Origin of the sequence: Amycolatopsis sp. NPDC049688 (assembly GCF_040674975.1) — a bacterium.
Classification (GTDB): domain Bacteria; phylum Actinomycetota; class Actinomycetes; order Mycobacteriales; family Pseudonocardiaceae; genus Amycolatopsis.
The window spans coordinates 1-227225 of sequence record NZ_JBFANY010000013.1 but is presented as its reverse complement, the minus strand read 5'-3'; the positions used below and the strand labels follow the sequence as shown (position 1 = coordinate 227225).

At 71.8% G+C, this 227225-nt stretch carries 202 protein-coding genes, 1 tRNA gene, 1 other RNA gene and 2 pseudogenes (1 of these 206 running past the window's edge); 118 read left to right on the top strand and 88 right to left on the bottom strand.

Going from position 1 to position 227225, the window contains the following annotated elements; translation table 11 throughout:
- Positions 1–575 carry the 3' portion of an amidohydrolase family protein gene (locus AB0J55_RS33435; RefSeq protein WP_364257651.1) on the top strand. It extends 325 nt beyond the left edge of the window, so 575 of the gene's 900 nt are visible here — the last part of the coding sequence; its start codon lies beyond the left edge, outside the window; the stop codon is at positions 573–575.
- Positions 576–616: 41 nt separating this feature from the next.
- On the opposite strand, the gene AB0J55_RS33430 is transcribed toward AB0J55_RS33435, so the two are convergent.
- Both AB0J55_RS33430 and AB0J55_RS33425 read right to left on the bottom strand, forming a co-directional pair.
- A complete protein-coding gene (locus tag AB0J55_RS33430) occupies positions 617–1933 on the bottom strand; it encodes an acyltransferase (protein WP_364257648.1) in 1317 nt (438 codons plus the stop codon).
- 94 nt (positions 1934–2027) lie between these two features.
- On the bottom strand, positions 2028–2252 hold the full coding sequence (locus tag AB0J55_RS33425; protein ID WP_003082085.1) for a hypothetical protein: 225 nt from the start codon (positions 2250–2252) through the stop codon (positions 2028–2030).
- Positions 2253–2395: 143 nt separating this feature from the next.
- Here AB0J55_RS33425 and AB0J55_RS33420 point away from each other — a divergent pair, with 143 nt between their 5' ends.
- Positions 2396–2827 carry a heme-binding protein gene (locus AB0J55_RS33420; RefSeq protein WP_364257645.1) on the top strand — a complete coding sequence of 144 codons (432 nt, stop codon included), beginning with the start codon at positions 2396–2398 and terminating at the stop codon, positions 2825–2827.
- Here the strand turns inward: AB0J55_RS33420 and AB0J55_RS33415 are convergent.
- The 3 genes from AB0J55_RS33415 to AB0J55_RS33405 are packed head-to-tail and all read right to left on the bottom strand — an operon-like array spanning position 2812 to position 5297.
- Entirely contained in the window at positions 2812–3453 is a 642-nt protein-coding gene (locus AB0J55_RS33415; RefSeq protein WP_364257643.1) for a response regulator transcription factor, read from the bottom strand. The two genes, AB0J55_RS33420 and AB0J55_RS33415, sit on opposite strands and share 16 nt — an antisense overlap.
- A gap of 39 nt (positions 3454–3492) precedes the next feature.
- A complete protein-coding gene (locus AB0J55_RS33410; protein WP_364257640.1) occupies positions 3493–4626 on the bottom strand; it encodes a sensor histidine kinase in 1134 nt (377 codons plus the stop codon).
- Positions 4623–5297 (bottom strand): sensor domain-containing protein, encoded by a 675-nt coding sequence (locus tag AB0J55_RS33405; RefSeq protein WP_364257637.1) that lies wholly within the window; start codon positions 5295–5297, stop codon positions 4623–4625. Before AB0J55_RS33405 ends, AB0J55_RS33410 begins: the two co-directional genes overlap by 4 nt.
- 145 nt (positions 5298–5442) lie before the next feature.
- On the opposite strand from AB0J55_RS33405, the gene ssrA reads away from it, so the two are divergent.
- Positions 5443–5810: a transfer-messenger RNA gene (gene ssrA / locus AB0J55_RS33400) on the top strand.
- A gap of 147 nt (positions 5811–5957) precedes the next feature.
- Here ssrA and AB0J55_RS33395 read toward each other — a convergent pair.
- On the bottom strand, positions 5958–6785 hold the full coding sequence (locus tag AB0J55_RS33395) for a hypothetical protein (protein WP_364257634.1): 828 nt from the start codon (positions 6783–6785) through the stop codon (positions 5958–5960).
- Between the two features lie 447 nt (positions 6786–7232).
- On the opposite strand from AB0J55_RS33395, the gene AB0J55_RS33390 reads away from it, so the two are divergent.
- Positions 7233–7442: a hypothetical protein gene (locus tag AB0J55_RS33390; protein WP_364257631.1), complete on the top strand. Its 210-nt coding sequence runs from the start codon at positions 7233–7235 to the stop codon at positions 7440–7442.
- Position 7443: 1 nt separating this feature from the next.
- Here the strand turns inward: AB0J55_RS33390 and AB0J55_RS33385 are convergent, their stop codons facing one another.
- The 3 genes from AB0J55_RS33385 to AB0J55_RS33375 form a co-directional block, all read right to left on the bottom strand.
- Positions 7444–8682 (bottom strand): GGDEF domain-containing protein, encoded by a 1239-nt coding sequence (locus AB0J55_RS33385; protein WP_364257628.1) that lies wholly within the window; start codon positions 8680–8682, stop codon positions 7444–7446.
- Positions 8683–8821: 139 nt separating this feature from the next.
- Positions 8822–10039 carry an MFS transporter gene (locus AB0J55_RS33380; RefSeq protein WP_364257625.1) on the bottom strand — a complete coding sequence of 406 codons (1218 nt, stop codon included), beginning with the start codon at positions 10037–10039 and terminating at the stop codon, positions 8822–8824.
- Between the two features lie 97 nt (positions 10040–10136).
- On the bottom strand, positions 10137–10919 hold the full coding sequence (locus AB0J55_RS33375; protein WP_364257622.1) for an IclR family transcriptional regulator: 783 nt from the start codon (positions 10917–10919) through the stop codon (positions 10137–10139).
- Between the two features lie 72 nt (positions 10920–10991).
- Between AB0J55_RS33375 and hutH the strand changes: the two genes are divergently transcribed.
- From hutH to hutI, 5 genes are read left to right on the top strand one after another with little or no spacing between them, the layout of a single operon-like run.
- On the top strand, positions 10992–12518 hold the full coding sequence (hutH, locus tag AB0J55_RS33370; RefSeq protein WP_364257619.1) for a histidine ammonia-lyase: 1527 nt from the start codon (positions 10992–10994) through the stop codon (positions 12516–12518).
- A 2-nt stretch (positions 12519–12520) separates the two neighbouring features.
- Positions 12521–14173, top strand: coding sequence for a urocanate hydratase (gene hutU / locus AB0J55_RS33365; RefSeq protein WP_364257616.1), 1653 nt, complete (start codon positions 12521–12523; stop codon positions 14171–14173).
- Positions 14170–15366, top strand: a complete 1197-nt coding sequence (locus AB0J55_RS33360; protein WP_364257613.1) for an allantoate amidohydrolase — start codon at positions 14170–14172, stop codon at positions 15364–15366. Before hutU ends, AB0J55_RS33360 begins: the two co-directional genes overlap by 4 nt.
- Entirely contained in the window at positions 15363–16700 is a 1338-nt protein-coding gene (locus tag AB0J55_RS33355) for a formimidoylglutamate deiminase (RefSeq protein WP_364257610.1), read from the top strand. The genes AB0J55_RS33360 and AB0J55_RS33355 overlap by 4 nt, the downstream gene beginning before the upstream one ends.
- Entirely contained in the window at positions 16688–17884 is a 1197-nt protein-coding gene (gene hutI / locus AB0J55_RS33350; protein WP_364257607.1) for an imidazolonepropionase, read from the top strand. Before AB0J55_RS33355 ends, hutI begins: the two co-directional genes overlap by 13 nt.
- On the opposite strand, the gene AB0J55_RS33345 is transcribed toward hutI, so the two are convergent.
- Positions 17845–17970 (bottom strand): hypothetical protein, encoded by a 126-nt coding sequence (locus AB0J55_RS33345; RefSeq protein ID WP_364257604.1) that lies wholly within the window; start codon positions 17968–17970, stop codon positions 17845–17847. The two genes, hutI and AB0J55_RS33345, sit on opposite strands and share 40 nt — an antisense overlap.
- A gap of 80 nt (positions 17971–18050) precedes the next feature.
- The gene (locus AB0J55_RS33340; RefSeq protein WP_364257601.1) at positions 18051–19457 is read right to left on the bottom strand and encodes an acyltransferase; all 1407 of its coding nucleotides are present in this window, start codon (positions 19455–19457) and stop codon (positions 18051–18053) included.
- Between the two features lie 195 nt (positions 19458–19652).
- Here AB0J55_RS33340 and AB0J55_RS33335 point away from each other — a divergent pair, with 195 nt between their 5' ends.
- Both AB0J55_RS33335 and AB0J55_RS33330 read left to right on the top strand, forming a co-directional pair.
- Positions 19653–20780, top strand: a complete 1128-nt coding sequence (locus AB0J55_RS33335) for an inorganic phosphate transporter (protein WP_364257598.1) — start codon at positions 19653–19655, stop codon at positions 20778–20780.
- Between the two features lie 8 nt (positions 20781–20788).
- Complete coding sequence (locus tag AB0J55_RS33330) at positions 20789–21010, top strand: hypothetical protein (RefSeq protein ID WP_364257595.1); 222 nt, start codon at positions 20789–20791, stop codon at positions 21008–21010.
- On the opposite strand, the gene AB0J55_RS33325 is transcribed toward AB0J55_RS33330, so the two are convergent.
- Both AB0J55_RS33325 and AB0J55_RS33320 read right to left on the bottom strand, forming a co-directional pair.
- Positions 20992–21741, bottom strand: coding sequence for a hypothetical protein (locus AB0J55_RS33325; protein WP_364257592.1), 750 nt, complete (start codon positions 21739–21741; stop codon positions 20992–20994). The two genes, AB0J55_RS33330 and AB0J55_RS33325, sit on opposite strands and share 19 nt — an antisense overlap.
- Positions 21738–21947 (bottom strand): hypothetical protein, encoded by a 210-nt coding sequence (locus AB0J55_RS33320; RefSeq protein WP_364257590.1) that lies wholly within the window; start codon positions 21945–21947, stop codon positions 21738–21740. The genes AB0J55_RS33325 and AB0J55_RS33320 overlap by 4 nt, the downstream gene beginning before the upstream one ends.
- Before the next feature lie 819 nt (positions 21948–22766).
- Between AB0J55_RS33320 and AB0J55_RS33315 the strand changes: the two genes are divergently transcribed.
- Together AB0J55_RS33315 and AB0J55_RS33310 are read left to right on the top strand one after the other, a co-directional pair.
- Positions 22767–24332 (top strand): histidine kinase, encoded by a 1566-nt coding sequence (locus AB0J55_RS33315; RefSeq protein ID WP_364257587.1) that lies wholly within the window; start codon positions 22767–22769, stop codon positions 24330–24332.
- The gene (locus AB0J55_RS33310; RefSeq protein ID WP_364257584.1) at positions 24329–25003 is read left to right on the top strand and encodes a response regulator transcription factor; all 675 of its coding nucleotides are present in this window, start codon (positions 24329–24331) and stop codon (positions 25001–25003) included. The genes AB0J55_RS33315 and AB0J55_RS33310 overlap by 4 nt, the downstream gene beginning before the upstream one ends.
- A gap of 609 nt (positions 25004–25612) precedes the next feature.
- Here the strand turns inward: AB0J55_RS33310 and AB0J55_RS33305 are convergent.
- The 4 genes from AB0J55_RS33305 to AB0J55_RS33290 all read right to left on the bottom strand — a co-directional run bounded on the left by AB0J55_RS33305 (position 25613) and on the right by AB0J55_RS33290 (position 30717).
- On the bottom strand, positions 25613–26395 hold the full coding sequence (locus tag AB0J55_RS33305) for an ABC transporter permease (protein WP_364257581.1): 783 nt from the start codon (positions 26393–26395) through the stop codon (positions 25613–25615).
- A complete protein-coding gene (locus tag AB0J55_RS33300) occupies positions 26392–27306 on the bottom strand; it encodes an ATP-binding cassette domain-containing protein (RefSeq protein WP_364257578.1) in 915 nt (304 codons plus the stop codon). The genes AB0J55_RS33305 and AB0J55_RS33300 overlap by 4 nt, the downstream gene beginning before the upstream one ends.
- A 70-nt stretch (positions 27307–27376) precedes the next feature.
- Positions 27377–29890: an ATP-dependent helicase HrpB gene (hrpB, locus tag AB0J55_RS33295; RefSeq protein ID WP_364257575.1), complete on the bottom strand. Its 2514-nt coding sequence runs from the start codon at positions 29888–29890 to the stop codon at positions 27377–27379.
- A complete protein-coding gene (locus tag AB0J55_RS33290) occupies positions 29887–30717 on the bottom strand; it encodes a glutamate ABC transporter substrate-binding protein (protein ID WP_364257572.1) in 831 nt (276 codons plus the stop codon). Before AB0J55_RS33290 ends, hrpB begins: the two co-directional genes overlap by 4 nt.
- A gap of 87 nt (positions 30718–30804) precedes the next feature.
- Between AB0J55_RS33290 and AB0J55_RS33285 the strand changes: the two genes are divergently transcribed.
- From AB0J55_RS33285 to AB0J55_RS33260, 6 genes are all read left to right on the top strand, one after another.
- Entirely contained in the window at positions 30805–31311 is a 507-nt protein-coding gene (locus tag AB0J55_RS33285; protein WP_364257749.1) for a MauE/DoxX family redox-associated membrane protein, read from the top strand.
- A 66-nt stretch (positions 31312–31377) separates the two neighbouring features.
- Positions 31378–32121: a thioredoxin domain-containing protein gene (locus AB0J55_RS33280; RefSeq protein WP_364257746.1), complete on the top strand. Its 744-nt coding sequence runs from the start codon at positions 31378–31380 to the stop codon at positions 32119–32121.
- A gap of 110 nt (positions 32122–32231) precedes the next feature.
- Positions 32232–32561, top strand: coding sequence for a hypothetical protein (locus AB0J55_RS33275; RefSeq protein ID WP_364257569.1), 330 nt, complete (start codon positions 32232–32234; stop codon positions 32559–32561).
- Positions 32558–33676, top strand: a complete 1119-nt coding sequence (locus AB0J55_RS33270; protein WP_364257566.1) for an NlpC/P60 family protein — start codon at positions 32558–32560, stop codon at positions 33674–33676. Before AB0J55_RS33275 ends, AB0J55_RS33270 begins: the two co-directional genes overlap by 4 nt.
- Before the next feature lie 6 nt (positions 33677–33682).
- A complete protein-coding gene (locus tag AB0J55_RS33265) occupies positions 33683–34063 on the top strand; it encodes a YbaB/EbfC family DNA-binding protein (RefSeq protein WP_364257563.1) in 381 nt (126 codons plus the stop codon).
- A complete protein-coding gene (locus AB0J55_RS33260; RefSeq protein ID WP_364257560.1) occupies positions 34060–34554 on the top strand; it encodes a YbaB/EbfC family nucleoid-associated protein in 495 nt (164 codons plus the stop codon). The genes AB0J55_RS33265 and AB0J55_RS33260 overlap by 4 nt, the downstream gene beginning before the upstream one ends.
- Positions 34555–35019: 465 nt before the next feature.
- On the opposite strand, the gene AB0J55_RS33255 is transcribed toward AB0J55_RS33260, so the two are convergent.
- Entirely contained in the window at positions 35020–35511 is a 492-nt protein-coding gene (locus tag AB0J55_RS33255) for a DinB family protein (RefSeq protein ID WP_364257557.1), read from the bottom strand.
- Positions 35512–35664: 153 nt separating this feature from the next.
- Here AB0J55_RS33255 and AB0J55_RS33250 point away from each other — a divergent pair, with 153 nt between their 5' ends.
- From AB0J55_RS33250 to AB0J55_RS33240, 3 genes are all read left to right on the top strand, one after another.
- Positions 35665–37491, top strand: coding sequence for a glycoside hydrolase family 3 N-terminal domain-containing protein (locus tag AB0J55_RS33250; RefSeq protein ID WP_364257554.1), 1827 nt, complete (start codon positions 35665–35667; stop codon positions 37489–37491).
- 29 nt (positions 37492–37520) lie between these two features.
- Entirely contained in the window at positions 37521–38789 is a 1269-nt protein-coding gene (locus tag AB0J55_RS33245; RefSeq protein ID WP_364257551.1) for a ThuA domain-containing protein, read from the top strand.
- Between the two features lie 66 nt (positions 38790–38855).
- Entirely contained in the window at positions 38856–39095 is a 240-nt protein-coding gene (locus AB0J55_RS33240) for a hypothetical protein (RefSeq protein WP_364257548.1), read from the top strand.
- A 21-nt stretch (positions 39096–39116) separates the two neighbouring features.
- Here AB0J55_RS33240 and AB0J55_RS33235 read toward each other — a convergent pair whose 3' ends face one another.
- The 3 genes from AB0J55_RS33235 to AB0J55_RS33225 all read right to left on the bottom strand — a co-directional run bounded on the left by AB0J55_RS33235 (position 39117) and on the right by AB0J55_RS33225 (position 45159).
- Positions 39117–41600, bottom strand: coding sequence for a DNA topoisomerase (ATP-hydrolyzing) (locus AB0J55_RS33235; RefSeq protein ID WP_364257545.1), 2484 nt, complete (start codon positions 41598–41600; stop codon positions 39117–39119).
- Between the two features lie 29 nt (positions 41601–41629).
- Entirely contained in the window at positions 41630–43681 is a 2052-nt protein-coding gene (locus tag AB0J55_RS33230; protein WP_364257543.1) for a DNA topoisomerase IV subunit B, read from the bottom strand.
- Positions 43682–43815: 134 nt separating this feature from the next.
- Positions 43816–45159 (bottom strand): hypothetical protein, encoded by a 1344-nt coding sequence (locus tag AB0J55_RS33225; protein ID WP_364257540.1) that lies wholly within the window; start codon positions 45157–45159, stop codon positions 43816–43818.
- 107 nt (positions 45160–45266) lie between these two features.
- On the opposite strand from AB0J55_RS33225, the gene AB0J55_RS33220 reads away from it, so the two are divergent.
- From AB0J55_RS33220 to AB0J55_RS33205, 4 genes are all read left to right on the top strand, one after another.
- Entirely contained in the window at positions 45267–46352 is a 1086-nt protein-coding gene (locus AB0J55_RS33220) for an LLM class flavin-dependent oxidoreductase (protein ID WP_364257537.1), read from the top strand.
- The gene (locus AB0J55_RS33215; protein WP_364257534.1) at positions 46349–46933 is read left to right on the top strand and encodes an FMN reductase; all 585 of its coding nucleotides are present in this window, start codon (positions 46349–46351) and stop codon (positions 46931–46933) included. Before AB0J55_RS33220 ends, AB0J55_RS33215 begins: the two co-directional genes overlap by 4 nt.
- A 131-nt stretch (positions 46934–47064) precedes the next feature.
- Complete coding sequence (locus AB0J55_RS33210) at positions 47065–48489, top strand: serine hydrolase domain-containing protein (RefSeq protein ID WP_364257531.1); 1425 nt, start codon at positions 47065–47067, stop codon at positions 48487–48489.
- Positions 48456–48887 carry a PGPGW domain-containing protein gene (locus AB0J55_RS33205; protein ID WP_364257528.1) on the top strand — a complete coding sequence of 144 codons (432 nt, stop codon included), beginning with the start codon at positions 48456–48458 and terminating at the stop codon, positions 48885–48887. Before AB0J55_RS33210 ends, AB0J55_RS33205 begins: the two co-directional genes overlap by 34 nt.
- A gap of 51 nt (positions 48888–48938) precedes the next feature.
- On the opposite strand, the gene AB0J55_RS33200 is transcribed toward AB0J55_RS33205, so the two are convergent.
- The 6 genes from AB0J55_RS33200 to AB0J55_RS33175 all read right to left on the bottom strand — a co-directional run bounded on the left by AB0J55_RS33200 (position 48939) and on the right by AB0J55_RS33175 (position 58480).
- The gene (locus tag AB0J55_RS33200) at positions 48939–51251 is read right to left on the bottom strand and encodes a hypothetical protein (RefSeq protein ID WP_364257525.1); all 2313 of its coding nucleotides are present in this window, start codon (positions 51249–51251) and stop codon (positions 48939–48941) included.
- Positions 51252–51405: 154 nt separating this feature from the next.
- Complete coding sequence (locus AB0J55_RS33195; protein ID WP_364257522.1) at positions 51406–53895, bottom strand: LamG-like jellyroll fold domain-containing protein; 2490 nt, start codon at positions 53893–53895, stop codon at positions 51406–51408.
- Between the two features lie 29 nt (positions 53896–53924).
- Complete coding sequence (locus AB0J55_RS33190) at positions 53925–54899, bottom strand: ABC transporter permease (RefSeq protein ID WP_364257519.1); 975 nt, start codon at positions 54897–54899, stop codon at positions 53925–53927.
- On the bottom strand, positions 54896–55846 hold the full coding sequence (locus tag AB0J55_RS33185) for an ABC transporter permease (RefSeq protein WP_364257516.1): 951 nt from the start codon (positions 55844–55846) through the stop codon (positions 54896–54898). Before AB0J55_RS33185 ends, AB0J55_RS33190 begins: the two co-directional genes overlap by 4 nt.
- Positions 55827–57404: a sugar ABC transporter ATP-binding protein gene (locus AB0J55_RS33180; RefSeq protein WP_364257513.1), complete on the bottom strand. Its 1578-nt coding sequence runs from the start codon at positions 57402–57404 to the stop codon at positions 55827–55829. The genes AB0J55_RS33185 and AB0J55_RS33180 overlap by 20 nt, the downstream gene beginning before the upstream one ends.
- Positions 57404–58480: an ABC transporter substrate-binding protein gene (locus AB0J55_RS33175; RefSeq protein ID WP_364257510.1), complete on the bottom strand. Its 1077-nt coding sequence runs from the start codon at positions 58478–58480 to the stop codon at positions 57404–57406. Before AB0J55_RS33175 ends, AB0J55_RS33180 begins: the two co-directional genes overlap by 1 nt.
- 153 nt (positions 58481–58633) lie before the next feature.
- Here AB0J55_RS33175 and AB0J55_RS33170 point away from each other — a divergent pair, with 153 nt between their 5' ends.
- On the top strand, positions 58634–59638 hold the full coding sequence (locus AB0J55_RS33170; RefSeq protein ID WP_364257507.1) for a LacI family DNA-binding transcriptional regulator: 1005 nt from the start codon (positions 58634–58636) through the stop codon (positions 59636–59638).
- Between the two features lie 22 nt (positions 59639–59660).
- Here the strand turns inward: AB0J55_RS33170 and AB0J55_RS33165 are convergent, their stop codons facing one another.
- Positions 59661–60818, bottom strand: coding sequence for an AAA family ATPase (locus tag AB0J55_RS33165; RefSeq protein WP_364257504.1), 1158 nt, complete (start codon positions 60816–60818; stop codon positions 59661–59663).
- Positions 60819–60950: 132 nt separating this feature from the next.
- Here AB0J55_RS33165 and AB0J55_RS33160 point away from each other — a divergent pair, with 132 nt between their 5' ends.
- The 4 genes from AB0J55_RS33160 to AB0J55_RS33145 are packed head-to-tail and all read left to right on the top strand — an operon-like array spanning position 60951 to position 66864.
- The gene (locus AB0J55_RS33160; protein ID WP_364257501.1) at positions 60951–62933 is read left to right on the top strand and encodes a CBM35 domain-containing protein; all 1983 of its coding nucleotides are present in this window, start codon (positions 60951–60953) and stop codon (positions 62931–62933) included.
- Positions 62933–65218, top strand: a complete 2286-nt coding sequence (locus tag AB0J55_RS33155) for a glycoside hydrolase N-terminal domain-containing protein (RefSeq protein ID WP_364257498.1) — start codon at positions 62933–62935, stop codon at positions 65216–65218. Before AB0J55_RS33160 ends, AB0J55_RS33155 begins: the two co-directional genes overlap by 1 nt.
- Positions 65212–66162, top strand: coding sequence for an alpha/beta fold hydrolase (locus AB0J55_RS33150; protein WP_364257496.1), 951 nt, complete (start codon positions 65212–65214; stop codon positions 66160–66162). Before AB0J55_RS33155 ends, AB0J55_RS33150 begins: the two co-directional genes overlap by 7 nt.
- A 30-nt stretch (positions 66163–66192) precedes the next feature.
- The gene (locus AB0J55_RS33145; RefSeq protein WP_364257493.1) at positions 66193–66864 is read left to right on the top strand and encodes a GntR family transcriptional regulator; all 672 of its coding nucleotides are present in this window, start codon (positions 66193–66195) and stop codon (positions 66862–66864) included.
- 16 nt (positions 66865–66880) lie between these two features.
- Here AB0J55_RS33145 and AB0J55_RS33140 read toward each other — a convergent pair whose 3' ends face one another.
- Positions 66881–67366 (bottom strand): helix-turn-helix domain-containing protein, encoded by a 486-nt coding sequence (locus AB0J55_RS33140; protein WP_364257490.1) that lies wholly within the window; start codon positions 67364–67366, stop codon positions 66881–66883.
- A 100-nt stretch (positions 67367–67466) separates the two neighbouring features.
- Between AB0J55_RS33140 and AB0J55_RS33135 the strand changes: the two genes are divergently transcribed.
- Together AB0J55_RS33135 and AB0J55_RS33130 are read left to right on the top strand one after the other, a co-directional pair.
- Positions 67467–68171 (top strand): SDR family oxidoreductase, encoded by a 705-nt coding sequence (locus AB0J55_RS33135; RefSeq protein ID WP_364257487.1) that lies wholly within the window; start codon positions 67467–67469, stop codon positions 68169–68171.
- A 120-nt stretch (positions 68172–68291) separates the two neighbouring features.
- Positions 68292–68855 (top strand): TetR/AcrR family transcriptional regulator, encoded by a 564-nt coding sequence (locus AB0J55_RS33130; RefSeq protein WP_364257484.1) that lies wholly within the window; start codon positions 68292–68294, stop codon positions 68853–68855.
- A 64-nt stretch (positions 68856–68919) separates the two neighbouring features.
- On the opposite strand, the gene AB0J55_RS33125 is transcribed toward AB0J55_RS33130, so the two are convergent.
- Genes AB0J55_RS33125 through AB0J55_RS33115 form a run of 3 tightly spaced genes read right to left on the bottom strand, consistent with a single transcriptional unit; the run spans position 68920 to position 72850 of the window.
- Positions 68920–69792 (bottom strand): aminoglycoside phosphotransferase family protein, encoded by an 873-nt coding sequence (locus AB0J55_RS33125; protein WP_364257481.1) that lies wholly within the window; start codon positions 69790–69792, stop codon positions 68920–68922.
- Positions 69777–70580, bottom strand: coding sequence for a siderophore-interacting protein (locus tag AB0J55_RS33120; RefSeq protein ID WP_364257478.1), 804 nt, complete (start codon positions 70578–70580; stop codon positions 69777–69779). The genes AB0J55_RS33125 and AB0J55_RS33120 overlap by 16 nt, the downstream gene beginning before the upstream one ends.
- The gene (locus tag AB0J55_RS33115) at positions 70577–72850 is read right to left on the bottom strand and encodes an excinuclease ABC subunit UvrA (protein ID WP_364257475.1); all 2274 of its coding nucleotides are present in this window, start codon (positions 72848–72850) and stop codon (positions 70577–70579) included. Before AB0J55_RS33115 ends, AB0J55_RS33120 begins: the two co-directional genes overlap by 4 nt.
- A gap of 76 nt (positions 72851–72926) precedes the next feature.
- Here AB0J55_RS33115 and AB0J55_RS33110 point away from each other — a divergent pair, with 76 nt between their 5' ends.
- The gene (locus AB0J55_RS33110) at positions 72927–73718 is read left to right on the top strand and encodes a TetR/AcrR family transcriptional regulator C-terminal domain-containing protein (protein WP_364257473.1); all 792 of its coding nucleotides are present in this window, start codon (positions 72927–72929) and stop codon (positions 73716–73718) included.
- On the opposite strand, the gene AB0J55_RS33105 is transcribed toward AB0J55_RS33110, so the two are convergent.
- The 7 genes and pseudogenes from AB0J55_RS33105 to AB0J55_RS33075 all read right to left on the bottom strand — a co-directional run bounded on the left by AB0J55_RS33105 (position 73696) and on the right by AB0J55_RS33075 (position 80754).
- On the bottom strand, positions 73696–74448 hold the full coding sequence (locus tag AB0J55_RS33105) for a methyltransferase domain-containing protein (protein ID WP_364257743.1): 753 nt from the start codon (positions 74446–74448) through the stop codon (positions 73696–73698). The two genes, AB0J55_RS33110 and AB0J55_RS33105, sit on opposite strands and share 23 nt — an antisense overlap.
- Positions 74437–74640, bottom strand: a pseudogene (locus AB0J55_RS33100) (ferrous iron transport protein A); the annotation flags it as partial. The pseudogene AB0J55_RS33100 and the gene AB0J55_RS33105, both read right to left, overlap by 12 nt.
- Positions 74637–74867 carry a glutaredoxin domain-containing protein gene (locus AB0J55_RS33095; RefSeq protein WP_364257470.1) on the bottom strand — a complete coding sequence of 77 codons (231 nt, stop codon included), beginning with the start codon at positions 74865–74867 and terminating at the stop codon, positions 74637–74639. The pseudogene AB0J55_RS33100 and the gene AB0J55_RS33095, both read right to left, overlap by 4 nt.
- Positions 74864–76978: a phage holin family protein gene (locus tag AB0J55_RS33090; protein ID WP_364257467.1), complete on the bottom strand. Its 2115-nt coding sequence runs from the start codon at positions 76976–76978 to the stop codon at positions 74864–74866. Before AB0J55_RS33090 ends, AB0J55_RS33095 begins: the two co-directional genes overlap by 4 nt.
- Positions 76975–77556 (bottom strand): VTT domain-containing protein, encoded by a 582-nt coding sequence (locus AB0J55_RS33085; RefSeq protein WP_364257464.1) that lies wholly within the window; start codon positions 77554–77556, stop codon positions 76975–76977. Before AB0J55_RS33085 ends, AB0J55_RS33090 begins: the two co-directional genes overlap by 4 nt.
- Positions 77553–78335 (bottom strand): MBL fold metallo-hydrolase, encoded by a 783-nt coding sequence (locus AB0J55_RS33080; protein ID WP_364257461.1) that lies wholly within the window; start codon positions 78333–78335, stop codon positions 77553–77555. The genes AB0J55_RS33085 and AB0J55_RS33080 overlap by 4 nt, the downstream gene beginning before the upstream one ends.
- A gap of 262 nt (positions 78336–78597) precedes the next feature.
- On the bottom strand, positions 78598–80754 hold the full coding sequence (locus tag AB0J55_RS33075) for a germacradienol/geosmin synthase (protein WP_364257458.1): 2157 nt from the start codon (positions 80752–80754) through the stop codon (positions 78598–78600).
- 166 nt (positions 80755–80920) lie between these two features.
- Here AB0J55_RS33075 and AB0J55_RS33070 point away from each other — a divergent pair, with 166 nt between their 5' ends.
- Together AB0J55_RS33070 and AB0J55_RS33065 are read left to right on the top strand one after the other, a co-directional pair.
- Positions 80921–81217: a GNAT family N-acetyltransferase gene (locus AB0J55_RS33070; protein ID WP_364257455.1), complete on the top strand. Its 297-nt coding sequence runs from the start codon at positions 80921–80923 to the stop codon at positions 81215–81217.
- 152 nt (positions 81218–81369) lie between these two features.
- On the top strand, positions 81370–82386 hold the full coding sequence (locus AB0J55_RS33065) for a S1 family peptidase (RefSeq protein ID WP_364257452.1): 1017 nt from the start codon (positions 81370–81372) through the stop codon (positions 82384–82386).
- A 55-nt stretch (positions 82387–82441) separates the two neighbouring features.
- Here AB0J55_RS33065 and AB0J55_RS33060 read toward each other — a convergent pair whose 3' ends face one another.
- Both AB0J55_RS33060 and AB0J55_RS33055 read right to left on the bottom strand, forming a co-directional pair.
- Positions 82442–83065, bottom strand: a complete 624-nt coding sequence (locus AB0J55_RS33060) for a class I SAM-dependent methyltransferase (RefSeq protein ID WP_364257449.1) — start codon at positions 83063–83065, stop codon at positions 82442–82444.
- A gap of 76 nt (positions 83066–83141) precedes the next feature.
- Positions 83142–84719 carry a discoidin domain-containing protein gene (locus AB0J55_RS33055; protein ID WP_364257446.1) on the bottom strand — a complete coding sequence of 526 codons (1578 nt, stop codon included), beginning with the start codon at positions 84717–84719 and terminating at the stop codon, positions 83142–83144.
- A 172-nt stretch (positions 84720–84891) separates the two neighbouring features.
- Between AB0J55_RS33055 and AB0J55_RS33050 the strand changes: the two genes are divergently transcribed.
- The 4 genes from AB0J55_RS33050 (at position 84892) to AB0J55_RS33035 (ending at position 88562) form a co-directional block, all read left to right on the top strand.
- Complete coding sequence (locus tag AB0J55_RS33050; protein ID WP_364257443.1) at positions 84892–85623, top strand: SDR family oxidoreductase; 732 nt, start codon at positions 84892–84894, stop codon at positions 85621–85623.
- Positions 85624–85711: 88 nt separating this feature from the next.
- Positions 85712–86911, top strand: a complete 1200-nt coding sequence (locus AB0J55_RS33045) for a cytochrome P450 (RefSeq protein WP_364257441.1) — start codon at positions 85712–85714, stop codon at positions 86909–86911.
- 9 nt (positions 86912–86920) lie between these two features.
- On the top strand, positions 86921–87754 hold the full coding sequence (locus AB0J55_RS33040) for a hypothetical protein (protein ID WP_364257438.1): 834 nt from the start codon (positions 86921–86923) through the stop codon (positions 87752–87754).
- Between the two features lie 52 nt (positions 87755–87806).
- The gene (locus AB0J55_RS33035; RefSeq protein ID WP_364257435.1) at positions 87807–88562 is read left to right on the top strand and encodes an SDR family oxidoreductase; all 756 of its coding nucleotides are present in this window, start codon (positions 87807–87809) and stop codon (positions 88560–88562) included.
- 133 nt (positions 88563–88695) lie between these two features.
- On the opposite strand, the gene AB0J55_RS33030 is transcribed toward AB0J55_RS33035, so the two are convergent.
- Positions 88696–89238 (bottom strand): CGNR zinc finger domain-containing protein, encoded by a 543-nt coding sequence (locus tag AB0J55_RS33030; protein WP_364257432.1) that lies wholly within the window; start codon positions 89236–89238, stop codon positions 88696–88698.
- A 96-nt stretch (positions 89239–89334) separates the two neighbouring features.
- On the opposite strand from AB0J55_RS33030, the gene AB0J55_RS33025 reads away from it, so the two are divergent.
- Positions 89335–90195 (top strand): alpha/beta hydrolase, encoded by an 861-nt coding sequence (locus AB0J55_RS33025; protein WP_364257429.1) that lies wholly within the window; start codon positions 89335–89337, stop codon positions 90193–90195.
- A 67-nt stretch (positions 90196–90262) separates the two neighbouring features.
- On the top strand, positions 90263–92314 hold the full coding sequence (locus tag AB0J55_RS33020) for a PQQ-dependent sugar dehydrogenase (protein WP_364257426.1): 2052 nt from the start codon (positions 90263–90265) through the stop codon (positions 92312–92314).
- Positions 92315–92346: 32 nt separating this feature from the next.
- On the opposite strand, the gene AB0J55_RS33015 is transcribed toward AB0J55_RS33020, so the two are convergent.
- The gene (locus AB0J55_RS33015; RefSeq protein WP_364257423.1) at positions 92347–93372 is read right to left on the bottom strand and encodes a carbohydrate kinase family protein; all 1026 of its coding nucleotides are present in this window, start codon (positions 93370–93372) and stop codon (positions 92347–92349) included.
- 120 nt (positions 93373–93492) lie between these two features.
- Between AB0J55_RS33015 and AB0J55_RS33010 the strand changes: the two genes are divergently transcribed.
- On the top strand, positions 93493–94755 hold the full coding sequence (locus AB0J55_RS33010) for a 6-phospho-beta-glucosidase (RefSeq protein ID WP_364257420.1): 1263 nt from the start codon (positions 93493–93495) through the stop codon (positions 94753–94755).
- Here AB0J55_RS33010 and AB0J55_RS33005 read toward each other — a convergent pair.
- Positions 94752–95465, bottom strand: coding sequence for an SDR family NAD(P)-dependent oxidoreductase (locus AB0J55_RS33005; RefSeq protein WP_364257417.1), 714 nt, complete (start codon positions 95463–95465; stop codon positions 94752–94754). The genes AB0J55_RS33010 and AB0J55_RS33005 overlap by 4 nt on opposite strands.
- 228 nt (positions 95466–95693) lie before the next feature.
- On the opposite strand from AB0J55_RS33005, the gene kstD reads away from it, so the two are divergent.
- On the top strand, positions 95694–97418 hold the full coding sequence (kstD, locus tag AB0J55_RS33000; RefSeq protein WP_364257414.1) for a 3-oxosteroid 1-dehydrogenase: 1725 nt from the start codon (positions 95694–95696) through the stop codon (positions 97416–97418).
- Here the strand turns inward: kstD and AB0J55_RS32995 are convergent.
- The 4 genes from AB0J55_RS32995 to AB0J55_RS32980 all read right to left on the bottom strand — a co-directional run bounded on the left by AB0J55_RS32995 (position 97415) and on the right by AB0J55_RS32980 (position 103118).
- The gene (locus tag AB0J55_RS32995) at positions 97415–98437 is read right to left on the bottom strand and encodes an LLM class flavin-dependent oxidoreductase (RefSeq protein ID WP_364257411.1); all 1023 of its coding nucleotides are present in this window, start codon (positions 98435–98437) and stop codon (positions 97415–97417) included. The genes kstD and AB0J55_RS32995 overlap by 4 nt on opposite strands.
- A 36-nt stretch (positions 98438–98473) precedes the next feature.
- A complete protein-coding gene (locus AB0J55_RS32990) occupies positions 98474–99646 on the bottom strand; it encodes a Glu/Leu/Phe/Val dehydrogenase dimerization domain-containing protein (RefSeq protein ID WP_364257408.1) in 1173 nt (390 codons plus the stop codon).
- A 20-nt stretch (positions 99647–99666) separates the two neighbouring features.
- A complete protein-coding gene (locus AB0J55_RS32985; protein ID WP_364257405.1) occupies positions 99667–100245 on the bottom strand; it encodes a TetR family transcriptional regulator C-terminal domain-containing protein in 579 nt (192 codons plus the stop codon).
- 1175 nt (positions 100246–101420) lie between these two features.
- The gene (locus AB0J55_RS32980; protein WP_364257402.1) at positions 101421–103118 is read right to left on the bottom strand and encodes a TIGR03086 family metal-binding protein; all 1698 of its coding nucleotides are present in this window, start codon (positions 103116–103118) and stop codon (positions 101421–101423) included.
- A gap of 85 nt (positions 103119–103203) precedes the next feature.
- On the opposite strand from AB0J55_RS32980, the gene AB0J55_RS32975 reads away from it, so the two are divergent.
- Together AB0J55_RS32975 and AB0J55_RS32970 are read left to right on the top strand one after the other, a co-directional pair.
- Positions 103204–103845: a helix-turn-helix domain-containing protein gene (locus AB0J55_RS32975; protein ID WP_364257399.1), complete on the top strand. Its 642-nt coding sequence runs from the start codon at positions 103204–103206 to the stop codon at positions 103843–103845.
- A 175-nt stretch (positions 103846–104020) separates the two neighbouring features.
- Entirely contained in the window at positions 104021–104848 is an 828-nt protein-coding gene (locus AB0J55_RS32970; protein WP_364257740.1) for a DUF11 domain-containing protein, read from the top strand.
- Between the two features lie 63 nt (positions 104849–104911).
- Here the strand turns inward: AB0J55_RS32970 and AB0J55_RS32965 are convergent, their stop codons facing one another.
- Positions 104912–105664: a trypsin-like peptidase domain-containing protein gene (locus tag AB0J55_RS32965; RefSeq protein WP_364257396.1), complete on the bottom strand. Its 753-nt coding sequence runs from the start codon at positions 105662–105664 to the stop codon at positions 104912–104914.
- A gap of 150 nt (positions 105665–105814) precedes the next feature.
- Positions 105815–106462 carry a rhomboid family intramembrane serine protease gene (locus AB0J55_RS32960; protein WP_364257393.1) on the bottom strand — a complete coding sequence of 216 codons (648 nt, stop codon included), beginning with the start codon at positions 106460–106462 and terminating at the stop codon, positions 105815–105817.
- A 93-nt stretch (positions 106463–106555) separates the two neighbouring features.
- On the opposite strand from AB0J55_RS32960, the gene folP reads away from it, so the two are divergent.
- The 4 genes from folP to AB0J55_RS32940 all read left to right on the top strand — a co-directional run bounded on the left by folP (position 106556) and on the right by AB0J55_RS32940 (position 110840).
- Positions 106556–107452: a dihydropteroate synthase gene (folP, locus tag AB0J55_RS32955; RefSeq protein ID WP_364257390.1), complete on the top strand. Its 897-nt coding sequence runs from the start codon at positions 106556–106558 to the stop codon at positions 107450–107452.
- A gap of 513 nt (positions 107453–107965) precedes the next feature.
- Positions 107966–109093, top strand: coding sequence for a hypothetical protein (locus tag AB0J55_RS32950; RefSeq protein WP_364257387.1), 1128 nt, complete (start codon positions 107966–107968; stop codon positions 109091–109093).
- Positions 109090–110001, top strand: coding sequence for an ABC transporter ATP-binding protein (locus AB0J55_RS32945; RefSeq protein ID WP_364257384.1), 912 nt, complete (start codon positions 109090–109092; stop codon positions 109999–110001). Before AB0J55_RS32950 ends, AB0J55_RS32945 begins: the two co-directional genes overlap by 4 nt.
- Positions 109998–110840, top strand: a complete 843-nt coding sequence (locus AB0J55_RS32940) for an ABC transporter permease (RefSeq protein WP_364257381.1) — start codon at positions 109998–110000, stop codon at positions 110838–110840. Before AB0J55_RS32945 ends, AB0J55_RS32940 begins: the two co-directional genes overlap by 4 nt.
- Here AB0J55_RS32940 and AB0J55_RS32935 read toward each other — a convergent pair.
- Entirely contained in the window at positions 110830–111636 is an 807-nt protein-coding gene (locus AB0J55_RS32935) for a lipase (RefSeq protein WP_364257378.1), read from the bottom strand. The two genes, AB0J55_RS32940 and AB0J55_RS32935, sit on opposite strands and share 11 nt — an antisense overlap.
- A 43-nt stretch (positions 111637–111679) precedes the next feature.
- Entirely contained in the window at positions 111680–114259 is a 2580-nt protein-coding gene (locus tag AB0J55_RS32930; RefSeq protein ID WP_364257375.1) for a CHAT domain-containing protein, read from the bottom strand.
- 99 nt (positions 114260–114358) lie between these two features.
- Between AB0J55_RS32930 and AB0J55_RS32925 the strand changes: the two genes are divergently transcribed.
- A complete protein-coding gene (locus AB0J55_RS32925; protein WP_364257372.1) occupies positions 114359–115525 on the top strand; it encodes a S8/S53 family peptidase in 1167 nt (388 codons plus the stop codon).
- Here AB0J55_RS32925 and AB0J55_RS32920 read toward each other — a convergent pair.
- Positions 115522–115968, bottom strand: coding sequence for a hypothetical protein (locus AB0J55_RS32920; RefSeq protein WP_364257369.1), 447 nt, complete (start codon positions 115966–115968; stop codon positions 115522–115524). The genes AB0J55_RS32925 and AB0J55_RS32920 overlap by 4 nt on opposite strands.
- Positions 115965–116525 carry a sigma-70 family RNA polymerase sigma factor gene (locus AB0J55_RS32915; RefSeq protein WP_364257366.1) on the bottom strand — a complete coding sequence of 187 codons (561 nt, stop codon included), beginning with the start codon at positions 116523–116525 and terminating at the stop codon, positions 115965–115967. The genes AB0J55_RS32920 and AB0J55_RS32915 overlap by 4 nt, the downstream gene beginning before the upstream one ends.
- A 187-nt stretch (positions 116526–116712) precedes the next feature.
- On the opposite strand from AB0J55_RS32915, the gene AB0J55_RS32910 reads away from it, so the two are divergent.
- A complete protein-coding gene (locus tag AB0J55_RS32910; protein WP_364257363.1) occupies positions 116713–116877 on the top strand; it encodes a hypothetical protein in 165 nt (54 codons plus the stop codon).
- Here the strand turns inward: AB0J55_RS32910 and AB0J55_RS32905 are convergent.
- Both AB0J55_RS32905 and AB0J55_RS32900 read right to left on the bottom strand, forming a co-directional pair.
- On the bottom strand, positions 116874–118058 hold the full coding sequence (locus tag AB0J55_RS32905; protein WP_364257360.1) for a glycoside hydrolase family 64 protein: 1185 nt from the start codon (positions 118056–118058) through the stop codon (positions 116874–116876). The two genes, AB0J55_RS32910 and AB0J55_RS32905, sit on opposite strands and share 4 nt — an antisense overlap.
- A gap of 37 nt (positions 118059–118095) precedes the next feature.
- Positions 118096–119019 carry an EamA family transporter gene (locus AB0J55_RS32900; RefSeq protein ID WP_364257357.1) on the bottom strand — a complete coding sequence of 308 codons (924 nt, stop codon included), beginning with the start codon at positions 119017–119019 and terminating at the stop codon, positions 118096–118098.
- A 76-nt stretch (positions 119020–119095) separates the two neighbouring features.
- On the opposite strand from AB0J55_RS32900, the gene AB0J55_RS32895 reads away from it, so the two are divergent.
- Positions 119096–119593, top strand: a complete 498-nt coding sequence (locus AB0J55_RS32895) for a MarR family transcriptional regulator (protein ID WP_364257354.1) — start codon at positions 119096–119098, stop codon at positions 119591–119593.
- Here the strand turns inward: AB0J55_RS32895 and AB0J55_RS32890 are convergent.
- The gene (locus AB0J55_RS32890) at positions 119590–120534 is read right to left on the bottom strand and encodes an MBL fold metallo-hydrolase (RefSeq protein WP_364257351.1); all 945 of its coding nucleotides are present in this window, start codon (positions 120532–120534) and stop codon (positions 119590–119592) included. The two genes, AB0J55_RS32895 and AB0J55_RS32890, sit on opposite strands and share 4 nt — an antisense overlap.
- A gap of 447 nt (positions 120535–120981) precedes the next feature.
- Between AB0J55_RS32890 and AB0J55_RS32885 the strand changes: the two genes are divergently transcribed.
- From AB0J55_RS32885 to AB0J55_RS32870, 4 genes are read left to right on the top strand one after another with little or no spacing between them, the layout of a single operon-like run.
- Positions 120982–121458: a PTS sugar transporter subunit IIB gene (locus tag AB0J55_RS32885; protein WP_364257348.1), complete on the top strand. Its 477-nt coding sequence runs from the start codon at positions 120982–120984 to the stop codon at positions 121456–121458.
- Between the two features lie 6 nt (positions 121459–121464).
- Positions 121465–123084, top strand: coding sequence for a PTS system mannose/fructose/sorbose family transporter subunit IID (locus tag AB0J55_RS32880; protein ID WP_364257345.1), 1620 nt, complete (start codon positions 121465–121467; stop codon positions 123082–123084).
- A 12-nt stretch (positions 123085–123096) separates the two neighbouring features.
- Positions 123097–123489 carry a PTS mannose transporter subunit IIAB gene (locus AB0J55_RS32875; RefSeq protein ID WP_364257342.1) on the top strand — a complete coding sequence of 131 codons (393 nt, stop codon included), beginning with the start codon at positions 123097–123099 and terminating at the stop codon, positions 123487–123489.
- A complete protein-coding gene (locus AB0J55_RS32870) occupies positions 123486–124793 on the top strand; it encodes a hypothetical protein (protein WP_364257339.1) in 1308 nt (435 codons plus the stop codon). Before AB0J55_RS32875 ends, AB0J55_RS32870 begins: the two co-directional genes overlap by 4 nt.
- Positions 124794–124797: 4 nt before the next feature.
- Here AB0J55_RS32870 and AB0J55_RS32865 read toward each other — a convergent pair whose 3' ends face one another.
- Positions 124798–125568 carry a GntR family transcriptional regulator gene (locus AB0J55_RS32865; protein WP_364257336.1) on the bottom strand — a complete coding sequence of 257 codons (771 nt, stop codon included), beginning with the start codon at positions 125566–125568 and terminating at the stop codon, positions 124798–124800.
- 205 nt (positions 125569–125773) lie between these two features.
- Positions 125774–128851, bottom strand: a complete 3078-nt coding sequence (locus AB0J55_RS32860) for a BTAD domain-containing putative transcriptional regulator (protein WP_364257333.1) — start codon at positions 128849–128851, stop codon at positions 125774–125776.
- Positions 128852–128937: 86 nt separating this feature from the next.
- Here AB0J55_RS32860 and AB0J55_RS32855 point away from each other — a divergent pair, with 86 nt between their 5' ends.
- From AB0J55_RS32855 to AB0J55_RS32805, 11 genes are all read left to right on the top strand, one after another.
- Complete coding sequence (locus AB0J55_RS32855) at positions 128938–129552, top strand: thioesterase domain-containing protein (protein ID WP_364257331.1); 615 nt, start codon at positions 128938–128940, stop codon at positions 129550–129552.
- A 273-nt stretch (positions 129553–129825) separates the two neighbouring features.
- Complete coding sequence (locus tag AB0J55_RS32850) at positions 129826–131055, top strand: MFS transporter (protein ID WP_364257328.1); 1230 nt, start codon at positions 129826–129828, stop codon at positions 131053–131055.
- Positions 131056–131687: 632 nt separating this feature from the next.
- The gene (locus AB0J55_RS32845; RefSeq protein WP_364257325.1) at positions 131688–132665 is read left to right on the top strand and encodes an ABC transporter substrate-binding protein; all 978 of its coding nucleotides are present in this window, start codon (positions 131688–131690) and stop codon (positions 132663–132665) included.
- 223 nt (positions 132666–132888) lie between these two features.
- Positions 132889–133680 (top strand): ABC transporter ATP-binding protein, encoded by a 792-nt coding sequence (locus AB0J55_RS32840; protein ID WP_364257322.1) that lies wholly within the window; start codon positions 132889–132891, stop codon positions 133678–133680.
- Complete coding sequence (locus AB0J55_RS32835) at positions 133673–134380, top strand: ABC transporter ATP-binding protein (protein ID WP_364257319.1); 708 nt, start codon at positions 133673–133675, stop codon at positions 134378–134380. The genes AB0J55_RS32840 and AB0J55_RS32835 overlap by 8 nt, the downstream gene beginning before the upstream one ends.
- Before the next feature lie 29 nt (positions 134381–134409).
- Complete coding sequence (locus AB0J55_RS32830; RefSeq protein WP_364257316.1) at positions 134410–135261, top strand: branched-chain amino acid ABC transporter permease; 852 nt, start codon at positions 134410–134412, stop codon at positions 135259–135261.
- A complete protein-coding gene (locus tag AB0J55_RS32825; protein ID WP_364257313.1) occupies positions 135258–136328 on the top strand; it encodes a branched-chain amino acid ABC transporter permease in 1071 nt (356 codons plus the stop codon). The genes AB0J55_RS32830 and AB0J55_RS32825 overlap by 4 nt, the downstream gene beginning before the upstream one ends.
- On the top strand, positions 136315–137628 hold the full coding sequence (locus tag AB0J55_RS32820) for an ABC transporter substrate-binding protein (RefSeq protein WP_364257310.1): 1314 nt from the start codon (positions 136315–136317) through the stop codon (positions 137626–137628). The genes AB0J55_RS32825 and AB0J55_RS32820 overlap by 14 nt, the downstream gene beginning before the upstream one ends.
- A 55-nt stretch (positions 137629–137683) precedes the next feature.
- A complete protein-coding gene (locus AB0J55_RS32815; RefSeq protein ID WP_364257307.1) occupies positions 137684–138250 on the top strand; it encodes a TetR/AcrR family transcriptional regulator in 567 nt (188 codons plus the stop codon).
- A 21-nt stretch (positions 138251–138271) separates the two neighbouring features.
- Complete coding sequence (locus AB0J55_RS32810) at positions 138272–139219, top strand: helix-turn-helix domain-containing protein (RefSeq protein ID WP_364257304.1); 948 nt, start codon at positions 138272–138274, stop codon at positions 139217–139219.
- A 174-nt stretch (positions 139220–139393) separates the two neighbouring features.
- Entirely contained in the window at positions 139394–139762 is a 369-nt protein-coding gene (locus AB0J55_RS32805; protein ID WP_364257301.1) for a hypothetical protein, read from the top strand.
- Here AB0J55_RS32805 and AB0J55_RS32800 read toward each other — a convergent pair.
- From AB0J55_RS32800 to AB0J55_RS32790, 3 genes are all read right to left on the bottom strand, one after another.
- Positions 139731–139925: a hypothetical protein gene (locus tag AB0J55_RS32800; RefSeq protein WP_364257298.1), complete on the bottom strand. Its 195-nt coding sequence runs from the start codon at positions 139923–139925 to the stop codon at positions 139731–139733. The genes AB0J55_RS32805 and AB0J55_RS32800 overlap by 32 nt on opposite strands.
- Before the next feature lie 72 nt (positions 139926–139997).
- Positions 139998–140654 (bottom strand): response regulator transcription factor, encoded by a 657-nt coding sequence (locus AB0J55_RS32795; RefSeq protein WP_364257295.1) that lies wholly within the window; start codon positions 140652–140654, stop codon positions 139998–140000.
- A complete protein-coding gene (locus tag AB0J55_RS32790; RefSeq protein WP_364257293.1) occupies positions 140642–141841 on the bottom strand; it encodes a sensor histidine kinase in 1200 nt (399 codons plus the stop codon). Before AB0J55_RS32790 ends, AB0J55_RS32795 begins: the two co-directional genes overlap by 13 nt.
- Positions 141842–141976: 135 nt before the next feature.
- On the opposite strand from AB0J55_RS32790, the gene AB0J55_RS32785 reads away from it, so the two are divergent.
- The 4 genes from AB0J55_RS32785 (at position 141977) to AB0J55_RS32770 (ending at position 146978) form a co-directional block, all read left to right on the top strand.
- Positions 141977–142717, top strand: coding sequence for an ABC transporter ATP-binding protein (locus tag AB0J55_RS32785; RefSeq protein WP_364257290.1), 741 nt, complete (start codon positions 141977–141979; stop codon positions 142715–142717).
- Positions 142711–145251, top strand: coding sequence for an ABC transporter permease (locus AB0J55_RS32780; RefSeq protein WP_364257288.1), 2541 nt, complete (start codon positions 142711–142713; stop codon positions 145249–145251). The genes AB0J55_RS32785 and AB0J55_RS32780 overlap by 7 nt, the downstream gene beginning before the upstream one ends.
- Positions 145252–145644: 393 nt before the next feature.
- On the top strand, positions 145645–146310 hold the full coding sequence (locus AB0J55_RS32775) for a glycoside hydrolase family 11 protein (RefSeq protein ID WP_364257285.1): 666 nt from the start codon (positions 145645–145647) through the stop codon (positions 146308–146310).
- Between the two features lie 2 nt (positions 146311–146312).
- A complete protein-coding gene (locus AB0J55_RS32770; RefSeq protein ID WP_364257282.1) occupies positions 146313–146978 on the top strand; it encodes a polysaccharide deacetylase family protein in 666 nt (221 codons plus the stop codon).
- A gap of 41 nt (positions 146979–147019) precedes the next feature.
- Here the strand turns inward: AB0J55_RS32770 and AB0J55_RS32765 are convergent, their stop codons facing one another.
- Both AB0J55_RS32765 and AB0J55_RS32760 read right to left on the bottom strand, forming a co-directional pair.
- Positions 147020–147694 (bottom strand): hypothetical protein, encoded by a 675-nt coding sequence (locus AB0J55_RS32765; RefSeq protein ID WP_364257279.1) that lies wholly within the window; start codon positions 147692–147694, stop codon positions 147020–147022.
- Between the two features lie 70 nt (positions 147695–147764).
- Entirely contained in the window at positions 147765–147977 is a 213-nt protein-coding gene (locus AB0J55_RS32760; protein WP_364257276.1) for a DUF5988 family protein, read from the bottom strand.
- 338 nt (positions 147978–148315) lie between these two features.
- Between AB0J55_RS32760 and AB0J55_RS32755 the strand changes: the two genes are divergently transcribed.
- Genes AB0J55_RS32755 through AB0J55_RS32745 form a run of 3 tightly spaced genes read left to right on the top strand, consistent with a single transcriptional unit; the run spans position 148316 to position 153303 of the window.
- Positions 148316–149230, top strand: coding sequence for an ABC transporter ATP-binding protein (locus AB0J55_RS32755; RefSeq protein WP_364257273.1), 915 nt, complete (start codon positions 148316–148318; stop codon positions 149228–149230).
- Positions 149227–150558 (top strand): ABC transporter permease, encoded by a 1332-nt coding sequence (locus tag AB0J55_RS32750; protein WP_364257270.1) that lies wholly within the window; start codon positions 149227–149229, stop codon positions 150556–150558. Before AB0J55_RS32755 ends, AB0J55_RS32750 begins: the two co-directional genes overlap by 4 nt.
- A gap of 3 nt (positions 150559–150561) precedes the next feature.
- Complete coding sequence (locus AB0J55_RS32745; protein ID WP_364257267.1) at positions 150562–153303, top strand: bifunctional YncE family protein/alkaline phosphatase family protein; 2742 nt, start codon at positions 150562–150564, stop codon at positions 153301–153303.
- Between the two features lie 107 nt (positions 153304–153410).
- On the opposite strand, the gene AB0J55_RS32740 is transcribed toward AB0J55_RS32745, so the two are convergent.
- Both AB0J55_RS32740 and AB0J55_RS32735 read right to left on the bottom strand, forming a co-directional pair.
- Positions 153411–154022 (bottom strand): GNAT family N-acetyltransferase, encoded by a 612-nt coding sequence (locus AB0J55_RS32740; protein WP_364257264.1) that lies wholly within the window; start codon positions 154020–154022, stop codon positions 153411–153413.
- 22 nt (positions 154023–154044) lie between these two features.
- On the bottom strand, positions 154045–154542 hold the full coding sequence (locus tag AB0J55_RS32735) for a hypothetical protein (RefSeq protein WP_364257261.1): 498 nt from the start codon (positions 154540–154542) through the stop codon (positions 154045–154047).
- Positions 154543–154735: 193 nt separating this feature from the next.
- On the opposite strand from AB0J55_RS32735, the gene AB0J55_RS32730 reads away from it, so the two are divergent.
- Positions 154736–155221 carry a carboxymuconolactone decarboxylase family protein gene (locus AB0J55_RS32730; protein ID WP_364257258.1) on the top strand — a complete coding sequence of 162 codons (486 nt, stop codon included), beginning with the start codon at positions 154736–154738 and terminating at the stop codon, positions 155219–155221.
- On the opposite strand, the gene AB0J55_RS32725 is transcribed toward AB0J55_RS32730, so the two are convergent.
- Positions 155185–156672, bottom strand: a complete 1488-nt coding sequence (locus AB0J55_RS32725; protein WP_364257255.1) for an aldehyde dehydrogenase — start codon at positions 156670–156672, stop codon at positions 155185–155187. The two genes, AB0J55_RS32730 and AB0J55_RS32725, sit on opposite strands and share 37 nt — an antisense overlap.
- Before the next feature lie 115 nt (positions 156673–156787).
- Here AB0J55_RS32725 and AB0J55_RS32720 point away from each other — a divergent pair, with 115 nt between their 5' ends.
- Positions 156788–157336, top strand: coding sequence for a TetR family transcriptional regulator (locus AB0J55_RS32720; RefSeq protein WP_364257252.1), 549 nt, complete (start codon positions 156788–156790; stop codon positions 157334–157336).
- Positions 157337–157342: 6 nt separating this feature from the next.
- Here AB0J55_RS32720 and AB0J55_RS32715 read toward each other — a convergent pair whose 3' ends face one another.
- The 3 genes from AB0J55_RS32715 to AB0J55_RS32705 form a co-directional block, all read right to left on the bottom strand.
- Positions 157343–159151, bottom strand: a complete 1809-nt coding sequence (locus tag AB0J55_RS32715) for a glycoside hydrolase family 15 protein (RefSeq protein WP_364257249.1) — start codon at positions 159149–159151, stop codon at positions 157343–157345.
- 5 nt (positions 159152–159156) lie between these two features.
- On the bottom strand, positions 159157–160209 hold the full coding sequence (locus AB0J55_RS32710; RefSeq protein WP_364257246.1) for a glucose 1-dehydrogenase: 1053 nt from the start codon (positions 160207–160209) through the stop codon (positions 159157–159159).
- Positions 160210–160368: 159 nt separating this feature from the next.
- Positions 160369–161022, bottom strand: a complete 654-nt coding sequence (locus AB0J55_RS32705) for a lytic polysaccharide monooxygenase (protein ID WP_364257737.1) — start codon at positions 161020–161022, stop codon at positions 160369–160371.
- Between the two features lie 175 nt (positions 161023–161197).
- Here AB0J55_RS32705 and AB0J55_RS32700 point away from each other — a divergent pair, with 175 nt between their 5' ends.
- Positions 161198–162592 carry an MFS transporter gene (locus AB0J55_RS32700; RefSeq protein WP_364257243.1) on the top strand — a complete coding sequence of 465 codons (1395 nt, stop codon included), beginning with the start codon at positions 161198–161200 and terminating at the stop codon, positions 162590–162592.
- On the top strand, positions 162589–163038 hold the full coding sequence (locus AB0J55_RS32695; protein ID WP_364257240.1) for a MarR family transcriptional regulator: 450 nt from the start codon (positions 162589–162591) through the stop codon (positions 163036–163038). Before AB0J55_RS32700 ends, AB0J55_RS32695 begins: the two co-directional genes overlap by 4 nt.
- 139 nt (positions 163039–163177) lie before the next feature.
- On the opposite strand, the gene AB0J55_RS32690 is transcribed toward AB0J55_RS32695, so the two are convergent.
- Positions 163178–164071, bottom strand: a complete 894-nt coding sequence (locus AB0J55_RS32690) for a TIGR03619 family F420-dependent LLM class oxidoreductase (protein WP_364257237.1) — start codon at positions 164069–164071, stop codon at positions 163178–163180.
- 199 nt (positions 164072–164270) lie between these two features.
- Between AB0J55_RS32690 and AB0J55_RS32685 the strand changes: the two genes are divergently transcribed.
- The 4 genes from AB0J55_RS32685 (at position 164271) to AB0J55_RS32670 (ending at position 168430) form a co-directional block, all read left to right on the top strand.
- Complete coding sequence (locus tag AB0J55_RS32685) at positions 164271–164633, top strand: YciI family protein (protein ID WP_364257234.1); 363 nt, start codon at positions 164271–164273, stop codon at positions 164631–164633.
- Positions 164634–164641: 8 nt separating this feature from the next.
- On the top strand, positions 164642–165844 hold the full coding sequence (locus AB0J55_RS32680) for a sigma-70 family RNA polymerase sigma factor (RefSeq protein WP_364257735.1): 1203 nt from the start codon (positions 164642–164644) through the stop codon (positions 165842–165844).
- Positions 165845–165934: 90 nt separating this feature from the next.
- Positions 165935–166831 carry an ankyrin repeat domain-containing protein gene (locus AB0J55_RS32675; RefSeq protein ID WP_364257231.1) on the top strand — a complete coding sequence of 299 codons (897 nt, stop codon included), beginning with the start codon at positions 165935–165937 and terminating at the stop codon, positions 166829–166831.
- A gap of 90 nt (positions 166832–166921) precedes the next feature.
- Positions 166922–168430, top strand: a complete 1509-nt coding sequence (locus tag AB0J55_RS32670; protein ID WP_364257228.1) for a hypothetical protein — start codon at positions 166922–166924, stop codon at positions 168428–168430.
- A 24-nt stretch (positions 168431–168454) separates the two neighbouring features.
- Here the strand turns inward: AB0J55_RS32670 and AB0J55_RS32665 are convergent, their stop codons facing one another.
- From AB0J55_RS32665 to AB0J55_RS32655, 3 genes are all read right to left on the bottom strand, one after another.
- Positions 168455–169879 (bottom strand): M1 family metallopeptidase, encoded by a 1425-nt coding sequence (locus tag AB0J55_RS32665; protein WP_364257226.1) that lies wholly within the window; start codon positions 169877–169879, stop codon positions 168455–168457.
- 168 nt (positions 169880–170047) lie between these two features.
- On the bottom strand, positions 170048–171163 hold the full coding sequence (locus AB0J55_RS32660; protein ID WP_364257223.1) for an FAD-dependent monooxygenase: 1116 nt from the start codon (positions 171161–171163) through the stop codon (positions 170048–170050).
- Positions 171160–171963 carry an alpha/beta fold hydrolase gene (locus AB0J55_RS32655; protein WP_364257220.1) on the bottom strand — a complete coding sequence of 268 codons (804 nt, stop codon included), beginning with the start codon at positions 171961–171963 and terminating at the stop codon, positions 171160–171162. Before AB0J55_RS32655 ends, AB0J55_RS32660 begins: the two co-directional genes overlap by 4 nt.
- A gap of 92 nt (positions 171964–172055) precedes the next feature.
- Between AB0J55_RS32655 and AB0J55_RS32650 the strand changes: the two genes are divergently transcribed.
- Positions 172056–172661, top strand: coding sequence for a TetR/AcrR family transcriptional regulator (locus tag AB0J55_RS32650; RefSeq protein ID WP_364257217.1), 606 nt, complete (start codon positions 172056–172058; stop codon positions 172659–172661).
- 93 nt (positions 172662–172754) lie between these two features.
- Positions 172755–173810, top strand: coding sequence for an EcsC family protein (locus tag AB0J55_RS32645; RefSeq protein ID WP_364257214.1), 1056 nt, complete (start codon positions 172755–172757; stop codon positions 173808–173810).
- A gap of 29 nt (positions 173811–173839) precedes the next feature.
- On the opposite strand, the gene AB0J55_RS32640 is transcribed toward AB0J55_RS32645, so the two are convergent.
- Positions 173840–174652 carry an SDR family oxidoreductase gene (locus AB0J55_RS32640; RefSeq protein WP_364257211.1) on the bottom strand — a complete coding sequence of 271 codons (813 nt, stop codon included), beginning with the start codon at positions 174650–174652 and terminating at the stop codon, positions 173840–173842.
- Between the two features lie 54 nt (positions 174653–174706).
- Positions 174707–175606, bottom strand: a complete 900-nt coding sequence (locus tag AB0J55_RS32635) for a LysR family transcriptional regulator (RefSeq protein WP_364257208.1) — start codon at positions 175604–175606, stop codon at positions 174707–174709.
- On the opposite strand from AB0J55_RS32635, the gene AB0J55_RS32630 reads away from it, so the two are divergent.
- Positions 175605–176450 carry an alpha/beta hydrolase gene (locus AB0J55_RS32630; RefSeq protein WP_364257205.1) on the top strand — a complete coding sequence of 282 codons (846 nt, stop codon included), beginning with the start codon at positions 175605–175607 and terminating at the stop codon, positions 176448–176450. The genes AB0J55_RS32635 and AB0J55_RS32630 overlap by 2 nt on opposite strands.
- Positions 176451–176639: 189 nt before the next feature.
- A pseudogene (locus AB0J55_RS32625) lies at positions 176640–176744 on the top strand (IS5/IS1182 family transposase); the annotation flags it as partial.
- 33 nt (positions 176745–176777) lie between these two features.
- Here the strand turns inward: AB0J55_RS32625 and AB0J55_RS32620 are convergent.
- Entirely contained in the window at positions 176778–177725 is a 948-nt protein-coding gene (locus AB0J55_RS32620) for a cold shock domain-containing protein (protein WP_364257202.1), read from the bottom strand.
- Between the two features lie 163 nt (positions 177726–177888).
- Between AB0J55_RS32620 and AB0J55_RS32615 the strand changes: the two genes are divergently transcribed.
- The 6 genes from AB0J55_RS32615 (at position 177889) to AB0J55_RS32590 (ending at position 185294) form a co-directional block, all read left to right on the top strand.
- Complete coding sequence (locus AB0J55_RS32615) at positions 177889–178227, top strand: PadR family transcriptional regulator (RefSeq protein ID WP_364257199.1); 339 nt, start codon at positions 177889–177891, stop codon at positions 178225–178227.
- Positions 178224–179174, top strand: a complete 951-nt coding sequence (locus AB0J55_RS32610; RefSeq protein ID WP_364257196.1) for a hypothetical protein — start codon at positions 178224–178226, stop codon at positions 179172–179174. Before AB0J55_RS32615 ends, AB0J55_RS32610 begins: the two co-directional genes overlap by 4 nt.
- A 39-nt stretch (positions 179175–179213) precedes the next feature.
- A complete protein-coding gene (locus AB0J55_RS32605; RefSeq protein ID WP_364257194.1) occupies positions 179214–180983 on the top strand; it encodes a hypothetical protein in 1770 nt (589 codons plus the stop codon).
- A gap of 824 nt (positions 180984–181807) precedes the next feature.
- On the top strand, positions 181808–182257 hold the full coding sequence (locus AB0J55_RS32600) for a GNAT family N-acetyltransferase (protein ID WP_364257191.1): 450 nt from the start codon (positions 181808–181810) through the stop codon (positions 182255–182257).
- An 869-nt stretch (positions 182258–183126) separates the two neighbouring features.
- On the top strand, positions 183127–184482 hold the full coding sequence (locus AB0J55_RS32595; RefSeq protein ID WP_364257188.1) for a HEAT repeat domain-containing protein: 1356 nt from the start codon (positions 183127–183129) through the stop codon (positions 184480–184482).
- 254 nt (positions 184483–184736) lie between these two features.
- Complete coding sequence (locus AB0J55_RS32590) at positions 184737–185294, top strand: transposase (RefSeq protein WP_364257185.1); 558 nt, start codon at positions 184737–184739, stop codon at positions 185292–185294.
- Between the two features lie 275 nt (positions 185295–185569).
- Here AB0J55_RS32590 and AB0J55_RS32585 read toward each other — a convergent pair whose 3' ends face one another.
- Entirely contained in the window at positions 185570–186148 is a 579-nt protein-coding gene (locus AB0J55_RS32585; RefSeq protein WP_364257183.1) for a helix-turn-helix domain-containing protein, read from the bottom strand.
- A 70-nt stretch (positions 186149–186218) separates the two neighbouring features.
- Between AB0J55_RS32585 and AB0J55_RS32580 the strand changes: the two genes are divergently transcribed.
- From AB0J55_RS32580 to AB0J55_RS32570, 3 genes are all read left to right on the top strand, one after another.
- A complete protein-coding gene (locus AB0J55_RS32580) occupies positions 186219–187763 on the top strand; it encodes an FAD-dependent monooxygenase (protein ID WP_364257180.1) in 1545 nt (514 codons plus the stop codon).
- A 417-nt stretch (positions 187764–188180) separates the two neighbouring features.
- Positions 188181–188399, top strand: a complete 219-nt coding sequence (locus AB0J55_RS32575; protein ID WP_364257177.1) for a hypothetical protein — start codon at positions 188181–188183, stop codon at positions 188397–188399.
- A gap of 124 nt (positions 188400–188523) precedes the next feature.
- Positions 188524–189303, top strand: a complete 780-nt coding sequence (locus AB0J55_RS32570) for a site-specific integrase (RefSeq protein ID WP_364257174.1) — start codon at positions 188524–188526, stop codon at positions 189301–189303.
- A 127-nt stretch (positions 189304–189430) separates the two neighbouring features.
- On the opposite strand, the gene AB0J55_RS32565 is transcribed toward AB0J55_RS32570, so the two are convergent.
- Positions 189431–189503 (bottom strand) — tRNA-Ala (locus AB0J55_RS32565).
- 259 nt (positions 189504–189762) lie between these two features.
- On the opposite strand from AB0J55_RS32565, the gene AB0J55_RS32560 reads away from it, so the two are divergent.
- The 10 genes from AB0J55_RS32560 (at position 189763) to AB0J55_RS32515 (ending at position 202589) form a co-directional block, all read left to right on the top strand.
- Positions 189763–191931, top strand: a complete 2169-nt coding sequence (locus AB0J55_RS32560) for an RICIN domain-containing protein (protein WP_364257171.1) — start codon at positions 189763–189765, stop codon at positions 191929–191931.
- Between the two features lie 132 nt (positions 191932–192063).
- The gene (locus tag AB0J55_RS32555; protein WP_364257168.1) at positions 192064–192633 is read left to right on the top strand and encodes an HdeD family acid-resistance protein; all 570 of its coding nucleotides are present in this window, start codon (positions 192064–192066) and stop codon (positions 192631–192633) included.
- Positions 192634–192646: 13 nt separating this feature from the next.
- Positions 192647–193561, top strand: coding sequence for a ribonuclease Z (locus AB0J55_RS32550; protein ID WP_364257165.1), 915 nt, complete (start codon positions 192647–192649; stop codon positions 193559–193561).
- Between the two features lie 22 nt (positions 193562–193583).
- Positions 193584–195236 (top strand): FAD-dependent oxidoreductase, encoded by a 1653-nt coding sequence (locus AB0J55_RS32545; protein WP_364257162.1) that lies wholly within the window; start codon positions 193584–193586, stop codon positions 195234–195236.
- Positions 195233–196654: an ATP-binding protein gene (locus AB0J55_RS32540; RefSeq protein WP_364257159.1), complete on the top strand. Its 1422-nt coding sequence runs from the start codon at positions 195233–195235 to the stop codon at positions 196652–196654. The genes AB0J55_RS32545 and AB0J55_RS32540 overlap by 4 nt, the downstream gene beginning before the upstream one ends.
- Positions 196654–198147 (top strand): carboxylesterase family protein, encoded by a 1494-nt coding sequence (locus tag AB0J55_RS32535; RefSeq protein ID WP_364257156.1) that lies wholly within the window; start codon positions 196654–196656, stop codon positions 198145–198147. Before AB0J55_RS32540 ends, AB0J55_RS32535 begins: the two co-directional genes overlap by 1 nt.
- 81 nt (positions 198148–198228) lie before the next feature.
- Positions 198229–199302: a hypothetical protein gene (locus AB0J55_RS32530; RefSeq protein ID WP_364257153.1), complete on the top strand. Its 1074-nt coding sequence runs from the start codon at positions 198229–198231 to the stop codon at positions 199300–199302.
- Position 199303: 1 nt separating this feature from the next.
- Positions 199304–200431, top strand: a complete 1128-nt coding sequence (locus tag AB0J55_RS32525) for a toxic anion resistance protein (RefSeq protein WP_364257150.1) — start codon at positions 199304–199306, stop codon at positions 200429–200431.
- Positions 200431–202032 carry a VWA domain-containing protein gene (locus tag AB0J55_RS32520; protein WP_364257732.1) on the top strand — a complete coding sequence of 534 codons (1602 nt, stop codon included), beginning with the start codon at positions 200431–200433 and terminating at the stop codon, positions 202030–202032. The genes AB0J55_RS32525 and AB0J55_RS32520 overlap by 1 nt, the downstream gene beginning before the upstream one ends.
- Positions 202029–202589 carry a hypothetical protein gene (locus AB0J55_RS32515; protein ID WP_364257147.1) on the top strand — a complete coding sequence of 187 codons (561 nt, stop codon included), beginning with the start codon at positions 202029–202031 and terminating at the stop codon, positions 202587–202589. Before AB0J55_RS32520 ends, AB0J55_RS32515 begins: the two co-directional genes overlap by 4 nt.
- Before the next feature lie 69 nt (positions 202590–202658).
- Here AB0J55_RS32515 and AB0J55_RS32510 read toward each other — a convergent pair whose 3' ends face one another.
- The 3 genes from AB0J55_RS32510 to AB0J55_RS32500 all read right to left on the bottom strand — a co-directional run bounded on the left by AB0J55_RS32510 (position 202659) and on the right by AB0J55_RS32500 (position 205749).
- On the bottom strand, positions 202659–203492 hold the full coding sequence (locus tag AB0J55_RS32510) for a hypothetical protein (RefSeq protein WP_364257144.1): 834 nt from the start codon (positions 203490–203492) through the stop codon (positions 202659–202661).
- Positions 203493–203568: 76 nt separating this feature from the next.
- Positions 203569–203823 (bottom strand): hypothetical protein, encoded by a 255-nt coding sequence (locus AB0J55_RS32505; protein WP_003083120.1) that lies wholly within the window; start codon positions 203821–203823, stop codon positions 203569–203571.
- A gap of 1017 nt (positions 203824–204840) precedes the next feature.
- The gene (locus AB0J55_RS32500) at positions 204841–205749 is read right to left on the bottom strand and encodes an ornithine cyclodeaminase family protein (RefSeq protein ID WP_364257141.1); all 909 of its coding nucleotides are present in this window, start codon (positions 205747–205749) and stop codon (positions 204841–204843) included.
- A 45-nt stretch (positions 205750–205794) separates the two neighbouring features.
- On the opposite strand from AB0J55_RS32500, the gene AB0J55_RS32495 reads away from it, so the two are divergent.
- The 5 genes from AB0J55_RS32495 to AB0J55_RS32475 all read left to right on the top strand — a co-directional run bounded on the left by AB0J55_RS32495 (position 205795) and on the right by AB0J55_RS32475 (position 212749).
- A complete protein-coding gene (locus AB0J55_RS32495) occupies positions 205795–206403 on the top strand; it encodes a pentapeptide repeat-containing protein (protein ID WP_364257138.1) in 609 nt (202 codons plus the stop codon).
- A gap of 28 nt (positions 206404–206431) precedes the next feature.
- The gene (locus AB0J55_RS32490) at positions 206432–207031 is read left to right on the top strand and encodes a sulfite oxidase-like oxidoreductase (RefSeq protein ID WP_364257136.1); all 600 of its coding nucleotides are present in this window, start codon (positions 206432–206434) and stop codon (positions 207029–207031) included.
- On the top strand, positions 207001–207744 hold the full coding sequence (locus tag AB0J55_RS32485) for a ferredoxin reductase (RefSeq protein ID WP_364257133.1): 744 nt from the start codon (positions 207001–207003) through the stop codon (positions 207742–207744). The genes AB0J55_RS32490 and AB0J55_RS32485 overlap by 31 nt, the downstream gene beginning before the upstream one ends.
- A gap of 93 nt (positions 207745–207837) precedes the next feature.
- Complete coding sequence (locus AB0J55_RS32480) at positions 207838–210471, top strand: fibronectin type III domain-containing protein (protein WP_364257130.1); 2634 nt, start codon at positions 207838–207840, stop codon at positions 210469–210471.
- Between the two features lie 76 nt (positions 210472–210547).
- Positions 210548–212749: a hypothetical protein gene (locus AB0J55_RS32475; RefSeq protein ID WP_364257127.1), complete on the top strand. Its 2202-nt coding sequence runs from the start codon at positions 210548–210550 to the stop codon at positions 212747–212749.
- Here the strand turns inward: AB0J55_RS32475 and AB0J55_RS32470 are convergent.
- Both AB0J55_RS32470 and AB0J55_RS32465 read right to left on the bottom strand, forming a co-directional pair.
- A complete protein-coding gene (locus AB0J55_RS32470) occupies positions 212746–215118 on the bottom strand; it encodes a helix-turn-helix transcriptional regulator (RefSeq protein ID WP_364257124.1) in 2373 nt (790 codons plus the stop codon). The genes AB0J55_RS32475 and AB0J55_RS32470 overlap by 4 nt on opposite strands.
- Before the next feature lie 43 nt (positions 215119–215161).
- A complete protein-coding gene (locus tag AB0J55_RS32465; protein WP_364257121.1) occupies positions 215162–216271 on the bottom strand; it encodes a molecular chaperone DnaK in 1110 nt (369 codons plus the stop codon).
- 305 nt (positions 216272–216576) lie between these two features.
- Here AB0J55_RS32465 and AB0J55_RS32460 point away from each other — a divergent pair, with 305 nt between their 5' ends.
- The 3 genes from AB0J55_RS32460 to AB0J55_RS32450 all read left to right on the top strand — a co-directional run bounded on the left by AB0J55_RS32460 (position 216577) and on the right by AB0J55_RS32450 (position 220642).
- Positions 216577–217560 (top strand): IniB N-terminal domain-containing protein, encoded by a 984-nt coding sequence (locus tag AB0J55_RS32460; RefSeq protein ID WP_364257118.1) that lies wholly within the window; start codon positions 216577–216579, stop codon positions 217558–217560.
- 101 nt (positions 217561–217661) lie between these two features.
- On the top strand, positions 217662–219443 hold the full coding sequence (locus AB0J55_RS32455) for an isoniazid inducible protein IniA (RefSeq protein WP_364257115.1): 1782 nt from the start codon (positions 217662–217664) through the stop codon (positions 219441–219443).
- A complete protein-coding gene (locus AB0J55_RS32450) occupies positions 219440–220642 on the top strand; it encodes a GTPase (protein ID WP_364257112.1) in 1203 nt (400 codons plus the stop codon). Before AB0J55_RS32455 ends, AB0J55_RS32450 begins: the two co-directional genes overlap by 4 nt.
- 65 nt (positions 220643–220707) lie before the next feature.
- Here the strand turns inward: AB0J55_RS32450 and AB0J55_RS32445 are convergent, their stop codons facing one another.
- From AB0J55_RS32445 to AB0J55_RS32435, 3 genes are all read right to left on the bottom strand, one after another.
- On the bottom strand, positions 220708–221469 hold the full coding sequence (locus tag AB0J55_RS32445; RefSeq protein ID WP_364257109.1) for an alpha/beta hydrolase: 762 nt from the start codon (positions 221467–221469) through the stop codon (positions 220708–220710).
- A 73-nt stretch (positions 221470–221542) separates the two neighbouring features.
- Positions 221543–222151, bottom strand: a complete 609-nt coding sequence (locus AB0J55_RS32440; protein ID WP_364257106.1) for a TetR/AcrR family transcriptional regulator — start codon at positions 222149–222151, stop codon at positions 221543–221545.
- 84 nt (positions 222152–222235) lie between these two features.
- On the bottom strand, positions 222236–222622 hold the full coding sequence (locus tag AB0J55_RS32435; protein WP_364257103.1) for a RidA family protein: 387 nt from the start codon (positions 222620–222622) through the stop codon (positions 222236–222238).
- A 93-nt stretch (positions 222623–222715) separates the two neighbouring features.
- Between AB0J55_RS32435 and AB0J55_RS32430 the strand changes: the two genes are divergently transcribed.
- From AB0J55_RS32430 to AB0J55_RS32420, 3 genes are all read left to right on the top strand, one after another.
- Positions 222716–223078 (top strand): helix-turn-helix domain-containing protein, encoded by a 363-nt coding sequence (locus AB0J55_RS32430; RefSeq protein ID WP_364257100.1) that lies wholly within the window; start codon positions 222716–222718, stop codon positions 223076–223078.
- Between the two features lie 67 nt (positions 223079–223145).
- Positions 223146–224690, top strand: coding sequence for a long-chain fatty acid--CoA ligase (locus AB0J55_RS32425; protein WP_364257097.1), 1545 nt, complete (start codon positions 223146–223148; stop codon positions 224688–224690).
- Positions 224690–225232 carry a TetR/AcrR family transcriptional regulator gene (locus AB0J55_RS32420; protein WP_364257095.1) on the top strand — a complete coding sequence of 181 codons (543 nt, stop codon included), beginning with the start codon at positions 224690–224692 and terminating at the stop codon, positions 225230–225232. Before AB0J55_RS32425 ends, AB0J55_RS32420 begins: the two co-directional genes overlap by 1 nt.
- Before the next feature lie 46 nt (positions 225233–225278).
- On the opposite strand, the gene AB0J55_RS32415 is transcribed toward AB0J55_RS32420, so the two are convergent.
- A complete protein-coding gene (locus AB0J55_RS32415) occupies positions 225279–225674 on the bottom strand; it encodes a PPOX class F420-dependent oxidoreductase (protein ID WP_364257092.1) in 396 nt (131 codons plus the stop codon).
- Between the two features lie 155 nt (positions 225675–225829).
- On the opposite strand from AB0J55_RS32415, the gene AB0J55_RS32410 reads away from it, so the two are divergent.
- Positions 225830–227035: a glycosyl hydrolase family 8 gene (locus AB0J55_RS32410; protein WP_364257729.1), complete on the top strand. Its 1206-nt coding sequence runs from the start codon at positions 225830–225832 to the stop codon at positions 227033–227035.
- Positions 227036–227225 lie beyond the last annotated feature (190 nt).

Below are 227225 nucleotides of genomic sequence, written 5' to 3'. Positions count from 1 at the left end.
CCGGCACCTTCTACCCCGAGCCCGGCGCCGGGTCCGCTGTGGACGGTGCGCTGCGGGCCGGCGCCCGGGTGTTCAAGGCGCACGTGCAGGTGGGCGCGTACGACCCGCGTGACGACCTGCTGAAGCCGGTGTGGGGCGCGCTCGCCGACGCCGGCGTTCCCGTCGTCGTCCATTGTGGACACGGTCCGTTGCGGGGCGACTTCACCGGGTTGACGGTCTTCGAAGAGGTGCTGGCGCGGCACCCGAACCTGACGGCGGTGCTCGCGCACGCGGCGATGCCGGAGTTCGGGGCGGCGTTCGAACTCATGGCGAAATACCCGCGGGTGCACCTCGACACCACCATGGTCGGGGTGCCGTTCGCCGAGGCGATGTCGCCGCTGCCGCCGGACTGGACGGCGCGGCTGGCGGAGTTCGCCGACCGGGTCGTGCTCGGCACGGACTTCCCGAACATTCCGTACTCCTACGCGACGCAGCTGCAGGCGATCGCCGGCTGGGCGGCCGACGATCGCCTGGGGGAGCCGTTCCTGCGGGCGGTCCTGCACGACACCCCGCTGCGCCTGCTCCGCGCCTCGTGAGTGAGAAACAGTGTTAGAACACTGTTTCTCACTCACGAGGGTCAGCGCTTGAGGGCGGCTCGTTCGGTCACGGTGACCGCGCGGCCCAGCAGGTCGACCACCGGGATCGGCTTGCCCGCCAGCAGGAACCCGGCCGTCGCGAGGACGACCCACGGCACGGGGCCGTGCGCGATGCCGTCGGAGAGCGGGGCGAACCCGTGGGCGGCCAGGCCGAGCAGGCCGCCGGAAATCATCAGCCCGGCGACGACCAGCTGCGGCGTCCGCGCGGTGATCCCGCCGGTGTCGCGCTGCATCTCGAAGTGGGCGAACAGCCGCAGCAGGCCGAGCAGCACCAGGCCGCACACCGCGAACCACGCGGGCGCCATGACCAGCCAGAACACCGTGCCGGGCGCCGGGGTCTCGTAGCCGAGGCCGTAGACCGTCACCCCGGCCACGACGATCAGCGCCGGCATGTGCCAGAGGTAGACGCTCATGAACCGCGCACCGAGCCAGCCGAGCGCGTGCCCGACCCCCGGCCGGGCCGCGAGCGCGTTGAGCTGCGGACGGAAGGCGAGCAGCAGCCCGACCTGGCCGACGGCGAGGAAGGCGAGCAGCACGGTCGGCGGGCTCATGTTCGACACCGGCGCGCCCGGCATGCCGATCATGCTGGCCGGGTAGGGCCCGAACGCGACCAGCAGCGCCGTGACGCCGAACCCGGCGGCCGACAGCGTCAGCGCGGCACGGCGGGTCAGCGCGCCGAGGCGGCCTTCGACGTAGTGGAAGCCCAGCTGGTGTACCGCGACCCAGACGAAGACCGCGTTGGCGTACCCGATGTAGCCGAAGTCGTTGAAGCGGGCGACGTCGACGAGGACGCCGGCCACCCCCATGACCAGCGGGACCTTCAGCCCCCAGCGCCGGTGCGCGGCGACCATGACCGGCGTGAGCAGCACGACGAGCACGTACACGGCGAGGAACCACAGCAGCTGCGCGGCGATCGCGCTCGCCACCTGGAGGGGCTGGGGCGGCACGCCGAGCCCGCGCAGGAAGTCCGGCACGACGAGCCAGACGGCCATCAGCGGCAGCACCGGCACCATCAGGCGCTTGAGGCGCGCGCCGAGCCACTGGCGCGTCGAGGCCGCGCGCCGGAAGGAGATCAGGTTCGCCGCACCGCCGGCGAAGAAGACCAGCGGCATGACCTGGCTGAGCCAGGTGACCACCCACCAGCCGGGCGTGGCCAGGGCGTTGCCGGTGGCGAGGTGCCCGTCGGCGTAGGACAGCACCGGCATGGTCCAGTGCTGGGCGATGACGGCGAGGATGGCCCCCGCCCGGACGACGTCGAGAAACCGGTCCCGGCTCGCGGCCACCTGGCTTGTCTGCATGCCGTTCAGCCTGGCCGTTGCGACCTGGCGAAACAGCGGTGCTGACCGGCCTTTCCGGGGTGCTGTTCACCCCCGGTGGATACGGGGGTTCTCCCTACCTCGAGCCGTCGGGCTCGGGCTCGTGCTGCGTCGCCGCGACCCGGTACTCCCAGCCCGTCTCGGTCAGGCCGAGCTCGTAGCGGGTTTCGATCTTCGGGCCGCCGTGCAGGTGGATGTGCCGGATGACGGTGCCGGGCACCGGCTCGGCGTCCCCGAGCTCCTGGACGCGGCCGTCGAGCGGGCCGCCGAAGAAGCGGACGCAGCGGATCTCGTCGGACATCTGCGCGCTCCTCTCGCCGACGGGTCCGCTCATGGTAGGTGAGCGCTCACCCGGGTGCCGCCCGCGGAACGGGTGACCCGTTGTCCACCTTACGGGACTTCCGGTCACCGTCCGTTGCGCAGCGGCGCGCTAGGCTCGGTTCCATGGTCGGACCGCCCCGCCTTCCGGGTCTCACGCTGGCCGACGCCGACCGGCTGGTGGCCGCCGCGCTGACCGCCGGGGAGGAGCGGGGCTTCCCGCCGCTGGCCGTGGCGGTGCTCGACGTCACCGGTGAAGTGATCGCGTTGCGCCGCGCGGACGGCGGGATGCCGATGACCAGCCGGATCGCCGTGGCCAAGGCCCGCACCGCGCTGCTCACGCTGCAGGCTTCGGGGGGCTTGGAACTGCCCGGCCCGATCGTCGAGAGCATCCAGCACCTCTTCCACGGGGACTACGTCCCGTACGCGGGCGGCGTGCTCGTCACGGCCGGCGACGTGGTCCTCGGCGCCGCCGGAGCTTCGGGCGGGCACGCGCGCGAAGACGAGGAGGCGGTGCAGGCCGCCGTCGAACGGTGGCGGGCTCAGCGGCCCAGGTAGGTCAGCACCGCACGGACGCGACGGTGTTCCTCCGCGCTCGCTTCCAGCCCGAGCTTCGAGAAGATGTTGCCGATGTGCTTCTCCACCGCGCCGTGCGAGACGACCAGCGAGTTCGCGATCGCGGTGTTCGACAGGCCCTGGGCCATCAGGCCGAGGACCTCGGACTCGCGGGCGGTCAGCGCGTCCAGCGGGTTGCGGCGGCCGCGGGCCATCAGCTGGGCGATGACGTCCGGGTCGATCGCCGTGCCGCCGCCGGCCACCCGGCGGACCGCGTCCAGGAAGTCGCCGACGTCGGCCACGCGCTCCTTCAGCAGGTAGCCGACGCCGCCGGCGCCGCCGGAGAGCAGCTCGACGGCGTACGACTCCTCGACGTACTGGGACAGCACCAGCACCGGCAGGCCCGGGATCTCCTTGCGCGCCGCGAGCGCCGCGCGCAGGCCCTCGTCGGTGAACGTCGGCGGCATCCGGACGTCGACGATGGCCAGGTCAGGACGGTGTTCCTTGACCGCGCCGAGGAGGTCGTCCCCGTTGTCGACGGCCGCGGCCGTCTCGATGCCCTCGTCGGCGAGCAGGCGCGTGACCCCCGCCCGCAGCAGGACGGCGTCCTCGGCGATCACTACCCGCATCCGGCCCCCAGGTTCGTGGATGAACGGGGTCCAGAATATTCACCACTGGCAGGGCAGGTCAGCCCGGATCACGGTCGGCCCGCCCACCGGGCTGACCACGGTGATCACGCCGTCGATCGTCGCCGCACGGTCGGCCAGCCCGGCCAGCCCGCCGCCCGGCCGCACCTCCGCGCCGCCGTGACCGTTGTCGGTGATCTCGACGACGACGTGGTCGTCGGTGCGCCACACCTTCACGCCCGCCTCGGACGCTCCGGAGTGCTTCGCGATGTTCGTCAGGGTCTCGCCGACGATGAAGTACGCCGTCGTCTCGACCGCCGCCGGCGGCCGCGGCTCGACGTCGACCTGCACGTCGACCGGGATCGGCGACTTCGCCGCCTGCGCCGACAGCGCCGCGTCCAGCCCCCGGTCGCCGAGGACGGCGGGGTAGATGCCGCGGGCGAGGTCCCGCAGCTCCGACACGGCGAGCTTCGCGTCCGCGTGGGCCTCGTCGATCAGCTCCCGCACCGACTCGGGGTCCTGGTCGAACTTCGACTTCGCCCGCCCGAGGCTCATCGCGACCGCCACCAGCCGCTGCTGGGCGCCGTCGTGCAGGTCACGTTCGATCCGCCGCCGTTCGGCTTCGGCCGCGTCGACCCCGCGGGCCCGCGACGCCTGCAGCCGCTCGGCCTTCTGCTCCAGCCGCTTGGTGCGGTCCGGGCCCAGCAGCGCCAGGGCCAGCTCCCCGTGCAGCCAGCCCAGCCACGGCGTCACCCAGATCGCCATCGGCAGCAGCACGATCGACGCCAGCGCGATCCCGACCTCCGCGCAGGCCAGCGGGAACGCGGCCATCAGGTAGGCGAGGTCACGCCAGGTCGTCGCGTCGCTCAGCCGGACCATCCACCGCCGCAGCAGCGGCTGTCCCTCTTCGTACGGCCGCCGCTGCACCGGCGGCAGCGGCAGGCTCAGCATCCGGCCCGCCCAGCCGCGCTCGCGGTCGCCGGACCAGCGGACGAAACTCGTCGTCGCGAGCAGGATCGGGAACCCGATCCAGATCACCGCGGTCGACACCCCGACCGCGATGCCGACCACGATCAGCACGAACTGCAGGAGCCGGAAGACGAAGCTGACGATCATGTAGAGGATCGTGCGAGCCGGCTGCGGCCGCGGGTGGTCCAGTTCTCGTGCCTCGGTCATCCCGCCACCAGGTTCTTCTCTTCCGCGTCTTCCCACCAGCGCTCCATCCGGTGACGCTGCGCCACGGTCGGCCCCAGCAGCGCGTTCGCCAGCCGGGCGTGCACCCCCGCCAGCGCCTTCGTCAGCGCGACGGACAAGGCGACGAACAACACCCCCAGTGCCGCCCACGGTAGCGCCTCGACGGTCGAGTCCACGGTCAGCCACGGCACCTCCGAGCTGGGGAACCGGTACTCGCCGCCCGGCAGCCACCGGAAGTAGACCGGCAGCCCGGCGAGGGCCAGGCTCGTCGCCCAGAACGTCGTCACGAGCACGAACTCGACGAGGCCGACCGGGAAGAGGAGCGCGAAGTAGGTGAAGTCCCGCCAGGTCGAGGGGTCCTTCAGCCGAGCCTTCCACCGCGCGGCCTGCTTCCCGGCGGGCAGCGGCAGGTAGGGAAGGTCGATGTAGCGGTCGAGCAGGGCGTAGACCCGCGCCCGCTCCAGCCGCGCGGCCCCCCGGACGGCGAGGACGACGAGGGCGAGCAGCCCCACCCCGACCCACACCACGGCGGTCCCCGCCCCGGCGGAGACGAACGCGGTGAGGAACCCGAACGCCAGCACCCCCAGCGGCAGGTTCGTCAGCAAGAACACCACCGAACCACCGAACGGCGGATCCCGCCTGTCGTTCACCATGACCGCTCCCTTCATCGGCTACCAGCTTCCCGGCCGGCCGCGGCGGGCGACATGGTGCGAGCGGGCATCCCGGCGGTAGGGCTGGCCCCACCCTGGTTAATCCGGTCGCCGGGCCGGGTATGATGAACAGGTTGTGTCCCGACAAGGGGGTGAACGGTTTCGACTTTGGACGTTGAGTCAGGGGAAGCGTGCCGGTGCAGGCGAGAGACCACCGTAAGCGTCATCGCAAACCAATAAGCGCCGACTCCAGTCAGCGCGAGTTCGCCCTCGCCGCCTGAGCGAGTGCGACTCTGTCGGCCCGGGTTCGCCTCCGGCCCGGGTACCGGCATCAGCTAGGAGGCTCAGCGGCTGTCCCGGCCACGGGGAACAGTCGTGAAGCAAACAGTGGCTGGGCTCGTCACCTCAGCTTGTTCGCGTGATTGAGGGAGCCGAGTAGAGACGTAGCGGACTGCGCACGGAGAAGCCCTGTCGAGACGCCAGAGGACCCGGGTTCAATTCCCGGCACCTCCACCGGAGAAGGCCCTCGCTCGAAAGAGCGAGGGCCTTCTCTTCGTCTCGTTCATATCCTCTGGGGGCGAACCCCTGGACCCCGCTAGGAAGACTTCGCCCCTGGACCCCCGTTCTGCGTTGTGAGCTGGTCGTGGAACCGAGGCTGGGCCTTTAAGCGCTCTTGATCTGCAGGACGTGGAGTTCAGGGCCGTCCACGATCACGGAGGCGTCGTAGTCGCCGGACTGGGTGGTTTTGTAGCCGGCGTCCATGCCGAGAAACTGGTCGTGGGTGCTGACCGTGGCCGAGTAGCTTCCTGTCACGTGAACCATGCCGGTGGACGACTCGAAGGTTTGCTTGGAGTTGACCAGCGGATCGCCGTTAAGGGTCCACGTCGCGTGGTCGCTCTGTTGAGCCGCCGACCACGAAGGGCACTCCGGCGGCATCGGCGATCGCGTACCGGCGACGCACCGGTGGAACGCCGTGCGCACCACCGCCGTGACCTGTTCCGGGGTGAAGCGAGGCTCGCGCTTCGAAATTCGCTGTTTGTCGATCCGGTCGAACGACCGTAGGTCGCCGATCGTCGCCTTGCCGTCGGTCCAGGTGACCTCGGCTCGGTACGGCACGACCTCGACCGTGAGGTTCTCCGGAGACGGCACCTGGTAGGGCACCTGGTATGTCGCGGTCATCACCGCGTTACCTGCAACGTAGAAGCGGTCGTTGCTCCACACCGGCGCGTAGGCGCCGTCGACCGGGTCGCCGTGGATCGCCCAGTGCACCTCGTCGGCCTGTCCTACCAGATCGTCGACCTTCTGCGGACAGTTCGCGGGTCGGAGAACTCGGGCCTGCGCGCAAGATTCGAGGCCGGCCGAAACGGCTGCCAGAACTGCTTCGTTGCTCGAACCTGCCGGCCGGACGCCGCTTTCCGGAGGGATGGCGTCCGGATCCGGGGACTGCGGGAGCAACGGCAACAGGACGAAGATCAGCAGGGTGACTCCCATACCCACGAGGACTTTGCGCGGAGTCCACGTGGACCGCGCTGGTTGGGTCGGTGGCTCGGCGGAGCCGGTCGCCGGCGCACCAGAGATGTGCAGTTCGCCGATGTCTCGAGCCTGCACGACACTTCCGGTGACAGGGCCGGCGTTGCTGTTCGCCAAGTCGCCGGGTTCCCATCTCCGTGCGCCCTCACCATCCGGCCCGCCGCTCATTTGTCACCCTCCCCACTACCCCGGCTCTGCCGCCAGGATCAGACAGTTTTACTGGCTGTTCCGCTCGCCGACCACTGTGCTGCGGCGATCGACCCAATGTGATGCTCTGTTCGCCCTCCGTCAGATTCCGAAGCTCGAGGGGGTGTGGCAGGGCCCACTGACGAGTGAAATTTCCGTGAGTGTCATGCTTGTCCCCCGACCAATGGTTCCGCACCCGTGGAGCCGGAAGTAGGTGGCCAGATGACCTGGGCCCGGCGTAGTGGCAGTTCCCTTGCCAATGACGATGACAGCCGGATGGGGGTTATCCGGGCCGAAGAGGCCGTCCGCCTCGCGGAACAGAACGACCGAGCCGTCCTCACCGTCGCGGGACACTCCTCGGACGTGCGCGAATGCGCCGAACTCCTCGCCATGCTCGGGCTCGATGCCGGGCGGCGGCACAAGACCGCCTGACCTACACCAGGTCCGCCACGTGGACCACCTTGTTCCGGCCCGTCGCCTTCGCGTGGTACAGCGCCGTGTCGGCCGCGTCCAGTAGGCGCTGCAACGAGGTGCCCGCCGTCGGGTAGACCGCGATGCCGATCGAGGCCGACAAGCCGGTGATCGACAACTGACCCGCCGGGACCTTCAGCGTGCTGATGGCCCGGCGGATCCGCTCGGCCACCCGGCCGATGTCCGGCTCGGCGATGCCCGGCAGCAGCACCACGAACTCCTCGCCGCCGAACCGGCCCACCGCGTCCCCGCGGCCGCGGACCGCCGAGATGATCGACTGGGCCACCGCCTTCAGGACCGAGTCGCCCGCCAGGTGCCCGTACGTGTCGTTCACCTGCTTGAAGTGGTCCAGGTCCAGCATCAGGAGACCGAACGTCCCCCGCTGGCGCGCCGCCGCGGCCAGCGTCCGCTCCGCCAGCGCGTGCCACCCGCTCGTGTTGTACAGGCCCGTCTTCGCGTCGCGGTGGGCCGCCACCTCGAGCTGCTTCACCAGGACCGTCCGGTGCAACAGCAGCAACGGCGGGAACACCAGCACCACCAGGCCCGGCAACGTCGCCAACGCCAGGGCGTTCAGCGCGCCCAGGCAGAGGGTGGCCACCTCGAGGCCGTTGTCCGACCACGTACCGAACAACGCCTCCGGGGTGCGGCCGACTTCGCGGCGGGCCGGGAGGACCAGGAGTGCGTTCACCGCGAAGAACGTCACTCCCGCGGCCGCGATGGCGAGCGTTCCGGGCCAGCCGTGCGTTGCCGCCCCGCGGATGTCGCCCATTCCCGCCAGGCGCAGGACCGCTTGGGCCGCGTAGCACGACAGCAGGATGATGGCCGCGTTGCTGACCGTGCGGGAGGCCGGCACGCGCTGGAGGCGGTACCAGCTGCGGATCGCCAGGTGCGCGTACAGGCCGCCCACCAGCACCGCCAGCAGCGGCGGAGGCAGCAGCAGGACCCCCGCGAACGTCCAGACCGACGTCATGTTGATGTGCGGTGTCCCGGACACGCGGCGGCGGATGCGCTCCACACGCCGGCCCGTCTCCGACTGCACCACGCCCAGGACCAGCAGGACGACCAGGATCAGCCACGTGCGGCGGTCCACCGCGATCGGGGACGGGCGCAGCGTCAGCACCACTGCCACCCCTTCGCTGAGCAGGCAGTAGACGATCACCCGGGGGCTCTGGCGCCACAGCGCCCACCGGCGCGGTGCCACGAGGATGTCACGAAACCGGGGTCCGGAGCGCGGGATTCCCGCACCGCTGCGCATACTCATGGTGTCCGGCCGGTGACGGAGCCGGTTCGGCCGGCAAAGGTGAAGGGAGGCGCACCATGTGCGGACGCGACAACTGAGGTCATCGTTCCTCCCGCCTGACCCGGCGCCACGCCCTCGCGACCGGCACGGCCACCACGGCACCCGCCGCTCCGGCCACCGCGATGGTGTGCGCCGGGCCCCACACGTCGGCCAGCGCGCCCGCCACGGCCGCGCCGATTCCCTGCACCGTGAGCAGACCCGCCGAGTTGACGCCGGCGCACTGCGCGCGGTGCTCGTCCGGCACGCGGCGCATGAACGACACCGTGCCCTGGATGTTGTAGCCGGTGGCCAGCAGCCCGGACACCGCCAGCAGCAGCACCGACACGACCAGCCCCGGCCGGAACGCGAACAGCACCAGCGGCAGCCCCGCCGCGATCCCGAGCAGGCCGAGCACCCGCACCTGGACGTGCTCCGGGACCGCCTTGCCGAACACGAACCCGCCGAGCACGCTGCCCGCCGGGTCCGCCGCCATCAGCAGCCCCACCAGCGTCGCGCCCGCGCCGATGCCCGCCGCGTACGGTGCGGCCAGCGCCTCCGGGACGATGTAGAACCCCGCCAGCCAGTTGAGCGCCACCAGCGTCCGCAGCGCCGGGTCGTGCCGGATCAGCCGGATGCCCGCGCCGGTCGCCGACAGCCACGCCGGGCGGACGACCCGGTCGGCCACCGCTCGTCGCCGGACGCCCGTGACCAGGAACAACGCTGACAGCACGAACGTCACGGCGTCCAGTGCCAAAGCTGCCGACGGGGTCAGCGCGGCGATCAGCGCCCCGCCGCCGGCGAACCCGGCCAGCTGCGCGCCCTGGATCGTCACGTTCCGCAGGGCCATCCCGGCGAGGTACCGCTCGCCCTCGAGCACCGACGGCAGCAGTGCCTGCTGGGCCGCCTTGAACGGGCCGCCGAGCGCGGTCAGCACGGCGACCAGCACGCACAGCACCCACAGCGGGACGCCGGGGATCGCGATCACCGCGACCAGCGCGGCCCGGGCCAGGTCGGCGGCGATCATGACGTCCCGCCGCGGCCACCGATCGCCCGCTCCGGCCAGCAGGACGCCGCCGAGCAGGGACGGCACGTACGTCAGCGCGTAGGTCAGGCCGGTCAGCGCGGCCGACGACGTGCGCTGGAAGACCAGGACCGCGAGCGCGACCCGGGCGAGCTGGTCGCCGCAGACGGACAGCAGCTCGGCGGTCCACATCGCGCGGAATTCGGGGACGGCGAGCACCGCGCCGAAACCCACCCTCGTCACGCGTGCGTCATCCATCGCCGGCGCCCCTCGAGACCGCTACCCAGCCACGGTAATCACCGAGCGGAGTGGAATCGAGCCGTTCGGTGACAGTTGCCCCGATCGCAGCAGCGCGTCAGCCCGGGTGGCCGCCGATCCGGGTGGTCAGCTCGGCCGCCGTCGCCGCCACCTCGGCGGCCACGTCCGGCCACGTCTCCGGGCACGGCTGCGCGGTGCAGTGGTGGCGCAGCGTCACGCTGATCGCCGCCATCGGCCGGGCGCCGTGGTCGAAGACCGGGCAGGCCACCGACGCGAAGCCGGCCGTGACGTGGCCGTCCTCGACCGACCAGCCGAGCCGGCGTTCCGCGGTGAGCGTGCGGCGCAGCTCGGCCAGCGTGCGCGGGCCGCGGCCGGTGCGGAGGACGAACGCCGTCGCCGACGGGAACAGCGCGCGGACGTGCGGGGACGGGAGGTGCTGCAGGATCGCCCGGCCGGACGCGGTCAGCTGGCCCGGCAGCCGGACGCCGACCTCCGTCACCAGCGTCTCCGGCCGCACCGGGCGTTCCTTGATCAGGTACAGCGACTCGTTGCCGTGCAGGACGCCCAGGTGGGCGGTGTGCCCGACGCGGTCGACGAGCTTGCGCAGCAACGGCCCGGCCAGCCGTTCCAGGGGATCGTGGCGCAGGTAGGCCGAGCCCAGCTCGAAGGCGGCGATGCCGAGGCCGTACCGGCGTTCGGCGGGCAGGTGGACGACGAAACCGGCCGCTTCGAGCTCGTTGAGCAGGTGGTACGTGGTCGAGCGGGGCAGCCCGGCTTCGCGGGCGATCGCCGCCGCGGTGACCGGGCCCGGGCGGGTGGCCAGCAGGCGCAGCACCGCGAGCCCGCGGCGCAGGGCCGGTACTTCGCTGCTTTCTCCCATGCGTCTGGGATACCAGACAGAACCACTCCGTGGGGCATCCCACCAGCGGTTCCGAAGGGGTGCAATGAGCCCATGCCGGAAAAAGTGCTCCTGGGGCCGGAACCGCTGACCGCCGCCCAGGTCGTCGACGTCGTCCGCGGGCACGCGCCCGTCGGGCTCACGGACGCCGCCGAGAAGAACCTCGCCGCGACCCGTCAGCACATCGAGAACCTCGCCCACGCCGTCACGCCCACCTACGGCGTCTCGACCGGCTTCGGTGCGCTCGCCACCCGTCACATCCCGGTCGAAAGCCGGACCGCGTTGCAGCGCAGCCTGATCCGCTCGCACGCGGCCGGGGCCGGCCCGGCCGTCGAGGCCGAGGTCGTCCGCGCCCTGATGCTGCTGCGGCTGCGGACCCTCGCCAGCGGGTACACCGGTGTCCGGCCGGGAACCGCGCAAACGCTTGCGGCCCTGCTCAACGCCGACATCACGCCGATCGTCCACGAGTACGGCTCCCTCGGCTGCTCCGGCGACCTCGCGCCTCTCGCCGCCGTTGCGCTCGCGCTCATGGGCGAAGGCGAAGTGACATACCGCGGCGAAGTCATGAAGGCGGAAGAAGCGCTGAAGCACGCCGGCATCGAGCCGGTCGTGCTCGCCGAGAAGGAGGGCCTCGCCCTCACCAACGGCACCGACGGCATGCTCGGCATGCTCCTGCTCGCCGCCGCCGACCTGCACCGGCTGTTCGACATCGCGGACATCACCGCCGCGATGAGCGTCGAGGCCCTCCTCGGCACCGATCGCGCCTTCGCCGCCGACCTCCAAGCCCTCCGCCCGCATCCCGGCCAGGCGAGGTCCGCGGCGCGGATGTGGCAGGCGCTGCAGGGCTCGAAGATCGTCGAGAGCCACCGCGGTCCCGACTGCAACCGCGTCCAGGACGCCTATTCGCTGCGCTGCGCCCCGCAGGTGCACGGCGCCGCGCGCGACAGCCTGACCCACGCCGAACTCGTCGGCGACCGCGAGCTCATGTCCGCTGTGGACAATCCCGTCGTGCTGGCCGACGGCCGCGTCGAGTCCAACGGCAACTTCCACGGCGCGCCGGTCGCGTACGTGCTGGACTTCCTGGCCATCCCGATCGCCGACGTCGCCAGCATCGCCGAGCGCCGCACCGACCGGATGCTCGACAAGGCGCGCTCGCACGGCCTGCCGCCGTTCCTCGCCGACGACCCCGGCGTCGACTCCGGCCACATGATCGCCCAGTACACCCAGGCCGCGGTGGTCAGCGAGCTCAAGCGGCTCGCCGTCCCGGCGTCCGTCGACTCGATCCCGAGCAGCGCGATGCAGGAGGACCACGTCTCGATGGGCTGGTCGGCCGCGCGCAAGCTGCGCAAGGCCGTCGACGGCCTGACGACCGTCCTCGCCATCGAGCTGCTGACGGCGGCCCGGGCGCTGGACTTCCGCGCGCCGCTGGAGCCGTCGCCGGTCACCGGCCGCGTCCGGGATCTCCTGCGTACCAAGGTGAACGGCCCCGGCCCCGACCGCCACCTGGCGCCCGAGATCGCGGCCGCCGAAGAACTCGTCCGCTCCGGCGCCGTCCTCGACGCCGCCCGTCTGGAGGTCTGAGAATGTCCCGCGTCGTCCGTGCCGCCCGCGGCACCCAGCTCACCGCCAAGTCGTGGCAGACCGAAGCCGCGCTGCGGATGTTCCACAACAACCTCGACCCCGACGTCGCGGAGCGGCCCGAGGACCTGGTCGTCTACGGCGGCACCGGCAAGGCTGCCCGCAACTGGGCCAGCTTCGACGCGATCACCCGCGAACTGACCACTTTGGACGTCGACGAGACGCTGCTGGTGCAGTCGGGCAAGCCGGTCGGCGTGTTCCGCACGCACGAGTGGGCGCCGCGGGTGCTGATCGCGAACTCGAACCTGGTCGGCGACTGGGCGACCTGGCCGGAGTTCCGCCGCCTGGAGCAGCAGGGCCTGACCATGTACGGCCAGATGACCGCGGGTTCGTGGATCTACATCGGAACGCAAGGCATTCTCCAGGGCACGTACGAGACTTTCGCCGCCGTCGCGAAGAAGAAGTTCGGGGGATCGCTTCGCGGAACCCTGACCGTCACCGCCGGCCTCGGCGGCATGGGTGGCGCGCAGCCTCTCGCCGTGACCATGAACGACGGTGTCGCGCTGGTCATCGAGTGCGACCCGCAGCGCGCGCACCGCCGCGTCGAAACCCGGTACCTCGACGAGGTGGCCGACGACCTCGACGACGCCATCGCCCGCGTCACCAAGGCCAAGCAGGAGAAGCGGGCGTTGTCGGTCGGGGTCGTCGGCAACGCCGCCGAGGTGCTGCCGGAGCTGCTGCGACGGAACGTCGAGGTCGACATCGTCACCGACCAGACGTCCGCGCACGACCCGCTTTCGTACCTGCCCAAGGGGATCGCCGTCGAGGACTGGCACGACTACGCGGCCAAGAAGCCCGACGAGTTCACCGACCGCTCGCGCGAGTCGATGGCCGACCACGTCGACGCCATGCTCGGTTTCCTGGACCGCGGCGCCGAGGTCTTCGACTACGGCAACTCCCTGCGCGGCGAAGCCAAGCTCGGCGGCTGCGAGCGCGCGTTCGACTTCCCCGGCTTCGTGCCCGCCTACATCCGGCCGCTGTTCTGCGAGGGCAACGGCCCGTTCCGCTGGGCCGCGCTGTCCGGCGACCCCGAGGACATCGCCGCGACCGACCGCGCGATGCTGGAACTGTTCCCGGAGAACGAATCCCTTGCGCGCTGGATCCGGCTGGCGGGCGAACGGGTGGCGTTCCAGGGGCTGCCCGCCCGGATCTGCTGGCTCGGCTACGGCGAGCGCCACCTGGCCGGGCTGCGGTTCAACGAGATGGTGGCCAGTGGCGAACTCAAGGCTCCGGTCGTCATCGGCCGCGACCACCTCGACTCCGGCAGCGTCGCCTCGCCGTACCGCGAGACCGAAGGCATGGCCGACGGCTCCGATGCCATCGCCGACTGGCCGCTGCTGAACGCGCTGGTCAACACGTCGTCGGGGGCCAGCTGGGTGTCGATCCACCACGGCGGCGGCGTCGGCATGGGCCGGTCCATCCACGCCGGTCAGGTCAGCGTCGCCGACGGGACGGTCCTGGCCGCGCAGAAGCTGGAGCGGGTGCTCACCAACGACCCGGGCATGGGCGTCATCCGGCACGTCGACGCGGGCTATGACCGTGCGGCGGAGGTTGCCGACGAGCGTGGCGTGCGCGTCCCGATGCGGGAGGGCGAGTGAGCGCTTCGGGGCTCCTGGGCGAAATCGCCGACGTCGGGCGCGACCGGAAGCGCGGCGGCTACTCGCGGCACGCCTTCGACCTGCCCGAACAGGACCTGCGCGCGTGGTTCGGCGAGCGCGCGCTGGGCCTCGGGCTCGACGTCGACACCGACCACAACGGCAACATCTGGGCCTGGTGGGGACCGCCGGGACCGGACGCCGTCGTCACCGGCAGCCACCTCGACTCGGTCCCCGGCGGCGGCGCCTTCGACGGTCCCCTCGGCGTCGCGAGTGCGCTGGCGGCGGTGGATGCGCTGCAGGCGCGCGGGTTCCGGCCGGGCAAGCCGTTCGCCGTCGTCGTGTTCGCCGAAGAGGAAGGCGGCCGGTTCGGCGTCCCGTGCCTGGGGTCGCGGCTGCTCACCGGCACCATCGACGCCGGCAAGGCGCGCGGGCTGCGGGACGCCGACGGCGTGACGTTCGCCGAAGCAGCCGCGAAGTCCGGGTTCGATCCGGAGCGGGTGGGACCGGACCCGCGCCGGCTCGGATTGATCGGGAAGTTCCTCGAACTGCACGTCGAGCAGGGCCGTGGGCTGATCGACCTCGGCTCGCCGGTGGCCGTCGGCAGCACGGTGATCGCCCACGGACGGTGGCGGTTTTCCTTCTCGGGACAGGGAAACCACGCCGGGGCGACGCTGCTGGCCGACCGGGCCGACCCGATGGTGCCCGCCGCCGAGACGGTCACTACCGTCCGGCGGCTGGCCCGCGCGGTGCCCGGCGCGCGGGCGACCGTCGGCCGCCTGGTGCCGACGCCGGGCGGGACCAACGTCATCGCGTCCACTGTGGATCTGTGGCTGGATGCGCGGGTGCCGGGAACCGCGACTCCGGCGCTGGTCTCCGACATCGCGGCGGCCGCCGAAGCCGCCGCCGCGGAGGAAGGCTGCCGGGTCGAGGTGACCCGGGAGTCCTATTCGGACGATGTCGTGTTCGACGACGCGCTCCGGCGTGACCTCGGCGGGTGGCTCGGCGGGCCGCCGGAACTGCCGACCGGCGCCGGGCACGACGCGGCCATCCTCGCCGGGTTCGTCCCGGCCGGGATGCTCTACGTGCGCAACCCGACGGGGATCAGCCACTCGCCGGAGGAGTTCGCCGAGGCCGACGACGTCGAAGCCGGCGCTGCGGCGCTGGCCACGGCCCTGGAACGGCTCGCGCGATGACCCTCAGCCCGCGGGGGCGCCCCCCGTTTCCAGTCTATCGCCCGGCACCGACAGTTTTCTGGTGCGAACAGGCCTGGCTGCCGGACGGGATCGCGTCCGGCGTCCGGATCGAGGTCGCGGACGGGCGGATCGTTTCGGTCACGCCGGATTCGCCGCGGTCCGGCACGGTGCTCGACGGGCTCACCCTGCCGGGGTTCGCGAACGGGCATTCGCACGCCTTCCACCGGGCGCTGCGGGGCCGGACGCACCACGAGCGCGGGACGTTCTGGACGTGGCGCGAGCGGATGTACGCGCTGGCGTCCCGGCTGGATCCCGACGCGTACTACCGGCTGGCCCGTGGCGTCTACGCCGAGATGGTACTCGGCGGGTACACGAGCGTCGGGGAGTTCCACTACCTGCACCACGCGCCCGGCGGGAAACCGTACGCCGATCCGAACGCGATGGGGGAGGCGCTGCGGCAGGCCGCGGCCGACGCCGGGATTCGGATGACCCTCCTGGACACCTGCTACCTCGCGGGCGGCATCGGCGTCGAGCCGGACGAGGTCCAGCGGCGGTTCTCCGACGGCTCGGCTTCGGCGTGGGCCTCGCGGGTGGCCGAGCTGAAAGAAGGCGAGCTGTTCCGGGTCGGCGCGGCCATCCACTCGGTGCGGGCGGTTCCGGCGGACCAGCTGTCGCTTGTGGACAGTGCGCGGGCCGTGCACGTCCACCTGTCCGAGCAGCGGGCCGAGAACGAGCAGTGCCAGGCCGCCTACGGCCGCACACCCACCGAGCTGCTGGACGAGCGTGGGGTGCTGACCGAGCGCCTGGTCGCCGTGCACGCCACGCACCTGACGGCATCGGACATCGACCGGCTGAGCGGAGCACGGGCGTGCTTCTGCCCGACCACCGAACGCGACCTCGGCGACGGCATCGGCCCGGCCCGCGCCCTCCGGGACGCCGGGGTGCGGCTCTGCGTCGGCAGCGACAGCAACGCCGTCGTCGACGCGTTCGAGGAGACGCGCGCGCTGGAGCTGGACGACCGGCTGGCCAGCGAGGAACGTGGCCGGTTCACCGCGGGGGAACTCCTGGAAGCGGGCACCGATCACGCGGCGATCGGGTGGGAAGAGGTCGGCGCGCTCGCCGAGGGGGCGGGCGCGGACCTCGTCACGGTCACCCTGGATTCGGTGCGGACGGCCGGGATCGAGCCGTCGGGCGTGGTGTTCGCCGCGTCCGGGGCCGACGTCCGGCACGTCGTCGTCGCGGGCCGCGAGGTCGTGCGCGACGGCAGGCACCAGCTCGTCGAACATCCGGAAACCGTACTGGCAAAGGAGATCGAAGCACTGTGGCGGTCCTGATCACGGGCATCGGCGAACTCACCACCCACGACCCGGAACTGGGCCGGCTGAGCGAGGCCGCCCTGGTCATCGAGGGAGGGAAGGTCGCGTGGGTGGGGTCCGCCGCGCAGGCCCCGGACGCCGACGAGCGCGTCGACGTCGGAGGCCGCGCGGTGCTGCCCGGCTGGGTGGACAGCCACACGCACCTCGTCTTCGCCGGCGACCGCACCGCCGAGTTCGAGGCCCGGATGGCCGGAAAGCCCTACACCGCAGGCGGAATCGCGACCACCGTCGGTGCGACGCGGGAGGCGTCCGACGAGCAGCTGGCGGCGAACCTGCGCCGGCACGTCGGCGAAGCGGCCCGGCAGGGGACGACCTGCCTGGAGACGAAAACGGGTTACGGCCTGACCGTCGAGGACGAGGCGCGGTCCGCACGGATCGCCGGCGAGGTGGCCGACGAGGTCACGTTCCTCGGCGCGCACCTGGTCCCGCCGGGCGCCGACGCGGAGTCCTATGTGGACCTGGTGTGCGGCGAAATGCTCGACGCCGTGGCGGGCGGCGTGCGCTGGGCGGACGTGTTCTGCGAGACGGGCGCGTTCGACGAGGCCCAGTCGGCACGGGTGCTGAAGGCCGCCGCCGAACGCGGGCTGGGCCTGCGCGTGCACGGCAACCAGCTCGGCGAGGGCCCGGGTGTCCGGCTGGCGGTGGAGCTCGGCGCGGCCAGCGTCGACCACTGCACGTACCTGTCGGACGCCGACGTCGAAGCGCTGGCGGCTTCCGAGACGGTCGCGACTCTGCTGCCCGCGTGCGACTTGTCGACCCGCCAGCCCCTGGCGCCCGCGCGGCGGCTGCTCGACGCGGGCGCGACGGTGGCGCTGGCCAGCAACGCCAACCCGGGCAGCTCTTACACGACGTCGATGGCGTTCTGCGTCGCGACGGCGGTGCTGCAGATGCGCATGACGATCGAGGAAGCAGTCTGGTCGGCGACGGCGGGCGGCGCGAAGGCGCTGCGCCGCAACGACGTTGGCGTACTGCGGCCCGGCGCGCGGGCCGATGTCCACGTGCTCGACGCGCCTTCGGTGACGCACCTGGCTTACCGGCCCGGCGTGCCGCTGACGAACATGGTGTGGCGCGCGGGGGAGCGGGTACCTCGGGCAGAGCCCGCTCACAGCGGCAGGGTGAACGGCGAGCAGGCCGGCCGGTAGGACGCGTCCAGTGCGTGCAGGATCAGGCCCGTGACGTTCGGGTCGATCGCCAGGGTTCGCTTGGCACCGCCGTTGGTGACCCGCATTCCGTGCCTCCAGTTACCCGTCAGTACGTGACGCAGATCATGATCGGTCACAGGACGGTGGAAGGGACCTGGGAAAACGCTCAGATTTGGACGGCGTCCGTTGTGACGGGTGACAACGACTGCTTCCGTGTGGCCACCGCGATCCCGGTCAGGACAACCAGGCCGCAGAGCCAGGCGAACCAGTCGCCGAAACGGGCGTATGGGGTTTTTCCGGCGCCGGTCGGGATGTCGGCGACGACCACCGAGAACGGGCGGTCGCCGGTGCGGGTTTCGGCCAGGACGTGTCCCTGGGCGTCGGCGAGCATCGGCGTTCCGCGGGCGGCGCTCCACGCCACCGAGAAACCGTTTTCGACGCCGCGGATCAGTGCCGTGCGGCTGTGCGCCCAGCCGTCGGCGTCCTCGTCCGACGCCGGGATGAGCACCAGGCCGGTGCCGGCTTCGCCGTAGTCGCCGCTGGGGTCGGCGAAGTTGACGTCCATGCACACCATCAGCCCGGTGCCGGCGAAGCGGGTGAGCTCGGTGCCGGACGCGATGCCTGGCGAATTCCCGTTGTGCTGCTTGCGGTATTCGAGCGGAGTGCCGGACGGTGGCACGGCGAGGGCGGCGTTGAACCGCCCTTCCGGCGTCGTGTCGATGACGCCGGTGACGACGTCGAGGTTCTTCGCGCGGGCGACCTGCGCGAAGGCGTCGACGAGCCGCGGACGGGTGGCCTGGCCGACCGCGAACGTCGCTTCCGGCAGCACGACGGCCCGGACACCGTCCGGCAGCAGGCGTATCTGGTCCACATAGGACTGGACGAGGGCCTGGCCGTCCGGGGTGGCGACGTCGGGGGCCCAGCGGTGCTGACCCGGCGCGATCAGGGCGATCCGGGTCGGCGGCCCGGCGAGCGGTGGGGTACTCCAGAACACGAGCCCGCCGGCGATCGCGGCGAGCGCGACGACCGGGACCAGCCGGGTCCGGCCGCGCAGGCCGGGCGCGAGCGCGGTGGCGACGGCGGCCGGGACGAACAGCACGAGGAATTCGACGCCCCAGCCGCCGGTGACGGCGGCGATCCGCAGCACCGGCGGCCGGTCGGCCTGCGTCGTCATGAGCGTGTCCATGACACCGGTCGGGTTGAGCAGCGAGACGACGTAGAGCGCGACGGTCCACAACGCGGGCGCGGCGAGCGCGGCCAGGAAGCCGTGGCCACGCCGGACCAGCAGCCGGAACAGCGTGGCCGACAGCGCGAACAGCAGCGCGCTGCCGCCGAGGATCCCGAGCGCGGCGGGCCGCGGGACCGACTGGGAGTGCCAGAAGTAGCTCCAGCTGCCGGCGCTGCCCGCGAGGTACGCGGTGAACGCCGTGAGCAGCGCGATTCCGCCGTGAACGCGGGGCGCGAGCAGCAGGACCGGCAGTGGCGCCAGCCAGGCGAGCTCGGGCAGCGGGTCCAGGCCCGTGCCGAAGAAGAACAACAACGCCGAAGCCGCCGTTGCCAAAAGCGCTTTCACCGGTGCCCCTTTCGCCTGGATCCGAAGGTCCCAGGCGCAGGCGGCGGAGGCACTGGGCCAGACCACCGGATCCGGGGTGGGGCAGGCCCCACCCCGGTTCATCGAGAGTTCAGGGAGCCGTCACACGACAGGGATCGGAGTCCGTCCCGTTGATCAGTAGCGTTGCTAACGAACAGCAACGGAAGAGAGCCGCTCATGGACTTCTCCCTCATCGTGCTGGTGGTGATCGTCGCGGCGCTCGCCTTCGACTTCACCAACGGCTTCCACGACACCGCCAACGCGATGGCCACGTCCATCGCCACCGGGGCGCTCAAGCCGAAGGTCGCGGTCGGTGTGTCCGCCGTGCTGAACCTGGTCGGTGCCTTCCTTTCGGTCGAGGTCGCGAAGACGATCTCCGGCGGGATCCTCGACGACACGAAGGTGACCCCGGTGATCATCTTCGCCGGACTCGTCGGCGCCATCGTCTGGAACCTGCTGACGTGGCTGATCGGGCTGCCGTCGAGCTCGTCGCACGCGCTGTTCGGCGGGCTGATCGGCGCCACCTGGATCGCGTCCGGCTCCGACGCCGTCCACTTCGGGAAGGTCGTCGAGAAGGTCCTGATCCCCGCGCTCGCCTCGCCGATCGTCGCCGGGATCGTCGCGACCCTGGGCACCTTCCTCGTCTACCGGATCACGGCCCGCGCGAAGCAGGACACGGTGGGCCGGACCTTCAAGGCCGGCCAGATCGCCTCGGCGTCGCTGGTGTCGCTGGCGCACGGCACGAACGACGCGCAGAAGACCATGGGTGTCATCACGCTGACGCTGATCGCGTCGGGCTCGCTCGCGCCGAACTCCGGGCCGCCGCTGTGGGTGATCCTGACCGCCGGCACGGCGATCGCGCTCGGGACGTACCTCGGCGGCTGGCGGATCATCCAGACGATGGGCAAGAAGCTCACCGAAATCCAGACCCCGCAGGGTTTCGCGGCGGAGACCAGCGCGGCGGCCGTCATCCTGACGTCGGCGCACCTCGGGTTCGCGTTGTCCACCACGCACGTCTGCTCCGGCGGCATCATCGGCTCCGGGCTCGGCCGCAAGCTCGCCGAAGTCCGCTGGGGTGTCGCGGGCCGGATGGTCCTCGCCTGGGCGCTGACGCTGCCGGCCGCCGCGATCGTCGGCGCGCTCGCCGCCGAGGTGTCGACGCTCGGGACCTGGGGCACCGTGCTGGTCGGCCTGGCCGGGGTGGTCGTCGCGCTGGGCATCTACCTCGCGTCCAAGCGGAACCCGGTGAACGCGAACTCGATCCACGAGCCCGAGCCCGGCGTCACGCAGCCGGCCAACGCCTGAGGAGCACCGTGCACATCAACTGGGGTTCCCTCGGTCTCGTCTTCGTCGTCGCGCTGGCTTCGGTCGTCGTGCTGACGAGCCTCTTTTCCTTCGGCGTCGTCGGGCTCTCGCAGCGCGACTCGGCCCGTGAGGCGGGCGGCTCGGGCACGGGCCCGCTGACCGGCGCGGTCATCTGCTTCACCCTGTGCGCGGCGATCGTCGGCTACGGGATCTACCTGATCGTCGCCTGAACGCGTTCCCGGAACCCGCCGGGCAGCCCGCCGAGCATCGGCACGAGGGTGGCCCGGCGGGCTTCGGAGAGGTGGGTGAGCAGGTCGAGTGCCGGCGTCCAGAGGTCTTCGTCGGCGGCCGCGGCGGTGACCAGCCGGCCGAGCCGGTGCGCCGGGAGCAGGCCGACGACGTGGTCGATACGGCGCTTGTCGTCGAGCACGAACGCGATCCGCAGCAGCGCCGGGTCGTCGATCCCCTCCAAGGCGCGCCGCACGGTCGGGTCGGGCAGGTGGCCGACGAACCGGCCGAGGGTGATCCAGTCTTCCTTGGCTGCCAGTTCACCGGCCACCGCGAGCACGGTGTCCAGCGGAATGCGGCTGATGATCGCGCTCGCCCGCCGCGGGTCGAGCTCCGCCGCGACGTCGGCGAGAAACCGCGGGCTGAGCCGCTTGGCGACGTCGACCCCGCGCGAGACGTCGACCAGCCCGGCGATCCGCGCGCACAGCAGCGGGCCGAAGACCTTCTCAGCGATCTTGGCGAGCACCCCGACGGGCACCACCCGCGCGGCGAGCGCCATCCGCTGCAACGCGGCGGCATTGGCGTCGAAGAGGGTGTCGGTGACCTGCTCGCGGAAGGCCTGCAGGTCATCGGCATCGACGCGCGCGAGGTACCCGAGCCGCGCCGGTTCGACGTCGAGGACCCGGGCAAGCTTGAGGATTTCGGCCTCGGCGGCGTGGTTTTCGGCGGTCACAGGCCGACCGCCTTGCGGACCGCGCCGCGCAGGAGCGCGGGGACGTATCGGAGGCCCTCTTCGCCCGCTTCGGCGAGCGCTTTCGCCTGGCGCCTGCGCGCGTCGCGCAGGGCGTTGGCGAGGTCCTGCTGCTCGTGTTGCTCGAGGGCCTCGATGCCTTCGGGGAGGTAGCCGCCCAACTGGTCGGCGAGTGTGCGCTCGGCCATGGTGGATCATCATGCAACACGGCGGGGGGCATTGCGCGGATATGCGCGTCGGGGCGGTTGGTGGTCCGTGTCGGGAACTCGCCGGAACGCTCCGCCGGCTGCCCGCCGGGCGCGATTCAAGGTGCTCTCCGTTTAGAGCACTGCTCTCGTCTTGCGACCGATGGTGCTCCATTCCGAGAGCACCGCTCTCGCCTCGCGCTGCTCTGCCCTGGCCCGCCCCGCCCCGACTCGCCTGCCCGCCGCGTCGCGCCCCACCCCGCCCGGCCCGACTCGCCTGCCCGTCGCGCCGCGCCGCGCCCCACCCCGCCCGGCCCGGACTCGCCTTGCCCTGCCCTGCTTCGCCGCGCCCCGGGCCTGCCGCGCCCCGGCCCGTCGCGCCCCACCCGCCCCGGCTCGACTCGCCCCGCCCGGCCGTGCCCCGCCTCGTCTTGCCTCGCCCGGCCGTGCCCCGCCTCGTCTTGCCTCGCCCGGCCCCGCCCCGCCTCGTCTTGACTCGACCCGCCGCATCGTGCTGCGCCCCGCTGCGCCGCGCCGTGCCTTGTCTCGCCCCGCTCCGGCCCGTCGCGCCTCGTCTCGCCGCGCCGTGCGGCACGGTGCTCGGCGTCGAGAGCACTGCTCACAACCGGCTGCGGCCTGGTGCTCCAAAGCGAGAGCACCGCTCTCAGTGGCCCTTGGCGCGGCGCTCCAAAGCGAGAGCACTGCTCACGCGTCGCTTGTGCCCTTGTAGTCGCAGGCGTCGGGCGCTGGCGTTCGCGAATGTGGAGGAGGGTTGACTTTCGGCAGTGGTCGGCCGCCGTCACGGCTTGTAGCTTCGAATCCGTGCGGCCGGTGACGAAGCGCAGGTGGCGGGCGGCGCTCGATGCCGCCATCGGGCTGTTCCTCGCCTTCACCGTCGCCGCCGGCACGCTGGAAACCCGCTCGTACGGGGAGCTGGCCGTCGGCCTCGCGATCGTCGCGGGCTCGGTCGTGACAGCCCGGCAGTATCCGGCCGTCTCACTCGGCATCGCGCTGGCTGGGGCGCTGGCCGTGCCGTTCCCCTACGGTGACCGCTTACCCGTGTGGGTGATCTTCGTGCTGGTCGCTATGAGCTACCAGGCCGGGCTGCGGATGTCGCGGGCCCGCCCCGGCATCCTGACCGGGACGGTCTTCGCGGTGCTGGGACTTCCACTCGCGCTGGTGTTCGGCTCCGACGGCCTCGGCGACTGGGCGGAGATGGTTGCGATCCTCGTCTTCGCCGGGCTGTCGCCGTGGTTGCTCGGCCGGTACGTCCGGGTTCGCGGCGAGCTCGCCCGCACGGGCTGGCGCCGGGCCGAGGAGATGGAAAGCAGGCAGCGCCTGGTCGCCGAGCAGGCGCGCCTGCGGGAGCGCGCGCGGATCGCCAGCGACATGCACGACTCGCTGGGGCACGAGCTGAGCCTGATCGCCGTCCGCGCCGCCGCGCTTGAGGTCGCGGGCGGTCTCGACGACGCCCAGCGCAACGCCGCCGCGCAGCTGCGTACCAGCGCCGCGACGGCGACCGAGCGGCTGCGCGAGATCATCGGCGTGTTGCGCGAAGACGCCGCGCCGGTGGAACCGGTGCAGGGTGACCTCGGCGAGCTGATCTCCCGGGCGCGGGCCTCCGGGCTGCTCATCGAGTCCACGGTGGACACAGCGGACGCGCCGCCGATGGTCGCCCGCGCCGCGTACCGCGTGGTGCAGGAAGCCCTGACGAACGTGGCGAAGCACGCGCCGGGTGCCGCCGTGACGGTCCGGGTGACGAGCGCCGGCGCGCAGACCGACGTCCGCGTCGTCAACGCTGCGCCGCCCGCCGGGCCGTTGCCCGGGGCCGCGTCCGGGCAGGTCGGGCTGATCGGTCTGCGCGAGCGCGTCCGGCTCGTCGGCGGCACGCTGCGCGCGGGCCCGGACGCCGGCGGGTTCGCCGTCACCGCGACGCTGCCGCACGGCGCCGCGCCGGGCGAGCTGCGGGAGGTTGACGACGAGGCTGCGCCGTCGGCGTCGGCCCGGGCGCTCGAGCTGGCCCGGCGCGACGTGCGGCGCAGTTTGATCCAGGCTGTCGCCGTTCCGCTCGGCTTGTTCGCGGTGGTCCTCGCGGTTGCCGGGGTCGCGTTCCTCTACCAGTGGAACTCCTCGGACCTGCCCGCCGGGCTCTACGAGCGGCTGCGGGTCGGACAGCCGCGGTCCGAGGTGGCGCCGCAGCTGCCGGAGAACCAGCGGCTCGCCCGTCCGGTGCGGGGCGAGCCGCCGTTGCCGCCGGTGCCGGGGGTCGTCTGCGAGTACTACGGCACCGGACGCTCGTGGCTCGACAACGACTACGCCGCCTACCGGCTGTGTTTCGCCGATGGGAAACTGGTCGCCAAGGACAGGTTCGCCGAGGGGGCAACGTGATCAGGGTCGTGCTGGCCGACGACGAGGCGCTGATGCGGGCGGGGGTGGCGGCGATCCTCGCTGCCGACGCGGAGATCGAGGTCGTCGCCGAGGCCGCCGACGGCCGTGCGGCGGTCTCGCAGGTCCTCGCCACGCACCCCGACGTCGTGCTGCTGGACATCCGGATGCCGGGGCTGGACGGCCTCGGCGCGGCCGCCGAGATCCGGCGGCTGCTGCCCGCGACCGGCGTGATCATGCTGACGACGTTCGGCGAGGACGACTACATCGAGCGTGCACTGGCCCTGGGCGCGGGCGGCTTCCTGCTGAAGTCGGGCGACCCGCGCGAACTGCTCGCCGGTATCCACGCCGTCGCCGGCGGGGCCGCGTTCCTGTCGCCGAAGGTGGCGCAGCGCGTGATCGCCCGGCTGTCCGGCGGCCGCCTGGCCCGCGCGTCCGCGGCCCGCGAGCGGATTTCGGCGTTGACGCCGCGAGAGCGGGAAGTGCTGACACTGCTGGGTTCCGGACTGTCCAATGCGGATATCGCGGCGAAGATGTTCGTGGTCGAGGGCACGGTGAAGGCCCACGTGAGCACAATCCTGACCCGGCTCGGGGTGAAGAACCGCGTCCAGGCGGCGATCACGGCGTACGAGGCGGGACTGGTCGGGGGAGACGCGGCGGTCGCTGAGCCTTGATCCCTGCGTGGGCGTGGTTTCCGGTTGGCGTGACCCGGTTGTCCACATCCCTGTCGTGATGTGGACAACCGGGGTGAGAGTGAGCGATTTTGCCGGTTGTGTCGGGCGGTGCCGATAGACTGGCTTCGGGGCCGCCCCCCGGGAGGGTGGGGGAGTTCCCTGGGGCGGCCGGCGGCACAGGCGAAGAGTGCCGGGCAGGGATTTGCCATCCAGCGCGATCGTTGTGGTGGCTGTGTTGTGCCGGTCCTGCGGCTGGGTGCGGCGTCGAAGTCGTCGATGCCGGAGAGTGGTTGCCTGTTTGGGGGAACGTGGCGATGCCAGTGGGGACGGGCCGGCACGGCTGCCTGCCGCTACCGCCGCTGCAGGCGACATCAGAATCCCGACCCCGCGAATGCCGCACCAGCGCCGCTTCCGCGGATCCGGTACCGGCGCCGGGAATTCAGGCATGACCGGATCGGTGGAGGCCAGCGGAACAGCGCGGCAGGCAAGGGGAACGCTGCGGCAGCAGGCACGGCTCCCAGATCATGTGCCCGACAACCACATGATCACCACTGAGAGCCGTGCCCGCATCGATTGCGACTTTGCCGGAACCCGCGCCGGAGAGGGACGTCAGGCGTCCCGCCGCCGCAACACTGCCGCGCCCGTCAGCAGTGCCGCCGCTGCCCACCCCGCGCAGATCGCCAGGCCCACCCAAGGTGCATACGGTGCCATCGTCATCGTCATCGGGTTGGGGTGGCCCGCCTCCACCATGGCGTTGAGGCCCGCGATGGCCGGGAAATACGGCATCAGCTCCGGCAGGCCCAGCGATGCCACGATCAGCGGCAACGGCACCAGCAGCACGATCACCGTCACCAGAGTCCCGGCCGCGCTGCGCAGGGTCCAGGCGATGCCGGTGCACAGCAATCCCATGAGCGCGCAGTAGCCGCCCATGCCCAGGGTTGCGGTGGCCGCCGCCGGGAACGTTGTCGGCAGGCCGTGGCCGTCCTTCAGTGTGCCCGACAGCGCCATCCCGGCTAGCGTTAAGACGGCGCCGGCCGTGAACAGGACCGGGGCGATCACCGCCGCCTTTGCCGTCACCACCCGTGAACGTACCGGGGTCCACAGCAGCGTCGACCGGATGCTTCCGCTGCCGTACTCGCTTGTCACGTACAGCGTCGCCATCGCGATCAAGGCGAACTGCGCCAGGTAGAACCCGCCGCCGATGGCGATGTCGTGCGTGCCCAGTGGGCGGTCGCCCTCGTAACGCTGGGCCATTGCCGACAGCGTGCTGTAGCCCAGCATGAGCGCCAGCGCGCCACCCAGGCTCCACCACGTCGCCCGGACCGACCAGAGCTTCGTCCACTCCGCCGCCACCGCTCCCGTGAGACCGCCGCCGCGGGCTGGGGCCGTCATGCCGGTACCCCGTACTCCACCGAAGACGCCGTCAGTTCCATATACGCCTGTTCGAGCGACGCCCTTCGCTCGGCGAGCCCGTGGACTCGGATGCCGAGCTCGTGCACGAGGTCGCCCACGCGGGTCACATCGAGGCCGTCCACCATCAGCTCTCCCGGCTCGCCCGGGTGCGTGAGGCCGCCCTCGGCGCGCAACCGTGCGTCCAATGTGGACCGCTCAATTTCGGCCGGGACGCGGACCGAGACCGTGGTGCGGGAGTTGCCCGCGATGAACTCCGCCACCGGGGCGTCGGCCAGGAGCTTGCCCCTGCCGATCACCACCAGGTGGTCGGCCGTCAGCTGCATCTCGCTCATCAGGTGGCTCGAAACGAACACCGTCCGCCCCTCCGCCGCCAAGGTGCGCATCAGCTGCCGGACCCAGCGGACGCCGTCCGGGTCGAGGCCGTTGACCGGCTCGTCGAACAACAACACGCCCGGGTCGCCGAGCAGGGCGCCCGCGATGCCCAGCCGCTGGCCCATGCCGAGCGAGAACTGGCCCGCCCGTTTGCCGGCGACGTCCGAGAGCCCGACGGTCGCCAGGACCTCTTCGACGCGGCTTGCCGCGATGCCGTTGCTGCGCGCCATGGCCAGCAGGTGCTTCCCGGCGCTGCGGCCGGGGTGCAGTGCCTTGGCGTCGAGCAGCGCGCCGACCTCGCGCAGCGGGTGCCGCAGCTCGGCGTAGCGCCGGCCGCCGACCAGGACCTCGCCCGCCTGGGGGTGGTCGAGCCCGACGGTCATCCGCATCGTCGTCGACTTCCCGGCGCCGTTCGGGCCGAGGAACCCGGTCACCCGGCCCGGCGCGACGTCGCAGGTGAGCGCGTCGACGACGATCTTCTCCCCGTAGCGTTTCGTGAGTCCCCTGAGTGTGATCATGCGTCGAAGTCTGCGGTCCGCGGGGGTGCGCGGGCATCGGACGACGGTCGCGGGCGGCCCCCGACTTTCGTCAGGTGCGGCGGCGGGTGTGCCGGGTCGGGACGGCGGTGGCGGGGTCCTCCGGCCAGGGGTGTTTGGGGTAGCGGCCGCGCAGGTCGGCGCGCACGGCCGGGTAGCCGCCGGTCCAGAAGCCCGCGAGGTCGGCGGTGATCGCCGCGGGGCGGCCGGCGGGGGAGAGCAGGTGCAGCACCACCGGGACGCCGGCGATCACGGGGGTCGCGGTCCAGCCGAACGTTTCCTGCAGCTTCACCGCCAGGACCGGCTGGTCGCCGCGGTAGTCGACGCGGATGTGCGACCCCGACGGCACTTCGAGCCGGTCCGGGGCGAGGTCGTCGAGTTTCGCCGCTTCCGGCCAGGGGAGCAGGGCCTTCAGAGCGGTGCCCGCGTTGATGTTCGCGAGGTCGGCCTTGCGGCGGGCGGTGCCGAGATCCAGCCAGCTGTCCACATCGGACAGCAGGGTCGTGTCGTCGATCGCGGGCCACGGCGGGCCGAGGACGCGGTGCAGGAAGGCCATCCGTTCGCGGAGGCGGGTCGCGTCCTGGGTCCACTTGAGGAGGTGCAGGCCCTCGGCTCTGAGGCCGGCGACGAGCGCGTCGTGGACATCGGCGTTCTTGAGCGGTTTTTCGGAAAGGGTGATGGCGCCGAGCTTGCGGACCCGCCGGGCGACGACATCGCCGTCCCAGGTGACTTCGTCCACTTCGGACACTGTGCCGGCGCGGACGGCGAGAGCTTCGTCGGCGGCCGCGGCGAGGCGGATGGTGCCGTGGACGCGGCCGGGATCGCGGGTGGCTTCGGCGATCGCCAGCCACTCGGAGTCGAGGCCGTTGCCGGGCGGGAGTTCGGCGGCGGTGCCGCCGGCCATGAGGTAGACGGGCGCGCCGCCGGGACGCCGCCGGGCGAGCCGTTCCGGGTGCGCGAGGGCGACGACCAGCGCGGAATCGGGCCGGACGCCGGGAACCGCGGCCGGCTGCCGATCGGCCGCGGAGGGACGACCGGTCCGGGGGTCGTGGTCGGGGTGCGCAGCCCGCTCGTCGCCGGTCCGGCGATCACGCTCAAGGCGCGAGGCCGGGCGGCCCCCGGCGCCTCCCTTCGACACCAGCCCCTCCAGCCGCCGGGCCTCGCGCTTCCAGCGCCGCGCTTCCTCGTCGCCGGCCGAGCGGAGGCGGCGCAGCTCCGCGTCCACGTCCGTCAGCCTGGCGCCCGCGTCCAGCAGCGCCACCACCTCCGCCGCGGTGCGGGCGCCGACCTCCGCCGATCCGTCCAGCAACGCCCGGGCCAGCCGCGGGTGCAGACCCAGCTCCGCCATCCGCCGTCCGCGTGGGGTCACCGTGCCGTCCGGGTAGGTCGCGCCGAGCGTCGCCAGCAAAGCCCGGCCCGCCGCCAGCGCGCCTTCGCCCGGCGGGTCCCACCACGCCAGGCCGCTGCCGTCCGGTGTCGACCAGCACGCCAGCTCCAAGGCCAGCCGGGCCAGCTCGGCCGTGCGGATCTCCGGCTCCGGGTACGCCGGAAGCGTCGCCTGCTCGTGCTCGGCCCAGCAGCGGTACGCCCGACCAGGCCCTTCGCGGCCCGCGCGACCCGCGCGCTGGGCCGCCACCGCCGCCGACACCCGGACCGTCGCCAGGCCCGGCAGGCCGCGCCGGTGGTCGACGCGCGGCACGCGGGCCAGTCCCGAGTCCACCACCGCGCGCACGCCCGGCACCGTCAGGCTCGACTCCGCCACCGCCGTCGCCAGCACCACCCGCCGCCGGGCACGCGGGCGCAGCGCGTCGTCCTGGTGTGCCGCCGACAGCCTGCCGTGCAGGGGCAGAACGTCCACATCGGACGACGACAGCAGGCCCGCCGTCCGGGCGATCTCCCCGGCGCCGGGCAGGAACGCGAGCACGTCGCCGTCTCCCGACGACAACGCCGTCCGCACCGCCCGCGCCACACACGCCTCGACGCGCTCCCCGCGGGCCGGCGGGAGGTACGAAAACTCCACCGGGTAGGTCCGCGCGGTCGCCGTGACGACCGGGGCGTCGCCGAGCAGCGAAGCCAGCCGCCCCGAAGCGACCGTCGCCGACGTCGCCAGCAGGCGCAGGTCGTCGCGCAGCCCCGCGCGGACGTCCAGGAGCAGCGCGAGCAGCAGGTCCGCGTCCAGGTGCCGCTCGTGGCACTCGTCGAGCAGCACCGTCGAGACGCCGGGCAGCTCCGGGTCGCCCTGCACCCGCCGCACCAGCAGGCCCGACGTCACGACCTCGATCCGCGTCCGCGCCGACACCTTCCGGTCGCCGCGCACCGCGTACCCGACCGTTTCGCCGACCGGTTCGCCCAGCAGCGCCGCCATCCGCGCGGCCGCCGCGCGCGCCGCCAGCCGCCGCGGCTCGGCGACCACCACCCGGCCCCCGCTCGCCTGCGCCAGCGCGAGCGGGACCAGCGTCGTCTTCCCCGTGCCCGGCGGCGCCACCAGCACCGCGGTGCCGTGCTCCTCGAGCGCCGCCGTGACGTCGGGCAGCACGGACCGGACCGGCAGGTCGGGCAGCTTCACTTCGACGTGACCTCGGGGGGCGCGGGGAGCTGGTAACCGGACGGGCCGATGTTCGCGTTGAGCGAGCGCAGCCATTCGCCCGAGGAGATCATCTTCCGGATCGCGTCGTCGACCGCGGCCACCCCCTGCGTGTCGCCCTTGCGCAGGCCGACGCCGTAGTCCTCCTTCGAGAACGGCTTCCCGACGAGCTTCAGCAGCTCCGGGTCGCGCGCCACGTACCCGGCCAGGATCACCGCGTCCGTGGTCACCGCGTCGATCTGCCCGGCGAGCAGCGCGGTCACACAGTCGGAGTACCGCGGGTACTCGACCAGCTGGACGGCCTGGGCGAACTTGTCCTTCACCTGCTGCGCCGGCGTCGAGCCGGTCACCGAGCACAGCCGCCGCCCGTTGAGCGCCTCGGGCCCGGCGATGTCGGCCGACGTCCGGCGCACCAGCAGGTCCTGGCCGGTGGTGAAGTACGGGCCGGCGAACGACACGAGCTGCTTGCGTTTGTCGGTGATCGAGTACGTGGCCACGACCAGGTCGACCGTGCCCGAGGTGAGGTCCGTCTCCCGCGTCGCCGACGTCGTCTCGCGCCAGGTGATGTCCTTCGCGGCGACGCCCAGCTCCGACGCGACGAAAGTCGCGACATCGACGTCGAACCCGACGAACCGGCCGTCGATCGTGTGCTCGGAAAGCCCCGGTGCGTCGAACCGGATGCCGATGGTCAGGTGATCCGTGGCACTCGCCCGGGTGACGAGCGAGTCCGTCGGCGAGACGGGCCCCGTGCCGCACGCCGCCGCCGTGACCAGGAGCAACGCCGAGCCGAAGAGCGTGCGCCAGCGCATCCAGCCGCTCCCTCCGCCGCCGTCCTGCCTCACGTGGTTCTCAGGTCCCCCCGATAGCCTAAGTGCGTGGTGCGACCGTCCCAACCCGTGCTGAACACCGTCGGCACGCTCGCCCGGCTCGGGCTGGCGGCCGTCTGGCTCGTTTCCGGTGCGCTGAAACTGGCGGATCCCGGCCAGACGCTGATCGCCGTGCAGGCGTACGACGTGCTGCCGGACGCACTCGAAAACGTGGTGGCCGTCGCGCTGCCGCTCGTCGAGCTCGTGCTCGGGCTGTTCCTGCTCGCCGGACTGGCGACCCGGTGGGCCGCCGGGGTCGCGCTGGGGCTGCTCGTCGTGCTCATCGCCGGGATCGCCCAGTCGTGGGCCCGCGGCCTGAGCATCGACTGCGGGTGCTTCGGGGGCGGCGGCCAGGTGGCGGCGGGACAGACGGAGTACCCGCAGGAAATCCTCCGCGACACGGGATTTGCGCTGCTCGCCGGGTGGCTGCTGGCGCGTCCCCGCACCTGGCTGTCGATCGACGGCTGGCTGGCGCGAGGTCGCGGGAACTCGGAGGAGCCCGGGCCCGACTACTCGGGTATCGCGGAAGGGAACTGATACACGGTGGGTGGAGCTGAGCGGACCGCTCGGAAGCGTCGTCAGGCGGCGCAGGCCGGTCCGAAGGTGGTCGCGCAGGCCAGGGGGACCGGCGACCGGCGGAAGTGGATCATCGGGATCGGGGCTGTGGTCGTCGTGGCCGCGCTCGTGATCGGCGGGGTGATCTGGACGATCGCGGACCGGAACAAGACCGAGGGCCAGGTGATCAACCCCGGCCAGACGACGAGCGCGCTGACGGGCGATGTCACCCAGAAGCGTGACGGCGTGGTCGTCACGGTCGGCAAGACCGGCGCCAAGGCCTCGATCGACGTCTACGCGGACTTCCTCTGCCCGATCTGCGGCCAGTTCGAGAAGACGTACAAGAGCGACATCGAGCAGGCGGTCAACGACGGCAAGCTGCAGGTCCGCTACCACATGGTGCCGCTGCTCAACGACCGCTCGAGCCCGCCGGGCTACTCGCTGGACTCGGCGAACGCGGCGCTGGCCGCGGCCGACGCCGGCAAGTTCGTCCAGTTCCACGACGCGCTGTTCGCGAACCAGCCCGAAGAGGGCAAGCGCGGCTACGACAAGGCGCAGCTGATCGAGCTCGGCCGGAACGTCGGGATCACCGATCCGGCGTTCGCGCAGACGGTCAACGCCGGCACCTACGACCTGCAGCTCAACGCCGCGTTCCAGCAGATCGAGAACGACCCGAAGCTGGCGCAGGACTTCGGCGGCGGCCAGCGCGGGTTCGGGACGCCGACGGTCACCGCGAACGGCGCGATCGTCTCCTGGCAGGACCCGGACTGGCTCAAGAAGGTCACCGGCTGACCCGGGGCAATTCGCCCACCCGGGTACGGAACGTCGACTAGGCTGGCTCGCGCCAAAGGGGAACCGGGGGTGCCGCGCGCACGTCGCACTTCCGGTGACAGGGAGGGCCAGTGGACGGTTCGGGGTTTCACGTCGACGACGGCGCGTACACGAGGTACGCGCGCGAAGTCGACCCGCTCGGTGAAGACGTCAAAGGCGCGGCCGAAAAGCACGTCGGCCCGCACGTGACGCTCGGCGGCCACGGCTTCTCGGAGATGGGCGGCGAATCCGGGTTCTCCGGGGCTTACAGCGGCCGGATGCGGGCGCTGCAGGAGCGCCTGCACCGCGTCGGCGGAAGCTGGCAGCAGGTCGGCGCGGCCGCCCGGCAGACCGACCGCAACTACACGGCGGTCGAGGGCGAACACGGCGACGTCCTGCGGCGCCTGGGCGGCGACGCGTGACCGAGCACACCGACCAGCTCGTCCGGCACGGCCTGGACACGACCAACCAGTTCGCGCAGAAGCTGCGCCACGACCCGGCCGCCATCGGCGGCGCCCGTGACGCGCACGTCGCTCTCCGGACGTCGGTGGGCCGCACCCGCGATGTGGCGTCGGACCAGCGCGTTTCGCTGGCCTCCGCCAGTTCCGGGGCCACCGCCGACCGCGCCACGGCGACGTCGCGGAGCCTGGAGCAGGAGGTCCAGGACCTCCTCGACGAGAGCGCCGAGATCGAGCAGGCCGTCGCCGAGGCGGCCGAGACGCTGCACGTCGGCGAGATCAAGAACGACCAGGTGCGCGACCAGATCATCAAAGAGATCTCCGCGTCGATGAAGGCCCTCGAAGCGGTGAAGACGATCCAGCCGCCGGAGAGCCGCGGCGCCGCGTCGCGCGACATCCTGATGAAGCTGCAGACCAAGATCAGCCAGCTGACCGGGCAGGCCGCGACGTTCAGCGAGCAGACGATCAACGACCTGACCGCGATCGGCACCCGGCTCGGCGGCGAGCAGACGACGTCGGCGTCTTCGGCGTCCTCGACGAAGGTCGGGTCGTCGTTCAACAGCAACAGCGGCTACTCCGGCGGCTCGGACGGCGGTGGCGGTGGCGGTGGCGGCGGTGGCGGTGGCGGTGGCGCCGTGCACAAGCCGCGGCTGCCGGTGGCCATCCCGCCGCAGCCCGGCACCGGCGTCGCGATCAACCTGCCCGGCGGCAAGCAGGTCATGGCGCCGAACGAGACCGCGGCGAAGGCCGTGCGCAACGCACTTTCGCAGCTCGGCGTGCCGTACGTCTGGGGCGGGACGGCCCGCGGCGTCGGCCTCGACTGCAGCGGGCTGACCATGACGTCGTACCAGGACGCGGGCCTGCAGCTGCCGCGGACGGCGGCGCAGCAGACGGTCGGGGCCGAGGTGCCGTCGATCGACCAGCTGCTGCCGGGCGACCTGGTCGTGTGGTCCGGGCACGTGGCGATGGTGATCGGCGACGGCCAGATGATCGAGGCCGGCGACCCGGTGCACGTCAGCAAGATCCGCACGACGAACGCGGGACAGTCGTTCATCGGCTTCTACCGGCCCACGGGGTGATCCGCTTTGGCTGACTTCGACATCGACCTGGCTTCCGCGCGGATCGCCGAGCAGGCATCGCGGGCGGGCGCGGAGGTTTCGGCGCGGCTCGCCCGTTCGGGCCCGGTGGTGGGCAAGGCGTCGTCCGGCGGCATCGAGGTCCAGGTGGCGCCGGGCGGGCTGCTGACCGGGGTGACGATCCACCGGTCGGAGCTGCGGCACGGGTCGGCGGTGCTCGCCGACCGGATTTTCGAGCTGGCGCAGCGCGCAACCCGGCGGGCGGGCGACCGGATGTACCACGCTTTGTCGTCCGTTGTGGACACTGCGCAGCTCGAAACGCTGGGCTACGAACCGATCCCGGACGACGACCCGGACGCCGAGACGTACTCGTACGGAGAATCGCGGTGATCACGACCCGTCAGCTGATCGCCCAGGCCCGGGCGCGCGAAGAGGCGATGGCGCGGGTGGAGGAGCTGCTCGCGTCGGCGTCGGGCACGGCCCACGACCGCGACGGCCAGGTCGAGGTGACGGTCGACGCACGCGGCAAGCTGCTGCGGCTGTGGCTGGCCCCGTCGGCGGTGAACCTGGGCGAGGACCTGGGACCGCTGGTGGTCGAGATCGCCCAGGCGGCGATGCGCGAGGCGACCCAGGACGGGTACAACAAGGTCGCGCTGCTGCTGGGCGAGGACATGACGTTCATGATCGAGCAGATGACGGGGGTCCCGGCACCGGCGCGGGCGGAGGACGACGACCCGGGGATGACGGTGGAGGAGTTCCAGCGGCAGCGGGCGTTGCGGTTGGGGGCACCTTCGCCGGAGCCTGCTCCTGCGGCGAGCGTCGAGGATGAGGACGCTTATTGGGAGTCCTTCGATCCGGCTTCGCTGCGCTCGGATCGCTGAGCCCGACTGCGCGGGCGGGTTCGGCGCAGTTCGCCGCGGACCGCGCGGGGCCGGCCACCCCGGCCGGCATCGACCGGCTCGAAGTGCCGCTCGACGACATCGCCGAGTGGCAGCGCGGCGACCGTGCCGGACTGCTGCCCCCGTCCCTTCAGCACAAGGCCGGTCGCTGTGCCGCGTTCACGCCGATGGCGGTGGTGTCCTGTTCCGCCGCGGCTCGGGCTTGATCGCGCTCCTGCTGCTCGCGTCGAACCCGGCGCGATCGCCGCGGACTACGCCATGTCGGCTGAAGCCTTCGAGCGCTCTTCGCCGCGACGATCAGGCTCATCGCCCGCGCCGGTTCCAGCCCTGTTCCACCGCGGCTTCTTGGGCTCGCATCGCTGAACAGCCCCCGTTTTCCACGCTACGGCAGAGGACCGACAGTTTCGGTCCGCCGCGGCCGGGTCGGCCTCGGGTTGTCCACAACCCTCAGGCCAGCTGAGCCGTGGAGTTCGCGCCGTCCAGGGACTCGCGGATGATGTCCGCGTGGCCTGCGTGCTGGGCCGTCTCGTGGATCAGGTGCAGCACTATCCGGCGGGCCGACCAGAACCGGGGTTCCGGGGGTGACCACGGGGTCGTCGGCAGCTGGACCTCCACGTCCAGCGACGGCAGCGAGGCCACGTACGCATCGGTCTCGGCGGCCGCCTTTTCGTAGGCCGACAGCCAATGGGAGAGCGTTTCGCTCATCGCGTACTGGTCCGTGTCCAGCATGCCCTCCGGCAGGGAGCCGTCGGCTGTCTTCAAGATCTGCAACCACAAGCGCTCGCCCGTGGCCAAGTGGCGGATCAGACCACCCAAGGTGAGTTCGCTGACCGTGGTGCGGCGGCCCGCGTCGGCGTCCGACAGGCCGCGGACCGGGATCAGCAAGCGCTTGCGGACTTCCGCCAGCAGTTCGAGGAGGTCTTCGTGTTCGCGAGTCATGCGGCCACCCTAGGAACCAACTAGGTCAGATTCTGGCCGGAAGGCGCAATCCCGCTGAGCGGCACCCGAGTTCGCTCAGAGGTCTGGACCAAGGGGAAAGCCTATGTATTAATTCAAGGCGTGAATTTTGGTCGCTCGACGAGGAGGACCCCGATGCGCCTCGCACGCAGGCTGGGCACCGGCGCGCTGGCTCTCGCGTTGCTGGTGACTTCCGAAACCCCCGCGCTCGCCGGGAACGGCCCGGCCTACAAGGACTCCTGGCGGCCCGTCAAGGTCCGGGTGGCCGATCTGCTGTCCCGGATGTCCCTCGACGACAAGCTCGGCCAGATGATGCAGGCCGAACGGCTCGGGGTGAAATCGCCGCAGGACGTCACCACCGGGCGGCTCGGGTCGCTGCTCTCCGGCGGGAGCTCGCAACCGACGCCGAACACCCCCGTCACCTGGGCCGACATGTACGACGGCTTCCAGAAGGCCGCGCTCGCCACGCCGCTGGGCATTCCGCTCATCTACGGCGTCGACGCCGTGCACGGGCACAACGGCCTCTACGGTGCCACCGTCTTCCCGCACAACATCGGCCTCGGCGCGACGCGCGATCCGCGGCTGGTCGAGAAGATCGGCCGCGCCACCGCCGAAGAGGTCTCCGGCACCGGCATCGACTGGGACTTCGCGCCCTGCCTGTGCGTCGCCCGCAACGATCGCTGGGGCCGCACCTACGAGTCCTTCGGCGAGGTCCCGCAGCTGGCCACCGAGATGACGTCGATCATCACCGGCCTGCAGGGACGCCGGCTGAACCAGCCGGGCTCGGTCATGGCCACCGCCAAGCACTACGTCGGCGACGGCGGCACCACCGGCGGCGTCAACGAAGGCAACACCGAGATCAGCGAGCAGGAACTGCGCGCGATCCACCTGCCGCCGTTCAAGGCGGCCGTGCAGCGCGGGGTCGGCTCGGTGATGATCTCCTACAGCAGCTGGAACGGCGTCAAGATGCACGCCGGCTCGTACCTGATCAACGACGTCCTCAAGCAGGAACTCGGCTTCACCGGGATCGTCGTCTCCGACTACAACGGCGTCGACAAGATCGACGGCAAGAGCGGGTTCACCCCCGACGAGGTCGAGGCCGCGGTCAACGCCGGCATCGACATGGTGATGGTGCCCTACGAGTGGCAGAAGTTCATCGACACCCTGCGGTCGCTGGTGGAACAGGGCCGGGTGCCGATGTCCCGGATCGACGACGCCAACCGCCGCATCCTCACCAAGAAGTTCGAGCTCGGCCTGTTCGAGCACCCGCTGACCGACCGGCGGTTCCTGAACACCATCGGCAGCAAACCCCACCGCGACCTCGCGCGCCAGGCCGTGCGCGAATCCCAGGTGCTGCTGAAGAACGAGAACCACGTGCTGCCGCTTTCCCGGCACGAGAAGATCTTCGTGGCCGGCAAGAGCGCGGACGACATCGGCAACCAGTCCGGCGGCTGGACCGTCGGCTGGCAGGGCACCAGCGGGCCCGTCATCCCCGGCACGACCATCCTGCAGGGCATCCGGAACAGCTCCGGCAAGGTGACCTACGCCAAGGACGGCACCGGGATCGACCGCAGCTACGACGTCGCCGTCGCGGTCGTGGGGGAGACGCCGTACGCCGAAGGCAAGGGCGACCGTCCACAAGGGATGGAACTGGACGCGGCCGACCTCGCCACGCTGCAGAAGCTGAAGGACTCGGGGGTGCCGACGGTGGTCGTGCTCGTCTCCGGACGCCCGCTCGACATCGCCGCGCAGTTGCCGGACTGGGCCGGGCTCGTCGAATCCTGGCTGCCGGGCAGCGAGGGGCAGGGCGTGGCCGACGTCCTCTTCGGCGACTACAACCCGACCGGCAAGCTGCCGGTCACCTGGATGCGCAGCGCCGACCAGCAGCCGATCAACGCCGGTGACGGCAAACCCGCGCTGTTCCCGTTCGGCTTCGGCCTGCACTACTCGCGTCACTGGTGATCCCCGTCCCCCACCGGAAAGGTTCACGCATGCCCCGCCGTCATCTGCTGAGAATCCTCGCCTTTTTCGCCGCCTGCCTAGGGCTTTCGCTGGGTGCTCCGGCGGTGCAGGCCGCCACGCCGTTCAAGGTCCTGGCCTTCTACAGCGGCACGTACGACGCCGCGCACATCAGCTTCGAGAAGGAGGCCAACGTCTGGTTCCCGCAGCAGGCGGCGGCCAACGGCTTCACCTACACCGCGACGACCGACTGGAACCGGCTCACCACCCTCACCAAGGCCACCGCCGACGTCGTGCTGTTCCTGGACGACCAGCCGCAGTCGGCCGCGCAGTTCCAGGGCTTCCAGAACTACATGCAGAACGGCGGTGGGTTCTTCGGCTTCCACGTCACCGCCTACAACGACAGCTCGACGCCGTCGTACGCGAACTGGTTCCACAACGACTTCCTCGGCACCGGCCGGTTCACGTCGAACACGTGGGGCCCGACCCCGGAGACGCTGAAGATCGAGAACCGCACCCACCCGTCGACGGCGAACCTGCCGGCGACGATCCGGTCCTCGACGTCGGAGTGGTACGCCTGGCAGAACGACCTGCGCCAGAACAGCAACATCACCATCCTGGCGTCGATGGACTCCTCCACGTTCCCGATCGGCACCGACCCGAACCAGACCTGGTACAGCGGCTACTACCCGATCGCGTGGACGAACAAGAACTACAAGATGCTGTACGCCAACTTCGGCCACAACGCGATGAACTACGAGACGAACACCGCGCTGTCGTCGACGTTCGAGAGCGCCGACCAGAACCGCTTCGTGCTCGACGGCCTGAAGTGGCTCGGCGGCGGTTCGACCGGCCCGACCGACCCGGGCACGATCGACCCGGCGGCGTGGTACGCGGTGACGAACAAGGCGTCCGGCAAGTGCGTCGACGCCCGCGCGGCGGCCAGCACGAACGGCACGGTGATCCAGCAGTACACGTGCAACGGCACGACGGCCCAGCAGTACCAGTTCGCCCCCACGAGCGGCGGCTACGACCGGATCAACAACCGGACGAACGCGGCCGAGGTCATCGACGTCACGGACGTGTCGACGGCGGACAACGCGGGCCTGCAGCTGTGGTCCTACAGCGGCGGCGGCAACCAGCAGTGGCAGCCGGTGCCCGAGGGCGGCGGGTACTACCACTTCGTCGCCCGGCACAGCGGCAAGTGCCTGACCGTACCGGGATCGTCCACTGCGGACAGTGTGCAGCTGGTCCAGGCGGCCTGCAGCGGCAGCGCCGCTCAGTCGTTCCGGGTCGCCTAACGGGTCGTGAGTGTTCAGGCGAGTCGGAACTCGCCTGAACACTCACGACCGGGCGACAATGGGGGCATGAGGATCGATGCCGGAAAGGTCAAGCGGCGCGGCTACTGGCGCACCCTGCTCTGGTGGCCGTTCCTCCTGCTGCTGGTCCTCGCGTTCGGCGTTGACCTGCTCGTGAAGATCGGTCTGCACCGGTGGACCTTCGCCGCGGAGCACCTGATCAGCGCGGCCGTCCGAGGGGTGCTGACCTGGCTGTTCTTCGCGGCCGTCTGGCGTTTCATGATCCGCCGGGAGCAGAAGCGCCAGTGACGCTCCCGCTCCCGGACGGCGTCAGTCGCGCTCGATGAGGTGGCCCACCACGTCCGGGCCCGGGTGGGCGTGGCCCGAGCCGTCGCGGCGGACGTCGATCTCCGGGAGCTCCACCGGGTCGCCGTTGCGCGCCGCGCCGGCCGGACGCGGGCCGATCCACGCCACCCGCAGCGCCGTCTCGCCCTTGAGGAACCGCTGGGCCCGGACACCGCCCGTGGCGCGGCCCTTCGCCGGGTACTCGCTGAACGGGGTCACCTTCACGCTCTGGCCCGTCGACGTGATCACCAGGGGCTCGCCGTGCTCGTCGTCGTCCGTGCGGACCGCGCCGAAGAACACCACCGACCCCGATCCCACGTTCATCCCCGCCATGCCGCCGCCCTTGAGGCCCTGCGGGCGGACCAGGGACGCCGCGTACTTCAGCAGCGACGCCTCCGACGACACGAACGCCAGCGTCTCCGAACCGTCCGTCAGCCAGGTCGCGCCGACGACTTCGTCGCCGTCCTTGAGGCTGATCACCTCGAATTCGTCCGACCGGACCGGCCACTCCGGCGCGCAGATCTTCACCACGCCGGCCCGGGTGCCGAGCGCCAGACCCGGGGAGCCCGCCGCCTGCTCGCCCAGTGGCGCGATCCCGACGACCGTTTCGCCCTTCTCCAGCGGCACCAGTTCCTTCGCCGCCATGCCACCGCGAAGCGAGACCGTGCCGGCCTGCTCGGGCAGGACCGGCAGCGGCAGCACGTCCGTCTTGAACGCCCGGCCGCGGCTGGTCACCAGCAGTACCTGGCCGCGCGCTGTCGTGTGGACCAGGGCCGCCACCGCGTCGTGCTTCACGCGGCCGTTGCGGCGCCGCGTCTCCGTCGACTCCTCGGACTCCGCCGCCGTGCGGGCCACCAGCCCGGTCGCCGAGAGGATCACCTGGCAGGGATCGTCCTCGACTTCCAGGGGGCCCGACGGCTTCGACGCGGCCAGGACCTCCTTCAGGTCGCCGTCGATCAGCGCGGTGCGGCGCTCGGTCGGGAAGTCCTTCGCGATCTTCGCCAGCTCCGCCGAGACGAGCTTCTTCAGCACCGATTCGTCGTCGAGGATCTTGGTCAGCTCCGCGATCTCCTCGCGCAGCCGCTCCTGCTCCGCCTCGAGTTCGAGGCGGTCGTACTTGGTCAGCCGGCGCAGCGGGGTGTCCAGGATGTACGTCGCCTGGATCTCCGACAGCTTGAAGCGCGTCATCAGGCCGTCCTTCGCCGCCTGCGCGTTCTCGCTTTCGCGGATCAACCGGATGACCTTGTCGATGTTCAGCAGTGCGATCAGCAGACCGTCGACCAGGTGCAGCCGCTCTTCGCGCTTGCGGCGGCGGTACTTGGTCCGCCGCGTGACGACGTCGTAGCGGTGCCGGAGGAAGACCTCGAGCAGCTCCTTGAGGCCCAGGGTCTGCGGCTGGCCGTCGACGAGCACCAGGTTGTTGATGCCGAACGACTGCTCCAGCGGCGTGAGCCGGTAGAGGTCGGCCAGCAGCGCCTGCGGGTTGACGCCGACCTTGCACTCGATGACCAGGCGCGTGCCGTTCTCGCGGTCGGTGAGGTCCTTGACGTCGGCGATGCCGGTGAGCCGCTTGGACTTGTTCACCTCGTCGGTGATCTTCTCGATCACCTTCTCCGGTCCGACGCCGTAGGGCAGCTCGGTGACGGTGATCGCCTGCCGCCCGCGGCTGCCTTCAAGGGGTCCGGTCTCGCAGTTCGCGCGCATCCGGACCACGCCGCGGCCGGTCTCGTACGCGCGGCGCACCTCGTCGAGGCCGAGCAGGCTGCCGCCGGTGGGCAGGTCGGGGCCGGGGACGAACTCCATGAGTTTGTCGAGCGTGGCGGACGGGTGGGTGATCAGCCACCGCGCCGCGGCGATGACCTCGCCGAGGTTGTGCGGGATCATGTTGGTCGCCATCCCGACCGCGATCCCGGAGGTGCCGTTGACCAGCAGGTTCGGGAACGCGGCGGGGAGGACGGAGGGCTCTTCGAGCGAGCCGTCGTAGTTCGGGCGGAAGTCGACGGTGTCCTCGCCGAGCTCGCCGACGAGCTGCATGGCTTCGGGGGACATGCGAGCTTCCGTATAACGGCTGGCGGCCGGGCCGTCGTCCGGGCTGCCGAAGTTGCCGTGCCCGTCGATCAGCGGGACGTTCAGCGAGAAGTCTTGGGCCAGGCGGACCATCGCGTCGTAGATCGCGACGTCGCCGTGCGGGTGGTACTTGCCCATGACGTCGCCGACCACGCGGGACGACTTCACGTACGCGTGCGTCGGGCGGTAGCCGTTCTCGTTCATCGAGTACAGGATCCGGCGGTGGACCGGCTTGAGCCCGTCGCGGGCGTCCGGGAGGGCGCGGGAGTGGATGACCGAGTACGCGTACTCCAGGTACGAGTCTTCGATCTCGGTCTTCAGCGAGTTGTCGAAGACGTGCGCACCGGGGGAGTCGAACGCGCTGGGATCGACCTTGGTGGTGGTGCCCTTGCGGCGTGCCACGGCAGAACTCCTTGGTAGCTCAGAAAAACTCAGGCGTCGATGGCTTCGCGGTCGACCCGGTCGGACGAGGCGACCAGCCAGTTCCGCCGGGGCTCGACCTTCTCGCCCATCAGCAGTTCCAGCGCCGCCTCCGCGGCTTCGGCGTCGTCCATGGTGATGCGGCGCACCGAGCGGGTCGCCGGGTTCATCGTGGTCTCCCACAGCTCGTCGGCGTCCATCTCGCCGAGGCCCTTGAACCGCGGCACCGGCGTGACGATGCTCTTGCCCGCCTTCTCCAGCTCGGCGAACTTCTGCTCCATCTCGCGCTGGGTGAAGGTGAAGTGCGTTTCCGGGTTGCGGCCCTTCGTGACGAGCTTGTGCAGCGGCGGCATCGCCGCGTACAGCCGGCCGTCCTCGATCACCGGGCGCATGTACTTCGCGAACAGCGTGATCAGCAGCGTGCGGATGTGGGAGCCGTCGACATCGGCGTCCGCCATCAGGATGACCCGGCCGTAGCGCATGGTCGTCAGGTCGAACGTGCGCCCGGTGCCCGCGCCGAGCACCTGGACGATCGACGCGATCTCGGCGTTCTTCAGCGTGTCGCCCAGCGACGCCTTCTGGACGTTCAGGATCTTGCCCCGCAGCGGCAGCAGCGCCTGGTACTCCGACACGCGCGCCATCCGCGCCGACCCCAGCGCGCTGTCACCCTCGACGAGGAACAGTTCGCTGCGGGAGACGCCGGTGGTGCGGCAGTCGACCAGCTTCGGCGGCATCGCCGCGCCTTCGAGGGCGGTCTTACGCCGGGCGGCGTCCTTCTGCTGCTTCTGGGTGAGCCGGACGCGGGAGGCGTCGACCACCTTCTGCAGCACGACCTTGGCCTCGGACTTCGTCTTGCGATCCTCGGTCCACGCCTTGACGTGCTTGTCGACGATGCCCTGCAGCACGCGGGTGATCCCGGCGGTGGACAGCTCGTCCTTGGTCTGCGAGGTGAACTGCGGCTCCGGCAGCCGGACGTGCACCACGGCCGTCATGCCCTCGAGGACGTCCTCCAGGGTCGGCATGTCCTCCTTGGGCTTGAGCAGCCCGCGGGTCTTGGAGATGGCCTCCTGCAACGCCTTCGTCACCGCGCGGTCGAAGCCGCGGCGGTGGGTGCCGCCGTGGACGTTGCGGATCGTGTTGGTGAAGCACTCGACCGTGCGCTCGTAGCCGGTGCCCCAGCGCAGCGCCACCTCGATCTCGGCGTGACGCTCCACATTGGACTGCATGACGCCGGCGGCGTCGGCCGCGTTCTCCTTGTACGTGCCTTCGCCGGTGATCAGCAGCGTGCCGCAGACCGGCTTCTCGCCGGACGGGGTGAGGAAGTCGACCATGTCGACCAGGCCGTGCGGGAAGTGGAACGTCTCTTCGTTGATCGTGTCTTCGATCGCGGTGCGCAGCACGTACGTGACGCCCGGGACGAGGAACGCGGTGTTGCGCAGCTTCGCCCGGACGCCTTCGACGTCGAGGGCCGCGCCGGACTCGAAGTAGCGCGCGTCGTACCAGTAGCGGATGGACGTGCCGCTGCGCTCGCCGCGCTTCATCTTGCCGACGACGTTCAGCCCGGACCGGCGGGTGAACTTCGCCTTCGGGCCGGGCGCGTCGAACGTGCCGGGGACGCCGTGCTTGAACGACATCTGGTGGACCTTGCCGTCCTGCTTCACCGTGACGTCGAAGCGGTGCGACAGCGCGTTGACCGCCGAAGCGCCGACGCCGTGCAGGCCGCCGGAGGTCTTGTAGCCGGAGCCGCCGAACTTGCCGCCGGCGTGCAGCCGGGTCAGCACCAGTTCGACGCCGGACAAACCGGACTTGGCGTGGGTGCCGGTCGGGATGCCGCGGCCGTCGTCGTCCACCTGGACGCTGCCGTCGGCGTGCAGCGTGACGACGATCTTCGTCGCGTACCCCGCGACACCCTCGTCCGTGGAGTTGTCCACCACCTCCGAGAAGAGGTGGTTGATGCCCCGGCTGTCGGTGGAGCCGATGTACATCCCGGGTCGTTTGCGGACGGCTTCGAGACCCTCGAGATGCGTCAGGTCGTCGGCCCCGTACAAGGTCTCGGCAGTCACAGGGTCGTTCTCCCGGATCGTGGCTCGCGAAAGTGCTGGTGGTGGTGCGGACTCGCCTGCACCGTAGTGCAGGATATCCGCCCACCCCGACAGTTTCCGCGCGCTGTCCTCCCCGGAGTGGCGTGCGCCGCCCCCTAGCGGGGGTCGTAGCCCAGGTCGGGCCACAGGCCGAGCAGGGCTTCGATCTTCCGCGGGACCTGGAAACTGTTCCGGAAGTTCGGCTTCTCGCCGATCGCGGCGAGAGCCTTGCGGAGGTCGCCGAAGGCCGGCCGGGCGGCCGACTGCCGGGTCAGGACGTAGCAGTACGTGCGCCGCGGGTAGGCGAACTCGTCGACGTGCGCCTGCAGGACCAGGCCGGGCGCCTCGATCCGGGACCCGACGAGCGGACGGCCCTGCTTCTGGCTGTAGACGGGGATCACGTGCACACCCGAGCGCAGCGTGCGCGGCGGGTCCTGGCCCTGGCCGTCGTCGGCCCAGAGCAGCTCGACCCGGAACGGGGATTCGCCGTTTTCGCCGGGGTGGTTGTACTCGCGGGCCAGCTCTTCGAGCCGGTACTCGGCTTCGGCGGACGGTTCGCCGCCTTCGACGAGGCTGACCAGGTACAGCTCGGCCGGGCGCGGCCAGGACGGCCGGGGCACGTCGGTGGCTTCCGGCTCGGCCGCCACCGGTTCCGGGGTGGCGGCGGTCTCCGTGGCGGTGACCGGGGCCGGGGTTTCGGGCTGTTCCGGGACGGCGAGCTGCGCCGGGGCCTCGGCCGGGACGTCCGCGACGGCCGGGCGCACCGCGGGAGGCGGCGGCGTGGGCGCCGGGCGGACCGGCGAGGGCGGCGGTGTCGCGGGCCGGACCGGGGACGGCGGCGGCGTCGCGGCCGCGGGCCGGACCGGGGTCGCCGGGCGGCTGGTCACCACCGGCCGCGCGGGCGCGGCGGCGGGCCGGGCGGGCGCCGGGGCGCGGGCCGTGACCGGTTTGCCGGCGCCGTACTGCTCCAGCAGCGGCTCCAGGTCACCGGCGGTCAGCGACGGGCCCGCGAGGTCGCACCACTCGAGCCAGGCTTCCTGGGCCTCCTCGACGGTCTGCCGCTCGTGGGACAGCGTGACCGCCTCGAACAGCTGCCGCGGGCCGGCCGCGGTGACGTCCGCCGAGCCGACGACCACGAACGACGGGTCGTCCTCGGCGATCACCAGCTTCGCGTTCAGGCCGCGCAGCGAGTGCACGATCACGCCGGCCTTCACCCAGTGCAGCAGCGCGTGCGGGCTCGTCGCCCCGGACAGCACGGTGTCCAGGCTCGCGTCCGTGATCAGTGTGTCGCCGGGTTCCAGTGGCAGCAGTGCGGCCGCGCCGGGACCGACGTGGCCGAAGGCGGCCACCAGGTTCCGGCGCGGGGCGAGCAGGGGGGTGATCGAGGCCCAGATGTCGCGGCCCGAGAGGAGTCGTACCGAACGTTCTGCCAGACCCAGCCGAGCGAGCTCCGCGTCCATGCCCCTGACCTTACTGGGTGCCCTCCGGGGCCGTGTCGGCCGGAATATCTCTTGCTTGGAAGTAGTTGAACGCGCATGTAAGATGGTGCTCGCGAAGGGAGCAGGTCATGCAGTTCGGAATCTTCACGGTGGGCGACGTCACGACCGATCCCACCGACGGCAGCACGCCGACGGAACACGAGCGGATCAAGGCGATGGTCCGGATCGCGCTCAAGGCCGAAGAGGTCGGCCTCGACGTCTTCGCGACCGGCGAGCACCACAACCCGCCGTTCGTCCCGTCGTCGCCCACGACGATGCTCGGGTACATCGCGGCGCAGACGTCGAAGCTGATCCTGTCGACGTCGACGACCCTGATCACCACGAACGACCCGGTGAAGATCGCCGAGGACTTCGCGATGCTGCAGCACCTCGCCGACGGCCGCGTCGACCTGATGATGGGCCGCGGCAACACCGGCCCGGTCTACCCGTGGTTCGGCCAGGACATCCGCCAGGGCATCCCGCTGGCCATCGAGAACTACGCGCTGCTGCGCAGGCTGTGGCGCGAGGACGTGGTGGACTGGGAAGGCAAGTTCCGCACGCCGCTGCAGGGCTTCACCTCGACCCCGCGGCCCCTGGACGGCGTCCCGCCGTTCGTCTGGCACGGCTCCATCCGCAGCCCGGAGATCGCCGAGCAGGCCGCGTACTACGGCGACGGCTTCTTCGCCAACCACATCTTCTGGCCCAAGGAGCACTTCCAGCAGCTGATCTCGTTCTACCGGCAGCGCTTCGAGCACTACGGCCACGGCTCCGCCGACCAGGCGATCGTCGGCCTCGGCGGCCAGGCGTTCATCCGGCCGAAGTCGCAGGACGCGTGGAACGAGTTCCGGCCGTACTTCGACAACGCGCCGGTGTACGGGCACGGCCCGTCGCTGGAGGAGTTCACCGACCAGACGCCGCTGACCGTCGGCAGCCCGCAGGAGGTCATCGACAAGACGCTGACCTTCCGCGAGCACTTCGGCGACTACCAGCGCCAGCTGTTCCTGATGGACCACGCGGGCCTGCCGCTGAAGACGGTGCTGGAGCAGCTCGACCTGCTCGGTGAGCAGGTGATCCCGGTGCTGCGCAAGGAACTCGACGCGATGCGGCCGGCCCACGTGCCGGACGCGCCGACCCACGAATCCCTGAAGGCCGCTCTGGTGGAGGCGACGGTATGAAGCTGGCAGTGGTGACAGCGGGGTTGTCGGTGCCTTCGTCGACCCGTCTGCTGGCCGATCGCCTGGCCGCGGCGACCGTCGCTGCGGCCGGGGAACCGGTCGAAGTCTCCGTGGTGGAACTGCGGGACATCGCCTTGGACATCACGAAGAACCTGCTGACCGGCTTCCCGAGCCCGGAGCTGCGCTCGGCCATCCGGACGGTGACGGGCGCGGACGCGCTGATCGCGGTGACCCCGGTGTTCACGGCCGGTTACAGCGGGCTGTTCAAGTCCTTCTTCGACGTCCTCGACACGGATTCCCTGGTGGGCAAGCCCGTGCTGCTGGCTGCGACCGGCGGTACCGAGCGGCATTCGCTGGTGCTCGACTACCAGCTGCGGCCGTTGTTCGGGTACCTGAAGGCGGATCCGGCCGCGACGGGTGTGTACGCGGCTTCGTCCGACTGGGGCAGTGGTGAAGCGTCGGGGGCGTTGCAGCGGCGGATCGAGAAGGCCGGGGCCGAGCTGGCTTCGGCGGCCGAGGGCCGGGTGGCGCCTGCGGGGGAGCCGGCTTTCGTCCCCTTCGAACAGCTGCTGGCGCAGTAGCCGCCCGTCAGCGGTAGTGGACGCGGTCCCGCAGATGGGTGAACGCCGCACCGAAAGGTGCCGAAAGTAGGGGGTGGTGATCGCCGTCCGGCAGCGGCCGCCGAGGGTGTCCGCCGCCTACTTTCCCCTTCATGACCAGGCTTTTCCTCCTGCTCGCGGCCCTGCTGCTCGCCACTGCGACCCCCGCGGGCGCGGCGGTCCCGCGGGACGTCGACGGCTACGTCCGCGCCTACCTCGACCACACCGGCCTGCCCGGGGCGGCGGTCGCCGTCACCCGCGGCACCGACATCGTCCACGTGGCCGGCTACGGCCACGACGCGGCGGGCACGCCGGTCGGCGCGTCGACCCGGCTGCCGATCGGGTCGCTGAGCAAGTCCATGACCGCGTTCGCCGTGCTGCAGCTGGCCGAGGCCGGGCGGGTCGGGCTCGACGAGCCCGTGACGCGCTACCTGCCGGAGTTCCGGCTCGCCGATCCCCGCGGCGGCCGGATCACCGTCCGGATGCTGCTGGACCAGACGTCCGGGATGGCCGACTCGGCGTTCCCCGACCTGAAGCTGGCGCAGCCGCGCACGCTCGCCGAGGCCGTCACGCGGCTGGCGGAGGCCGGGCTCGCCGACGAGCCGGGCACGGCGTTCCACTACCACAACCCGAACTACGAGGTGGCGGCCCGGATCGTCGAGGTGGTGGCCGGGCAGCCGTTCGCGGACTACCTGAGCGGGCACGTCTTCCGGCCGCTCGGCATGACCGCCAGCACCTCGGTGGACACCCCGCCGGCCGGCACCGAGGGGTACGTCCGGGCCTTCGGGATCGAGGTCCCGGTGTCCGAACCGGACTGGTTCACCGGCGGCAGTCACGGCGTGCTCAGCACGGCGGCCGACCTCGCCCGCTGGCTGATCGCGCAGCAGAACGGCGGTGGGGTGGTCTCGCCGGCGGCCGCCGCGCTGGCCCACACGCCCGCGCCCGGGCGTGACTACGCGCTGGGCTGGAGCATCCGCGACGGCCGTGTCGCGCACACCGGCGACTGGTTTTCCCACACGGCCGCGCAGGTGCTGCTGCCCGGCGGATACGGCATCGCCGTGGTGGCGAACACCGGGATGGCGCTGGACAACGAGGCGGAGCTGCTGGCCCAGGGCCTGGCGAGCCTGCTGGAAGGTGGCACGCCGGGGCCGGCGCTGCCCGCCGGGGTGGTCGCGGACCGGGTGCTCGGCGCGCTGGCGCTGGCCGCGGTGGCCTTGGCGGTGCTCGGCGTGCGCCGGGCGCGGAAGCGGCACTGGTGGCGGGTCGTGCCGCCGCTGCTGCCGCTCGTCCCGCTGGTGTTCCTGCCGCAGCTGCTCGGGTGGGTATTCGCCGGGCGGCGGGGTACCTACGCCCAGGTGCTGTACGTCTGGCCGGGGCTCGTGGTCACGCTCGGCGTGGTCACGCTGGCCGGCCTGGTCGTGGCCGCGGCCAGGGTGCGGGCCCTCGTGAGTGGCAGGCGAGGCCGGCACCGGGAAGAATCGGGCGAAACGAGGGGAGACGACCGGTGGGCCTCGGCAAACAGGCGAAGCGGATCCTGATCACGGTGGCCGGTGCCATCCTGCTGGTGGTCGGGGTGCTGCTGCTCGTCCTGCCCGGCCCCGGGCTGCTGCTGGTGCTCGCCGGCTTGCTGCTGCTGGCGTCGGAGTTCCCGGCGCTCGAGAAGTACGTCGACCCGGTACGCGACCGCGCGATGAAGGCGGCCGAGGAGAGCGTGTCGTCTCCGCTGCGCATCGCCGGATCGGTGCTGGCCGGGCTGGCCCTGCTGGCGGCGGGGATCGTCTGGGGCACGGTGAAGTCCCTGCCGTTCAGCGGCTGGAGCACCGGGTCGAGCCTGATCCTGTCGTCGGTGATCCTGTTCGCGCTGCTGGGGTGGAGCTACCGCCGGGTCAAGGCGCGCCGGAAGACCGGGACGAAGGCTTCCGGCCAGCCACACTAGACAGCGGTGACGGCCACCACGGCTGCCTGCCGCGGTGGCCGTCACCGGGGATCAGACCGCCAACGCCGTGCCGCGGGCCGACGCGCCCGAGTTCACGTACACGTAGAAACTCGTGCCCGTCTCGTCCGACTTCGTGCCCGCCGTGTTCGTGCTCCACGCCCGCAGCTGGACGTACGAGCCGCTCTGCCGGTCCGCCGGCACGTCGAAGCCGAACGTCGCCGTGCCGTCCGGGCCCGGGGCCAGCGTGGTCTGCGGGCCGGAGTCCACCTGGTAGCCGTAGCTCGCCAGGTTCGCCTGGACCGGTGCCAGGGTGCACTGGATGTGCTGCCCCGGCGACACCGACCAGCCCGTCGCGTCACACGTCAGGCGCGGGGACGAGTACGCCACGTAGAACGTGTAGCCGCCGTCCTCGGACACCGTGCCGTCGGCGAACGTCGTCGTCACGCGGATGCTGTTGATGTAGCTCTGCGTCGGGGTGAACACCACGCTCGCCGTGCCGTCCGGGCCCGCCGGCACCGTGCCGTGCACGCCGCCGCCGAAGTCGTACGTGTAGCTTGCCGCACCCGGGACCGGCGAGGAGAACACGAACGTGCCCGGGACACCCACCGCGCCGCTGGTCTGGCCCTCCGGGTACTCCGCGCTCGTCACGTTCGGCTTGTTCGAGGCGACCGAGACGTTCAGGCCGCCCCAGCCGGACCGCACTCCCGTCGCGGTCGTCGTGTAGCCGTAGAACGAACCCCAGAACGAGGCCGACGGCGTGACCGTGACGGTGGCCGTGCCGTCCGCGTCGAGCGGCACCGTGATCAGGTCCTCCTGGTTCCAGTGGTAGGTGAACGAGACCGAGCCGGGCAGCACCGCGTGCACCCGGAACTGCGCCGGCAGGCCCTGCGTCGGGTTCGCGGTGAGCGACTCGACCTCGGGCTCGCCGGGCTCGCTGACCACCGAGGTGGAGTGCTCCGCGGTCAGGTACCCGGTCGCGAGCCGCGCCCGCACCGCCACCTGGAGGTAGGTGAGCTGCGGGTCGGACGGCGTGACCGTCACCGTCGCCGTCCCGTCCGGGCCGGCCGCCACGGTCTCGTCCGGCTGGTTGGTCAGGTGGTAGACGTACCCGGTCACCGGAGTGGTGCCGTACGGCGTGAAGGTGCACGTCCGCGTCACGCCGACGTAGTCGTCGTACGGCGTGCAGGTCACGCCCGGCTGGTTGCTCGCGACCCAGAACCGGTAGTAGGCGGTCGGTCCCTGGTTGCCCGCCGCGTCGACGGCCGCCGCGCTGAGGTTCGCCGGGCCACTCCAGTCCGGTGCGTACCGGACGGTCGCCTTGCCGCCGCGGTGGTCGGCGGCCGCGTAGCCGCCGTCCCACCGGAAGCCGACGACGTCGGTGTCACCCTTGGCGTCGAAGACGAACGTCCCCGGCACGCCGGTGCCGCCGGACCCGGGCGGCGCTTCGGCGTGGTAGTCGGGGGAGGTGATCACCGGTGCCGCCGCGGGCGGGGTGAAGTCCGTGGTGAACTTGCAGGTCGCGCTCCACGGCCCGGTGACACCGCTGTCGTCCTTGCCCCGCACCTGCCAGGCGTAGGTGACGCCTTCGCTGACGAGCGACGTGATCTCGGCCGACGTCCGGCCGGAGCCGCCCAGGGTGGTGCGCTGGTCGGGGTGCTCGGCCGGCCAGAACGCGAACTCCGTGCCGGGGTAGTCGTCGTCCGGGTCCGTGACGTCGCTGCCCAGCACCACCTGGCGGGAGACCACGAGCGGCTTCGCCGTGCACGGCTGGTAGGTGACGCTCAGCCCGGTCGGCTTGGCCGGCGGCCGGTCGTAGTTGAGGAAGAGCTTCGCCTTCGGGTCGTACTCGCGGCCGAACTTCGGGTCACCCTGCTGGTTTTCGGGCAGCCGCAGGACGAACGTCGCCGTCGTGCGCCCGGCGTCGAGCGCGTTCTGGATCGCCGCGGTGGCCGTCCAGGTCAGCCGGTCCGACGGGCACGACGAGTCGAGGTACGGGCCGTTGACCTTGAGCAGCTCGGCCGGCTGGGTGTTCCACGTCGGCTTCTTCGCCGGAGCGGTCAGCCAGAGCTCCGTCGAGCGCGCGTTGGAGCAGTCGGTGACGGCGGTCTCGCCGGTGCTCACGTACGCCGACTGCAAGCGGTTGCCGCGGACCGCCGAGAGGTCGAAGGTGACGTAGGACTTGGACACGTGGTTCGTGCCGCCGGCGTAGGTGTGCGCGCCGACCGGCGCGTCCCCGCCCTGGTCGACGAAGCTGGCCTTCGGCGCGGCCGAGTCGATGTAGGCCCATGTGGAGGCCGCGACCTCGGTGGTCGATTCCGCCGCGGCCGGGGCCGCGGTGAGGACCGCGGTGCCGGTCGCGACCACCGCCGTGACGAGTGTGAAAACGCCCGCTCTCGCGGGCAGCTTGGATCTTCCGGAGCCCAAAACGGCTCACCCCCTGTGCGTGTGCACCCGATGACCGTGGAGTACGGCCATACCGCTATCGCACACGCACAGGGGGCGTTACCGGTTGCCTGCCTTACTTACCGCTGGTGAAAAGGGCATTCACCTCCGAATCGGACAATGCCCGGTCGTAGACGTGCACCTGGTCGACGGCCCCGTTCAGGAAGTCGACCGGGCCGCCGCCGTACTTGCCGCGGCCGATCACCGTGTGCCCGGTGGACGCTTCGCCAAGGCAGACGCTCTTCGTGGCGGCCAGCTGACCGTCCACATAGAGCTTGAGCGTGCCCGCGGCCGCGTCGCGGACGCCGACCACGTGGTACCAGCGGTTCGCCTCCGGTGCCGTGGGCGCCAGGGCCCGCGTGCCCACGAAGCTCATCGCGAGCCGGTGGTCCGCACCCGAGTACTGCAGGAAGAACGCGCTGTTGCTGTCGCCGTCCTGGCTCACCACGGTCTGGAAGCCGTCGCCGACGGCGTTGAACTTCACCCACGCCGCCGCGCTGTAGCTGCCTTCGGTGTTCAGCAGCGCCGCACCGGTGTCGGCGAACTGGCCGGAACCGTTGGTGGCCAACGCCGAACCGCTCTTGCCCGCGGTCCACGACGCGCCGCCGACGAGGGTGGCGTCGTGGCTGCCGGCGACGTCCTTCGCCACCGTGCCCGCGTTTTCGTCGAACGGGTACGCGGCGATGCCGTCGATCCCGGGCGTTCCGGCGGGCACGGACGGACCCGACACCGGGGCGCCGGTGGCGCCCTTGATCACCGCGAGGTTCGCCGCGCGGACCGCCGCGAAGTCCATCTTCTTCACCTGCCGGTCGTAGGTGAAGAAGCCGTTGACCTCCTTCTCGACGTCGGTGGTCTGCGTGTAGACACCCGCCGACACCCCGCACCGCTGGGCGACCAGCAGCAGGCGCTGCTGCAGCTCGCCGTAGCGCCGGGTCAGGGTCGCGCTGTCGGGCTCCATTTCGTACGCGAAGCTGCCCGCCGGATCGAACTCGTGCCCGGCGACCTTCAGGCCGAGGCCGCCGTACTCGCCGTCGACGGCCGCGCGCGTGCCGCTCTGCGCCGGCGTGCCCGGGCCGGTGTAGGTGTGGTCGTCGTAGATGTCACCGCGGCCGCTGTCCGGTTCGGACCGGCAGCAGTTGACCCCGGATTCGGCGTTCACCAGCCGCGAGGGGTCCCAGGACTTGACCTCGTCGGCGATGCGGCCGACCTCGTAGTCGCCCCAGCCTTCGTTGAACGGCACCCACGTGACGATCGACGGGAAGCTGCGGTGCTGGTCGATCATCCGGTGCATCTCGGACTCGAAGTTGACGCGCGAAGCCGCGGACGGCTCGACGTCGTCCTTCATCGCCGGCATGTCCTGCCAGACCAGGAGCCCGAGCTTGTCGGCGTAGTAGTACCAGCGGTCCGGCTCGACCTTGATGTGCTTGCGCACCATGTTGAAACCGAGCGCCTTCTCCTGCTCCAGGTCGAACTTCAGGGCCGCGTCGGTCGGCGCGGTGTAGATGCCGTCCGGCCAGAAACCCTGGTCGAGCGGGCCGACCTGCATGACGAACTTGCCGTTCAGGAGCATTCGCTGCTTGCCGTCGGCGGTCTTGCCGACGCCGATCGTGCGCAGCCCGAAGTACGAGCCGACCTCGTCGCCGCCCGAGAGCTTCACCCGCAGTTCGTAGAGGAACGGGTCGTCCGGCGACCACAGGTGCGGCCGGTCCACCTTGAGCTTCAACGGCTTGTTCGCGTCGCCGGACACGCGCCCGACCGGGCGGCCGTGGTCGTAGGCGACGGCTTCGACGCGCTGCTTCACCGGGCCGCCGACGACCGCGTTCACCGTCACCGAACCGAGGTCCGGCGTGAGGTCGAGGCGGTCGATGCGCGAGGACGCCACCGGCTCCAGCCAGACGGTCTGCCAGATGCCCGACGACGGCGTGTAGAAGATGCCGTCACCGGGTTGACGCTGCTTGCCGATCGGCTGCCCGCCCTGGTCGTTCGGGTCGGCGACGCCGACGACGACCTCCTGGGTCCGGCCCGTGGTCAGCGCGTCGGTGACGTCCACGGACCAGGCGTCGTAGCCGCCGGTGTGGTGGCCGACGGTCTTGCCGTTGACGATCACCGTCGCGTCGTAGTCGACGGCCTGGAAGTGCAGCAGCAGCCGCTGCCCGCCCTTGCCGACCTGCCAGTTCTTCGGGACCTCGAAGGTGCGGCGGTACCACATGTTCGTTTCGTGGCGCATGATCCCGGACAGCGCGGACTCGACCGGGTAGGGGACGAGAATGCGCTCTCCCAGTGTCTTGCCGACCGGCGCGGCCTCACCCGGCGTCGCCTTGGCGAACTCCCAGACGCCGTTGAGGTTCTGCCACTTGTCGCGGGTCAGCTGCGGTCTCGGGTAGTCCGGCAGGGCGTTGGCGGGGGACACGTCCTTGGTCCACGGCGTGGACAGCGGCGGGGTGAGCCGCTGCCACTGCGGTTCGGCGGCGCTCGCCGCCGGTGCGGTGCCGAGGCCGGCGACCGCGACCGCGAACGCGGCGGCCGCGGTGAGCCATCTCCGGCCGTTTCGGGCAGGGTGCAGCATCGTTGAACCTCCTGGTGAGGGGACAGGGGTCAGCGGGTCCGGGAGCGCGCGAGCAGGCGCTGGATCACCACGACGACGAGCAGGAAGGCCCCGCTCACGACGGTCTGGTAGTTGGAGTCGAGGGTGCCGATCTGGTTGATGACGTTCTGGATCAGCGTGCGCAGCAGCACGCCGACGAGCGTGCCGATGATCGTCCCGGCGCCGCCGGTCAGCAGCGTGCCGCCGATGACGACGACGGAAATCGCGTCGAGTTCGGTGCCCACGCCGATCACCGTGACGCCGGACTGCAGGTACGCGGCGGTGAGCACGCCGGCGAACCCGGCGAGCCCGCCGCTGAGCGTGTAGAGGCTGATCTTGGTGCGGGCCACCGGCAGGCCCATGAGCAGCGCGGACTGCTCGGCGCCGCCGATGGCGAACACCGACTGGCCGAACCGCGTGCGGCGCAGCAGCAGCCCGCCGAGCGCGAACAGCACGAGCGTGAGGTACACCGGGACGCCGACGCCGAAGATCGTGCCCTGGCCGAGCCAGAGGAACGCCGAGCCCGGGTCCACTTTGTACGTCGTCGCGCCTTCGGAGGTCAGGGCCAGCAAGAGTCCCCGGGCGAACAGCAGCGACGCCAGCGTCACGATGAACGGCGCCATCCCGGTGCGCGCGATGAGCACGCCGTTGATGAAGCCGATCAGCGAACACACGGCCAGCGGCAACAGGATCGCGACGACCAGGCCGTACTGCGCGCCCCAGGCGGCGAGGATGCCGCCGAGCGCGTAGTTGGAGCCGACCGACAGGTCGATGCCGCCGGAGATGATCACGAACGTCATGCCCAGCGCGATCACCGCGAGGAACGAGCCCTGCAGCACGAGGCTGCGCAGGTTGTCCGCGGTGCCGAAGTGCGGGAACGCGAACCACGAAGCGAAGATGCCGAGCACGAGCACGACGGCCGCGCCCTGGCGCTGCAGCACGCCGGCGAACGCGGCGTTCCGAGCGGTGGTCTGAGTGGCGGTCATCGGCTGCTCCGCTCGCGCGCGACGTAGACCGCGACGACGATGATGGCCGCCTGGACCATCTGCGCGGTGGAGTCCGGCAGGTTGTGCTTGATCAGGGTCGCCTGGACGAGCTGCATCAGCAGGGCACCGAACACGGTGCCGAGCACGCGGACCCGGCCACCGGTCAGCGGCGTGCCGCCGACGACGACCGCGGTGATCGCCGACAGCTCCATCAGCAGGCCGACGTCGCTCGGGTCGCTGGCGGCCAGCCGCGAAGTCGCCAGCACGCCGGCGATCGCGGCCAGCGCCCCGGAGATGACGTAGACGCTGATGAGCACGCGCTTCACCGGCAGGCCGGCCAGCGTGCTCGCGGCGCGGTTGCCGCCGACGGCGACCAGGTGCCGCCCGAACGTCGTGCGCTGGACGACCAGCCCGGTCAGCACCGCCAGCACGCCCGCGACGATCACCATGATCGGGACACCGAGCAGGTCCCCGGTGCCCAGCGCCAGGAAGTCCTGGTTGTGCAGCTGGACGAGCTGGCCGTGGGCGATCACCAACGCGAGCCCCCGCCCGCCCACCAGCAACGCGAGGGTGGCGATGATCGGCTGGATGCCCAGGTACGCCACCAGGTAGCCGCTGAACAGGCCGGACACGACCCCGGCGATGACCGCGACGATGATCGCCGTCAGCGGGCCCGCGCCCAGGTAGAGCGGGATGAGCGCGGCGGCGATCGACATCACCGAGCCGACCGACAGGTCGATGCCCTCGGTGCCGATCACCAGCGCCATGCCGAGCGCGACGATGCAGACCGGGGCCGCCTGCACCAGCTGGGTGCGGAAGTTGACCGCGGACAGGAAGTTGGCGGTGAACACGACGTTGAACAGCAGCAGCACGACGACGGCCAGGTAGACGCCGTAGTTCTGCAGCCACGCGGTGATCTTCGCGCGCTCAAGGGTGGATGTCGACATCGTTGTCACCCCCGGTGCTTTCCGCCGCGATGGCCGTCAGTACGTTCTCCTCGGTGATGCGGTCGCCGGTCAGCTCGCCGACGACCGAGCCGTCGCGCAGCACGACCACGCGGTCGGACCCGTCGATCAGTTCCTCCAGTTCGGACGAGATGAGCAGCACGCCGAGCCCTTCCCTCGCGAGTTCGTCGATCAGTGCCTGCACCTCGGCCTTGGCGCCGACGTCGATGCCGCGGGTGGGCTCGTCGAGCAGCAGGATCTTCGGGCCGGTCGCCAGCCAGCGGGCGAGCAGCACCTTCTGCTGGTTGCCGCCGGACAGCTCCGACACCTTCTGCTCCGGGCTCGCGGCCTTGATCCGCAGGCGGTCCATGAAGATCTTGACCACCCGGTCCTGTTTCGCCTTGCTGACCAGGCCGAACGGGGACAGTGCCGGCAGGGCGGCCAGCACGATGTTCTCGCGCACGGACAGGTTGGGGATGATCCCGTCGGTCTTGCGGTCCTCGGCCAGCAGCGCGATCCCGGCCCGCATGGCCGCCTTGATCTTTCCCTTCTTCAACGGTTTCCCGGCCAGCAGCACGCTGCCGCCGTCGAGGGGGAACGCGCCGACGATGGCCCGGGCCGTTTCGCTGCGGCCGGAGCCGAGCAGCCCGGCGAGGCCGACGACCTCGCCGGGCCGGATGCTCACCGAGACGTCGTGCAGCTTCCGCATGCCGCTCAGGTTCTCGGCCTTGAGCAGCGGTTCGCGCTCGACGTCGTGTTCCTCGCCGAACGCCGTGACGCCTTCTTCGCGGATCTGCTTGATCTCCCGGCCGAGCATCTTGGACACGAGCTCGATCCGGGGGAGCGCCTTCAGCGGTCCACTGTGGACGACCCGGCCGTCGCGGAGCACGGTGACGCTGTCGCACACCCGGTACAGCTCGTCCATCCGGTGGCTGACGTAGACGATCGCGATGCCTTCGGCGTGCAGCCGGTTCAGCACCTGGAAGAGCGTTTCGACCTCGCGCGGCTCGAGCGACGACGTCGGCTCGTCCATGATGACGACCTTCGCGTCGGTCGAGACCGCGCGGGCGAGCGCGACCATCTGCTGCGCGCCGACACCCAAGGTGTGCAGCGGCCGCTTGACGTCGTCGTCGATGCCGTAGCCCTTGAGGAGCTCGCGGGCGTCGGCGTACATCTTCGACCAGTCGACGAGCCCGGCCTTCGTGCGCGGCTCGCGGCCGAGGAAGACGTTGCCGGCGATGCTCATCAGCGGGACGAGGTTGACCTCCTGGTAGATCGTGGAGATCCCGGCGCGCTGCGCGTCGATCGGCCGCTTGAACGTCACCGGCTCGCCGAGGTGGCGGACCTCGCCCTCGTCGGGCTGGTAGACGCCGGTGAGCACCTTGATCAGCGTGGACTTGCCGGCGCCGTTCTCGCCGACCAGCGCGTGCACCTCGCCCGGCGCCAGCGCGAAGCTGACGTCGTCGAGCGCGAGGGTGCCGGGGAACCGCTTGGTCACCCCGGCCACCTCGAGCACCGGTGCGGTCGTCATGGCGACGTCCTCTTCGGTCGCTGCCGTCATCAGTACGCGTTCCCGACCTTCTGGGCCGCGTTGGTTTCGTCGTACTGGTCGTCGGTGATCACGATGCTCGCGGGGATGGCCTCGCCGCTCTCGAACTTCTGCAGCGTCTGGAAGGCCAGCGGGCCGAACCGCGGGTTGGACTCGATCACGGCGTTGTAGCTGCCGTCGGCGATGAGCTGCACGGCGTTGCGGGTGCCGTCGATGGAGACGACCTTGACGTCCTTGCCCGGCGTCTTGCCCGCCGTCTTCAGCGCGTTGACCGCGCCGACCCCCATCTCGTCGTTCTCGGCGTAGACCGCGGTGACGTCGGGGTGGCTCTGGATGAGCTGCTCCATCACGGACTGGCCCTTGGAACGGTCGAACTCGCCGGTCTGCTCGGCGACCACGCTCAGGCCGGGCGTCTTCGCGAGCTCGTCCTTGAAGCCCTGGGTGCGGTCGGTGGTGACGTTGTTGCCGGACGAGCCGAGCAGGATGACCACCTTGCCGGTGCCGCCGGTCGCCTTCGCCATCGCCTGGGCGGCGCGCTTGCCCTGCTCTACGAAGTTCGAGCCGATGAACGTCAGGTAGTCGGTGCACGGCTGGGACGTCACCTTGCGGTCGATGGTGACCACCGGGACCTTCTTGGCCTTCGCCGCGTCGAGGGCGGGCTGGAGGCCGTCGGAGTTCAGCGGCGCGACGACCAGCAGCTGGGCGCCGCGGTCGAGCATCGACTTGATGTCGCTGATCTGGCGGTTCAGGTCGCTCTGGGCGTTGGTGACGAGCAGCTTGTCCTGCGCGATGCCGAGCTTGGCGGCTTCGTCGCGAATGGACTGCGTCTCGGCGATCCGGAAGGGGTTGGCCTCCTTTTCGGACTGGGAGAAACCCACCACCGCCGTCTTGAGGTCGACCTTGGGGTAACCGGTTTTTTCGAGCGTGCAGCCGTCGGCGGACGGGGCGGCCGACTGGGCGCTGGCGGCCGGCCCGCCGCCGCTCGAAGGTGCGGCGGGGGTTTCTTCCCTGCTCGTGCAGGACGTGAGGGTCAGCGCGGCGGCGGCCGCGGTGACCAGGACCAGTCGGGGACGGGAGGACAAGAGCACGGCGACTCCTCGGGCAGCGTCGTTGGTGGCCCGCTCGCCGGGGTGATCGGGGTCACCGCGGGAGCCTTGAGGTACTTTTTACATCGTTGGAACAACGTTGTAAACCGGCAGCGGCTCGCTACACTTCGTGCTCACTCTCTGAAGGGACCGCCCGTGACCGTGACGCTCAAGGACGTCGCCACGCTCGCCGGAGTGTCGGTGAAGACGGTGTCGAACGTCGTGAACGGCTACGCCTTCGTCAAGCCGGAGAACCGCCGGCGCGTCGAGGAAGCCCTGGCGGCGACCGGGTACCGGCCGAACGTCGGGGCCCGCAACCTCCGCCGCGGCCGCACCGGCTTCCTGGCGCTGATGGTGCCGGAGCTGTCGATCCCGTACTTCGGCGAACTGGCCGGGCTGGTCATCACCGCGGCGCAGCGGCGCGGCTGGAGCGTCCTGATCGAACAGACGCAGGGGACGCGGCCGCGGGAGCGGGAGACGCTGTCGTCGCTGGGGCCGCACCTCGTCGACGGGGCGCTGGTGCACCCGGAAGCCCTGGAGGCGGCGGACTTCCCGGCCGAGCCGGGCGGGATCCCCCTGGTCATGCTGGGCGAGCACGCCGTCGACGTGCCGATCGACCACGTGGCGATCGACAACGTCCTGGCGGCGCGCACGGCGGTGTCGCACCTGGCTTCCCTGGGACGCAAGCGGATCGCGGCCATCGGGCGGAATCCGGCGCGCGGGACGTCGTCCCAGCGCCTGGCGGGGTACCGGTCGGCGCTGGCGGAGGCGGGTTTGTCCTATTCGGACGCTTTGGTGGCGCCCGCGGAGAAGTGGCACCGGTCGGTCGGGGCGGCGGCGATGAAGTCGCTGCTGGCCCTGCCGTCGCCGCCGGACGCGGTGTTCTGCTTCAACGACCTGCTGGCCATCGGCGCGCTGCGCGCGGTGGCCGAGCTGGGCCTGCGGGTACCGGAGGACGTGGCGATCGTCGGGTTCGACAACAACGAAGAGAGCGCATTCTCGCTGCCCTCGCTGACGACGATCGCCCCGGACAAAACGGCACTGGCCGAGGCGGCGGTGGACCTGGTGCACCGCCGCATCACGGGGGACACGACCTCACCCCCGCAGGACATCCAGACCCCGTTCGCGCTGGAGATCCGCGAAAGCACCCGCGGCCGCTAGCGCCCCAATCGGGGCGCTACGGTCAGCGGGAGGGCCACTGCCAGGACGGGCGGTCCAGGTGGCCCTGGCCGGCCACTGTGGTTTCGCCGTACTCCTTTTCCAGTTCCACCGTGCCCACGTCCGTCACCGCGGCGAGGGCGCGGATCAGGGGCTGGGCGTGGGACACCACCACCAGCTGGGTCTCCTTCGCCGCCGTCGCGATCAGGGTGGCCAGGGCCGGGAGGAGGTCCGGGTGGAGGCTCGTCTCCGGCTCGTTCAGCACCAGGAGCTCCGGCGGGCGCGGGGTCAGCAGGGCCGCCACCCACAGCAGGAACCGCAGCGTCCCGTCCGACAGCTCCGCCGCCGACAGCGGACGCAGCAGGCCGTGCTGGCGGAACTCGACCGACAGCAGGCCGTCCTCGGAGCGCCGTACTTCCACCGTCGAGCCCGGGAAGGCCGCGTCGACCACTTCCGTGAGCTCCTCGGCCCGGCCCACCTCGATGATCGTCTGCAGCGCCGCCGCCAGGTCGGCGCCGTCGTGGGACAGCACCGGGGTGCGGGTGCCGATGCGGGACTGGCGGGCCGGGGCGCCGATGTCCGTGCGGAAGTGGTCGTAGAACCGCCACGACCGGATGCGCTCCCGCAGCACCAGCAGCTCCGGGCACGCCCGCGGGTCCGCGAACTCGCTCAGCATGCTGTCCGTCAGCCGGATCTTGAACCGCTCTTCGCCCCAGGCACCCGACGCCACGCGCGTGCGCACCGACGGGCCCGCCCGGTCCGCGAGCAGCGCCGACGGCCGCAGCACCGGCCCCGACCACACCGCTTCCCGCTTGAACTCCGGGTCGAGGTTGAACAGGGTCGCGCCCGGCACCGGCAGCCCCAGGTCGAGCGCGTAGCCGAACTCGTCGCCCGCGAAGCCGAGCCGCAGCCCGACGGCCTTCGTGTGCACCTTGCCCTGCACCCGCGTGGTGCCCCGGCGCACGCCGTTCTCCGGGCCGGCCCACAGCGTCGACGGCAGGCCGCCCTCCCGCGCCAGTGCCGCCACGGCGCCGTTGCGCGACGCGTCCGCCAGCAGCCGCAGGGCCCGGTACAGGCTCGACTTGCCGCTGCCGTTCGGTCCGGTGACGACGGTGAGCCGGGACAACGGCAGGACCAGGTCGCGCAACGAGCGGTAGTTCCCGACGGCCAGCGTGGTCAGCATGCCCCGAACCTAGCCCGCCGGTGATTCGTCCGATGTTTGTCCGGTCCTGTCGTTGACACCGCCGAGCCGCACGGGCGAGGATCGCAGATCCTATAGGATCCACGGTTTTGTCCGGACCTCGAAGGAGTGGTCATGGCAGCACGGGCTTTCGGTGTCCTCGCCGGACTCGCGGTGGTCGCGGGCCTGCTCACCGCCCCGGCGGCCGCGACGGCGGAAGAACTCCCGCCACCCGTCGCGCAGAAGCCGTATCTGGGCTGGAGCAGCTGGAGCCTCGAGTCGACGAACTACCCCGGCGTCAACCCCACCGGCACGGCGAGCTGGCTCACCGAAGCCCACGTCCTGCAGCAGGCCGACGTCCTGGCCGCGAAGTTCAAGCAGCACGGCTACACCTACGTCAACATCGACGCCGGCTGGGCGAACTCCTTCGACGAGCACGCCCGCCCGGTGGTCAACCCGGTGACCTTCCCGGACGGTATGAAGTACGTCGCCGACTACGTGCACCGCAAGGGGTTGAAGCTCGGTTCGTACCTGGCCGTCGGCCTGGACCTCAAGGCCTACAACGACGGCAACTCGCCCATCGCGGGCACCGCGAACTGCCACACCCGGGACCTCGTCTACCCGGACCTGCGCAAGACCAACGGCTGGGACTCCGCCTACAAGATCGACTTCGCCAACCCGTGCAGTCAGTCCTATGTGGACTCGCTGGCGCAGCTGCTGGCCGGCTGGGGCGTCGACTTCCTCAAGCTCGACGGCGTCGGCCCCGGCTCCTTCAAGGGCGGTGAGGACCACACCAACACCTCCGACGTCGAGGCGTGGCACCGGGCGATCGCGAAGACCGGCCGCCCGATGGAGTTCGTCATCTCCTGGGCACTGAGCCACCGCCAGGCCGGCGTCTGGAAGGCGAACACGAACGGCTGGCGCGTCGACACCGACGTCGAGTGCTACTGCGACACCCTCGTCACCTGGAACGCCTCGGTCAAGCAGCGCTGGACCGACGTCGTGCAGTGGATCCCCGACGCCGGGCCCGGGCACTGGAACAACCTCGACTCCCTCGACGTCGGCAGCGGCAGGATGGACGGCCTCACCGAAGCCGAGCGCCAGAGCTACATGACGCTGTGGGCCATCGAAGCCGCGCCGCTCTACATCGGCGACGACCTGACCCGGCTCGACGACTACGGCGTCAAGCTGCTGACCAACGACGAGGTCATCGCCGTCAACCAGGCCGGGATCCCGGCCAAGCCGGTGAGTCAGACATCCGACCAGCAGGTCTGGTACAACCGCAACGCCGACGGCAGCTACACGGTCGCCCTGTTCAACCTCGCCGCGGTGCCCGCCCGCGTGAGCGCGGACCTCGCGCAGCTCGGCATCACCGGCCCGGTGCAGATCCGGGACCTGTGGGCGCACCAGGAGGCCGGCACCACCGCGGCCGACCTGCCCGCGCACGGCTCGCGGCTGTTCAAGGTCACCCCGCGCGACCGCAACGCCCTCGCCGCGCCCGCCGTCGTGCACGGCACCGCGGCCACCGGCACCAGTGTCTCCCTGGCCTGGGACGCCTCGAAGGGCGCGCAGAGCTATGACGTCTACGCGAACGGCCGCAAGGTCGCCACGGTCGCCGGCCCCGCCGCCACCGTGACCGGTCTCCAGCCGTCGACGTCCTACGACTTCACCGTCGTGGCGAACCAGGGCTACGGCCGCCCGTCCGCGCCGAGCAGGAAGATCAGCCTGACGACACCGGCCGCCGGCGGCCCGAAGGGGTACGAAGCCGAAAACGGCAGCCCTCAAGGCGGCGCGACGGTCTACGACTGCGCGTGCTCGGGCGGCAAGAAGGTCGGCTACCTCGGCGGCAGCGGCTACGTGGTCCTGCCCACGGTGACGACGGCCAAGGCGGGCACCTACCTGATGCAGCTGTCCTATGTGGACGGCGACTCGAGCCGGACCGGCATCGTCACCGTCAACGGGACGTCGTTCCCGCTGCCGGTGGCCGGCAGCAACGACGACGACTGGAACACCCCGCAGACCGTCACCGTCCCGGTGTACCTGCAGGCCGGGGCCAACACGATCCAGTTCGGCAACCAGGCCGGGTACGTCTACGACGTCGACAAGATCACCGTCTAGTGGACCTGCTGCTCTCTTGGCCGCGCCCGGCGGCGGACTGGACCGAAGCCCTGCCGGTCGGCAACGGACGGCTCGGCGCGATGGTCTTCGGCGGCGCCGGGCGCACGCGGGTCCAGGTCAACGACGCCACGGTGTGGTCCGGCACCCCGCACGGCCCGGCGGCGGCGCTGAAGGACATCGCCGCCGGGCCGGCGCAGCTCGCCGAGGTGCGGGATGCCGTGTCCGCCCAGGACTTCCGGCGCGCCGAGGACCTCCTGATGGGGTTCGAAGGCCCGTACAGCCAGGAGTTCCTGCCTTACGTGGACCTCTGGCTGACGCTGCCCGAGGGCATCTCGCACGGCCGCACGCTCAACCTCGACAGCGGCGTCGTCACCGAACGCCTGACCATCGGCGGCCACGACGTGGAGCGGACGACCTGGGTGAGCCGGCCCGCGCAGGTCCTCTGTGTGGCGGTGACCTCGGCCGACGTCGGTGTCGACATAACGACACCGCTGCGGGAGGTGTGGCGGGACGGCCTCGACCTCGGCATCGAGATCCCGGTCGACGGCGCGCCGCGGCACGAGCCGCAGGTCGAAGAGCCACTGCGGTACGGGACCGCGGACGGCTACGACCCGTTCGCCGCGGTCGCCGTCCGCGTCGCGCGCGACCGCACGCGGACCCTCATCGTGCTGGCCGGCTCGACCAGCGCGCAGGACGCCTGGACCGGCGACCGGCCGCGCACCCGCGGCGAGCACCGGCGGCGAGCGGCGGTACTGGCCGAACAGGCCGTCGCGGCCGGCGCCGACGCCCTCCGGCGGGCGCACGAAGCCGACCTGCGGCCGCTGCTCGGCGCGTCTTCGCTCACGATCGGCGACCGCCGCGGCGGCACCCACGACGCCGCCGAACTGCTGTCCGGGAAGGACGAGCGCCTGATGGCGACCGTGCTCTTCCAGTACGGCCGGTACCTCCTGGCGAGCGCGTCCCGGCCCGGCGCGCCCCCGGCGAACCTGCAGGGCATCTGGAACGACGACCCGCGCCCGGCCTGGTCGTCGAACTACACGGTCAACATCAACACGCAGATGAACTACTGGGCCGCCGAGACGACCGGGCTCGGCGAGTGCCACCTCCCGCTGTTCGAGCTGCTCGGCAAGCTCGCGGTCACCGGGCGCGACGTGGCACGCGAGCTGTACGGCGCCCGCGGGTGGGTCACCCACCACAACACCGACCCGTGGGGCTGGGCGCTGCCGGTGGGGATGGGGCACGGCAACCCGTCGTGGGCGATCTGGCCGATGGGCGGCGCCTGGCTCGTCCAGCACGCGTGGGACCACTACGACTTCACCCGCGACCACGCCTTCCTCGTGTCGACGGCCTGGCCCCTGCTGCGCGGCTGCGCCGAGTTCTGCCTGGACTGGCTGGTCGAGCGGGACGGCTACCTCGACACGTGCCCGTCGACGTCCCCGGAGAACCTCTTCCTCTCCCCGGCCGGGACCAAGGAGTCGCTGACGTATTCGTCCACAATGGACGTCTCGCTGATCCGGGCCGTGTTCGAGCGCAGTCTCGCCGCGGCGGAGGCGCTCGGCGTCGACGACCCGCTGTGCGCCGAGATCGCGGCCGCGCTGCCCCGGCTGCGCCCGCTGCCGGTCCTGCCGGACGGCCGACTGGGGGAGTGGGCCGAGGACCTCCCCGAGGAGGACCCGCTCCACCGGCACCTTTCGCACCTGGTCGCCGTCTACCCGCTCGGCGGAATCGGGTTGCCGACCCCCGGCGGGCTCGCCGCGGCTGCCGAGCGGGCGCTCGACCGGCGCGGCCCGGGCGCGATGGGCTGGTCGTGGGCGTGGAAGATCGCCCTGCGCGCCCGCCTCGGCGACGGCGAGACCGCGCGCTCCCTCCTGCGTGAGGCGTCCCGGCCCTTCACCGGCGACCGCCACCACGACGCCCCGGTCGACGGTTCGGAGTGGGGTGGGCTGCTGCCCAACCTGTTCAGCACGCACCCGCCGTTCCAGATCGACGGCAACCTCGGCTTCCCGGCCGGGATCGCGGAACTGCTCGTGCAGAGCCATTCCGGCACGATCGTGCTGCTCCCGGCGCTGCCCGCGGCCTGGCCGGACGGCGAGCTCCGCGGCCTGCGCTGCCGCGGCGGCGTCACCGTCGACCTCACCTGGCGCGACGGCGAACCGGACGTCGTCCGGCTGGAGCGGATCGGCGGCGACCCCGCGGAACCGGTGCCCGTCCGGTTCCGCTGCGCCGCCGCGGAAGTCCGCCTCGCGGTGGGCGAATCAACCGTCCTGAAAGGACTCGGATGCTGACCGACCTCGGCCGTGACGGGCTGTGGGAGTACCGCAGCGGCTACGCGGCGCCCGCCGGCTTCGACGCCTTCTGGGCGGCGACCCTGACCGAGGCACGGGCGCACGACATCGGCGTGCGGCTCACGCCGGTCGAAACGCCGTTGCGCCTGATCGACGTTTTCGACGTCACGTTCGCGGGCTTCGGCGGTCACCCGGTCCGCGCCTGGCTGAAGCTGCCCCGCGGAGGCGAAGGGCCGCTGCCGGCGGTCGTGCAGTTCCACGGCTACGGCGGCAGCCGCGGCAGCGAGCTCGACCAGCTGCACTGGGCGGCCGCGGGCTACGCGCACCTGCAGGTCGACGTGCGGGGCCAGGGCGGGGTGACCGCCGACCCGGCCGGGAGCGGGCCGGCTCACCCCGGCCACCTCACGCGCGGGATCGAGAGCCGCGAAACCTACGTCTACCGGCGGATCTTCACCGACGCGGCCCGCGCGGTCGACGCCGTGCGGGCGATCGGGGCGGTCGATCCGGGCCGGGTGGCCGTGGTGGGGAACAGCCAGGGCGGCGGGATCGCGCTGGCCGCGGCGGCCCTGGTCCCGGACGTCGCCGCGGTGCACGCCCAAGCTCCGTTCCTCTGCGACTTCCGGCGCGCGAGCCTCGTCGCCGGGGAGCGGCCGTACACGGAACTGACCGGCTACCTGGCCATGCACCGGAACCGGGTGGAGCAGGTCTTCGCCGTGCTGTCCTATTTCGACGGTGTCGGGTTCGCGAGCCGCGCGACGGCGCCCGCGTGGTTCTCCGTGGGGCTGATGGACGACATCGTCCCGCCGTCGACCGTCTTCGGGGCCTACCACGCCTACCGCGGGCCGAAGGAGATCGCGGTCTGGGAGTACAGCGCCCACGAAGCCGGCGGAGACGACGACCTGCGGGCGGTGCTCGACGCGTTCGGCGCGGTGTCCGGGCAGTAGCCTGGGCGGGGACGGACCGAGAGGGGACCGATGGCAGGCGGACGGCGCCTCGAGGCCCTGCCGGGCAGGCAGGTGCTCGCCGACGGCGTCTACGAGCAGATCCGGGCGCTGATCATGAACGACGGCATCGCCCCGGGCGCCCGCGTGAACATCGACGAGATCGCCCGCGAGCTCGGCGTCTCGGGGACGCCGGTGCGCGAGGCGCTGGCGCGGCTGGAGTCGGAGGAGCTCGTCAGCCGGCTGCCGCTGCGCGGCTACCGCGTCACGGAACTGCTGAACCGCAAGGAAGTCGACGACATGTACGCGCTGCGGCTGCTGCTGGAGCCGCCGTCCGCGGCGCTGGCGGCAGCGGCGATGTCGGACGAGAACGTGGCGCTGCTCGAAGCCGAGATGGCGACGTGCCCGCCCGCGCCGGCGGAAGACGCGTACAGCGACTACAAGGCGTTGACGGCGCACGACCAGCGGCTGCACGAGCTGATCCTGCGCCTGGCGGGCAACGCGGCGGTCGAGCAGGCGTTCGCCCGCACCCACTGCCACCTGCACTTCTTCCGGCTGAACTACAACCAGCCGTTCGGCGAGCAGACGATCACGGAACACCGGGTGATCGTGGAGGCCCTCGTCGCGGGCAACCCCGCGGGAGCCCGGAAGGCGATGAGCGACCACCTCGAAGTGGCCCGCGACCGCCTGCTCGACCGGCTCTGACCTCCTTGCCGTTGGCTCAGCCGACCGGATCGGCCAGCGGGATCTCCCCTTCGTCGAGCCAGGAGCCACGCCACGCCAGGTCGGTCCTGGCCAGCGGCTTTCCGCAGGCGTCGCACTTCGCGCCGGGCCGGGTGGCCTGCCCGCAGCGGGTGTGGACCAGCGTCGTCGGCCCGGCTTCCGAGGACGTGTGGGCGTGCCCCCACGTGCCGAGGGCGTGCAGCACCGGCAGTGCGTCCGAGCCGGCCTGCGTCAGGCGGTACTCGTGGCGGGTGCGGCCGCCGTCGCGGTAGGGGAGCTTCGTCAGCAGGCCGCGGTCGACGAGCTTCGCCAGCCGGGTCGTCAGCACGTTGTCGGCGATGCCGAGCTGGGCGCGGAAGTCCTCGAAGCGGGTGGTGCCCGCGGTGGCGTTGCGGAGGATCAGCAACGTCCACGGCTCGCCGAGGACGTCGGCGGCGCGGGCGATCGGGCAGACGGCGTCCGCCCAGGTGATGCGACGGCTCATCGGTGCTCCCTTCGACCTGACTTGCTTGGAGCAAGTCTACGCCGTACGGTGGTCGGTAGCTGGCTTGCAACGAGCAAGTCAGATGCGAGAGGAGTACGTCATGGACATCACGGGTGCGGTGGCGCTGGTCACCGGAGCCAACCGCGGTCTCGGCCGTCGCTTCGCGGCCGCTCTGCTGGAGCGGGGTGCGGCCAAGGTGTACGCCGCCGCGCGGAATCCCGAGTCGATCGACCTGCCGGGGGTCGTCCCGCTGCGGCTGGACGTGACCGACCCCGAGTCGATCCGCGCCGCCGCCGAGCTGGCCTCCGACGTCACGCTGCTGGTGAACAACGCCGGCTCGTCGACCGGGGCATCACTGCTCGGCGGGTCCCTCGAGGACATCCGGCTGGAGATGGACACGCACTACTTCGGCACCCTCGCCGTGACGCGCGCGTTCGCCTCGGTCCTCGAACGCAACGGCGGCGGCGCGGTGCTCAACGTCCTTTCGGTCCTCTCCTGGTTCACCGCACCCCAGGTGGCGGCGTACTCCGCGGCGAAGTCGGCGGCCTGGTCGCTGACCAACGCGCTGCGCCTGGAACTGGCACCGCAGAAGACGCAGGTGACGGCCCTGCACGTCGGGTACATGGACACCGACATGGCCAAGCACGTCGACGGCCCGAAGACCGATCCGGCGGTCGTGGCGGGGCTGGCGCTGGACGGTGTCGAGGCGGGCCGGTTCGAGGTGCTCGCCGACGACGTCAGCCGGAACGTGCGGGCCGGGCTCGCCGGCGACCTCTCCGGGCTGTACCCCGCGCTGGTTTCCTGAAGCGCTTTCCCGACCCCGGAATACCGGGGTGACGGCCGCGGGCGTATGAATAGGCGGGTGGCGGAACGCGTCGAAACGGGAATGGGACGGACGAGAAACCGCTGGGGCGAAGGTGAACGGTTGCGCGGCGAGATCCTGGCCGCGGCCGGCCGGTTGCTCGCCGAGCTCGGCGGCGAGGACGGGCTGACGATCCGCGGCGTCGCCCGCGCCGTCGGCATCGCCCCGGCGAGCATCTACCAGCATTTCTCCGATCGTGCGGAATTGGTGCGCGGGCTGCTCGACCACGAATACGCGCGGCTGGCCGAATCGATGCGCGCGGCGGAGGAGACACTCGGGGAATCCGACGTCGTGGGCCGGATCCGGGCCCAAATTCACGCTTACTGCGCCTTCGCGATGCAGAATCCGGGGCATTACCGGCTGATGCTCGCGAACGGCGCGTCCGATGTGGAGCCCGGCACCCGCCCGGAAGGCCCGCTCCTCGACGTCATCGACCGGCTCACCGCGGGGTTCGAACGGTGCGTCGAGGCGGGCCACGAGCTACGCGTGACGCCGGGCCGCGCGGCCGCGGTCGTGTTCGTCGGCGCGCACGGGCGGGTCGCGCTGTTCCACAGCGCGCTGAACCGGACCGGGGCCGAGCTGGTGGAGCCGTTCGTCGACGAACTCGTGTCGCTGGTGTTCAAGTGACCGGCTTCCGCATGAGGACGCTGATTGCCGTTGGCCAGGGTGGCCGTCATGGTCTCCTCCACGATCACACCGTCCGCTGGGCCGCGTCCAGGTGCTCCGTCAGCCACGCCGAGACGAACCGCTGCCGGTCCGCGTTCGTGTCGTTCCGCGGCACCATCTCCACCAGCATGATCAGGCCCAGGTACACCCGGTACAACGTCAGCCGGCGGCGGGCCGGGGCGTCGAAGAACGCCGGGCCGTAGCCCGCCAGCAGGGGTGCGTCCAGGTCGTGGAACAGCGTCAGTGAAACGAACTCCGCCACCGGGTCGCCCCAGAACGCCCGCTCCGCGTCGATGATGCCCGAGACGCGGCCGCCGTCCACCAGGATGTTGCCCTGCCAGAGGTCGAAGTGGACCAGGACCGGCGTGGTGACGAGCTCCAGCAGCGGCTCGTGGCGGCGCACCAGGTGCGCGATCTCCGCCGCCGGGCGGGGCAGGTGCACGCGGTAGCGGACCGCGTCCGCCAGGATGGCGTCCACCATCGCCGTGAAGGCCGAAAACCACGTCGGGTGCAGCGGGTCCTGGAGGTAGCCGAACCCGTCGCCGGTCGTCTCGTGCAGGCCGGCCACGATCTTGCCGAGCTCCGTGCGCAGGTGCGGGCCGGCGCCGGGCGCGTGGTTCCACGGCTCGCCCGGCACCTCCGTCATCAGCAGGAACCCCGGCCCGGCGCCCGCCACCGAGGGCAGCGGCCCGGACGCCAGGCGGTAGTACTCCGCCTCCGTCGCGAGCAGGTCGTGTTCGTACGACAGGCCGGGGGCGGACGGCGCGATCTTGAGCACCAGCCGCCGTCCGTCCGCCAGCCGCAGCCGGACCGCCCGGTTGTACGTCCCGCCGCCGAGGTCCTCGGCCGTCACCACCGCGGCCGGGTCGATGCCCGAGGCCGTCAGTTCCCGTTCCACCCGGCCGAGTCTCCCAGCTTTTCCGCCGCGTCGGCCAGGTCGTCGGCCGTCGGGGCGTCGTCCTGGGTCAGCTTCCGCCGCCAGTAGCCGGTGAACTCGATCGCGCTCTTGGCCAGTCCGCGCTCGACGAGGTGGCGGCGCAACGCGCGGACCGTCGACGCCTCCCCGGCCAGCCACGCCGCTTCCGGTAGTGCCACCCCGCGCACCGCCTCCAGGAGCCGGCTGCCGTGCTCGGCGCCGTTCCGGTGCAGCCACCGCACCCCGGGCAGCGGCTGCTCCTCGGCCGCGTCCTCGACCTCGAGGAACACCACGGCGTTGTCCACTTCGGACAGGATGGAGGCGACGGCGGGGATCGCCGTCTCGTCGCCCGCGCAGAGCAGCCTGTCCGCCGTGGACAGTGGACGGCGGTAGGCCGGATCCGGGCCGTACCGGCCGAGGACGTCACCCACCGCCGCCCGCGCGGCCCACGCCGTGGCCGGGCCCGCCGGACCGGCGTGCAGCACGAAGTCGACGTCGATCGTGTCCCGCGTCCGATCGCGCACGGTGTAGCTGCGCATCACCGGGCGTTCTTCGGCCGGGATCGCGAGGTAAGCCTCGTACCAGCGCATGACGTCGTCGTCGGCCGGCGGCAGCCGCACCGGGCGCCCCGGCGGCGGGAACAGGAGCTTGAGCTGCTGGTCCGGCCACGGCGCCAACTCGGCCAAACCGTCGCCGGTGAAGGTGATGCGGGCCACGCGCGGGGTCACCCGCCGCACCGCCGTCACCTCCAGCAGCCCCGTCGGGTTCACGGCTTCCCCAGGTATTCGCGCAGGTGACGAGCGGTGAGGGTGGACGCGTCGGCCACGAGCGAGGCCGGCGTGCCTTCGAAGACGACCCGGCCGCCGTCGTGGCCGGCGCCGGGGCCGAGGTCGATCAGCCAGTCGGCGTGGGCCATCACGGCCTGGTGGTGCTCGATCACGATCACCGTGTTGCCCGCGTCGACGATCCGGTCGAGCAGGGCCAGCAGCTGGTCGACGTCGGCGAGGTGCAGCCCGGTCGTCGGCTCGTCGAGGATGTACGTCGAACCCTTCTCGGCCATCCGGATCGCCAGCTTGAGCCGCTGCCGCTCACCGCCGGACAGCGTCGTCAGGGGCTGCCCGAGGGTCAGGTAGCCGAGGCCGACGTCGGCGAGGCGGTCGAGGACCGTCCGCGCGCTGCCGCCGGCGAAGAACTCCCGCGCCTCGGCGACGGACATCGCGAGCACCTCGCTGATGTTCCTGCCGCGCAGCTCGTAGGTCAGCACCTTCGGCGTGAACCGCCGGCCCTCGCACTCTTCGCAGACCGACGCGACCCCGGCCATCATCGCCAGGTCGGTGTAGATCACGCCGAGGCCCTTGCACTTCGGGCAGGCGCCCTCGGAGTTGGCGCTGAACAGGCTCGCCTTGACCCCGTTGGCCTTGGCGAACGCCGCCCGGATCGGGTCGAGCAGGCCGGTGTAGGTGGCCGGGTTGGACCGCCGGGACCCGCGGATCGCCGACTGGTCGACCACGACGACGTCGTCGCGGTGGGCCAGGGAGCCGTGGATCAGCGACGACTTCCCGGACCCGGCCACCCCGGTGACCACGGTCAGCACGCCGAGCGGGACGTCCACGCTGACGTCACGCAGGTTGTGCAGGCGAGCGCCGGTGATCGAGACGTGCCCGGTGGGCTTGCGGGGGTGCTCGCGCAGGGTGACCCGGTGGTCGAGGTGGCGGCCGGTGAGCGTGCCGGACGCGCGCAGGCCGTCGACGCTCCCGGTGTAGCAGAGCCGCCCGCCGTCGGCGCCCGCCCCGGGGCCGAGGTCGACGACGTGGTCGGCGATCCGGATGGTCTCCGGCTTGTGCTCGACGACCAGGATCGTGTTCCCCTTGTCCCGCAGGCACAGCAGGAGGTTGTTCATCCGCTCGATGTCGTGCGGGTGCAGCCCGACGGTCGGCTCGTCGAAGACGTAGGTGACGTCGGTGAGGCTGGACCCGAGGTGCCGCACCATCTTCACGCGCTGGGCCTCGCCGCCCGAGAGCGTCGCGGATTCGCGGTCGAGCGAGAGGTAGCCGAGGCCGATCTCGACGAGCGAGTCGAGGGTGTCGCGCAGGTTGCCCAGCAGCGGCCGGATGGACGGCGCGTCGAGGTTCCGGACGAATTCGGCGAGGTCGCTGATCTGCATGGCGGCGCAGTCGGCGATGTTCCGGCCGTCGATCTTCGCCGACAGGGCGGCCTGGTTGAGCCGGGCGCCGCCGCACTCGCCGCAGGTCTTGAAGGTGGCGGCCCGCTCGATGAACGCGCGCAGTTTCGGTTGCAGCGATTCGACGTCCTTGTGCAGGTAGAGCCGCCGGACCTTCACCGCGAGGCCCTCGTAGGTGACATTGGTCTTGCCGACCTTCACCTTGCAGGAGTCCTTGTGCAGCAGGGCGTCGAGCTGCTCCGGCGTGAAATCGCGGATCTTGGCGTCCGGATCGTAGAAGCCGGAGGAGAGGTAGGTCTGCACGTACCAGGTGTCCGGCGTGAAGCCCGGCACCTGGATGGCGCCTTCGTTGAGGGAGAGGTCGAAGTCGAGCAGGGCATCGACGTCGAGGTCGGAGACCCGGCCGAGGCCCTCGCAGGCCGGGCACATGCCCTCGGGCAGGTTGAAGCTGAACGCGCCGGACGTGCCGACGTACGGGTCGCCGAGCCGCGAGAAGGCGATCCGCAGCATCGCGTAGGCGTCGGTCGCGGTGCCGACCGTGGACCGCGAGTTCGCGCCCATCCGTTCCTGGTCGACGACGATGGCCGCGCTGAGGTTCTCCAGCAGGTCGACGTCCGGGCGCGACAGGCTCGGCATGAACGACTGGAGGAAGGCGCTGTAGGTCTCGTTGATCATCCGCTGCGATTCGGCCGCGATGGTGCCGAACACCAGGGACGACTTGCCGGAGCCGGAAACGCCCGTGAACACCGTGAGCCGGCGCTTCGGGATGTCCAGGTCGATGCCGGTCAGGTTGTTCTCCCGGGCGCCCCGGACCTGGATCACGTCGTGGGTGTCGGCGGCCCGCCTGGGTGAGGTCATACCGTCCTTCTCGATAGTTTAGGCTGTAAAGTGATTCTCCAGCGTACATTACTTTAGGGTGTAAGGAGTCGGCAAGGTGGTCGTCTTCGCGGGTCAGGGCGACGCCCGGCGGTCCATGGAGCTGCTGTGGGGGCCGCCCGTGGTGGCGCCTCGCACCGGCCCGGGGCCCAAGCCGGGCCTGTCGGTGGAGGCGATCGTCGCGGCGGCGATCGAGATCGCGGACGCCGAGGGCATGGCGGCGCTGTCGATGCGGTCGGTGGGCGAGCGCCTCGGCCGGACGGCGATGGCGCTCTACACGTACGTGCCGGGCAAGACCGAGCTGGTCGACCTGATGTACGACCGGACCCTGGCCGAGCTGCCTTCCTCGTATCCGGCGCCGGATTGGCGGGCGGCTGCTCTGTCGCTGGCCGGGGCGCTGTGGGACCTGCACCTGCGGCACCCCTGGCTGCTGCAGGTCTCGCCGGCGCGGCCGGTGCTCGGGCCGGGGGAGTTCCACGTGCAGGAGACGCTGCTGTCCGTCCTGGCGGAGACGGGGCTGCCGTTGTCGCGCGTCCGGTGGGTGGTGGCGGCGTTGTTCAACATCGTGCGCGGCTCGGTCCAGGCGGCCGCGGAGTCCCGGCAGGCCGCGACCGAGACCGGGCAGTCCGAAGAGGACTGGTGGTCCGCGCGGTCGGCGTTGCTGGGCGAGCTGGCACCGGACCTGACCGCCCGCTTCCCGACGGTGGCCCGCCTCGGCGAGGAGGGTGCTTTCGAGCCGTCCGACGAGCCCTACCTGGAGCGGGAGGCGCGGCTGTCGTTCGAGGCGGGCTTGGAGCTGCTGCTGGACGGCGTCGAAGCGGCGATCGTCAAGGCTTCCGGGCCTCGATGAGGAACCTCGTCGTGCGGGCGGCGAACGGGCCGTCGCGCTCGATCTTCTCGTGCAGCTCCCGCAGCTTGTCCCGGTACTGGTCGACCGTGAAGCCCGGGACCATCCAGATCACCTTGCGCAGGAAGTAGACCACCGCGCCGATGTCGGAGAACTCGGTGCGCAGCGACTCGAAGCGCAGGTCGGTCACTTCCAGGCCCGCCGCTTCGGCTTCCCGCACGGCCCGGTCGGGGTGACGGCTGTTGCGCGCTTCTTCGGGTTGCGGGCCGAGGAAGAACTCGATCAGCTCGAACACGCTCGCCGGGCCGACCTGCTGGGAGAAGTACGTCCCGCCCGGCTGCAGCACGCGGGCGATCTCGCGCCAGTCTGTCGTCACGGGGTGGCGGCTGGCGACCAGGTCGAACACGTTGTCGCGGAAGGGGAAACCCGCGGTGGCCACGATGTCGGCCCCGCGCGGCCGGAGCCGGGCCGCCGCCCGGGCGATGTTGGGCGGCCACGACTCGGTCGCGACCATCAGCGGCGGCAGCGACGGGCAGCCGTCGAGGACTTCGCCGCCGCCGGTTTCCAGGTCGAGTGCGGCTTCGACCCGGGCGAGCTGCGCGCCCAGCAGCCGCTGGTAGCCCCACGACGGGCGGGCTTCGGTGGCGCGGCCGTCCAGCCAGGAGAAGTCCCAGCCGTCGACGGACACGGCTTCGGCCTCGGCGACCAGCTCGTCGAACCGCGATTTCCGCACCGGCGGCGGGGGCACCGGCTTGGCCAGCGTCACCGAGGCGAACGCCACCACGACCGGGCCACGCCGGGTCTCCACCGTGCACGTCGTTTCGTCGCGGGCGGTCAGGTTCCCGAGCGCGTCGGTGAAGCCGCCCTCGATGCGGTAGCGGACCACGACCCGCGTGCCGAGCGGCAGCTCCCGCAGCAGCTTCACAGGCGCGCGCTGAGCTCGGCGTCCGACGGCTCGACCAGGAACGACCCGTCCTCCCAGACGATGGTCGGGATCCGGCGGCCGCCGTCCTGCAGCTCGCGGACCCGCTGTTCGGCGGCCGCGTCCGCTTCGACGTCCACATAGGAGTATTCGACGCCTTCGCGGTCGAGCAGCGCGCGGCTGCGCTTGACGTCCGGGCACCAGCTCGCGCCGTACACCGTCAGCTTCACGAAACTACCTCCGTAACCGGGGTTTCCACCGGGGCGTGCCCCAACTCTGCCAGCCAGCCGCGGAACACCCGGTGCAGGGCCTCCGCGCCGACGACCTCGCCGGGGAACGCGAACTCGCGCGGGTGCACGACGAACCCGCGCTGCTGTGGCCCGCCCAGCCCGCCGTGCGAGCCCACGTGCGTCTCGAACGGCGACGCCTGGTCGGATTCCGGGTCGTAGCGGCTGTTGATCATCACGTCCGCGCAGTGCGGGAAGGTGTCGACCCGCCGGATCAGGCCGGCGGCGTGCGGGCCGTACGGCACCAGCGGGTCCTCCCCGACGACGATCCCCGTCGCCAGCCGGTGCAGGCCGTCGCGGCCCAGCACCACCGGGCCGAACTCGCGGCTGCGGACCAGCAGGAACCCGACGCCCGGGTGGTCCACCAGCGACGGCAGCAGGTCGGGGTGCTCGCGCTCGATCGTCTCCAGCTCGACCCGGCCTTCGTGCTCGGTGAACGACACCATCGCGAGGTGCCCCGACACGACCACCACCACGCCGGGCGCCACGCGGGTGACCGCGCCGGGCGAGCCGGACGTCGTGCGCGGCCGGTCGCCGGCGCACTCCGCGTTCTCCACGCGGGCGCGCAGCCGGCGCGCGATCAGGCCGCCGCTCTTCGTCGCCTCCGCCAGGGCCGCGTTGATCTGCCAGCTCTCGGCCTGCCGCCGTTTGCCCGCCGTCGGCGACGGCGTGCCGCCGCACAGGCGTCCGACGTACGCCTCGATCGTCTCGCCGAACCGCTGCGAGAACGCCTGGCCCTGGGTCTGGCCGTGGTCCGACAGCGCGACGACGTGGTAGCGGCGGGGAGCCAGCCGGCTCGCGCGGTGCAGGCGCGCGATCTGCTGGTCGATCGAGCGCAGCACCGACAGCGTGTCGAACCGTTCGATGCCGGAGTGGTGCGCGACCTCGTCGTAGCCGAGGAAGTCCGCGTAGACGACCGGCCGCCCGGCCAGCATGTCGCCGAGGATCGCTGACACGACGACGTCCCGCGCGATCACCGTCGTGCCCGGCCGGGCCAGGGGGTACCAGCCGCCGCGCGGGACCCGCGGCACGACGCCGGCGCGGCGCTGGCGCACCGACGCGCTGATCTCGCGGAAGACGTCGACGAGGGCGACGACGAACGTGCGCAGCGCGTTGACCGGGTTCGCGAAGTAGGCGTAGTAGCCCGCGCCGAGCCGGTCGCGGTGCCGGCGCAGCAGCTTCTTCGGCACCAGCACCGGGATCGAGCTCATGGTGAGGCTGACGTGGCCGGCGTCGCCCGAGAACAGGTTGCCGCGGCTCGCGCCGTCACCGGACAGCAGCCCGCGCCCGTCCGAGTGCCGCCGCTCGATCTCGGCCGCGTCGGTCGGGTGGGCGCACGCCATCACGTGGTCGCGGTCCTTTTCGTACCAGCGGAAACCGAGGATGTCGTGGTTGGAGCCGTGCAGGATGCCGCAGACGCTCGCGCCGGTCTGCGAGCTCCAGTCGGTGTGCCAGCGGGTCAGCGCGTGACTGCCCTCGGCGAGCCACGCGGCGAACGTCGGCATGTCGCCGTCGCGCACCGCACGGCGGACGGTGTCGAAACCGAGGCCGTCGATCTGCAGGAACAGCACCCCGGGCGGCTGGTCGGCGGCTCCGGCGGCGGGGGTGTGGCGACGATGCCGGCGGTGGCGGCGGGCGGCGCGCCGGAAGAAGATCTCGTCCTCGTCGATGGCGAGCAGGCTGGAGATGAGCACCCCGACCGCGGCCATGCCGAGCGTGACGAGCACGGCGCTGCGGAAGTCGGCGATTTCGACACCGGGCACCGAGCGGAACACGGCCAGGGTGCCCGCGCCGATCAGCAGGAAGCCGGACAGGCCGAAGGTGAAGAACGCCAGCGGGTAGGCGATCCGCATGACCAGCGGCCAGCCGACGGCGGCGAGCAGGCCGAGCAGCAGCGCGCACACCGTCGGCTGCCACCAGTGCGTCATCCGGAACCCGGGCAGGAGCACGTCGAGCAGGCGCAGGGCGCCGGTCACCGCGATCCACACCAGCAGCGCGCGGGCCACGGCCCGGCCGCCGCGCAGGAGCCTGCCCTTCGGCGCGGTGGTCGTCACACCCGCTCCCTGGTCCGGCGCCGCCACCGGGCGAGCACGTTCGCCAGGACGGTGACCAGCAGGACCAGCACCGTCGCCAGCAGGGTCGCGACGAGCGGCGAGTCGAAGATGCCGCCGCTGACGATGCCGAGCACGGCGTACGCGCACGCCCAGAGCACGCACGCGCCGAGCGCGGCGGGCAGCAGGCGCCGCCACGGGTAGCTCAGCGCGGCCGCCGCGAGCAGCACCGGGATGCGCCCGGCCGGGACGAGCCTGCCGATCACGACGAGCTGCCAGCCGCGCCGGGCGAACTGGTCGCGGGCCTTCTCGAGCCGTTCGGCGGGCTGGCGGCGGCTGATCCAGCGGAACGCGGCTTCGCTGCCCAGGCGCGGGATCCCGAACGTCACGACGTCGCCGAGGTAGGCGCCGAGCGTGGCGAGGACGATCACCAGCGGCAGGGACAGGTGGCCGGTGGTGGTGGCGACGGCGGCCGCGGCGCCGACGACCGCGCCGGTGGGCACGATCGGCACGATCGAGCCGAGCAGCACGCCGCCGAACACCGCCGGGTACCCGACGGCGGCCGGGTCCGTCCAGTTCACGGGCGGTCCGTCGGCGCGGGCAGCACGACGTCGGCGCCGGGCTGGGTGAACAGCACTTCGGTACGGCCTTTCGCTTCGGCGGCGAAGACGCGCGGTGGGTCGGCCAGTAGCCGCCGCATCCGCGCGGTGCGCCGGACGCCGGGGAGGGCGAGAGTGCCCCAGTGCACGGGGACGGCCGCCCGGGCTTGGACCAGCGTGGCGGCCTGGGCGGCGCGGGCGGGGTCGAGGTGGCCGGGGCCGAGGTTCGGGCCCCAGCCCCAGACGGGCAGCAGGGCGACGTCGACCGGGCCGAGGTCGCGCATGCCGTCGAAGAGGTCGGTGTCGCCCGCGTGGTAGACCTTCTTGCGGTCGCCCTCGATGAGGTGCCCGAGCGCGGGACTCTGCGGCCCGTGGGTCAGGCGCGGCCCCCAGCGGTGCCCGGAGTGGACGGCTTCGGTGGCGGTGACGGTCAGGCCGCCGTCGGTGATTGTCTCCCCGGGCGCGATCTCCTCGACGTTTCGGAAGCCCTTCCTGGCGAGCCAGGAACCCGCCCCGCGGGGGACGACGATCCGGGTGCCGGTGCCGAGCAGCTTGAGTGACGGCAGGTGCAGGTGGTCGCCGTGCAGGTGCGAAAGCAGGACGAGGTCGGCACCGGCGTAGCTCGAAGGTGGTGGCGGCGGCACGACCCGGACGAGCCCGCCGACCCGCGCGGTGAGCACCGGATCGGTCAGCACGACCCGGCCACCGAGTTCCAGGCGGACGGTCGAATGGCCGAGGAATCGCAGGCTGAAGCCGCTCACGCCCCGAGTATCACCTCCTCCGGCGGCGAACGCCCGGCGGAGTGGCCAGAGCAACGCCGTTCAGCGACCCCGGAGGGTCGGTTCGCGTGATTGAAGGGTCGACATGCGTGATTGAAGGGCCGACATGCGTGATTGAAGGGTCGACTCGCGTGATTGAAGGGTCGACACGGCGGTGGGGTGGGCCGTGCGGTGTGTCGACCTCTCAATCACGTGTGTCGACCTCCGGATCACGCGTGTCGACCTTTCGATCACGCGGGTCGGGTCAGTGGCCTGCGGGGAGCAGGGCCGAGATGCGCAGGGAGGAGGTGCCGATGCCGGTGGGGCCGCCGAAGGCTGGGGCCGGGGTCGGGTGGTAGTTCAGGTCCGGCTCGGTGTAGCGGGCCGAGTTCTCGTGCCAGTGCACCGTTCCGGCCATCCAGTCGCGCAGCTCCTGGACGAACCCGAGCAGCAGCTCCTCGGTGGCGTCGTCGCGGTACAGGGCCGGCAGCTCGGTCGCCGCCGCGTGGTCGAACTCCGCCAGGCGGGCGTGGAGCAGGTCCGTCACCACCTCGGAGGCGCGCTCCGCGGTGCAGTCCAGGAAGTTGCGCACCACCAGCACCGCGTTGTGCAGCTCGCCTTCGTACTGGATCTCCTTGCGGTAGGAGTACAGGTCGTTGGCCAGGCACACCACGTCCGCCGCCGCGTTCTCGAGCGTCTGCACCGGGCGCGTTCGCTGCAACGCCGGCGGTATCGCGTGGCCGCGCGAGAGGCTCATCGTGAGGTCCGCGCCGAACGTCCGGCGCCGCATCCCGACGTAGTCGATCGGGTCCGGGATGCGGTTCTGGGCCTGGTTCGCCAGCTCCCAGAGCCAGCTCGACGTCATCGTCTCGACCGCCCGGCGCACGGCGGGCCGGCTTTCTGCCGTGGTCCGCGGCCAGAGGTCGGCCAGACCGGCCTCCAGCGCCGACGCCGGGGCCGGCATCGGCAGGCCGTCCATCGGCATGAAGGCCGACAGACGGCGGTTGGCCGCCTTCGCGCCGGCGAGGTCGCGGGTCGCGCCGAACACCAGCGGGTAGTAGTCGTCGGCGTAGGTGCGCCAGGTCAGCCAGTCGCTCGTGACGTCGAGAGTGTCGGCCGTCGCGTCCGGGAGGATGCCCGCCGCGCACAGGGGCAGGTCGGCGGCGCGCAGTTTCCGCTCGTCCCACACCACGCCGTCGAGGAAACCCTGCTGCCGCGCCCAGTCGACGTTGCGGGCGCGGGCCGCGGACAGGTGCGGGCTGAGCCGCAGGGGGAACGGCACCTCGACCGACGGCCGCGGGACGTCGGCCGCGCGGAACGGCGTGGAGCCGTACGCCCGCAGCCGTTGCGGAGCGGTGGCGAGCACCGACGAGAAGATGCGGGCCGCGGAGGTGCCGAAGCCGTCGTGGCCGGCCAGCGCGCCTTCGTTCATGTACCGGCTGGACCGCAGGTGCCATTCGTGGCCGCCCGCCTGCCAGTCCTGCAGGCCCTTGACGTAGGCGAACGTCGCCGCCCGCTCGGCCGCGCCGACGCAGTGCTCGTCGAACAGAGCGGGCACCTCGGTGAGCGCCGTGTGCTCGAACTGGTGCAGGCGCGAGGTGATCAGGTCGTTGACCGCGTCGGCCGCCTGCTGCGTGCTCAGCCCGAGGAACTTCTCGAACACGAGCACGCCGTTGGACAGCTCGCCCTCGTCCTGCACCTCGCGCTGGTAGGAGAACAGGTCGTTGCGGAGGTGGACGCTGTCGGCGAAGCAGTCGCGCAGCACCTCCATCGGCCGGGACGCGGCGATCGCGTCCGGCACCTCGGCGTGCACCGAGTGCTCGACCAGGTTCGCCGACCACGGCGCGCCGCCGACCTTCCGCCGCATCTCGACGTACTCGATCGGGTTGGCCAGCCGGCCCTCGTTGATGTTGGCCAGTTCCCACAGGGACTCGTCCAGCAGCGCCTTCGTGCTGGCGGCGAACCGGCGCCGCCAGCCGGCCGACCGGTGCGGGACCGTCCGCTGCCACAGGTCGGCGAGGCCGCGCTCGACCGGATTCTCCGGCGCCGCGGTGATGTCGCCTTCGGCGGGCATGAACAACTCGAGCCGGTCGAGGTAGGTGCGGGCGCTTTCGATGTCGCCGGTGCGCTTGTAGAGCTCCAGGAAGTGGTCGTCGAAGTAGAAGACCCAGACGTACCAGTCGGTGATCAGGTCGAGCTCTTCGGCGCCCGCGTCCGGGTGGGTGTACGCGCAGAGCAGCGCGTAGTCGTGGGAGTCGAGGTCGTGCTCGGTCCAGATCACCGTGCCGTGCTGCGGCACGTCGATCATGTCGAGGTCGCGCGCCCACGCCTTGCTGTGCGCGCGGGCCCGATCCAGGTGCGGGTTCAGGCGCGCCGGGTAGGGCAGGTAGAACTCGGGGAGGACGAACGGCTGCTCGGGCACTCCGCGAGGCAACCAGCCGGCCGCGGTGTCCGCCAAGAGGAACAGCCGCGAAGCACACGAACGGGACGAGCGCTTCCCCCGGCCGGCCCAGCGGTGGCCGGCCCCGATCGGCACGCGGTGGCGGGCCGTCGCACGATGGTGGGTGTCCCCCGAACGAGGAGAGCCGATGACCGACGAGAACCGGGTGGTCGACAACCCGGACGAAGACCGCTACGAGCTGTGGGCGGGGGAGAAGCTGGCCGGGATCGCGCAGTACGACCGGCGCGGGGACCTCACGGTGTTCACCCACACCGAGATCGACGACGCGTTCTCCGGGCAGGGCCTGGGCAAGGTCCTGGCGGCGGGCGCGCTCGACGACGTCGTCGCCCAGGGGCGGACGATCGTGCCGGTCTGCCCGTTCATCGCCGGGTACCTGAAGAAGAACCCGGGCTACGAGGACCACGTCCGCTGGCCGCGGGAGTAGGCCGGAAGCCCTACCGGCGCTGGGCCGTCCGGGTGATCTGAGCGTTATGTCCGGTTCCCTTGGTTATTAACCAACCTTCGTCGGTAGTGCGTTGGTTGCCCGGCAACGAAAGTGTCGGCACCGGCTTCGAACGCCCACCCTGGAGGAAGTTGATGACTCCCCGGAAGACCGCCCTCAAGACCCTCGCCGTCTTGTCGGCCGCCGCGCTGACCAGCGGCGTTTGCGCCTCGGCGGCCACTGCGTCCCCGCTGGCCCTCGCCGCACTGCAGGCCCACGCGATCACCAGTGCCACCCAGGTGGCGAACGCGCTCGGCGCTGCGTCCGGCGGCGTTTACCTCGAAAACGGCAAGGCCGTGGTGAACGTCGTCGACGACGCCGCCCTCCAGCGGGTGGAGGCCGCCGGCCTGACCGCGAAGAAGGTCAAGCACACCTTCGCCGCGCTCACCGGGGTCAAGAACGAGCTGGACGCGGTGAAGAACGTGCCGCAGACCGCGTGGGGCATCGACACGAAGACCAACCAGGTCGTGGTGAAGGTGTACGACGCGGCCAGCAAGGAGACCGCGGACAAGGTCACCGCGGCCGCCGCGAAGTACGGCGACAGCGTCCGCGTCGAGCACCGCACCGGCAAGCTGTCGCTGTACATCGCCGACGGCGACGCGATCCAGAACAGCCAGGGCCGCTGCTCGCTCGGCTTCAACGTCACGCGCGGCGGTTCGCCGTTCCTGCTCACCGCGGGCCACTGCACCAACCTCGGTGGCACCTGGTCCGGCGGGGACGTCTCGGGCGCGCAGGTCGTCGAAAGCGACTGCCCCGGCGCCGACTCCGGCCTGCTGACCCGCCCGAACGGCACCGGGCCCGGCGAGATCAACACCGGGCAGCCGATCACGAGCGCGGCCGCGCCGACCGTCGGCGAGCAGATCGAGAAGCAGGGCTCGACCACCGGCGGTGGCAGCGGCGAGGTCACCTCGGTCGACGAGTCGGTCAACTTCGACGTCGGCGTGCTCAACCACGAGTTCGGCACCACCGCGCACACCGACCACGGCGACTCCGGCGGCCCGGCCTACGACGGCTCCACCGGCCTGGGCACGCTGTCCGGCGGCGACACCGTGACCAGCTACTTCTACCCGCTCACCCTCGAGCTGCAGGCCTACGGCCTCGAGCTCGCCTGAGCCGGGACGAGGGCCCGCTCACCGCCGTCGGGGGAGGTGAGCGGGCCCTCGCCCGTCACGCTTCGAGCCGCCGCGCGCGGTAGACGGCGTCGGTGTGGTGGCCTTCGCCGCGCGTCTCGCACGTCTCGACCAGCCACTGCCATGCGTCGCCGAGGTAGCCGGTGATCTCCTCGGGTTCGAAGTAGAGCTCCTCCGGCGGCTTCTGGCCGTCGAACTGCCGCATCGCCTTCGGCGAGTGCCCGACGACCAGCAGCGAACCGCCCGGCCGGATGGCCGCCGCGGCCGCGGTGAACACCTTGCGGCGCAGGTCCGGCGGCAGGTGCATGTACTGCGCCGAAACCAGGTCGTACTGTGCTTCCGGCTGCCATTCGAGGATGTTGCGGTGCAGCCAGTTGACTGCCACCCCCGCCTCGGCGGCGGCTTCCGCCGCGCGGGCGAGCGCGGTGGTCGAGATGTCGACACCGTCGACCGTCCAGCCCCGCTTCGCGAGCCAGATCGCGTCGCCGCCCTCGCCGCTGCCGAGGTCGAGGGCGTGCCCGGGGTTCAGCCCCTCGACCTCGATGCGCAGGTTGACGTTGACGTTCCCGCTCCAGATCCGGTGCTCGTCACGCTGGTACATCGCTTCCCAGAAGTCCTGCTTGAGCATGGCGTCGACGGTCATCGGGTGGTCGTGGGGCATGGTTCCTCCTCGGGGACGTCCTCCGAGCATGCGGCCGACGTCCCCGAGAAGGCAAACTACGTTGCCGGAATGGCAACTAACTCCCGTACACCTGGAGCTCGTACAGCGAGTAGCCGTACGACGTGCCGCGCGCGACGCCGTTCATCCGGACGTACCGCCCGGTGCCCGAGAGGCCGGTGAGGTCGTCCGTGCCGCCGTTGCCGGTCGTGGTGCTGTAGATCGTCGTCCAGGTCGTGCCGTCGGCCGAGGTCTGGATGCTGTACGCCTTGCCGTACGCGGCCTCCCAGGTCAGCTTGATGTGGGTGACGGACTTGTTCGCGCCGAGGTCGACGCGCAGCCACTCGGCGTTGCTGCCTTCCTTGGACGCCCAGCGCGTGCTGGTCAGGTTGCCGTCGAAGGCCGCGCTCGCCGGGTACGACGACGATTCGGTGGAGGAGGCGGTCGCGGTCTTTCCTTGTGACAGCAGGGTTTCCGGGCCGCCGGTGCCGGTCACCGTGACGCCCAGCGACACCGTCCTGGCTCCGCCGGTGATGGTGATCGTCGCCGAGCCGGGTGACGCGGTCGCGGCGGCGCTGACGGTGACGGCCGAGGTGCCGCCGGCCGGGACCGACGCGGGGGAGAAGGAGACGGTCACGCCCGCCGGGGCGCCGCTCGCGGAGAGCGTGACGGCGTCGGTGGAGGTCACGGTGGCCGTCGCCGACGCACCCGGCGCGACCGAAACCGACGACGGCGTCACGCTGAGACCGCTCGGAGTGCCCGCCGCGGTGAACGTCCAGCGGGCCTGGGTTCCGGAGCAGCTGCCCGCGGTGAGCGTGGTGCCCGAAGCGCGGAAGCACTTCTTGCTCGTCTGGATGTCGGAGATGGTGCCGTCGGGGTTGATCGACCACTGCTGGGCCGGGCCGCCGGTGCAGGTCTGCAGCACGATCGAGCTGCCGGAGATGCCCGCGCACTTGTCGTCGATCACGAGGAACGCGCCGTGGAAGGTGAACCGCTGGTCGGCGCCGCCGGTGCAGGCGGCCACCTTCAGCGTGGTGCCGCTGCCCGGGGCGGCCAGGCAGGTGCCGGTGGAGTTGTTGCGGTACTGGCCGACGGTGGTGTTCGGCTTCGCGCCGCCCCAGCACTCGCCGGTGCTGGTGTTGAAGATCGGCGTGGCGTCGTAGGGTTCGTCGGACGGCGGGTCGACGACGACCGGCTCCATGACCGGCGTGTTGTCGGGGTTGTAGTGCGTGAGCGCGTCTTCGCAGTCGATCGCGTCGAAGGCGCTGCCGCCCTTGCCGCCGAGCCAGAGGTCGATGTGGCGCAGGCCGGGCCCGCCGTTCGGGCCGTGGCTGTTCCAGTCGTCGGAACACTCGTCGCAGCCGTCCTCCATGATGAAGTACTTCTTCACCCGCGGCACCCAGACCTTGGTGCCGGGCTTGAGTTCGTCGCTGCTGGTGGCGAAGGTGATCGGGTCGGCGTAGCTGCCCTTGCCGCCGGCTGTGCCGTGGATCTGCGGGTAGGAGATGTCCCCGCCGGGCGGGGTGTTGTCCCACCAGCCGTAGAAGGTGAGGAAGGTCGGCTGGGTGGTGGCCGCGCTCGCCGGGCCGGCGCCGGTGAGCGCCGCGGCGAACGCGAGGAACAGGGTCACGACGAGCACGAGCGCGCGCCGGGTCATGCTGCCTCCGGAAGGGGTGGGCGGACGATGACTGCGGCGTCCGTCCAGGTTCGCGGGGCGGGGGCCACGCCGTCAAGACTTATTCGTAAAGTTTCCTAACGAACAGGGGGACGTGTCCCGCTGCGCGGGAATTCTCGGTGCGCAAGCGCTTTCCTCCGCCAGGATGGGCGGCATGAGCGAACAGCGGGAAATCGTGGTGACCGGGGGCGGCACGGGCATCGGGCTGGCGATTGCCGCCCGGTTCACGGCGGCGGGCGAGCGGGTCACCGTCACCGGCCGCCGCAAGGACGTCCTCGAAGCGGCGGCGGAGAAGATCGGCGCGCGGGCGGTGGCCTTCGACGCGAGCGACCCGGCGGCCGTGCAGGCGGCACTGGCCGAGCTGCCCGGGCGCGTCGACGTCCTGGTCAACAACGCCGGCGGCAACACCGACCGGGTCCGGGAGGCACCCGCCCCCGGCGACCTGGCGGGCCTCGCCGACGCGTGGCGGGCGAACTTCGACGCCAACGTCATCTCCGCCGTGCTCGTCACCGCGGCGCTGAAGCCGCGCTTCGCGGACAACGTGCGTGTCGTGACGCTCGGCTCCATCGCGGCGAAGCAGGGTTCCGGCTCGTACGGCGCGGCCAAGGCGGCGATCGAGGCGTGGAACACCGACCTCGCGCGCCAGCTCGGCCCGGCCGGGGGGACGGCGAACGTCGTGGCGCCCGGCGTCGTCCTCGACACGGAGTTCTTCCACGGCACGCTGACCGACGAATGGCTGGAATCCCGGATCTCCGTGGCGTTCAACCGGCGCGCCGGCCGCCCGGAGGAGGTCGCGGACGCGGTCCGGTTCCTCGCCGAGCCGGGTGCCGGGCACCTCACCGGCCAGGTCGTCGCCGTGAACGGCGGCGCGTACGGCGCCCGCTAGGCCATCCGGGTCGAAGGGGCGGCGCAGTGCCGCGGTCGTCTCCAAGGTGGAAGTGTCCAGACCACCGGAAGAGAGAGTGTGATCCGCCGTGACGGCAGCACCCGCAACCCCGGCCCTCCCGACGACCCGACCGGCCGGCTGCCCGTTCGACCCGCCCGAGGACTACGCCACCCGCCGGGAAACCGCGCCGACGTCGACGGTGCGGTGCCCGGCGGGGATGGACGCGCACCTGGTGACGCGCTACGCCGACGTCCGCGCGGTGCTCGCCGACCGCACGATGAGCTCGCGCGGCGCGTCGTCGGTGCACGTGAACCCGGACGCCGACCTCGACGAGGAGGTCAGCCCCGGCTCGATCATCCAGCTCGACGGCGCCGCGCACTCGCGGCTGCGGAAGAAGGTGATCGCCGAGTTCACCGTGCGGCGCGTCGAAGCGATGCGCGCGTACGTCCGTGACCTGGTGGAAAGCCACCTCGACGCGATGCTCGCGAAGCCGGGCCGGGCGGATCTGGTGGCGGACTTCGCGTTGCCGATCCCGTCGCTGGTGATCTGCGAACTGCTCGGCGTCCCGTACGCGGACCGGTCCCGGTTCCAGACGCAGAGCACGACGCTGGTCAGCACCGACGCCACGCGCGAGGAGAACCAGCGGGCCTACGACGAGCTTTCCGGGTACCTGGCGGAATTGTTCACCGGCAAACAGCGGAATCCGCAGGAGGATCTGTTCAGCAGGCTGATTTCCCGCGGTGCCGGCGACCCGCTGACGATGGAGGAGCTGGTCGTGCTCGGCCTCAGCCTGCTGGTGGCCGGCCACGAGACGACGGCGAACATGATCGCGCTGAGCACCCTGGTGCTGCTGGAGCACCCCGAGGGGCGGGACGCCGTGCTCGCGGCGCCGGAGCGGGCTGTCGAAGAGCTGCTGCGGTACCTGTCGGTGGTGCAGTTCGGGGTGCTGCGGTACGCGACCGCGGACACCCGGGTCGGGACGCGGGAGGTGCGCGCCGGGGAGTGGCTCGTGGCGGCGCTGAATTCGGCCAACCGCGACGAGGAGGTGTTCCCGCGCGCGGACGAGCTCGACTTCGGCCGCGAGTCGCCGCGGACGCACGTGGCGTTCGGGTTCGGGGCGCACCAGTGCATCGGGCAGCAGCTGGCGCGGGTGGAGCTGCAGGAGGCGTTGACGCGCCTGTTCCGGCGGGTGCCGGGGCTGCGGCTGGCGGTACCCCGGGAGACGTTGGTGTACAAGCACAACACGCTGGTGTACGGGGTCCGGGAGCTGCCCGTGGCCTGGGGTTAATGTGAGCCGGTGAGCATCGCACGCCGGCTCTGGGCGGCCGTGGAACCGTTGCACGCCGTCGTCTACTTCGCGCCCGAGACGGCCGAAGCGGCGAAGGCCGTCGGCTTGCGCGGCTACTGGATGGGGTACTTCACGGGACGGCTGGCTCCGCTCGGCCCGATCGGCCCCGGGCCGGCGACGGCGGTGCTGTTCGGCTTCGCGCCGGGCATGGTGGCGCGGGCCCTGCCGGACGCGTGGACGTTCGCCTCGCCCGAGGACGTCGTCGCGTCTCGCCTGGCGGCGGTGTCGGCGGCGCTGCGGCGGGTGCTGGGCGACGGGCACGAGGATCTGGTCACCCTCCTGGAGCGGGCGGCGGGCGCGTGCCGGTTCGACGGCCGCCCGCTGGCCGCGGCCTGGGCGGCGGTGCCGGAGCCCGCGGACCCGCTCGCCCGGCTGTGGCTGGCGGCGACGGTCCTGCGTGAGCACCGCGGCGACGGGCACGTCCTCGCCGCGGTCCACGCCGGCCTCGGCGGCCTGGAGACCACCCTCACCCACATCGGTGACGGAGTGATCGGGCAAGCGGACATCGAACCCCATCGTGGCTGGTCGGCCGAGGACTGGACGGCCGCAGCCGGGCGCCTACGCGCCCGCGGGCTCCTCGACGCCGGCGGCCGCCTGACGGAGTCCGGAACGGCGGTGCGCCGTCGCCTCGAGGAGGACACGGACCGCCTGGCGGCGGCGCCGGTGGAGGCCCTGGGCGGCGAGCTCGACCGCCTGCTGGAGCTGGCGGAGCCGCTCAGCCGGGCCGTGATCGACGTGGGTCTGGTGCCGGTGCCGAACCCGATGGGGGTCTCCCGCCCGTAGCCGTCGATTCCGGGCGCTCCCGTTCGACGCAGGGGTGACCACGGGAGGTTCCATGACGTTGCTCGAAGGCAAGAACGCGATCGTCTACGGCGGGGGCGGGCGGATCGGCGCGGCGGTGGCCACCGCGTTCGCCGGGGAAGGCGCGCGGGTGTTCCTCGCCGGCCGCACGCGCGGGCGCCTGGACGAGGTGGCCGCCCGCATCCGCGCCACCGGCGGCCTGGCCGAGACGGCGGAGGTCGACGCCCTCGACGAACGGGCGGTGGACGAGCACGCCGGCGCGGTCGCCGCCGAGGGTGGTGTCGACGTCTCGGTCAACCTCATCGCCCACGGCGACGTCCAGGGCACGCCGCTGGTGGAGATGGCGCTCGCGGACTACGAGCGTCCGGTGCTGACGGCGGTGCGCACCCAGTTCCTGACCGCCCGCGCGGCGGCCCGCCACATGATCGGCCGGCGGTCCGGGGCGATCCTGTTCTTCGGCGGCGCGGCCGACCCGGTCCGCGAGTTCGCGGTCGGCGGGCTGCAGGTGGCGTTCCACGCGCTCGAGGCGATGCGCCGCCAGCTGGCGGCCGAGCTGGGCCCGCACGGGATCCGCACGGTGACGCTCCGGACGGGCGGGGTGCCGGAGACGCTGCCTCCGGACTTCCCGGGCCGCGCGGAGCTGGAGGAGAACATCGCGGGCAAGACGATGCTGGGCCGCGCGGCCACGCTGGCGGACGTGGGCGCGGTGGCGGCGTTCGTGGCTTCGGACCGCGCCCGCACGATGACGGCGGCGACGGTGAACATCAGCTGCGGCGCACTGGTCGACTGACGCGGCCGGCGCCCCAATGTGGCGTTGGGGTGCGCTGGACGCACCGAACGCCACATTGGGGCGCATGGGTGGGTCCCTCGCGTCGCTCGGCTGCGCAGCGGCGGTGGCCGAGGCGTGCGGGGGCGGGGGAGCGTTACCGCGAGCCCTCGCGCTGCTCGACCACCAGCCGCTGGTGCCGCGCCGCCCGGACGCGGTCGCCGCACGTCGTCGAGCACCAGCGGCGGCGGGCGTGCTCGCGCAGGAAGTACCGCACGCACCCGTGCGCCTCGCACGGCCGCACCAAAAGCCCGAGTTCCCCGCTCACCACATCGATCGCGTCGCGCGCCAAAGCCGCCAATGCCGCGTCGAAACTCCCCGGCCGGGTGCTGCGCCACGACCGCACCGGCCCTTCGCCCCACGTCAGCTGCGGGGCCGCCGCGTCCGCGCGGGCCGCCGCGTTCACCGACTCCACCGCGTCCGGCGCCGGTACCCGGCCCTCCGCCAACGCTCCCAGCAGCTCGCGGACCGCCGTGCGCAGGTCCGTCAAGCGACCCAGCTCCGCCTCCGCCACCCCCAGCCACGCGGCCGCCGACTCGGGGGTGGCCAGGTCGTCCACCTGCCCGCCCGCCGTCAGCCGCCACGTGTTGACCAGCGCCAATGCCGGCGATCGGTCCTCGCCCGGTGCCGCTGTGACCACCTTCGCCTCCCGGAATCCGGTCTCCAGTGTCCCCGACCGTTGACAGCCTACCGCGTCTCATGGATAAATGGCCAAGTAACCATGAGAGGAGAAAACATGCACCACCGCTACGCCACCATCGCCGGGCATCGGCTCTTCTACCGGGAGGCCGGCCCCACCGACGCGCCCACCATCGTGCTGCTCCACGGCTTCCCGACGAGCTCGCACATGTTCCGCCACCTGATCCCGCTCCTGGCCGACCGCTACCACGTCGTCGCCCCCGACTACCTCGGCGCCGGCGCTTCCGACGCGCCGCCCACCAGCGAGTTCACCTACACCTTCGACGCGCTCGCCGACCTCACCCGCGGCCTGCTCGACCAGATCGGCGTCGGCCGCTTCGCGCTCTACATCCAGGACTTCGGCGCGCCCGTGGGCCTGCGGATCGCCGCCGCCCACCCCGGCCGGGTGACGGCGATCGTCACCCAGAACGGCAACGCCTACGTCGAGGGCCTGGGCGCCGGGCTGCCGCAGAAGCTCGCCGCCGGCACGCTCACCGAGGAGGACCTGCGCGGCATGGTCACCCTCGAGGCCACCAAGGCGCAGTACCTCGACGGCGTGCCCGACCCCACCCTGGTCAGCCCGGACGTCTGGATCCACGACCAGGCCCTGCTCGACCGCCCCGGTGCCGCGGCCATCCAGCAGGCGCTGCTGGCCGACTACCACCACAACATCGGCCTGTACCCGAAGTTCCACGAGTATTTCCGGGCCAGCCAGGTCCCGCTGCTGGCCGTCTGGGGTGGCAACGACGAGATCTTCGTCGCCGATGGCGCCCGCGCCTACGCCCGCGACCTGCCCGACGCCGAGATCCACCTGCTGGACTCCGGACATTTCGCGCTGGAAACCCATTCGGACACGATCGCCGGGTACATCCGGGGCTTCCTCGGGCGGGTCCTGCCCGTTGACCGGGACGCCCGTTGACCATCGGACCGGCGCGCTCGTAGGGTCGGTCCGACCTCCGCCGTCGTCATCAGCCATGGAGGACGGTATGAGCCGACTCATCCGGGCGGGGGCGATCGTGCTCGCCCTCGTCGCCGCGACGATCACCCCGGCGGTGGCCGCGGATCCCCTGCTGTCACAGGGGAAACCGGTCACGGCCTCGTCGTCGGGCGGGTGCTGCCCGGCGGCGAACGCGGTCGACGGCGACTCGGCGACCCGCTGGGCGAGCGCGGCCGGCGTCGATCCACAGTGGATTTACGTCGACCTCGGCGCGGCCGTGCACGTCAGCCGGGTCCGGCTGCAGTGGGACGCTTCCTGCGCCACCGCCTACGAAATCGACACCTCCGCCGACCACGTCACGTGGACGAAGATCTACGCGACCACCGCGGGCAAGGGCGGCGTCGAAGACCTGACCTCGCTGGACGGCACCGGCCGGTACGTCCGGGTGTACGGCACCAAACGCTGCCGCACCGACAGCTCGAAGGGCTATTCGCTGCAGGAGTTCGGCGTCTACGGCTCGGGCGGGGACGTCCGGCCGCCGTCGCCGCCCGGCACGCCGACCCTCGCCGGGGTGACCCCCACCAGCGCGACCATCGCCTGGACCGCCGCCACCGACGACGTCGGCGTCACGGGCTACGACGTCTACCGCGACGGCCAGCTCTGCGCGAGCACGACCGGCGACCTCACGGCGACCTGCGGCAACCTCGGCCCGAACGGCAGCTACGGCTTCTACGTCAACGCGCGCGACGCCGCCGGGAACGTGTCGCAGGCCAGCGGCACCCTGATCGTGAAGACGCCGCCGTCCGACGACCACACGCCGCCGTCCGCGCCGTCGAACGTGCACACGACCGCGGTCAACAGCACGTCGATCGGCCTGGCGTGGACCGCCTCGGCCGACGAGGTGGGTGTCGCCGGCTACCGGATCTACAACTCCGGCACGCAGATCGGGACGTCCGACACGACGAGCACCACGCTCGGCGGCCTGACTCCGAACACCGCCTACCACCTGCAGGTGCGGGCGATCGACGCGAACGCCAACCTGAGCGACCCGAGCACGCCGGTCCTGGACGTCACGACCACCGGCGGGTCGAGCTGCACGCCGTCGCAGGGCGTCTGCGGCGCCACCCAGGTCGGCACCGACGACGACGTCGTGTGGGGCCTGGTGACCCTGCCCGACGGCACGATCCTCTACAACCAGCGCGACGCGCACGACATCGTCCACCTGAACCCGAAGACCGGGGCGAAGAAGACGATCGGCACCGTGCCGAACGTGCAGAGCACCGACGGCGAGGGCGGCCTGACCGGGCTGGAGATCAACCCGGTTTCGTTCGCCTCGGACCACTGGCTCTACCTCATGCACACCTCGCCGAACGACAACCGGATCGTGCGGATCAAGTACGACCCGGCCGGCGACTCGCTGACCACGAGCACCGAGCAGATCCTGCTGACCGGCATCGCGCGCAACAAGTTCCACAACGGCGGCCGGCTGCGGTTCAGCCCGGACGGCAGGTACCTGTTCGCGGGCACCGGCGACGCGCAGAACAGCAGCAACGCCCCGAACACCAGCAGCCTCAACGGAAAGGTGCTGCGGATCAGCCCGGACGGCTCGATCCCGGCCGACAACCCGTTCCACAACGCGGTCTGGAGCTACGGCCACCGCAACGTCCAGGGCCTGGCGTTCGACTCGCAGGGCAGGCTGTGGGAGCAGGAGTTCGGCAACAGCATCATGGACGAGACGAACCTGATCGTGAAGGGCGGCAACTACGGCTGGCCGTCGTGCGAGGGGACGTCGGGTTCGTGTGACGGCTTCATCGCGCCGAAGAAGACGTACCCGGTCGCGCAGGGCTCGTGCAGCGGCATCACGATCATCCACGACGCGCTGTACGTGGCTTGCCAACGCGGGACGCGGCTGTACCGCGCGGTGATCAGCGGCAGCTCGCTGACGAACTTCCAGACGTTCTTCAACGGCACGTACGGCAGGCTGCGCACGGTCGAGCCGGCGCCCGACGGCCAGATGTGGCTGGCGACCAGCGTGGACGGCGACAAGGACAGCACACCGCACAACAGCCACAACAAGATCCTGCGGGTCTCGGTGGCGTGAGGCCGCGCTGACCGGGACCGGCCCGGTCCCGGTCAGCGCCAGGTGTCGTCGCCGAAGCCGAGGGTCACCGGGCCGCGGCGGATCCCGGCCACCGTTTCCGACGGCAGGACCTCGTCCAGGAACGCGTACTCCGGGCTGCGCGTCCGCGCGTGCCACTGGGCGATTTCGTGCCAGCCGGGGGCCGCCAGCGCGCCGCCGAAGTGCTGGACCGACAGGCTCGCCGTCAGGCAGGCGAAACGGAGGCGCTCGACCAGCGGCCAGCCCGTCAGTGTCGCGGCCACGAAACCCGCGCCGAAGACGTCACCCGCCCCGGTGGCGTCCAGCACGTCCACCGGGAGCGCGGGGACCGCCGCCGTCTCGCCGGTGGTTTCGTCGACGGCCAGCACGCCGTCGCCGCCGCGGGTGATCACCGCGATCGGGACCAGCTCCGCGAGCCGCGCCAGCGCCGCCTCGGGCGTGTCCGTGCGGGTGTAGCGCATCGCTTCGACCTCGTTCGGCAGGAACGCGTGGCAGCATGCCAGCTGCTCCAGCAGCGCCGCGGACCAGGCTTCGGACGGGTCCCAGCCGACGTCGGCGAAGACCAGGCTGCCCGCCTGGTGCGCCGTGTGGACCCAGTCGGCGGTGTCGAGGCCGATGTGCGCGACCGTCGCCCGGCTCGGGGGCGGGGAGCCGGCCAGTTCGGCGACCGGGACGGGCGGCGGGTGGCCGTGGGTGACCATCGCGCGGTCGCCGGCGTAGGCCAGCGACACCGTCACCGGCGAATGCCACTCCGGGAACCGCCGCGACCGCGAGAGGTCGATGTGCTCCTGGCGGGCCAGCACGTCCCAGCAGTAGCGCCCGTAGACGTCGGTGCCGAACGCCGCCGCCAGCGACGTCCGCAGGCCGAGGCGGCTGAGTGCGACCGCGAAGTTCGCGATCCCGCCCGGCCCCGAGCCCATGCCGCCCGTCCACACCTCCGTGCCCGGTGCCGGCGGGTGTTCGAGCCCGGTGAACACCAGGTCGAAGAACAGCAGGCCGGACAGGAAGACGTCGACTTCGGGGGTGGGCTCAGCCGGCACGGGCGCCTCCACGTCGATCACTCGGGCGGTCGGCCCGAGCCTGCGTCAGCGGCGCGAGATCCGCAAGAGCTGCGCCGTTCGGGCCGCGGATTGCGTGCTGACGGCTGCTAGGGTCGGCGGATGCGGCTGGCGATCCTCGGCGGCGGCGGGTTCCGCGTGCCGCTCGTGCACGGCGCGTTGCTGGACGGCGGCGGCGTCACCGAGCTCGTCCTGCACGACGTCGACGCCGGCCGCCTCGCCGCGATCGAGCGGGTCCTGGCCGAGCAGGGCACGGGTCCCCGGGTGCGCACGACGACCGACCTGGCCACCGCCCTGTCCGATGTGGACTTCGTGTTCTCGGCCATCCGGGTCGGCGGGCTGGCCGGGCGGCGGCTGGACGAGCAGATCGCGCACGCGGAAGGCGTGCTGGGCCAGGAAACCGTCGGCGCGGGCGGGATCGCCTACGGGCTCCGGACGGTCCCGGTCGCGGTCCGCCTCGCCCGGACGATCGGCGAGCTGGCGCCGCGGGCGTGGGTCATCAACTTCACCAACCCGGCCGGGATGGTCACCGAGGCGATGGCCGAGCACCTCGGCGGCCGGGTGATCGGCATCTGCGATTCGCCGGCGGGGCTGTGCCGCCGGGTCGCCCGCACCCTCGGCGTCGACCCGGTGACGGCGCGGTTCGACTACGCCGGGCTCAACCACCTGGGCTGGCTCCGCGCGGTCGAGGTCGGCGGCGCCGACGTCCTGCCGCGGCTGCTCGCCGACCCGGTGGCGTGCGGGTCGTTCGAGGAGGGAGCGCTGTTCGGCGCGGACTGGCTGCGTGCCCTCGGCTCGGTACCGAACGAGTACCTGCACTATTACTACTTCGCCCGCGAGGCCGCGGGTTCGGCGTCACGCGGGGCGTTCCTGCTGGAGCAGCAACGTGGTTTCTACGCGGAACCTTCGCTGGAGTCCTGGGAGCGTACGCGCCTGGAGCGTGAAGCGACGTACATGGCCGAGACGCGCGAGCGAGACGACCTCGAGGGCGGCGGGTACGAGAAGATCGCGCTGGCCCTGATGCGGGCGATCGCGTACGGCGAGCGAACGACGCTGATCCTCAACGTCCGCAACGGTTCGGCGCTCCCGGGCCTGCCGGCCGACGCGGTCGTCGAGGTGCCGTGCGTGGTCGACACGAACGGCGCCCACCCGATCGCGACGGCGCCGCTGCCGGACCACGCACTGGGCCTGGCGACAGCGGTGAAGGCGGTCGAGCGGGCGACGATCGAAGCGGCGACGACGAGTTCGCGGGCGGCGGCGTTGCGGGCGTTCGCGTTGCACCCGCTGGTGGATTCGGTCTCGGTCGCGCGGCGGCTGCTGGCTGCGTACGCCGCCGGGCATCCGGAACTCGCTTACCTCCGCTAGACCACGGCCATCGCGTTGAACTCCGCTTCGGCCCGGTCCCGTTCGGTGTACAGCGACCACGCCTGCTCGGCGATGTCGTCCGGGTCGAGCGTTCCCGGCGTGAAGCCGTGGTCCTGCGCGGTGAACACGCGGTGGATGTCCCCGCGCTCGATGAGACCGCCGATGGTCAGGATCCCGGCGTAGACGCCCTTTTCGCGCAGAGCCGCGTGCAGCGTCAGCACGTACATGCGCAGCGCCGCCGACGCCGGGGCGAGGCTCCCCAGCATCGGCATCGGGTACTTGCCGCTCAGGCCGCCGGCGAAGAGCAGGGAACCCGAGCCGCGCGCCAGCATGGCCGGCAGCACGGCTTCGGTGAGCCTCGCCGCCGGGAGCACGAAGGACTCGATCGCCGCGCGCAGCACGTCGGCGCCGGCCTCGGTGAGGGGGGTGATGCCCGGACCGGACGTGGCGTCGGCCGGCCCGAAGTACACCGTGTCGATCTCGCCGGCGTCGGCGGTGATGCGGGCGAGGACGGCGTGGAGCTGGGCCTCGTCGGTCACGTCGGCGGTGTACGTGCGGGCGTCGATCCCGGCGAGCGACTCGCGGTACGTCGCATGCCGGGCGTCGCTGCGGGACACCAGCGCCGTCGTGAAGCCTTCGCGGCCGAAGCGGCGGGCGATCGACAGGCCGAGCCCGGGGCCGACACCCAGGACGGCGAGCACTTTCGGCACGGGAACTCCTTCGTCAGATAATTTGAGGTTGCTCTCAACTTAGCCATAAGTTGAGACCACCGTCAACTTTGTCGGTGTGTCCACACGGGAGGGCCGAATGCCGCGTCCGGTTGGCGCCACCGGCCGAGCGGGGCGGTCCGCGGCTGCTCCACTCGGGTAGAACCTGTTCCAGTTTCGCGGCGCTGCGGCGACCATGGCCCTCGCCGTTTCCGCGAGCGAGGAGCCGCCATGGATGCCGACCTGACCCGCCGCCAGCTGCTCCGCGGCAGTGCCGCCGGGGTCGGCCTCGTCGTGACGGCCGGCCTGGTGACCCCGGCCGCGGCGGCGCCGCTGGGGGAGTACGACGTCGTCGTGGTCGGCTCCGGCGCGGCGGGCATGACCGCGGCGCTGACGGCGGCCAAGCGCGGGCTGAGCGTCGTCGTCCTCGAGAAGGCGCCGACGTTCGGCGGGTCCGCGGCCCGGTCCGGCGCCGGTATCTGGATCCCCAACAACCAGGTGCTGCTAGCCGCCGGGGTGCCGGACACGCCCGCGAAGGCGGCGCAGTACCTCGCTGCCGTCGTCGGCCCGGACGTCCCGGCCGCGCGGCAGGAGGCGTTCCTGCGCAACGGCCCGGCGATGATCTCGTTCGTCCTGGCGAACAGCCCGCTGCGGTTCCGGTTCATGGACGGCTACAGCGACTACTACCCGGAGCTCCCGGGCGGCCTGCCGAACGGGCGGTCGATCGAACCGGACCAGTTCGACGGGAACCTGCTGGGCGCCGAGCTGGCGAACCTCAACCCGCCGTACCTGGCGACCCCGCCCGGGCTCGTCGTGTTCAGCGCCGACTACAAGTGGCTGAACCTCGCCCTGGTGAACGCCAAGGGCGCCGCGGTCGCCGCCGAATGCCTCGCCCGCGGTACCGCCGCCGCGGTGGCCGGGCAGAAGCCGCTCACCATGGGGCAGTCGCTCGCCGCCGGCCTGCGCGTGGGTCTGATGCGGGCGAACGTCCCGGTGTTGCTGAACACCCCGCTCGTCGACCTGAACGTCGAAAACGGCGCGGTCACCGGGGTTCTGACCCCGAACGGGCTGGTGCGGGCGCGGCGCGGCGTCATCGTCGGCTCGGGCGGGTTCGAGCACAACGCGGCGATGCGCGCGCAGTACCAGCGGCAGCCGATCGGCACCGACTGGACGGTCGGCGCGAAGGAGAACACCGGCGACGGCCACCGCGCCGGCCAGCGCGCGGGCGCTGCCCTCGACCTGATGGACGACGCGTGGTGGGGCCCGGCCATTCCGACCCCGGGTGACCCGTACTTCTGCCTGGCCGAGCGGACCCTCCCCGGCGGGCTGATCGTGAACCAGGCCGGCGAGCGGTTCGTCAACGAAGCCGCACCCTACAGCGACGTCGTGCACACGATGTACGACAAGAACCCGGCGGCGCCGGACATCCCGGCGTGGCTGATCGTCGACCAGAACTACCGCAACCGGTACCTCTTCCGCGACATCGCGCCCCTGCTGCCGTTCCCGGACGCCTGGTACACCGCCGGCGCGGTGTTCAAGGCGTCGACGATCCAGGGCCTCGCCACGCAGATCGGCGTGCCGTCCGCCGCGCTCAAGTCCACTGTGGACCGCTTCAACGGGTTCGCCCGCTCCGGCGTCGACACCGAGTTCCGGCGGGGCGCGAGCGCGTACGACCACTACTACACGGACCCGTCGGTGACGCCGAACTCCTGCCTGGCGCCCCTGTGGGCGGCGCCGTACTACGCGCTGCGGCTCGTCCCCGGCGACCTCGGCACAAAGGGCGGCATGCGCACGGACGCCCGCGCGCGGGTGCTCCGCCCGGACGGTTCGGTGATCCCGGGGCTGTACGCGGCGGGCAACGCGAGCGCGGCGGTGATGGGCCACAGCTACGCCGGCGCGGGCTCGACCATCGGCCCGGCGATGACGTTCGGCTACATCGCCGGCAACGACGTCTAGAACTCCTTTTCCACCAGCGGGAGCACCTCGGTGCCGAGCAGTTCGATGGCCCGCATGACCTCGGCGTGCGGGACGCCGGACCAGTCCATCTGCATCGCGTACCGGTCCGCGCCGGTGAGCTTGCCGACCGCGATCAGCCGTTCGGCGATCTCCTGCGGGCTGCCGACGAACAGCGCGTTCGCGTCGCGGGTGTACTCGTCGTACTCCGCGCGCGTCGGGACCGCCCAGCCGCGGGCGCGGGCGCCGTACTTCATCGTTTCGAGCCAGTACGAGTAGAAGGTTTCCTTGGCGTCCTGGGACTTCTCGGCGATGAAGCCGATCGCGCCCATGGTGACGTGCAGGTCCTGTTGTTCTCCCGCTTCGCCGGCCTGGCGGTAGAGGTCGACCAGCGGGGCGAAGCGCTCGGGCTGCCCGCCGATCACCGCGTAGACCACCGGCAGGCCGAGCAGGCCGGCCCGGATCGACGACTCCGGGTTGCCGCCGGTGCCGACCGAGATGCGCAGGCGCCTGCCGTACGGCCGGGGCAGGATCCGCGCGTTCTCCAGCGGCGGGCGGAACTTGCCGGACCAGGTCAGCGGGTCTTCGCGGTCGATGCGCAGGAGCAGCGCGAGCTTCTCCTCGAAGAGCTCGTCGTAGTCGCCGAGGTCGTTGCCGAACAGCGGGAACGACTCGGTGAACGACCCGCGCCCGGCGAGCAGCTCGGCGCGGCCCTGGCTGAGCTGGTCGAGCGTGGTGAACTGCTGGTAGAGGCGGACCGGGTCCTCGGTGCTCAGCACGGTGACGGCGGAGCTCAGGGTGATCTGGTTCGTGACGCTCGCGGCGGCGGCCAGCACGGTGCCCGGGTTGGAGATGGCGTACTGGTCGAGGTGGTGCTCGCCGAGGCCGTAGAAGCCGAGGCCCAGCTCGTCGGCGAGCTTGATCCGCTCGAGGGTGTTGGCCAGCGTCTGCGCGACGGTGGGTTGTTCGCCGGTGCGCGGGTCCGGCGCGCGGTCGCCGAAGCTGTAGATGCCAAGTTTCATACAACGTTCAACTATCTCGGGGGCCGATTCGTTCCCTCACCCGAACCGGGCCTGGATGGCCTCGAGGTTTTTCTCCGACAACTGCAGCGCGGCGGCGCGCAGGCTGAGGCCGTCGAGGGTGGCGACCTCGAACATCCTGGTCACCAGGGCGCGCATCCGGGCGCGGACCTTGCCGAAGGCTTCCTCGGCGTCCGCGCCGACGTCGCCGAACAGCGTCCACCACCACCAGGAGTTGGTGGCCGAGTTGGCGACGAAGTCCGGCACCACGCGGATGCCGCGCGCGTCGAGGAGCTCTTCGGCGTCCGGCGTGACGGGCAGGTTCGCGGCCTCGACGATGAGTTTCGCGCCGATCTTGGCCTGGTTGTCGGCGTCGACGCAGTAGGAGATCGCGGCCGGCACGAGCACCTCGGCCGGCACGTCCAGCCAGGCTTCCGGTGGCAGGAGTTCGTCGCCGGGTTTGAGGTTGTCGCGGTCGATACCGCCGAAGCGGTCGCGGTGCCGCAGCAGGTTCTCGACGTCGAGGCCGTCGGGGTTGGCGACGACTCCGCGGACGTCCGAGACGCCGACGACGAGCAGCCCGGCGTCGGCGAGGAACCGCGCGGTGGCGCCCCCCATCGCCCCGAAGCCCTGGAGCACGACGCGGTTCGGCTGGTTTTCGAGGCCGAGCATTTCGAGCCCGCTCAGGGTGGCCTGGGCGACACCGAGGCCGCCGACGAGCTCGTCGAGCCCGAGCCCGCCGACCTCGATCCGGCAGGCGTCCGCCAGCCGCGCGGTCGCGGCTTCGCGGTCGTCGAGGAGCGGGTAGATCGCCTGCACGGGGCTGAGCAGCCCGATTTCGGCGATGACGCCGTCGATGACGTCCTGCCGCAGGCCGAGGTCCTCGCCCATGGTCCAGTACTGTTCGATGAGCGGCCGCATGGCGTGCAGGTACCGGGCGACGACGTCCCGGGCGCGGTCGTCGTAGGGGTCGAAGTCGATGCCGCCCTTGGCGCCGCCGAGGGGGACGTAGCGGCCGTCGGGGTCGTAGTTGAGGCCCTCCTTGAGGGTCATGCCCCTGGCGAGGCCGCGGACTTCGAAAAGCGAGCAGCCGCGCCGCATCCGCAGGCCCCCGCTGGCCACGCCCCGCACGAGCCGGTCGATCACCAGGTAGCCGCGGCACCCGGTGACCGGGTCGGTCCACGCCACTTCGAGCAAGGCTGTGTCGGTCATCGCCCCTCCTGATCCCCCGGTCAACATCCGAGCTCATGCGCCATCGCCTGCGCCACCCACCGATCGCAGTCCCCGGCGGTGACGGTCCCTTCCCGCGCCACGACCTGAACGGCGAGCCCATCGAGCAGAGCGGTCAGCCGCCAGGCGGCCCCGCGCGGATCGGGACACCGGAAGAGCCCGGCCCCGACCCCTTCCCCGATGAGCGCGACCACGGCATCCCGCCACTGCAGATCGAGCCGCTGCAGAACGGCCCGCAGAGCGGAGTCCCGCATCGCGGCAGCGCCGGCTTCGATCCACAGGGGCCAGTTGTCGTGTGCCGACGGCCCGTACAGGGCGAGAACGGAGCGAAGCCGCTGGTCGGCGGGGCCGCCTTTGCGGAGCTCGGCGTCCAGCTTCCCGAGTTCGTCCTCGGCGGCCTGCCGGAAGGCTTCGATGACGAGGGTTTCGAGAGTCCCGAAGTGGTAGAAGACGAGCGCGGCGCTGACATCGAGAGCGTGGGCGACATCGGCGGCCCGGACCCCGGAGATCCCCCGGACACGAATCTGCGCGAGCGCGGCGGTGACAATTTCTTCCCGCCGCACGGCCACCGCCTTGCGCATCATCCGGCCACCGTACCGACCGGTCGGCTGCGGCGGGAGGCGCCGAATGTGGGTTCCTGGGCTGTGTGGGTGGTCAGGAGCGGGGGAAGTTGGTTGGGGCGCGAGGTGGGTGGTGATCGCATTTCGTGTGATCCGGTGCCTTGGGGTGGTGGGCTGCCGGGATCTGGCTGCGGTGGGCACGGGTATCGGCTGGTGTGGATGCCGGTTCGGGCAGGGACATTCGGGTGGGTGGCTCCCGGTCCGCTGAGCATCCGGGCCCCGCCTGTGCTCCTAGGCTTCCCGGGCCTTCCCGGATCACGGGCTCTCCCGGCGCTCCGGGCCTTCGGGCCTCATGGGCCGCTCGGGTTCTCCTGGCCCGGGGCCTCCTGGAGCCTTGGGACTCCTGGGCCTCCGGCCCTTCCGGCCCCTCCAGCGCTCCCGGCCTTCCGGTGCCGGGCCTCCCCGCTTTCCGGTCCGCGGGTCTCGGGCCCTTCCAAGCCCGCGGGGTCCTCCGGCCCTCCGGACCACGGGTCTCGCGAAGCTCCTGCCCTCTCGGCCTTCCCGGTCCCTTCGGTCCTCCTGGGGTCTCGGGGCCTGTCGGATCGCTCGGGCCTTCGGCCCTCCGGCCCTCGCACGCGGCTCGGACTCTCCCGGGCTTGCTGACTCCTTTGGCCCGCGGCCCTATCCAGCCTCCGGGCCTGCGGGTCGCTCGGGCCCTCCGGTCTGGGATTCTGCGGCCCTTCTGCCCTCTGACTCCTTCCGCTCCTCTCGGTCTGCTGGGTCGCTCGGGCTCTACCGGGCCTGCCATGCCTCGGCCCCTCCGAGCCCAGGCCCGCCGGTCCTCCGGCCCGCGGAGCCTCCGACCCGCCGACCCCGCCGGCCCTCTGGCCCGCGGAGCCTCCGGCCCTCTGACCAGTCCGCTCCTCCCGGCCTGCCAGGTCGCTTGGGCCTGCCCGTGGCCTGCGGCCTCGCGGTCCTGCGGCCTCGCGGTCCTGCGGCCTCGCGGCCTGCCGGGTCGCTCGGGCCCTCCCGGCCCTCGGCCCCTCCGGCCTTCCGGGCCCGCGGCCTGGCCTTCCGGCCTCGCGGCCCTCCGGGCCTCACGGCCCTGCGGCCTCCAACTCCCCGCCCCACCAAACCAACCCCCACCCCCAACCCCCCGGGGGAACCTCACCACCGCGCCCCCCGCGAAACCTTCCTCAAGCAGTCCACTCCGGATCGCGCCCCAGGTACCGCAGCAGCGTCGCCACAACATCCCCATCATCCGCCGCCTCCAGCTCCGGTGCGTAAGCGAAGCCGCGCAGGGGCTCCACCAGTTGCCTCGCCACCGGCAACAACTCCTCCGCCAGCTCCCGCGTCAGCGGTGACGCCTGCCCCGTTGCCACCGCGATGTCCCACGCGTGGACCGCTGCGTCCAACGCTGCCGCGCCCGCCGCCACCGCCGCCGGGAGCGCGCCCTGGGGCAACGGCGTCGGGACCTCCTCTGCGTTGCGCGCCACCTTCCCGAACGCCGACGCCGCGGCCGACAACGTCGGCTCCAGGAATGCCTCCGGGGAACCCTTCAGTTCGCCCGACGGGGCGAACGGGTTGAAGTCCGGGCCGTTCGAACCGGTGATGGCGGCCGCGTAGCCCAGTTGGTCGCCTGCTGCGTGCTGGAGGACCTGGGTTGCGTTCCATTCCGCGCACGGGGTCGGGACCGACCAGTCCCGTACCCCCGCCACCGCCGAGCGCAGGGCCTCGTGGGCCGCGGCCAGGATCGGCCACGATGTCAACCCCGCGAAGAACCGGCGGATGTCCGTCACCAGGACCTCCGGGGCCTCGTGGGCCGCGTAGTGGCCCGCCGCGTCGCGGGGGCCGCCCGAACCCGTTGGGACGTTGTACGCGTTCCAGCTCACGATGTTCGCGTGGTCTCGCTCGGCGAAACGCCTGATCGACTGGAAGTCGCCCGCGAACATGGCCAGGGCCGTCGGGACCGTGGTCGGGCCCTCCGGGTGCGTCTTCGTGTGGGCGTCTTCGTAGTAGAAGCGGATCGATGAACCTCCGGTCCGGGTCAGCCAGTACAGCGCCACGTTCGCCAGCACGAACTCCGGGTCGAGGTGCTCGCCGAACAGCTGCGCGTTCCACGCCAGCAGGCCCAGCGGGGAGTCCGCCAGCGCGAACGCCAGCGTGTGCGGCTGCTGGCTGTGCAGCGTGTTGAACGAGAACATGTTCTCGTAGAACCACTGCAGGTGCGCCAGCGCCGCCTGGTCGGCCTCGCTCAGGTCCGCCATCTCCGCCGGGTCGCCCGACGGGAACGAGAACAGCTGTGTGACGTGCACGCCGACGACCTTCTCCGGCGCGAGCCTGCCGATCTCCGGCGAGATCATCGACCCCGCGTCGTTGCCCGCCGCGCCGTACGACTCGTAGCCGAGGCGGCTCATCAGCTCGGCCCACGCCGCCGCCGTGCGGTGCGTGCCCCAGCCGGCCGTCCGGGTCGGCCCCGAGAAGCCGAAGCCCGGCAGGGACGGGATGACCAGGTGGAACGCCGGCTCGGTGGCCGACTCCGGCTCGGTCAGCGGCCCGATCACGTCGAGGTACTCCGCGATCGAGCCCGGCCAGCCGTGCGTCAGCACCAGCGGGGTCGCGTCCGGCCGGGACGACCGGACGTGCAGGAAGTGGATGGTCTCGCCGTCGATCTCCGTCAGGAACTGCGGGTACGCGTTGAGCCGCGCCTCGAACGCCCGCCAGTCGAATTTCTCCAGCCAGTACTCCGCCAGCGCGCGGACCCGCTCGTTCGTGACGCCGTACTCCGCCGGCAGGTCGTCCGGCCACAGCGCCCCGCGCAGGCGGTTCTGCAGGTCGTCGAGGGCGGGCTGCGGGACCTCGGCGCGGAACGGGCGGAGGGCGGGGACCGTCATGACTGGCTCCTTCGGACGGGAACGGAATGATTCGTTCCGAACTGTACCAGACCGGAATGATCCGTTCCAGTGATAATCTCGGCGGATGCGCGAGACAGCCACGCCCGAGACCGCCCTGCCCGGCCGCCGAGGCCAGGCCGCCCGCAACAACGTCCTCATCCTCGACGCCGCCCGCCATGTCTTCCTCGGTGATCCGAAGGCGCCGATCTCGCAGGTCGCCGAGCGCGCGGGGGTGGGGATCAGCGCGCTCTACCGCCGGTACCCGAGCAAGGAGGTCCTGCTCCGCCACATCTGCCACGACGGGCTCCTGATGTACATCGGCGAGGCCGAGGTCGCCGCGGAGGAGCCGGACGGCTGGGCGGCGCTGACCGGGTTCCTCAGCCGGGTCGTCGACCTCGACGTGCACTCGCTGACCGTCCACCTCGCCGGCACGTTCACCCCGACGCCCGAGATGGGCCGGGACGCGCAGCGGGCGGGGGAGCTGACGCAGAAGCTGGTCGAGCGCGCGCGCGAAACCGGGCGCCTGCGCCCGGACGCCGTCACCGAGGACATCGGCATGATCCTCGAGTGCTGCGCCGCCATCCGCGTCGACGACGAGGAGCGGACCGCGCAGCTGCGCCGGCGGTACCTCGCGCTGCTCGTCGAGGGGTTGTCGGCGCACGGCCCCGATCTGCCGGGCCCGCCGCCGCGCCCGGGTGAGATGAACGGCCGCTGGCGTCCCTCCTGACGGCGGTGTCCGGGCGCGTCCGGTTGGCGGTAACGAATTCTCCGAGCGCGACGACTGATCAGCGTCGGTGTCCCCCAAGACCACGAAAGATCTGTCAGAGCGGAATTCCCCGGACCGGAACAGCGAGATGACGACTATGCAGCGAAGCTGGCGAAGAACCACGATCCTGTCCTCGGTGGCCGCCCTGGCCACGGCGTTCATCGCAATCGCACCCGCCGCGCAGGCGGACACCCCCACCAGTTCCGTCGAAGTCAGCCCGGCCACCGTGCTGCCGGGCCAGAATTTCACGGTCACGCAAACCATTCACAACCCCACCGATTTCACGGTGACTTTCGCGAAGGGCGCCCTTTACGGCACCCCGACCGCGATCACCGACGTCGTCGACGTCGTGTCCTGCACCAACACCACGGCGGTCGGCTGCTTCCAGGCCGGGAGCAGTTACCGGGCCGCGTTCGGCGACCTCGAGGCGGGCGGCACGCGGACCACGGTGTGGACGCTGCACGTCAAGGACACCGCGGCGCCGGGGCAGTTCACGCTGCAGCACCAGTTCGTCGGCGACAACTACGCCTTCGACATCCTCGACGGCCCGGTGATCACCATCGCCGAGCCGGCCACGCAGGCCGACGTCAAGGTCGCGCTGGGTGCCACCGGGCACGGCGGGCTGAACGCGCGCATCGACTACACGGTGACCGTGACGAACACCGGGCCGTCCGCGGCGACCGGGATCCGGGTCGTGGCCACGTATCCCGCCGGCCTGTCGTTCGGCAGCGGCTCCGGCTGCGTGCACGTCGCCGGCACCCGGACCGTGAACTGTGACGTCGCTTCGCTGGCCAGTGGCGCCTCCGCGACGCCGAAGTTCTCCGTGAACGGTGGCCTGCTCGCGCTCGGTTCGTACACCGCGACGGCGGTGCGGACGGCGAGCTCGCCGTCGGATCCCAACTCCGCCAACGACAGCGCGTCGAAGACGTGCTCGGCGCTCACCGGGCTCATCGTGACCTGCTGAGGGTTCGCGAGAGGTGAACCGGGCTCGTGTCCTCCGCCAGGGACGCGGGCCCGGTTCGCGTTTTCAGCCGGTCACCGACGCGTAGAGCTTTTCGATGTCGTCGTCGAAATACGCGCTGTAGGAAACGTCCGGCGTGTCGCCGCCGAGCTCGAAACCGCCGATCACGCCGATGACCGCGCCGCCGGTCACCCACGGCCCGCCGCTGGTTCCGTCGGGGAAACCGGGGCACGCCACCCGTTGCTGGTACGTGTCGGACTGCGTGGTGTCGCCCACGCAAACCACCGGGGAATCGCTCGTGTCGGGGTAGCCCGTGAGGGTGATCCGGTGGACGAATCCGCGGTTCGTGCCGAGCACGTTCGCGCCGGTGAGGCTTTCCAGCGAAGCGGAATTGCCGGGCTGCCGGACGGTGAGGAACGCGAAATCCAGATCCGGGTCGGCCGAGGTCGTCCAGCCGTCGGCGACGGCCGCCGAGGTCACGGTCCACATCCCGAAGGGCGCGACGCCGTCGTGGTAGCCCGGGGCGAAGCTCATGCCGTCCTTGACGCAGTGCGCGGCGGTCAGGACGAGGTCGCCGGCGGTGGAGTGCACCACGCTCGCGCTGCAGAAGTGGCTGCCGTCCGCGAACAACGCGCCCACCGCCGAAGCCGCGGGTTTCGCCGGAGCGGCGGGGGCAGCCGGCGAAGCGGGAGCAGCGACCGGCGCGCCCGCGGCGTAGGCGTCGTCGGCGGTCGTGTCGGTGCCGACGACCAGGCCGGTCCCGAGGACCAGCAGGGTCGCCGCGGCCGTCAGGGCGGGCCGGAGGAACTTGATCGCCACCCACTCAGATCACCACAGCGCGGCCGGTTCCGCAGCGTGCGGAGCCGGATGCACAGAGACTTCACAAGGTGCGGGCCGGACGCACAGCGTCTTCACAGCGCGACGCGAAGTTGCTCAGTGTCGGACTGCGGGTGCTGCGCGCGGGGATCGCTAGCCGAGGTCCTTGGGGAGGAGGGTGGTCGCCGCGTCCGGGGCGGCGACCGGCTTGGGGCGCCGGTCGCGGAAGACCCAGCCGCCGATGATGCCGCCGGCGAACCCGAACAGGTGGCCCTGCCAGCTGACCCGCTCGTCGGTGGGCAGCAGCGAGGTGAACTGGTAGGCGAAGCACAGCGCCATCACGAGCCCGATCACGATGTCGATCGGGTGCCGGTCGAACAGCCCGCGCACGATGACGTAGCCGAAGTAGCCGAACAGCAGGCCGCTGGCCCCGACGGTGACCGTGTTCGACGGCGCGGTGAACCACACGCCGAGCCCGCTGGCGACGATGATCAGCAGGCTGACGGCGAACCACTTCTTCACCCCGCGGTAGGCGGCGAGGAACCCGAAGATGAACAGCGGCCCCGAGTTGGCTTCGATGTGCCCCCAGCTGGAGTGCATGAACGGCGACGTCAGCACGTCCGGCAGCGACGCCGGGTCCCGCGGCTCGATGCCGAGGTCCCGGCCGATGCCGTAGTCGTCGACGGCGTTGACGATCTGCACCAGCCACAGCACGGCCAGGAGGCCCACCATGACGAAGAGGGCCTTCCTGGCCTCGGCGATCATCGTCTCGGCTTCGCTGCGGGCCGGTTCCTCGCTCATTTCGTCCCCCTCGTCGGTGCTGCCGAGAATAACCGGCGGACCGCCCCGGACGCGGCGTTCCGGACCCAGCCGTGACCTGGCAGGGTTGGGCGCATGACGTCCAACCGGCCGGAGACGGTCTTCCGCGGCCGCCGCATGCCCGGCGACCGCGCCCTGGTCATGGCCATCGTCAACCGAACCCCGGACTCGTTCTACGACAAGGGCGCAACCTTCGCCGACACCGCGGCCCTCGAAGCGGTCGACCGCGCGGTCGCCGCGGGCGCCGACATCGTGGACATCGGCGGCGTCAAGGCGGGCGAGGGCCCCGAGGTCGACGTCGAGGAGGAGAGCCGGCGGGTGGTGCCGTTCGTCGCCGAGGTCCGCCGCCGCCACCCGGACCTGGTGATCAGCGTCGACACGTGGCGCCACGAGGTCGGCCGCCAGGTCTGCGAAGCGGGCGCCGACCTGCTGAACGACACCTGGGCGGGCGCCGACCCGAAGCTGGTCGAGGTCGCCGCGGAGTTCGGCACGGGCTACGTGTGTTCCCACGTCGGAGGCATGCCGGTCCGCACGGACCCATACCCGGCCCCCACCCCGGACCGCCCGTTCTGGCCCCACTACGACAACGTCGTGGCGGACGTCGTGGCCGAACTGACGGCGGCGGCCACCCGCACAGCCGAGGCAGGAGTACCACCCGCCGGAATCCTGATCGACCCGACATTCGACTTCGGCAAGAGCACCCGCCACGGCCTGGAGCTGCTCAGAAACTTCGACCACCTGGTGGCAACAGGCTGGCCGGTCCTGGTGGCGTTGTCGAACAAGGACCTGATCGGCGAGACATTGGACGTCGAGCCAAAGGACCGCTTGCCAGGCACGCTGGCGGCAACGGCAATCGCAGCCCAGGCAGGAGCAGCGGTGTTCCGAGCGCACAACGTCCGCGAGACGAGGGAAGCGGTAGAGGCGGTCGCGACCTTCGCGACAAAGGAGCTGGGGGGTCATCCCGTCGCCTGAGGCCGTCAAATCACTTTGAGCCGGGCCCGCAACACAGAGCGAAACGGGCGGGTGACAGCGCGAGATTGCGGGCCCGGCTCAAAGTGATAGGCCTCAATCAGGCGACGGGATGACCCCCCAGCGGCCCACCTCACAAAGCCGAGGGGACAGCGGAACGAAGGGTCATCCCAGAGCCTGCCCGTCCGGCGAGGACATTCTTTGAAGCCGCGGCAGAAAGATCTACCGTGGCTCATCTCTGCCGCGGCAGGGCGGGTCCGACCTCCCCCGCCCCTCCGGTAGGAGTTTCAGCCGGCGGTCGGGTTTGTCAAGGCGGGAAAGCGTGCCTTGACAAACCCGACCGCCGGCTGAAGGGACGGCTGAGGATGAGGGGCGGGGGAGGTCTGGTGACGTCGTTGGTCGGCTTCCGCTGCCGGCCGCCGGTCCGCGTTCCCGGCCGCCGGTTCCCTTGGGCTGTCTCGCCAGAGCGCCGTTGTCGTTGCCATGGCGTACAAAGGACGGAAGAGGTGATGCCGGATGACACCCTCGCCCGTGCGGTGGGAAAGACGGCGCCGCTGGGCGGTCGTTGCCGCTGTGGCCGCCGTTCTCGTTTCCGCTCCTTCGGTCGTCGCCGCCCTTGCCCCTGCCGGGGCCGTCGGCGATCCGGCTCGGCTGCGGGACCTCGTTCTCGGCTCCGCCGGACGGCCCTATCAGGGTTACGCCGAAAGCGCCGGCTCGCTTGCCCTGCCCGAGCTGCCGAACCTTGCCGCCGTCACCGCGCTCTTCTCGATGCGGACGCCGATGCGGGTCTGGTACGCCGGGCCCGATCGGTACCGGGTCGACATTCTCGGGACCGCCGGTGAGCACGATGTCTACCGGCTGCCCGATGGGGAATACACCTGGGACTACGGCGACAACACCCTCACCGAGCTGATCGGTGATCCCGGGGTCCGGCTGCCGCGGGGCGGGGACCTGCTGCCGCCCGAGCTGGCGCGGCGGATCCTGCGGGCCGCCCATGGTGATCCGGTCAGTGCGCTGCCCGGGCGGAACGTTGCCGGTGTCGCCGCGTCCGGGTTCCGGCTGGTGCCCGCCGATCCGGACACGACCATCGGGCGGGTGGATGTCTGGGCCGACCCGGCGACCGGGGTGGCGGTGCGGGTCGAGCTCACCGCGCGGGGGCAGGACTCGCCCATTCTGGTCACCGAGTTCCAGCAGCTCGAGCAGACGGCCCCGGTCGTCCAGGCGCCGCGGCCCGTGCTCGGGTCCGGGTTCACCGTCGCGAGCGCTCCGGACGTCACCGACACCCTCGGTGCCTACAGTCAGGTGCCGCTGCCGGCGCGGCTGGCCGGCCGGGCGGTCGCCTCGTCGGACTTCGGGGGTGTTCAGGGCGCCGCGCTGTACGGCTCCGGGCTGGCCTCCTTCGCCGTGATCGCCGTGCCGCGGACTGTGGCCAACGCGGCGAGCGAGGCCGCCGGGAAGGCCGGGGCGGTGCAGGTGAGGCTGGCCGCCGGCAACGTCGTTCAGCTGTCGATCACGCCGCTGTCGCTGGGCATCGTGCGGTCGTCGGTGTCGCGGCGCTCCTACCTGCTGGCCGGGACCGTGACGCCGGCCGTGCTGAAGTCCGTGGCCGACGAGCTGTCGCGGCTGCGCCGGAGCGGCCCGTGATCGTCACGCGCGCGCTGACCAAGCGGTACGGCCGCACGGTGGCCGTCGACGCGGTCGACCTCGAAGTCCGCGAGGGCGACCGGTACGGCTTCCTCGGCCCCAACGGCTCCGGCAAGACCACCCTGGTCCGGATGCTGCTCGGCCTCGTCTACGCGACGGCCGGGGAGATCGAGGTGCTCGGCAAACCGGTGCCCAGGCGGGTCGCCGACGTGCTGCCCGAAGTCGGCGCGCTCGTCGAGGGACCGGCCGCGTACCCGCACCTGTCCGGGCGGCGGAACCTGGCCCTGCTCGACGCCGCCGGGCGCGGTGGTGGCCGGCGGACGCGGCGCCGCCGCATCGGCGAAGCCCTCGAACAGGTCGGGCTGGGCGGGGTCGACCAGCGGCCGGTCAAGGCGTACTCGCTCGGCATGCGGCAACGGCTCGGGCTCGCCGGCGCGCTGCTGCGGCGGCCGCGGCTGCTCATCCTCGACGAGCCGACGAACGGGCTGGACCCGCAGGGCATCAAGGAGATCCGGGAGCTGCTGGTCGCGCTGAACGCGGGCGGCACCACGGTGTTCCTCTCCAGCCACCTGCTGGCCGAGGTGGAACAGCTGTGCACGCGCGTCGGCGTGGTCGACCGGGGCCGGCTGGTGCTGGAGGAGGACCTCCACACGCTGCGGGCGGCGACCGGCCGGGTTCTGGTCGGCACCCCGGACCCCGCCGCGGCGGCCGCGGTCCTCGACGGGCAGCTCGAAGCCCGCGACGGCGACCGGCTCGTCATCCGGCACGACGACCCGGCGGCGCTGAACGCCCTGCTCGTCGAGGCGGGGGTGCGCGTGACGTCCATCCACGCCGAGCAGCGGACGCTGGAACAGGTCGTCCTCGACGTGACGGGTCCGGGCTCGGACCGGTTCGGGGCGGCCGGATGATCGGCGTCGAACTGCGGAAGCTCGCGCTGCGGCCACGGGTGTGGGTCAGCGTGCTGCTGCTGTGCCTGCTGCCCGCGATCGTCGGCGTCTTCCTGGCCACGGCCGACTTCGCGCCGCCGCCCGGGCAGGGCGGGGCGTTCCTGTCGGCGGTGGTGAACGACGGCGCGCTGTTCCCGGCGGCCGCGCTCGCGCTCGTGCTGCCGCTGTTCCTGCCGATCGCGGTCGCGGTGGTCGCGGGCGACGCGATCGCGGGCGAGGCGTCCGGCGGGACGCTGCGGTACCTGCTGGTCCGCCCGGCCGGCCGGACGCGGCTGCTGGCCGCGAAGATGGTGGCGCTGGCCGTGTACGTGACCGCGGCGATCGTCATCGTCGTGCTGACGTCCCTGGTGCTCGGGGTGTTCCTGTTCGGCACCGGCGGCACCCCGGGCGTCGCCGGCCCGGGCGGCCAGCCGTCCGGGGTGACGTCGTTGTCGGGGCAGTCGCTCAGCTCGTCCGCGCTCGGCCTGCGGCTGCTGGGCGCGGTGACCTACATCGTGGTGTCCCTGCTGGGCTTCGCCGCCATCACGGTGTTCCTTTCGACGGTCACGGACTCGGCGCTGGGGGCCGCGCTGGGCGGGCTCGCCGCGTTGATCATCAGCTCGGTGCTGGAGACCCTGGACGCGGCCGCGTCCGTGAAGCCGTACCTGCCGACGCACTACTGGCTGTCGTGGATCGACTTCTTCCGCGATCCGGTGCTGTGGCGCAACATCGACCACGGGCTGCTGCTGCAGGCCGGCTACATCGTGGTGTTCTTCGGGGCCGCGTGGGCGAACTTCGCGACGAAGGACGTCACGAGCTGAGGCACTCCGCGGGCGGTTCGAGCGGGGTGGAGCCGAGCGCCTGCAGGACGATTTCGGTGACGGCGGGATCGGTGGGCAGGTCGCCGTGGGCGGCGGCGTTGCCGGGACAGACCTGCTGCAGGGAGACGTTGACGGCGCCGTCGAGCCGGGCGGAGTCCGGCGGGGTCACCGTCTCGTCCCGGTCCGTCCAGAGCGACAGCCACGGCAGGGTCGGCGGGACCGGCTGCTTGGCCAGCTCCTGCAGCAGGCTGCTGCCCGGCGCCAGCTGCACGCACGCGGTGGGGCACGCGCCGGGGACCAGCGCGCCGCCCGCCGTGGCCAGCCCGGTGCCGTGCATCGGCGCGCCGAGCGTCACCACCCGGCGGGCCTGGTGCCGGCCGTTTTCCCGGCTGACCCACAGCCGGGCCACGACCCCGCCCGCGGAGTACCCGACGACGTCGACCGAAGGCGCGCCCTGCTCGTAGGCCTTCTCGACGGCTTCGGCGAGGACGCCGGCCTGTTCGACGAGGTCGCCGGTGCCGTCGCCGGCCAGGGTGAGCACCTCGGCCTGCCGTCCGGTGGCCTGCCGGATCCGCTCGGCGAGGGTTTCCAGGGCGTCCCGGCCACCGCCGTAGCCGGGGACGAGCAGCACGGGACCGGGCTTGTCCTGGTCCGGAACCCCGGTTTCCGGCGCGGCCTTCGTCCCGGAGGTGACGACGAACCCGGCGACGACGACCACGGCGAAGACGGCGGCGACGCTGCTCAGCATCAACCGCCGCCGCGGGCTGAGCCCGCGCCACCAAGCCGTGACCCGCACCCCTCCATGATGACCCGGCTCGCGGGCACTTTCACGGGAAACTTCAGCCGGCGCCGTAGCAGACGTAGCTGGAGGCGGCGGGGGAGTCCGGGAGCTCGGCCTGGGCGCGGGCGAGGGCCGCGGCCGGGGTCAGGCCGGCGGCCAGGTGGCGGTGGTGGCGGACCATCAGGGCGCGGCCCGCGTCGTCGGGGATCGGGAGGACCGTGGCCACCAGGCTCGTCGTGCCCAGGGCCAGCAGGGCCGAGGCCAGGCCCAGCAGCTCGTCGCCCGCGTGGATCGCCGAGCGGCCCGAGTCGCAGCCCGACAGCACCACCTGGCGCGGCGGGCGGCCCAGGCGCTCCAGGTCGTACACCGTCAGCGGGCCGTCGGCGAGCCGCAGCGCCGAGAACAGCGGGTTGTCCGTGCGGAACACCCCGTGCGCCGCGATGTGGCCGAGCGCCGCGCCGTCGAGGGCCGCGAGGACCGGCTCGACCCGCGCGGTGCGGCCGGTGAACCGCCGGGCGCCCGGGTAGCGGCGGGCCAGCGCGGCGGCCTCCGCGGCCGCGTGCGGCAGCCCGGGGCCGGCCACCACGACGTGGTCGCCGCCGGACGCGGACGGCGCCGTCGCCGCGCGGTGCCACAGCGCCGCCGACGGCGCCAGCGACACCGGACGCCCGTGGCAGCCCGGGAGCGCCGGCCACGGCAGCTCGTGCAGCCGCCCGGTCGGGACGAGCACCAGCGGGCCGTCGCCGAGCGGGAGCGGGGCCAGCAGGAGGTCGTCGAGGCGGCGGGCCGTCCGGGCGGCCAGCTCCGTGAACGAGCCGAGGCCGAACGCCGAGCGCCGCAGCGCGAACCGCAGCTCGTCCAGGCGTTCCGCGGCCTCGGCGACCGGGCCGAGTTCGCATCGCCGCACCCGGCCGCCGGTGACGACGAGCGCGGACAGCCGCCCGTCCAGCTCCAGGTACTCCACCAGCGTCGCCGGCCCCAGTGCCGCGGCGAGCGCCGCGCGGCCCGGGATCGATGTGTCCGATGTGGACACTCCGCCGGCGTGCCGGGCGCGGTCGCGCACCGCCCGCTCCAGCCGGGCCTGGCGGCGCAGCAGGGTCCGCGCCTGGCCGGTGCCGGCCGCGAGGTCGACGGCGATCTGGCGCAGCGCGGCGAGGTCCGCGGCCAGGCCCTCGTCGTCCGGTGGCCGGGCCGGCCGCAGCCGCAACGCGCCGGCGTGCCGCAGCTCCGCCCAGCGCAGCACCGCTTCGGGGTGGTCCCGTTCGACGGCGAGCCGCAGCCCGAGCCCGGTCAGCTCGCTCGCGTGGCCCGACGCGTGGGCCCGCAGCTCGCTCGCCCCGAGCCCGGCCCGGAACCGGTCGACCACCCGGACCCCGGCGCGCACCGCGGCGTCCGCGCCCCGGCGGTCGCCGTGCACCAGCCGCAGCAACGCCGTCGCGTGCCAGGCCCGGGCCCGCAGCTCGGCCGGGCCGCCGCGGCCGGCCCGGCCGACGACCGTCAGCTCCGCCTCCGCGACCGCCGGCCGGCCCAGCGCCAGGGCCAGGGACGCGACGATCAGCCGCGCGTCCAGCGCCGCGACCATCCAGCCCGCGCCGGTGAGGGCCGCGACCGTGCGCTGTCCGGACCGGAGCATCGCCGTCGTCCGGAGCCCGCTGTCGCGACGGGCGCGCAGGGCCAGGTAGCCGCCGAGCGCGGCCCAGCCCGGACGGCGCTGCCGGGCCGCGGACCGCTGCGCCCGCGTGGCTTCGCGCAACGCCGTTTCCGGGTCGCCGTCGAGCAGGGCGACCTTCGCCAGGACCAGCCGCGCCTGGACGAGGTCGACGGCGTTGCGACGGCGTTCGTACTCCGCGACGGCGTCCGTCGCGGCTTCGCGCGCCTCGGCGATCAGGCGGACCGACAGCAGCGTCTCGGCGCGTTCGATCGGCAGCAGGCCCGGGTCGGTCCCGGCCTCCTGGTAGCGCGCCGCGGCTTCGTCGTAGGCGGCGAGTGCGGCCGGGACGTCGCCGCGGACCGTGGCGGCGAGCCCGCGGTTCTGCCACACCATCGCCGTCCGTCCGATGTGGCCGGTCGCGGCGAAGCCGGCTTCGGCGCGGCGCAGGTCGTCCTCGGCGCCCCGCCAGTCGCCCAGCCGGGCCAGCACGATGCTGCGGTTGGTGCGGATGGTCGCCTCGATCAGGGTGTCCCCGCCGGCCGCGCGAAGCGTGCCGAGGGCGGCGGCGAACTCGGCGGCGGCGTCACCGAAACGGCTGATTTCGGTGAGCACGACGGCCCGCTGCATCCGCAGCCGCGCCGCTGCCGGCCCGGTCAGCTCGGGCATCGCGCGGTCCAGTTCGCGCAGCGCCCCGGCGGTGCGGCCGGTCAGCGCCAGCACGTACCCGAGGACCCCGCGCGTCTGGGCGGCCCGCTCCCGCAGCCCGGCGCCGTCGGCCAGGCGGACCGCTGCTCGCAGCCGGGTTTCGGCCTCGGCGAGCCGGCCCGTGGACACCCCGGCGAGGCCGAGCGCGTGCTCGGCCACGGCGGCGGCTTCGGCATGACCGTTCGCTTCGTCGAGCGCCGCTTCGGCCAGCGCCCGCGCCTTGGCCGGAGCGGTGAACGCCAGGTCCGCCGCGGCGACGGCTTTCGCCAGGGCGTCGGTCATCGCCGCTTGTGCCCGCTTCGGGCGGTGTGTATCAGATGGAGGGGTTCGCGGATCGGGTTGCCGACCCGTTCACCCATGATCGGTCCCGGAGGGGGACACATGACCCGATACCGCCACCGCGCCGGCGAACTGCTGGTCCATGCCGACGATTGTGCCGCGATCCGCCCGGAACTGGCAGCGTTCGGCTACCACCCGGCCGGGGGTACCGGCCCGCTGCGCCGCTTCACCGGCCCGCGCCCGGTGCCCGAGGTGCTCGCCGCGCTGGGCCGCCGCGGCGCGGGCCCGAACCACCTCTTCGGCCTCGACCGCATCATCTGGGCGGAACCCGGCCTGCGCCCGAAGGCGACCTCCCACGACCTGGCTCCGCTGCCCCCGTCCGACGCGGCCCCCACGGTGGGGGTGATCGACACCGGGATCCTGCTGCACCACGGCGAGCCGCACCCGTACCTCGGCAACCGGGTGGTGTACGACCCGGAGGACACCGTCCGGCCGGACCGCGGCGAGGACGGGAACCCGGCCGGCACGGCCGCGCACGGGACGTTCGTCGCCGGGGTGGTGCTGAAGCAGGTGCCGCCCGCGGTCCGCGTCCGCATGAAGGGGGTGATCGACAAGGCGGACGGTGCGGCCGAAGACCTCGCGGTCGCCAACGCCATCGACGAGCTGCGCGAAGAAGGCATCACCCTGATCAACCTGTCCTTCTCCGGCGCCACTTGGGAAGACGAGCCGCCGAAGGCGATCGAGGCGGCCCTGCGCCGGTTGCCGTCCGACGCGGTCGTGGTCGCCTCCGCCGGGAACCGGTCCAGCCGGCGCCGGGTCTACCCGGCCGCGATCACGCTCGAGTCCGCGGTCCCCGGCGAGTCGCACGCCCGCGTGATCGCGGTGGGCGCGGCCGAACCGACGGAGGACCCGGCCAAGCCGCGCGTGGCCGACTTCAGCAACTACGGTCCCTGGGTTTCGGCGTACGCCCAGGGTGTCGATGTGCTCGGCCCGTACTACCGGCCGGGATACCCGACGCAGCCTGCCGAAGCCTCGCCGCAGTACAACGGTTTCGCCGTCTGGAGCGGAACCTCGTTCTCGGCCGCGATCGTCACGGGCCGGATCGCGGCGAGGATGGCCGACGCCGGCTCGGCGGCGGCCGCCGCCGAGCTCGTGGTCCGCCTGCCGGAGACCGGCCGCGAAGAGACCCCCGTGGTGCACCTGCTCGATGTGAACGGCGAAACTCGGGTCCCGTACGTGCAGGGCCGGCTGCTCGAACCGGGCGTCTAAAGGCTCGCCCAGCCGGTGGTGACCGTCGTGCCGTCCGCGGCGGTCACCGACACCCGGGTCGCTCCCCGGGGCAGGTCCGCCGCCGTGAACCAGCCTTCCTCGCCGATCGGGCGGACGTGGCGTTCGCCCGCCACCTCGACGACCGCGTCGCCGGTGGCCCCGGTGATCAGGCCGCGCAGGGCGACCCGGCCGGCGCCGTACTCCACCTGCAGCTCCACCGACACCCGCGCCGACGCGAACGACAGCAGCCGGACGTCTTCGCCGTCCGCGCGGACCGCGCCGGCCTCCGCCAGGTCCGAGTCGAAGGCCAGCTCCGCCAGCTCGGCGTCGAGGTCGCGGGTGGTCAGGGCCGCGCGGGCCTGGCGCAGCACGAGGTCCGGCACCGGGTCCGCCCGGCCGGCCGCCGCGCGCAGGACGTCCATGAGCTCGTCGTCGGTGGTCACGTCCGGTCCTCCGTTCCGAGCCCGGCCTGGCCGGCCCGCTCGCGCAGGCGGCTCAGGCAGCGTTGCCGGGTCGGGCCGATGCTGCCGACCGGCACGTCGAGCGCGGCCGACACCTCCGCGTACGACGGCGGGGGCGTGGCCATCAGCACCCGCAGCAGCCGGCGGCACTGGTCCGACAGCTTGTCCAGCGCACGCCACAGCGCGGCGTCGCGTTCGTCGAGCAGCAGAGCCGCGTCGACGGCCGGGCCGGGCGCCGGCTCGCTCTGCCAGACCTGGTCGTCGGTGGGGCGCTCCCGGCCGGTGCGGCGGATCTGGCGGAGGCACTCGTGCCGGGCGGTGGTGGCCAGCCAGCCGGGCAGCCGCTCCGGGTCCTTGATCCGGCCGAGGTTTTCGACGAGCTTCAGCCACGTCGTCTGGACGGCGTCGGCCGCGTCGGCGTCGGACAGCCGGTGGGCGCGGGCGATCGACCAGAGCAGGCTCGCGTACCGGTCGACGAGGGCGTCCCAGGCCGCCTGGTCGCCGCGCGCGGCCGCCTCGAGCAGGGTCGTGGTGTCCACTTCACCTCCGGTTGCCCCGCTCAGCCTAACCAAGAGCGGCCCTTCGGACCGGTACGCCATCGGGGGACTCCTTCGCGTCTTCCCCCCGCTCAGCCGATCCGGTGAAAGCCCGGGAAATACCTGAACCGCCGCCCGGGGGCCGTCGTGTGCCCGGTGGGAGTGGTGGAGACGGATCGGGGTGAGGTTCGTGCGGACCTTCGTGCTCGTCTTGCTGGTGGTGGACCTGGTCGCCTGCGGGCAGCCGGTGACGGAGGTGAAGGGCCGGGCGCTGCCGGTGCCGGTGCGCACCGGCGCGGCCCCGGGCGAGCTGCTCGGGGACACGCCGGTGGCGCCGGTCGTCGTGAAGCTCTAGTTGAACGGGTCGAGCGTCAGGTAGGCCGTCGCCGGGTTGCCGTCGTTGACCAGGGATTCGTAGTGGCCGACGTCGTCGAAGGCGAACGCGTACGCCTTGCCGTCGGCCATCTGCGCGTGGATCTTGCGCGCGTAGTGGTTGGTGACGGCGTCCTGGTAGAACGCGGCCGAGCTGGTGTCCGGCTGGTTCGCGTTGGTCAGCAGCGTCGAGCGGTTGAAGCCCGCGCAGAGCGTGCGCGAGATCTGGCCGCGGACGTCGTTGGGCGCGTCGAGGTTCTTGTAGCAGCCGAAGACGCTGTCGGAGTCCGGCTTCTGGAACGCCGTCACGAACCCGCCGGAGGTGGTGGTGAAGTTCATGGTGTTGCCCGAAACCCGGCCGTAGTACTTCACGTTCGGCTGGTCGGCCACCGGGGTCACGGTCAGCGTCGACGAGCTGTACTTAGTCCAGACGCGGTCGATGTAGTCCTGCAGTACGGTCGCGGGCAGCGCGCCGGCCTCGATGCCGTGGCCCGGCGCCAGCGCGCGCAGGACCGTGCCGTCGGAGCGGGTGCGGATCAGGTTGGCCCAGCCGCCCGGCTGGCCGCGCAACGCCGTGTAGAAACCGTTGTAGCCGCCCGGTTTCAGGTGCCCGGTGCTCTTGGTCATGCCGCCCACCGGCTGCACGCCGACCGCGTACGGCGCGGAGAACATGTCCACCTGGGTGCTGTTGATCCAGAGGCCGCCGTCGTTGAGCGTGTACTCCGACCAGTTGAAGAGGATGTCGGCGTTCGGGTCCGACGGGTTCTGGACCGCCGGCTGCACCAGCCCGCCGGTGGCGAGCTTGAAGACCAGCTTCCGCCCGTAGGAGAAGTAGATCCGGCCGGAGAACTTCGGGATCCGGATGGTGATCGACTGGCCGTTCGCGGGGCCGGGGATCGACGCGTCGGGCGCCGGGATCGGCGGCACCGCGCCGCCGGGCCAGGCGTGGAACCCGCCGTTCGCGTCGGCCCAGCCCTGCTGCCCGGTCGCCAGGTTCGTGCCGAGGTCGTAGAGGTACACGGGGTCGCTTCGGCCGGAGTTGTTGGTGATCTTGAGCGGGATCGTCGCCGGGACCGCCTCGGCGGCGGGGGCGGTCGCGGCGACCACCGCGAGTGCCCCGGCCACCACCGCAAGCCGTTGCCACAGGGACGTTTTCGTGCGCACGGGCGCCTCCTCGTCGAGGCCGATGATCGCAAGTTGTTCAGACCATTTCAGCGTCGGTGTCCCGGTGAGCGGTTGTCAAAGGCTGATACTTATCAGCCCCCGTCCGGCCCAACGGCTTCAGCTGCGCGGCCACCACGGCGGCGAGCACGATCGCCGCGCCGAGCAGCTGCCACGGCGTCAGCCGCTGGCCGAGGACGAGCCAGCCGAGCAGCGTCGCGACGACCGGGCTGAGCAGCCCGAGGAACGTCACGTGCGTGGCGGACAGGGCGCGGATGCCGCGGAACCACAGCGCGTAGGCGAACGCGGCGCCGACCAGCGCGAGGTAGGCGTAGCCCGCGAGGTTCGCCCCGGACAGCGACGCCGGCGGAGCGCCTTCGACGGCCAGGGTGACCGGCACGAGCACCAGCCCGCCCGCGACGAGCTGCCAGCCGGTGGTGGCCAGCAGCGGCGCCGGGGACGTCCAGCGCTTGCTCAGCACGACGCCGGTGGCCATCACGACCGCGCCGCCTGCCGCGGCGGCCACGCCGATCGCGTCGAGCCGCGCGGTCGACTGCAGGACCAGCAGGCTGACGCCGGCCACCCCGGCGACGCCGGCGAGCACGGTCCGCCGGGTCAGGCGTTCGCCGAGCAGGCCGGTGGACAGGCCGGCGACGATCAGCGGCTGCAGGGCGCCGAGGGTGGCGGCGACCCCGCCGGGCAGCCGGTAGGCGGCGACGAACAGCAGCGCGAGGAAGGCGCCGATGTTCAGCGTGCCGAGCACGAGCGAGCGCCACCACCAGTCGCCCTTCGGCAGCCGCCGGGTGAGCGCGACCAGCAGCAGCCCGGCGGGCAGGGCGCGGATGACGGCGGCCAGCAGCGGGCGGCCGGGCGGGAGGAACTCGGTGGTGACGAGGTAGGTGGTGCCCCAGATGGCCGGGGCCAGTGCGGTGACGAGGAGGACGGCGAGTCGGTTGTTTAGCACTAAGACAGATTACCTCAGCGCTAAGGTAAATGGCCAGCACCTCACTTATCGCTAAGACATCCGTTACGCTGTGCCGATGGCCGACCACGTGGACCGGGTCCTCGAGCAGTGGCACGCCGAGCGCCCCGACCTCGACGTTTCCCCGATGGCGGTGATCGGCCGGCTGTCCCGGCTCAGCGCGCTGGTCGACACCGAGCTGCGCCGCACGTTCGCCCGCCACGACCTCGACCGCGCGTCCTTCGACGTCCTCGCCACCCTGCGCCGCAGCGGGCCGCCCTACCGGCTGACCCCGACGGAGCTGATGCGCTCGGCGATGGTGACGTCCGGCGCGATCACCCAGCGCCTCGACAAGCTGGAGGCGCGCGGCCTGGTCGAGCGCACGCCGAACGAGGCCGACGGCCGCGGGGTCCGGGTGGCCCTGACCGACGCCGGCGGCGAGCTGATCGACCGGGTGCTGCCGGACCACGTGGAAACCGAGCACCGCATCCTGGGCGCGTTGGGCGCCGGCGAGCGCGAAGAACTGGCCGCGACGCTGCGGACCCTGCTGGAGAGCCTGGGCGGCCCGGGGTCCTAGGAGATCTGCCGGACCGGTTCGCCGCCCAGCAGCGAGTCCAGGTCGATGCGGCCGCCCGCGGCGGCCAGGACGGCGTCGATCGCCAGGTCGACGTCGAGTTTGCGGCCGTGCTGGTCGGCGTACGCGCGCATCAGGTTGCCGATGTGCCGCTCCGGGTTGCGCCAGCTCGGCCACCGCAGGGACGCCTGCTTCGCCAGCCTCGAGAAGTTCGACTGGCGGGTCGTCGCCTCCAGCAGCCACTCCAGGTAGACGCGCATCGCGTGGAAGGCCGTGTGGCCCGGCGTCGCCACCGGGCCGTGGCCGGGCACCAGGGTGCGCGGCCGGAACGTGTCCTGGAGCCAGGCCAGCGCGTCGAGCCAGCCGGGGATCGAGCCGTGCACCGCCAGCGGGGTGTCGCCGATGAACACCAGGTCGCCGGTGAACAGGGTGCCCGAGCGCGGTTCGTGCACCACCAGGTCGCCTGCCGTGTGGGCGACGCCCGGCACGGCGACGACGTCGACCGCCGCGCCGCCCAGGTCGAGCCGGTGCCAGCCGGGCACCGGCCGGACCGCTTCCGGTTCCGGTGGCTCCAGCACGCCCCAGCTCGTGTAGGTGAAGACGTTGCCGTAGGTCTGCGGCCCGGCCTTGACCAGGTCGAGGCTGCCGGGCGCGGCCAAAGCCGTGCCGCCGTCGCGGAGGGCGACGCCGAGGCCGTTGTGGTGCTCGCCGTGGGCGTGCGTGATGACGACCGTGAGCTCCTGCTCGCCGGCGTACTTGCGGACGTCGCGCAGCAGTTCGAGGGTCGCCTGCTCGGTGCCGCAGGTGTCGATCAGCGCGACGCCCTCGCTGCCCTGGATCCAGCCGCTGTTCGCGACGAACCACTCGGCCGGGCTCTTCACGTACGCCACCACTCCCGGCCGCGCGTGCCGGAGCGGGACGATGTTCGATCTGACGGCCGGCATGCTTTCCTCCCCTGAACGGACGAAGCGGTTAACGACGGTGACCGGACCAGGTTGCGCGGATTCTCCGGGAATGTTCGGCCGGGCGCCGGCAGGCGGTCTAGACCAATATGATCCTAGGAGCGGCCTCCGGCGGCTGTCACTGACAGGACCGGACACCGGCGGGTGAACTTTTCCCAGGGGATTCCCGGTGAATTTCGGTCGGGCGACCGCCCGAGAATTTTTCGGATTTCGCCGTGGCCAGGGTCTTGACAGTCGATCACGACCGTCCATACTGGTATATACCTTTATGGGAGGGTCCGGGCCGAAAAAAGAGGGGGACTTCGCGCTCACGGGCCGACGGAAGGTCTGAGGGGTCCTTCCGTCGGCCGCGCGAAGGCCGGTCACCGGCAGTGTTGACACAGATACTGGTACGAACCAGTATGTCTCCTGCCGGCCGGGAGGAGAACTATGGCGGGGGCACACGTCCGGATCGACAACCGGCTGATCCACGGGCAGGTCACCGTGGTGTGGACCCGCCGGCTCGGCGTCCGCCGGCTGGTCGTCTGCAACGACGACGTCGCCGCCGACGAGCTCCAGCTGATGCTGCTCCCGCAGGCCGCCCGCGGGCTGCCCACCGACGTCCTGTCCGTCGCGGCCACGCTGGCCGCCGAGCCGGGCGCGGACGTCATGGTCATCGCGAAACACCCCGAGGACGTCTTCCGGCTCGTCGAGGGCGGGCTGCGGCCGGAGATCGTCAACGTCGGCAACGTCGCCCCCCGTCCGGGTGAAAAAAGCACGATGGTCACCCGCTCGGTCGCGGTCACCGCGGACGAGGCCGACGCCTACCGCAAACTCGCCGCCGCGGGCATCCCGCTGGTCACGCAGCTGCTGCCGCAGGACAAGCCCGCCGATTTCGTCTCGTTGCTCGACCGGAAAGGGCTCTAGCTCCGCATGCTCGTCGCGTTGGCCCTGACCCTCTGGGCGATCTACTGCACGTACGACGGCCTCGGGCCGTTCCTCATCTACGCCCAGCGCCCGCTGATCGCCGGCTCGGTGGCCGGGCTGATCACCGGCCACCCGCTGCTCGGCCTGCTGATCGGCGCGACGCTGGAGCTGGCCGCGCTCGGCGTCTACACCTACGGCGGCGCCACCATCCCGGACTACCAGACCGGCGCGATCGTCGGCACCGCGCTGGCCGCGGGCGCCGCCGGTGCCCCGGCCGCGCAGGCCGCGATCGGGATCGGCGTCGGGCTGCCCGCGGCGATCCTGCTCTCGGCGCTGGACCCGGTGGGCAAGATGGTGACCACCGCGCTGGTGCACCGGGCCGACGGCTACGCCGCCGACGGCAACGCGCGCGGCCTGGCGGTGATCCACTGGGTCAGCCTCGTCCCGTGGGTGGCGGTGCGGGCGATCCCGACGTTCCTGGCCGCGCTCGCCGCGTCCGGCGGGCTGGTCAAGGACATCACCGCGAGCATCCCGGCCGGGTTCGTGCAGGGCATGACGCTCGCCGGCTCGCTGCTGCCGGCGGTCGGCTTCGCGCTGCTGCTCGGCATGATGGAGCTGTCGCGGTACTGGTACCTGCTGCTCATCGGGTTCGTCGGGTTCGCCTACCTGAAACTGCCGGTCCTGGGGATCGCGCTGGTCGGCGTCGCGGTCGCGATGCTGTTCGTGACGCTGAAACGCGACGAACCCGCGCTCGCCGTCCCCGAGGCCGCGGCCGAAGAGCCCGCCGCGGAGGCGAGGCTGACGAAACAGGACCTGCGCCGCGCGTTCCGCCGGTACTTCTGGTCCAGTCAGATCTCCTGGAACTACGAGCGGATGCAGGCGCTCGGCTTCGCGTACTCGATGGAGCCCGTGCTGCGCCGGCTCTACCCCGAGAAGGCCGACTACGTCGCCGGCCTGCAGCGGCACCTGCAGTTCTTCAACACCTCCGTGCTCGTCGGCGGCCCGCTGATCCTCGGCTCCAGCGTCGCGCTCGAAGAAGCCGGCACGCCGAAGTCGGCGGCGAGCACCAAGGTCGCGCTGATGGGGCCGCTGGCCGGCATCGGCGACACCGTCGTGTTCGCGCTGTACAACAGCATCGTCTTCACCATGGGCGCGTCGTGGGCGCTGCAGGGCAACTGGCTCGGCCCGGCCTTCGCCGCGGTGATGGTGCTCGTGCCGTACGCGCTCATCCGGCGCTGGCAGTTCTCCTTCGCCTACCGTGAGGGCAGGAGGCTGGCCGGGCACCTGGCCGCCGGTGCGCTCGCCCGCGTCGCCCAGGGGGCGACCGTCCTGGGGTTCGTCGTGCTCGGCGGGTTCATCCCGTCGATCGTCAAGGTCGTCACCACCCTCACCTACCGGCAGACCACCACGGTCCAGGGGCAGCCGGTGACGCAGGCGGTGGCGATCCAGGACCGGCTCGACGAGCTGCTGCCGTTCCTGCTCCCGGTGCTCGTCACCGCCGGGGTGTACCTGCTGACGGCCAAGGCCCGGCTGCGGCCGGTCTGGGTCATCGGCATCGTCGTCGTCGCCGGGGTCGTCCTGGGGTGGCTCGGCTGGTTCGCGCCGTCGGCCCCGGCGAAGAGTTAGGGGGTTCTCACGATGTCCGTCCCGATCATCCTGGCCGGTCACGGCCGCCTGCCCTCCGGTGTCGGAGAGGCCGCCGAGATGATCCTCGGCCCGCAGTCGCGGCTGAAGGTGTGCGAGCTGAGCCCGCGCGACAGCCCCGAGGAGTTCGGCCGCCGGGTGCTCGAGCTCGCCCACGACGCCGCCGGCGTGCTCGTGCTCGCCGACCTGCACGGCGGCTCGCCGTTCAACGCCGTCCGGGCGCTCGCCGCCGGTCCCGGCCGGCGCATCGAGCTGGTGTCGGGGCTGAACCTGCCGATGCTGCTGGAAGTCCTGCTGCACACGACCGACGACGTCACCGAGCTCGCCGGGGTGGCCCGCGCCGCCGGCCGCGACGGCGTCGTCGACGTCCTGGAATCGACCTGGTGACCGCCGCGCTCCTGCTCGCCGCGCAGGACGTCCGGATCACGCCGGGACCCGGGCACCGGCTCGGCGGGTACCTGGCCCGGCACGGCGTCGCGACCGGCACGCACGACGACCTCGAGGCGTCCCTGATCTGGCTGTCCACCGAGGACGACCCCGGCGTGGTGTGGGTGGCGCTGGACGCGCTCGCGGTCGACGCCGGGCTGACCCGCACCCTGGCCGACGCGGTCGCCGCGGCGGTGGACATCGACCCGGACCGGGTGCTGGTCTGCGCGTCGCACACGCACTCCGGGCCCGAGGGCTGGACCGGCCAGCTGCACCCGGGCCTGCCCGGGCAGCGCGACGCCGGGCTGGTCGGCCGGATGGCGGAGAAGGTCACCGGCGCCGCGCTGCGGCTGCGCGCCTGCCGCGGCCGGGTGCGGGCGCGCTGGCACGCGGGCGAGACCGAGGCCGTCGGCGGCAACCGCTACCGGCCCGACGGGCCGCACGACACGTCGTTCGGCGTCCTCGAACTGCGCCGCGACGACGGCAGCCCGGCCGCGCTGCTGTTCGACTACGCGAGCCACCCCACCGTGCTCGGCCCGGACAACCTCGCCTGGTCGGCGGACTGGCCCGGGGCGACCCGCCGCGAGCTGGCCACCCTGGTCGGCCAGCCGGTCGCGGCGTTCCTGCAGGGCGCGGCGGGCGACGCCAGCTCCCGGTTCGTCCGCCGCGGCCGCGACCACGCCGAGGTCCGCACGCTCGGCGGCCACCTGGCGACGTCGATCGCGCGCACGCTCGCGGCGGTGTCGTCGCCGGCCGCGGCGGCCGGCCCGGTCCGGCTGAGCCGGTCCACGCTGCACCTGCCCTACCGCGAGGTGCCGTCGCTCGAGGACAGCGTGGAGCTGCGCGAGGCGGCGGAGGCGGAGTGGCAGCGCGAGCTGGCCCGCCACGGCGAGGACCACCCGGCGGTCCGGATCGCGCAGACCCGCTACGAGGGCTGCGCGATGCTCGCGACGATGGCGGCGGGCGGCCGGCCCACCGGCTGCGCCGAGGTGCCGGTCAGCGTGGTGTCGCTGGGGGAGATCGCGTGGCTGCACACGCCGTTCGAACTGTTCGCGTCGCTGGGGCTGCGCATCCGCCGCGGCAGCCCGTTCCGCCACACGCGGGTGATCGGCTACACCGACGGGTACCTGGGCTACCTGCCGGACGCCGACGGCCACCGCGACGGGATCTACGAGTCGTACGTGACGCTGTTCGGCCCGGAATCCCCGGACGTGCTGGTGGAGCACTGCCTGAAGGTGCTGCGGGCCCACCAGGCCGGCTGCTGACCCCTCAGCCGGCCGGGCTGCGCCGTGCCTGGGTGAAGACGGTGTAGCGGTCGGCCCGGTACAGCGAGCGGCCGGCTTCGATGACGCCGCCGCTCTGGTCGTGCAGGGTACCTTCGATGATCAGGCACGGCTGGGTGGCTTCGATGCCGAGCAGGGCCGCGTCGTGGCTGTTCGGCAGCACCGCGGAGATCGCGGTGTCGTTCCATTCGGCCCGCACGCCCCAGCGTTCCTCGATGGTGCGGTGCAGGGACTGGGTTTCCCAGTCGAACAGCTCGATGTCCGGGAACCGGTCGACGGACAGGTTGGTGCGCTCGACGGCGAACGGCTCGTCCTCGACGTACCGCAGCCGTTCCAGCCGGAACACCCGCGCACCCGGCGGCACGTTGAGCCGGCCGGCGATGCGGGGGCCGGCGCTCTCGACCTCGGCGTGCAGCACCTTCGTCTTCGGGACCACCCCGCGGGCCTGCATGTCCTCGGTGAACGAGGTCAGCATGTCGATGTGCGCGGCCTGCCGTTCGGCGGTGAACGTCGCGGTGCCGTGCTGGCGGTAGAGGACGCCGTCCGCGACCAGGCGGTTGATCTCCTGCCGCACGGTGCCGCGGGCCACCTGGAAGTGCTCGGCGAGGAACCGTTCCGACGGCATCAGCCGCCCGGGCCCGGCTTCGGTCGCGACGCTTTCCAGGATTTCCCGCAGCTGGTCGCCCTTCGGCCGCCCCGGCTGCAGCGCGTCCGGGAGGCGCAGATCGCTCGCGGGAACGTGTTTCGGACGGGGCATGACTTCAGTATGTCGCGCGCCGCCCACGGAGGTAACACCCGCCGCGGCTGAGACGGGGCTCGGGAGCGGCGGGGCAAAGGTGCGGCAAAGCCGCTTTTCCGCGAGCTGACCCGGCTTGACCCGGACCCCGCCGGCGGCGGCGGATCGCCCGGAACTGTCGGTGGCCGCCGGTAAGCTGGATACGGGGGGCCGGAGGCGTCCCCGCTCAGCCGGTGGCGCGGTCACCCAGCCTCGCCAGGAACTCCGCCGCCACCGCTTCTCCCGTCACGTGTCCCACCGCGCGGTACAGCGCCTGCGACTCGCGGGCCGTCCCCTCCGCCAGCATCGACCGCCCCGCCGCCGCTTGGACCGCCGCCAAGCCCAGCAGCGCCTCCGCCTCCACCACGCGGAACCCGCCCGCGCGGGCCGCGTCCAACGCCGTTCGGGCGTGTTCGCCCGCCTCGCCCGGCCGCCCGCCCGCCGCGAGGACCCGGGCCAGCGTCGCGGCCGCTTCCGCCAGCTGGCCCCGGAGGCCCGACTCCGCCGTCAGGGACCTGGCCTCGCGCAGGACGCGCTCCGCCGCGTCGAGGTCGCCCCGGCCTTCTTCCGCCCGGCCCAGCGCGATCAGCGCCGCCGCCTCGACCTGGCGGTCGCCGTCGCGGCGGACGCACTCCAGGGCCGCCTCCGCCGTGGCCGCCGCCTCGTCGTGGTCGCCGCGGGCGATCCGGAGGGCGCTGACTACGTTCAGCGCCGTGGCCTCGCCGAAGCTGGACCCCAGCTCGCGGAACGCCCGCAAGGCCTGGTCCAGCACCTCCCCGGCCTCCGCCAGCCGGCCCGTGGCCAGCAGGATCGGCCCCAGGTCGGCGAGGTTGGCCGCCTCCCAGAACGCCAGGTCCTCCTTGCGGGCCAGCGCGATCGCCTCGACCAGGCAGTCCTCCGCCTGCTCCAGCCGGCCCAGCTGGCGGTAGTGGCAGCTCAGCGAGTTCAGCGCGAGCGCCTCGCCCGACCGGTTGGCCAGCTCCCGGAACAGCTGGATCGCCCGCCGGCTGTGCTCCACGGCCTCCGACAGCCGGCCGGTCCACTCCAGCATCGCGCCGAGGTTCGCCACCGCCGTCGCCTCGCACTGCCGCCAGCCGCACGCCCGGCTCGCCAGCACCGCCTTCTCCGAGTGCCGGATGCCCGCTTCGTGCTGGCCTTCGCGGAAGTACGCGCCGCCGATCGACAGCTGCACCAGTGCCTCCGCGGGCCGCGCGCCGTGGTCCTGCGCCGCGCGCAGCACGATCGGGGCCAGCTCCAGCCACTCCGCGCGGCGGCCGTGGTCGTGGAAGAACCGCCGCAACGCGTCGGCGAGGTACCACGCGCCGGGGTACGGCCCGCGTGCCGCGGCCTGCCGCAGCGCCGCCGACAGGTTGGGCACCTCGACGTCCAGCCAGGCCACGGCCGAGGCGGCGTCGGCGAAGACCACCGGGCTCGGCGCCGACGGCGCGTCCTCGCGGGGGAGCGCCACGATCCGCGCGCCCAGCAGCGCCACCGCCGCGTCCGCGGCCGCGCAGTAACCGGTGAACAGCCGCTCCCACGCCCGGTCGCGCGCGGGTTCGTCCTCTTCGGCGCGGACGCACAGCTCGGCGTAACGGCGGGCGAGGTCGTGGAACCGGTAGCGGCGGGGCGCGTGCGCTTCGAGGAGGTTCGCCGCGGACAGGCCGCGCAGCAGCCGGGTCGCCTCCCCGGCCGGCGCGTCCAGCAGCGCCGCCGCGTCGACGGCGGTGAAGTCGGTGCCCGGCACCAGCGCGAGCAGCCGGAACGCCTGCCGCAGCCCGGGCGGCAGCGCCTGGTACGACACCGAAAACGCCTTGGCGACCGCACTCTCGCCGTCGAAGCCGAGGTGGGCCAGTGGATCGCCGCGCAGCTCCTCGACCAGCTCGCCGATGCTGGCGACGCCGGTGTTCGCCGCGGCGATCCGCAGGGCCAGCGGGTGGTGGCCGCAGAGGCGGGCCAGCTCGGCGGCCGCCTCCGGCTCGGCGGCCGTCCGGTCGCCGAGCAGCGCGGTCAGCAGCGCCCGGGAGTCGTCTTCGCGCAGCTGCGCCAGCCCCAGCGACCGCGCGCCGACGCGGGCGACCAGCTCGTCGAGCCGGTGCCTGCTGGTCACCAGGACCCGGCCCGACGACGGCAGCAGCGGCAGCACCTGCGCGGTGTCGCGGGCGTTGTCCAGCACCACCAGCGCCTGCCGGTCGGCCAGCAGGGACCGGTAGAGCTTGCTCTGGTCGTCCACCCCGGGCGGCACGTCCCGCAGGTCGACGCCGAGGGTGCGCAGCAGCTGCGCGAGCGCGGCGGCCGGGGTGAGCGGCTCGTCGTCGGCGTCGAAGCCGCGCAGGTTCACGTACAGCTGGCCGTCGGGGTAGCGCGTCCGCGCGGTGTGGGCCCAGTGCACGGCCAGCGCGGTCTTGCCGACGCCCGCGGTGCCGGTGATCACCCAGACGTCGCCGGGTTCGTCGAGCGCGGCCAGCTCCGGCGCGCGGCCGGCGAACCCGCGGACGTCCAGCGGCAGTTCGGCGGGCCGCGGCGGGACCGGGGCGGTGGGCGGCGCCGGCTCGCCTTCGCCGCGCAGGATCCGCATCCGCAGGTCCTGCAGCGCCTGGCCGGGTTCGATGCCCAGTTCGTCGACCAGCAGCTCGTGCGCCCGCGTGTACGTCTCCAGCGCCTCCGGGGTCCGGCCGCAGCGGTGCAGCGCGAGCATCAGCGCGCCGCGGAGGCGTTCGCGGAACGGGTGCTCGCCGACGAGCCGCCGCAGGTCCCCGACGACCTCGCCGTGCCGCCCCGACGCGAGCTCCTGCTCGTACAGCTCCTCCAGCGCGACGAGCCGGCGTTCGGCCAGGGCCGGGCCTTCGTGCCGGGCCAGTTCCTCGCTCACCCCGCCGAGCGGGGCGCCTTCCCACAGCGCCAGCGCGGCCCGCAGGTGCGCGACGGCGTCCGGCCCGGACGTCGCCCTGGCCTGCGCGACCTCGTCGTCGAACACGTCGAGGTCGCGGTCGCCGGGTGCGACCTCGATGAGGTAGCCGGACGCGCGCCGCACGATCACGTCCCGGCCGAGGAGCTTCCGCAGTTCCGAGATGTGCACCTGGAGCCGCCCGCGCACGCTCGGCGGCGCGTCCGCGCCCCAGGTCAGGTCGATCAGGCGGTCTTCGGTGACGACCCGGTTCGGGTTGAGCAGCAGCGCGGCCAGCACGGACGTCTGTTTGCGGCCACCGGGCCGGACCGCGCCGCCTTCGCCGAGGACGGTGATCGGCCCGAGCAGGCGGTAGCGCACGTGATACCCCCGGAAGGCGGACCGAAGCGGAACGGAAGTGCCGTGATCGACCCTAGCCGTGGACAGCTGGGAAGGGAGGCCACGGGGTGGACCGAGACGACGCGGAGCGCCTGTTGTTCGTGTGTTTCCCGGAGGGTGGCGAAGCGGCCGGCCGCTACCGGGCCTGGCGCGATCCCCGGATCGCGGTGCACGTCGCCGAGCTGCCCGGCCGGGGCGCGCGCCGGGACGAGCACCCGTACCGGGACATGTGGCTGCTGGTCGAGTCGCTGGCCGCGGAACTGGCCGGGGCCCTGGCCCGCCCGCACGTGCTGTTCGGCGCGGGGCTCGGCGCGCTCGTCGCCTACCGGCTGGCCCAGCGGCGGGTGGCCGCGGGACTGGGGGTCCCGCGGGCACTCGTCGTGGCGCACCAGGCGCCGCCGGACCGGGCCGCGCGCGCGGTGCCGGAGCAGGCGGAGCCCGCCGACGTCAGCCTGCTGGTCAGCGACGGGCACGTGCCCGTCGCGCCGCCGCTGCCGTGTCCGATCCGGGGGTTCGGCGAGCCGCAGGTGATGACGGGCTGGGGTGAGCACACCAGCGCGGGGTTCGTGCTCACCCCGGCCCGGGCGCAGGACAGCACGGCGCTGCTGCGTGACGCGGTCCTGCGGGCGGGCTACCTGATCTCGGCACTGGCCGGCCCGCCGCCGCGGCTGACCGAGGCGTAGCCCGGCCCGCGGCGGACCGCCGGGATGAGCACGCCGGCGCGGGGTGCGTGCTCATCCCGGCCCCGGCCCCGGCCCCGGCCCCGGCCCCGGCCCCGGCCCCGCCCCGGGCCGGGACCGCACGGTGCCGCGCACTGACTGGGCGGCCGAAGAGGCCCGGTCGACCGGAGGGACCTTGACCCCGGACCCCGGTGTCCGAGCCTCGGCAGGGCGCTCCGTCGGCGGGGACCGGCCGAACATGCATAAGCGCTGTTACAATCGGCCCGTGATCCGGCCGTGCTGACCCGCGCCCTCGTCGACCTCACCCCGCTCCGCACGTGTCCGCCGTTCCGGCGGCTCTGGCTGGGCCGGCTCTGCTCCGGCTTCGGCTTCCAGATGACCCTCGTCGCGGTGATGTTCCAGGTCTGGTCCCAGACCCGCAGCACCGTGTGGACCGGCGCGGTCGGGCTCGCGCAGGCGCTTCCGCTCATCGTGTTCGGGTTGTTCGCCGGCTCGCTCGTCGACCGCGCCGACCGGCGGAAGATCGCGCTCGCCGCCACGGCCGGGCAGACCGTCTGCTCGGTTCTCCTGGCCGTGCAGGGCTTCATCGGCGGTGTGCCGGTGGCCGCCGTGCTGGGGCTGGTGGCCGTGCAGTCCGGTTTCTTCGCACTCGGCGGCCCGGCGGGGCGGACCTTCGTGCCCCGGCTGCTGCCGCCGGAGCAGCTGGCCGCCGGGCTCGCGCTGGGCCGGATCGCGTTCCAGGGCGCGATGCTGCTCGGCCCGGCGCTCGGCGGGCTCGTCCTCGGGCGCTTCGGCGTCGGCGGTTGCTACGTCGTCGACGCGCTCACCTTCGGCATGGCCTTCTACGGCCTCTTCGGCCTGCCGGAGATGCGGCCCGGCGGCGAACCGGCGCGGGCCGGGGTGCGCGGGGTGCTCGACGGCCTCGCCTTCCTCGTGCGGACGCCCGTCGTGCGGGGTGCGCTGCTCACCGACCTGGCCGCCACCGTGCTGTCCATGCCGCTCAGCCTCTTCCCGCTGGTCAACGCCGAACGCTTCGACGGCGATCCGCGCACCCTCGGCCTGTTCATGTCGGCCGTCGCGGCCGGCGGGGTCGCGGCTTCGGTGTTCTCCGGGGCGTTCACGCGCCGGCTGCGGCCGGGCCGGGTGATGCTGGCGGGGTCGGCGGCCTGGGGTGTCGCGCTCGCCGGGTTCGGCCTGGCGCCCGGCCCGTGGCTGAGCCTGGCCTGCCTCGTCGTCGCGGGCGCCGCCGACACGGTCTCGGTGGTTTCGCGCGGTGCGCTCGTCCAGCTGGCCACGCCGGACGTGCTGCTGGGCCGGGTCGCCGCGGCCGAGCAGATCGTCGGCCAGGCCGGTCCGGACGTCGGCAACCTGCGCGGCGGACTCGTCGCCGGCGCGACCTCCGGGACGTTCGCGCTGGTCAGCGGCGGGGTGCTGTGTGTCGCGGCGGTGGTGGCGGTCGGCGCGGCCACGCCCGGCCTGCGCCGCTTCACAACGCCCGCGCGCTGATTCCTCGGCCCGGATCGGGGATCCGCGCCGAATTCACCGGCCGGCCCGGGAGGGCCGGCGAGGAATCGTTCTCCCTGCCCCGGCGTCTCCGGGAAAGAGCGCGGTTGGTCCGATCAGCCGCTGCCGCATTCACCCGTCCGGACCTGTCGGACAACCCGCCGCGAGCAGGGCATCCGCCACCACGAGTTCCCTGATGGCGGGGTACGCGGTTCGATTTCCGGTCAATTCGGCACGGTGTCCATTAATTGTCCAAGAATCGGAACCGGCCTCGCTTTCTTCGGAAATATTTCGGAACGATGACGTTGTGTGGAATATCGAAGAGTGATGGCGCCGGGTTCGGTTCCTGTGGCGGGTCGGCGCGCCCGCGTCGCTCTGGCATGGTCGTGACCGCTGTCACCTGCGGTGGCGAGATCACGAAACCCGATGGCTCGCCGTGGGTTTGTTCCCCTCGTCCGGACCGACCCTGTCAGTGGGTTACCTGATCGCCCTCTTGTCACTCTTTCGCGTGAACATGGCGTGACATATTTCTCGGCAACGTAATTGCGGCCCTGCAAATCGTCATCTACAGTCCGGCTGATCCCGGCCGAACGAGCCGTATTCCGTGATCCGCAGAATCCTCCCCGAGGAGTGGCATGCCCCAACGCCCCTCGACGCGCCGGCTCGCCGTGCTCGCCCTGATCGCCGTCCTGGTGACCGGGTGCAGCCAGCTCAAGGGCTCCACCGCCGCCGGTGCCGTCGAAAAGCCGTCGATCCGGGTCGCGATCCTCACCACCGTCGACCTCGCCACCCTGTGGCTGGCGCAGGAGGGTGGCTACTTCAAGGCCGAGGGCCTCGAGGTGCAGACCGACGTCGGCGCCAGCGGCCAGGAAACGCTGACCCGGATGGTGAACGGCCAGGACGACCTCGCGCTGTCCACCTACCCCCTGTTCTTCCTGGCCAAGAACAGCGGGACCGCGGACATCAAGCTGGTGGCCGACGGCACGTCGGCGAGCCCGCGCAGCAACGAGGTCGTCACCGTGCCGAACTCGCCGGTCAAGACCGTGAACGACCTCACCGGCAAGCGCATCGCGATCAGCTCGAAGAACGCGGCTTCGGACGTGCTGACCCGGTCGGTGATGCACGACCACGGCATCGACGCGAGCAAGGTGCAGTGGGTCCCGATGCCGCTGCCGGAGATGGGCGCCGCGCTGGCGCAGGGCCGGGTCGACGCCGCCTACCAGCCCGAACCGTTCCTCACCCAGGCCGCCAAGACCGCCGGCGCGTACCCGGTGGTCGACGCGGCCAGCGGCAGCACCCAGGCGTTCCCGCTCACCGGCTACGGCGCCACCGCCAAGTGGGTGCAGGACCACCCCAAGACGGTGGCGGCGTTCCAGCGCGCAATGGTCAACGCCACGCGCGCCGCGGTGGACCGGTCCCGGATCGAGCCGCTGGTCGTCCGCAACGCCAAGGTCGACCAGGACATCGCCAGCCTGATGGTGATGCCGGCCTTCGGGTCCACTCTGGACGCCCGCCGCATCCAGCGGGTCCCGGACCTGCTGCAGCAGCTGGGCGTCGTGCAGACGAAGATCGACGCCTCTTCGATGATCGCCCCGCAGGCCGGCACCGGCTGAGCCGGGGACGGGCCGCCGAGGGCGGGTGCGCGAGTTCGCGCACCCGCCCTTTTCGTTGTGCCGCCGGGAAGTTTTCCCGGTAGCCGGCCATCGTGAAATTTTCGGACCGCCGGGGGCGAGTCCGGTTTCGGTGGTTCGCACCTTGACACGACCGCCGCCGCGCCCCAGTCTCTTCATACCGACCGCGCGGTACGTCGGTGTCCACATGGTGAGAGGGTCGACGATGACGCTTCCCGGCGAGGACCTCCTCGTGGCCGACGGCTTGACCGTGCGCTTCGGCGGTCTCACCGCCCTGCACGACGTCCGCCTGAGCGTCGGCGCGGGCACCGTCGTCGGCGTGATCGGGCCCAACGGGGCCGGCAAGACGACGCTGTTCAACGTCATCTGCGGCTTCGTCCGGCCGCAGGCGGGCCGCGTGCTCTGGCGCGGGCAGCCGCTCGTCCGGCACCGGCCCGAACACCTCGCCCGGCTCGGGATCGTCCGGACGCTCCAGGGCCTCGGCCTGTTCCCGGGGCTGACCGTGCTCGAGAACGTGCTCGCGGGCGCGAGCCGCCACGCCCGGACCGGCGTCCTCCCGGCCCTCGCCGGCGCCGGCCGCTCGGCCCGCGACGAAGCCGAGCTGACCGGCCGGGCCCGCGCGGCCCTGGGCGAGCTGGGGATCGCCGACCTCGCCGACCGGTTGCCCGGCGTCCTGCCCTACGGCGTGCGCAAACGCGTCGCGCTCGCCAGGGCGCTGGTGGCCGAGCCGGACCTGCTGCTGCTCGACGAACCGGCGAGCGGGCTCTCGGCCGCCGAGCTCCTCGAGCTTTCGACGTTGATCCTCTCGCTGCGCCGGCAGATGGCGGTGGTGCTCGTCGAGCACCACATGGACCTGGTGATGGAGGTCTGCGACCGGGTGGTGGTGCTGAACTTCGGCGAGGTGATCGCGGCGGGCACCCCGGCCGAGATCCAGGCCGACCCCCGCGTGACCGAGGCCTACCTCGGCGACCCCGCCGAGGAGGCGCCCGGTGCTTGAGATCGAAGACCTTTCCGTGGCCTACGGCGCGGTCCGCGCGCTCGACGGCGTCGGCGTCACCGTCGAGCGCGGCGGGATCACCGCCGTGCTCGGGGCGAACGGCGCCGGGAAGACCACGCTGCTGCGCACGATCAGCGGCCTGCAGCCCGCCCGCGGCGGCCGGATCACCTGGGACGGCAAGGACCTGACCGGGCTCGCGCCGGACCGGATCGCCCGCGGCGGCGTCGCGCACGTGCCCGAAGGCGGCGGGGTGATCACCGAACTGACCGTCGACGAGAACCTCCGGCTGGGCGCGCTGTGGCGGCGTGACCGCGCCGACCGCGCCGCCGCGCGCAAGGAGGTGTACGAGCTTTTCCCGGCCCTGGGCGAACGTTCGGCGAAACCCGCCTCGACGCTGTCGGGCGGCGAACGGCAGATGCTGGCCATCGGCCGGGCCCTGATGAGCCGGCCCGGGCTGCTGCTGCTCGACGAACCGTCGCTCGGCCTCGCGCCGCTCATCACCGCCCGGATCATGGGGATCCTGCGTGACCTGCGGGCCTCGACCGGGCTCACGGTCGTGCTCGTCGAGCAGAACGCGCACAGCGCGCTGTCGATCGCCGACCGCGGGTACGTCCTCGCGCTCGGCCGGGTCGTGGCCGTCGACACCGCGGCGGAACTGCTGGCCGACGACGGCCTCCGCCACGCCTACCTCGGCTTCTGACCGTCCAAAATGGAGGTGAACGGTCCGGTATGCAGGACTTCTTCGACCTGACCCTCGGCGGGATCTCGGCCGGCGCGGTGTACGCGGCGCTCGGGCTCGCCCTGGTCATCATCTACCGGGCCACCCGGGTGGTGAACTTCGCGCAGCCCGCCCTCGCCCTGATCTCGACCTACCTCGCCTACTCGGTGACGAAGGCGACGGGCAGCTACTGGCTCGGGTTCGCCGTCGCGATCGTCGCCGGGACCGTGCTGGGCGTAGCCACCGAACGGCTGCTGATCCGGCCGCTGCGGCACCGCTCCGAGCTGAGCTCGATCATCGTCACCCTCGGGCTTCTCCTGGTGCTGCAGGCGGTCGCCGGGATGATCTGGTCCAACGAACCGCTCGCGTTCCCGTACGCCTTCGACTTCCGCGGCCGGTTCTCCGCCAACGACCTGTTCGTCGTCCTCGTCGTCCTCGCCATCGCCGGGCTCGTCCTGGTGCTGTTCAAGTACACGCCACTGGGGCTGCGGATGCGCGCGGCCGCGTTCGCCCCCGAAGTGGCGCGGACGCTCGGCGTCCGGGTCGGGCTGATGCTCACCGCCGGCTGGGGACTGGCCGCGGCCGTCGGCTCCCTGGCCGGGCTGCTCGCCACGCCGCCGTTCCTGTTCCCGAACGTGCTGGACGGCGTCTTCGTCTACGCGCTGACGGCGGCCGTGCTCGGCGGGCTCGACAACCCGCTGGGCACCATCGCCGGCGGGTTCGTCCTCGGCGTCGGACTGTCCTATGTGTCCGGCTACCTGGGACCGGAGCTGGTGACGATCGCCGCGCTGGCCATCCTCGTGGTGGTGCTGACCCTCCGGCCCAGCGGGCTGTTCGGCCGGGCCAAGGTGAGGCGGGTATGACCGTGCGCACCAAGACACCGGAAGCCCGGGCGGCTCCGGTGAAGCAGCGTCGCACGCTGCCGCCGCTGGCCGTCCACGCGCTGGCCGCGCTCGGCGCGTTCGCGGTGGTCGTGCTGCTGACCCTGGTCACCGACGAGTTCACCAACCTGCGGATCGCGACCATCGGCTACTACCTGGTCGCGGTGGCCGGGCTGACCCTGCTGACCGGCCTCACCGGCCAGGTTTCGCTGGGGCACGGCGCGTTCATGTTCATCGGCGCCTACACGGTCGCGTTGCTGGTGCGGCGGGTGCCGTCGTTCCCGCTGTGGGCCGACCTGCTGCTGGCCTCGGCCGCCGGCGGGCTCGCCGGGCTGCTGGCCGGCGCCGCCGCGGCCCGGCTGCGCGGCCCGTACCTCGCCGGGGCGACCCTGGCGCTGGCCGTCGGGCTGCCCGCGCTGACCCGGAAGTTCCCCGACTTCCTCGGCGGCAGCAACGGGTTGAGCTTCACCGTCCACAGCAGACCGGCCGGAATCGGTGTCCCGGAGCTGCGCTGGCAGACCTGGATCGTCTGGCTCAGTGTGCTGCTGGCCCTGGTGCTGGTGGTGAACATCGTCCGCGGCCGGCTCGGGCGGGACTTCCGCGCGGTCCGCGACGACGAGGTCGCCGCCGCGCTGAGCGGGATCGCCGTCGGCCGCACGAAAATCCTCGCCTTCCTGGTCAGCGCGGTCTGCGGTGGCCTGGCGGGCGGGCTGCAGGCGTTCCTGCTCGGCACCGCCGCGCCCGGCTCGTTCACGCCCGCGTTGTCGCTCAGCCTGCTGGCGGCGGTGGTGCTGGGCGGCCTCGGGTCCCTGTGGGGCGCGCTGTGGGGCGCGGTCGCGCTCGTGTACTTCCAGGCGTGGTCCGAGGACCTCGCCGACGTGCTCCACCTGAACACCGACGTGGCCAACAACCTCCCGCTCGCGGTGTACGGCGTGATCCTCATCGTCGTCGTGCTCGCCTTCCCGCGCGGCATCCAGGGCGGTTTCCAGTGGCTCCGCAGCCGCCAGACGGCGATCCGCCGAGCAAAGGAGAACGATGAGAACCATTAGGTACGGCGCGGGTTTCCTGGCCATCGCCCTGACGCTGACCGCGTGCGGCGGGGCGGGCGAGAGCGACGGCAGCGGGCAGCAGGCCGCCGACTCGGCCGTCGGCGTCACCAAGGACACCGTCGTCATCGGCACCCACCAGCCGCTCACCGGCCCGGCCGCGCCCGGGTACAGCAAGATCTCCGTCGGCGCCCGCGCGGTGTACCAGGCGATCAACGACGGCGGCGGGATCAACGGCCGGAAGATCGACTACAAGGTCGAGGACGACGGCTACAACCCGACCAAGACCGTCGAAGTCGTGAAGAAACTCGTGTTGCAGGACAAGGTGTTCGCGATCGTCGGCGGCCTGGGCACGCCGACGCACTCGAAGGTCGTCGACTACCTGAACTCCGAAGGCGTGCCGGACCTGCTCGTGTCGTCGGGCGCACTCGCCTGGGACAACCCGCAGAAGGACCCGATGACCTTCGGGTACCAGGTGGACTACACCCGCGAGGGCAAGATCCAGGGCAAGTACGTCAAGGAGAACTTCGCCGGCAAGAAGGTCGGGTACTTCACGCAGAACGACGACGTCGGCCGCGACACCCAGGCCGGGCTCGACCAGTTCGTGAAGGACCAGACCGTCGTCCGGCAGGGCTACGACAGCGCCAACACCGACGTCACGCCGCAGCTGTCCGCGCTGAAGGGCGCGGGTGCGGAGGTCGTCGTCTGCGCGTGCATCCCGGCGTTCACCGCGCTGGCCATCCTGGCCGCGGCGAAGATCGGCTACCACCCGCAGTTCGTGGTCAGCAGCATCGGCGCGGACCTGGCGACGCTGTCCGGGCTCCTGCAGGACTTCGCCAAACGCGGCGGCGCGAGCGTGTCCAGCGCGCAGCTGCTGGCCGGCCTGATCGGCACCGGCTACCTGCCCGACGTCGCTCAGACGTCCGACCCGTGGGTCGCCTACTTCAAGGGCATCCACGACAAGTACATCGCGAAGGAGCCGTTCACGAACACCGTCCTGTTCGGCATGGTGCAGGCCTACACGTTCGGGCAGGCGCTCAAGGCGGCCGGGCCGGACCCGACGCGGCAGAAGGTCGTCGACGCGATGAGCTCCGGTGAGCTGAAGGGCCCGGGCCTGACGCCGTTCGGCTTCTCGAAGCAGTCGCACTCCGGCTACACCGGCGCGTACGTGTTCAAGATCAACCCGGACGTCACGACGACGGTGATCCAGCCGCCGGCCGTCACCGACCGCGGTACCGGGGCGATCACGCCGTACACCGGCGAGCGCGTGACCCCGGAGCAGGTGAACCTGGTGCGCAGGTGAGGGAGGGGCCGGGCTGTCCCGCGGCCCGGCCCGCCCCCTCGCTTAGGGTGGCGCCATGACGGTCAGGGAGAAGGTGGTGCGGGCGGCGGTGCGCCTGTTCGCCGAGAAGGGCTTCGAGGCGACGACGGTCCGCGAGATCGTCGAGGCCGCCGGCGTCACGAAGGGCGGGCTCTACCACTACTTCGAGTCCAAAGACGACCTGCTGTTCGAAATCTACGTCGCGATGCTGCGGATGCAGACGCGGCGGATGGTGACGATCGCCGAGTCGGACCTGCCACTGCCGGAGCGGCTGCACGCGATCGTCGCCGACGTCGTCGTCACGAGCATCGCCGACCTCGACGCGGCGACGGTGTTCTTCCAGTCCTTCCCGCTGCTGGAGAAGTCCAAGCAGGTCCAGGTGCGGGCCGAGCGGCGCACCTACCACGAGCGGGTGCGGGACCTGGTCGCCGAGGGCCAGCGGACCGGCGTCTTCCGCGCCGACGTCCCGGCCGACCTGGTGATCAACTACCACTTCGGCGCCATCCACCGGCTCGGCATGTGGTACCACGCCGACGGCGAGCTGTCGGGGGAGCAGGTGGGCGAGCACTTCGCGAACCTGATGCTGTGCAGTCTCCGTCCTTAGTGGACGATCTATCGTGGTGGCATGCACACCGTGGCCGTCCTCGCGCTGGACCGGGTCGTCCCGTTCGACCTGGCGACGCCCATCGAAGTCTTCTCGCGCACCCGCCTCCCGGGCGGCGCCCCGGCGTACGAGGTCCGGATCTGCGGGCCGGCGCCCGAGGTCGACGCGGGGATGTTCACCCTGCGGCCGCCGTGGGACCTGTCCGGGCTCGCCGGCGCGGACACGATCATGGTGCCGGGCCGCTCGTCGAACCCCCCGGTACCGCCCGAGGTGCTGGCGGCGTTGCGCACGGCGGCGGCCCGCGGCGCGCGGATCGCCTCGATCTGCTCGGGCGCGTTCATCCTGGCCGAAACGGGACTGCTGGACGGCCTGCGCGCGACGACCCACTGGGCCGCGGCGGCCGAGCTGGCCCGCCTGCACCCGGCGGTGGCGGTGGACCCGCACGTGCTGTACGTGGACAACGGCCAGTTCCTGAGTTCGGCGGGCGCGGCGGCGGGCCTGGACCTGTGCCTCCACCTGATCCGCCGCGACTTCGGTTCGGCGGTGGCGGCCGACGCGGCCAGGCTGTCGGTGATGCCGCTGGAGCGCGAAGGCGGCCAGGCGCAGTTCATCGTCCAGGACCCACCGCCGGTCCCGCGCGGATCGGAGCTGGAGCCGGTGCTGACGTGGCTGGAGCAGAACTGCGCGGACGAGCTGACGCTGTCCGGCATCGCGGCGCGGGTGGGGATGAGCACGCGGACGCTGAACCGCCGCTTCCGCGAGCAGACGGGGACGACGCCGCTGCAGTGGCTGCTGCGGGCCCGGGTCCGCCGGGCCCAGTACCTGCTGGAGGCGACGGACGAGCCGGTGGACCGGATCGCGGGCCAGGTCGGGTTCGGGTCGCCGACGGCGTTCCGCGAGCGGTTCAAGCGGGTGGTGGGGACGAGCCCGCAGGCCTATCGGACGGGCTTCCGGGGGGCCGCGGTGTAGGAGGGGCCCGGGACGTAGGCGGGGCGGGGCTTCGGGCTTGCCGGGCGTACGCCTTGGCCGGGCCCGGCCAAGCCGGGCGCAGGCTGGTCGCCGCTGGTGGCCGTGGGCCGGGTACGCCGCCTCGGCCGGGCCTGCCGGACGTAAACCGCGTTCGGTGCGGGCTGCTTCGCCGGGGTGACCGCGGCCGGCCGGCTCGCGGACCGGTGGCCCGGTCGGGTTGTGGTGCTCGGTGGCTCGCTGCTGCTCGCCGGCTGGGGCACGCTGGCCCTCGTCCCGGCAGCGCTGCCCGTCCTCGCCTTCGCCCAGGGCACCTTGTCGTTCGCGGTCGGCGGCACGGTGATCACGCGCATCCTGCACCTCGCCACCGTCGCCCCGACGATGGCCGGCTCCTACGCCACCGCGGCGCTCAACACCGGCGCCACGGCGGGTCCGCTCCTCGCCGGAGCGCTCATCGGGACGGTGAGCCCGTTCTGGGTCGCCGCCGGGCTGGTCGCCGCGGCCCTCGCGGTCGTCAGGCGCGCCGGCGCCGGACGTGCCGGGTGATCAGCAGCGCGATCATCACCACCGCGATCGTGCCGGCCACCATCCGGGGCACCAGGCCCAGCCCCACCAGGGGACCCGCCGCGTTGATCACGGCACTGACCACCAGGACCAGCCACAGCAGAGCCGGGCTCGAAGTACGCGTCGAAACGTTGTCGTTGTTCATGCCGTAGACGCTAGAGATCCGCCGGGGGCACCGGAAATGCCGTGCGCACCCGGATGCGGGGTAGTGCCTGCGCTACCCCGCATCCCGGCCCAGGTAGGCCAGCACCGCCAGCACGCGGCGGTGCCCGGCGCCTTCGTCCGACGGCAGCCCGAGCTTCGCGAAGATGTTCCGGATGTGCTTGAGCACCGCGCCGTCGCTGACCACCAGCAGCTCGGCGATCGTGCCGTTGTTGTAGCCCTCGGCCATCAGCCCCAGCACTTCGCGTTCCCGGGCCGTCAACGCCGCCAGCGGGTCCGCCGTCCGGCGGCGGGCCATCAGCTGGCCGATCACCTCCGGGTCCATCGCCGTGCCGCCCTTCGCGACCCGCTGGAGCGCGTCCAGGAACCGCTCCACCTTGCCCACGCGCTCCTTGAGCAGGTACCCGACGCCGCCGACGCCGTCGGCCAGCAGTTCGACCGCGTAGCTCGTCTCCACGTGCGCCGACAGCACCAGCACCGGCAGCGCCGGGTGGATTTCGCGGGCGCGGACGGCCGCGCGCAGGCCCTCGTCGCGGTGGGTCGGCGGCATGCGCACGTCCATCACCACCGCGTCCGGGCGGTCCTGCTCGACGAACGCCAGGAAGTCCTCGGCGTTGTCGACCGCCGCCACCACCTCGATGCCCGCCGTCTTCAGCAGCAGAGCGAGGCCTTCGCGCAGCAACGCGTCGTCCTCCGCGATCACGACCCGCATGGCAGCTCCACTCGCAGCACGGTCGGCCCACCGGGTGGGCTGGTCAGGGTGAGGGTTCCGTCGAAGGCTTCCGCGCGGCGGCGGATGCCGGCCAGGCCGCTGCCGCGCGACTCGTCCGCGCCGCCGCGGCCGTCGTCGCGGATTTCCAGGCACAGCAACGACGCCGTGCCACCCAGCACGATGTCCACTTTGGACGCATCGGCGTGCTTGGTCACGTTGGCCAGCACCTCGGCGACGACGAAGTACGCGGCGGCCTCGACCGCGGCCGGGCGGCCCGTCTCGTACTCGACGTCGACGACGGCCGGCACCGGGCTGCGCTCGGCGAGCGCGCGCACCGCCCCCGCCAGGCCGCGTTCGCTCAGCAGCGGCGGGTAGATGCTCCGGACGACCGTGCGCAGCTCGGCCAGCGCGTCGGTCGCCGTGTCCTGCGCCTTGACCAGCAGGTCCCGCGCCGTCGCCGGGTCGCGGTCGTACAGCTGGCCGGCGATGCCCAGCTGCAGCACGACCGCCGCGATCCGCGCCTGCGTGCCGTCGTGCAGGTCACGCTCGATGCGCCGCAGCTCGGCACCGTGTGCCTCCAGCGCCGCCGCCCGGGTCGCGGTCAGTTCGGCGACCCGGTCCGCCAGCACGACGCCGGGGGCGGGGGCGAGCAGCTTCCGCGCGGTGCGGGCCTGCCACCGGGCGACGCGCGGCAGCTGCAGTGTCGCCACGACCATGCCGGCGGCCACCAGCAGGTCCAGCCCGGCCTTCGGCCAGGAGTCGACGACGATCCCGAGCGAGCCTTCGATCCCGCCGGGCACCAGCGGCCAGACGAAGATCGTGATCACCTGCTGGACGGCGCCCACCGGCAGGCCGAACGCCAGCGCGCCGATGATCAGGCCGGTCGCGGCGTGGATCGCGAGCCAGGCGAGGTCGCGGCGGGTGGCCGGGTCCTTCAGCGGGGAGCCGTCGCGGTAGGGCTCGGGGATCGGCTCGCCGAGCTTCCGCGCGGCCCGGCGGCGGTCGACCCCGACCGGCCACCGGGAGAGCCGGATCATCGGCGCCAGCGACGGGATGCCGACGCCGAACGGGCACAGCAGCAGCACGGCGAACAGCCCGACGAGGGCGAACAACGACAGCAGCGAAGTACCGGCGCCGACCACCAGGTAGCGCACCGCCGACCAGCACTCGCGCAGGCGCGTCGTCACCCGCACAGTGTCCCACCCCACCACCGTGGTGGTGCTGGCGCTACCCCCGATCCACCTCTCCACGGGATCGAACGAGCGGCCGCGCCGACCTAGTTTTCCTTCAGACGCAGGAGACAGTCTTAAGGGGACACAGAGATGACCACAGCGAGCGCGTACGCGCTGGAGCTGACCGGGGTGCGGAAGGTGTACGGCTCCGGCGACGGTGCCGTCACCGCGCTGGACGGCGTGTCGGCGGGGGTGGCGCGGGGGACGTTCACCGCCGTGATGGGCCCGTCCGGCTCGGGCAAGAGCACCTTCCTGCACTGCGCGGCCGGCCTCGACCGGCCGACGTCGGGGCGGGTGCTGCTGGGCGGCACCGAGATCGGCCGGCTGAAGGAACGCGAGCTGACCGAGCTGCGGCGCACCCGGATCGGGTTCGTCTTCCAGGCCTACAACCTGCTGCCGTCGCTGAACGTGCTGCAGAACATCACGCTGCCGACGCGGCTCGCCGGCACCAAGCCGGACCCGCAGTGGCTGCGGCAGGTCGTCGACGGCGTGGGGATCGCGAACCGGCTGGAGCACCGCCCGGCGGAGCTGTCCGGCGGGCAGCAGCAGCGCGTCGCGATCGCGCGGGCGCTCGTCACCCGGCCCGAGGTGGTGCTGGCCGACGAGCCGACCGGCGCCCTCGACACGCGCACCGGGCGGCAGGTGCTGGACCTGCTCCGCGCGGTCGTCGAGGGCATGGGGCAGACCGTCCTGATGGTCACCCACGACCCGGTCGCCGCCTCCGCCGCGCACGGCGTGCTCTTCCTGGCCGACGGCAAGCTGGCCGGCCACCTCTCGCACCCCACCCCCGAGCGGGTGGCGGAGCGGATGACGCACCTCGGGGAGTGGTGACCGTGCTGACTCTCGCCTGGCAGACGATCCGGAGCCGGCTCGGCGGGTTCGCCGGTGCCTTCCTCGCCGTCCTGTGCGGCACCGCCCTGGTGGCGGCGTGCGGCATCCTGATGGAGTCCGGCCTGCGCGCTGGTGTCCCCACCCAGCGGTACGCCGCCGCGGCCGTCGTCGTTGGCGGCACGCAGTCGGTGCGCCCGCCGGGCGCCGACGCCCTGTCGTCCGAGCAGGTCGGCGAGCAGCCGTCGGTCCCGGCGGCGCTGGCCGGCCGGATCGCCGCGGTGCCCGGCGTCCGCGCCGCGGTCGCGGAACAGAGCTTCCCGGCCCAGGTCGTCACCCGCGACGGGCAGGTGCTCGGCGGCCGGGAGTCGCTGGGCCACAACTGGGACGCGGCGGTGCTGGCGCCGTTCACCCTGCGCGGCGGCGACGCGCCCGCGGCCGCCGACGAGGTCGTGCTGGACGCCGACCTGGCGCGCCGGGCCGACGTCGGCATCGGCGGGCAGGTGCGGATCATGACCCGCTCGGTGCCGGTGACGTTCAAGGTGAGCGGGGTCGTCGACGGCCTGTCCCGCCAGTCGGCGCTGTTCTTCACGCCGGAGCGGGCCGCCGAGCTGGCCGGACGGGCCGGGCAGGTGCACGCGATCGGCGTCCTCGCCGACCCCGGCGTCGCGCCGGAGACCCTCGCCGGCCGGGTGCGTGCCGTCACCGGCGGCGCCGAGGTGACCACCGGGGTCGAGCGCAGCAGCATCGAGTTCCTCGACGTCAGCCAGACGCGGGTGCTGCTGCTGGCGATCGCCGGCTCGTTCGGCGGCTTCGCGCTGCTCGTCGCGGTGTTCGTGGTGGCGAGCACGCTGGCGCTGACCATCAACCAGCGCCGCCGGGAATTCGCCCTGCTGCGGGCGGTCGCGGCCACGCCGAAGCAGATCCGCAAGCTCATCGGCACCGAGACGACGCTGGTCGCGCTCGTCGCCGGGGTGCTGGGCAGCGGGCTGGGCCTGGCGGTCGCGTCCGGCCTGCGGGACGCCTTCGCCGCGATCGGCGTGATCCCGGCCGACTTCGGGCTGGCGATCAGCCCGCTCCCGCTGCTGGCCGCGGTGCTGCTCGGGCTGGGCGCGGCCCGGCTGGCCGCCTGGGCGGCGTCGCGGCGGCCGTCGTCGATCCGGCCCGTCGAGGCGCTGGGCGAGGCCGCGGTGGAACGGCGTGAGCTCGGCCGGGGCCGCCTGCTCACCGGCTGGGGCCTGGTGCTGGCCGGGTTCGGCGGTGCGCTCGTCCCGCTGTTCCTGCACGGCGACATCGCCGCGGCGATCTCGACGATGTCGACGCTGGTGGTCGTCATCGGGCTGGCCGTGGTGGGCCCGCAGGTCACCGGGCTGGTGGTGCGGTTCCTGGTGCCCGTGCTGGCGCGGGTCTGGCGGATCAGCGGGTACCTCGCCGGGGCGAACGCCCACGCCAACGCCCGGCGCGTCGCGGCGGCGGTGACGCCGTTGATGCTGGCGGTCGCGTTCGCGCTCGCCACCTTCTACGGGCCCACGGCCACCACCGCGGCGGCTCAACGGGAAACGGCCCAGTCGACGACCGCCGACTACGTGCTCACCGCACCGGGCGGGGTCTCGCCGGAGGTGGCCGAGGCGGCCGGGCGGGTGCCGGGGGTCGCGGCGGCGACGCCGGTGGTGCGCACGTCCGTCGTCACGGCGACGACGGTGGGTGACAGCGTGGAGGTTCAGCGGACTCCCGCGCAGGGAATCGCGGGGGACCGGGCGGGGGCCGCTCTCGAGCTGGGCGTCGATGCCGGGCGGCTCACCGATCTCAGCGGGGACACCGTGGCGCTCAGCCGGTCGGAAGCCGACTGGCTGGACAAGAAGGTCGGTGACGAGGTCTCGTTCTACTTCGGTGACGGGGTGCCGGCGAAACTGCGGGTGGTGGCTACGTACGCGCATGATCTGGCGTTCGGTGATTTCGTGTTGCCGGTTGCGCTGGCCCGTGAGCACATCGGTGGGCGGCTGGACGACTCGGTGCTGGTCCGGCGGCAGCCCGGGGCTGATGCCGGTGCGGTGGCTGCGGGGTTGAGTGCCCTGCCGTATCCGGGGGTTGTGGTTGCTCCGGCGTCGGTTCTGACTGCTCCGGAGGGTGGGGAACGGCAGGCTCAGTTCTACCTCAACCTGGTTGCTGCTGGGGTCATTGTCGGGTACCTCGCCATTTCGGTGGCCAACACGCTGGTTTTGACGACCGCGCAGCGCGGCCGGGAGTTCGCGCTGCTGCGGCTGGTGGGGACGACTCGCCGTCAGGTGACGCGGATGATGCGGTTGGAGGCTCTCGCCACGGTGGGGATCGCGGTCGTGCTGGGGACGCTGGTGGCTTTGATTCCGTTGGCCGTGCTGAATCTTGCGCTGCGGGGGAACCCGGTGCCGGCCGGGGGCGTGTCTGTCTACTTGGGAATCATCGGTGGTGCGGTGGTGCTCGGGATGGTGGCTATCGGGGTGGCCACGTCGGTGGCCTTGCGGGCTCGGCCGATCGATGCCATTGGGGTTCGGGAATAGGGTTCGCCACCCCGAAGCCTGATTGTGACTACGGCCGGCGGCATCTTGTCAAGGCGGGAAAGCGTGCCTTGACAAGATGCCGCCGGCCGTGTTCTGGCTTCGTATCGGGGTTGCGGGGGACTGGGTGGTGTTGTGGTTCCTTGCCGTTGTCCGCTTCCCGTTGTGGGGCAGCAGGTTGTGTGGGGGGACGGGCAGGGCCGTTGCCGCGGTCGCGGGTGCGGTCGCCGTTGCCACGCGTTCATGAGAGCCCCCGGTGGCGCGGGAAACTGTGCGGTGCCGACGGTAGCGCTTTCCGGGGTATCGAAACTTTCCGAAAGTTATTGCCCGACCAGCGGGACCGCTCGCATGCTTTTGCCATCCTGGCTCGCCTGCCAGCCTCGACGAGGAGGAAGCATGCTCACCAAGAAACGCGGCCGCAGCAGGGTCTTCGCCGGCGGCGCCGTCCTTGCGCTGATCGCCGCCTTGCTGCCCGGTACCGCCTGGGCCGACACGGTCGTCACGAGCAACCAGACGGGCTACAACAACGGGTACTACTACTCGTTCTGGAGCGCCGGGGGCGGCTCGGTCTCCATGACGCTCGGCTCCGGGGGGAACTACCGGACCAACTGGAGCAACGTCAACAACTTCGTCGCCGGCAAGGGCTGGGGCAACGGCAGCCGGCGGACCGTGAACTACTCCGGCAGCTTCAACCCCTCCGGCAACAGCTACCTGTCGCTCTACGGCTGGACGTCCAACCCGCTCGTCGAGTACTACATCGTCGACAACTGGGGCAGCTGGCGGCCGACGGGGACCTACAAGGGCACCGTGACCAGCGACGGCGGCACCTACGACATCTACCAGACGACCCGCTACAACGCGCCGTCCGTCGAAGGCAACAAGACGTTCAACCAGTACTGGAGCGTCCGGCAGCAGCGGCGGACCGGGGGCAGCATCACCACCGGGAACCACTTCGACGCGTGGGCCCGCGCCGGGATGCCGCTCGGCAGCTTCAACTACTACATGATCCTCGCCACCGAGGGTTACCAGAGCAGCGGCAACTCGAACATCTCGGTGGGCTGATCATGCGCCGGTTGAGCACTTTCCTGGCCACGGCGGCCATCGCCGTGGCGAGCACGGTGGCCGTCGGCGCACCGGCGCAGGCCGCGGCGTGCGGCGGTTACGTCGGCCTGACCTTCGACGACGGGCCGTCGAACGCCCACACCCCGGCCATCCTGAACGCGCTGCAGCAGAACGGGTTGCGGGCCACGATGTTCAACGAGGGCCAGTACGCGGCCGCGTACCCGGCCCAGGTCCGCGCGGAGGTGAGCGCGGGCATGTGGGTGGGCAACCACAGCTACACGCACCCGCACCTCACCCAGCAGAGCCAGGCCCAGGTGGACTCCGAGATCTCCCGGACCCAGCAGGCGATCGCGGCGGCGGGCGGCGGCACGCCCCGGCTGTTCCGGCCGCCCTACGGGGAAACCAACGCGACGGTCCAGTCGGTCGAGGCCAAGTACGGCCTGCGGCAGATCATCTGGGACGTCGATTCGGGGGACTGGAACAACGCGAGCGTCAGCGCGATCGTCGCGGCCAACGGCCGGCTCCAGAACGGCCAGATCATCCTGATGCACGAATGGCCGGCCAACACGCTGTCGGCCATCCCGCAGATCGCCCAGAACCTGCGCAACCGCGGGCTGTGCGCGGGGATGATCTCCCCGCAGACCGGCCGGGCGGTCGCGCCGGGCTGAGGGGCCGGTGGCGCGGTGGTTGCACCCCGCCGCGCCACCTCCTACTCGACGTACCACTCCACGCGGGCCGAGTCCGGCGTGAGTGACCGGACTTTCACGCACGTCGTGTGGTTCACCACCAGCCCGGTGGTCCGGCAGAAGCGCGACACCCCGTCGAGCGCCGGCGACGGGGTGAAGTTGCGGGCCGTCAGGTGGTCCCGCCACACCTCGGCGACCCGGTCGCCGGTCGATTCCGCGACGCGCCAGCAGCCGCCGGACCCGCAGTCGATGTCCTCGGTGATCCGCAGCGGCGCGGGGCCGGGCAGGACGCCTTCGTCGCCGGGTGCTTCCTGCCACCCGGCGACCAGCACGCCGCCGGTGACGACGAACCCGCCGAACACCAGCAGCAGCCACGGACCGGGCTTGCGGCTGCCGATCGCGCAGACCACCGCCGCCAGCGTGGTGTGCAGCCAGTAGACCTCGATCGCCGCCGGCACCCACGGCCCGGCCAGGCCCAGTTCCCGCGGCAGCACGAACCACGCCAGCAACGCCAGCAGGACCAGGCCGGTCACCACGCCGGCGCGGCCGGACCGCGCCGCTCCGCACCACACGAGGATCGGGACCAGCGCGAACAGCGCGGCGAACGGGTCGTCCCGCGAGAACGCGACAACGATGACGGCCGCCACCGCGAGAGCCGCGCGCCACCAATGGGTCTTCACCTGCTCCGCAGTCAGCACTCCGCCATTGTCCTCGGCGTGATCGCCGGACGGCCGGTTTTCCTGTGGAGGTTTCGTGGGGATCCCGCGATCATTCGGCGACGCGCGTGCGGCCGCACCACGCGAACACCGGGAGCTGGTCGCCGCTGCTGGTGGTCGTGAACTCGCCGTCGTGGGAGAAGTGTTCGTAGCCGGCGCCGAAGCTGACCTTCGCGACCTCGCCGATGCTGCCGACCGTCCATTCGCGGTGCCGCTCGGCCAGTTCGGCCGGACCACCGGAAAGCGTCACCCTGATCTTCGCCATGATTCGTTCTCCGTGGATTCGTTCACGCGGGAAGAAGAACCGGAAATGTGGCCTTCGTCTCTCGACGATGCCTGACCGCGGAATGCCGTGTCAAGATGACCGGCTCCTATGTCGAAATGGCGGACAATAGGGGTTGACGGCAATTCCGGTAAGGGTTTTCCGGCTGGTGGGACAGGGGTTGCCCGGCCGGCCAAGGCAAGCGGCCGGTTAACTCGGACATTTCACCGGCGCGGTGATGGCCGGTCGGCTGCCGTTCCCGGAGCGTTCACTTGCCGCGCGTGCCCCCGTCATTTGCGGTGCCTAAGTTTCTTTCGCGCAAGGCGGAACGGAAGGCACCCATGGACGCACCCCTGGCAGTGAGAGCGCGCGGGATCACCAAAAGCTTCGGTGACGTCGTCGCGCTGGACGGCGTCGACTTCGACGTGGCGCCGGGCCACATCCACGGCCTGGTCGGCCCGAACGGCGCGGGCAAGACGACGTTGCTCGGCCTGCTGCTGAGCCTGGCCGTCGCCGACGAAGGCGAGCTGGAGGTCTTCGGCACGCCGGTCGGCCGGGCGCCCGCCGGCGTCGCCGGGTTCGTGGACGGGCCCGGCCTCTACCCGGCCCTGACCGCCCGGCAGAACCTCGCCGCCCTGGCGCGGCTCGGCGGGCACGCCGCGGACCCGGGTGACGTCCTCGACCAGGTCGGGCTCACCGACGTCGCCGACGACCGGGTGCGCGGGTTTTCGCTGGGCATGCGCCAGCGGCTCGGCCTGGCGGCGGCCCTGCTCACCGCGCCGCGGCTGCTGGTGCTCGACGAGCCGGCCAACGGCCTCGACCCGGCGGGCAAGAAGCACGTCCACGGCGTCCTCGACCGCCTGGCGGCGGCGGGCACCACGGTGGTGCTGTCCAGCCACCGGATGGACGACCTCGAGGCGCTGTGCGCGGAGGTGACGATCCTGGCGGCCGGCCGCGTGGTGTTCACCGGGCCGCTGGCCAAGCTGACGGCGGAGAACAGCGAGCTCGCCTACCGCTTGCGGACCTCCGACCCCGAGGCGGCGCGGCGCGTGATCGCGGGAACGCGGGGAATCGCGGCGGAGAAGACGGCCCGGGGCGAGCCGGAGGTCCTGGTGGTCCGCGCCCGGATCCCGGCGCTGGACGAGCTGGTCCGGCGGTTGGTGCAGGACGGCGTGGCGGTGCGGGAGCTCGCGCCGGTCGTGTCCCCGCTGGAGGCCGCGTTCCTCGCCCTGACCGGACAGGGGAGCACCCGATGACCGTCGAAACGCCCGTCCGTCCGGTTCCTGCCACCCGCGCCTACCGGTTCGAGCTGGTCAAGCTCTTCGCCACCTGGCGCATCCGCCTGCTGGTCCTCGCCTGCTGGCTCGCCCCGGCCGTCTTCGTCGCCGCCGTGAGCCAGCAGAGTTCCCTGCCCGTCGACACCCTCTTCGGCCGGTGGATGAACGCCACCGGGTGGGCCGGTCCGCTCGTCATGCTCGGCTTCGCCGGCACCTATGCCCTTCCGCTGCTCACCTCCGTCGTCGCCGGGGACGTCTTCGCCGCCGAAGACCGGCTCGGGACCTGGCGGCACCTGCTCGTCGCCGTCCGGTCCGCGCGGCGGATCTTCGCCGCGAAAGCGCTGGCCAGCCTCACCGTCATCCTGCTGCTCGTCGCCGGGATGGCCGTCTCCAGCACCGCCGGCGGCCTGCTCGCCGTCGGGAACCGGGCCCTCGTCGGCTTCGACGGCCACCTCCTCGCCCCCGGCGACGCCGCCGTGAAGGTCCTGCTCGCCTGGGTGAGCGTGCTCGCCCCGACGCTCGCCCTCGCCGGGATCGGGCTGCTCGGGTCCGTCCTTTGGGGACGGTCGCCGATGGGGCTGCTGCTACCCGCCGTCGTCGCCCTCGCGATGGCGCTCGCCCAGCTGCTGCCGCTGCCCGTCGCCGTCCGGCTCGCGCTGCCCAGCTACGCCTTCGTGGCGTGGAACGGCCTGTTCACCGACCCCGCCCAGCTCGGCCCGCTGGTGATCGGCGTCGGTGTCGGCCTCGCGTGGGCCGTCGCCGCGACCGCGTTGGCGTACCTGCTGTTCGTGCGCCGCGACTTCACCAACGCCGCCCACGACGGCTCCCGGCGCCGGACGCTCGCCGTCCTGCCCCTGGCCGCGCTCTTCGCCGTCACCGCCGGGATCCTCGCCGCGGCGACACCCGCGCTGGGCTCCGGGATCGGCCAGGACAACCTGCAGCAGTCGGTCGCCACGGCGTTCGCCCACCTCTACCGCCTGCAGGCCGCACAGCTGCACCGCCCCGACGTCACCGAAGCACAGCTGGCGGCCACCGCCGCGTGCACCAAGGGCGACGGCCTCGTCGAGGCCGAAGGGCCGGGCAACGACTGGCGGTGCGTCGTCACCTGGCACCTGCCCGGCGTCGCCGCCACCGGATCGGCCGTCTACCAGCTGGACGTCACCTCGGACGGGCGGTACGTCGCCGACGGCGACGGGCCGAAGGAAGTGAACGGCTACTTCCAGGTGCGCACCCCGGACGGGGACCAGCCCAACCCGCTCTGGCAGTTCGACGCGAACGTCGAGCTGCTCCCCACCACGAAGGGATAACCGATGCAGGTCACCCGCCGCAGACGGCATACCGGGAAGGGCGTGCCCGGCCGCCGGCTCCGCTTGGCCACGGCCGGGTCCGTGACGCTCGTGCTCGTCGCCACCGGCACCGGGGTCGGCGTCGCGTCGACCCGGCAGTTCGGCGCGGACCAGGTCGGCCAGGTCACCGACCAGGGCCAGGTCGTCGCCGCCGACCAGTACCTCGACCCGATCGGCGACCGGCTGGTCGTGAACAACGGCAAGATCATGGCGTCCTCGGTCAGCCCCGACGGCAGCCACCTCGCCGCGCTGACCACCGACGGCGGGATCGCGCTCACCGTCGTCGACCTGAAGAGCTGGAAGGTCCAGCAGCTCGTCGGCAACTCGGCGACGGCGAACCTGCGCATCGCGGGCAACGACGTCGGCCAGGAAGGCCCGTCCTACGCCCCGGACGGCAAGTCGCTGTGGCTGGCCCAGACCGACGGCTACACCAGGTTCACGGTGAACCCGGACGGCACGGTGGCCACGCCGGTGTCCGTCAAGATCCCGGCGGACGGCGCGAAGCACGCGCTGGTGGCGCAGGCGGTTTTCTCGCCCGACGGGTCCACTGTGTACTCCGCCGTGAACGGCCAGAACCGGGTCGTCGCCCTCGACGCGGCGACCGGCGCGATCAAGCAGAGCTGGGCCGTCGGCAACGCCCCGCGCGACCTGGTCCTCGTCGGCAGCAAGCTGTACGTCGGCAACGAAGGCGGCCGCCCGGCGCGCCCCGGCGAGCCGACGCTGAACTCCTACAACACCCAGGTGCCGGCCAGCCGGTTCACCGGCGCCACCACCAGCGGCACGGTCAGCGTCATCGACCTGGCGAAGCCGGCCGCCGCGCCGGCGAGCATCGACGTCGGCCTGCACCCGACCGCGGTGTACGCCAAGGGCGGCGCGCTGTTCGTCACCAACACCGCGAGCAACACCGTCTCGGTCATCGACACCTCCCGCGACCAGGTCGTCCAGACCATCGCGACGCAGCCGTGGCCGGAGGCGAGCGTCGGCTACGAGCCGGACGGCGTCACCCTCACCGCCGACGGCCACCTGCTGGTGACGCTCGGCCGCGCCAACGCGGTCGCCGTCTACCGCTACCACCGGGCGCAGGAGCCGGTGAGCTACGTCGGCCTGCTGCCGACGGACTACTTCCCGACGGCGATCGCCACGGTGGGCCCGGACATCCTGGTCTCCAACACCCGCGGGATCGACGCCCGCCGCCCGACCACCGCGGCCGGGCACGGCACGCACGACACGACGTCGAGCCTGCAGAAGTTCCGGCTGCCGGACGACCCGGCGATCCGCGGGTACACGGCCAAGGTGTTCCGGCAGAACGGCTGGACGCCCGGCTCGGTGCAGGTGGCCCACGACAACGGCCACCGCAACCCCGTGCCGGTCCCGGCGCGGCTCGGCGACCCGTCGACGATCAAGCACATCTTCCTGCTGGTCAAGGAGAACCGGACCTACGACCAGGTCTTCGGCGACGAGCCGCGCGGCAACGGCGACCCGGCGGTGACGCAGTTCGGCGAGAACGTGACGCCGAACCAGCACGCGCTCGAGCGCCAGTTCGGGTTGTACGACAACACCTACGACATCGGCACGAACTCCGCCGAGGGCCACAACTGGCTGATGCAGGCCGACAACCCCGAGTACACCGAGTCTTCGGCGGGCGAGTACCTGCGCAGCTACGACACCGAAGACGACGCCCTCGGCCACCAGAGCAGCGGGTTCCTCTGGACCGGTGCGCAGGCGGCCGGGAAGTCGGTCCGCGACTTCGGCGAGTTCCAGCAGTTCCTGACCAAGCCCGCCGGGGCGAGCTGGCAGAACCTCTACTGCGACGCCAAGAACATGGCGAACACCGGGGAACCGACGGCCTACCCGCTGGTGTCGTCGTCGCCGATCCCGTCGCTGAACGACGTCTCGGTGCCGGGCTTCCCGAAGTTCGACACCGCGGTGCCGGACGTCTACCGCTACCAGATCTGGAAGGACGACTTCGAGAAGCACGGGCCGGCGAACCTGAACATGTTCTGGCTGTCGAGCGACCACACCGGCGGCCCGCCGAACGCGGCCGCCCAGGTCGCCGACAACGACCTCGCGGTCGGCCGGATCGTCGACGAGATCTCGCACAGCCCGTACTGGAAGGACTCGGCGATCTTCGTCGTCGAGGACGACTCGCAGGCCGGCCTGGACCACGTCGACGGCCACCGCGCGCCGGTGCAGATCATCAGCCCGTACGCCCGGCACGGCGTCGTCGACAGCCACTACTACTCGCAGATCACGATGATCCGCACGATCGAGCAGATCCTCGGCGTCCACCCGATGAACCAGAAGGACAGCGCGGCGACGCCGATGAGCGCGGCTTTCCAGCAGAAGCCGGACTACACGCCGTTCACGGCGCTGCCGAACCGGACGTCGCTGACGACGGGCCTGGCGACCCAGCCGTCCTGCGGCCCGGACATCCCCGCGGCGGCGAACCCGGCCGCGGCGCCGGTGCCGTCGTCGGCGGTGCCCGCGGACAAGCAGCCCGTGGCGGCGCAATGGCGGGAGTGGACGACGCACCAGCGCCTGACCGGCCCGGACGCCGTCGCGGACTACGCCAACCCGGCGCAGATGAACCACTTCACGTGGTACCAGACGCACGGCTGGCAGCTGCCCTACCCGGGGGAGAACCAGGTGTACGCCCCGGATCAGGTGCCGGGGGCTTTCATCCCGTCCGCGGAATCGGACGGCTGAGGCGGATACCGGGAGGCTCCCCTCGCGGGGCCTCCCGGTGCTTCAGCGGGCCAGGTGTTCGGCGACTGGGCCGTGCCGGGAGGCTCCTGTGGGGGCTTCCCGATGTTCTACCGGGCCGGGCGCAGGTGTTCGGCCCGCCAGTGGCGTCCCCGGCGTGGCGTGCGCCAGTGCCGTCCCCGCGAGGGCCGCACCGGCCCGCGGGCGGCGTCGACCACCGGGCGGTGCTCGGCGAACCGGGCCGCGGTCAGGCCCATCAGCACGGGGTAGCGGATCTCGCCGAGGCGCAGTTCGGTGTCCCGCGGCCGGCCCTCTTCGCGGAAGCCGAGTTCGCCGTGCAGCGCGAGCGAGGCGAAGTTGGCGCCGTTGATGCTGACCTCGCACTTGCGGTAGCGGCGCAGCTCGAACATCACCCCGAGCAGGATCGTCAGCGCGTCGGCGGCGTACCCGCAGCGGCGGTACTGCGGCCCGATCCCGATGCCGTAGCTGAACCGGCCGGCGGCCGGGTCGGCCTGGACCCAGATCGACCCGACCAGCGTCCGGTTGTGCAGCGTCTCGATGGCGAAGTGGAAGTCGTCGCCGGAGTCGCCGGCCACCCGGTGCGTCGCCCAGTGGCGGTAACCCCCGGCCCGCGCGTCGGAGTCGCGGTCGAACCCGATCAGGGCGCGGTGGTCCGCCGGGCGGACCTCCCGCAACCGCACCTTCCACCCCGCCCAGCTCATCGACGGTGATGGTACAGCCCGATCACCAGTAGCACTGCGTGGTCATGTCGTCGATCCTGATGAACCGGGACGAACCGTTCGCCCCGACGATCGCCTTGACGAACACCGGGTTGACGCCGTTGAGGTTCCACCGGGCGGTGTTGACCACCTGGTAGGCGCCGCTGCCGTTGAGCCACGGGTAGGTGCTGGCGAGCAGGTGCCCGTTGGCGTCCCAGATCTCGATCCCGACCTGCGCCCCGCCGGCGGTCTGCATGTAGAACTGCGAGGCGCACTGGGCACCGCTCGGGACTGAGCTCGTGACGACCCAGTAGCCCTCGAAGGCCCAGCCGTTGGAGGCGAACAGCCAGCCGTTGTTCCGCCCGGACCGAGCGGTCCCGGCCCCGACGTCGAACCCGGCGGAGGCGGAACCCCCGGTCGCGACCAGCCACGAGGACTGCGGGTTGACCTCGAACCCGTCCTGCACCTGCCACAGGGAGGCATGCGCGACCCCGGTGGTGACGGCGGTGAGCGAAGCGGCCATGACGGTGGCCAGGGCGAGGCGGCGCAGGCCTCTACCTCGGGAATTCGTTGCGGACATGAGGGTTCCTTCCTCGATTCGTAGCCCTTCGCCGCATCTGAGCCGCCCAGGAGAGGTGGTGATACATCCGGTGTCACAGGCTTCGCCCCGCCGGTGTCTTGAGGTCGTTCCACCCCACGACCAGGAGGACGAAGCCATGGAACCCCGCATCGACCTGTTCACCACCGAGACCGGCGCCCGGCTGGCCAAGCGGTTCGCCGGGCTCGGGCAGGTGATCGAACGGTCGCCGCTGCCGAAGACGACGCAGGAGCTCGTGAGCCTGCGGGCCAGCCAGATCAACGGGTGCGGCTGGTGCCTCGACATGCACACCAAGGAAGCCGCCGCGGCCGGGGAGAGCGCCGTGCGGCTCGCGCTCGTCGCCGCGTGGCGGGAGGCGACCGTCTTCAACGAGGCCGAACGGGCCGCGCTTGCCCTTGCCGAGGAGGGCACCCGGATGGCGGACGCCGCCGAGGGCGTGTCCGACGAGACCTGGGCGCGGGTGCGCGAGCACTACGACGACGAACAGGTGGCCGCCCTGGTCGCGCTGGTCGCCCTGATCAACGCGGCCAACCGGCTCGCCGTGATCGTGCACCAGAAGGGCGGCTCCTACGAAGCCGGGATGTTCGCCGCTGCCGCCGGGTGAGCCGCGGCGGGCACGGTGATCGTCTGGTACTCGGTGTAGGTGCCGATCCCGGTGGCGCCGTACTCGCGGCCGAGGCCGCTGGCCTTGAAGCCGCCGAACGGGCCGTCGAAGCCGATCGGGGCGCCGTTGACGGTGACCGTGCCCGTCCGCACCCGGCGGGCGATCGCCAGCGCGTGCGCGGGGTCCGCCGACCACACGCCGCCGGACAGGCCGTACTCGGAGTCGTTGGCGATGCGGACCGCGTCGTCCTCGTCGTCGTAGGCGATGACGACCAGGACCGGGCCGAAGATCTCCTCCCGCGCGATGCGCATCGAGTTGTCCACGTCGGCGAACAGCGTCGGCGTGACGTAGTTGCCGCTTTCCAGCCCCGATGGGACGTCCGGGCCGCCGGTGACCAGTCGCGCGCCTTCTTCGACGCCGAGCCGGACGTAGTCGAGGACGCGTTGCTGCTGGTCCCGGCGGACCATCGGGCCGAAGAACGTTTCGCTGTCGGCGGGGTCGCCGACCGGCAGGGACTCGATCAGCTCCTTCAGCCCGGCGACGACCTCTTCGTATCGGCTGCGCGGCGCCAGGATGCGCGTCTGCGCGATGCACGATTCGCCGTTGTTGAGCAGGGAACCGAACTTCACGCCCTGGATCGCCGCGTCCAGGTCGGCGTCGGGCAGGATGATCGCGGCCGACTTGCCGCCCAGTTCGAGGCTGACGCGCTTGAGCTGTTCCCCGGCCAGCGCGGCGATGCGGCGCCCGGCGCGGGTCGACCCGGTGAAGGCGACCTTGTCGACGTCCGGGTGCTTGACGAGGTACTCGCTGGTCTCGCGGTCGGCGGGCAGCACGCTGATCACGCCCTCGGGCAGGCCGGTCTCCGCCAGCAGTTCCGCGAGCAGGTTCATGCTGAGCGTGTTCTCGGGCGAGACCTTGAGGACGACGGTGTTGCCGGCCAGCAGCGCCGGGATGATCTTGGCGAGCGCCGAGGAGAACGGCGAGTTCCACGGGATGACGGCGGCGACCACGCCGATCGCCTCCCGGCGCACGACCGACCGGAAAGGTGCGGCCGGGTCCGACGGTTCGAGCGTCGTCTCCCAGTCGAACTCCGCGGCTGCCTTCAGGAACGCGTTGGCCTGCCGGGTCAGGCCGGGCTGGCCGGCCTTGGTGAACCACAGCGCCGACCCGTTCTCCGCGGTGATCAGCGCCGCGATTTCGTCCGCGCGCTTCTCGCGCAGGCCGGCCAGCCGCCGGAGCACCGCGATGCGGTCCGCGGGCGGGGTGTGCGGCCACGGCCCTTCGTCGAAGGCGCGCCGGGCGGCCGCGACGGCCCGGTCGACGTCGGCGGGCAGCGCCTGCGCGGCGCGCCCGATGACGGAATTGTCGTGCGGGGAACGGATGTCCAGCAGATCGGTGCTGCTCGGGGTGGTCCACGTGCCGCCGATGAAGAGCTGGGAGTGAGTGATCACGGCGTACCTCCTATGTGTCACATCAACGTAGCATTTGACGAGTGGAAGTGACGCCGTTGTGAGACGTTGCACAAGTAATGCCACATCGCTGTGACGGTTGGCGTAGGTTGGGCACGTGAGAGCCGACGCCGCACGCAACCTCGAACTGCTCCTGACGACGGGCGCCCGCATGCTCGCCGAAGACGCCGCCACGAGCATCGCGGCGATCGCGGCGGAGGCCGGGGTGGACCGCCGGACCGTCTACCGCCGCTTCGCGGGCCGGGAAGAGCTGCTGGCGGCGGTGTACCAGGCCCGGCTGGCCGCGATCGAGGCGGCGATCGAGGCCGCCCGGCTCCGCGAGGCGCCGGTGCCGGTCGCCCTGCACCGGTACGTCGAGGGGATCGTCGGGGTCAACCGCACCTGGCCGACCGAGGTGAGCCGGATGCGCACCGACCCGGAGATCTGGGGCCGCCGCCTGCGGGCGATCGAGGAGGTGGACCGCTTCCTGCAGCGGGCCACCGACGAGGGCTTCCTCCGGCCGGGCCTGCCGGACCGCTGGCCCGGCAACGTGCTGGGCCAGCTGGTCCACCTGTCCACCAAGGACCTGCCGGGATTGGGTGACGCGCAGGCTGCCGACGTCATCGTCGACACGTTCCTGCGCGCGTTCGGGAAGACCGAGAGCTAGCGGAGCTCAGTCGGCCCGCTGGTGCCGTCCCGGGGCGTTCGTGCCCGTATCGGACCCCGACAGCGCCCGGGCCGTGTTGACCAGCCCGACCATGCTGAACGCCTGCGGGGTGTTCCCGACCTGCCGGCGCGCGCCGGTGTCGTACTCTTCGGACAGCAGCCCGACGTCGTTGCGCAGGCCCAGCAGCTGCTCGAACAGCCCGCGGGCTTCGGCCGTGCGGCCGGTCGCGTTCAGGGCGTCCGCGAGCCAGAAGCTGCACGCCAGGAAGCTGCCTTCACCGCCCGGCAGCCCGTCGACACCGCCGTCGGCGCCGGCGTCGTAGCGCCGGACGAAACCGTCGTGGGCGAGTTCCGCGCGGACGGCGTCGACGGTGCCGCGGACGCGGGGGTCGCCGGCGGGCAGGAACCCGACGCGGGGGATGAGCAGCAGGGCCGCGTCCAGGCCGCGGGAGCCGTAGAACTGGGTGAAGGTGTTGCGCTCGGCGTCGTAGCCGTGCGTGCAGACGTCCTGGTGGATCTTCTCCCGCAGCGCGCGCCAGCGCTCGACCGGGCCGTCGAGGCCGTGGTCCGCCACGGTGTGCACCGCGCGGTCGACGCCGGCCCAGGCCATCACCTTGGAGTGGACGAAGTGCCGCCGCGGGCCGCGGACCTCCCACAGGCTGTTGTCCGGTTGGTCCCACTGGCCCTCGAGGAAGTCGAGCAGGGCGCGCTGCAGGTCCCACGCCGGGTGGGAGGTGGGCAGCCCGGCCTCGCGGACGAGGTGCAGGCCGTCGAGGACCTCGCCCCAGACGTCCAGCTGGAACTGGTCGGCCGCGGCGTTGCCGACCCGCACCGGCTTCGAGCCTTCGTAGCCGGACAGCCAGTCCAAAGTGGACTCGGGTAGCCGCCGGGTGCCGTCGAGGCCGTACATGATCCGCAGCCCGGCGGGGTCGCCGGCGGCGGCGCGGACGAGCCATTCGCGCCAGGCGCGGGCTTCGTCGTGGTAGCCGGTGCCGATCAGGGCCTGCAGGGTGAAGGTCGCGTCGCGCAGCCAGCAGTAGCGGTAGTCCCAGTTGCGTTCCCCGCCGAGCTGCTCGGGCAGGGACGTCGTCGCGGCGGCCAGGATCCCGCCGGTCGGGGCGTAGGTGAGGGCTTTGAGGGTGATCAGGGCGCGCCGCACCTCGGGCTGCCACTGCCCGGTGTACCGGCACCGGCCGATCCAGTCCGCCCAGAACCGCTCGGTGTCGGCCAGCGCGGTTTCGGCGTCGGCGCTCTTCGGCCGCGGCCGGTACGACGCGCCGTGGGTGAGCACGAACGGGACGCGGTCCCCGGCGGCGACGGTGAATTCGGCGTGGGTGGCCAGGTCCTCGCCGTGCAGCGGAACCGGCGTGCGGACGCGGATCGCGTCCGGGCCGGCCACCGCGACGAGCTCGTCGTCCTCGCGCCGGACCCACGGGGTGACCGAGCCGTAGTCGAACCGCAGCCGCAGCAGCATGCGCATCGGCACCCGGCCGGTCACGCCTTCGACGATCCGGACGACGTCCGCGGCCTCGCCTCGCGGCGGCATGAAGTCCAGGACGCGGACCGTGCCGTCCGGGGTGTCCCACTCGCTCGACATGATCAGCGAGTCGCCGCGGTAGGAGCGCCGGGTGGCGGGCCCGCCGGACGCGGGCGCGAGCCGCCAGGTCCCGGCCTGTTCGTCGTGCAGGAGGGCGGCGAAGCAGGCGGGGGAGTCGAAGCGCGGCAGGCACAGCCAGTCGATCGCGCCGTCGCGGGACAGCAGCGCGGCCGTGTGCAGGTCGCCCAGCAGGGCGTAGTCCTCGATCGGGGGCGCCATGGCGGTCAGTGCTCGCCGGCCAAGTCGAGGACGACCTTGACGTCGTCGCCGGTCGCCTCGAAGGCGTCCGCCGCCCGCTCCAACGGGACCCGCCGGGTGACGAGCCCGGACAGCCAGCCGAGGTCGGCGCGGCCGAGCGCGTCGGCGGCGGCCCGGTAGTGGCGGAGGTTGGCGTTGACCGAGCCGACCACGACGTCGTTTTCCAGGACGAGCTCGCGGTTGACGGTCCCGGCGTCGACGGTCAGGGTCCGGCCGGCCGGGGAGACACCGGTGAGGCAGACGATCCCGTAGGAGCCGGTGCCGGCCATCGCGTCGAACACCAGGGAGCCCACGCCGGTGGCCTCCAGGACGATGTCCGGCTGAAGATCGGCGAGGACCTTCTCGGCCGGTTCGTGGTGGTAGGTCGCGCCGAGCGCCGCGGCCAGCCGGGGTTTGGGGCCGTCGGTGACGCGGTCGAGGACGTGGACGTCGAGGCCGCGCTGGACGCCCAGCAGCGCGCCGAGCAGCCCGATCGGGCCCGCGCCGGTGACCAGCACCCGCTTCGGCTCGAACCACGCGCGCTCGCCGACGCGCTGGATCTGCTCCCACGCCTTGGCGACGACCGTGGTGGGTTCCAGCAGCATGCCGACGTCCCGCAGGCGCGGGTCGAGGCGCACGGCGTAGTCCGCCTCGACGGTCCACAGCTCGCTGCCGTAGCCGTCGATCTCCTTGATGCCGCGCTCGGTGTACCGGCCGTTGCGGCACATGTCGAACTCGCCGGCCGCGCACGCGCCGCACGGCACCGGGTCGGGCCGCCGGACGACGCCGACGACGAGGTCGCCCTCGGCGAAGTCCCCGGCCGGTTCGACGACCTGACCGAGGGATTCGTGCCCGAGCACCAGGCGGTCCCGGCCGGGCGGCGCCCAGCCGTACTCGCCGCGGGCGATCTCCTTGTCCGTGCCGCACACGCCCAGCGCGAGCCCCCGCACGAGCAGCTCGCCCGGCTCCGGCCGCGGGTCGGGCACCGTGTCGGCCCGCAGGGAATCCCGTTGTCCCGGCACGACGGTCAAAGCGCGCATTGTTCGCTCCCTTTACGCGGAGGCTCGCCCTCCGGGAGCAGGTTTCACGCGTGACAGGGCCGTAAAACATGCGAATGTCGTCGCATCCGCGGACAAAACCGGCGAAAAGGTGGTGCTGTTCCGGATCGCCGGAACAGCACCACCGAATCGGGCGAATGGTCAGCTGAAAACCACGTCGCTGCACCACATGTACGTCTGGTCCTGGTGCGAAGCCTGCCAGATCGTGAAGACGATGTGGTGTCCCGTGTAGCCGGAGGTCTTGACGTCGAACGTGATGTCCTTGGCCGGGGCGTACCGGCCGGTCTGGGTGATGAAGTCCAGGTTGCCCCAGCCGAGGCGCTGGGTGGTGGGGTCGAACCCGTTCTTGCTGACGTAGACCCGGAAGTAGTCGGCGCCGTGGCTGGCCTGGTCGTACAGGTGCATCGAGAAGTTCGCGCCGATGTTGCTGGTCCGCCACGGACCCGGGGTGTTCAGGGAGTTGTTGCGCGACAGGGCGTTGCTGCAGAGCTGGCCGTCCGGGGTGGCGCCCTGGAAGTTGCCCTTCAGCCCGTCCCGCAGCGCGCTCATCCAGTTCCACATGGTGTCGGCGTTGGCCTGGAACGCCTGGTAGCACATCGGATCCTGCTGCTGCATGGCCGGATTCGTGTGCTGGTTGCCCCAGTCCTGCCAGCACTGGTAGGCGCGGGTGCGGGGACTGACGATGGTGCCGTGCGCCGAAGCGGCCGGAACGCCGACGAACACGCACGTCAGCAGGGCGATGACGACTGCGATCACGCTCCGCCGTCCGGTGCCGGACCGGGGGATGCCGCGCATACGCATGATGGGCCTCCATTCTCGGATGATCGAGCGTTGGTGATCCATGTGGGAGCGCTCCCAGCGTAGGTGGCAGCGTATACGCGACCCGGCCAGAGTTCAACCAAGAAATCGGTCATCGCGGCAGCGAATCACCCACATCGGACAGTAGTAGTTGTTGTGCAACAATTACTTCATGGACGCGCTGTCCCCTCGGGGCCGGGCCATCGTGCTGGCGACGTGCTGCTCGAGCGTCGTCGTGGCGGGGCTGGACACGACGATCGCCAACGTGGCGCTGCCCTCGATCCGGCAGTCCCTGGACGCGCCGGTCAGCGGCCTGCAGTGGGTGGTCGACGCCTACGTCCTGGTCATCGCCTGCCTGCTGCTGTTCGCCGGCTCGCTGGCCGACCGGTTCGGCCGCCGCCGCGTGTTCCAGACGGGGCTCGGGCTGTTTTCGCTCGGCTCCCTGCTGTGCGGCCTCGCGCCCTCACTCGGGGCGCTGATCGCCTTCCGCGCGCTGCAGGCGGTCGGCGGCGCGATGCTGAACCCGGTCGCGATGTCGATCGTCGCCACCACCTTCACCGACCCGAAGGAGCGTGCCCGCGCGGTCGGCACCTGGGGCGCGGTGGCGGGCCTGGGCGGGGCCTGCGGGCCGGTGCTCGGCGGGCTGCTGGTCAGCGGGCTCGGGTGGCGGTCGATCTTCTGGGTCAACGTGCCGATCGGCCTCCTGGCCATCGGCCTGGCGCAGCGGTTCGTCCCGGAGTCCCGTGCCGCGCGCGGCCGGCGGTTCGACCCGCTCGGCCAGCTGCTCGTCGTCACGTTCCTCGGCCCGGTGACCGCCGCCGTCATCGAAGGACCCCGGCACGGCTGGACCTCGCCGCTGATCATCGGGCTGTTCGTCCTGGCCGCCGGCTCGGGGTGCGGCCTGGTGCTGACCGAGCGGCGGCGCGCCGAGCCGCTGGTGGACGTCCGGGTCTTCGGCAGCCCGGCGTTTTCGGGCGCGGCGGCCATCGCGGTGCTGGTCCTGACGGCGGTGGGCGGGTTCCTCTTCCTCAACACGCTCTACCTGCAGGAGGTCCGCGGGTACAGCGCGCTGCACGCGGGCCTGCTCACCATCCCGATGGCCGCCGCCGGGGCGGTGTGCGCGACGGTGTCCGGGCGCGTGGTGGCGGCCCGTGGTGCCCGGCTGCCGCTCGTGGCGGCCGGGCTGCTGCTGACGGCGGGCGCCGGCCTGCTCGCCGGCGCCGGCCCGGCGACCGGCGTCGCTTACCTCGTGCTCGCCTCCCTGCTGTTCGGCGCCGGGTTCGGCCTGGCCGGGACGCCGATGACGACCGCGGCGCTGGCCGGGCTGCCCCGCGATCAGGCGGGAGTCGCCGGCGCGATCGCGTCGACCTGCCGCCAGACCGGCGGCGCGATCGGCGTGGCGGTGTGCGGTTCCCTGCTCGCGGGCGGCGCGGCCCCCGCGACGGCGTGGACGGTGCTCGCCGGCTGCGGCGCCGCCACGGTGCCGCTCGGCCTGCTCTCGACCGGCCGCCGGGCCCGCTACAGTGGCGGCCGGCTGAGCGAGCAACCGATGGACGTGGCCCGATGAACCCCGAACCGACCCCGGCGGCGCAGGTCTGGGCCGAGCTGCTGGCCTTCGTCACCGGCCAGGACCGGCTGCGCGCCCTGCGCCTCGAGCTGGACCTGGGCGTGGGCAAGGCCGAACTGCTGATCAAGCTCGCCGAGGCCCCGATGACCCTGCGCGAGATCGCCCAGGCGGCGGAAGTGGACCCCTCGGCGGCGACGGTGGCGGTCGACCGCCTGGAACGCCGCGGCCTGGCCGAGCGCCGGGCGAACCCGGGTGACAAGCGCAGCCGGCTGGTCCACCTCACCGAGGCAGGCCTGCAGGCCGCGGCGACGGCCCGGCGCATCCTGACCGAACCCCCGCCGGCGCTGGCCGCGCTCGAGGCCGAGGACCTGGCGGCGTTGGCGCGGATCTTCGCCACGCTGAACGCCGGGCCGCCCGGAAAAGATGGCGGCGGCCGGCCGCGGTGACCTTCGCGCCTGCCGCCCCGACGGCAGGGTGATCACCACGGCGAGCCGCCGCCTACCCCGGACGAGCCCGCATCCAGGACCCGTCTCCGGTGACGTGCCCACGGAGGCGAGATCTCAACCGTGCGATCCGGAAACCGCGTCAGCCCTTGGCCGTCAGCTCCAGCAGGCGGCCGGTCTGGTCGAGCAGCTCCTCCACGCTGCCGGCCAGGTAGGACAGGTCGACGAACGTGTGGTCCGGAGCGACCAGCTCGACGATCTTGGTCACGGACTCGGCGATGGTCTCCAGGTCCGTGCCGGGCGCGGCGTTCACCCGCAGCGCCACGCCGAGCGCCTGCGGATCACGTCCTGCCTGCTCGGCCTCGGCGCGGATCTGGGCCAGGGTCGAGGTGATCACCTCGGCGGGGAACGCTTCGGGGATCGACCAGGCGGGCAGCCAGCCGTCCGCCCGGCGGGCGACCCGCTGCAGCGCCTTGCCGCCGAAGCCGGCCAGGTGGACCGGGGGCTTGCGCACCGGCTTCAGGTCGACGTGCGACTCCGGGATCGTGTACCCGACCCCCTCGTGCGACACGATGTCGTGGGTCCACCAGGTCTCGAGCAGGTCGAGGAGGTCGTCGAGGCGCTTGCCGCGTTCGGCCATCGGCACGCCGACGGCGTCGTACTCGTCCGGGGACCAGCCGATGCCGAAGCCGGGCAGCAGGCGGCCGTTGCTGGCGACGTCGATGCTGGTCAGCAGCCGCGCGAGGTTCGCGGGCTGGTACTGGGTCGCGTTGATGGTGCTGGACCCGAGCACCGCCGTCTCGGTCACCGCGGCGGCGATGGCCAGCGCGGTGAAGGGGTCCTGCGCGGTGTGGAACTCCTCGGGCATGGTCTCGTAGCCCGGGTAGGGCACGACCGGGGCGACCGGCGACAGCAGCCGGTCGCCGACCCAGAGGCCGGCCGCGCCCGCCCGCTCCGCCTCGCGCGCGTAGTACGCGACCCCGCCCGGTGCGGCCGCCGCCTTGCCGAACACCGGAAGGCTGAACCCAAGTGGCATTGCTTCTCCCCTGAAGAGTGAACGGACCGTGTCGGTCCTGCTGCCACTAGTACTCGCATCTAGTTGCTCGTTCAAGCAGTTCTCGCCGGCGCCCGCACTAGGCTCGCTCCGGGCGAAAAAGTTTTCCGGGGCCGTGTCGATCCGCGCGCCGCCCGTTCGACCAGGGGGCGCAAACAGCCCACCGGAGAAGGAGCAGACGTTGTCCAAGTACATGCTGATCATGCGGGGCACCGACGAGTCGAACGCGGCCATGATGGCGAACATCGACGAAATGATGGCCACGAGCCGCCAGTTCATCGAAGACCTGCTGAAGGCGGGCGTCTACGTCGCGGCCGAAGGGCTGGACGACCCGCAGCAGGGGGTCGTGGTCGACTTCAGCGGCGAGACGCCGGTGGTCACCGACGGCCCGTACGGGGAGACCAAGGAGCTGTTCGGCGGGTTCTTCCTGGTCGACGTCGCCTCGAAGGCGGAAGCGGTCGAGTGGGCCAGGCGCGTCCCGGCGGCGCCCGGGGCCAAGGTCGAGGTCCGGCGGGTGCCGGGCAGCGACGAGGTCCCGCAGTGACCGCCGACGTGGAGGCCGTCTGGCGGATCGAGTCGGCGCGGATCGTCGCCGCGCTGACCCGGTTCACCGGCGACTTCGGGCTGGCCGAGGACGCGGCCCAGGAGGCGGTGGCCGAGGCGCTGGTGGCGTGGCCGCGCACCGCACCGGCCGATCCGGCCGGCTGGCTGATGGCCACGGCCCGGCGGCGCGCGATCGACGCGATCCGCCGCCGGGCCGCCCTCCGGGACCGCTACGCCACGCTGGCGACCGGCCAGGCAGTGGCCGACGACGAGGTCGACCCCGACCGGATCGACGACGACGTCCTGGCGTTGATGTTCATCAGCTGCCACCCGGTGCTCTCGCCGGAGTCCCGGGTGGCGCTGACCCTGCGCGTGGTCGCGGGCCTGTCGAGCGCGGAGATCGCCCGGGCCTTCCTGGTGCCGGTGCCGACCGTCCAGGCCCGCATCACCCGCGGCAAGAAGACCATCGCGGCGGCCGGGGTCCCGTTCGAGCTGCCCCCGGCCACCGAGCGCCGCGAGCGCCTGGGCGGCGTGCTGAGCGTGCTCTACGTGATCTTCACGGAGGGGGCGACCGCCACCGCAGGCGAGCACCTGGTGCGTCCTGACGTGGCGTACGAGGCGATCCGCCTCGCCCGGACGCTGGCGGCGCTGCAGCCGGACGAGCCGGAGGTCCACGGGCTCCTGGCCCTGTTCGAGCTGACGGCGGCCCGCTTCCCGGCCCGGACGGCCCCGGACGGCTCCCCGGTCCTCCTCGAGGACCAGGACCGGCGCCGCTGGGACGTGTCGGCCATCCACCGTGGCCTGGCCGCACTGGCCAAGGCGTCACCCCGCGGTCTCGGCCCCTACGGCCTCCAGGCGGCGATCGCGGCGGTCCACGCGTCGGCGCCGTCGGTCGCGGAAACGGACTGGGACCGGATCGTGGTGCTGTACGAGGCTTTGGGCCGGGTGGCGCCCTCCCCGGTGGTCGAGCTCAACCGCGCGGTCGCGGTGGCGATGGCCTCGGGCCCGGCGGAGGCCCTGCCGATCGTGGACGAGCTGATCGCCCTGGACCGGCTGCCGGGCTCGCACCTGGTCCCGACGGTCCGCGGCGAGCTGCTGTCCCGGCTCGGCCGGGTGGGGGAGGCACGTGCGGAGCTGGAGCTGGCGGCCCGGCTGTGCGGGAACGAGCGCGAGCGTTCGGTCCTGCTGCGCAAGGCCGCCGCGCTGGACTGACCCGGCGGCCGGAGGCAGGAATCGCTGCCCGTCCGGACGTTGTGGCCCGGTTCGCGCGGTTTCATGATGGAGAGTCGGTGGGAGGTCGCCATGCACACGGACGAGCGGATCAGCAGGGCACTCGCCGCTCGTGACGGCGCCGCCATCGCCGGTTTGGCCGAGCAGGGGGTCGACCTCGGCGACATCGCCGTCGACACGGTGGCGGGCGCCCGGACGGTGCTGGACGAAGTGCTGCGCCTCGGTGACGTCGAGCTGCTCCGGGCCGTGCTTGCGGCGCCCGGCGTCTCACCCGCCCGCGCGCTCCCGGACCCCGGTTACTGGGAATGGGCGCAGGACGCCCCGCTGCCGGTCATCCGGGAGTTCCTCGCCGCGCCGGGCACGGACCTCGGGCACGCCGACGCGGACGGGCACACGATCCTGCACGAGGTCGCCGCCGGCCGCGCGGACCCCGAGGTGATCGGCTGGCTGGCCGCCCGGATGCCCCCCGACCCGGCGGCGGAGAACGGGACCACCCCGTTCTTCCACGCGGCGGTCCGCGGACGGCTCGAAGCGGCGTCGGTCCTGCTGCGAGCCGGTGCGGACCCGGACGCGGTCAACCGGGACACGGGCTGGACGGCGCTGACCGCCGCGGTCGTCGCCGGGCGGGACGACATCGTGCGCGGTCTGCTCGCCTTCGACGGGGTCGACGTCAACCGCGCCGACGCCGAAGGTGCCACCGCCCTGCACCACGCGGCCCGGCTCGGGTTCGTCTCCACGGTGGAAATCCTGGTGGCCCATCCGGGGATCGACACGTCCCTTGTGGACGGACTGGGGCGCACCGCCGTGATGGACGCCGCGCTGCGCGGCCACGCCGACGTCGTCGAAGTGCTGCGGAGGATCGATCCGGACGCCCCGGTCGAGGCGCCGCCCCTGCCGCCGCCGGTGGACGACCTGGACGAGCCGAACCCGTTGCCCCCCATCGCCGATCCGCCGCCTCGGTCCGGGTGAGTCATGGTCCACCGTGAAGAAAGCACTGCCGGGCAACGCAAATCTCGCGCTGCCCGGGCCGCAACCACGTCCGGAGGCGGGCGCTGGTCGTTGCTGACCATGCAGCGGACGGCGGGCAACCGGGCGATCGGCACGCTCCTGTCCGGGCACGTCAAGGCGCACCCCGTTGCCGTGCAACGCCGCCGCGTGCCGACCGCGGCGCAGACCGGGCCGCTGACGTCGGCCGGCGCGACCGACCGCGCCCAGCACACGGCCGGCCTCGAGCGGGTCAACGAGCGGGCGCTCGCCCAGTTGTCCCCGGCGGATCGCGCCGCGGTGCTGACCAGGGCCCACACCCTCGCCGGCTCGCCGGCGGCGTACAACGCCTTGCCCGCGCCGGATCGGGCGCGGCTGCTCGCCGACGCGATCCGCGCGCAGCACCCCGGTCTCACCCTCGGCGACCCGGCGTTGATCAACGTCGGCGTCCGCCCGGGCGCCCTGGGTGTCGCGGACGCCGCGAACATCGCCGCGCTCGTCACCAACGCCACCGCCTTGATCAACACCGTGATCGGCGGGGCGCACGACGGCGACCTGCGCCAGGTGTTCGGGCCGGCGAACGTCGCGAGGGCCAAGGCCCGCTACCGGGCGGCTCGCGACCGGATGAACTACCTGCACACGCACAACCGGATCGTCACCGACCGATCCGGCTACAACGCCGAAGCGGGCGTGGGCGGGCTGAGCGACGCGAACCGGATCGCCCTCATGCCCGACGCGATCGACCACCCGGCGAACGACGAGAACGTGGTGCTGACCATCCACGAGGCGATGCACGCCGGGAACTTCGGTGTGGTCGACGACCGCGGCTACCCGGCTTCACCGTCGTTCGTCAGCCTGCCGGCCACCGACAAGCTCGGCAACGCCGCGCACTACGAGGTGGTGCCCCGGCGGCTGCGCGGTCTGCAGCACGCGTTCCCCGGGACGCTCTTCGTCCCCGCCGGCTCGTCGGTCACCATCGGCGGCCACACGCACACCGCACCGCCGCTGACGACCACCGAACAGGCCGCGCGGCAGGCGTCCGAGGCGGCGCGTGCCGCGTGGAACATGGGCCTCAACCTGCACACGCTGTGGGTGCGGATCCACCTGCACCCGGCGGACTGGACAGGAGCGGCCCTGGCCAGCGAATTCGGCGCCGGCACGGCCGCGACCTTCTCGGCGTGCATGCCCTACTGGTCACTGGTCCAGGGGCTGACCGTGCACACCCGGCCAGGCCTGAGCGCAGCCGCGGCCACCCCGTCGGCCGCGCCGGTGACCGCGGTGGACGTCGCCCTGTCGGAGGGCCTGGTCCGCCTGCTCTCCCATGCGACGGAAACGGTGAACAGCCAGTTCGCGTCGGCGGCGTCCACGAACGCGTTCCTCCTGGCCCGGACGACGGCAGCGGAACGAGCGGCGGCCACCACGGTCCCGCTGCTGAAGGAACTGCTCCTGACCGCCGTGCGCCGTTCGGTCGGCGAGATGACAGGACCGCCGTCCCGCGACGTCCGGGTCATCACGACGATGGCCGCGGCGGCCCGGACGTACGCGTTGATGCTCGCGCCACGGGCGCCCGCGGGATTCCCGTGACGTGGGAGAACCTGGTCCCGTGCCTCAGAGCGCCGGCTTGCCCGGCTGGTAGAGCCAGGTGTGGAAGAACGAGCCGAGGTCGCGGTGGGTCAGCCGCTCGACGAACCGGATGAACTGCTGCGTCGAGACGTTCCCGTAGCGGTGAGCCGTCGGCCACAGGTTGAGCACGTCGAAGAAGGCGCGGTCGCCGATCTCGAGGCGCAACGCCTGCAGCGTCATCGCGCCGCGGTTGTAGACCAGGTCGTCGAAGATGTGGTCACGTCCGGGATCGGCGACTTCGCCGCTCCAGTCCTTCTCGTCGGCGTAGGTCTTCGCGAAGGTCTGTTGCACCGGGATGCCGTTGAACTTCTCCTGGTACAGCCATTCCGAGTAGGTAGCGAAGCCTTCGTTGAGCCAGATGTCCGACCAGTGCACCGGGGTGAGGCTGTCGCCGAACCACTGGTGGCCGAGTTCGTGGGCGAGCAGGTCGCCGTCGACGTCGCTGTCGCGCTGGTCGTAGACGGGCCGGCTCTGGGTCTCGAGGGCGTAGCCGACGCCGACGTCGGCGATGATGCCGCCGGTCGAGTCGAAGGGGTACGGCCCGTACGTCGAGGCTTCCCACTGGATGATCTGCGCCGTGGTCCGGTTGAAGACCTCGCCCTGACCGGGTTTGGTGTCGATCGACTTGCCGATCGCGGTGATGTTCGGCAGGCCGCCGTCCGCCGTGCCGCGGGTGACGTCGTAGCGGCCGATCGCGAGCATGCTCAGCTCGCTGGCCATCGGCCGGTTCATGGTCCAGCGGAAGGTGGTCCGGTGATCGCGGGTGGTGGTGGGCCCGGGTTCGCCGTTGGCCAGCACGGTGAGCCCGGCCGGCACGGTGATGGTCTGGGTGTAGGTGGCTTTGTCGTCCGGGGTGTCGTTGACCGGGTAGTAGGTCGCGGCGCCGATCGGCTGGTTGAGCGCGACGGCGCCGTCCTTGGTGGCAACCCAGCCGGAGAGACCCAGCGCCGGGTCGTCGATCTTCTGCGGAACGCCGGAGTAGCTGACCGAGACGACGAACGGGCTGCCCTTCCGCAGGCCGTGCGGCGGGGTGATGACCAGCTCCTGGGCGCCGCTGCGGGTGAAGCCGGCGTTCTGGCCGTTCACCGTGAGCCTGCTGATCGTCAGCGGTCCCTGGAAGTCCAGGTCGAAGCGGGAGAGGTCCTGGGTGGCCGTGGCGAGGATCGTCGTGGTCGCGTCGATGGCCTGGGTACCGGGGTCGAACGCCAGCCGGATGTCGTAGTGGCCGACGTCGTAGCCGCCGTTGCCCATGTCGGGGAAGTACGGATCCCCGGCACCCGGCGCCCCGGGCGAGAACTGCGGCTGGGCCACCGCGGCCTCCGCCGCCGGGCTCGCCGCGGCCACCAGCGCAGCGGTCAGGGCACCGGAGATGATCAGCAGGTGGCTTCGGCTGCGGTTCGCGCCTCGCATCGGTCCTCCTCGGCGGTCGACGCTGAAGAGTAGGTCGGACCCGACACGCGGATCAACCCTGGTGAGGGGGGCTTGAACGTCCGGTTCGGGCGGTTCCTGGCCGGTTGCCGCCTCCGGTTTCGCCGGTCCGCAGGTCACGCACGCGCCCGTCAGGCACCCTGCGGAACGCTACCGGCCCGCCGCGACCGGCTGGAGCAGCCGGTTCCGGGCGAGGATCGCTTCCTGCGTGGGTGGCACGAGAAGCGCCCCACCACCCTCGACCATGCCCTGGGCGAATTCGACGTAAGGCCGTTGGCGTGCCTCGTATCGCCGGAATGCGGTCACGTGATCTCCCTCCGCGCGCTCGAGCTCCTCCGCGAGGAACTGGGCCCCGGTCATCGCCAGGGACGTGCCCCGGCCCGCGAGAGGGGAGGCGCAGTGGGCCGCGTCGCCCACGAGCGCCACCCGGCCCCGGTGCCAGGTCGGCAGGTGGATCTGGCTGACCGAGTCGAAGTAGAGGTCGGGATCGGCGCGCACCGCGTCGAGGATCGCGGGGACTTTCCACGAACCACAGCCGGCGAACCGGTCGAACAGGATCTCCTTCTGCGCTTCGACGTCGCGGTAGTCGTAGTCGAGGGGAGGCGAGGTGAACATCAGCAGGCCGATGGCTTTGTCCTTGAACCGGGCGATGCCGGCCAGGTGCCCGGGATAGCTGTACATCGGGTTGATCCGCTCGGCCTCGGGATCCGCCTCACCGGGCATGGCGGTGATGGCGACGTGGAAACCGAGGTGCCGGATCCAGTCCCGCTCCGGCCCGAACACGAGCCGGCGCACCGCCGAGTGCATGCCGTCGGCGCCGAGAACGAGATCGTGGCTTTCCGAGTTGCCGGAGGCGAACCCGACGTCCACCCGGCCGGGGTGCTCGGCGATCGACGTCACCGACTCGCTCAGGCGCAGCTCCACGGTCCCGGGCAGCGCGTCGGCCAGGATCCGGGACAGGTCCTCGCGGGCGATCTCGATGTCGTCGGGCGAATCGCCGATATCGGCGGGCAGCCGGCCGATGGCCGCGCCGTTCTCGTCGACGAAATGCACCTGTTCGGTCATGCGGATCCGCGCGTCGCGGACCGCGGGCAGGATGCCCATCTTCTCCGCGACCTCGATCGCGTCGCCGCGGACGTCGATGGGCGAACCGTTGCCCCGGAGCCGATCGGCGCGCTCGACGATCACGACGTGATGACCTCGCATCCCGAGGTCACGGCCGAGCGAGAGACCGGCGACACCCGCGCCGGAAACCAGGATCTTCATGCGTTCTCCTTGCGGTACGGGTGGGCGAGCACGAATTCGCGGAGCAGTTGGGCGGTCTCGCGGGCGAACTCCACCGTGATCCCGTGGCGTGCCCCCGGTATCACCGCCAGCCTCGCCCCGGGGATCGCGTCGGCGATCTTCCGTCCGACTTCGGGACCGGCCGCGGGATCGTCCTCGCCGTAGACGAGCAGGGTGGGCGCCGTGATCTCGGGCAGTCGTCCGGTGAGGTCGAAGCCGGGGATCGCGGCCAGCCGCCGCGCGTCCGCCTCCGGTGGGCGGTGGACCAGGATCGACTCGAGCCCGGCCACCAGCTTCTCGTCCGCTTGCCCGCGTTCGGACAGGGCGAAGGCGAGCATCCGCGCATCGCGCTGCGACGGCGACAGTTCGACGATCTCGGAGGCCGCGGGTGCCTGCAGGGCCGAGGCGTCGGCGAAGGTGGCGCCGACCGTCAGCGATTGGACGACGCCGGGTATCGACACCGCGACCTGGAGGGCGATGAAGCCGCCGAACGAGGATCCGAAGAGGTGTGCTCGCTCGTACCCGAGTCCCCTGATGAGCGCGGCGCAGTCCTCGGCGAGGTCGGGGATGCCGTAGGGATCGGGCGGGTTGACCGACGCTCCGGAATCGCGCTGGTCGTAGGCGATCGCCCGGATGCCGGCCCCGAGCAGGGGCCGGAACGCGTCGTACTGGATGCGGGTGCTTTCGCCGCCGTGCAGCAGGATCACCGGCTCCCCGGTGCCGGACTCCGCGTAGGCGATCTCGATCTCGCCGGCCTTCACCGTGCCCAGTGACGTGGTCACGCCATCACCCCCTTAAATAGACGAATCGTCTCTTTAAGGTAGCCTCGGTCCGCGTTGGCGTCCACCGCGCGGGGGATGGGAAAATCGGAGGTGTGCCGGAGAACACGGAAACCGCAGCGAAGACCGGCGCGCGACCGGGCGGCCGCAACGCCCGGGTCCGGTCGCGGATCCTCGAGGCGACGACGGAACTGGTCGCCCGCCACGGCGTGGCCGGCCTGCGCTACGAGGAGATCGCCGAACTCGCCGGAGTCAACAAGAACAGCGTCTACCGCAACTGGCCGGACCGCGCCCAGCTCGTCGGCGACGCGCTGCTGCGGTATGCGGAGGACTCCGCCCCGCTGCACGACTCCGGCGACCTCCGCCGCGATCTGGCCGACTTCCTGGTGGCGCTGGCCGAACGCATGACCAGCTCGACGGGCCGGGCCCTGATGCAGGCCGCCATCGCGGCTCCGGGGAACACGGACCTCGACGAGGCGGTCCGGGCCGCCTACGACCACCGGCTCGCCACGGCCGGCAAGCGCTTCGACATCGCTGTCGACCGCGGAGAGATTCCCCCGGTCGACAGCTACTTCCTCACCGAGCTGCTGTCCGGGCCGGTGTACGTCTACGTCAACCGGCGACGCCACCCCTTCACCCGCGAGGTGGCCGAGAAGATCGTCGACGTGGTCCTGGCCGGTCTCCGCGCCACCATGCCGTAGGGCCGCGCGACCCGCCGACGCGGACGGAATCGCTTACCATGCCCCATGAGTTCGCCGCAGCAGGCGGAGCGGTCTTCGCACCGAGGGGTGGCCGTGGGTGTCGAGCAGATGAGCCCGTATGAGCGTGTGGCGTGGCAGGACATCGAGCGCTGGCGCAATGAGCGGTTGGCGGTCAACGAGCGCCGGCTGGTCCCGCAGGGGGTTCGTGATCGGCTGGCCAAGGGCGGCCAGGTCGCCAAGGGACGGCTCGAGCAGGTGCCCGGCGCGGAACAGCTGACGGCGATCGTGCACAACTCCATCGACGGTTTGCTGACCTTGGTGAACAAGGCCAGCGAAGCGACGCTGCGGCGTAAGGCTGTCGTGGCGGCCTATGCCAAGCGCGGGCATGTCGTCGGCGAGCTCAGCGACATCCACCGGCTCGACCTGGGCGACATCGACAAGGCCAAGCCTCGTCTGGGCCTGAGTTACACGGCCGTCAGTGCGGTCGAGGGCGCGGGCGCCGGCCTGGCGGTGTCCGGCGGCGAGTTGCTCACGACGGCCGGCGGCATCTTCGGCGCGGGAGCCGGCGCGGCACCCGGCGCGGGCACGGTCGCCGCGGCGATCGCGGTCGACACCGTGTTCGTGCTCGGTGCGATGACGAGGGCGATCGCGCACACTGCCGCGTACTACGGCTACGACACCGAGCTGCCTCAGGAGAGGGTATTCGCGCTCGGCGTCCTCAGCTTCGGGATGGCCCAGCAGACCGGCAAAAGCGTCGCGTACGTCCAGTTGAACAAGCTCGTGAACGACCTCGCCCGCAGGGCCACGTGGGACCAGCTGAACCGGAACGGCGTCACGCGGATCGTCAGAACGTTCTACGAGCGAACGGCAACGCAGCTGACGAAGAAGAAGCTCGGACAGGTGGTGCCGGTCCTCGGCGTCGCGATCGGCGCCGGACTCAACGCGAAGCTGCTGCACAACCTCACCGATGACGCCGAGCATCTTTACCGTGAGCGGTTCCTGCGCGAGAAACACCACCTGGAGACCGTCGATGTCACGGTGACCAGAGGCGCCGACGTGGATCTGGGCGACGACACAGTCCACATTGCGGAGATCGTCGAGGAAGCGACCGCCGACGAGCCGCACACCGATGGCCTGAACGACGGCTGATCATGCCTCAACTCCCTTCGTGCACGGAGCTACCGGACGGTTACGCGACGGGGATCGAAGACACGCGTCATCGTCAGGGCAGCTCGCCGGCGGCTCAGGAGCCGGCTCGCGAGCACACCGAGGCGGTTCGCGCGGCCGTCGACGACGACCGGGCCCGGGTCACGGCTTTCCAGGTGGTTCAGGGTGGTGGTGACGACGTTGTCGGGCGTGCGGAGCTTTCCGGCGGTCAGCACGGCCGCGTCCGGGCCCATGCCCGACGTGAATTCGGTGGCGGTGGCGCCGGGGCAGACGGCGAACACGGTGACGCCGGTGCCGCGCAGCTCGGCCCACAGTGACTCGGTGAAGCTGAGGAAAAACGCTTTCGTGGCGCCGTAGACCGCCATCCGGGGCGAAGGCAGGGAGGCGGACACGCTGGCGACGTTGATGACGAAGCCGTGGCGGTCGTGCACCATGCCGGGGAGGAAGGCGGCTGCCAGCCGTACCGGTGCCAGGGCGCCCAGGGCGATCTCGGCGGAGAGGCGGCTGGGTTCGGATCCGAGGAACGGGGCGAACGATCCGGACGCGGCGTTGTTGATCAGGCCGGTGACGTGGAGGCCCTGCTCGGTGACCGCGTGGTGCAGTTCATCGGCGGCGTCGGGCCGGGTGAGGTCCGTCGGGAGCACGTCGATGCGGGCGTCGGTGGTGCGGCGGAGTTCCTCCGCCAGCGAAGTCAGCCGGTCGGCGCGGCGGGCGACGAGCACGAGGTTCGCGCCGCGCGCGGCCAGTGTCCGGGCGAACGCGGCTCCGATACCGGAGCTCGCTCCCGTGAGCAGCACGGTCTGGGCGCGGTAGTCAACGGTCATGCCACCAGCGAACCGGCGGCCGGCGCGCGCGTCCAAGACCTGTTTCGCACCTGGTCATGCCCGAGCGGCATCGCGGACGAGCAGCTTCTGCGCGGAACGGACGAACTCCGCGACGAGCGGGTTGGTCTCCCCGGCCCGGCCGGCGACGACGACCTGGCTCGGCTCGGCCCCGTCGAGGGGAACGGCGACCAGGCCGGGACGCAGGGTGAAGCGCCGGTCATCGGCGGGGACGACCGCGATGGCCGTGCCTTCGGCGATGGCTTCGAGTTTGTCGTCGTAGGTGTCGGCGAGGGTGGGGCCCAGCGTGGCCGGATCGCCGCCGTCGCGGGGTTCGAGGCGCCAGAAGCCGGTCCAGCCCTCGCCCATGCCGGTGCAGCCGACGAGCGGTTCCGACCGGACATCGGAAACGTTGACGGACTCCTTGCCCGCGAAGCGGTGGGCGGTCGACACCAGGGCGACCAGAGGCTCGGTGTAGAGCGCGGTCACGGTGAGATCGTCTTCGGGTATCGGCAGTGGTGCGCGGATGATCAGGGCGTCGATCTGCCGGTCCACCAGTGCACCGGCCTCCCGCGAGCTGAGATGACGGGTGCGGACGTGGGCGCCGGGACAACGCTTTCGCAGGTCGCGGACGGCGGGGGTGATGACCAGATCGTCGGCGTACCCGACGGTGATGGTGCGGGCCGGCGCCGCGGCGCGCGCGGCGAGCACGGCCTGCTCGGCGTTGTGCACCAGTTGCTGTGCCCGGGGCAGGAACGCCGCGCCGGCGGCGGTGAGCCGGCTGCCCTGGCTGGTGCGTTCCAGAAGGCGTACTCCGACTGCGTTTTCCAGCCGCTGGATCTGGCGGCTCAGTGACGGCTGGGCGACCCGGAGCTGTTCGGCCGCGCGGGCGAAGTTCAGCTGCTCGGCGACCACCAGGAAGTACCGGACCAGCCGCAGATCCAGGTCGGGGAGCATGTTCGCAGGCTACTCCGTCATGCCGTTCCGGTATGGCGGCGTGCGGATGAGGTCTTGGACATCCGGCCCGGCGTGGTGGTGTCTTGGGGACATGACCATTGCTTTCGTCAACGGCGTTCCGGTGACCCCGGCGGTGTGGGCGCCGCTGATCAAGGAGTTGCCCGAGGCTCGGCAGCGAGAGGCGGTCCTGCTCGCGCCGCCCGGCTTCGGCGCACCCCTCCCGGCGGATTTCGCGGCCACGTTCGACGACTACCGGAACTGGCTCATCGACGAGCTCTCGCGGTTCGACGCGCCGGTCGACCTCGTCGGCCACAGCCTGGCCGGCGGGTACGTGCTCGAGGTGGCCATGACCCGCCCCGGCCTGATCCGCAGCTGGGTCAGCGACACCATCGCCGGTTACGAGCCGGACTACACCTGGCACGACCTGGCGAAGCTGTGGCAGACACCCGGCGACGGGGAACGCCACATCGAGCAACTCTTCTCGGGAGATGCGGGCGACCGGGCGGCGCGCATGGCCGGGTGGGGCATCCCGGAGCCCACGGCCGGCGAAGTCGCACTCCACCAGGGCCCGGAGATGGGTAAAGCCGTTCTCGCGCTTTACCGGTCCGTGCCCCGGCGAGTGCTGATCGAGCGTGGCCGCAATCTGCCTGCGGCAGCTGCGCGGCCCGGGTTGGTCCCCATCGCCACGCAGGACGACTCCGTCGGCAGCCCTGCCCTCCGCCACCGAGCTGCCGAACGCGCCGGCGCCCGCACCGCCGAACTCGACGGGCTCGGCCACTGGTGGATGCTCGACGATCCGCCACGGGCGGCAGCCATGCTGCTCGACTTCTGGAACAGCTTGTGACACTCCGGCGGAGCGCGGCGCTCGCGAGGGGGAGTTCAGCGCTGCCGACCGTCGTTAACGCAGTCAACGTCTTGCGCGTGAAGAGGGACTGCACTCCGACTTCGGCAAGGCAGGCGCGGCCGGCCCCGCCCGCGGGCCTTCAGGCCGATGCTTCGCGCGCCCGCGTGCGGTACCGGCCGCTACGACTACCGCCGCTACCTGACCCGCCGCGGAATCAAGGTCCGTATCGCCCGGCGCCGGATTGAGGGCAAGTCCCGCCTCGGCCGGGTCCGCTGGGTCGTCGAACGCACCGTCGGGAAGTGATCAGCCATCGGTGGGGCCGCCTCTTCAGAGGCGTTCGACGCGGTCGGCCTGCGGGCCCCGGTCGCTCTGGCGCACCGCGTACCGGACCCGGTCACCCTTCTGCAGCGGCTCCGACCCCATGATCACGGACGCGTGGGCGAAGAGATCGTCGCCGCCTGCGTCCGGGGTGATGAAGCCGAAGCCGCGGTCGGCGTCGTAGCGCGCGACGACGCCCTCGCCGCCTCGTACGGGCACGTCCCGCGCCGCCGGCCCTGCGGCCGCGGCAGGTGCCGACCGCTGCGGCGCCGTCTGGGGCTCGGCGCCCCGGACCAGGTGCACGTCGCGGGCCTGCGGGCCCTTGTCTCCACTGGCCACCTCGTAGGCGACGCGGTCGCCCTCCGCGAGCCACGTCAGCCCCTCGGCCAGGGCCCGGGCGTGAACGAAGACGTCCCCGGCGCCGGAGTCGGGGTTGATGAAGCCGAAGCCCTTGTCCTCGTCGTACCAGGCCACCGTGCCGTCGGCACCGTCCGCGATACCGGCCGCAGCGGGTGAGCCGGCCCCCGCTCCCAGCGGGATCACGTGCCCGGCCTGCGGGCCGCGCTCGCCTTCGACGATCAGGAAGGCCACCCGCTGCCCCTCGGTGACCACGCCGCCGGTCACGATGGCGGAGCTGTGCACGAAGATGTCGGCGCCGCCGCCGTCCGGCGACGCGAAACCGTACCCCTTGCCCGGCTCGTACCAGTTGATGGTGCCGAGCAGGCCCACGGCGCTGCCGCTGGCCGCATCGGCGGTGACGCGAACGCGCAGCGCCTGGGGTCCGCGGTCGTTCTCGCCGACCTCGAACACGACGGCCTGACCCTCGCGGAGCAGTTTCGCGCCGCCGTCCCCGACGATCTCGGAGGCGTGCACGAACACGTCCGGCGAGCCGTCCTCGGGCGCGAGAAAGCCGAAACCCCGTTCGGCGTCGAACCAGCGGACGGTCCCTTGTGGCATCAAAAGCTCCAGGTCGAGAGGGCGGGCAATGGCCCCCAGTCTCTCTGACAGACCTCCGGTCCGGGTACGGAGGGGGTAGCGCTGGCCAATCCGCCGATGACAAGGCAACGCAGCCCGCTATATATCGTCTTCTGATATATATGGAGGCATGGCGGAGCGGAGCATGTCCGAGCAGACGTTCTTGGTGCTGGTCGCGCTGGCGGACGAGCCTCGGCACGGCTACGGAGTCGTCCAGCGGGTACAGGAGTTGTCCGAGGGACGGGTGCGACTGCGGGTCGGCACGCTCTACGGTGTGCTGGACCGGCTGGTCGCCGACGGCTGGGCCGAGCACGACCGGGAGGAGATCCACCAGGGCAGGCTCCGGCGCTACTACCGGCTGACCGGGGCGGGCAGCACCGCACTGGCCGATCACACCCGGCGGCTGGCCGCGAACGTCGATACCGCCAGCAAGGTGCTGCGGGCCCGTGGCCAGTGGCCCCAGGTGGGGGAGCTGCGGGCATGATCGACGCCGAGACCCGGTACCGCACGCTGGTGCGGGTGCTCCCGGGCTGGTATCGCGCCGAGCGCGGCGACGAGATGGTCGGCACTCTGCTCGACCTGCACGGCGAGCGGGCCCGCGCGGCACTCTGGACCGAGCTGTGGGCCCTGCTGGCACTGGGTGTGCGGACGCGGCTCGCGGGCCGGGCGGCACCTGCCCGCACGGTCGCACTGGGTGACCTGGTGCGGGCGGGTGTGCTCCTCGGCCTGCTCTGGGGTGCGCTCAAGTCCGCGGGCTACGTCGGCAACCAGCTCTGGCTCGTGATCGAGCATCCTGGTGAGGAGCTGTCCCCGCTCATGCACTCCGCGCTGAGGTCCTACCTGATCAGGCACCTTGTCCTGCTGGCGGCCGGCCTGGTCCCGCTCGCTCTGCTGGTGGACGGGTGGCGTCGCGCGGCGCGGGTCGCCGCCGGGGCGATTCTGGTCGCCGGGGCGCTCTGGGGCTTGACCAGGTACTCGCTCAGTCTCGGCCCGGATCTGGTCGTGAACTACGCCCCGCAGTGGCTTCCGCTGGTGCTGTTGCTGCTGGCCTTCCACGCCGACGCCCCGCTGCCGCCGGCGCGCCCGTGGTGGTGGGCCATCGGCGGAAGCTTGGTCGCCGTCGTGACAGCCGAGTACGTCTTCGCGTACGGCGTCGGCAGGCTTGCCGGGCTGTCCCCGCTCCTCTGGCTGTGCACGATGGCCGGTGCCGGATACCTGCTGCTCCGGCGCCGCACCGAACAGCGCGCGGCGGCGTCGACACTGGCGCTGGCCGTCTGCCTCGCGCTGGTGGTGGCGCAGACCCTGGTGGAGAAGCGCGGGTTCCCTTTCGACGTGCTCACGACCGCCCAAGTCAGTCTGGCCGGGCTGGTAGTGGTGGCCCTGACCGTCATCGGAATCCGTGACTACCGCCGGACCGTCGTGAATCACTGAGACTTCTCGATACCTTCTATTCCCGGACAAGGATTTCTGGTGGACACCATTCCTGTCGCGCCCTCGCGCGCCCTTTTGCCGTCGCTCGACGTACCACGGTCGCGGGCGAGAATCCGCTGGAACGGCCTGCTCGCGCCGGCCGCGGCAGTGCTCATCGCGGTCCTGGGTTACCTGACTCGCTGGATCTGCGACGACGCGCTGATCTTCACCCGGATCGTCGAGCAGATCCTGTCCGGGAACGGCCCGGTCTATTCCGCGGGCGAACGTGCGGAAACCTCCACGAGCGCGCTCTGGCAATGGCTGCTCGCCCTCGCCGGATTCGTTTCCGGGAACACCGACACCTCGGCGATCTCCTGGATGCTCGGCCTGGCGCTGACCGCGGGCGGATTCGCCCTCGCGGTGGCCGCGACCCGGCGCCTGCACGACCGGCCCGGAACCTGGCTGCTGCCCGCCGGCGTCCTCATCCTGCTCGCGCTGCACCCGGTCTGGCAGTACGCGACCTCGGGCCTGGAGACGGGGCTCAACACGTTCTGGATGGCGGCGTGCTGGTGGCTTCTGGTGCGGGTGCGGGGAAACACGTCGGGCAAGGCGATCACCGGCGCGGCACTGGTCATCGGGCTCGGCCCGCTCGTCCGGCCGGAACAGGCGCTGGTCGCCGCGGTGTTCCTGGTCGCGCTGTGGCTGCTGGTGCGGCCGGGGCCCCGGGTGACGCTAGCGGCGGCCGGGGCGGCGGCCGCGCTGCCGCTGGGTTACGAGATCTTCCGCATGGGCTACTACGGCGTCCTCGTCCCGATGCCCGCGATCACGAAGAACGCCGACGCGTCGAGGTGGGCCCGCGGCTTCACCTACCTCACCGACTTCGCGGACCCGTATCTGCTGTGGATCCCGCTGGTACCGGTCACGGTCGTGCTCGCGCGGCTCCTGCGGCGGTCGCGCGCGGACCGGAGCGGCCTGCTGGTGACGCTGACCCCGGTGGTGGCGGGCCTGCTGCTCCTGGGGTACGTACTGAAGGTCGGCGGCGACTACATGCACGCGCGCATGCTGCTGCCGTCGCTGTTCCTCGTGCTGCTGCCGGTCCTGGTGCTCCCGCGTTCGCGGACCACGGGGGTGCTCACGCTGGTCGTCGTGGTGTGGGCGCCGCTGTGCGCCGGGTTGGCCCGGTACCGGGAGGCGTCCGCCGCGGTGCGTTCGATCGACGACGAACGCGCCTACTACCAAGCGTGGACCGGCCGCGAATACCCGACGGATTCCACGGACTTCGCGCCGAGACAGCGGAACCTCCAGGACGCGGTGGCCGACGCGGTGAACTCCGGCAGGCGGGTGCTGATCTACCAGGGACCGCACAACGAGATCATCACTGCCCCGTTGCGCGCGGATCTGCCGGGGAAGGCGGCGGTGCTCGGTGTGTACCTCGGCACGGTCGGCATGCTGGCACCCGTCGACGTCGGGATCGTCGACTTCTGGGGGCTGAGCAACCCGATCGGCGCCCGGTTCGCCTTCCCGGAGGGCAAACCCGGTCATGCGAAACCGCTGAGCAACGCCTGGCTCGTCGCCGACTACGCGGCCCCGGAGGCACCGACCTCACCCGCGGGCAACTTCGTCTTCCGCGACGAGGTCACGCCCGCGCAGGTGGCCGCCGCCCGGCACGCACTCAACTGTGGCGACCTCGCGGAAGTCCAACGTTCGACCCGCGAACCGCTGACGTCGAAGCGCTTCTGGGCCAACCTGACCGACGCGTGGCACCGGACCCAGGTCACCATCCCCCCGGATCCCTTCGAAGCTGAGCGCAAGTTCTGCGGACGACCGTGAACCAGGAAGCAGCACCCGAGCCACCATCCAGGAGCCTCGCCGGAGGTGCGTGAGCACGGTCAATGTCGCCCGGCGATACACCGGCACAACCGGGCCGGGCCGAGAATGCAGACTGCACCGCGCTGAGAACGTCCGGTAATCGCCGGAAGAGGATGTTTGAGCGGCGGCGCGGACCGCGATGCCATCGTGTGGTCGGTCCGGCCGATCGGGAGTGCGCAACGGTCAGCGAACCATCGCCGAAGTGCTGGTCTGGGCCACCCCGAGCAGGTTGTGCGGATCGCGGACAACGCCGAGTTGCTCGGTAACCGCTGCTGCGGATTGTTGATCGTGACTGCGGGGTGGACCGGAGTTCGCTGGGGTGAGCTGACCGGGCTGCGCCGGGGCAACACACATCTTGCGACGGTTGCATCGTCATCGATCCCGATACCGGGTGAGGGTCGATCGTGGTCCTGACCTGCGGCGATGGAGAATCGCCTAGGGAAATGATGCGCTTCGGTGCCGTTGCTGGCAACTGTGTGTTGTTGAGTGCGGTTGTGACAGGGGGTTTGCCCCAGCTGTGGCCCAGTGAAATTAGTGAGAGGACTGGGCCACGCGCGTGTCGAACATCAGGCGGATCCGGCAGGGCGACGTGGGCTTGGATTCAGCCGATCGGGATCGCTCAGGCGGTTGTCGTGCAGCGGGACCAGCGTCATGAGTGACCTTGGCTGACGAGCCCGTCCCGAGTCGAGGTGCCGCTGCTGAGGAGGGCTGGCCAGGGCGCACGGCTATGCGGCAGAAGCGGATACACAGTTGCCGAACACCGCCGCCGCTTGGATCATCTGCGGATGAGTTGCTCGTCGGTCCAGATCCGGTACGGCACGACAGACGATGCGGAGGCTGTATGCGATCTTGCGGGTCAGTTGGCGCAGTCGTTCCCGTTCTCGCAAGCCAGGTTTCACGACAGCTACGCAGCAGTACTGTCGAGCGATGATGTCTGTCTCCTGGTTGCCGCCGACAGCGACGGTGTCCTCGGCTATCTGCTGGGGTTCAGCCACCGCACGTTCTACGCGAACGGTCCAGTGGTCTGGGTTGAGGAAATCCTGGTACGCCACCAGGCCCGGGGTCGTGGCATCGGTCGTGCTCTGATGCAGGCATTGGAGCGTTGGGCGACACAGCGGAATTGCGTCCTTTCCGCCCTGGCCACCCGACGCGCGGCACCATTCTATTTGGCGTTGGGGTATGAGGAGTCGGCGACCTACCTTCGCAAGGTGCTGCCGATGCGGGAACAGCCCTGACTGTTCGGCTTCGACCCACGGAACCTGGTCGGCGGGCACGCGTGTGCGCCGGAGGGGGATGCAATGCCGGCCATTCCCGCCGCGCCTCCTGCACAGCAACCAACGCATCCCGGAAACGCGACTTGATCGCTTCTGCCGATGCGCGCTCGTCGGCATGTGCGGACGTTGGGGAGCGGGTAGTCACGTCTGCAGGAACGTGTCCTTCAAGGTGAGATTCGGCCGAGTTCGTACGACTGTCCGGCCGCTGCACCTGCCCGCTCCGCAACGGTTGTGGACCAACTCGGAATGGGAGCGGATCAAGCTGGGACTGCAAGGAAGTACATGGACGACAATGGGTGGCGCTGGTCGAAGGTGGCCAGCTGTCCAGCTATCGCGCCGGAGTCGGGCACCCCTTGCGAGGGTGGCTACCGAATCACCACGGCCCGGACGGGACGCGGCCGCGACGACCGGTCAGAACTGCTGATCACCGGCCACATCCTGCACTCTCCCGACAGTGACCTATGGGCCAGATTCACCACCCTGGGTGGAATCCGCGCCCTCTCCGGTTCCTGGCCGAGCGCTGCGCACGGCCGCTCAGCGGGGGAGCAGACCCGCTGAAGACCAACCCATGTCCACATTCGCTTCGAACGGCGCCTCGCTGGATGCTGATCGTGCCGCTCCGGCCGCGGGACCGCCCTCTCTTCGGCACGTGTGCGCGTCGTGGCCCCGAGGTCACCGGCCCGAGCAAGCGGTAGCCACGTCACGCACCCGCCGGTTGCGTCGGCAGACCCGGCCGGCCGGCAGAAGGCGTGTCAGCAGAGATGCAGTGGCAGCGGTGGGTGGTGAGCAGGTCGTCCGATCTGGCTGGCCGTTCCGGTTATCGTGTCAGTGTGGGTATCCCTGAGTTGATCGAACAGCTTGCTGCTCCGGATATGGCGGCTCGGGAAGCTGCCGGAGCCGCGCTGGTGGCGGCGGGCGCGGGCGCCGTCGAACCGGTGCTTGCCGTCTTGTGTGACGAGGCTTCACCGGTGTACTGGGGTGACTCGGCGGGCGTCCTTCGCCGGATCGGCGATCCGGCGTTCGATCCGGTGCTCGACGTCATTGTCTCGCCGGGGACGGAGGAGGTGCGGCGGCGCGCACGCTGGGCGTTCGGTGGAATCGAGGTCTCCGACCTGACGAGGTATGCGGATGTCTTGGCGCATCCGGATCCGTCGGTCAGGGAAACGGCCGCGTTTGTCCTTCAGAACGCGGGTAGCGCGGCGTTGCCGCTGGCGCCCGCGTTGGTGCCGCTGCTGACAGACGCCGACGAAGACGTCCGCCAGCGGGGCGTGTGGGCATTCGCGGGGATCGGTCCCGGCGTGATTCCGTTGCTACGCGGGCTGCGGCGGTCGGCCGCGCCGCAGGGGCGGCAGGCGTTGACGGCCTTGGCCGAGGTGGGTGGCTGGGATGCGCTCGACGCGGCCGATCAGCGGCTCGTCGAGCGGCTGATCGCGGTCAAGCTTCGTGACGAGAAGCCGGCGCCGATGCATCTCTGTGGCGGCTGGTACGCGCTGCCGACGAAGGACCAGGGGGCGGTGCTGGAGGCGTTCGGCCTTTCCGACGCAATGCCGGTGACGATGCGCCTCGGCGAATCTGCGTGGAACTCCGACCACCACGGTGGAACCCTCAGGCACGAACACGGCAGGTGCGCCCGGACGTATGTGAGTCCGGTTCTCGATGGATGGACGCTGGTGTTCGGCGATCCGCCCGGATTGGCGCATTCGGCTTCAGCGGAGACCGACTCCGGGCGACGGCAGAGCATACGGCACAGCTGCGCCGAGCTGAGTGACGCTTTCGGTGCCGCTCACTGGTACGGGGCGAGCTGCGGCGACGGGTGGACCGCCTGGTGTCTTGCCGAACACGGCCGGATCATCCGCTGCTACGACGTTTTCGAGCCGGAGGACCAGCTCGGCAACGCGCACGCTGCCGAAGACGGCTACCTGTTGCCTCATGAGGACAGGGGCCTCCCGGAGGGCTGGACCGACGGGATCGACATCTCCGACGCTGAGGCGTTCCGGGAGCGCTACGAGCAGGTCAAACGAGACTTCGCGATTCCCGATCCGTGTCACGCCACGGATATCGCCGGACGGCTCTCGGTCGATCCTTCGGAGCTTGACGAGCGGACTTCGGTTCTGGGATGCGGCGTCCTCGCGCTGACCGCTTGCGGCCGACGGTACGGGACTCCGCGTGGGGCCTTGCGCATCTGACGCACTTCGGCTCAATGCGATTGCGCCAGTTCTGATATCGGGCTGTGCCAGCAGGTAGGTCCGACCGCGCTCCGGATCTCAGCAGCAGCCTGCACCGCGCAGAGAAACGCACGCTCATCGGCTACTTAAGACTGGGCAGCAGGACCGGGTACTCACCGGGCACCGCGCGAGGAGTGGCTGGAAAGGGGTCTGCCCAGCTCGAAGTAGCGGTGCCCTCCTTGCTGACATCGTCACGTCAAGGCAAGGAGAACTGCATGCCGGTGATCATCGGGATGGATCCGCACAAACGGTCGGCCGCGATCGAGGTGATCAACGAATTCGGCGACATGCTCAGGACCGGAAAGTTCGGCACGGATGAGGTCGGATATGCCGAAATGCTGGCGGCCGGGCGCCGGTTCGGTGACCGGGTGTGGGCAGTCGAGGGCTGTAACGGCGTCGGCCGGCTTATCGCCCACCGGCTGGTTCACGACGGCGAGACCGTCCTGGATGTGCCGGCGAAACTGTCGGCGCAGGTGCGGGTGTTCGCCACCGGCAACGGCCGCAAGACCGACTCGGTCGACGCGCACTCGGTGGCCCTGGTCGCGCTGCGGACCCCGAACTTGGTCCGCGTCCAGGCTGCCCTGAGCTGGTCGTGCTGGGCATGCTCGTCGATCGCCGTGACGAGCTCGGCCGTGCCGGGACCCAGACCGTCAACCGCCTCCACCGGCTATTGCTGGAGCTCTTTCCTGGCGGAGCAGAGAAGTTCCTGTCCGCGGCGCAGTCCCGCGCGCTCGTGTCGACGATCAAACCGCGCGACAGCTGTGCCCCAGTGAAATTAGTGAGAGGGCCGCCCACGTTCGTTTCGAACAACCGTGCGGTCGGCACCGACGGTGGGCAGGAGCCAGCCGAGCGGGATCAAATCGAGCAGCGCCGTGTAGACAGAAGCGCACTGACGGGCTATGTCAGTGGTGCGGCCGGTCCCCTCGTTGAGCTGCTGAGCGCCGCTTGCCGAGGCGCACGCTCTGCGGCAGAAGAGGATGTTCACCCGGCATGCTGTCGAGTCACCCATACCGTCCGGGATGAGTGGTGGGGTCATCTGAGGAGCAGTTCAGCGTGGTGAGGCGCGCCAGCCGTGTTCGAGGATGGCGAACGCGGCTTCGACGGTGCGGGCCGGATCTTCGGCGCGGATCGCGAGTGCCGAGGTTTCCAGCGCGAAGTGGGCCAGTGCGGCGCATCCGGGATCGGTTTCGGGTGCGCCGGTTTCGGCGGCGAGGACGTGGCTGAGCGCGTCCTCGTGCCGCATCCACATCCGGTGCCAGTACTCGCTCAGTGCCGGCGTGCTGCGCACGAGGGTCATGAACTCCGACGCCCCGTCGGCGGCGGCGCCGCGCTCGACTCGGGCCAGCGTGTGGTCCCGCAGCGCGGCGAGCACTGAAGTGCCCGGCGCGCGGTCGCGCACAGCGGCGATCAGGGCCTCCTCGATGTCGGCGTCCCGGTCGAAGACGAGGGATTCCTTGCTGGGAAAGTGTTTCTGCAGGGTCGTGGTGGACACGTCGGCGGCGTCGGCGATCTCGCGGACGCCCACGTTGTCGTAGCCACGTTCGAGGAACAGCCGCAGGGCCGCGTCGGCCAGCGCCTGGTGGGTAGCCGCCTTCTTGCGCTCCCGCCTGCCCATCCCGGTCGTCATGCCTTGACGATACCACTAGTTGTACGGTGTACTCAGTTGTACCGTATCACTTTTGGGTCGAGGAGTTCCGATGACGGTTCGTGTTCCTGTTCTGATCAGCGGTGGCGGGATCGCCGGACTGACCGCCGCCCTGCTGTTGCGGCGCGAAGGGGTGTATCCGGTGCTGGTCGAGAAGCACGCAGGTGTGTCGCCGCAGCCGAAGGCGCGCCGGTTCAACCCGCGCAGCACCGAGGTGTTCCGCCTGCTCGGCCTCGCGTCCGAGGTCGCCGAGGCGAGTGCGCCGCTGGCGTCGTTCACCGAGGTCCTGGCCGGTCCGACGCTGGCCGCGGCCCAGGTGCGGGAGCTGAGCGGCACCATGCGGGAACGGCGGCTGCAGCAGGCGAGGATTCCCGAGCTGAGCCCGGGACCGAACGTCTTGTGCCCGCAGGTCGTGCTGGAACCGATCCTGCGCCGGGCCGCCGAAGAACGGGGCGTGTCCGTGCGGCTCGGCACCGAACTGGTGTCCTTCACCCAAGACGACGACGGGGTGACCGCGCTGCTGAAGCCCGCGAACGGCGAACCGTACGAGCTGACCGCGGACTACCTGATCGCCGCCGACGGCGCCCGCAGTCCCATCCGCACCGCGCTGGGCATCCCGCGCAGCGGCCACGGCCACCTGGCCGACAACCTCGATCTGTACTTCCGCGCCGATCTCACGGACCTGGCGCGGGAGAAGCCGTTCAACCTGTGCGAGATCGACAACCCGGTCGCCTCGGGCGCCTTCCTCTCGGTCAACGGCACCGACCGGTGGCTGTTTTCGACGGCCGACTTCCCCGAGGCGCACACGCTCGGCGACGGCGACTGGCACGACCTCCTGCGCATCGTGACCGGCATCCCGGATCTCGACGTCGAACTGCTCAGCCGGTCGCCCTGGGAGTCGGCGATGCGCGTGGCCGACCGGTTCCGCGACGGCCGCGTGTTCCTGGTGGGCGACGCCGCGCACATGATGCCCCCGATGGCCGCGGCCGGCGCCAACACCGCCATCGCCGACGCGGCCAACCTCGCCTGGAAGCTCGCGGCCGTACTGGCCGGACAGGCGGCGCCCGCCCTCCTCGACACCTACCACGCCGAACGCCACCCGGCAGGCTACGCGATCGCCGAAGCCTCCAGCACGGTCCGCGGGCACGTCGGCGACATGCTGGCCGCCTTCACCAAACCCGACAGCCGGCACGACGACCTGCCGGCCACGATGTTCGGCACCCAGTACCCCGAAGGCGCGTTCGTGCCCGACGGTCGCGGCCCCGCGCCCGTCGATCACTACGCCCCGGCGGGCCGTCCCGGCACGCGCGTGCCCCACGCGTGGCTCGACGCCAAGACGTCCACTGTGGACCTCGCCGGGCCCGGCCTGACCCTGCTCACCGGCCCGGACAACGGACGCTGGACCACTGAGGCAGATCGTCTCGGGTTGCGCCTGGTCACGGTGTCACACCAGCATTGGCTGGCCGAGGTCTGCCTGCCCGCCGACGGCGCTCTGCTGCTACGCCCAGACGTCGTCGTCGCCTGGCACTCGGCATGCGGCACGCCACTCGCCGAGGCAGTGACCCGAGTGCTCGGCACCGCGGCCATTCCCGCATGACGGGCAAATGAGCTCCAGCGGAATCAGCCGCCGGTTGCGATGTGCGGTGCGGTCAGGATTCAGTCGTGCAAGTAGCGCCTCTCGATGGCCGCGGCGCGAATTCCTGCTCATCGGCATGAGAGTGCGTACGGACCGGTCAGCTCGGTCTGCGCATTTGGATGCCGGCTGGCGGCTGCATCGTCGTTGAGGGCCGACGCTGGAGATGTCTGCGTCGGGGAACTCCACTGCTGGGCCAGCGTCTCGTTGGTCTCATCCAGGTGTGGAGGTCGTTGTGGCGTGGGTGGAGCAGTGCGGCAGCAGGTCGTGGCGCGTGAGATATCGACGGCAAGGTTTCGGTGTTCGTTCGGTGTCCGGATTTGGCTCGCGGCGTGATGCTGTGGCCTATGCCGCCGGGTTGGAGGTGGATTGGCGTCGGGGGTGTGGATCGATCCGGCCGACAGCGCGGTCACGGTCGCCGACTGGGTGGTGCGGTGGTTCCGATCGCTGGATCTGGATCCGCGGACGATCGAGAGCTACCGCAGCCGGCTGCGGTGTCACATCCTGCCGAAGTTCGGCCACCTGCCATTAGGTGCGATCACGGCGCTGGGTGTGACCGAGTGGGTCTGGAGCGAGCTGGCTACGCCCCGTCGACGGTGAGTTCGCAGCTGAACCTGTTGTCGATGTTGCTGACCGATGCCGCTGATGAGCGGCTGATTCCTTTTAATCCGGTGCGTCGGCGGCGGCGTCGTGGTCGGCGGTCGCGGCGGGCGGTGGGGAGCGGGTGTGGGCGACGCCGGATCAGGTGGTGCGGATCGCTGAGCAGGCCGGTGTTCTCGGTGGCCCGATCGCGCGGCTGCTGGTGATCACGGCGGCGTGGACCGGCTGCCGATGGGGCGAGCTGGCCAATCTACATCGGGACAACGTCGATCTGAGGCGCGGCTTGCTGGTGATTGACCCGCTGGTGGGGGCGTTGCATGAGTCGGGGTCGATGCGGTGGCTGGGTCCGCCGAAGACCCGGGCCTCGGCGCGGACGATCACGCTGCCGCCGTTCCTGGTCGCGCTGCTGCGGGAGCATCTCGCGCGGCACCAGTATGAGTTCGTGTTCACGACGCCGAGCGGGACGTGGTTGTGGCGCTCGACATTCCTCCGGCGCGTCTTCCGCCCCGCCGTCGACGGCAGCGACGCATCCGGGACGAAGGCGGGCTGCGCAGCGGTACGGCCAGGGTTGACCTTCCACGGGTTGCGGCACAGTCACAAGACCTGGCTGATCGCCGGCGGCGCACCGGAGATCGCCCAAGCCCGCCGGCTCGGTCACCACCTGGACAACCGGGTCATCGAGACCTACTCCCACGTCGCCCCGGAGGTCGAGCAGCGGCTGCTCGACGATCTCGAGCGCCGCTGGCACACCGCGGCCCCGCCACCGCCGACGCCATCACCGAGTGTGGTCGACAGTAGGTGGGTGGCGCCGGTTGTCCCCCTCTTCGCCACGGTGGGGTCACCCGCCGGGCGAGCCGGGGAGCAGCGGGAACACCGCGCCGGCGCCGGACCGGGGCTGGGGTAGTGCTCCAGTTTTGCCCCATCAGGAGCATAAGATCAGGCCGTAAGCTGATCACCGAAGATCGAACCCGGAACGCGGAAAACCCCTCCGACCAGCCCGAAAGGCTGAAACGAAGGGGTTCCTTACGATGTGGAGCTAAGGGGACTCGAACCCCTGACCCCCTCACTGCCAGTGAGGTGCGCTACCAGCTGCGCCATAGCCCCGAGGCGAAGGTGAACTCCGCATCTCGTATGCCCATACATTACACCCCACCCAGAGGGCCTCCGCGCGGGGGTACCCACAACCCCCATAATCCCCTGACCAGCACATTCACACCTTATTTTTAGTCCTGTATTGACTCCTCACCGTGACCGCCGTTACATTTTGCGCGGTTGTGACGCCGAGGTCCCCGCCCGTTACGCCGCGTCTCCAACACCGGGCACACCTCTCGATGACGCCGCGAACGCGGCAGAGGAGGCTTCGATGACGAGACGGCGGTTGCTGACGTTGCTCGCGGCAGCATCAGTCCTGGCCGGGGGCGCGAACGCCACCCCAGCGCAAGCCGCGGTTACCCCGGATGGGTGGTACACCGTGGCCGCCGCCAACAGTGGGAAGTGCGTTGATGCCCGGGCCGCCGGTGGTGCCGATGGGACCGTTGTGCAGCAGTACTCCTGCAACCAGACCAGCTCGCAGCAGTGGCAGTTCCAGTCCACCGGGGACGGCTACTTCCGGGTGAACGCGCGCACCAACCCGGCCGCCGCCTGGGATGTTGCCGGTGTCTCGGCCGCCGATGGGGGGCTCGTCCAGCTCTGGACCTACGGTGGCGGGGCCAACCAGCAGTGGCAGGCCGTCGACGAAGGGAATGGGCGGTACCACTTCGTCAGCCGCAACAGCGGGAAGTGCCTCGACGTTCCCGGTGCTTCCACCAACGACGTCCAGCTCCAGCAGTACACCTGCAACGGCACCGCCGCGCAGTCCTTCATGCTGACCCCCGTGAACACGAGCCAGCCCGACTTCGGCCCGAACGTCGTCGTCTTCGATCCTTCGATGTCGAGCTCTGCCATCCAAAGCCGGCTCGACAGCATCTTCGCCCAGCAGGAACGGAACCAGTTCGGCAGCCAGCGCTACGCCGTCATGTTCAAGCCCGGCACCTACGCCAACGACGTCAACGTCGGCTTCTACACCCAGGTCCTCGGGCTCGGCCTGAGCCCCGACGCCGTGAACATCAACGGCGCCGTGCACGTCGAGGCCGACTGGTTCCCGCCGCAGAACGCCACCCAGAACTTCTGGCGGGGCGCCGAGAACCTGTCCGTGACCCCGAACGGGGGCGCCGACCGGTGGGCCGTCTCCCAGGCCGCGCCCTACCGGCGCATGCACGTCCGCGGTGACCTGCAGCTCGACGACGGCGGGTGGGCCAGCGGCGGCTGGATCTCCGACAGCAAGATCGACGGCCAGGTCCGGTCCGGCTCGCAGCAGCAGTGGATCTCCCGGAACTCGCAGTTCGGCAGCTGGAACGGCTCGAACTGGAACATGGTCTTCGCCGGCGTCCAGGGCGCTCCCGCCAACACCTTCCCAAGCCCGCCCTACACCACCGTCGCGCAGACGCCGGTGACCCGCGAAAAGCCGTTCCTCTACATCGACAACGGCGGCAACTACCAGGTGTTCGTGCCGGCAACCAGGACCAACGCGTCCGGCACGAGCTGGGCGAACGGCACCGCGCCGGGCACGTCGATCCCGATCGGCCAGTTCTACATCGCCAAGCCCGGCGCCACCGCCGCGGACCTGAACGCCGCCCTCGCCGCCGGCAAGAACCTGCTGGTCACGCCCGGTGTCTACCATCTGAACCAGACCCTGCGCGTCACCCGGCCGGACACCGTCGTGCTCGGCCTCGGCATCGCCACGCTGATCCCCGACAACGGCATCACCGCGATGACCGTGGACGACGTCGACGGCGTCAAGGTCGCCGGCCTGCTCATCGACGCCGGCACGACCAGCTCGAACACGCTCATGCAGGTCGGCCCGGCCGGTTCGAGCGGCAACCACGCCGCCAACCCGACATCGCTGCACGACGTCTTCTTCCGGATCGGCGGCGCGGCCGTCGGCAAGGCCACGAACAGCCTGGTCGTCAACAGCAGCAACGTGATCGGCGACCACATGTGGATCTGGCGCGCCGACCACGCCGAGCGCAACGAGTACGTCGGCTGGAGCACCAACACCGCCGACACCGGGCTCGTCGTCAACGGCAACGACGTCACCATGTACGGCCTTTTCGTCGAGCACTACCAGAAGACGCAGGTCGTCTGGAACGGCAACGGCGGCCGGACCTACTTCTTCCAGAACGAGATGCCCTACGACGTCCCGAACCAGGCGAGCTGGATGAACGGGTCCACGCCAGGCTTCTCCGCCTACAAGGTGGGCCCGAACGTCACCAGTCACGAAGCGTGGGGGCTGGGCAGCTACTGCTACTTCAGCACCAACCCGTCCGTGGCCAGCGCTCACGCGTACGAGGCGCCGAACACGCCGGGTGTCCGGTTCCACGACATGGTGACGGTGTCCCTCAACTACCAGGGCACGATCACGCATGTGATCAACAACACCGGTCCGGCGACGCCGTCCGGGACCAAGGCGGTCAACCTGGTGAGTTACCCCTGAATCACCGGCGTGCGCCGTGGTGGCGGCCGCGGCGCACGCCGGTCCTTTGTGGAATACACCGAACGGGGTGTTCCGGGCGCCGGACGGGGTAAACGTCGCGATACTGGGAGTCCCTAGATCCGGGAGCGGCAGATGACCTCTTTCGCAGCGTTCACCGTCGTCGAACCCCGCAAAGCCTGGCCGATCGCGGCCGTCCGCGGCGTCTTCGCCGTGCTCTTCGGGCTCTTCGCGCTGATCTGGCCCGGCGCCACCGTCCTCGTCCTGGCGATCCTGTACGGCGTGTACGCGATCGTCGACGGCATCGGCGGCCTGATGCAGGCGTTCCGCCCGGGTGACACCGGGCACCGGGTGGCCTACGGCGTCCTCGGCGCGCTCGGCATCGTCGCCGGGATCCTCGTCCTGGTCTGGCCGGGCATCACCGTCCTGCTGCTGGCCCTGCTGGTCGGCTTCTGGGCGATCATCACCGGGATCGCGGAAATCGCCGCCGCGGTCCGGCTGCGCAAGCAGATCCGCGGCGAGGCGTTCCTCATCGCGGCCGGCGCGATCTCCGTGCTCGCCGGCGTCCTCATCGTGATCAACCCGATCGCCGGCGCGTACGGCATCGCGCTGCTCGTCGGCATCTACGCCCTGCTCTACGGCATCATGCTGCTCGTGCTGGCCTTCCGGCTGCGGAAACTGGGGGACACCACCCCGGCCGCCTGAGTAGCGTGCGGGGGTGTCGACCCGCGAACTGGTGGTGCTGGGCACCGCGTCCCAGGTGCCCACGCGCCACCGCAACCAGAACGGCTACCTCCTCCGCTGGGACGGCGAAGGCCTCCTCTTCGACCCCGGCGAAGGCACCCAGCGCCAGATGCTGCGGGCCGGCGTCGCCGCCACGGACATCACGCGGATCTGCGTCACGCACTTCCACGGCGACCACAGCCTCGGCCTGCCCGGCGTGATCCAGCGGCTGTCGCTGGACAAGGTCGCCCACCCGGTGCACGCCCACTTCCCGGCGTCCGGCGCGCGCTACTTCGAGCGGATGCGGCACGCGACGGCCTTCTACGAGCAGGCCGACCTGCGGGAACACCCGATCGCCGAGGACGGCCCGATCGCCACCGGGAAGTTCACGCTCGAGGCGAAGCGCCTGAGCCACCCCGTCGAGGCGTTCGGCTACCGGCTGACCGAGCCCGACGGCCGCACGATGCTCCCGGAAAAACTCCGTGCACACGGCATCGCGGGCCCGGACGTCGGCAGGCTGCAGCGGGAGGGACGTCTCGGCGACGTGACCGTCGAGGACGTCAGCACCCCACGGCCCGGCCAGCGGTTCGCGTTCGTGATGGACACCCGCCTCTGCGACGCGGTGTACGCCCTCGGCGAAAACGCCGACATGCTCGTGATCGAGGCGACGTTCCTGGCCGAGGACACCTCCCTCGCGAAGGACTTCGGCCACCTGACCGCGCAGCAGGCCGCCCGCGTCGCCGCCGAGTCCGGTGTCCGGCAGCTCGTGCTGACCCACTTCTCGCAGCGCTACCCCGATCCGAAACGCTTCGAAGAGGAAGCGCGGGCCGAGTTCGACGGCGAGATCGTCGTGGCCGAGGACCTGGAGCGGGTCCAGGTGCCGAAGCGGCGTTCCTCCCCAGCGGCGTAGGAAGCGCCGTAGGCTGCATCTCGTGAGCCAGCCGATCCTGATGACCGTCGACGACGATCCCGCCGTGTCCCGCTCGGTCGCCCGTGACCTGCGCCGGCGCTACGGGAAGGACTACCGCGTCATCCGCGCCGACTCCGGCCCGGACGCCCTCGACGCGCTGCGCGAGATCAAGCTGCGCGGCGACGCCGTCGCGGCGATCCTCGCCGACTACCGGATGCCGCAGATGGACGGCATCGCCTTCCTCGAGAAGGCGATGGACCTGTTCCCGCACGCCCGCCGCGCCCTGCTGACCGCCTACGCCGACACCGACGCCGCCATCCAGGCGATCAACGTCGTCGACGTCGACCACTACCTGCTCAAGCCGTGGGACCCGCCGGAGGAGAAGCTCTACCCGGTGATCGACGCCCTGGTCGAGACCTGGAAAGCGGTCGGCGACAGGCCGGTCGAAGAGGTCAAGCTCCTCGGCCACAAGTACTCGTCCCCGTCGTTCCACATGCGCGACTTCCTCGCGCGCAACGCCGTGCCGTACCGCTGGTACTCCGTCGACGAGGACGAAGGCAAGCGCCTGCTCCAGGCGGCCGAGGCCACCGAAGCCGACATCCCGGTGGTCGTCACCCCGGACGGCACCGTCCTCAAGCACCCGTCCGGCAGCGAAATCGCCGACGCGGTCGGGTTGTCGACGCGGCCCGCGCAGGAGTTCTACGACCTCGTCGTCATCGGCGGCGGCCCGGCCGGCCTCGGCGCCGCGGTGTACGGCGCGTCCGAGGGCCTGCGGACGGTGCTCGTCGAGAAGAAAGCCACCGGCGGCCAGGCCGGCACGAGCTCGCGCATCGAGAACTACCTCGGCTTCCCCGACGGCGTCTCCGGCGCGCAGCTGACCGACCGGGCGCGGCGCCAGGCGCAGAAGTTCGGCGCCGAGGTGCTGACCGCGCGGGACGTCGTGGGCCTGGAGGCCCGCGGCTCGTCGCGGGTGATCACCTTCGGCGACGGCAGCGAGATCGCCGCGCACTCGGTGATCCTCGCCAGCGGCGTCACCTACCGCGCCCTGGACGCCGACGGCATCGAGGAGCTCACCGGCCGCGGCGTCTACTACGGCTCGGCCGCGACCGAGGCGCCCGAGTGCAAGGGCGAGCACGTCTACATCGTCGGCGGCGCCAACTCCGCCGGGCAGGCCGCGGTGTTCTTCTCGCGGCACGCCAGCGACGTCACGATCCTGGTGCGCGGCGAGTCCCTGGAAGCGTCGATGTCGCACTACCTGATCGAGCAGATCGCCGGCATCGGGAACATCCACGTCCGGACGCGCACCACGGTCAAGCAGGTCCACGGCGACGGGCACCTCGAACGGATCACGCTGTGCGAGAACGGCGTCACCGAGACGGTCGAGAGCGGGCACCTGTTCATCTTCATCGGCGCCGCCCCGCGCACCGACTGGCTCGGCGACGCCATCCACCGCGACGACTACGGCTTCGTCCGCACCGGTCCCGACCTGCTGACCGCCGGGCAGCGGCCGGCGAGCTGGCCGCTCGACCGTGATCCGCACTACCTCGAATCGTCGATCCCGGGCGTGTTCGTGGCCGGTGACGTGCGGTCGCAGTCGGTCAAGCGGGTGGCCTCGGCGGTCGGTGAGGGCGCGATGGCCGTGACGCTGGTACACCGGTACCTGGAGGAACAATGAGCGCACTGCCGCGGGAAGAGCTTCGCGGCCTCTTCCTGTTCGAACACCTTTCCGAAGAGCAGCTCGACTGGGTCGCCGCCAACGCCGTCCTCGAGGCGTACGAAGGCGACAGCTTCGTCATCCGCGAAGGCGACGAGGCGACCTGCTTCTACGTGATCCTGAACGGCGCCGTCCGGATGACGCGGCTGGTCAGCGGCACCGAAGTCGAGACGAACCGGTCCGACCAGCGCGGCGCCTACTTCGGCGCGACGCAGTTCTTCGTCCACCAGGAAGCCGAGCACCGCTACGGCGCTTCGGTGCAGGCGCTGAGCGACCTGACGCTGATCGCGCTGCCCGCCGCGGAGTTCTCCGTCGAGTTCCGCCGGTGGTTCCCGATGGCGACGCACCTGCTGGAGGGCATGTACCTCGGCTGGCGCAACAGCGACACGGTGATCGGCTCCCGCCGCCGTCTGCTGGCCCTCGGCGAGCTCTCGGCCGGGCTGACGCACGAGCTGAACAACCCGGCCGCGGCCGCGGTCCGGGCGACGGCCGCCCTGCGCGAACGCGTCGCCGGGATGCGGCACAAGCTCGCCTTCCTGGCCAAGAAGGACATCGACCCGGAGCTGCTCTACCAGCTCATCGACGTCCAGGAACGCCTGGTCAAGCAGGTCGCGCAGGCCGAGAAGCTGACCGCGATGCAGCAGGCCGACCGCGAGGACGAGATCGGCGACTGGTTCGACGACCGCGGCATCGACGGCGGCTGGGACCTCGCCGACATCTACGTCCGCGCCGGCCTGACCACGGCCGACCTGGACAACGTGCTGGAGCAGGTCGGCGACACCTTCATCGACGGCGCCGTCCGCTGGCTCGCCTACGCGCTCGAGACCGAGATGCTGATGGGCGAGATCGAGGACTCCACCACGCGCATCTCCGCGCTGGTCGGCAAGGCCAAGCAGTACTCGCAGATGGACCGGGCGCCGCACCAGTGGGTCGACGTCCACGACGGCCTCGACTCCACGCTGGTGATGCTGTCCGGCAAGATCGGCGGCGGCGTCCGGGTGGTCAAGGAGTACGACCGCAGCCTGCCGAAGATCCCGGCGTACCCGGCCGAGCTGAACCAGGTCTGGACGAACATCATCGACAACGCCCTCGGCGCGATGACGGGCGACGGCACGCTGACGCTGCGGACGTGGGGCGAGAACGACCAGATCCGGGTCGAGATCGGCGACACCGGCCCGGGCATCCCGGCGGACATCAAGCCGCGGATCTTCGAGCCGTTCTTCACGACCAAGCCGGTCGGCGAGGGCACCGGGCTGGGCCTGGACATCTCGTGGAAGATCGTCGTCGAGCGCCACCAGGGTGACCTGCGCGTCGAATCCGAGCCGGGGAACACCCGGTTCGAGGTCTGCCTGCCGACGGTCGAGCAGGCCTCGCTCTGATGGCTTCCGTCCCGACGGTCACGACCGAACTCGGGGCGCTGGTCGGGCTGACGGGTGACGGAGTCCGCGTGTGGCGCGGGATCCCGTACGCCCGTCCGCCGGTCGGCGAGCTGCGGTGGAAGGCGCCGCAGCCGCCGTCGCTCTCCGGCGGCGTGCACGTGACGGCCGAGTACGGGCCGCACGCGATGCAGGCGCCGGACCCGATGAACCCGTCCGCTGTCTGCGACGAGGACTGCCTGTACCTCAACGTTTGCACGCCCGAGGGCCCCGCGCCGGCGGGCGGGTGGCCGGTGCTGTTCTGGCTGCACGGCGGCGGCTACCGCGTCGGCCACGGCGAGCAGCTGGGCGACGGCGAGCAGTTCGCGCGCGCCGGGATCGTCGTGGTCACCATCAACTACCGGCTCGGCTCGCTCGGCTTCCTGCACCTCGCCGGCATCTTCGGCGAGTCCGAAGCGGACGCCGGCGTCTGCGGGTTCCTCGACCAGGTCGAGGCCTTGAAGTGGGTGCGCCGCAACATCTCCGCGTTCGGTGGCGACCCGGCGCGGATCACCGTCTACGGCGTTTCGGCGGGCGCGAAAAGCGTCGGGAACCTGCTGGGCAGCCCGCTCGGCAAGGGGTTGTTCGCGCAGGCGATCAGCAGTTCCGGCGGCGCGGACCACGTCGCGACGCCGGAAGCCGGGACGGCCCTGGCGCGGCGGCTGCTGGACGAAGTCGGCTGCCACGACATGCCTTCGCTCAGGGCGTTGCCCGCCAAGGAGTTCGTCGAGGCGCAGGAACGCATCCTGACCGGGTTCCAGGCGCTGTGGCTCTGGCGCCCGACGCTGCACCCTCGGGTGCTGCCCGAGGTGCCGATCGAGCCGATCCGGCGGGGGAGCGCGGCCGGGATCCCCCTGTTGATCGGCTGCAACAGCAACGAAGGCAGCACGTACGCGCTGATGCTGGGCGACGACATCGCGACGGCTCCGGCGTCCGGCGTGCTCACGAGCATCCTCGGTGACGAAGGCGCTTCGCAGCTTCTCGAGACGTACCTTCGCCGTGTCCCCGACCTGAAGGCCGCGAAGATCGCCGCAATGGGCGACGAGCGGTACGGCATCCCGACGCAGCGGCTCGCCGACGCGCAGTCCGCGCACGCCCCGGTCTACCGCTACCGGATCGACATCGCCGCGCCCGGCGTGCCCGAGCAGCTCGACGGCGGCCACGGCACCGAAACCACGATGGCGTGGAAGACGCCGCTGCCGCTCGCCTCGCAGGGTTCCTCCGTCAACCCGAAGCGCGAGCGGGCGGCGTTGCTCATCCACCGCGCCTGGCTGCGGTTCGTCCGGGACGGCGTCGCGGACGCCGACGGCCCCGAATGGCCGCCCTACGGGCCGGAACTGCGGCCGGTGCTGGTTTTCCGGGAAGACACCGATCTGGTGCTCGACCCACGCGCCGACGAGCGGAAAGCCTGGGGCGACACGGAATGGGCGTCCGGGACCTGGTTCCCGGTGACCTGAGACCGTTCCTTCACCCGCCGTTCACTTCGAACCGGCCCCCTCCCGCGTCAAATGGGCGAAGGCACGTCGAGGGGAGTGCTCGTGAAACGCCGGGTGTCGATCGGGCTGGCCGTGGTGCTGGTGCTGGCCGTCGTGGGAGTGATCATCTGGGGCCGCGGCGACGGCACCGCGTCCGGCGTCGCGACCGTGCGCGGGGTGATCGGGTCGGAGAAGCAGGCCTTCTTCACCGACCAGCGCGTCGTCGACGCCTTCGCCCGTCACGGCCTGAAGGTCGAGGTCGACACGGCCGGGTCGCGGCAGATCGCGACGAGCGTCGACCTCGGGAAGTACGCGTTCGCGTTCCCGTCGTCGTCGCCGGCGGCGCAGAAGATCCAGCGCGACCGCAAGGTGACCACGGTCTACACGCCGTTCCAGTCGCCGATGGCCGTCGCCTCCTTCGAACCCGTCGTCGCGCTGCTTCGCGCCAACGGGGTCGTGCACAAGGGCGCGGGCGACTACGAGGTCCTCGACATCGCGAAGTACCTCGACCTGGCGAAGGCCGGGACACGCTGGGACCAGCTGCCCGGCAACACCACCTACCCGGCGCGCAAGAACGTCCTGGTCACGACGACCGATCCGCGCGAGTCGAACTCCGCGGCGATGTACCTGTCGATCGTTTCCTTCGTGGCCAACGGGAACGCCGTCGTCAGCACGCCCGACCAGGAGGCGAAGGTACTGCCGTCGGTGGCGAAGCTGTTCCTCGACCAGGGGTACACGCAGAACAGCACCGAAGGGCCGTTCGAGGACTACCTGTCGGCGGGCATGGGCAAGACGCCACTGGCGCTGATCTACGAGTCGCAGTTCGTCGACCGGGTGGTCCGCGGGGACGGCTCGATCCGGCCGGACATGCGGCTGCTCTACACCGCGCCGACGGTGTACTCGAAGCACACGCTGGTGCCGCTGACCGGCGACGGCGACAAGGTCGGGCAGCTGCTTTCCACCGACCCCGAGCTGGGCAGGCTCGCCGCGACCTTCGGCTTCCGCACCACCGACCCGAAGCTGTTCGCCGAGGTCGCCGCCCCGGCCCACGTGCCCGCCGACCTGGTGGACGCCGTCGAGCCACCGTCGTTCGAAACCCTGGAACGCCTGCTCGACGCCGTCGGCAAGCAGTACTGACATGGACTTCGCGCTCACCCCGCCCGAGCCGGTCACCGCGATCCCGGCCGAACGCGCCGCCGGGCTGATCACGCTCAGCGCGGACACGCGGTCGGAAGTCGCCGTGCGCGCTGCTGAATTCGCGTCCCGGCTCGAAGCCCTCGACGTCCGTTCGCCGGAGTTCACCGACCTCCTCGACGAGCTGCTGACCGTCGGCGAGGCCGACATGCGCGCGGCGGCCGGCGTCGCGGGCACGATGCTCGACCGGTCGCTGCGCAGCACGGCGTCACCGCAGGACGGCGTCACGACGAGCCTCGCCAGCCTGCGCCGGACCGTCGCCGAGCTGGACCCGGCGAAGCTGCCGCTCACCGGCCGGAAGCTGCTGGGGATGTTCCCGGCCGCGGCGGGCGCGAAGCGGGCGCTGGACCGGTACCGCGCGGCGAACGAGCCGGTCAACGCCCTGGTCGTCGACCTACGCGGCCGCCAGGACGTGCTGCGCCGCGACAACGCCTCGATCAAGGGCGAGCGCGAGCGCCTGTGGAAGGTGATGGGGAAGCTCGCCGAAGCGGCCGCGCTCGCCGAGGCCGTCGACGGCGCGGTCGAAGCGCAGGCCGGCGTCTTCGACCTGACGGATCCCGGGCGTGCGCAGGCGTTGCGCGGGGACGTGCTTTACCCCATCCGGCAACGTCACCAGGACCTGCTGACGCAACTGGCCGTCAGCGCGCAGGGCTATCTCGCTTTGGACCTGGTGCGCAGAAACAATGACGAACTGATCCGCGGTATCGAACGGGCGGTGTCGACGACGGTTTCCGCGCTGCGGGTCGCGTTGCTGGTCAGCGGCGCGCTGGCGAGCCAGCGGGACGTCCTCGACGAGGTCGCGGCCCTGCAGGCGACCACCGACGGGCTGATCCGCGCCAACACCGAGCTGCTGGACCTGCAGGCCGCGGAGATCCGCCGGGCGAGCAGCGACCCGGCGGTCGCGACCGAGACGATCCGGGCGTCCTTCGACCGGATCTACGCCTCGATCGACGCGATCGACGGGTTCCGCGCCGACGCCGTCCGCACGATGGCGGCGACCGTCGAGTCGCTGTCCGGGGAGATCCGCCGCGCCGAGGACCACCTGCGGCGTTCGCACGAGGGGGAAGCATGATCACGAAGGTGCTGGCGCTCCTGCTGGGTGCCGTGTTGCTGGCGGGGTGTTCCGATCCGTCGTCCGCGCCGCTGGGCGAGCCCGAGCCGGGGACGCTGCGGATCCTCGCGGGCAGCGAGCTGGCGGACATGCAGCCGGTGCTCGACGAAGCCGCGCAAGCCACCGGTGTGAAGGTCAAGTTCACTTTCACCGGCACCTTGGAAGGCGCCGAAGCGCTGGCGAACGGCAGCGTCGACGGCAAGTACGACGCCGTGTGGTTCTCGTCGAACCGGTACCCCGCCGGGATTCCCGAAGCGGCGAAGCGGCTCGGGAACCAGGTCAAGATCATGAGCTCGCCGGTGGTGCTGGGGCTGGCCACGCCGGTGGTGCAGCGGCTCGGCTGGGCCGGCAAGCCGGTCAGCTGGGGCGAGATCGCCGCGCAGGCCGGGAAGAAGGCGTTCAGCTACGGGATGACGGACCCGTCGGCGTCGAACTCCGGGTTCTCGGCGCTGGTCGGGGTCGCTTCGGCCTTGGCGGGCGCAGGCAACGCGATCGACGCCCAGCAGATCGCCTCGGTGACTCCGCAGCTGACGCAGTTCTTCAGCGCGCAGGCGCTTTCGGCGGGCTCCTCGGGCTGGCTGTCGGACGCGTACGTCCGGCGCGCGACCGGGCCGGACCCCGTCGACGGGCTGATCAACTACGAGTCCGTGCTGCTGTCGGCGAACGCGTCCGGGAAGCTGCCCGCGCCGCTCACGCTGATCTACCCGAGCGACGGGGTCGTCACCGCCGACTACCCGCTCACCCTGCTGGCTTCCGCCGGTGACGATGCGCGGTCGGCGCACCAGCGCCTGACCGACCACCTGCGGACGCCGGCGGTGCAGCAGCGGATCATGGAGACCACCGGGCGGCGTCCGGTCGTGCCCGGCGTCGCGCTGGGGCCGCAGTTCGCCCAGCGGGACCTCGTCGAGCTGCCGTTCCCGGCGACGCAGCAGGCGGTCGACGCGCTGCTGTCGGCGTACTTCGACAAGCTCCGGCGTCCTTCGCGGACGCTCTACGTGCTCGACACGTCCGGGTCGATGGAGGGTTCGCGGATCGACTCGCTGCGGACCGCGCTGGTCGGGCTGACCGGCGCGGACACCTCGCTGACCGGCCGGTTCCGGCGGTTCCGGAGCCGGGAAGAGGTGACGATGCTGCCGTTCAGCACCGGACCGGGTGCGCCGCAGACGTTCACTGTGCCACCGGAAAACCCGGCGGCGGAGCTGGCGCGGATCAAGACGTTCGCCGAAGGGCTCACTGCGCGCGGCGGAACGGCGATCTACGACAGCCTTTCCCGCGCGTACCAGGTGCTCGCGCCGCTGACGGCGGCGGATCCGGACCGGTTCACCTCGATCGTGCTGATGACCGACGGCGAGAACGCGAACGGCTCGTCACTGGCGGACTTCCTGGCGGCGTTCGGGTCGCTGCCGCCTGCGGTGAACCGGGTTCCGGTGTTCACGGTCCTGTTCGGCGAAGGCAGCAGCGACGAGCTGACCCAGGTCGCGACGCGGACCGGCGGGAAGGTGTTCGACGCGCGCAACGTCCAGCTTTCGCGGGTGTTCCAGGAGATTCGCGGGTACCAATGATGCTGCGTTATCTCGGGTCGACCAAGAACCTCGCCGGCTGCGTCGGCGGGCTGATCGGCGTCGGGCTGTACCTGACCGGGGTGGCCGGGTGGTTCTGGCCCTTCGTCGTGGCGGCTCTCTACGCTGCGGGGGCGCTGCTCGCGCCGGGGGAGAAGGTGCGGCTGGTCCCCGACACGTCGGTTGCGTTGCGGCAGTCGCTGGACGAGCTCGAGGCCGCGGTCTCGTCGTCCCGGATGCCGGCGTCCTCTGTGGACACCGTGCGGCGGATCGCTGTGGTCCTTCGTGACCTGCTTTCCCAGCCTTCGCGGCTCGCGGGGGACCCCGATCTGCAGCACGCCGTCGTGCGGCTGGCGGGCACCGATCTGCCGCTGTCGCTGGAAACCTACCTCAACCTGCCGTGGTGGTTCGCGGCTCGGCGTGCTTCCGCGGACTCGGAACTGGTGGCACAGCTGGATTTGCTCGAGGCGGAGGCGCACCGGGTGGCCGAACGGTTCTACGCGACTGAGGTCGATCGGCAGGCCGACCACACGCGGTACCTGCGAGACCGGGACGCCTGAGTCCACTCCTGTGAGTGATGATGTTCGAACGCGCGTTCGAGTAGCGTTGTCCTCATCGGAGAGGAGAAGTCATGAACGGGTACCGAGGTTCGGCAGGGTCAGGGTCACCGCGGCGGTGGTCAGCCAGCTCAGCAGGTCCGGCAGGGGAATGCGGGAGAGGCGTTCCGGCCATTCCTCCGCCACTGTGTGCAGCACGAGTTCGTCGTGCCGTGGCTCCACTTTCGTCAGTTTCAGGCCGGGTGGGAGCTCCGGCAGGGGAAGCACGATGGGCTGGAAGGCGCGGGGCGGGCGCAGCTGCCGCCGTCCGATGTGGAGGGTCTGCGGTACGAGCACCACGGCTTCGTCGGCCACCTGGGGGCGCAGTGTCAGGTGTCCCCAGTGCGGGCGCTTGGCCCAGCGGATCTGGAGCAGCCCGCTGCCGGCCGGGGTGGCGACGATCCCGGGGCGGGCCTTCGCCACCCGGTCCCGCAGCACGTCCGCGGACACGGCGATCCCGAGCTGCACGCGGGCGGGCTTGGCGGCCGGCGTGGGCAGCGAGCGGAGGCGGACGTCTTCGGCGAGCACGGTGACGCGGCGCAGCGGGATGCTTCCGGGCTCGTCTTCGCCGTCGCCGGCTTCGGGCTCCGGCCAGTCGACGTCCTCGGCGACGATCCGGACGTCGCCGAGGCGCCCGGTGGCCAGGCGGAGGCTGTCGGCGGGGTAGTCGAGTTCGGCGAGGGTGAGGCCGACTTCGCGCTCGCCCACCTTCGCCGTCAGCCTGCGGCCGACGAGCTGCTCGGTGACGGTGCGCACGAGGGCGGCCGGCGTGACCGGGACGTTCGGCAGCAGGGAACGCCCGGCCGCGGCCAGGCCGGCCAGCTCGGGCCAGGGTGACCAGCCGTCGAACCACCTGCCGTCGCTCATCCGTCCAGTGTCGCCCAAGACGACGGACGGCGGCGACGGCGGGTGGTCCGCGGCGGGGCCGGTGGAGCGTCTCCGGTCACCGTCCGGCGAAGCGGGCGATGATGCCGGTCACGACCAGCCAGAACACCGCGGCCAGGCCGTAGTCGAGGATGACGGCCAGGCTGGGGCTGTCCACGGGGAACAGGCCGGGCCAGAACAAGGCGAGAGGAACCGCCAGTGACTTGATGAACTGGAAGAAGGCATTGCCGGCGTTCGCACCAGCGAGCACCATGATCATGTAGAGAACTTCGATCCCCGCGAAGATCGCGCCGATCGCCGTGATGACCCGCACGGCCGTGTTCCGTCTGGTGGTGGTTCGCCAAGGAGACATGCCGCGAAAATTCCCGGATCGGGTGACGGATCAAACGCTCCAACCCCAAGATTGCGCCGTTCGGCCCCTTCCGTTGCTCTCCGCCGCCCGCCTGACACAGGAGGTGACCAAGAAGTAACGCTCTTCCCGACCCGGGTGCGGCCGTGGGAGGCCACCGGCCGCACGTGTCGTCCGCCTGGGTACGCGTGTCGTCCGGCTGGGGGCGAGTGTCGTCCATCCCGGTACGCGTGTGGAGTGGCCCCGGTGAGGCGAACGTCCTGGCGGCCCGCGGTGGTGCGATCTCTGCCTTCGGGATGGTGAAGCTCGCCATGGTTCCGGGCGATGAAGCTGCCCAGGTCCTGCTCGGGGCTCCGCCCGCCAGAGCCGGGGCCATGTCGGCGGCAGAACTGCTCCGGATCCTTCGACCTGCGAGACACCTGAGTGTCGCGAAGTAGGCTTCGGCGACTGCGTTGTCGTAGCAGGCCCCGACCCGCCCGACCGACGGGCGAATCTCCTTCTTGGTGAGGGAGGCGCGGAACTGGCCGGAGGTGTACTGGGCGCCGCGGAGCGACCTGCTTGCGCAACGGTGTCACCTCATCGGTCACCGCCGGGTTCTCCGCGGGCGGACCAGCTTCGGCGGCCTGCTTGGCCACGTTGACCCACGACCGTAAGGTCTCGTGGTCGACCCCGAGCTCCCGGGCATCTGCCGCAACGGACGGTCACTCGAGTTGACCAGCTCGATCGCGTCGCGACGGACCTGCTCCGGATCCTTCGACCTGTGAGACAGCAGGGCATCCCGCCAGACCACCTCTGGAACCAGGGTGTCCGGGGCCCGGGGGCGACTCCACGTGTCGTCCATCCCGGTACGCATGTCCTCCTCACCCCCTCGCGAGGTGGCTCGGTCCACGATGACCGTCGAACCCAGCGGGGAATCGACCACCGCGGCCCTGCCAACGCTCCCCCGGCGCGGATCAGCGGCGAGGCCCCCGCCGACCGAGCCTAAGGCCGCATTCCCGTCGCCTCACCGAGCAGCCGCGCAATAGCCCAGTCCTGCACCGCGAGCCCCACGGACTTGAACACCGTCCTCCCGCCGACCACCGGCGGCCGCCGCAACGCCGTCCCCAGCTCGATCAGCTTCCCCGGGTCGAGAAGCCCGGCGTCGACGGCATGGATCACCTCACCGGCCTCCTCCAGAACGGCACCGACCTGATCCACCACCACACACCCGGCCGTCGCCAGCAACTCGGGCGGCAACTCGCGCATGGAAGGCAGGTACGACCCGATCGCGTTGACATGAACCCGTTCCGGCAAGTCGTCGACACCGAAGAGAGGAGTGTCCGATGAAGTAGCGCAGCAGACGACGTCCACGTCGGCCACCGCGGCCGAGGCGTGACGGGCCAGCCGCACCGTCACCTCCGGGAACTCGGCGCTCAACCGGTCCGCCAACCCCTGCGCCCGCACGGAACTGCGGCCGAACACCGACACGTGGCGCAGCGGGCGGACCGCGGCCACCGCGCGGACCTGGTCGGCCGCCTGGGCGCCCGTTCCCAGGAGGGCCAGCCGGCTCGCCGAGGGCGGGGCCAGCAGGTCCGTGGCGACGCCGGACACCGCGCCCGTGCGCAGGGCGGTGACCTCGACCGCGTCCGCGACCACCTGGCCGGCGGCCGTGTTCCACACCAGCGTGCCCAAAATCATGGGCGTGCGGCCCGGGGCCAGGTTGAGGGTCTTCACCACGGTCGTCGACGAGGGGGTGTGGCAGGCGGTCATCACGAGGGTCGTGGAGCCGGCGAACGACAAGCGTTGCGGTACCTCGAACCGGCCGGCCGCCAGTTCGCGGAACGCCTCGCGGACCGCTTCCACGGCGGCCGTCATCGGGACAGCCCTGCGGACGTCGTCGGCGTCGAGCATGCGCGGGCTCCCTCCGGCCGCCGGATCTGCCGTTAGCCTGGCGGCATGCCGGAGGCCACGCAAGATCCCGTCGAGGAGCAGCGGTTCGTCCGCGACGACTGGTACGGGGAGGAGATCGCCGGACGGCACTACCTGCGGTGCGAGTTCCACGAGACCGACTTCTCGGAGGCGGTCACCCGGAACTCGGTCTTCACCGACTGCGTGTTCGGGAACGTGCGCTTCAACGCGTCGCGGCACGTGGACTCGGCGTTCACCGGGTGCACCTTCAAGCGGTGCAACTTCTTCGACGCCGAATTCACCGGGTGCAAGCTCGTCGGCTCCTCCTTCGCCGAGTGCGAGCTGCGGCCGTTGCGGGTCACCGGTGGGGACTGGTCCTTCGCCGGGCTGGGCGGGGCCGACCTGCGGGCCGTCACCTTCCAGGGGGTGCGGATGCGGGAGGCCGACCTCACCGGGGCGGACTGCGCCGGCGCCGTGTTCGCCGACGTCGACCTGTCCGGGGCGATGCTGCACGCCGTCAAACTCGGCCGGGCCGACCTGCGGGGGAGCGACCTCTCGGCCCTCGACCCGCTGAACGCCGAGCTGGCCGCGGCCGTCGTGTCACCCGAACAGGCTGCGGTGCTCGTCACGTCGCTGGGGCTGCAGGTGCGGGCGTAGGCTCGGCGCGACGAGGCAGGAGGTCCGCATGGGTGTCGTGACACCGGGTTTCCACGGCCGGGCTCGCAGCGGCAACCCGCGGCTGCCGCCCGGGCAGTACCTGGCCGAGGACTTCCCCGTGCTGTCCGCGGGCCCGACCCCGCGCGTGCGCACCGAAACGTGGGAATTCACCGTCACCACCGAGGCGGGGGAGAAGCACACCTGGAACTGGGCCGAGCTGATGGCCCTGCCCAGCGAAAAGCCCACAGTGGACATCCACTGCGTCACCCAGTGGTCCAAACTGGACACCCGGTGGCGCGGCGTCCCGGTCGACACGCTGGTCGGCGGCCTCGGCACCGAGGCCGACTACGTCATGGTGCACTCCTACGGCGGCTACACGACGAACCTGCCGCTGGCCGACCTGCTCGACGGCCAGGCCTGGATCGCCTACGAGTACGGCGGCAAGCCGCTGACCCCCGAGCACGGCGGCCCGGCGCGGCTGCTCGTGCCGCACCTGTACTTCTGGAAGTCCGCCAAATGGGTGCGCGGACTGGAACTGAAGACCCGGGACGAGCCGGGCTTCTGGGAGAACGCCGGCTACCACGACTACGGGGATCCATGGCGCGAACAGCGGTATCAGGGCGACTAGCCTGGCGGGTCGCCCGCCTGGCCGGCTTCCGCGACGAGACGCCGACGGCGCGCACGCTCGTCTTCGACCTGCCCGGCTGGCCCGGGCACCTCGCGGGACAGCACGTCGACGTCCGGCTCACCGCCGCGGACGGCTACCGGGCGCAGCGCAGCTACTCGCTCGCCGCGCCGGCCGACGGCGACCGGGTGGAGCTGACGGTGCAGCGCGTCGCCGACGGGGAGGTGTCCGAGCACCTCACCGGCCCGTACGCGGTCGGTGATCCCGTCGAAATCCGGGGCCCGATCGGCGGCTGGTTCGCCTGGCGGCCGACCGACCCCGCGCCGGTGCTGCTCGTCGCGGGTGGCTCGGGGATCGTGCCGCTGATGGCGATGATCCGCGCCCGGCGGGCCGCGGGCGTGCGGACGCCGTTCAAGCTGATCTACTCGCTGCGCACCCCGGCCGAGCTGTACTACGCCGACGAGCTGCGGACGCCCGTCGCCGGGTTGGACGTCACCTACGTCTACACGCGTGAGCTGCCCGAAGGCCGTCCGGGCCTGCCCAAGCGCATCGACGTCGCAACGCTGAACACCGCGGGCTGGCCCGCCGAGTTCGGCGCGTCGTGCTTCGTCTGCGGCCCGACCGGCTTCGTGGAGACGGTCGCGGACATCCTGGTCGCCCTCGGCCACGACCCGCACCGGATCCGGACCGAGCGGTTCGGGCCCAGCCGCGACTGAATGGCCGCGCAGGCATCCGATGAATAGGTGACCTTCTGCCCCGGTGAGCGGGAAATTGTCGACATCGCCGTCGAGAGATCCTATGTTTCCCCCATGCTGACCAAGTGGGGCTCGACGCGGCGCCGCACCGCGATGGCCGCTTTCCTGGGGGCGGGCGCGCTGCTCGCCACGACCGGTCCGGTGGCCGCGGCCGATCCGGACGCCGCGAGCCGGGACGTCTACGTTTCGCCGGAGGGGTCCGATCACGCGTCCGGCACCGCGGGACACCCGGTCCGGACCCTCGACCGGGCCCGCGACCTCGTGCGGCAACGGGCGCCGCACCTGACGCGGGACCTGACCGTGCACCTCGCGCCCGGCGTCTTCCGGCTCGCCGCGCCGCTGCGGCTGGACGCGCGGGACTCCGGTGGCAACGGCCACCGCGTCATCTGGCAGGGCAGCGGCGACACCGAGCTGAACGGCGGCGTGCGGGTCACCGGCTGGCGGCCGGTCCCGGGCCGGCCGGGCCTGTTCGCCGCGCCCGCGCCGGCCGGGCTGGACAACACCCGGCAGCTGTACGTCGACGGCGTCCGGGAGCAACGCGCCCGCGGCCCGCTGCCGGTGACCGTCAAGGCCACCGCCACCGGCTACACCGCGAGCGCGGACACGCTTGCCCACTGGCGCAACCCGAAGGACGTCGAGTTCGTCTACACCGCCGGCGAGGCGCTGTGGAACATCCAGCGTGACGGCCTCGGCCAGTGGACCGAGCCGCGCTGCCCGCTCGCCGCGGCCGAGGGCACGACGCTCACCATGGCCCAGCCGTGCTGGGACAACTCGACGAAACGCGTGCTGTTCCCGGACATCCCCGGCCGCAGCGTCAACATGGTCGGCCCGGCCGACCTCACGAACGGGCGGCACCCGACCTACGCCGAGAACGCCTTCGAGCTGCTCGACACCCCCGGCGAGTGGTACCTCGACCGGTCCGCGCACGTGGTCTACTACCTGCCGAAGGCCGGCCAGGACCTGCGCCGCGCGGACGTCGAGATGCCGGTGCTGGAAAAGCTGCTCGACGCGAAGGGCACGGCCGCCGCGCCGATCCACGACGTGGCCTTCCGCGGGCTGCGCTACTCGTATGCCACCTGGCTGACTCCGTCGTCGCCCGAAGGGTTCTCGGAAATCCAGGCCGGCTACACGATCACCGGCGCCAACGGCTGGGCCGTCCAGGGCCTGTGCCAGTTCGTCCCCGGCGGCACGTGCCCGTACGCCTCGTGGACGCGGGAGCCCGCCAACGTCGCCGTCTCCCACGGGCAGCGCATCGAATTCGCCGACAGCGTCTTCGCCCACCTCGGCGGCGCCGGGCTCGACCTGATCGACGGCACCAAGGAATCGCAGGTGCGCGGGGACGTCTTCACCGACATCTCCGGCAACGGCGTGCAGATCGGCGGCGTGGACAAGCCGGTGACGGACACCGACGCCGACGTGGTGCGGGACGTCCAGGTCACCGACAACCACCTCTACGGCCTGCCGCGCGAATTCCACGGCGGCGTGCCGGTCGTCAACGGCTACAGCGTGCGGAACACCATCTCCCACAACCAGATCGACCACGTCGGCTACTCGGCGGTGTCGGTCGGCTGGGGCGGCTGGCCGGACAAGATCAAGCGCCCGGCGACGCCGAACCTCTCGCACGACAACGTCGTTTCGGACAACCTGATCTTCGACTACATGCTGATGCTCGACGACGGTGGCGGCATCTACACCCAGGGCATCACCGGCACCTCCCTCGACGACGGCGAAAAGGTCACCGGCAACGTGATCCACGGCCAGTGGGGGCTCGGCAAGGGCGTCTACACCGACAACGGCAACACCTACGAGACGATCCGCGGCAACGTGCTGTACGGCACGGCGTACTTCAACGTCGGCACGGTGCACGTCGACTACCGCGACGACCTGGGCAACAACGACCCGACGCTGATCGAGGGCAACTACTGGGAGCAGGGCGACCGCGACAAGACCGACAAGGGCGCGATCACCCGCGGCAACGTGCTCCTGGCGCACCCGGCCGACGCGCCGCCCGCGATCGTCGCGAACGCGGGCCTCGAACCGGCCTACCGCAAGCTGCTCACCCGGCAGGTCGGCGGGCGGGCGCCGGCCGAGGCGCCGTCGCGGGTCGGCACGTTCGCCGTCTCGGGGAAGCTGTACGCGACCTGGAACCCGACGTTCGCCTTCAACAACGCGCCGGTCACGGACTACGTCGTCACGGCGTCGGGCGGCGGGCGCACGTACCGGGCGACGGTGTCCGCGGCCGACTTCGCGAAGCGCGCGTACGCCGAAGTGCCCGGGCTGACGGACGGGACGGCGTACACGGTGACGGTCGCGGCGCGCAATGCGTTCGGCACGAGCGAGCCGTCGCTGCCGGCCGCTCCGGTGACGCCTGGCCCGAGCACCGGCGCGCTGCCGGACGTCCCGACGAGCGCCCGGGCGTTGCCGAGCGCCACGGCGGCGTCGATCCGCTGGAACCCGCCGGCCGCGGCGGGCGCCACCCCGGTGCTCGGCTACGTGATCACGGTGTCGGACGGCCGCACGATCGCGGTGGAGGGCCGCGACGCACTGGTGACCCAGCCGACGGTCAAGGGCATGACGCGAGTGGTCGACGGCCTGCACCCGGCGACGGCGTACACGTTCACGGTCGCGGCGGTGACGGCAACGGGCACCGGCCCGGCGGCCACCTTCACCGCCACCACGACGCCGTAGCGTAACGGGCCGTATCGCCCGATCGACTCACTTCCGGGGGGCCCGGTGCCGGGCCGGGCCGGCCGGAGGTGGGGGTTTGGCGGAGGACAAGGACCTCGGACAGCGCTTGACCGAGGCCGCCGCGAGCGGCGCGTTCGTGGACCTGCGCACCGGAGACCGGGCGGCCGACGATCCGGCCGGGGGTGCCGGCTGGCCGGAGTCCCGGACGGTGCGCGCGGAGCTGATCGCCCGGCTGGTGACCGGAACGCAAACCCCGCCGCGCGCCGTACGCCTCGCCGGGGTGCGCGTGACGGGCCGCCTCGACCTCGAGTCGGCCATCCTCCGCTGCCCGCTGGTGCTGGAAGGCTGTTCCTTCGAGGAGCCCGTCACGCTGGAGCAGGCGCAGGCCGTGACGGTCCGCCTGCCGGGCTGCCACGTTCCCGGAATCACTGCCGATGAGCTACACGTCAGCGGCGCCCTCGTGCTGGGACGGCTGGTCGCTCCGGAGGGTGGGGTCAGCCTGTCCGGCGCCCGCGTCGACGGGCACCTCGACCTCGACGGGGCCACGCTGGCCAACCCGGCCGGAGCCGCGCTCTACGCCGACAGTCTCCGGGTCGACCAGGGCATGTTCTGCCGCAACGGTTTCACCGCCGACGGCGGCGTGCGCCTCCTGGGCGCCCGCGTCGGCGGCAACCTCGAACTCGACGGGGCCACGCTGGCCGATCCGGGCGGGTACGCGCTCAACGCCGACAGCCTCCGGGCCGACCAGAGCGTTTACTGCCGCAACGGTTTCACCGCCGACGGCCAGGTGAACTTCCTCGGCGCACGGATCGGCGGCAGCCTGGAGTTCGACGGGGCCACGCTGGCCAATCCGGGTGGGCCTGCGCTCAACGCCGACAGTCTCACCGTCGGCCGGGCGATGTTCTGCCGCGACGGCTTCACCGCCCAGGGCGAGGTGTTGCTGATCGACGCCCACATCGGCGGCAATCTCGAATTCGGCGGCGCGGTGTTGACCGCCGGCGACCGGTTCTCGCTCAACGCCGCCAACCTGGCCGTCGAGCAGAACATGTACTGCAGCGACGGTTTCCTGGCCCAGGGCGAGGTGAACCTGCTCGGGGCGAACGTCGCCGGCAGCCTCTCCTTCGAAGGTGCCAGCGTGCACAACTCCGGCGGGATCGCGCTCTACGCCGACAGTCTCACCGTCGGCCGGGCGATGTTCTGCCGCCACGGGTTCACGGCCGAGGGCGAGGTGAACCTGCTGGGTGCGCACATCGGCGCCACCCTCGACTTCGAAGGCGCCCACTTGCACAACCCCGGCGGGTTCGCCCTCAACGGCGACAGACTCACCGTCGACCACGCCATGTTCTGCCGCAACGGGTTCACGGCCGTGGGCGAGGTGAACCTGCTGGGTGCGCACATCGGCGCCAGCCTCGACTTCAACCGCGCCATCCTGCGCAATCCCGGCGGGATCGCGCTCTTCGCCGAGAGCCTGATGGTCGACCGGACCATGTTCTGCCGCGACGGCTTCACGGCCGAGGGCGAGGTGAACCTGCACAGCGCGCAGATCGGCGGCAGCCTCCGCTTCACCGGTGCTTCCTTGGTCAACCCCGGCGGCCCGGCGCTCCACCTCGAAAGTGCCCGTCTGGACGCGCTGGTCCTGATGCCGCAAGGGCCTCCGGTCGGCATCGTCGACCTGACGAACGCCCGGGTGACCCGCTTCCACGACGCCCAGGACGGCTGGCCCACCGCGATGCGCCTGCGCGGATTCACCTACGACGTCCTGGAAAACGACACGGTCACCGTCCGCGCCCGCCTGAAGTGGCTGGCGCGCCACCAAGGCGGCTACGCGCCCGGCCTCTACGACCAGCTCGCCGCGGCCTACCGCCGGGACGGCCACACCCAAGCCGCCCGGCGGGTCGGGATCGCCAAGCAGTGGCGCCGGCGGCGGGCGCTCAACCTGCTGGGCAAGGCGTGGAACTGGCTGCTCTACCTGACCGTCGGCTACGGCTACCGCACCTGGCTGGCCGGGTTGTGGCTGGCCGGGCTGGTGGCCGTCGGGACCGCCGTCTTCGCCGGGGCCTACCCCGGCCAGATGAAGGCCGCGTCCGCCACCGTTCCGGAGTTCCAGCCGGCGGCGTACACCCTGGACGTCATGCTGCCGATCGTCGACCTGGGCCAGAAGAAGAACTGGTTCCCCCAGGACACCGCGCAGGTCTGGTCCTGGGTGCTGACCGGGGCCGGCTGGGTGCTGACCACCGCGGTCGTCGCCGGGCTGACCAACGCCCTCAAACGCGACTAGGGCGCGTCCGGGCGGGACAGCAGCTCCCGCAGCGTCGCCAGCAGTTCCCGCCGGTCCGCCGCCCCGAGCTTCCCGCGGATGCGGGCCATGTGGTGCTCGACCGTCTTGCCCGAGATGAACAGCTTGCTGCCCGCCTGCTTGTACGTCAGCCCGTCCACGACCAGCCGGGCCACTTCCAGCTCGCGCTCGCTCAATGCCGCGAGGCCCGCGCCCCCCGCCGGTTCGGTGGTGCCCGGGTCGCGGCGGGCCGCCGTGCCCTGGAACTGGCGGGCCGCCTCCAGGAGCTGGACCATGGCCTTGCGGTCGGACGTGCGGATCGCCGCCTGGCCGGCCAGCCGGGCCGCGTCCCAGCGCAGGCCCAGGTCGTGCAGTTCGGCCGCCGCCGCGGAGATCGCGTCCGGGTCGAACGTGCCGCCCAGCACCGCCAGCCAGCCCTGGGCCGCCGTGGCCAGGGCGCGGGGGTGGCGGCCGCAGTGGGCGTGCGTGGTCAACGTCGCCAGGTGTGCCTCGGCCGCCTCCGCGTCCTCCAGCGTGATCGCCGCGTGCAGCTCGTGCCAGACCAGCGAGACGGTCCACAGTGGAGGCTCGCCGAGGCGGGCGAGCAGGCCGTGTGCCCGTTCGAACTGGCCGGAGAGCTTGGCGAACGCGCCGGTGCGGGCCGCCGCGATGGCCAGCTCGCCCAGCGGCAGCAGCGAAAACAGGTCCGTCTGCTGCCGCATCGACGCCTGGTACGCGCGGTTCCACGATCGCTGCAGCCCGACGAGGTCGCTGGCCCGCCGGGCCAGGCCGAGCTCCAGCGTCGCGAAGAACAGCTCGTCCCGGGCTTCCAAGGCAAGACCGGCGACGGCGTCACGGTGTTCGGCGGCCGTCGCCAGGTCGCCGGCCGTCATCGCGACCCAGCCCAGCAGCAGCCGGTGCCGCACGGCCAGGAGATCGCCGCCGATCCGGCCGTCGAGGGCCCGGGTCAGCACGGACTCCGCCAGCGCCAGCTCCCCGGTGTGCAGGGCGACGAGCGCGGCCAGCGCCGCCGGGCTGTCCGGCAGCAGCGTGCCGCCCAGCGCGGGCTCCAGCATCGCGGCCGCGCCCAGCAGCGTGGACAACGTCTCCGTCGCGCAGGCGGACACCGAATCCACGATGCCGCGGGCCATCCGGGTCGCCGCGCCGGCGAACAACGTCGGCGCCGCACCGGGGGTGGGGGAGTCGAGGAGGCGCCGGGCGCCTTCGAGGTCGCCCGTGCCGAGCAGGGCCGTCGCGGAAAACGCGTCGGCGCGGCCCGCCCAGTGGTAGAGCTCCGCGCTGCGGGCCAGTTCGCCCCGGTGCGCCAGCACGGTCGCGGCGATTTCCGCGCCGGCCGCCCGGGTTTCCGCGTCGGGCGCGCCGAGCATCCCGTCGCCGAGCCGGAGCGCGGTGTCGAGGTCGCCGGACAGCGCGGCGGCCCGCGCCCAGCCCGCGGTGACGGCGGGGGAGCGGTCGCCCGCTTCGGCGGCGGCTTCGAACAACCGCGTCGCCAGGCGCGCGTCGGAAGGCAGCGCTTCCCCGGCTGCCGCGGCGAACGCGGCCGCCGCGGACGTGCCGGAGCTGCCGGTGCCGAGCAGGGACCGGGCCAGGTCGAGCACCGGGAGGTCGTTCGCCAGCTGCAGTTCGACGAGCCGCTGCACGGTGGTCAGCCGGCGGGCGGGCGGCCCGAAGTCGCGGACGGCGGCTGCGGCCAGCGGCAGCAGCGTGTCGTCGGGGGCGAGCAGGCCGGTCGCGCGGGCGCCTTCGACGATGGCGGGCAGCTCGTCCGGGCCGCGGTCGAGCAGCGCGCACAGCAGGTCGAGGTTGCGCCCGGCCCCGGCTTCGGCCGCGATCAGGTAGCGGAGGACGTCGTCGTCGAGCTCGTCGAGCTCGGGCCGGAACTCTTCCAGCCGCCCGCGCAGCGCGCGCTCGGCCAGCCGCGGCACCCCGCCGCTGCGGGCGTGCAGCTCGGCCGCGGCCGCCGGATCCGCGGGCGATCCCGTCACCGCGGTCATCAGCTGCGCCACGTCTTCGACGCCGAGCGGGCCGAGCTGCAGCAGCGTCCAGCCGGGCGCCACCGCGGCCGGCCGGTGCGCGACGACGATCGGCCCGTCCGCGCCGGCGAGCAGCTCCTCGAGCTGGTCGGGGCCGAGCCGGTCGGCGTCGTCGACCAGCACGGCGTCGACGCCGGCCTCGCGGTAGCGGCGGTCGAGCGCGGCGAGCAGCACGCTCTTGCCGTACCCGCCGGGGGCGACGACGGCCAGCCGCAGCGGGGCGGCCGGCTCGGCGGCGACGCGGTCGAGCAGCCGCCGCGCCGCCGGGTGCACCGGGACGGTGTGCGGCGGGGGGACCTGCGTGAGCAGTGTGTTCAACAGTGACCTTCACCGGAGGGGGCAGTGGCGGGGGTGGGGAGGCTCAAGGCGGGGAGACGCCTTGGCTCGGGGAGCTGGGGGCCGGGGTGGGGCCGGCGGTGGCTTCGCGGGCGGTGACGGTGATCGCCACCGCCGAGACGGCCGCGGCGAGCAGCAGGATCGCGGCGGCGAGGGGACGCCGCCGGCGGAACAGGTTCAGCGGGCCGGTGCGCTCGGGCAGTTCGAACGGCGTGATGTCGACCGGCGGCCGGGGCGGCCGCTCGCCGAGCTCACCGAGCGTGTCCACCTGGGGGAGCAGGGTGGTCTCGACGGCCGGGGGTTCCTGGGGGGTCCCCCGGTGGTCGGCGCGCAGCGCCGCGAGGGCGGCCGCGCCCAGCGCGGCGGTCGCCGGCGGAACCGGTCCCGCGAACATCGGGCACGGCGGCCGGGCGGGGAGCGCGTGCGGCGGGACGTCTCCGCAGAACACCACCCCGGCGAGGCTCTTGGGGACCGCCGACGCCGAGCCGGCGAGCGCGAACAGCGTGCTGAGCGCGGCCGCCGGGGCCACTCCTTCGGCGCTCGCGCCGGGCTGCCAGCCGCTCGCGCCGGTCGCCGTCGCGAGGGTGACGTTGACGCCGTCGGCGCCGAACTCGCACACCCCGGCCACCTGCGCACCGGGACCGGGGACCGGCACGTGCGCGCCGAGCGCGGCGACCGAGCCGGGGACCAGCGTGACGGCGGTGAACCCGGAGTCGGCCAGTGCCCGTCGCAGCACGTCACGGCGGTAGGCGCCCCAGTCGCCGGGGTGGGTCAGCACCAGGTGGAGCGGGGGCCCGCCGAACAGGTTCGCGGCGTGCTCGGCGATCCCTTCGACGAGCACCGTGGTGAGCGTCTCGGGCGGGAACGGCTCGCCTTCGACGAGCATCGGGACGTCGTCGCCGATCCGCCGGTGGAAGCCGGTGAGCAGCCGGGACGGCACCCGGGCGCCGGCCTGCGCGGCCGCGTCCCCGGTGAGCAGGTAGCCCTCGTCGTCGAGGAACAGCGCGGACGCCGCGGCCGGGGAGCGTTCGCCCAGCCAGAGGGGTTCGGGCTCGCCCCAGCCGGGGCCCTGACGGCGGCAGGTCGCGGCGTGGGTCCGGCCCTGGGCCACATCGATCCCGAGGACGTAGGGCAACGGCGCTTTCCTCCTCACGTCGTGGCGGCCGATCGGGGGCACGAAATTCCCCCTAGGGTTCGGGGCATCCTCACCCAAACGGGTTAGTCAGGCAAGGGTCTGGAGGGATTTAACCCAACTGAGCGCGTCTCGGATGAGCCCCTAACTCCCTAACGATGACATATCGATCCCCTATCGGCTGACCGGACTGCAACTCGGAGTGATCCCCGATGTGCGCTGGGGGATCGGCTCCCTACCTTGATGACGGAGCAGCGGTCCCTGCGGTCGCTGCCGTCCCCCGAACCACCGGACCAGGAGAAAACCCCATGGAATCCGTGCAGACGTTGCACGACTTCGCGCTCAACCTGCTCAACGACCCGACCGCGCTGGCGGCCTTCGGCACGGACCCGCAGGGTGTTCTCGCGGCCGCCGGTCTCGGTGACGTCAGCGCCGCCGACGTGCACGAGGTCATCCCGCTGGTGCTCGACTACGTGCCGGTCGACAGCCTCCCGGCCGTGGGCGGCCTCCCCGTCGTCGGCGACCTGACCCACACCGGCACCGACGCCGCCGGCATCCAGGGCGCGATCGACCAGCTCACCGCCCTCACCGCGGGCCTCGGCCTGCCGGCCACCTCCGACCTGCCGGTCGTGGGCGACCTGGGCGGCGAGCTGCCGGGCGTCGGCGGCCTCGGCCTCCCGGCCGTCGGCGACCTCGGGCACACCGTCACCACCGTGACCGACGTCACCAACACCGCCGCCGGCGTGACCGCGCTGGCCGGCGACGTCACCGGGTCCCTCGGCCTGGGCAACGACCTGGCGCAGAGCATCGACGCGGGTGTCGTGGGCAACCTGGCGAGCGCCGTGACCGGCGCGGTCGAGAGCGGCAACGTGGTCGGCCAAGCCGACCAGGTCGTGACCGGTGTCACCGGCCACGTCGCTGCGCCCGCTCACGTCGGCGACCTGACCGGTGCCGTCACCGGCGCGGTGACCGGCGCGGCCGACGTGACCAACCACGTCGGCGACTTCACCGGCACGCTGAAGAACGTCGGCGACCTGGACCTCAAGCACGTCGGCGGCGAGCTGACGAACACGGTCCAGCACAGCATCGGCGACATCACCCACAACACCGTCACCACGGTGACCGGTGCGGCCGGTGTCGACCACAACTCGGTCGGCGACATCGCCAGCAACAACGGTGTCGACGCGGTGCACGACGTGGTGTCGGGTGTCACCGACAACCTCAGCCACAACGCGCTGGGCAACATCCACGTCGGCGACCTCGGTCACAACGACATCCACATCGGGCACTGATCCCCGAACCGGTCACCGGTGCCCGTCCCGCGGTCTGGGTGCAGCCGCGGGACGGGCACCCGGTGTGCGTACGGGGAGTGAACCGGGGACACTCGACCATCGTGACCGCACCGGCTTGGCTCGAAGTGCTCAACGAGACGCTGGACGCGTGCCGCACGCACGGCCGCGCCGATCTCGCCGAGCGCCTGCGCAGACGCCGGGACGCCCCGGCCGGGCAGTCCCGGCTCGGCGTGCTCGGCTTCCCCAAACAGGGCAAGGGTTATCTGCTCAACGCCGTGCTGAACGCGCCGGTGTGCGCGGTCGGCGACGCCGCGACCCCCGCCGTGCCCACGGAAATCGCCTACGCCGCCGAACCCGCCGCGACGCTGGTCGGCCGGTCCCGCGAACGGATCCCGGTCGCGGTCGAACGGCTCACCGGCGAGCTCGGCGCCCGGCCCGCCGGCACGCTCAGCCGCGTCGAGGTCGGTGTGCCGCGCGAACTCCTCTCGGCCGGCCTGGTGCTGGTCGACACCCCGCCGGTCGGTGACCCGCGGTCACCGCGCACCGCGGCCGCGCTCGACGTGCTCGCCGAAGCGGACGCGGTGATCCTCGTCTCCGACGCGACCGCCCCGCTGAGCGCCGCGGAACTCGCGCTGGCGCGGCACGTGCGCACCTGGTGCCCGCACGTCGTGCTCGCGCTCACCAAGATCGACGTCTGCCCGGGCTGGCGCGCGGTCGCCGAACGCGACCGCGCGATGCTCGGCGAGGCGGGGATCGACGCGCCCGTGCTGCCGGTTTCGGCCGTGGTGCGCCAAGCCGCCGCGAAGGCCGGTGACGCGGATCTCAACGCCCGCTCGGGTTTCCCGGAGCTGCTCGGCTGGATCGCCGAGCAGGCTGCACGCCCGCCCGAGCAGTCGCGCGCGCTGCTCGCCGCGGTCGGGGTGCGTGCTGCCGCCACCGAACTGGTGGAGTCCCTGCGCGACCGGGCCGACGCCGTGGGCCAGGACGCCGGGCTCGGCCAGGCCGCGCTGCTGCAGCGGGCCCAGCGCCGCGCCGACGACCTGCGGCGGCAGAACACCCGGTGGCAGAACCTGCTGTCCGACGAGATCACCGACCTGCTGTCCGACGCCGAGTACGACCTGCGCGAGCGGACCCGCAAGATCGTGAACACCATCGACCGGACCTTCGACGAGGGTGACCCGGCGAAGGTGTGGGACGAGTTCGCGCCGTGGCTGGACAACGCGCTGGCCGAGGCGGTCGACACGAACTACACGTGGCTGGCCGACCGGGCCGAGTGGATCGCCCAGGCGGTCGCGGCGTGCTTCGGCGCCCAGTACGACCTCGCGCTGCCCGACCTGCGGCTCGACGGGTCCGGGGTGGACAGCCTGGACGACGTCCGCCGGCCGAAGATCGAGAAGTTCAAGGTCGGCCAGCAGGCATTCACCGGCCTGCGCGGCTCCTACGGCGGTGTGCTGATGTTCGGCCTGGTCACCAGCCTCGCCGGGCTGCCCTTGATCAACCCCGTGTCGCTCGGCGCCGGTGCCGCGTTCGCCGCGAAGACGATCAAGGACGAGGGCGGGATGCGCCTGCAGCGGCGCCAGGCCGTCGCCAAGCAGGCGGCGCAGCGGCACGTCGACGACGTCTTCCTGCGGTTCAGCAAGGAGTCCCGCGACGCGATCCGCGTCGTGCAGCGGCGCCTGCGCGACCACTTCACCGGGCTGGCCGAGGAACTCGCCGACGAGCTGACGCGCGAGCGCGAGACGATCCTGGCCGGCACCGCCGAGCGCGAGCGGCGGACCGTCCACATCCGCCGCGAGATCGACCGGCTGGCCGCGCTGCACCAGCGCGCGGGCGAACTCGGCACGATCGCCGGCCGGCAGCAGCGGCGGGAGCTTTCGGCGTGACCCAGGACGTCCGCGACCTGCTGCACGCCGCGGCCGGGCTCTACCGGGACGACCCGCGGGCGTCGGCGCTGCTGCACGACTGCCTGAACCGGCTGGAGCAGCCGCTGCGCGTCGCGTTCACGGGAGCGCCGTCGTCCGGAAAGACGACGCTCGCCGCCGCACTGGGCGAATGGCCGACGCGGGCGCTGCGCGACCTCGTGCTGCTGGACGACCCCGGCCCGGCCGACGACGTCCCGGACGCGACGGTCCGGCTGGTCCGCCACCTCGAGCCGGACGAGCTCGCGGCGGCGCACCAGCCGGGCGGTTCGGCGTTCGCGCGGCAGAGCGCGGTCAATTCGGTGCTGGTGCTGTCGCGGGCCGACGAGGTCGGAGCGGGCCGGATCGACGCGTTGCTCACGGCGAAGCAACTGGCGCGGCGCGCGTGGCGGGAAGACCCGCTGTGCACGGGGTTCCTCGGCGTGATCGCGGTCGCCGGTCAGCTGGCCTACGGCGGCCGTTCGTTGCGCGACGACGAGTTCGACCTGCTGGCGGCGTTCGCCGCGGTGCCGCGCGAGGAGCTGGAACGGCACGTGCTGTCGGTGGATTCGTTCACCGACCCGGCGTTCCCGGGCCCGATCCCGGTCGAGACGCGGCGGTCGCTGGTGGTCCGGTTCGGGATGTTCGGCGTCCGGCTGGCCCTCACGCTGATCCGCACCGGCTGCGACGACCGCGTGAAACTGTCCGCGGAACTGGTGCGCCGCAGCGGTCTGGGCGAACTGCGGGACACCCTCGCCGGGTGTTTCGTCGCGCGGTCCGAGGCGTTGAAGGCCCGCACGGCGATCATCCGCCTGGAGGCCCTGCTGGCCGCGCACCCCCGCCCGGGCGGCGACCGCCTGGTGTCCCGGGTGGAGCGGTTCGCCGCGGCCGCGCACGACTTCCGCGAGCTGCGCCTGATCGCCGACATCCGCGGCGGCCGCACGGCGTTGTCCGGCGAGCCGGCGGAGGAGGCGGTCCGGTTGCTGGGTGCCCAGGGCACGGCCCCGGCCGACCGCCTCGACCTGGAGCCGGACGCGGACCCGAACGAGATCTACGAGGCCGGGCTGGACGCGCTGCGGCGCTGGCGGCACGAGGCGGAACGCCCGGACCGCCCCCACGCCGAACGCGCGGCGGCGCACGTCGTGGTCCGGTCGACCGAGGGACTGCTCTCGCTGTTCGCTTAGCGCTGGATACCGGCTGAGCCTGGTCGAGGCGGGGCCACGAACTCTCCCCGCGTCCGCTCGAAGGCTTAACCGTCCAACCGGGACCAGAACGCGGTCAGGGCGCGCGCCGCCGGGTGCGGGTCCGTCACCGGCCACCAGTGCCCCGTGCCGGGGAGTTCGGCGATTTCGGCGCCGGCGGCCTCGCCGGCGAACCGGTGCTGCGCCGGCGTTCCGCTGGCCTGGTCGGCGTCCGCGAGGGCGATCAGGGCCAGGCCGGGCCGCTGCCGGGCCTTCGCCAGGTCGCGGCCCGCGTCGGCCATCACCGGCTGGGCGGCCGATCGCAGGAGCGAGAGCACCGCCCGGCCCATGCCGTCGTCCATCCCGGCGGCCACGCGTTCCGCGGCCGGGCCGGTCATCCCGAGGCCATTGACGACCTCCAGCCGCTGCGCCAGCGTGCCGCCGAAGATCTCCTTCACCGACGCTTCGCCTGCCCCCTCCTGCTGCCACACCTGGGCTCGCGCGTGCCAGACGTAGTCCGGGGCGAAGAGGCCGAGTGCGTCCGAGGCCCAGCTGCGGATCAGGTCCGGGCGGGTCATCGCGATCCGGGCGACGTGCGCGCCGCCCCAGTCGTGGCCGACGAGGTCGACGGGTTCCCGGAACTGCTCCAGCCGCGCGGCGAGCCAAGCGCGGTAGCCCTCGACGGTGGCGGAGAAGCCGTCCGGCGCGGGCACCCCGAAGCCGGGCGGGGACAGCGACACCGCGTCGTCCCGGCCGAGTACCTCGAGCAGCGGGCCCCACACGCCGCTGCTCTCCGGATTGCCGTGCACGAGTACCAGGGGAACAGGCATGGTCGCTCCTAACTTGCGTGCATGTATGCAAGTAACTGTAGCAGCGGCCGCTGCCGGGGACCACTGCCGGAAACTACGGCGTGACGGCGAAGGCCGCGCGCACCGAGCGCGTCGCCTCGCGGATGAGGGTAGGGACGTTGCGCACCGGAGGCTGGGCGATGAGCTGCAGCCCGGTCCCGCGGACCAGGGCGACGACCAGCACGGCGGCCGCGGCCGGGTTCGCGTCGGGCCGGACGGACCCGTCGGCGACGCCCTGGCGGACCACGTTCGCCAGGAGCTGCCGGAAGTCGGCGTCCCGGCGGGCGAACAGGGGGGCCAGCAGGGGGTCGGCCGCGATCGCCTCGCCCCACAGCTGCAGGAACGCGCGCGCCGACGGCGTCCGCCGCACGACGTTGCGCAGGTAGGCCTCGACGATCTGCACCAGGTGGTCCAGGCCGTTCCCCTGGTACGCGGGGACGTCGAACCGCTGCGCTTCGTCGACCACGGCTTCCAGCAGCCGTTCCCGGCTGCCGAAGTGGTGGTAGACGATGCCGCGGCTGTAGCCGGCGGCTTCCCCGACCTCGGCGAGCGTGACGGCACGGGACCCGCTGCGCGCGATGAGCGCCATTGCCGCGTCCACCACGCGCCGCTCGGTCTCGGCGCGTCGTTGCTCCTGCGTCCGCCGGGCCGGGCGATCGGTCATGCGTGGTGCTCCCCTGACTGGCATCGTGGTCGACGAAGTGTGCCACGGCGGCCTCCCGCCGCCCGGCCTGGTCGCCGCACGCGGCTACAGAACGGCGGTCACCTCGATCTCGACCACGTGCTCCGGCACGTCCAGCGCCGCGACGCCGATGAGCGTGGCGGGCGGCTTCGCCGTGGTCCCGATCTTGGCGCTGCCGCGGGCGATGCCGTCGAGCAGCGCCGGCATCTTGTCCGGTGTCCAGTCGACGACGTAGGCGGTCAGCTTCGCCACGTCGTCGAACGACCCGCCGGCCGCGGCCAGGGCGGCGGCGACGTTGACGTAGCACTGCTCGACCTGCGCGGCCAGGTCGCCGCCGGTTTCCCAGGCGACCTGCCCGGCGACGTAGACGAGCTTCGTCCCTTCGGCGACGGCGACCTGGTGGTAGACGTCGATCTCGGGCAGCTCGGGCGCGTTCAGCAGGGTGACAGCCATCTTTACCTCCGTGCTCTCTTGTGGTTACCCAGGAACCGTAGGAGAGTCTTGGACCATGCGGAAGAAGGCACTTTTCGGTGACGGGGGAACCAAATGGTGACCAAGCAGGACAAGGACCTCTCCCGCGCGGATTCCCTGGCGCGCGAGATCTTCTCGGACGTCGCCAACAAGTGGGCGCTCCTGATCATCGAGACCCTCGGCGAGCGCACGCTGCGGTTCAGCGAGCTGCGGAACGAGGTCGCGGGCATCAGCCACAAGATGCTGACGCAGAACCTGCGCATGCTGGAGCGCAACGGCCTGGTCGAGCGCGAGGTGCACCCGACCGTGCCACCGCGCGTCGAATACACCCTCACCGAGCCCGGGCAGGGGCTGCGCGCGACGGTCGACGGCATGTGCGGCTGGACCCAGCGGTTCATCGAGGACATCGAAGCCGCCCGGCACCGCTTCGACGGTTGACGCCTGGTCGCGTGAGCCGCACCATAGACCGGTCTATGGTCCAGCGCCGGCCCGAAGGGGAACGCCCATGCCCGAAGACGTCCGCCCGCGGGTCCGGTTGTTCGGCGAGCTCCTGGCGCACTGGGCGCGGGAACGTCCGGCCGACACCGCGCTGATCTTCGGCGACCGGAGGTGGACCTGGGCCGAGTTCGACGAGCGGGTCCGGCGGCTGTCCGGCGCCCTGGCCGTCGCCGGGATCGCACGCGGCGACCGCGTGGCGTTCGTCGACAAGAACCACCCCGCCTGTCTGGAGACGACCTTCGCCGCGGCCGGGCTCGGAGCTGCCAACGCCGTCGTCAACTGGCGGCTTTCCGGTGACGAACTCGCCTACGTACTGGCGGACGCGGGCGCGAAAGTCGTCCTCGTCGGCGCCGAACTGCAGCCCGCGATCGACGCGATCCGCGACCGGCTGCCCGCGCTGGAACGCGTGGTGGTCGTGGGCGGGGACGCCGACGAGTACGAGTCCTTCCTGGCGTCCGGTGAACCGCACGCCGGGACCGCTGTCGACACCGACGACGGCGTGCTGGTCATGTACACCAGCGGCACCACCGGGTTCCCGAAGGGCGCGGTGCTGACCCACCGCAGCGTCCTCGCGCACGGCCTGGCCGCCGGGACCGCGTTCCCGATCGGCCCGGGCGACGTCAACCTGGTGGCGATGCCGCTGTTCCACGTCGGCGGCAGCTGTTACGCCGTTTCCGGTTTCCTCTACGGCGAACCGTCGTACCTGACGCGCGAGCCGGACGCGGCGTCGCTGTTCGCAGCGCTGCAGGCCGGGATCACGCACGCCTTTTTGGTGCCTGCCGTCGTGGCCGGGATCGCGCAGGCCGGCGAGGCCGCGCTGCAGGCGTTCTCCCGCATCAAGTACCTGTGCTACGGCGCTTCGCCGATGCCGCTCCCGCTGCTGCGCACGGTGCTCGCCGCCTGGCCGGACGTCAAGTTCGCGCAGGTATACGGCATGACCGAGCTGTCCGGCGCGGTCACCGCCCTCGACCCCGAGGCGCACCGGGACACCACCCGCCCCGAGCGGCTGGCCTCCGCGGGCACCGCACTGTCCGGAGTGGACATCCGGATCGTCGACCCGGTCACGGCGGAGGACGCCGAGGTCGGTGAGGTGTGGGTGCGCACGGAGCAGCGGATGGCGGGCTACCTGGGCAAGCCGGAGGCGACCGCGGAGACCATTGTGGACGGCTGGGTCCGCACCGGCGACGTCGGGCGCCTCGACGACGGCGGGTTCCTGTTCCTCGAGGACCGCGTCAAGGACATGATCATCACCGGCGGCGAGAACGTGTACTCGCCGGAGGTCGAGCGCGTGGTGGCGGAGTTCCCCGGCGTCGCCGAGGTGGCCGTGATCGGCATCCCGGACGACCGGTGGGGCGAGCAGGTCAAGGCCGTCGTCGCCGGCGACCAGCTCGACGCCGAGAAGATCGTCGAGTTCTGCCGCGAGCGGCTGGCCCACTACAAGTGCCCGCGCAGCGTCGACGTCGTGGAGGCGCTGCCGCGCAACGCGACCGGCAAGATCCTCAAGCGGTCCCTGCGCGAACCCTACTGGCGGGACCGGGACCGGAACGTCTGATGCCGCCGGTCACGCGGCAGGCGTACTTCGGGGCCGCGCTGGACCTGCTGGCCGAGCACGGGTTCACCGAGCTGACCGTCGGCGCGCTGTGCCGCGCCCTCGGGGTGACAAGTGGTTCGTTCTACCACCACTTCGGCGGCTGGCCGGGGTTCGTGGCGCAGCTGCTGGACCACTGGGAGAACCGCCAGGTGCGGATCCTGCGCGAGCGGAACTTCGGCACGGGTGGCCCGTCGGCGGACTTCGCCGCGCTGATGGACCTGACCCTCGGCCTGCCCCACGAGGCCGAAGCGGCCATCCGGGCGTGGGCGCGCAATGACGAAACGGTGCGAGCCGTGCAGAAGCGCGTCGACGACGCCCGGGTGCGGACGGTCGGCCGCGTGGTCGAGGCCATCGTCGGCGACTGCGCGCTCGCCCGGACGTTGACGTCCCTCGGGATGGCGATGCTGGTCGGGCACCAGCAGCTGGCGTCGGCGGGGGAGCACGGCGAGCTGACGGAGCTGCTGGGGGAGTACACACGGCTGGTGCACTCCCGTGCCTCGTGAGTGAGAAACAGTGTTCTAACCCTGTTTCTCACTCACGAGACCCGGGTCAAGCGTTGCCGAGCACCCGGGTCACGGTGATCTCGATGACGACCCGCTGCGGGTTCGGCTTGGGCTGCCGGTAACGGGCGGCGTACCGGTTTTCGGCGTCCCGCACCGATTCCGGGTCGTCGCGCAGCACCGCGCGTCCCTCCAAAGTGGACCAGCGGGGGCCGTCCAGCTGGCAGACCGCCACCGGGATGCCCTCCGTGCCCGCGGCGCGCACCAGCCGGGCCTTGACCGACGGCGCGAAGGTGATCACGCGGGCCAGGCCGGCCTCGAAGTCGACGGTCACACCGACCGCGACGACGTGCGGGGTGCCGTCCGGGCGGACCGTGGTCAGCGTGGCCAGGTGGCGCTCGGTCCAGAACGCGCGGAAGTCCGGCCCGCGGTCGTCGAGGTTCATGGTCCTCACGCTAGTCCGTCCGGGCGGGGGAGGCGGTGTGGGACCACTCACGGTAATAGTAAGGAAAGTTTCCTAACCCTCTTGACCTGGTCTTGAACCTTCTGTCACGCTTCGATCACCTTCGCCGCAGCCAACGATGTCGTTACGGAGGAGCCATGAAGAGAGTCGTCCGGGCGGTGGTGGTTTCGGCCGCGCTCGCCGCGGGGCTGCTGAGCGTGCCCGCCGCCGCGTCCGCGGCCGGCACGCCGTACGTGCCGGGAACGTTGCGGCCGTCGGTTTCGCAGGCCACGCAGGATGCTGCGCTGCAGAAGTACTACGACTTCTGGAAGAAGAACTTCCTGACGACCAAGTGCGGCTCCGGCACCTACGCCGTGCTGTCGAAGGACGCCGACCACTCCTTCGTCGCCGAGGGCGAGGGGTACGGCATGACGATCTCGGCGATGATGGCGGAGAAGGACCCGCAGGCGCGGTCGATCGTCGACGGGATCCTGAAGTTCGTCAAGGCGCACCCGTCGGTCAACAACAAGGATCTGCACGCGGCTGAGCAGGATTCGAGCTGCAAGAGTGTCAACGGCAGCGATTCGGCGACCGACGGCGACCTCGAAATCGCCTACGGCCTGCTGATCGCGGACAAGAAGTGGGGCAGCGGGGGCGCGGTCAACTACAAGGCCGAGGCTGTCCGGATCATCAACGCGATCAAGAAGAGCGAAGTCAACGGCAGCACGAAGTTCACCCTGCTGGGCGACTGGGGCAACGACGCCGAGTACCGGAACAGCTCCCGTTCGTCGGACTGGATGCCGGGCCACCTGCGCGCGTTCGCTGCGGCTACCGGTGACAGTTTCTGGGATTCGGTCCGCGCTCGTTCGGAGGCGGCGGTGAGCCAGCTGCAGTCGTCGTACGCGCCGAACACCGGGCTGCTGCCGGATTTCGTGGTCAACACGAACTCTACGCCGAAGCCGGCGCCGTCCAACTTCCTCGAGGGTCCGTACGACGGAAAGTACAGCTGGAATGCCTGCCGTGACCCGTGGCGGCTGGGCGCGGACGCGATTTCGTTTTCCGGGAGCGCGGCGGCGGGGCAGGTTCGCAAGATGAACACGTGGATCAAGTCGGCCACCGGTGGTGACCCGGCGAAGATTCAAAGCGGTTATTCGCTGTCGGGTTCGAAGACGGAGAGTGGTCAGCATCCGTGCTTCACGGCTCCGTTCGCGGTGGCGGCGATGACGGATTCGGGTAGTCAGGCTTGGCTGGACAAGCTGTGGACGGCTGTCTCGACTTGGTCTCCGGATGCGACGGATTACTACGGGACCGGGATCACGATTCAGGTTCTGCTGATTCTGAGTGGGAACTACGTGGCCGCTTAGGCGGGTTGTCCGTTGTCTCTGCCGCGGTAGGGCGGGTCCGACCTCCCCCGCCCCTCCGGTGGGATTTTCAGCCGGCGGTCGGGTTTGTCAAGGCGACGTCGGCTCCGGTGGGGAGTCGACTTCGTCGAACGCGAGTGCCACGATCTGCTCGTCGTCCAGCAGGCTGCCCTCGAGGTAGGCCGCCGTCGTC

Excerpts from the sequence above, each read along its gene's own strand:
- AB0J55_RS33430 (WP_364257648.1), bottom strand. The coding sequence starts at position 1,933 with ATGCAGACAAGCCAGGTGGCCGCGAGCCGGGACCGGTTTCTCGACGTC.
- AB0J55_RS33425 (WP_003082085.1), bottom strand. The coding sequence starts at position 2,252 with ATGTCCGACGAGATCCGCTGCGTCCGCTTCTTCGGCGGCCCGCTCGAC.
- AB0J55_RS33420 (WP_364257645.1), top strand. The coding sequence starts at position 2,396 with ATGGTCGGACCGCCCCGCCTTCCGGGTCTCACGCTGGCCGACGCCGAC.
- AB0J55_RS33415 (WP_364257643.1), bottom strand. The coding sequence starts at position 3,453 with ATGCGGGTAGTGATCGCCGAGGACGCCGTCCTGCTGCGGGCGGGGGTC.
- AB0J55_RS33410 (WP_364257640.1), bottom strand. The coding sequence starts at position 4,626 with ATGACCGAGGCACGAGAACTGGACCACCCGCGGCCGCAGCCGGCTCGC.
- AB0J55_RS33405 (WP_364257637.1), bottom strand. The coding sequence starts at position 5,297 with ATGGTGAACGACAGGCGGGATCCGCCGTTCGGTGGTTCGGTGGTGTTC.
- AB0J55_RS33395 (WP_364257634.1), bottom strand. The coding sequence starts at position 6,785 with ATGGGAGTCACCCTGCTGATCTTCGTCCTGTTGCCGTTGCTCCCGCAG.
- AB0J55_RS33390 (WP_364257631.1), top strand. The coding sequence starts at position 7,233 with ATGACCTGGGCCCGGCGTAGTGGCAGTTCCCTTGCCAATGACGATGAC.
- AB0J55_RS33380 (WP_364257625.1), bottom strand. The coding sequence starts at position 10,039 with ATGGATGACGCACGCGTGACGAGGGTGGGTTTCGGCGCGGTGCTCGCC.
- AB0J55_RS33375 (WP_364257622.1), bottom strand. The coding sequence starts at position 10,919 with ATGGGAGAAAGCAGCGAAGTACCGGCCCTGCGCCGCGGGCTCGCGGTG.
- hutH (WP_364257619.1), top strand. The coding sequence starts at position 10,992 with ATGCCGGAAAAAGTGCTCCTGGGGCCGGAACCGCTGACCGCCGCCCAG.
- hutU (WP_364257616.1), top strand. The coding sequence starts at position 12,521 with ATGTCCCGCGTCGTCCGTGCCGCCCGCGGCACCCAGCTCACCGCCAAG.
- AB0J55_RS33355 (WP_364257610.1), top strand. The coding sequence starts at position 15,363 with ATGACCCTCAGCCCGCGGGGGCGCCCCCCGTTTCCAGTCTATCGCCCG.
- AB0J55_RS33345 (WP_364257604.1), bottom strand. The coding sequence starts at position 17,970 with ATGCGGGTCACCAACGGCGGTGCCAAGCGAACCCTGGCGATCGACCCG.
- AB0J55_RS33335 (WP_364257598.1), top strand. The coding sequence starts at position 19,653 with ATGGACTTCTCCCTCATCGTGCTGGTGGTGATCGTCGCGGCGCTCGCC.
- AB0J55_RS33320 (WP_364257590.1), bottom strand. The coding sequence starts at position 21,947 with ATGGCCGAGCGCACACTCGCCGACCAGTTGGGCGGCTACCTCCCCGAA.
- AB0J55_RS33305 (WP_364257581.1), bottom strand. The coding sequence starts at position 26,395 with ATGACGGCCCCAGCCCGCGGCGGCGGTCTCACGGGAGCGGTGGCGGCG.
- AB0J55_RS33300 (WP_364257578.1), bottom strand. The coding sequence starts at position 27,306 with ATGATCACACTCAGGGGACTCACGAAACGCTACGGGGAGAAGATCGTC.
- AB0J55_RS33290 (WP_364257572.1), bottom strand. The coding sequence starts at position 30,717 with ATGCGCTGGCGCACGCTCTTCGGCTCGGCGTTGCTCCTGGTCACGGCG.
- AB0J55_RS33255 (WP_364257557.1), bottom strand. The coding sequence starts at position 35,511 with ATGACTCGCGAACACGAAGACCTCCTCGAACTGCTGGCGGAAGTCCGC.
- AB0J55_RS33250 (WP_364257554.1), top strand. The coding sequence starts at position 35,665 with ATGCGCCTCGCACGCAGGCTGGGCACCGGCGCGCTGGCTCTCGCGTTG.
- AB0J55_RS33245 (WP_364257551.1), top strand. The coding sequence starts at position 37,521 with ATGCCCCGCCGTCATCTGCTGAGAATCCTCGCCTTTTTCGCCGCCTGC.
- AB0J55_RS33240 (WP_364257548.1), top strand. The coding sequence starts at position 38,856 with ATGAGGATCGATGCCGGAAAGGTCAAGCGGCGCGGCTACTGGCGCACC.
- AB0J55_RS33225 (WP_364257540.1), bottom strand. The coding sequence starts at position 45,159 with ATGGACGCGGAGCTCGCTCGGCTGGGTCTGGCAGAACGTTCGGTACGA.
- AB0J55_RS33220 (WP_364257537.1), top strand. The coding sequence starts at position 45,267 with ATGCAGTTCGGAATCTTCACGGTGGGCGACGTCACGACCGATCCCACC.
- AB0J55_RS33215 (WP_364257534.1), top strand. The coding sequence starts at position 46,349 with ATGAAGCTGGCAGTGGTGACAGCGGGGTTGTCGGTGCCTTCGTCGACC.
- AB0J55_RS33210 (WP_364257531.1), top strand. The coding sequence starts at position 47,065 with ATGACCAGGCTTTTCCTCCTGCTCGCGGCCCTGCTGCTCGCCACTGCG.
- AB0J55_RS33195 (WP_364257522.1), bottom strand. The coding sequence starts at position 53,895 with ATGCTGCACCCTGCCCGAAACGGCCGGAGATGGCTCACCGCGGCCGCC.
- AB0J55_RS33190 (WP_364257519.1), bottom strand. The coding sequence starts at position 54,899 with ATGACCGCCACTCAGACCACCGCTCGGAACGCCGCGTTCGCCGGCGTG.
- AB0J55_RS33185 (WP_364257516.1), bottom strand. The coding sequence starts at position 55,846 with ATGTCGACATCCACCCTTGAGCGCGCGAAGATCACCGCGTGGCTGCAG.
- AB0J55_RS33180 (WP_364257513.1), bottom strand. The coding sequence starts at position 57,404 with ATGACGGCAGCGACCGAAGAGGACGTCGCCATGACGACCGCACCGGTG.
- AB0J55_RS33165 (WP_364257504.1), bottom strand. The coding sequence starts at position 60,818 with ATGCTGACCACGCTGGCCGTCGGGAACTACCGCTCGTTGCGCGACCTG.
- AB0J55_RS33160 (WP_364257501.1), top strand. The coding sequence starts at position 60,951 with ATGGCAGCACGGGCTTTCGGTGTCCTCGCCGGACTCGCGGTGGTCGCG.
- AB0J55_RS33150 (WP_364257496.1), top strand. The coding sequence starts at position 65,212 with ATGCTGACCGACCTCGGCCGTGACGGGCTGTGGGAGTACCGCAGCGGC.
- AB0J55_RS33145 (WP_364257493.1), top strand. The coding sequence starts at position 66,193 with ATGGCAGGCGGACGGCGCCTCGAGGCCCTGCCGGGCAGGCAGGTGCTC.
- AB0J55_RS33140 (WP_364257490.1), bottom strand. The coding sequence starts at position 67,366 with ATGAGCCGTCGCATCACCTGGGCGGACGCCGTCTGCCCGATCGCCCGC.
- AB0J55_RS33135 (WP_364257487.1), top strand. The coding sequence starts at position 67,467 with ATGGACATCACGGGTGCGGTGGCGCTGGTCACCGGAGCCAACCGCGGT.
- AB0J55_RS33115 (WP_364257475.1), bottom strand. The coding sequence starts at position 72,850 with ATGACCTCACCCAGGCGGGCCGCCGACACCCACGACGTGATCCAGGTC.
- AB0J55_RS33070 (WP_364257455.1), top strand. The coding sequence starts at position 80,921 with ATGACCGACGAGAACCGGGTGGTCGACAACCCGGACGAAGACCGCTAC.
- AB0J55_RS33065 (WP_364257452.1), top strand. The coding sequence starts at position 81,370 with ATGACTCCCCGGAAGACCGCCCTCAAGACCCTCGCCGTCTTGTCGGCC.
- AB0J55_RS33060 (WP_364257449.1), bottom strand. The coding sequence starts at position 83,065 with ATGCCCCACGACCACCCGATGACCGTCGACGCCATGCTCAAGCAGGAC.
- AB0J55_RS33055 (WP_364257446.1), bottom strand. The coding sequence starts at position 84,719 with ATGACCCGGCGCGCGCTCGTGCTCGTCGTGACCCTGTTCCTCGCGTTC.
- AB0J55_RS33050 (WP_364257443.1), top strand. The coding sequence starts at position 84,892 with ATGAGCGAACAGCGGGAAATCGTGGTGACCGGGGGCGGCACGGGCATC.
- AB0J55_RS33035 (WP_364257435.1), top strand. The coding sequence starts at position 87,807 with ATGACGTTGCTCGAAGGCAAGAACGCGATCGTCTACGGCGGGGGCGGG.
- AB0J55_RS33025 (WP_364257429.1), top strand. The coding sequence starts at position 89,335 with ATGCACCACCGCTACGCCACCATCGCCGGGCATCGGCTCTTCTACCGG.
- AB0J55_RS33020 (WP_364257426.1), top strand. The coding sequence starts at position 90,263 with ATGAGCCGACTCATCCGGGCGGGGGCGATCGTGCTCGCCCTCGTCGCC.
- AB0J55_RS33010 (WP_364257420.1), top strand. The coding sequence starts at position 93,493 with ATGCGGCTGGCGATCCTCGGCGGCGGCGGGTTCCGCGTGCCGCTCGTG.
- kstD (WP_364257414.1), top strand. The coding sequence starts at position 95,694 with ATGGATGCCGACCTGACCCGCCGCCAGCTGCTCCGCGGCAGTGCCGCC.
- AB0J55_RS32995 (WP_364257411.1), bottom strand. The coding sequence starts at position 98,437 with ATGAAACTTGGCATCTACAGCTTCGGCGACCGCGCGCCGGACCCGCGC.
- AB0J55_RS32990 (WP_364257408.1), bottom strand. The coding sequence starts at position 99,646 with ATGACCGACACAGCCTTGCTCGAAGTGGCGTGGACCGACCCGGTCACC.
- AB0J55_RS32985 (WP_364257405.1), bottom strand. The coding sequence starts at position 100,245 with ATGCGCAAGGCGGTGGCCGTGCGGCGGGAAGAAATTGTCACCGCCGCG.
- AB0J55_RS32980 (WP_364257402.1), bottom strand. The coding sequence starts at position 103,118 with ATGACGGTCCCCGCCCTCCGCCCGTTCCGCGCCGAGGTCCCGCAGCCC.
- AB0J55_RS32975 (WP_364257399.1), top strand. The coding sequence starts at position 103,204 with ATGCGCGAGACAGCCACGCCCGAGACCGCCCTGCCCGGCCGCCGAGGC.
- AB0J55_RS32960 (WP_364257393.1), bottom strand. The coding sequence starts at position 106,462 with ATGAGCGAGGAACCGGCCCGCAGCGAAGCCGAGACGATGATCGCCGAG.
- folP (WP_364257390.1), top strand. The coding sequence starts at position 106,556 with ATGACGTCCAACCGGCCGGAGACGGTCTTCCGCGGCCGCCGCATGCCC.
- AB0J55_RS32950 (WP_364257387.1), top strand. The coding sequence starts at position 107,966 with ATGACACCCTCGCCCGTGCGGTGGGAAAGACGGCGCCGCTGGGCGGTC.
- AB0J55_RS32940 (WP_364257381.1), top strand. The coding sequence starts at position 109,998 with ATGATCGGCGTCGAACTGCGGAAGCTCGCGCTGCGGCCACGGGTGTGG.
- AB0J55_RS32930 (WP_364257375.1), bottom strand. The coding sequence starts at position 114,259 with ATGACCGACGCCCTGGCGAAAGCCGTCGCCGCGGCGGACCTGGCGTTC.
- AB0J55_RS32925 (WP_364257372.1), top strand. The coding sequence starts at position 114,359 with ATGACCCGATACCGCCACCGCGCCGGCGAACTGCTGGTCCATGCCGAC.
- AB0J55_RS32895 (WP_364257354.1), top strand. The coding sequence starts at position 119,096 with ATGGCCGACCACGTGGACCGGGTCCTCGAGCAGTGGCACGCCGAGCGC.
- AB0J55_RS32890 (WP_364257351.1), bottom strand. The coding sequence starts at position 120,534 with ATGCCGGCCGTCAGATCGAACATCGTCCCGCTCCGGCACGCGCGGCCG.
- AB0J55_RS32885 (WP_364257348.1), top strand. The coding sequence starts at position 120,982 with ATGGCGGGGGCACACGTCCGGATCGACAACCGGCTGATCCACGGGCAG.
- AB0J55_RS32880 (WP_364257345.1), top strand. The coding sequence starts at position 121,465 with ATGCTCGTCGCGTTGGCCCTGACCCTCTGGGCGATCTACTGCACGTAC.
- AB0J55_RS32875 (WP_364257342.1), top strand. The coding sequence starts at position 123,097 with ATGTCCGTCCCGATCATCCTGGCCGGTCACGGCCGCCTGCCCTCCGGT.
- AB0J55_RS32865 (WP_364257336.1), bottom strand. The coding sequence starts at position 125,568 with ATGCCCCGTCCGAAACACGTTCCCGCGAGCGATCTGCGCCTCCCGGAC.
- AB0J55_RS32845 (WP_364257325.1), top strand. The coding sequence starts at position 131,688 with ATGCCCCAACGCCCCTCGACGCGCCGGCTCGCCGTGCTCGCCCTGATC.
- AB0J55_RS32840 (WP_364257322.1), top strand. The coding sequence starts at position 132,889 with ATGACGCTTCCCGGCGAGGACCTCCTCGTGGCCGACGGCTTGACCGTG.
- AB0J55_RS32830 (WP_364257316.1), top strand. The coding sequence starts at position 134,410 with ATGCAGGACTTCTTCGACCTGACCCTCGGCGGGATCTCGGCCGGCGCG.
- AB0J55_RS32825 (WP_364257313.1), top strand. The coding sequence starts at position 135,258 with ATGACCGTGCGCACCAAGACACCGGAAGCCCGGGCGGCTCCGGTGAAG.
- AB0J55_RS32820 (WP_364257310.1), top strand. The coding sequence starts at position 136,315 with ATGAGAACCATTAGGTACGGCGCGGGTTTCCTGGCCATCGCCCTGACG.
- AB0J55_RS32815 (WP_364257307.1), top strand. The coding sequence starts at position 137,684 with ATGACGGTCAGGGAGAAGGTGGTGCGGGCGGCGGTGCGCCTGTTCGCC.
- AB0J55_RS32810 (WP_364257304.1), top strand. The coding sequence starts at position 138,272 with ATGCACACCGTGGCCGTCCTCGCGCTGGACCGGGTCGTCCCGTTCGAC.
- AB0J55_RS32800 (WP_364257298.1), bottom strand. The coding sequence starts at position 139,925 with ATGAACAACGACAACGTTTCGACGCGTACTTCGAGCCCGGCTCTGCTG.
- AB0J55_RS32795 (WP_364257295.1), bottom strand. The coding sequence starts at position 140,654 with ATGCGGGTCGTGATCGCGGAGGACGACGCGTTGCTGCGCGAAGGCCTC.
- AB0J55_RS32785 (WP_364257290.1), top strand. The coding sequence starts at position 141,977 with ATGACCACAGCGAGCGCGTACGCGCTGGAGCTGACCGGGGTGCGGAAG.
- AB0J55_RS32775 (WP_364257285.1), top strand. The coding sequence starts at position 145,645 with ATGCTCACCAAGAAACGCGGCCGCAGCAGGGTCTTCGCCGGCGGCGCC.
- AB0J55_RS32770 (WP_364257282.1), top strand. The coding sequence starts at position 146,313 with ATGCGCCGGTTGAGCACTTTCCTGGCCACGGCGGCCATCGCCGTGGCG.
- AB0J55_RS32760 (WP_364257276.1), bottom strand. The coding sequence starts at position 147,977 with ATGGCGAAGATCAGGGTGACGCTTTCCGGTGGTCCGGCCGAACTGGCC.
- AB0J55_RS32755 (WP_364257273.1), top strand. The coding sequence starts at position 148,316 with ATGGACGCACCCCTGGCAGTGAGAGCGCGCGGGATCACCAAAAGCTTC.
- AB0J55_RS32750 (WP_364257270.1), top strand. The coding sequence starts at position 149,227 with ATGACCGTCGAAACGCCCGTCCGTCCGGTTCCTGCCACCCGCGCCTAC.
- AB0J55_RS32745 (WP_364257267.1), top strand. The coding sequence starts at position 150,562 with ATGCAGGTCACCCGCCGCAGACGGCATACCGGGAAGGGCGTGCCCGGC.
- AB0J55_RS32740 (WP_364257264.1), bottom strand. The coding sequence starts at position 154,022 with ATGAGCTGGGCGGGGTGGAAGGTGCGGTTGCGGGAGGTCCGCCCGGCG.
- AB0J55_RS32735 (WP_364257261.1), bottom strand. The coding sequence starts at position 154,542 with ATGGCCGCTTCGCTCACCGCCGTCACCACCGGGGTCGCGCATGCCTCC.
- AB0J55_RS32730 (WP_364257258.1), top strand. The coding sequence starts at position 154,736 with ATGGAACCCCGCATCGACCTGTTCACCACCGAGACCGGCGCCCGGCTG.
- AB0J55_RS32715 (WP_364257249.1), bottom strand. The coding sequence starts at position 159,151 with ATGGCGCCCCCGATCGAGGACTACGCCCTGCTGGGCGACCTGCACACG.
- AB0J55_RS32710 (WP_364257246.1), bottom strand. The coding sequence starts at position 160,209 with ATGCGCGCTTTGACCGTCGTGCCGGGACAACGGGATTCCCTGCGGGCC.
- AB0J55_RS32705 (WP_364257737.1), bottom strand. The coding sequence starts at position 161,022 with ATGCGCGGCATCCCCCGGTCCGGCACCGGACGGCGGAGCGTGATCGCA.
- AB0J55_RS32700 (WP_364257243.1), top strand. The coding sequence starts at position 161,198 with ATGGACGCGCTGTCCCCTCGGGGCCGGGCCATCGTGCTGGCGACGTGC.
- AB0J55_RS32695 (WP_364257240.1), top strand. The coding sequence starts at position 162,589 with ATGAACCCCGAACCGACCCCGGCGGCGCAGGTCTGGGCCGAGCTGCTG.
- AB0J55_RS32690 (WP_364257237.1), bottom strand. The coding sequence starts at position 164,071 with ATGCCACTTGGGTTCAGCCTTCCGGTGTTCGGCAAGGCGGCGGCCGCA.
- AB0J55_RS32675 (WP_364257231.1), top strand. The coding sequence starts at position 165,935 with ATGCACACGGACGAGCGGATCAGCAGGGCACTCGCCGCTCGTGACGGC.
- AB0J55_RS32665 (WP_364257226.1), bottom strand. The coding sequence starts at position 169,879 with ATGCGAGGCGCGAACCGCAGCCGAAGCCACCTGCTGATCATCTCCGGT.
- AB0J55_RS32660 (WP_364257223.1), bottom strand. The coding sequence starts at position 171,163 with ATGAAGATCCTGGTTTCCGGCGCGGGTGTCGCCGGTCTCTCGCTCGGC.
- AB0J55_RS32640 (WP_364257211.1), bottom strand. The coding sequence starts at position 174,652 with ATGACCGTTGACTACCGCGCCCAGACCGTGCTGCTCACGGGAGCGAGC.
- AB0J55_RS32630 (WP_364257205.1), top strand. The coding sequence starts at position 175,605 with ATGTTCGCAGGCTACTCCGTCATGCCGTTCCGGTATGGCGGCGTGCGG.
- AB0J55_RS32635 (WP_364257208.1), bottom strand. The coding sequence starts at position 175,606 with ATGCTCCCCGACCTGGATCTGCGGCTGGTCCGGTACTTCCTGGTGGTC.
- AB0J55_RS32620 (WP_364257202.1), bottom strand. The coding sequence starts at position 177,725 with ATGCCACAAGGGACCGTCCGCTGGTTCGACGCCGAACGGGGTTTCGGC.
- AB0J55_RS32615 (WP_364257199.1), top strand. The coding sequence starts at position 177,889 with ATGTCCGAGCAGACGTTCTTGGTGCTGGTCGCGCTGGCGGACGAGCCT.
- AB0J55_RS32610 (WP_364257196.1), top strand. The coding sequence starts at position 178,224 with ATGATCGACGCCGAGACCCGGTACCGCACGCTGGTGCGGGTGCTCCCG.
- AB0J55_RS32600 (WP_364257191.1), top strand. The coding sequence starts at position 181,808 with ATGAGTTGCTCGTCGGTCCAGATCCGGTACGGCACGACAGACGATGCG.
- AB0J55_RS32590 (WP_364257185.1), top strand. The coding sequence starts at position 184,737 with ATGCCGGTGATCATCGGGATGGATCCGCACAAACGGTCGGCCGCGATC.
- AB0J55_RS32585 (WP_364257183.1), bottom strand. The coding sequence starts at position 186,148 with ATGACGACCGGGATGGGCAGGCGGGAGCGCAAGAAGGCGGCTACCCAC.
- AB0J55_RS32580 (WP_364257180.1), top strand. The coding sequence starts at position 186,219 with ATGACGGTTCGTGTTCCTGTTCTGATCAGCGGTGGCGGGATCGCCGGA.
- AB0J55_RS32560 (WP_364257171.1), top strand. The coding sequence starts at position 189,763 with ATGACGAGACGGCGGTTGCTGACGTTGCTCGCGGCAGCATCAGTCCTG.
- AB0J55_RS32555 (WP_364257168.1), top strand. The coding sequence starts at position 192,064 with ATGACCTCTTTCGCAGCGTTCACCGTCGTCGAACCCCGCAAAGCCTGG.
- AB0J55_RS32540 (WP_364257159.1), top strand. The coding sequence starts at position 195,233 with ATGAGCGCACTGCCGCGGGAAGAGCTTCGCGGCCTCTTCCTGTTCGAA.
- AB0J55_RS32535 (WP_364257156.1), top strand. The coding sequence starts at position 196,654 with ATGGCTTCCGTCCCGACGGTCACGACCGAACTCGGGGCGCTGGTCGGG.
- AB0J55_RS32525 (WP_364257150.1), top strand. The coding sequence starts at position 199,304 with ATGGACTTCGCGCTCACCCCGCCCGAGCCGGTCACCGCGATCCCGGCC.
- AB0J55_RS32515 (WP_364257147.1), top strand. The coding sequence starts at position 202,029 with ATGATGCTGCGTTATCTCGGGTCGACCAAGAACCTCGCCGGCTGCGTC.
- AB0J55_RS32510 (WP_364257144.1), bottom strand. The coding sequence starts at position 203,492 with ATGAGCGACGGCAGGTGGTTCGACGGCTGGTCACCCTGGCCCGAGCTG.
- AB0J55_RS32500 (WP_364257141.1), bottom strand. The coding sequence starts at position 205,749 with ATGCTCGACGCCGACGACGTCCGCAGGGCTGTCCCGATGACGGCCGCC.
- AB0J55_RS32495 (WP_364257138.1), top strand. The coding sequence starts at position 205,795 with ATGCCGGAGGCCACGCAAGATCCCGTCGAGGAGCAGCGGTTCGTCCGC.
- AB0J55_RS32490 (WP_364257136.1), top strand. The coding sequence starts at position 206,432 with ATGGGTGTCGTGACACCGGGTTTCCACGGCCGGGCTCGCAGCGGCAAC.
- AB0J55_RS32485 (WP_364257133.1), top strand. The coding sequence starts at position 207,001 with ATGGCGCGAACAGCGGTATCAGGGCGACTAGCCTGGCGGGTCGCCCGC.
- AB0J55_RS32480 (WP_364257130.1), top strand. The coding sequence starts at position 207,838 with ATGCTGACCAAGTGGGGCTCGACGCGGCGCCGCACCGCGATGGCCGCT.
- AB0J55_RS32460 (WP_364257118.1), top strand. The coding sequence starts at position 216,577 with ATGGAATCCGTGCAGACGTTGCACGACTTCGCGCTCAACCTGCTCAAC.
- AB0J55_RS32445 (WP_364257109.1), bottom strand. The coding sequence starts at position 221,469 with ATGCCTGTTCCCCTGGTACTCGTGCACGGCAATCCGGAGAGCAGCGGC.
- AB0J55_RS32440 (WP_364257106.1), bottom strand. The coding sequence starts at position 222,151 with ATGACCGATCGCCCGGCCCGGCGGACGCAGGAGCAACGACGCGCCGAG.
- AB0J55_RS32435 (WP_364257103.1), bottom strand. The coding sequence starts at position 222,622 with ATGGCTGTCACCCTGCTGAACGCGCCCGAGCTGCCCGAGATCGACGTC.
- AB0J55_RS32430 (WP_364257100.1), top strand. The coding sequence starts at position 222,716 with ATGGTGACCAAGCAGGACAAGGACCTCTCCCGCGCGGATTCCCTGGCG.
- AB0J55_RS32425 (WP_364257097.1), top strand. The coding sequence starts at position 223,146 with ATGCCCGAAGACGTCCGCCCGCGGGTCCGGTTGTTCGGCGAGCTCCTG.
- AB0J55_RS32420 (WP_364257095.1), top strand. The coding sequence starts at position 224,690 with ATGCCGCCGGTCACGCGGCAGGCGTACTTCGGGGCCGCGCTGGACCTG.
- AB0J55_RS32415 (WP_364257092.1), bottom strand. The coding sequence starts at position 225,674 with ATGAACCTCGACGACCGCGGGCCGGACTTCCGCGCGTTCTGGACCGAG.
- AB0J55_RS32410 (WP_364257729.1), top strand. The coding sequence starts at position 225,830 with ATGAAGAGAGTCGTCCGGGCGGTGGTGGTTTCGGCCGCGCTCGCCGCG.